We start from the raw sequence: 230,686 nt of genomic DNA, 5'->3' as shown, positions 1-230,686 counted from the left end.
CGATGTTATATAATAGTTCTCTAGCCTTAACTTACTTCGTGCCGCAAGACGGTTGCCAGACCAAGTATGTTAACATTTTCCAACAGTTCCCTGACGCGGTCAAAGTATAATTTCTGAGGGTTCATATTCATTTTTGAAATTATTACGAGAATAGAGTGAGAAATACACACGATTATGAAAAAAAATTGCTCCTGGAAAAAATCAGGGATATTTGTTGTCTTTTGGGCGGATGTGTTTCTCCACGCCGTTTGAGATGTACACATACCGGTATCCCTGCCATTCACCATTTGGTTTTTTCACGTCGGTGAGCGTTTCCATCGCTTCAAGCCCGTCCTCATCGTAGCATTCAAGGTCAAGGATCTCCTCTACTTCACCGGTCTCGGTGTTGTACCGCTCCCAGGTGACAACATTTTCCTCATCATACGCATCAACCTCATCCTCTTCGGACTTCTGCTTGGCATCGGATTTCTTAAACAGATTGAACATAGAGATACATCTCCACAAAAGATTATATAATTACCTCTTTTCTCACGATTGAGAGGATTCCCGTCGGGATTCTCCAAACGATATATGTGCTTGATGTGGTTCGCGGATCATACCGGAGAGCATGTTCATGCTTTCTCGCCCAGGATCTTTTTGATCTCTTCATCAGTAATAATCCCAAGTCCCTTCAAGATCTCCGGTTTTATGCGGGCGATATACGTCGCGACAAGTCCGCTGATTATTCCTTCGATGATCGAGATAGGGATCTGAACGACGGCAAAAACGACCGCGGCCGCAATAAAAGCAGTGAGAACGCTGCCCTCGACCGGATATGCCAGCGCTATCTGCAGAGAGGTTACGAGATAGGTCACGCAGTTGGCAACAACCGCCGCACAGAAAACCGCCGGGCCAAGAGAAACATGCCTGGTTTTTCTCAAGCCCGTAAAAACCAGCCATGCCGCCAAAGGCCCCATAATCGCCATGGAAAAAGCAGAGGCGCCAAGAGTCGTAAATCCGCCGTGTCCGAGCAGAAGTGCCTGAAACACCAGAATGATCAGACCGAGAACCGAAGTGACGGCCGGTCCAAAGAACGAGGCAGAGAGACCCGTCCCGGTTGGATGGGAACAACTCCCGGTCGGAGACGGAATATCCACTAAGGAAATCACGAATATAAACGCTCCGCAAACTGCCATCAAAGGAAGGATACGCCTGTCCTTATTGATCATTTTCGTTATTTTCCACATACCGTAGATGAGAAACGGAGCTGATAGCACGGCCCAGAAAACACACCAGCCAATGGGCAGAAACCCATCCATAAAGTGCATAACCAAACATTGCCGCGGAGAGTGTATGAAGATTACCCTCCCGAAAAAATAGGACGGCAAATACGGCCGTAACCTCCGCAACGGAGAACAAATATACGGATAAGGGCGCAGATGAAGGAGCTTAAAACAATTGAAAAAAGAACGGATGGGATTTTTCAGGTGGAATGTTACTGATCGAGCAGAGTTCTCGAAACGATATACTCGCCGTGGGCTTCCCGGGTCGTCCCGACGATAAGCCAGGTCTGATCCCCGTGTTCCTCGACAACGCCTTTTGCTTCCAGCGTCTCGCCCGTGAAACACTGACCGCAGTAGGTATGCGTAAACGAGAGGACCAGGTCGATCTCTTCGTGGTCGACTTTGTAGATCCCGGGCGAATCGAATGCAAGACTTGCATCGGTGACCTTTGCTTCGATCGTCATCACGCCCGTCTTCTCGCCAAGCGTGATCGGCGGGACCGAGTGGAGATTGTCATATCCACGTGAGTAAAGCAGATCGAAGTAGGTCCCCTCAAACTCTCCGCGGTTGAACTTCCGGCTTTCATGCAGAACGAAATCATCGAAACTGATGTCGGGCACCCGCTTTCTGTAGACCTTTTGCCACATCTCTTCGCTCATCGCGGGGATCTTTCCTGCCTTCACCGCGGCCATCAGCTGTTCGCGGGCCAAAAACCAGGCCGAGCCGTACACCACCATGTCGATGTCGGATGCAGAATTTTCGAGACCGGCGACGAGCGACCCCGTGCAGCCATAACTCATCGGCGGCAGATCGAAGTGGGAAAACAGCCGCGCGACCTGGGGGTTTCTGGCAGCGATGCCTGCCGCCTCTTCCTCGGGCTTCAGCACGCGGACGATGTCTGCAAGCGGGACGCGGTGGACCAAATCAAGATATTCGGGTTTGTGTTCCTTGACCCAGGCAAATGCGTCGGCAAAATCATATTTCTTGTATCTCGTTCCCGAAGGAGCCGTCCGGTCCCCATCAGGAATCGGGACATAACGCAGCACGCATTCGGCGCGGGAATCATTTTCATACCCGGAGACGGCGTAAAGACAGCCGTCTTCGGTCATAACAAAATCACGTAAACGAATCGGTTTCATAAAAATGCGTGGCTCTTTTTTTCATCTATACTACCATCCTCTTTTAAAGAAGGATGCATGCACCCAAATCCAAGTAGGGAAAGTTTGTCTCCATTCTTTGGCATTTTTCTGTATAACATGTTTCATTCACCTGTTTTTCGATGCTTATCTATAATTTCAGCTATTAGACTCTATTATTTCTTTTAGAGTCACATGTTCATTTTTAAACCGGGAATCCGGATTCTTCTCGGATTTTAGTTTAATTGCTTTCTTCGGACAGAGATTAATACAGGAAAGACAAAATTCACACGTATCTCCATGAATAGGTTTACTGTTTACCTGCTCTTTGTCAATTGAAATATTATCTCGTGGACATACCTTGATACATGTCCCGCAATTATTGCAGTCATCATTAATAGAGAATTTTTTTGGTGAATTATACTCAGGAAGTACCTTTGTCACTTGTTGAAATCCACTCGTTAAAATGACGTCTAATACTGAACCTTTATTGATATATTCCTTACTTTCAGAAATATCCTTTATTAAGACGCGCAAATTTTCTTCTATGTTCTTCTGCTTTTTTTTCTGTTCTTCAACGTCAAAAATCGGCAGATAATTATCAACCATTAGCAGGCTGTTTGCATAGTGTATAGATATGCCATTCTTTTTTGCGTAGTTTGTGAACCAGCCAACCCCATTTGCTATCATATTACCGTATGTTAAAATAGCAAAGATATACGGACTTTCCAGTGTCACCTTCTCTACAAATTCACGTACAATTTTCGGAGCAGCTAATCCATAACATGGGAATATGATGCCAATTTTCTCATCTTGATAGCGCAATTCATTACTTCTTAGCACCTTTGGTATGGAATAGAGCTCTCCTTCAAATCTTTTAGCAACATATAAACTGTTTCCAGTGCCCGTAAAATAAAATATTTTCATGATAAACTCCCTTAACAAATATGTTTAGGTTATTCATTTGATTCAGAAAAATGCGAGGGAAGGGATTCGAACCCATGAACTACTGAAGACCAGATCTTAAGTCTGGCGCCGTTGGCCTGGCTTGGCTACCCTCGCCTACCCTATTACATTAGATGCTCTTACATAAAAAAGAGAGCGGAAATACATCAGTAGTTTGCGGTCTTCATCTCACATCATTTTTTCACCGTATTCAATGGGAAAGAAAGATTTATGCATACACCAATAAAATCAAAAGAGTGATGGCGAAACGAACGCTACCTAAACGAAGTCAAGGAAAATACAAATGACCAAAAGACCCGTTTTAGATAACCATTTAGACAGCAAAACATTTCGCGAGTTCTATTACTTGAAAGAAGAGTTGATAGACTTTTGCAGAAAATACCGTCTACCTGTCTCTGGCGGCAAAATAGAAATAACGGACAGAATTGCTTATTTTCTTGATACAGGCAAAGTATTGTCGGCATCAACAGCAAAGAAAAGAGCCGCAATACTGTCAAATATTTGCGAAGATACAAAAATTGAATCTGATTTTGTTTGTTCTGAAAAACACAGAGCGTTTTTTAAAGAGCATATTGGAAAGAGTTTTTCTTTCAATGTCACTTTTCAGAAATGGCTAAAAAGCAATGAGGGTAGAACGTATAAAGACGCAATTACCGCTTATTTTGACATTATGGAAGAGAAGAGAAAAGGAGAAACAGTCATTGATAAGCAGTTCGAGTACAATACCTATATCCGTGATTTTTTTGCAGACAACAAAGGAAAAACCTTAGAAGAAGCCATTATATGTTGGAAATACAAAAAGCAGTTGCCAGGTCACAACCGTTATGAAAGGTCAGACCTTGGAGCATTGGATGGATAACTTTGCGTTTGTCGAGATGATTGTACCATGCACTATGTAAAATCCAAAGGGATCTTATCGGCCAATAACGGGATGAACCTCTACCGCGGGTGTTCCCACGGGTGTATCTATTGTGATTCGAGAAGCAGGTGCTACCATATCGAACACGCGTTTGAAGACATCGAAGTCAAGGAAAATGCTGTCGAATTACTAAACAAAGCACTGAGACGCAAGAGGAAAAAATGCATGATAGGCACCGGGTCTATGACGGACCCCTATATTCCGCTTGAACTGGAGCTTGAAAACACGAGAAAAGCACTGTTTTTGATAGAGCAATACGGTTTTGGGTGTACGCTTATAACAAAATCGAACCGCATTTTGCGGGATATTGACCTACTGAAAAAAATAAACGACAAAACGAAATGCGTAGTCCAGATGACGCTGACTACCTTTGATGAAGATCTCTGCAGAAAAATCGAGCCGAACGTAAGCACAACAAGGGAACGCTTCAACGTTCTGAAACAACTGCGGGATGCAGGAATACCCACGGTTGTATGGCTTTGCCCGATTCTGCCGTTTATCAATGATACAAAAGAGAACATCGAAGGGATTTTGGATTACTGCATAGAAGCAAAAGTATATGGTGTTCTTTCTTTTGGCATGGGATTGACACTTCGTGAGGGAAACCGGGAATACTTTTACCATCAGCTCGATCTGCTGTTTCCGCACCTGAAAGAGAAGTATATGCAGAGATATGGGAATCAATACGCAATAGACAGTCCAAACAGCGCAGAACTCATGAGATTGTATCATCAAAAATGCGAACAAAACGGTATCGTCCATGATAACAAACAGATATTCGAATATCTGAACGCGTTTGAAGAAAAACGGCATGATAGACAGTTGAGCCTATTCGAGTAAGGGAAAGGTAATCAAACCTGAATTTGGCAGTTGGAAAATATACTTTTCCCGCACCCCATAATCAGATATTATGTAGAATATTTGAGATTTATTTTTAATAGGACTTACGCGGTGTGGGTGTGGATTCAATAAGGGAAGGTGGTGGGAGGAGGAGGAAACACGAGGGAAAAAACCAACCGCGAATCGGCGCGGTTGATTTTATCTCAGATATCCATACCCAGTAATACCCTTCCCGAATTGGATTGAGGATAACCCCACGTAAGTCCTATATCAGTAATCTGTAGAGTTTTTTCGTTTATTTTCAGTAGAGTAGAAGTTTCCGGCAGGTTATTTACTGCAAGAAACAGGGTCACAAATAGAGTAATCAATACACCTAATGTTGTCATGATAGAACGACTGCGTGTAGACTGTGATCGTACCCAACCCCATTCTCTTTCGTTCATAAATGACTATTCGCAAGTGGAATAGATATAGAGAATGGGTGATAGAATGGAAAAAAGCGTGGTTCGTTATTCCTTCACGAGATCAAGATCGGCATACCGCTTCACCAGATCCTCATGACCGATCGTGCAGGAGATCATCTCCAGAAACTCAGACTTGGATAGATACGTTTGCTCAGCCATTTTTGCCAGAAGAAAATCATTGAGTTCCTGTTTGTTATGACTTACATGCGTCGTAACTGGGCTTCTCTTTCCGTTAGCATAAAACGTATAACGCGGGTGTTTCTGCCTCCCGGAAACCTGCTCGAATCCCTTCTTTTTCAAAGCTTTCGTGACTTCATCAGCCTTCAAAATCATATTAGAGCCACACAGCATCCCGCAATTTTTTCCCAAACTCTTTTGAGGCCGCTGTCATTGAAACATCAGGATCATTATACTGGTCAAAACTATCGGAAAATTGTAATCCAGCCTCCTCTAAAGCCTCTTCCAATGTTTCACAGGAGACAAGAATCTTAAATTCGGGATTTGCCAGATCAATAAACCCGTTTTTCTGGTCGATATGCAATTGAAGAGGAATGGGTATTTTCAACTTCTTCATCTCGTTATCTTTTCCAATGGGGACCTCAGAAAGAAACACTACCCCATGCGCAGTCCCTTCATCACCCACATCCAGCATATCAAGCATCTGTCCCAACACATCATCATACGTCTGATGACCCCGCTTGCGCTGGATAACCCGCTCCTTAATCTCAGAAGAGATAGAAATGGTCGCCCGCTGTGGTCTTGTCTCAGCTGCCTGCATGATATAAAATAATGGGAGGTGTGAGATAATAGATTTTCTCCATGAGATTATCTCTGATAGATCATCCTAATATAGCGTTCAACCTGCAAGAATTTTGACAAGCACATCTCTCCCCATCTACAAAGTAGCAACAAAAAGAATCCAATGTCATCACAAAAAAAGAAGTAATAGGAGGAACGCCGCGAAACATCACCCGATGATTCAACTCCATTGAAACCATCTTATTTGAGAGACTGCCGATGAAAATTCGGAAATCTACAAATACTTTCCAGACCGACATGTCTGGAGAAGATAGTTCCTTTCCCATTCACGCGAGCAGCGTGTTAGAAGGTTCCCAGTAAGAACCTCTCATAAAATGAGAAGTGTATTAGTCTGTGAGACACGAACTCCTGTAGTGTAGTGGTCAATCATTCCGGCCTTTGGAGCCGGAGACGGTGGTTCGAGTCCGCCCAGGAGTATCTGATATTTTTTTCCGCCGGACGTTCTTTTTTCCCTACGTTTTTAGCTTGATCCCGCATCCGACTTCGTCAGGACAACACGCCAGTCTTTCTCGCCAAATGAGAGAGTGTCCCATACTGCTGTTTTTTCAACAACATCTGTACCTATATCGGCTGTATAGACATATTTCGTCTCACCCGAAGAGTTTGCTGCGACGAGCTCTGCCATTTCCCGGATCATCGCATAATCCGGATCGGTCAGGAGATTGACGCCGGCTTCCGAAACATCCGCATCGAACACCTGAACGCCGTTCATCTGCATGACCCAGAGGTTGTACCCTTTTTCAAAGACTTTCTGCTCTTCCGGGCCAAAGAGACGATACGGATCGAAACTCAGACTGATATACCCGGCATATTCATTGGAAATTTCGATCGGGACCGAGAGAAGATATGCCTCCATTCCGTTTTCCAGAACCATATAGTCGGAGACATACACATCTGTCCCGGCAAAGATCTCTTTGTTTGGCGGATAGCTGCTCAAGTTCTGACCAAGTGTACTTATGATGTTATTTGGATAGACTGCACGCACGATCCCGTTCTCATCGGCGATCAACAGGTCATGGGTCAGTGTTGTCCTCTGATACAGGGTCGCCAGAGCCTGACGGCCGTTCTCAGGAGTCGGGTCGGCAGCATAGAACTCGGCTGCGGATCGTGCCTCGTCTGCCGTCGTAGTGAGGGTTTCGTGCAGCGATGAGATCACATCTGCCAAAATATCATTCTGAGAAGGTGTCTGTTCAACACATCCTGCCGAAAAACAGGACAGCATAATGAGAGACATCATCGCCAGCAGTACAAAGACTCGCATATTCATACTACTCTCTCTTCAGGGAAAATGATATGGGTGATGACAAATATTCCAGTTACTCTTCCTTGTTTTGGAGAGAATACCGGCGGGTCAGGCTCTCCAGCGTCTCAATCTCATACACATCCTTGTCATCCCGCAGTCTGACAAAACGCGGGAACCGAAGAGCGTATCCTGCCGCGTAATTGGTACTCCTCTGGAGTTCGGCATACCCCACCTCAAACACCACATCCGGTTCAAACGAAACCGTCTTTCCTTTTTCTGCAATGATCTTTTCCTTGAACAGATCATACAGGGTCGAAAGCATCGAGTCATCGATGCCGGTCGCCACACGCGAGATCTCCAGGAGATCGCCGTTCTCATCCTGACAGGCAAGAAGGAACGAGCCGAACATCTTCGCACGTTTTCCTTCTCCCCACTCTGCGCCCGTGACCACCAGATCAATCGTATCGACCTCCGGCTTGATCTTAATCCAGAGCTTGCCCCGGTTTCCCGGCAGATACGGCGAGTCGAGAACTTTAAGCATGATCCCTTCATTGCCGCTGTCGAGCGAGGCATGATAGTACGCTTCGATCTCTTCTGCGGAATCGCTGACGATCTGCGGAGCGATATATGTGGTCATCACCGACTCGAGGATCTGCCGGCGGCGGAAGAACGGCTGATCGATCAGGGTCTCGCCGTCGGCCGCCAGGATATCAAACACCCAGGGAAGAAGGGTGATCGCTTCTTTGGCATCCCCGATATCGTGCTTCCTGCGGATCCGTCGGAGGATCGTCTGGAAAGGCATGGGTTTTCCATTCATGATGGCGATCACTTCGCCGTCGATGATGACGTCATGCGTTGTTGCCGCATCCAGCATCTCAACCACGTCAGGAAGAGAAGCCGTCATCTCTTCCAGCCGCCGGGAGTAGATCGCACATTTTCCCCCGGATTTGTGGAACTGGAATCTGCTGCCGTCGTATTTATTTTCCGCAGCGAGTTTTCCGTGGGTTTCGACCATGGAGGTGATGGATCCCTGCTGGGCAAGCATCATCTTCACCGGCCTAAAAGCCGTGATATGGACCTCGGTGAGTCTGCCTGGATCGGATTTTGCGAGGGTGGCCACTTCACCCAGATCGTTGAGGGCCTGGTGGGCATGCTCGATCACGTCTGCCGGGACGCCGAATGCTTTTGCAACGGCATCCTTGACGACTCCTTCCCCTACCCCGATCCGCATCTCTTCGAGCATGAGTCGTGCAAGGTATCTTCCTTCCAGCGGAGTCGCATTCGAGAGAAGATACTGGGCGGATCTGAGCCGTTCCTGCTGGGATCTTCTGCCGGAGGATTTTGCCATCAGCAGAAAACGCTCGTTCACATCCAGCAGATCAAGTTCTTCCGAGAAGAACATCGTCTGTTCACGTTTTTCGAGAAGACTCTCAACAACTTTTCCGACGTCGCCTGAGTTGTTTATTGCCGAGACCACATAATCCCGTTTTTTGCCGATAACGTAGGCGAGGGCATCATACAGAAGGTTCGGGCCGAACCCGAGTTTCTCGGATGACCAGTCGGGAAACAGTTTCCCGCGCATGAATCTGACGAAGACAGGCAGTTCCTCCTCCGTGAGGCTCGGGAACTTTTCGGCCAGAATATCTGCCGTGGCAAGACGCGAGGAAGTTTCCTCGATGGTATTACAGATAGCTGCAAACTCAACAAACTGCATATTTCCTACACCTGAAACTTTACGAGCCGGCGTTCCCGGTATTCTGCAAGCTGATCACTGACAAATATTTTCGTTCCGCTTTCGCCTGCTGCCGCCAAGGCCATCTCACGGGCGATGTTTGGACGATTGTAATTTTCCGAAAGATGGGCAAGCGCGATGATCCCGACATCCTTCGAGAGCTCTGCGATGCATGCTGACGAATCCTCGTTCGAGAGATGCCCGTCATTTTGGATCCGGTCTTTGAGGTATCTGGGATACACCCGGAGCACACATTTGTTTCCCTGACATTCCGCCCCGCACGACCGGCACATTTCGCATTCCGGGAACCGATCCGATTTCATTGCTTCAGAGCAGTAGTTACTCTCCAGAACAACGGCATCACAGGCTGAAAGGATCGTTTTCATCGTATCCGAAACCTCGTGGGTATCAAGACATATCCCGATCCTTGAATCCCCGTCGTCGATGACGAAACCTGTGGGCTCGGCCGCATCATGGTATGCCCGAAACGTGGTGATCTTCAGACCGCCGGCTTCGACCGGGATATGTTCATGACAGAGGATCCGCTTTGCGGAAGCGGGAATTATATTTCCTTCCTCAAGGGCGTTCAGTGTCCCGCCTGAAGCAAAAACCGGAACACGCGCAGCTTTTACAAACGCTTTCGCAGACCTGACATGATCCGAGTGTTCGTGGGTAACACAAAGCCCGCGGAGATTATCGGTATTCAGGTGCAGACTCTGCAGTGTCCGCATAAGATATCCAAGACCGGCATCAATTACGATCGAATCGGAATCATTGCCAACATAGATGCAGTTTCCTTTACTGCCGCTTGCAAGAAGGACACAATCCATTGATACAGTATTGGATTTACTAAGAGAAAAAGACCCAAGGATTTTGGTGATGGCCTGTCCTGCGGGGAAAAGCAAATAAAAAAATGAGAGGAAATCCCGAAGGATTATTTCTTCTCTTCGTCTTCGCCGGACCAGCAGGTAACACCTGTTGAGTCGCTGAGGCAGGATGCGTTGAAGACTGGATCAACGATTCCGTCAGCTTTCTGGTCAAAGTAGTCTTTGAGTGCTTCGAAGGCATGTTTACCCAGAAGAAGTAAGACACCCATGTTGAAGATACCCATAAGTGCCTGGAACGTGTCTGCGAGATCCCATGCAAGACCCATCGACATCATGGATGAGATAAAGACCATTGCAACGATCGCAACACGGAGAACAACAACTGCTCCTTTCTTTTCAGTGATGAACTTGGTGTTCGTTTCACTCATGGAGTAGTAACTGATCAGACTGCTGAATGCAAAGACCAGCATGAAGACGGCGATGACATACGGACCTGCTGCTCCAAGGAAGGTTGCGCTCATCGCTTCCTGAACGAGGGCTGCTCCGGAAACCGGGATGCCGGAGTATCCGGGGTATGCAACATTCGTGTAGATGATGACGACAAAGGCAGTTGCGGAACAAACCACGAGTGTATCGATTAAGACACCGACAGACTGCATAAGTCCCTGCTTTACCGGGTGTTTAACATCTGCGGACGAGGAGACGTTCGGGATAGAACCGATACCAGCTTCGTTCGAGAACACACCACGCTTCAGACCCCACATGATTGCTGCTCCGATTCCTCCGCCGACAAATGCCTGAACGCCGAATGCGTAGGAAAAGATCGTCTGGATAACAAGAGAGACCTGGGTGAAGTTCACGAGGACGATCATAAGACACAGAAGGAGCCAGATGATTGCCATTGCCGGAACAAGCCATGTTGAAACTTTTGCAACACGTCTGATACCGCCGAAAACGACTAAGGCTGCAAGAATGGTGATGATCACTGCAAAGACGATCTGTTCAGTGCCAAATGCGTTGGAAAAGGCGAGAGTTGCGGTGTTTGCCTGCACACCAATGAACATCAGACCGTAGGTGATGATGATCAGAATTGCGATGAAAGCAGCGAACTTTGGTTTGCCGAGACCGTTCTTAATGTAGAATGCCGGACCGCCGTGGAAATGGCCGTCATCCTTCTTTTCTTTGTAAATCTGACCGACCGTTGTTTCAACGAAACTGGTTGCCGCGCCGATCAGGGCAAAGATCCACATCCAGAAAACAGCACCGGGACCACCCATGACGATTGCGACGGCGACACCGGCGATATTTCCGACACCGATACGGGCACCCATACTGACGCAGAATGCCTGGAACGATGAGATGGTCTGTTTACCTTTTTGTGCGCGTAAACCGGTAAACGCAACTCTGCATGATTCACCCAGACGATTGATCTGGACGCCTTTCGATTTTACGGTAAAGTATAGACCAATACCGATAAGGAATACGAATGCAAGATACCATGCATACGTATTGACGACCCCGTTGACGGAAGCAACGGTATCGTTAATGACCTCTAAAACACTCATGAGTTAAAGCGTTTCTCTATAATGGATAATTAACTCGTAGTATTTGGGTCTCAAAAATATTTTTTCAAAAAAAAGGGTTTATTCTCTTTGTATCCGGGAAAAACCGTCAGAATGCGTGAGAGAGATCACAGAGAATCAAGTGAGACGCTGCCGAAATCATCAGACTTTTGCGAGGTCGTGATACCGAACGCGGATTGACCTGCCCAGGAATCAAGGGAATTTGCTGACTCGACCATATAATCCAGAATATCGATCGAGAGTTCGCGTTTTGTTTTGCTGACCTGCATCTGCTCAACGAGGAATCGCAGCCGCTCCGGAGATTCCATTCTCAGCTTGGCAAGCGAAATCACGCACATATAGATACGTGTCAGATTCCGGTCGGTTCCCGTAATAGTATCGAAGAACGCCCGGAGGATCTGTGCCTGATAGACTTCGCTTCCCATAAGTATTCTACATTGGTGAGTTATCCATTATATAGATTTGCCAAAAAAAGGGGATTATTTTGCGGTACTGACGATCTTGATGATATCGCCGGTTTTCAGTTCCGTCGTATCCTTGATCCGCATCTTTGTGCGGGCATCAACAGCGTATAAGAATCCGTTCCCGATATCGGTGTGTACACGGAATGCCAGATCTTTCGGCGTTGAACCGAGCGGCATAAGGAATGCATCCGGTAATACCTGCCCTTTTGCATTACAGCATTTATTGTCATCCTCGACCGGATAGACGACGATCATATTGATCTCCTCAAAGACGATCTTGTTCAGGATCTCCTGAACTCCGGTGCTCCCGAACTTCTTCATGTTCTGAGCAATGATCGTCAGGGCTTTTACCTGAGGTGCGGAAAGTTTTGCCCCTTCGACCGGAGCAAAGGTCGCATCACCCGGGAGATATTTCAGGATCTTTACATGTGCGGCGCTCTTGAGAGCAAGTTCGCCTGCCGAGATCGTCGGAACTGCGCCAAGTTCTTTCAGTGCTTTGATATTTTCATCGGATGCAAGATCGGCTTTGTTTGCTGCAATGAGCATCGGTTTTGAAACACGGAACAGGACCTCGCACATCTTCTCGATGTCTTCCGGCGTTGCTTTGGCAAGATTGATGCCGCATTCGTCAACAGCTTCTCTGATCTGGATCGCGTTGATCCGAAGACCGGCGAGTGCTTCTCCAAGGAGATCGATCAGGACCTGATCTTTGCCCTGAGCCTGTCTGACGAGTCTGGCCCTGTGCTTCTCGACGATCCCCGCCATCCACATGGCAAACTCGTACCGCAGAAACTCGACATCCTCGATTGGATTCCTTGACCCGACATCGACCGGATTTCCTTCAGCATCCGTACTGCCCGAAGCATCAACGACCTGGATGATCGCATCGGCTTCGCGGAGGGTATCAAGGAATTGATTTCCAAGACCGCGGCCTAAGTGTGCATCGGGCACAAGACCGGCAACATCGATAAGTTCGACCGGAATAAACCGGTTTCCGTCGATACATTCAGTACATCCTTCAAGCCCTAGCTCCTTGCATGGGCATTTTGTCCGGACATAGGCAACGCCTTTGTTCGGGTTTACGGTTGTGAATGGATAATTCGCGATATCAACATTTGCAAGCGTCAGCGATTTATAAAACGTTGATTTGCCGCAGTTTGGTTTTCCGGCGAGAGCAATTTGTAACATAGTATATCTTTCCTTGTATGGGAGGTATCTCTGAATTATAATTTAGGGCGATGGACTCTTATGCTTTTGGAATCAGTAATGAAATATGATCTCGCCGCCATCTCTCACTGCCTCGGCGTACCGGCTCACATTTTCCTGGATCAGACCTGTATCGATCGAACCGTTCAGCCGTGTCATGAACTCCTCTTTGAGTTCATTCGAGAGAAGACACCGGGTCGTGACCTCATACGCCCCGTCAAGACGGCCTTCTTTCGCCATCTGCACGATGACCCGGTCCACCATCGAAATAGTCGCCGGCTCCATAAGATCAAGAACGCAGCCTCCCTTGCCGCCGATCACCGGCACGATCCCGCCGTACAGTGCCCCTCGGGAGAGATCGAGACCCGCACCCGTACAGGCAACGGCGAAGGTCGCATACATTACGGCATATCCGTGGGACATCATCACGTTCACCGGATCCATAAACGGGGGCTGGGTCCGTCTGCGGAATCCAAGCGTCTTCGGCAGGGTCCTACTCAGGATCTCGTAATACATCGTCTTCGTTAGAGAGAACGCCCGGCCGATCTCCGGCAGGGTGATCAGGAAATCCAGTTCACTTCGTGCGGCGGTGAGGATATCAAACTCGCCTTTTAAATACAGACCGTCAGGATCCACCTCGGCAAGCTCGTTGATATATCTCAGCCGTGCGTCGAGAGAGGAACGGATCGAGGCCATCGCGAACTTGTGGATCGGGATATCACGCTGGACTGCCGCAAGCGAGGGACCGCTTTTCCCGTACAGTCCACCGACCGGTTTGCCGTGCGCCGTGAAAAACGATACCGCGATACCGCGATCCGCGAGGCGTTCCAGGACCGAGGTATGGAGCGTGTGCCCCCCCGCGATCAGGAGATGCCGCATGCCGTCCAGTGGATATCTGGTCTGCGTGCCCTTCTGCCGGACGAGGAGCGAATCCTGCGTCGACTTGATCTCGGCGCCGTAGCCCCACACCGTTACCCAGGGGATCATGAGAAGAGCTCATCCTCCGACTTGTCGCCATTCAGCTGGACCCGGCATTTCCCGCAGAAGTATTTGCGTTTCCGGTCCAGCTCATCCAGATTCCGCGGGCAGTACATGATACAGCCGGGATTATCGCAGTGACCAAGACCAAACAGATGCCCGATCTCATGAGCGCCTTCTTTGACGATCCGGTCGATAAGGGCAGAGTCGTCTTCATATTTTCCGTAAAACTCGTTTCTGAGCCGGTACGGGGAGACGATCGCGACCCCGAGTTTCGGATAGGCAAGACCGAACACAAAGTCCGCCAGAGGTTCATAGATATCGCCCGGCGTGACCAGCAGGATCTTTTCGTGGAGATGATTGAATTTATTATAATAGTCAAGCTCCATATCGGCAGGCTTGAAAATCTGGGGCATCCTTCTCCGGAACATGTCAAGTTTTCGCAGGATCTTCACGGCATCATACTGATTTCGTGCCGGATCAAAGCCTTCGAGCGAAAATATCCCGTCATCGATCCTTGAGACGGGCATCTCAAGGACCGCGGACAACTCCTCGGAAACCGGACGCGAAAGACCCACAGGGACACGGCTGTCCCAGAAAAGATGTATCCCCATTTGTATAGGTATTTCTCTATGCAAAGTGATAAAGGTACCTTATTCTATGAGAGACAGCATCGAGAAAGCCGTTGGAAGGTACATCGCGGGAAAATATCATTCGGCCGTGGAAGTGGGATTCGGCGGAAAAACCGTGGCTGCAGAGATCGTGCAGGCGGCAGGGATCCCAATTCTCTGTACGGATGTGCACGCATACGCCGACGGACCGGTGCCCGCGGTGGTCGATGACTGTGTCGAGCCGACGTTATCTTTCTATCAGGCAGACGTTATCTACGCGATCCGCCCTGGCACCGAGATAGTGCCGGCACTGATCGATCTTGCAAAAAACGTAGGAGCAGACCTCATCGTGTATCATCTGGGCTTCGAGCTGTACGAAAACGGCGGGGAACGGATCATCACTGAGGGAGTGATGCTCCACAGATATGTTCGGGCTCACCACGTGTGAGCATAGCCCCGCTTTTCTACAATTTCCCCGTCACACCATACCCCTTTTTCTCTGACGACCGTCCCGATAACGGTGTGGTCCGTATCAAGGGCCGATAAACGCGCCGGCGGTATACAGAACAAAAGACCAAAATCCCCGCCGCCGTAGAGATAATACTCCATAGCGGAGCCGAAACGGACCGCGGGAAGCGTAAACTTCGCAGAATCGAGCGCGAATCCGACGCCGGACGCGTCCGACATATCATACAGCGAGATCGCGAGACCGTCTGATACATCCATCATAGAGGAAGCTCCGGCACGTCCGATTTTTATCCCGGCTTCGACCTGCGGGATCGGAGTGAGCAGATTTTCCCGATATCGTTCGTCCCCTTCGAGCGCCGCCATGGCACGACCCGGCGTCCCGGTAATGCATACTAAATCGCCAGGCGATGCGCCGGACCGCCGGCAGTAATGAGCTTTCTCGACGATCCCAATACCAGTGGTCACGACGGTGAGTTCAGTATGACTGTCGATATCCCCGCCGGCAACTTTCGCACCGAAGCGTTCTGCGCAGGAAACGGCGCCTTCCATGAACGGAACGAGCCGGGACGGATCGTCGAGACCGATAGCCACCAGGATCTGAATAGGCTGGGCCCCGCAGCTCGCGATATCCGAAAGCGTGACCGCGGCACTCATCCAGCCTTTTTCAAACTCGGTCATGCCTTTCGGGAAATCGGTCGTTTCATGCAGCATGTCGGTGCTGGATACGAGGATCCTGCCGTCCTGAAGATCGAATCCGGCGCAGTCGTCCGCCGTCTCGTCTTCGCCGATCAGATGACGGATGGAGGCAAGAAGGGCGCGGTCGTCCATTACTTCTTCATCTCCTTTTTGCGTTCTTCACGATACTCGGAGAGCACCCCGAACAGTATTTTTTCCGCGGATCCGGACTCGGCCTTCTGTGAAGGAGCAGATTTCTTCGGTGCTTCCTTTTTCGGCGCCGGCTTTGCTGCGGGCAGAGGTTTGGGAACCGGTTTTGGAATTGGCTTTGGAATCGGTTTCGGAGCAAGGGCCAGGACCGGCTTCGGAACGGGCTTTGAGACCGGGGCCTGAGTTGGCGCTGGTTTCGGCACAGGGATCGGAGCAACCGGTTTTGCCCGGAACACCGTCTTCTCCTTTGCCGGCGGCTCCGGCTTTGCTGCCGGGACCGGAGCCTGGACCGGCGCAGGCTTTGGCCGCTCGACCTGTTCCTTCGCCGCCCGGGGGATCACGCCGCTCTTCTTCTCGTTATTATAGACCGCCTGCGTCGTTTTCCAGTCGGCAAGAGCGGACTCGAATGCCGCGGTGTCGACCACACCGATCTTTCCTTTCACCCGGGGCGAAAGGTTCGCACCGTCCAGAACCGGGACATTCGCCTCGCGGAACTCCTCGATCAAATGCTGGCTGTGTGCCCGCTGATACGTCAGCCGCGGCAGAATGACCGCCCCGATCTTTGCCTCGGCAAGATCCCGGATCACCGGTCTGTCCCACCCGTCGATCGTGAGAACATACAGGATATCCTCCTCCCCGACCCCCATTTCGTCATCAAGGGCCTTGACAGAATCATCTGCAAGCAGCGGGAGCACTTTCAACGCAGTGCTGCCTTCTCCTGCCTGCAGGGAGATGAAATTTTTCAACCGCTCCAGCCGGATCTGCAGGGCCTGTAGGCCCTGCAGGTCCTTACTCCCGCGGACCTCTGTTCTTGGATCTTTCTTCGGGACAGGTTCCATGTCGCGGGGAGGGATCTTCCTTGAGGAGAGGATCTCCGCCTCATGAGCCCTTCTTTCGAAAACAAGCTGTTTCTGGAGGGAGGCTATTGCCTTATCCTTCACTTCAACTTCTTCCGATAAACTGCCAGTAGCTATACGAAGATTCGCAACCTCTTCTTCGAGCTTCGCGATACGCTCATCCTTTTCGTCGGGAACAAGCTCCTCTTCGATGATCACCGGCTCTTCGGGCATTTCTTCAGGATTCTTCAGCGCTTCGAGGATCTGGTCCTGGGACAGTCCGCGAACGATCCCGGCACGGACCATGTCGATATCGGTCCCTGGCGGCATCCTTTTCTGAACGGCCTCGAACTTGTTCGCATAACTCTGGTAGGCGAGGACCGCGGCCGAGAGGGCGTCGCGTTCGTGATCGTTCGCAAAGTCATACCCCTCGGTAAGCTCGTACGTCTCTTTGACCTGCACATCCCTCGCCGGAGTCCAGGCAATCGCAGAAAAGGCACGTCTGACCTTCTCGACCCCGAACGGCATCGCGGCTTTGTCGGTCGCGACCAGAACGGGTCTCCCGATCTTTGAGATGGACGCGATGATCTCGGCCTGACCGAGAGCATGCGAGCTGGAGAGATGGATCAGATCGCCGTCGAGATTCAGTGCGGCGATCCCTACAGTCGTGCCCGGAACGATGCCGACGATCAGGTAGGCGGGCCGCTTCGAGAGCGGGACAAAAGAGGGATGCTCTTTTTTCGTTCCGGTGACCCGGACCAAAACACCTGCAGATGTGCGGGAAGATGCCGGCACGTCATGACGGGGAGCGGATACGGTAAATTTGACGATCCGTTCACCCCGGGACGATCGGGACATGGAGGAGGAGAACATGAGCCCGTTTGCGAGAAGACCCGCCTCGATCTCGCGGGAAAAGGACATGACGGATCCCTGCATGTGCCGGATATACCGGCCCTTATGCGTGCGGATCTGTGGTCGTGCCCGGGACACGGTAATGGTCGTGACCCCGTCGAAGGTCTGGACCTCGTATCCTCCGCCGAAGGAGGCTATGAGAGCCGAGATCTTTGCCTGCTCCATAGGGTTCTCTGCGTCGAAGCGGAGATTATACCGCTCGGCAAGTTTCGGGAGGGGGGCGATCTTTGCACCGATGCAGGCGATGAGAACGAGTTTCGTGCCAAACGGCAAAGCTTCGGTCAGGGTAAAAAGTGATCCGGTTTCGGGGACGATATCGCGGAGCGATCCGACCGCGATGATCCCGGGTTTTTCGGCATTGATGAGATGGAGAAGACGCTGGAGGGTGAGGTTCCGTTCTTCGGATTCGATCCGGCGGTCGACTACCCGGACGAGAGCATAGAGTCCGTCGGGTGAGCGGGCAGAGGAGCCTTTGGTTTTGTCGATGCCGAAGACGAGCGGGTTCATGGGCTCGTTACGAAGCGGACGGCCTCTTCGAGGTCGTATTTTGTCTGGTATTTCTTTGCGAAGTAGGTGATGACGGTGTCAAGGTCATGCCGGAGGGTGGCGTCGGCGTTCTGATGGGTGGGCGGGGCCCACTGGGGCCAGTCGATGAGCCAGACGGTTTCTCCGTCACACATGATGTTGTATTCGGAGAGGTCGCCGTGAATAAATCCGGCGGCGTATGCTTTTTTGACTTCGGTCAGGATGTCGGCATAGATGGTGTCGGGGTCTTCGAGGACGCAGCGGAAGAGGTTCGCGCCGGGGACATGGGACATGACGATGATATGCCGGTTTATGTCGATGGGGACCGGTACGTTGACTTTGCCGTTTAAGGCTTTGAGAGCTTCATATTCCCGTTCTGCTGATTTTGCTGAGGCAAATATCCAGGGGCAGTGTCCTTCGCCGGGCATGTATTCACGGTTGGTTTTGAGGGTCTGGAAGGATCTTTGACCGACTTTGTGGAGTTTGAGGACGACGATTCCAAAGCCGAGCGCTTCGTAGATCTCGGATTCTTTGCCGACGCCGACCATGCTGCCGAGGGCGGAGATGGTCTTTTTGCCGGCGAGGTCGGAGAGGGCGAGGGCGTCGTAGCCGGCGAAGACGAGGGTGTAGCCTTTGTAAGGAACGGAGTCGGAGCGGATGAGATCCCGGTGAATGAGGTTGCCGAGACGATATTTCATTTCAGTGGGTGAGAGCTTGACGGCGGCACGGAGGTCGTCTTCGGGGACCCAGCGGTAGTGCTTCATCATCCGCTCGAGGGCGTGGAGGATGCGTATTTCGTATTTATGGAGAGATTTTATGATGTCTGCATCGATGGGCATTGGTGATATACGTTTGGCGGTGATGGGACAAATAGATGATTGAGCGGGCTGCCCCATAGGGGCGGCCTCAGCTGAGCAAATCTATGATTTGCGAGTGTGGGCAGGGACCTTAGAACCACTCCAACGCATATATATTCAGGTGTTAGGGAATCGCCACTCTTGCGAGATACGCACAATACTTTAGAGTGATTTGTTCAGCAAATATATCCTCAAGACGAACAAGACGTTTATCTCTATTATTTAATAAGTGTTTGACAGGGAGGGTAAAATAGTGTTTGAAATCGATAAGTCCTATTAATAGATCAGAGTTATCGTTTTTCTTAATTGTTAAATTATGAAATCGATAATGCATATCCAGTTGGGCAATATGTCTTTCATCTTTATTGAACATGCCCTCCTTAACTATAGAAAGATCCTCTGATTCAAATATTTTTTCAAGATGTTCAGTTTTTATTGTCGATTGCTCATCATATATCGGACATAGGAGAAGTGAGGGCATATATTTTGTAGCTTTACCAGATTTAGAGGATACCAAATCACTTGCACTTGTTGTATCACATGCCTGACTAATAATTATTGCATAGGGAAATGTATATTCAATAATATCTAGTCCCTCCTCGTCTTCAGAATCAATATAACAATATTTGACGTCCTGAAACACATCACCTTGACACAATTTATCGGTGATAGGAACTGTTTTTGATTTTGAGATGGTTGACATGTAATGATTACTTCTTTACCCTATAACGTTTAACTGTCACAATTTTATTCATACCATATACTTCTTTTTCAACAGATTTTGTACTGGAAATTCTTGGAGGAAGTGTACCTGGGACATCTGTTGTTTGCTTATCAACTACATAATCTACAACTTGAGTTGGGACATCTGTTATTTGCTTATCAACTACATAATCTCCAACTTGAGTTGGGATTTCTGTTGAAGAGAAAGTTGATAAGTAAACATCTGTTTGAGATTCTGTAAGATTATTTTGTCTTTCCATTATTCATTTCCAACCTTAATTTATCAGTGATGGAAGTTTCAAACAATTCCTGAATTATTTTATGACAATTTGTAAGAGTAGTAATGATATCATCAGCTGTATTCATTGATTCTGGAGAGAAACAATCAAAATCCAATACAAAGTCATTTTTAGAAATGGGTGCAGGATAATTTTCATTAATGAATCCGTACCGGAAATTTAACCTTAAATCTCCATATACATACTCAGTTGTTTGAATGGAACGCACCAGCTTAACTAGGTCTGATTTTTCGAATGCGTTACGTTGGGCCGCACCCGAAATAGGAGAGACAAAGAAATTTTTTTGTATTTTTATTGTGTTTGCATCTAAAATATTAACATATCTTAACCCAATTCTCATTGTATTAATATTATTTTTGAGAAATAATTCATTAAGAAATGCCTTAAAAGAGGCAACATATGACTCGAAAGTCCCATAATGAGTACATTCTACAACGAAAAATGTATTAGATAATATCAACTTATTTCCATCTTCATCGAGATAGGTCTTTTGAAGACCTTCTTGAGAATGATTCTTAATAGCCAATTCCTCTCCAGGATTATCATTCATTATATCAATTAAATTAACTCGGACACGTTGATCCATTTTTTTATATTGGTATGATTCTTTGATAGATAGATCAAGTTTTTGATCGGAAATGCTCTCATTTGACAATGTTTCAACAAAATCCACTCGACAAATTACTTTTTTAATAAAATTATTCTTATATTTTATTCCATTATAATTACTCATCCCAAAACCTCACTAGACATATTAGTTAATTCTATCTTCTCTATATATATTTTTATCATTTTTGAGATTGCCAGGGATCTCATTATATGATTTCCCATTATTTTCTAAATACCTGTCCAAAAGACATCCAATAATAAACTCAGCATATAGCCTACGCAAAAATACCCACACCATAAATATTTTCCACACCCAACGGAATCACGTCTAGATACCTTCTCTGCCGTCCTCTCCGAATTAAAATTGCGGTGAGGCCTCCGACGTCGACCCTCGCTTGAATCGGTGGGAATAACTGATGAAAAGAAGAGGGCAGGGTGCGGAAGCATGAGATATCCCACCGCTCAATACCCCTCCCACCCGAACTCGCATCTCGGACGAACCTCCTCCAAACACGTCACATATCCCCGGGATGCCGCCGGCTTGCGTGCATGTTGACCCGACATCCCCCGAAGCTGCGTTTCCGGAACTACGCCCTTCGCCGCATAATACCCACCCATAAGATCGCTCAACATCTCCGCTGCCTGATACCTCGGCATATCCGGATCACGCAGAGCCACCGAGATCATCGCTCCTTCCCCATACCACTCCAGGGCATTTGGAACCAGGGTCCCGAAAAGATGCTGCCTCTCCGAAATATGCGTCACCTCCCCGTCCAGAATAACCTTGATCAAACCCGCATCCCCGTACCTGAACCGCTCTTCGCCAACCGGAAACGGCTCGCACCAGTCAAGCCCCATCCAGTCCCGATCCGCCGGCTCACCTTCGAGCCGCAAAACAGGAGAAGAAATATTTTTCCGCATCCCTGCGAGAACCAGATCCGGCTCCATCTCGATAAAATTACACAGCGGCGAGCGGCCGTTCTTCACCCGGTATTCCCAGAGAAGGGCGGCAAGATGTCCTCTTCGGAGCTTCGCCGCCGCCTTCTTCGTGTAACCTTCGTAGGAAGACGCCGAACAGGAATACTCAAACTCCACGCCGGCCGCATTCCGCATGGTCCACAAACACGCCGCCGGATTCTGCTTCATCAGCGGTGGACCTGCCTCGACGTACTCGTTCTGCCGATACTGGATAATCACGCCGAACGTATTGACCAGCGCCGAGTTCGCGAGCGTGAGGGATATGATCAGATCGGTATCTATCGGGCGGATCCGAATGAACCCGCCGCCTTTCGGCAGTTTCGACCGGCGGGGACGTGCGTTCTGGAATGCGGTCCATTCGGTCCACTCAAGATCCAGGGAGGGACGAAATACCCCCTCATCTTCGCTCATAACGCATCTCCTCCTCCCGCACGACCCACTCTGCCATGAGTTGTGCAAGCTCCTCCTCCTTTGGCAGACAAAGCATATACTTCGACGCAAAGATCTGCGATTCCCCCTCCGGAAGGGTATATCGGACAAGCGTCTCCGACTTATCCGCACACAAAACGATACCGATCGGCGGATCATCCCCCTCGTTCATCATATCCCGCGTATAATAATTCACATACATCTGCATCTGACCAAGATCCTGATGCGTCAGCTTCCCTGTTTTCAGATCGATCAGAACAAAACACTTCAGAATATAATTGTAAAACACCAGATCGATGTAGAAGTTCTCAGTGTCGAAACTGATACGCTTCTGCCGTGCCACAAACGAAAACCCTCTGCCAAGTTCCAAAAGAAACTTCTGCAGATTCGAAATAAGAGCCGACTCAAGATCCTTCTCATAAAAACCCGGTTCAGCCGGGAGACAAAGAAACTCCAGAACATACGGATCTTTTAGAATCTTCTCATACTCAGGCTTCGGTTCTGTCCGGCCGATCTCCTCTTTGATCCCGTCCTTATCCTTACTCACCAAAAGCCGTTCGTAAAAAAACGTCGTGATCTGCCGTTCCAGCTGGCGGGTGCTCCAGTTCGCCTTCACGCACTCATCCAGATAAAACGCCCGTGCCTTCTCATTCTCTACCCGCATCAAAAGCCGGTAATGCGTCCAGCTCAATTCGAGACGCAGTGCGTCTTGTTTTGGAAACATCACATAAAACTGGCGCATGTGACGCAGATTCGACACATCAAAGCCTTTTCCAAACTCCGCCGTGAGCCGTTTTGAAAGATACTTCAGCAGCCCCTCACCGTACTCGGCACGTTCCTTCCCGCCTGAGGCCTCTACCACCTGCCGGCCGATATCCCAGTACGCAAAGACCATCGCGGAATTCACTGCACGGGAAACCGATGAATGAGCTGCAAGGACGGTTCTCCGGACAGAATCATAGGTATCCGCAAGAACCTCCGTATCCGGCAGATCAATCATTTCTTCCCGGTATCATACGCCGCAAGTCCCTTGATCAAAAGTGCGTGATAATAATCATTACAGTCCATATCCGGATCATAATACACTTTATCCGTACGCCCCTTCTTATCTTTTTCACACGCAAGCCCCAGATCGAAAATTACCGAGAGCACTTCATCGATCGACAATCCTGTCTCACTGCTGATTGCATACAGCCGCTTCTTATGTTCCGTCGTTAGACGGAAATGCAGCACAGATGGTTTCTTTGTGAAAGGATTCAGAAGTCCCCGCATACCTAGTTTTTTCTTCAAATGAAATGGATTATCCATATTCCTATATTTTTATCCGCCGGTATTTATACCCCGAACCGCGCGGTGCGATAATGCCCCGAGACAGGGCGAAAATACCGCTCTCACTCAGAGAGATACGTTACGAAAAATGCAGAAAAATAGGCTGCGGGCGGGGGACATGGGCATGCCATCAGCTGAGGCGGGTTGGACGCTGAAAGCGGACGACCTTAGCTGAGGCGGGCTACCACGTAGGGGTAGCCTCAGCGGAGCAAGTCGATAGACTTGCGATCAAATCTTTGATTTGCGACCGGGCAGGGTGAATCGTCATGTCGATAGTGGGTCGGTAATGAAGCATCCAATCTTAGCGTGCAAAAATCGATTACTTTCCACTCGCAAATAGGCATTTCGATTCAATTTTGAGTCTTCGGTGATCGATTTTGATGGATTTTAACGAATTTTTTATGATTATTTTTGGTGGGTAAAAATGAAAATCGGCAGGATTCGACGTATTTTCATTTCTGAGAGGTCAGACTATATAAATAAAGACGTAGGCGCCTGGAAAAAACGATAACCCCCGACAGACTACCTACCCACGTAGTTAGTAATTTATATAGTAGTAATTTTCATTTTGGTTTTTCTCTCTCTCTCTCTCTCTCTCTCTTCTGTACTGTACATAAAATAATAATAATAATACCTCTAGGCGCCTAAATAAAAAGTGATTGATGAGAGATTTTGTTCCGCTGTAGCTACCTACGTAGGTAGGTAGTCTGCCCGGGGTTATCGTTTTTTTCAGGCGCCTGCGTTTTTATTTATATAGTCTTGGTGTTTTACCGGGTAAATCGGCAGGATTGAGCGTATTTTCAGTTTGAGGTGTGGTATTTACCAGTTGGATGAGGGGTGTTTTTGGAGTGGAAAAGGTGGTTTTCGTGTGGAACTATAGTATTACGAGATGAAGAGTGGTCTGTTTGGATGAAAAATAGATGGCCGGAAAATATGAGTGAAATAAAACTGCGGTCGCAAATCTATCGACTCACCCCCCACACTCGCAAATCAAAGATTTGCTCAGCTGAGGGCGAGCCTGACGGCTCACCCCGCCTCCGCTAAGGTCGTCCGCTTTCAGCGTCCGACCCGCTCACAATTCTTTATAGATGTCACGCCGGTTTCCAACATTCAGAACAAGGATCACGAGCTGCGCATTACTCAGCGTAAACAACACCCGGTATTCCCCCATGCGATGAGAAAAAATCGGCACGTCGCGTTCCCCTTTTAGCCGCTTCATATGTGCAGCGGGATCTTTCGCCAGATCATCAATACTGTCCAGAATACGTATTTGGACATCCCGCGGCAACTTTTTGATACTTTTCGCAGCCCTCTGTGTATACTGAACAGAATACATCAGAGGCCAAGCTCAGAACGCAGATCCTTCGCAGAAATCAGACGCCCTGCCTTCATATCATCAACTGCCTCTTCAAGCTGAGCGATCTCCGTTTCACTCAAAGGCTCCGCATCCTCTGCACAGCTGATCAGGCGGACAATAATATCTGCATAGGTCTCCCGCTGATGGATCTTCATTGCATTCAGCCGGACCTTCAGATCACTTGGAATAGAAATAGTTGACGTCCCCATATTGCATGACACCTCAGTGTTATACATAATATATCGTGACACCTGACGATAAATATTTGGGAGGCGGGGCGGAAGCGAAGCAGACGCCCTTAGCTGAGGCGGGCTGCCCCTAAGGGGCTGCCTCTGCTAAGGCGGGTTGGCGACGAAGTCGATGACCTCAGCCGAGCAAGTCGATAGACTTGCGAGCAAATCTTTGATTTGCAATCGGGGTGAAGAAATTCACCCTCAGTTTTCTTTTTTATTTAGAGTATTGTAATCCTATATGTTTGAACGGTGGGGAATAGTTGAGTTTGTGTGGGACATGTTTTGGGTTGGATGGATGATATGCGTATAATTAACTATTTTCAGTCCCATCATAGGTTATACGGGGAAAATAAGAGAGGGGATATGATTTTGATTGCTCCAATAAAATCTAATTTAATGCACTTAAAGGAGATTATTTGATATGTGAATTTAAATGAGGCTGTATTAAAAATAGGGGGTTAAACCCGTGCTGATACTCTCGTCGGTGGTCTAACGAGATTTTGCATAGTATCTCTTACATATCCCGGAGACTCCGTAACCATTGCATCATAATTAATTGTTGGTTTCTTTTTCCGCATGTTGCGATATATAACATAGAATAATACTGGAATCGACCAAACTATGAGAGTGGGTGAAACTTTTCCCTTGAAAATTAAGATAAAGTCTACACCTCCCAGTAACAGAAATACCAGTGTTCCCATGACTTGAAGTGCCTGTAGATTCCCCACATATCCAAATATTGTGGTAAGTACAATTGTCACTGTCAAACAAAGTGCGAATAATGTTATGAAATAGGCGGATAACATCACGTATGCTTTAATAGTATCTTTTAACAAAATGATTACACCTCCGTCTTTGTGGTTACAATATTAGTATCTTTGTCTTCAATCCCATTAAGGCTTCTGTCTTGTGACACTTTCTCTTTACTCTTAGCAAAAGCTTCTTTAAGGGTGGTCTTCGCCTCTTTGTACATGACTATAATACCTACTCCAGTAAATAATAGGAAAATCAACAAAGAACCAATGCTCGAAAAGAGATTAATCCCTACAAAACACCACTCATTATCAAATCCAAGAATTGCAGCGAGCCAAAGAAAACCTTTTGACGCGAGTAATATTGCCACAGCTCCAATAAAACTCGCAAATGTTGTAGAAATTATTATCATAACATAATACATATCATCAAAAAATTTCTCTTTTAAATTATCTCGACGCCACCCCATAATTACATAAATTGTTTTTAATACTAATAATCATAACGACTGACATAGAAATACCCCATATTTTAGCCCCCTTTACAATCAGTTCTCGCGATCTGAAGACCTAGAAAAAGTGGTGTAAATATGTTGGTTACGTGTGGGTAGATGAGAAATCCCTTCGCGAATATATTATAGTTCCAAAGAATACCTTACACGAAGTCAGAGTACGCCCAACAAAAAAGAGATACGTAATATAAGAAGCATCCCAAGACTTCAAACACATTATATAATTTCCACACCCAATGGAATCACATATGGACACCTTCTCCGCCATCCTCTCCGAATACACCACCCTCGCGAAAATCGACCCACTTCGCACCTGGATCCTCTTTGAAAATACCGATCTCGCAAACGCCGCCGTCAAAAAACTCCGGGACGAAGGAGCCATCCTCCCCGACCACATCACCACCATCAAAGGCCTTGCAAAAAGCATCCTCCGCTCCCTCTCCCCTGCCGCACGCATCATCGACCCCGAAGAACAACACCTCATCTTCGCTCGCAAAGGAGCAGACGTGCTCGGAAAAAAACGCATCACCGACACCCAGACCGAAAACCTCGTCAACCTCTTCATCACCCTCAAAACCAACAAACTCGTCCTGCCAACAGGCGAAGACAAATTCAACGACTTCCGGGAAATATTCCGGCAATATGAACAATTCTGTGAAGAAGAAAACTGCTGCGACTCCATCCTCGCCATCGAACGTGCCGCCAGGATCGCCGGAGAAATGGACATAGGCACCGTCCTCTGCTATGCATTATACAAACCCTCTCCCCTCGCAGGCGACCTCCTCCTCGCCCTCAAAGGCACCATCATAACCCGGCCGCCCGCAAACGAAAACCTCACCGTCCTCCCCGAACCGTGCAAAGGCGTCTATCAATACACCGACACCCGGACCGAACTTCGCTCCGTCCTCGAATCCATCGCCGCCCTCATCGAATCCGGCACGAGCCCAAAAGAGATCGCCCTCCTTGCACCCTCCCTCACCTCCGCTCTGCCTCTCCTCGACGAACTCGTCCCCGACTTCAGCATCCTCCGGGACGGAACACGGCACCCCCTCCGGTTCACCGCCGGCGAAGACATCCCCATCGAAAACCTCCCGCCTGTGCGCTGTGCCCTTGCCTGGCTCTCGGCATTCGCCTTCGACTGCAAAATAGAAGACCTCAAGATCATCATCGACAGCCCGTATTTTACCCTCAAAACCGACAGGCTCACCGCCGGCAAACTCGAAAAAGCCGGCATAATCACGAAAACCGAAAAAGGCAGAGCCGTCTGGCGGACCGTCGCCGAACAGGACGCCGCATTCCAGGCGAGTCTCGACCGGCTCCTTGACCGGCTGGACCAAAATTTCAAACCCGCCGCCGGTCTTGCTGAACACTGCACTGCTCTCAAAGCCGACCTCTCCTCCCTTGGATGGACGAGTATCCAGATGAAACCGCAGGACGAAGCCGCCCGTCACGCCTTCCTCCGCCTGCTCGACAAACTCGCCCTCACCTCTCTTGCGGAGAGGAGATACACCGTCCGCGAATTCTACGCCATGCTCTGCCGGTTCTGTGAAAAAACCACCAAGATCAGCTATAGAGAATCGGAAACCGCCTTCTTCGCGGGAGATCTCCGGTCCGTCGCCGGCACAAAGATCCCCTACGTCTTCATCACCGGCCTCTCATCCGACCGGCTCCCGAAAATCGAAGCAGCCATCCCTCTCCTGAACGCTCAGGAAACCGCCCGCATCCAGCCCGACCGGGTCCAGAACCTGCTCGATGCAAGCCGATACTACTTCCACGCCGCCGCCCTCACCGCGGAAAAACAGCTCATCCTTTCCTGCGCCGGCCACGACGGCGAAAAAAGTCTGACCCCGTCCCCGTACCTCACCCGCCTCGCCGAGCCGGAACCAAAAAGCTCCGGTTTCCTCGCTCATTCGACGACCGCAAACCAGACCCGGGCCGGCAAACTGCTCGCCGCCGGCAGAGAAAACGAGTGTGCCGGTCTTTTCGGCACCCCCTCCCTCGAGACCGCGGCAGAGATCATCGGGATCGAAACCGTGGACCGAACCGGAACGCCGGGCATCTACGACGCGAACTTTGCAGGCGATCCGCTCGCCGAAGCGTTCGCCGCCGCCTACACGAAAAAGACCGAGTTCGCGCCGACCGTGCTCGAACGATACCGGGAATGCCCCTTCAAATGGTACCTCACCGACCACCTCCGCCTGGAAAACCCCGCGGATTTCAGTGCGGAGCGGATCATTGTAGGGACCGTCATGCACAAAGCAATGGAGCGGTTCTTCTGTGAATACACACGCCCCCTCACCACGGAAAACGAGGAGGAAGCGACCGCCTTCCTCAAAACGATCGTCACAGAGGAGTTTTCCAACCGACGCATAACGACGCCTTCCTGGAGATCGATGCTGAACGGATACCTCGGCGAGGGCGGCCTTGAAAGCAGCTGCGAGGCGATCATCCAAATGGAAACCGGATTTTACGCCGCAGGATTTCGAACCAGCGCCGACTGGCTGGAGCAAAAAGTATCGGCAGATATCCCTGGGGATGAGCCGTTCACCATCTCCGGATGGGTCGACCGGGTGATGTTCAACGAACAGACCCGGGAGTTCGCGGTCATCGACTACAAGACCGGGAACGTAAAAAAATGGAAGGATCTCGAGGGAGGGACCGCGCTTCAGATCCCGCTCTATACCGAGGCCGTCCGTCAGATGACCGGGTGCAGCCCGCTGCCCGGGACCTATCTCAAAATAGCCCCGGACATGGTGAAGGACGAAAATCCCTACCTCGTCAGAGGGAAACAGCAGAAAAGCGTTGAGGAGGTCAAAGACGCGGCTTTCGGGTTCTGCCGCGAGACGCGGGAGAACATGAAAGCAGGAAAATGTGCCGTCGTTTCCACGGAAGACTGCCCGGACGCCTACTGTCAATACCGGCGGATCTGCCGGTTCGTTCCGTTCCGGGAGGAACAGGCATGACCGCCAAACTGACCGATGCCCAGAGAAGGGCACTCTTTATGGAGGAAAGTGTCTGCGTGACCGCAGGGGCCGGGACCGGAAAGACGTTCCTTTTGACCCAGCGGTATCTCGCCTCGCTCACCTACCGGCGGGAGACGATGCACACCGGGGCAGGCGACATCCTCGCCCTCACCTACACCGACAAGGCGGCGGCCGAGATGCGGACGAAGATCGGACGGGAACTCAGGAAAGCGGCGGTGGAGGATCCGGGTCTTGAAGAAGTGTGGGAGAGTTTTTCGCGGTGCAGCATCAGCACGTTCCATGGATTCTGCCTCTCGCTCCTGAAAGAGTTCGCCTACGAGGCAGGACTCGACGCGGGATTTTCCGTGATGGACGAACTCGACACCCACGAACTCGTGACCGGGACGATCCATGAGATGCTGGAGCATCCTCCCGCCGCACTCTTTGAGGATGTGGTCACCCTCTTCGATCATCTGCGGGAGACGACGATCGCCGAATACCTCAGGACCACGATCCGGATCTGGGAAGAAGCAAAGGACTGGTTTTCTGTGCTGGAAAAGGACCCCTCGGCCGTCGTCGCCGTCTGGCAGAAGGCATGGGATGACGAGATCACGGCATATCGCGATGATCTCGCAGATGACGAACTCGTGAGGGCCCTGATGAACGAACTGCGTGCCCTTTCCGACCGAAAAGGCGAGCTCTTCCAACAGGGACCGGCGGCTTTTGCGGCGTTCTCGGATGCAAACAAGCCGGCGGAGATGTATGCTGCCGGAAAGAGCCTTGCCGGTATAAACGCGAGCACCTACAAGGCCGTGCTCCCGGAAGGCAGCATGGCACGGTTCAAAGAAAAACGCGAGGTGTTCAAAGAGTATCCCGAGCGCCCGGACGGATCCGACCCGCGGACGCGGATAACCCTGAAAATACTCACGGCCCTCGGACGGGTCGCTTCCGCGGTGTATGAAAAAACGGTCCGGGAAAAACAGCAGAGAGGCGTGCTCGACTTCGACGACCTGATCAAAAAGACCCGTGATCTGATCAAAAATGACCGTATCCAAAGAACGCTGAACACCAGATACCGGTATATTCTCGTTGACGAGGTCCAGGACAATGATCCGATCCTCACTGAGATCATCCGGATCCTCTGCGGCGACCCGAAGGAAAACAACCGGCTGTTCATCGTCGGCGACGCAAAGCAGTCGATCTATCTTTTCAGAGGAGCGGATGTCTCCGGCTTCAACGCGTTCCAGACCGTTTTTGCGAAAAAGCCGGTGGAACTCGACACGAGTTTCCGGACCGTGCCCGAGATCATCCGGCTGGTCAATCATGTGTTCACGTCCGTGTTTGCGGACCCGAAAGAGATCTGGGAAGCAAGCTACGGAGAACTCACCGCCCACCGGGCTGAGCACTCAGGAACAGTGACTCTGATCCGGCTCGAAATGAGCGAGACCCAGGCGGAAACGATGCGAAAGGAGGCACGAACCCTCGCATCCTGGATCCATGATGCGGTCTCAACCGGAAAACTGACCGTCTACGATAAGGACGGAACCGGCCGGCCGGCGAAGTTCGGGGACATCGCGGTCCTCATCGAGGCACGGACCCACATGGACAAACTCCGGAACGCTCTGGAGAGATACGGGGTCCCATATACCGAGGAGAAGGGATTCAGTTTCTACGAAAAGCAGGAGGTGTTCGACTTCACGAATCTCTTGAAGGCGATCGTCTATCCCGAGGAGGACATCCCGCTCTACGGCGTTCTACGATCCCCCTACTTCGGGATCTCGGACGCGGAACTCTGCAAAGCCGCCGCCGGCAGCGGCTGGACGCTGATGTGGAGACTGCAGAAATACGCGGCCGCGAATCCCGATTCGAAGATCAAAAGAGCAGTCGAGAACCTTGCCCGCTGGCATGCGGAGATCCAGGAAGAGCCGCTTGTCCCGTTCCTTTCCCACCTGATCGCAGAGTCGGGGATCATGGCAGTTTACGGAGGGCTCCCGTTCGGGCGGGAAGCAACCGCCAATCTGGAGAAGCTGGTCGCGATCGCCCGATCACGCTCCATGAACCGGCCGTTTTCGGTGTATGAATATCTCCGTATCCTGGACACCTGCATGGACGAAGGGTTCGATGAGCGGGAAGGGACGGTCACGAGCGAAGAGGACGACCGGGTGAAAATTTTGACGGTGCATGCCTCGAAGGGGCTGGAGTATCCGATTCTCGCACTCTGTTTTGCCGGGACGGGGAACGGTCTGAAGGTTTCGGCGCCGGTGTTCGATACGGAACTCGGTGTCGGGATCCCGATAAAACTCCCGGGTGAGGAGGATGGAATGTCATTTGTGATCGAGTGCCTGAAGCCCGAGATGAAAGCAAAGCTGCTTGCCGAACGGAAACGGCTGTTTTACGTGGCGATGACACGGGCATGTGATCATCTGGTGATCTGCGGAACCGACGGGAAAAACGGACCGGCGGCGAACTCGTTTTTGGCGATGTATGATGAGGGGATCGGCGGCTGCCCGTATCAGCCGGAGCAGATCACCGATGTGATCGTGGAGCCGGGTGATCTCTGCCGTATTCGGCCGAAGACCCCGTCTGGGTGGACGGATACTCCTCTGCCGGCAAAGGAGGAGGAGGCCACGCAAAGCCTGACCGCGGCCGTGAAAAACCGTGCCCCGTCGGCGGCGGAAGAGGCCGCGATGCTTCGGGGAACGGCTCTTCACGAGGTGTTCGAGGGAAAGCCGGTCGATGCGGCGGTACAACGCTACGGACTCCCCCCCGTGGCGGCAGAAGAGTTTGCGGCGAAGTATGCGGCGTTTCTTGCGTCGCCGATTATGCAGAACGTAGTGCAAAGCATCTGCGAGCAGCAGGCGGCATATTCTTTTGAGGGAACGCCGCTGAACGGCGTGATCGACCGGCTCGTGGAGTATGCAGACGGGAGCTGGATGATCATCGATTACAAGACGGGGCGGCCATCAAAGAAAGAGATGGAGAGATACGAGATGCAGCTCGCGGTGTATTTCCTGTGGGCAAAACGTCTGTTCGGAACGGATCCAGGGGTGTGTCTGTATTTCGCTGATGCGGGAGAGATCCGGATGGTGGAGATGGATGAGGGGCGGGCGAAGCTGCTGGTGGAGAAGATAATTAGGGAGCGGGATGGGTTGAGTACATGAATACCCGTCCAAACTAAAATGACGCTTTCGTTTGGACGGATATTTTAGAATTCCAATAGGAGGTGTTGGTGGTGTGGAAACATGAGAAATAACCAACCGCGAATCGGCGCGAATCTCGCAAGCCTTTGGCTTGCTCTCAGAATCGGATTTGCTGACCCTCACTTGAACTCGCCGGGTCGATAGGACCCGCCGGTTCATCCCTCATCGGGAACGTTCGGGCAAATCCTGTCGGCGCCCCAGCGCCTCTCGTGAGAGAAATCTTCGGATAATCGTTTTTGGGAAGAGAGGGGAAGAAATTGTTATTGGGAGCCGCTGGGGCGGCGACAGGATTTGCCCAAACGCTCCCGATGAGGGGCGAGCAAGACAGCGAAGCTGTATTGCGAGAGTGAGGAACAGCAAATCCGATTCTGGAAGCCCGAAGGGCGGGATTCGCGCCGATTCGCGGTTGGTTATTTCTCATGTATCAAAAAATATCCCGTACACGAAATCAAATTACATCTTACATGTACGTCAACTTTTTGATTGAGAGCACACCGCGTAAGTCCTATTTAAAGTATGGTCGCCCTGATTCTTGCTTCTAGTTTTTTGGCAAAGTCGTCACTATCTACCCATAAGATGAGATTGTCGTGTTCAATATCAAAGTGAAGTTTATTCTCCCTGTTTCCACTCTCATCTATCTTATCAAACCATTCTTTTTTGCATGTTTTGATAACAGGCAGCCCGAGTCCTTTCGCATATCCTGCTTCATAGTAAACACCCAGATTATTTTCAGTAAAGTCAGCGACAACAAACCGGCTGGTTTTGATCCCGGAAATGATTTTATCCGGGATATCGTCGTTATGTTCTTCTTCATCAACGGTGAAAGCAGTAAACCCGCATTTTTGACAGGCGGGTTTGATGGCTGATTCTCTGAGGGCTTTGAGTTCATCAAAAAATTTCATGGCGATGAATACATTGGTGGAATTTCTGTTGGAGGTGAGAAGCGATTCTGCATACTGGAGACCTTTTATAGTCAGTATATTCCGCTCATCTAGATAGCCTAATCCCCGAAGGGCGTTAAACATCATCACGAGTTCTTGTTTGCTCCTTGCATAACCCATAGCGGGCATGAAACAATCTGCTTTTACCATAGTAAGAAATCCCTCGTTCCTTTTGTACAGATTCAGGATGATCTTATCAAGATACTGCATGGCTCTCTTCGGGATTAAAGGATCTGAGAGTATTTCTTGTATAGTCCCTTCATTAAGAACTAATCCCTCCGTTGCACCGCTCTTAACTAAGTCAACTATATGCATTTTTGTCTCATAGAGATATCCTGCAATAAGATGCTGAGTATTCTGAGGGAATGTCGGACATCCCTGGATTTTACTTATAGAATATGGACCACAAGAGGGGCAGTTAATATTTTTGTTAAAGCCGCTTTCAGTTACTTCACATTCGCTATTACAAATAGGACAGGACTCTTCTTCAGGCATGAATAATATACTGTTTTCTATATTCTAAATACTGTGCTGTAATTCAGTATCTTTTGAAAAAGTAGTTCCATAGCCAAAAAAGCGAGGCGGGGTGCATCCCTCCCAATTACTAATCTATTACTAATATCTGTCAAATTAGTAATTGTCCATAAACCTCTTCTGCATTTTACTTATACAGGCTGTTTTTCAAAAAAGAAAGAAGGAGAGATCGACGATCTCTCTCACATCGCAAACAGCGGAGCGAGCTCCACCTTCTGCCAGTCCAGATCGATAACCTTCATCCAGAGAGTCCCATCTGCCGGAACGAACACCACCTGATGGTTCGAGGAGTAGAGATATCCTTCAAGGATCGAGTGACGGAAGGTCGCCCCGCCGTCCTCTAAGAGCACATCACGGATCTCCGTCATTTTTTCTGCATCGATCGTTCCCTTTGCCGCCGCAGCCTGGCTCAGCAGATTCGTATATCTGCTCACCGAGTGTGCTGCCGGCGGGGTCGTAAGATCCCAGCTCGGATCGACAAAGTGGTTCGCCGCGGCAACTACCCCGTCGCCTGTCCGCACCTTCGTCTCATTAAGCCCGACCTCAAAGACATAGGCTCCTTCTGGTCCCGCGATATCCACGATCCAGGCAAGATTCGGACGGGTCGCGAAAACCCCCGTTTTCAGACCGGCAAGATCCGAGTAGTCGAGCATCAGGCGGAAAAACTCCGAGATCAGATCCGGGCGGTCATCCTGTCCCACGGGATCGAGACCTGAGTTGTCATCCGCGATAAAGAGCCCGGCGCTGTTCATCAGGGTCTCCGGTCGGGAACCCGCAGGACCGAAGGTCGCAACACCGTTGCTTCCGTCCGTCGGCCGGTACACGGCAAGCACGTAATACGAATTGAACGGCTCCACGAAATCGGGCAGATCCCAGTTCCGCGAAACGATGACCGAGCCGTCTGTTGTGTATTCACCCCAGACAGTGAGGTAGGAGCAGCCTGCCGGCATGGTAAGATAGAGGACCGGACCATAGTAGAGGATCGAGATATCCTCTTCTGAGAGACCGGTCGTCTCGGCCATCCCGCGGGTGATCTCCTTCATCCGCTCAGGCTGGAACGGCGTGCCGGATGCCGCATACCTGCGGAGATAATCGATCGTGTATCCGCGGTCTTCGAGGGCGCCGGTGAGCATTGCATACTCGGCGAGAAGTTCGGTTTTCATAAGACCGCCGTACTGCCGGCCCATCTCACGATAGGATCCTTCAAGGAGAATAACGGTATAGTTCCCGGCAAGATACCGGTCGCCGCCTTCAAAGGACGAAACGAAGGTCATCTCAGGGTTTTCCGGCGGCGAAACGGGGATGGCTGTTATACATCCGGCTGCGATAACAAGAGAAAACAGCAGCACGATCACGAATATCGGTTTTTTTAGAATCATATGACCACTCCACACACAATCATTAGGAGAATACTCTCACGTGCAAGTATATTATTTCTCCTGACCGACGTTCCCCCGGATAAAACAAAATCCCCCGATTTTCGTAACCCATCTCTCTGAGTGACATAGCCGATTTTCCCAGAGCGGGGGGCATTATCGATTCGCAAATCAGAGATTTGCTCAGCTGAGACCGCCCCTTCGCAACCTGACTTTGACAGTTGCAAAAATATCCTTCATCCAGACATCCCGTAAACGAAGCAAAAGAGAAAATTAGTCCCCGTGAGCCGTCAATTTAATTTTGCACAATGAAAACCAACAGACGCACAGAGACACTCAGTATTGCTCCCACAACTCACATATCTTTTCCGATTGGGCCTCTTCTCCTCAGTGAAAAAATGTTCACCGCCCTTGATCTCCCCTCTCTCTTCTCCCCGCTGAAAAAGAAAGGAATCGACATCTCCACACTGATCAAATCCCTCACTGCATACAAACTCACCGACAACTTCAGCATCAAACATGCTCACACCTGGCTCATGCAGCCTGACACCCGGGAATGGTACAACCTCCCTTCATTCACCGAAAAGACACTGTATCGTCTTCTGGAAATCCTCGGTAAAAACAGCGCATTCATCATCTCCGGACTGCAGGACAGAATATTTTCCCGGTATCATTTTGCGCACACCGATGTGAATCTCGACTGGACAAGCCTTGTTCTTCACGGCAGTGCCTCACCTTTGGGAAAATACGGCTACAGTCGTGATCATCGGCCGGATAAACAGCAGATTACTCTTGGAATTACTGAACTCGCTCACCCCGTCAATGTACCGATCGGCGTAACGGTGAAACCCGGAAATGTGAATGACGTCACTCACTTCCGGTCAACGTTCCTGCAATCTCAGAAAAAACTCACCCAAGGTTCCTTGGTTATCTTCGATAAAGGAGCTGGATCAAAACAAAATCTGGAACTCGTTGGAGCATGCAGGCATGACTATTTGACCGCAAAGAAACTGAACACCAGTGACGATAAGATCATCGAAACGTTTTGGCAGAGGGATCCGATCAAGATCAATCCGGAGGAGAAAGAGCCAAACCAAGGCGTATATGGTATCAAAATCGTGAAACCCGGCAGTGTGAACTATTTCTATTTCTCTGAGGGGCTCGAGGCGCAGAATCTGGATACACTGTCGCGAAAAGTGTACCGGCAGTTCCTGGAGGCGGAGATGATTCAGGAGTGTATTTCCCGAAAGAAAAAGCTGCCGAAGAAGATCGGTATCTCAAATCCGCTGGTGAAGATAACCTATTCTGTTCAGACAAAGCTCGTGCAGATGTCAGAAGAGGAAGCACTGGCCTATCTTCGGGAGAGGCTGAATACCGGAAGAGGGGGATTTTTCGCGTTAACTTCAAGCAGGAATTTGACACTTGCAGAAGCGCTTGAACGCTACCGAAAAAAGGATTCGATTGAGAAGATCTTTCATTCGCTGAAGAATGAGATCGAGATTAAACCGCTGAGAGTATGGACGGAGAATAGTATTCGAGGCGCAATTCTGATAGGGTTTCTGGCACAGCTGTTTGTGTCTCTGGTTCGATATGAGGTGCCGGAAGCACAGCATGTGGCTACAAAATTCATCAAATATTCGCTGATGAATTTGACAGTTACGATGATGAAGGGGAAACAGGGAGGGCGCAGATGTCTGTTTTCCAATTTTGATGCGCTGAATACGGCGATACTCGGGCTAAAATACGGGGCGGGGTGAGGCTGGATAGGGGGAGAAGAGGCAACTGTCAAATTCTATTTTTCCATTTTCTGGAAGGGTGAAGAGCGAGAGCGCTAAAGGGCGGGGGGAGTTGCCAACTGTCAAAGTCAGGTCGCAAGGAAAAACCTTGCTCAATTCGGGACGGTCCGCCGCCTCACGGTTCGGGATTTATATTGCGTCGGGTCGTAGGTTGATTACACATTCAGGGATACTCGGGATCAGGAGGTCAGATATGATGAATGATATTCCTCTCATACTTCAGGAACGACTTAAGCCGCTCTTTCTCAAAATGGACGTTTATTCAGGGAAGCTCTGCGAAAAGGGAAAAGAAATGCGAAAACTCCAGCTCGAACTGATGAAGCGGGGTGAGCCGCAAGGCTCGCCCTCAGCGGAGGCGGGTCGGAGGCGAAGCAGACGACCTCAGCCGAGCAAGTTTTCGAAGAAAACTTGCGAGCAAATCTTTGATTTGCGACAGGAGGGGGCGTCGAAAGAAACACTTCTCCGTTCGCAGCGGCTGATCGAGGAAACGACCTATCTGACGACGAAGCTTAGGGCTCTGGAGCGGGAGATCGACGGCATTCTGACCCAGGAACTGCTGATCACGAGACAGAAGGAGAGTGCGGAGGGGTGATATCAATGAGAAAGTACGGACAATGCAAATTGCCTTACTCATCCATATCCTTCAGCCGCTTCTTTGGTTTTTCACTCAAATAATTTTCTGGAGAAGAAACAGGGTGACCGAGTTCCTTCTCCGTCTCCTTTTTCCTGTGCATTCATCAGATAACTCCTTCATTTTATTACCGTGATGCTACCACATAAAACATCTGACGGATCGAGATGAACTACAGAAATAACATGATTCACATAACCCATTATATCCAATAATCAGTAAATATCGTGAAAAACACATTACAGATCGTCAACATTGATGGAATGCAAACGACATTTTTCCAAAGCTCCCTCTCCATCCTTCATTAATCGATGGAATGAGATTACAGGAAGGGGCAGATTCTTTGTAATAAACGGTGCAAGTATGGTATCACTAGTTATAATTAAAGATACGATCATCGGAGAAGTGGCGAATCTAAAATGAGTTTGAATTTTACCGATATGAGTTCGCAAATACTCATCACGTTTAAGATGTTTATTCATGAAATCATTGTTTTTGGGTAAAATTCCAAATTTATTGAATTCATTAGTCATATCATTAGCAGTACGAGAATGAGTAATATTTTTACACTCAATAGAATAGAGAATACTATTGTCGAAATCTACTGCCGCGATGTCTATATCTCCAATATCTTTTGGCAAATTAAGAATCCCGTGCAATTTCACACTGAGGTGTGTAGACATCTTTGTTTCCATTTTGAACCAATTTTGAACCGTTTTTACAAATGCTTTCGCTTCTTCTCCCCTACAACGCTTTATCCATTTATCTAATTCAGAATTCTCTTTTGTGGGATACTTGTCATCTCTGATTCTTGATTCAAAATAATCGAATGCATTTACCCACCATCTTTCTCCGATAAAAATAATCAGTTCCCCATTCTGATTGAGAAGTCGAATAAGTGGACGTCGTAATGCAGATAATCGCCCATATTGATTATCAGGATCTATATCTATCCATTCATAACCATCTGGGACTTGCTCCCATGGTCCTCTCGGCTCTAAACAAAATAAATTCAAAGCTATTTTTCCCATAGCCTCCGTCCACCCACATTCCCTAGTTAATTCTTTACAAATTTTTGATTCTGGAATAATATGATAGGCTTTGGAGGTTTTGAAACATAGCTTAAGAAGAGTGTCTCTAAACTCACGTAATTGGGTATAGGTCAGGTTGAATTCATCTAAATACGCTTGCTCACGTTTGTCACCACATAAATTTTCATATCGAGTTGTTGCAGGAACAGTATATTTGAGATATCCACCGGTTTCTCTTTCTCTGGCATCTTCGAGTCGTTCCAACATATATTCATGCCATATCTTATTTTCAAATGTGCAAGGGTCACCACGCAATCCAGAGTCAGCTAACCCGGAGGGGCAGATAACCAATGAAGGAAGGGGACGTAATAGTCTCATTCTACTCTTTAAAGCCCACATACCCCGAGTTAGTGATGATAATACCAAGAGGGTATCAACCCCACTTTCAGTCAATCTTTCCTTTCCCTGAGGGTTTTCAGCAACAGACATTTCTAATAATTGACATAAAGCGAGGGATATCTGAGCACGTGTTCTATCAGATTCGGTATGATACATAGCATGTATATCTGCTGAGCGGAGACCTGAATAACGACTCATAGCCAAATCCTCCCGCTGATGATAGATCAGATACGTTATGAGTTCGTGCTGTCTTAAAACAAATTTAAGTATCGCTAATATTGAATATTTATGTAGATTTTCCTTCAAACCTTCTAACGTCTTTGAACACATAAACTCAATAAATTGATTTATTTTATCTGCATCTTCAAGAACAGTACCTATGTTATAATCCGAATTGTATGCTTGACAGAAGGTTGTCATTTCCTGCAAGAGGAGATCAAAATTGATTGGATGTAAAACCGGCAAATTAAATCCATTGCGTCCTGGATGAAGGAATGGATATTTCCCATGAACATCCAAAGTTTTACCATTCCTTTGTGCTCTGTTTGCAAGGTCGTTTATCCCACCCTCTGTCCAGATATTTTCTAGAGGTAATACCCAAAAATGGGTATTCCCACCTTTGTAGTGGTAAGATCCAGGTACCTTTACTGGTAGGTATAAATTATCGATAGAGAAAGGAATCCAAAATAATGTAACATCATTTCGATTTGATGGAGGCTGCAAATATGATGGTTTGTCCATGCCCACTGGCAGTTTTTCCCCTTTTGATAATCTCTGATTGAATTCACTTACTAGGATATTGGATAGAAGAACTACAGCCGAAAAAGGTGTTTCTGTTTTTACACTGCAAGTAAAGTTTGGGAGAGCGAGATGTGCTTCAGACTCTGTACTGGTTTTTTCAACCACGTATATTGGATAGTAATATTCCTGCATTGACTTTAATTCACATTTGGGTTCAACTATTTTGCATCATTATTAACAAAATTAGGACGAAGAAACATCCTCCGGCAATACACATCGGTAAGATTCTGACGGATCGCAATTCTCCGGAGGCGTTTTCGACCCAGTCTTTCGACGACGCCATTTTCAGTTGGTTACAGGTTGTAACCGACTGATTACCTTCTTTAATAAGCCGTGATTTCAGAACTTTCCAGTAATTATTCGGATTCACACTTTCCGTCAATACGGCAATAACATCCACGATCGAAAAATACCATTGTTCCTCCTCCGCATGCCAAATCGAACGTATCTTCCTATCCTGAAAAATCTTAATTGCATTTTTTTCATCAGTCATACCATACGCTCCGGGTTATCCAGCCCTCTGATAAACACCATCTTCTATGGATCGACAGATCACGCGGCATCATTAGCAGAATATGGGTAACGAAGACATATAAAAGCGATGAGAAAAGAGGGAAACAGCGTAAGATAAGATAATATGTAGGTGAGGAGATTTATCGCCGGGTAAAAAAACCCGGCACACCAATCCTTTCAGCGCGTGATCCCAAGACTCACCATATCCTCATCCGGCGTCGAGATCAGCTGGACCCCGAACTTCTTTACCAGTATGTTCAGCACGTCCGGCGAAAGACATGCCGGCATATTCGGTCCGATAATGATGTTTTTGATGCCCAGCGCCAGCAGAACCAGAAGCACCAGGATCGCCTTCTGCTCATACCAGGCGATATTGAACGAAAGCGGGAGGTTCTCCACTTCCACATGCAAAGCCTTTGCTAACTCCTGAGCGATCACCACAAGAGAGTACGAATCATTACACTGCCCGGCATCCAGAACCCGGGGGATCCCCTCAATATCGCCCAGACCAAGACGGTTATACCGGTACTTTGCACACCCTGCCGTAAGAATGACAACGTCACCTGGCAGCGCCTTCGCAAACTCCGTGTAATATTCACGTTCTTTGTGCCGGCCGTCGCATCCCGCCATCACGACGAAGTGCCTGATCTTCCCCCGCTTCACCAGATCAAGAACTTTCGGGACCAGAGCAAGTACCGCGTCATGTCCCGCCCCCGTCATCAGATCCCCGCACTGCAGATCCTTCGGCGGCTCACACTTCTTCGCACAGGCAATGATCTGCGAAAAATCCTTCGAGCCGTCCGGCTTCTCCGGGATATGGACGGCAGCCGGAAAACCCACGGACCCGGTCGTAAAGATCCTGCCTTTATACGTGTCAGGCGGGGGAACCAGACAGTTCGTCGTAAACAGGATCGGCCCGTTGAACAGCGGGAACTCCGCCTTCTGATTCGCCCAGGACGTCCCGTAGTTCCCGATAAGATGATCGAACTTCTTGAAACACGGATGGGCGTGGGCGATCAGCATTTCGCCGTGGGTATAGACATCCACCCCGGCCCCCCTCGTCTGCCGAAGCAGGAGAAACAGATCACGCAGATCATGACCCGTCACGAGGATCCCCGGATTTTTTCCGACCCCGCAGTTCACCTTCGTGATCTCGGTTGCGCCGTACCGTTTGTTTGCCGATTCAAGAAGCGCCAGCACCTTCGCGCCGACTTTCCCGCATTCCATGACGAGAGCCGCACGTTCCCCAAACGAGTGCTTCTCAAACCGGGTGGCGAGAGCCTTATAGATGAAGTTCACGATCTCCGGGTCCGTTTTTCCCAGCACCTCCGCATGAGAATAATAGGCGCATATCCCTTTCAGTGCAAACAGAAGCAGGGAAAAGAGCGAACGTTCATTTTGATCCTCGATCGAAAGAAGTCCGATCCCTCCGTCAAGGGTGATGATATCCTCACGTGATTTCGGCACCCATGAACACGCGTTGGGCTCTCCCGGGATCTGCGGGTAGGCGTCACGATACGCGACCCCCTCTTTCAGATATGCGTCGAACCGGGATTCATCGAAGTTCACGTTCGTCAGGGTCGCAAACAATGCTTCAACCACAAATTTATCCTGGGCGGAGGTGTTTGCTGGAATTTTTGCTCCCTTCGGCTGATGGATCCTTCGGTACGCGATCCCGGAGAGAACAAAGTTCACTGCATCCTGATAACATGCCGTATCGTTACTTTTACCGCAGACGCCGCCGGCCGTACAGCCAAGGTTCCCCGCGGTTTCTTCGCACTGCTGACAAAACATTTTCAAGCCTCCCTTGTCTCACGGAGGAAAACCGAGAGATAATTGATAGATGTGTTTTTGAGATTATATAGATTGACATCAGCGCAAAAATAGAGGTATTAGAATATATTTGAGATATTTATCCAAATAAAATTCGGATTTGAAGACACGATCACTCAGCGTGCCGATCCGAAGCCCAGAACCTGGGAGCATCAAAAAGCGGTGTGTCAAAGAGATCCACCGGTCCGGTAAGTTTTCCCTGGAAGAGAGAAAAACCGAGTCCGACCACCGGGATGACCGTTGTTCTGACATTCGACGAATCACAGAGACTCACCGGGCAGACCCCCAGCTGATTCAGACCGCGGCGTGCGAACCGTTCACAGAACTCAGCCGTGGACGGGAACTCCCCGCCGGCACGGGTAAGGAACAAAACTCCGTCCGCGAGAGTATTCTGATTCGGGATCATCACCTCACCCCACGGGATCATATCCGATCCGGCGAGGAACACCAGAAGCGGCTCGTTCTCCCGCTCCTCTATCGTCATCCGGCAGATTGAGACCGGATCGGAACCAGAGAACAGATGCCGTTTTTCTGCGATCTCTTCAGCTGCGGAGAATGCCGCCTCGATCAGCTGATCCGGCTGGACATCCGGCGCATGCGTCGTGATCAGGACCAGCCGGTCGGCCGTGTGGGTCACAAACGAGTCGATAAGGATCTCTCCTTCCGCCTTTTTGAGCATCTTTGCCGCCGTCTGGAGGATGTCGGGAAAGACCCGGGTCGTTTCACAAACGCCGCCGACCGATTTTGCAAAAACCGAGACCGTGATAGGCATACTCAGCGGATCGCCTCGATCTTCGCGATCATCCCGCAGCTGCCGACATACACCGGCGTTCTCTGGTGGACCTTCGTCGGCACGATATCCAGAGTCGAGGACTCGCCGTTCGAGACGCGCCCGCCTGCCTGGGCCGCGAGGAACCCGATCGGGTTGATCTCGAAGACCAGCCGTAGTTTACCGGAAGCCGACTTTTTGGTTGCCGGATAGGCATACACGCCCCCATACTCCAGGATCTGGTGGAAGTCGGCAACGAAGGAACCTGAATACCGGTTCTTTCCGCCCTCGCACTCAATCTCATTCATGTACTGGATGTGTTTATCGGTCCACTCGGGACGCAGACCGCCGCTCCCACAGAGCGTTCCTTCCGGGATTTTCACGTTCTCTTTTAAGAGAACGTAGGTCCCTTCCGCGTTCATGGCAAAGATGGAGACCCCGTTTCCAAGCGAGATGGTCAAGGTGGTCATCGGACCATACAGCATATAGAATGCGGCGCGAAGCTGGTTTCCCGCCTGAAGAACATCGCCCTCATAGATCCCGACAATCGTTCCAACGCTCAGGTTCACCTTGATCAGCGAGGAGCCGTCGAGAGGGTCCATCACGACTGAATACTTCGCAGAAGGGGACATCAGCGTGATATCCTCCTGCTCTTCGGAAGCAACGGCACGGACAAGCCCGCTTTCCTGCAGAACAGAGGTGATTCTGGTATCGGCCCAGGTGTCCATTTCTGCCTGATCCTCGCCGGAAGAGTTGGTGGAACCCGCATAATTCTGGTTGCTGATAAATGCGGAACGGATCGGTCCTGCCTGATCCGCGATCAGCATGATTATTTTTCCCAAATCCTCAGGGGCATGTGAGGCGATAAGATACTCCTGCAAGGTTTTCATAGTACCTATGATATGCGTTTTGGAGGCAAAAAAACGTATCCTGACGGCAGGAACGAAACTGAACGCGTAGCTTCCCTACGGAGGGATAGATACCGGTCGAAAGAAAAAAAGAAGACCGCCGGTTTATTCAGGAACTTATCCTGCGGCGGCTGGAAGAAGTTATGCCTGTTCTTCGGAGACGATGACAGACCACTCGCCGTCACAGATCACATTGAGGAGATAGTTGCCGGATTCGGTGATCGGGACGATGATCGTATCATTGTAGGCGCCCAGGTGGTAGGCAAGAGGCTCTTCAAAGGTGTTCGTTTTGTCCATGAAAAGATTGCCGTCATAATCCATCAGGTGAACTTCAATAGCGGTGTTGTTCGTCGCTTCGATCGCAAAGGAGACATTACCCTTGTTGATCATGAAGAAAGGCGTGGCTGCATTGCCGATACCCGTGAAGGTCTGGGGAGGAATGCCGTCGATCTGCTGCGGGAAGGCAAAGTCTGCTTTCCAGGCACCGGTCGCGTTGATGGTGAGGGTCGGTTTTCCATCGGTCTGCAGAGCATAGGACCATACCCAGCCGTCTGCGGTTTTGGCAGATGATGCTGCGGCGTCCGTGTATCTTCCCTGAACTGAGATACCCATCTCTTTGGTCTCAACGGTGAGGTCTGTCATTTCGGCGCTGGCCTGGGTTATTGTGACGGTATAGACACCGGCCGGAAGTTCGGTGGCAATGCTGCCGTTTCCGGTGCCGGAGAATGAGGTGCCGGGAGTTGTAGTAGTAGTGCCGATGCAGCCTGCGGTGATGATCAGACCGACAAGGGCGATGACCAGCAGAAGAGCTGGGAACGCGAGGTTATGTTTCATAGTGACTATATCCGTTGGAAGAATATTTTAGAGTTTGTAAACAATGCCCCTTTCATTATCCAGGAATAGAGGGTGAAAAATGATTTTTCTTCAAAAAAGGGATGATCACGTTTTATGCCGCAGCAGGCTGAGGGTCTTCCCCGGTGTCAGGGGTGATGACGGATCCATCCGATCCCGCAGAGATTTCATTATTCATGAACCAGGCAGTTACATCCTCACTGATTTCTTCCGTTTCTTCGATCTCGATCAGATCTTCCCGGAAGAATGGGCTCAATTCAGCATGTTCCGGGAGTTCGGTATGCGTGGTAAAACTGATATGCACGAGGTGAGGATACAGGCTGACCGGGTCTTGCGTGACAACGCATATCTCTTCCTCTTCAACTGCCGCGACAGGGATGATCAAAAACATTGCTGCAAACAGTAATGTCAGTATTTTAGAGGTGGTATTCATGATGACGGTTTCTAAGTGTTTATTTACCGGTCTCCCGGCAATACTATTATTCAACGTCAATGTAAATAATATTTTACATTTTGTTTTGTATTGCATACCATTATATGAAATACCGGTTCATCAAGAAAAGCGCAGGATCTGGTGCCCGACGACGCAGATCCGTGCCGTAATAAAAGCTCTTTGGTCAATCGGACCGGCTGAAAATGTTCTAAGAAAACAGAGCGATGCGAGGGAAGGGATTCGAACCCTTGAACTCCTAGAGACAGGGTCCTAAACCCTGCGCCGTTAACCTGGCTTGGCAACCCTCGCGATTTTGACTCTATGATATTAACATGAGAATAAAAAGAACCTTCGCATTAATCTATATGAATCGACAATAGTATTCTATGGTAGTTCAGCACACATGCGGCTTCAAACGCGAGATATTTTGTCGGGAGTGCGGCACCGAACTGATCCAGGACACGCGGGGAAAACTCTACTGTCCACGGTGCGGCAGGCGGCTTGCGATCCTCTGCCCCCACTGCGGAAAACTCTGGTAGACCCGGTCCTTATACGGCTGTGCCCCGGAGCCACTCCATATACCTCTCCCGAATCAGATCCACCTCTTCCCTCGTCAGATCGAACCGTCCGGTATGGGAAAGATACCGTTCCACCTCTTTTATGAGCATTTCAGCCTCGGAGAAATCGTCCACTTCCAGATACACCGGAACGTTTCGAACCGAGATCACCTCCCCGCAGACAGGGCAAAGCTTCCACTTTCCATAGTAATCAGTGTAGGTAAACTGATGACAACCTGGACAGCGGATCACCCGGTAGGTACTCATATATATCAAATGATGATTGGCGCAGGGAGTGAAAAAGATTCCCCCGCATCTAAACCCTTGCTTTTATTAGCAGAGAGGTAAATATGAACTGTCTATGTCAATTCAGGTAACGGGAATTTCCGGGATCCCGCTCATTCAGAAAGGCGATGATCTTCCGGCAATAATCTGCAAAAATACCACATTTCAGGACGGGGATATCCTCTGTGTCGCATCAACGATCGTTTCGAAAGCTAAAGGATATACCCGCGCACTCGCGGATATCACGCCCTCTCCGGATGCGATCCGGATCTCCGGGCTCACCAAAGAAGACCCCCGGTTCATCCAGGCGATCCTGGATTCGTCCACCGAGATCATCCAGGAGTATCCGTTCATCCTCTCCGAAGTTCCCTGCGGCCATGTAGGTGTGCGCGCCGGTGTTGACAACAGCAATATAGAAGGCGAAAATATCATCATCCTCCCAAAAGATCCGTCGGCCGAGTGTACAGAGATCCGGGAAGCCGTCAAAACGATCACCGGAAAGGATGTCGGCGTCATCGTGACCGATACCTGCGGAAGGGCATTCCGCCGCGGTCAGTGTGGAAACGCCATCGGCTGGGCAGGCATGACCGCGATCCGGGACTTCCGCGGCGACCATGACCTCTTTGGTCTGGAACTCGAGATCACAGAAGAGGCAGTCGTCGATGAGATCGCGGCCTTCTCCAACTTCATTATGGGGGAGAGCAACAACGGGATCCCGGCAGTGAAATTTACCGGCTGCGGCACCTGGAAAGGCCATGACTCGCTCTACTTCACCAAAGAAGAAGACCTGATCAGAAAGGCTATGAAACCATAAATGGACGTGATTCTTTCAATGGACCTGATGGACGGCTATGTTGTCCACGGGAAAAGCGGCAACCGGGATCAGTATCGACCCCTGACCTGGGGGCTTTCCCCCTCGGCTGAGCCGATGTCGTATCTCACGGTGATGAAACCGAAATACGCGTATGTTGCCGATCTTGACCGGATCGGACTGTGCGGCGATCACACCGAGACGATCCTGAAACTCGCATCGATCCCGGAGAAGCTCTGGGTCGACCGGGGCTGCAGCATCCCGGAGGAATATCTGCCGGGTGTCCAGAACATCGTCGGGACCGAGACGGCTGATGCCCCCTTCGAGGAGTTCACCGGCGGATACCTCAGCGTCGATGTAAAGGACGGAAAGGTCATCCCTGATGGTCTTGACCCGGTCGAGGTGATCCGGGAGGCGGAAAAATACGCCTTTGACGGGATCATTCTTCTGAACATCTCTTCGGTCGGTACCGAATCAGGGATCGATCCGGGTTTTGCACAACGGATCAGGGCCGCAACAAAAAAGCCGCTGATCTACGGAGGCGGCGTGAACTCTCTCGATGATCTTCGCATCCTCAGCGATGCGGGATACGACGGCGTGATCATCTCGACAGCCGTCCACAAAGGAAAGATCCCCTTAGAGATCATCCGGGAAGGAATATTTTGCTGATCACACTCGAAGGGATCGACGGAGCGGGAAAGTCCACGCTCTACGAAGGTCTCAAAACGCGGCTCGCAGATCTTGACCCGGTGTTCACCAAGGAGCCGGGTAGTCCGCTGGTGAACAAAGCAGTCCGCCGGGAGATCGAGGCAAACAAGGATCCGTTCGCGGAGGCGACACTGTTTGTTGCGGATCATGCAGCCCATCTCGCTCAGATCGTGATCCCTGCACTCGAAAATAATAAACTGGTCATCACCGACCGATACTCCGACAGCAGGTTTGCCTACCAGCAGGTCTCGCTTGTCGGGATCGTTCCGGATCCGAAAGCATGGCTCACCGCCGTGCATGCAGGCTGGTCGATCCGCCCGGACCTGACGATCCTTCTGCTGATTGCGCCGGAAGTGGCGATGAACCGACTTGCCGGCAGACCCGGAAAGGAACACTTCGAGGACCACGCATTCCTCGAAGAAGTCCAGAAACGGTATCTCGAACGGGTAGCCGAGGACCCGGAACGGTTCCTTCTGATAGACGCCGAAGAGGACCCGGAAACGATCCTGAACTTCGTCGAGAAGAGCATTCGGGCACTGCCCTCCAAATGATCTTTTTTCATCCGAAAGCTGATAATAGTTCAAAGCGTATCTATCCAATATGTCGGGTTCCTTTTCTGTATATGGGATTTCCACTGGACTGCTAGTATCCGGTGATGATATACTGGGCCGGGTCATCTCCTCCCTCAACAATACTGATGCAAAGAGAATAGAAGACGGCGACATCCTGCTGTTTGCCGAGTCGCCGCTCTCCACCACCGAAGGCCGCAATATCAACCTGGACGACATAACCCCGTCTGCGGAGGCACACCGGCTTGCGGAGAAGTATAGTCTCGACCCACGGCTTGCCGAAGTCGTTTTGATGGAAAGCGATACGATCGTCGGAGGCATTCCGGGATATCTCCTTGCTGGAAAATGGGATCTTATCCTGCCTAATGCCGGCATCGACGAGTCAAACGCCCCGGACGGGTGGGTCACCCGTCTCCCGGCCGACCCGGAAGCAAGTGCCAAACGGCTGCGGGACGGTATTCGTGAACGCACCGGAAAAGATACGGCCGTCATCATCATCGACTCCCGGACCCACTCGATGCGTCTTGGGGTGTCGGGGGTCGCCATCGGCTGTTCCGGCATCCTGCCGATCACCGACGAGCGGGGAAAGCCCGATCTGTACGGAAACAAACTGCAGGTGACCCGGCGGGCGATCGCCGACTCGCTCGCCTCGACTGCCGAACTTCTGATGGGCGAGTCCGCGGAAGGCGTGCCGGTCGTGCTCGTCCGCGGATACCCGTACGTCAGATGCGAGAACTGTAAAATCGAGACGATACCCGCAGACGAGGATCTCTTCCTCAGTCTCGGCAAATAATTTTTTTTGTATAGAACTTTATTCCGTAATATAAAGACACAATCAATAGAGACTTCTATGTTCAGGTGATAAAATGAGCACATACATTAACCGTTAAATCTGAATTTTCAGGAGAGACAAAAGTTATGAATGAACAAATTCTAGTTGAACTTATACCGATGGAAGAAGCAGACCGAAATCAGTTTATCCTCGACAATCAGGAAGCGTTTCGCTATGGCGCGTTGGAAGAATTTGGCGTAAGATATGAACATTTTGAGGACGGTGAGGAAATCATATCCAAACAGACCATTGGGGAATGTATGGATATGAAAGGCGCAGAAATATACCGTATTACTCTTCATGGCAAGAATGCCGGCGGAGTGGTTTTGCACATAAATTCAGAAACAAATCATAATGAACTGGCATTATTGTATGTTATTCCGACTGTTCACAGTAAAGGTATCGGTCAGGCAGCATGGAAAGCAATAGAGCAGCTACACCCGGAAACGAAAGTGTGGGAAACCTGTACGCCGTATTTTGAGAAAAGGAACATACACTTCTATGTGAATTGCTGTGGATTTCAGATTGTTGAATTCTTCAACGCAAAGCATCCTGACCCAAACAATCCCAATGAGTTATCAGGAGCATCGGCAGATGATGAAATGTTTCGTTTTGAAAAAGTGATGAAATAGAGAACTGACGGTTTATCTGAAAAGAACACCGCGTATTAAGTCCTATTTTGTAAAAAAAAGTTACTGGGCAGCCGGAACGCCGCCGCTGATAGCTTCCTGGATCTGCTTCTGGAGCTGGGCTGCTTTCGCGGTCATTGCTTTTTCCTGCTTGTCCATTGAATTGACACGGAGTTCAAGGGAGTCGACCTTCTCTTCGAGTTCCGCTTTGACGGCGGCCTTTGGTTTCTGGATCAGAATAGACCCTACGGCAGAATACATCACTGCATCATCTGCCGCGGACTCGATCTCCTCAAGAGCACGCTTCGTCTCACGGAGCGTCATCTCATACTGCATTTTCTGGGACGATACCTGCTGAAGCTGCTGCTGGATCTGCTGGAACATTCCAAGCTGCTGCTGGATCTGCGGCGGGATACCCGCCGCTTGCTGGGGTGCTGTCATTTTTTACAACTCCAATACTTCATGGGATACATTGACCAACCGCAGCCACATATTGAGAGACGCCCGAAGGGACGCCGCATCCTCCGCCTCCACCTGAAGAGTCACGGAAGAGTCGTCGCGGGTGAGCCGCACGTTGGATTTTTCCCCCGGATCACTGTTGATCTCCGGGGCGAGAACTTCATACAATTTTTCTGCAAACGGGGTTTCAAAGACAAAGCAGGAGGTATGGTTCATACCATGACCTGCAGGACATACTGTCTTTTCTGTGTGCCGCAAAAAACGATCGGACCGCCGGCATTCTCATCATAGGTGATGGGGACATGGGGCGACAGGTAATCGAACAGCTCCTTTTCCCGGGTCATGAAACCTTTGGTAAAGAGTCCGGTACGTTCGGATTCGGTCACGTTGGTTATCAGCATGGAAAAAACCAGAGAGTCGTTTATCATCAGGTCAAATACCGGACCTTGCCGTTTCGAGCCCGACAGAAAAATAACGCGGGGGTCTTCTCCCCCTATATCATGAATACCTGCTTTCCCACGCTGAACAAACGGAAAGTCCAGAGCAAAGGCGATTTCCTTTGCCAGTTTGCGGACTTCCGGAGCCGGTTTGCGCGATGAAGTTACAATAGTCATCTGGCTTTCAGTTCTTTCGTGCCGGCTCCGCGGGCTTTGAAAAGAATACGGTGACCGCAGTAGGGGCAGCGGATGTTCGTACCGATCTCAACCAACTGTTTACAGCGGGCGCACTTATAAGCAACCATTGGGTTATACTCCTTTGGTCTCGATTGCACGAAGTACGACTTTCAGGCCGGGGGTCTGCGGGACGTAGGCGCCGCCTGCGTATTTGTATCCGCATTTTTTGCACTCCCAGATGCCGGTACCAACACGCTTTACAGCGATGGTATCGCACATTGGGCACAGGTGCTTCGCGCGGGAAATCTTCTCGCTCTCATTGACCATCTTACGGCAGAAACGGCCGTATCTCGGACCAAAGCGCCCAGCACTGCCGGTGACGCGTCCTTTTGCAACATTTTTACTCTTGGATGCCATTTTTTATTCCTCCAGAAATATCTAGTAATATTCGTTCTTAGTTGTTTTAATAGTATGCGTTACTCAAGTATCTTCAACTCGGCATCGCCTTTCGCTGCAGCGTTCGCCAGATTGAAGAACTCTTCCTGCATACCGGCCGGGATCGTGACGACACATATCCAGGATCCGTCGCTTTGCCACTCGTTTTTATCCATAGTGACAAAGGACGCGCCGGAGATGGACGCATACGCCTTTGCCGCAAAGTCCATCGGGAACTTGGCGGCGATACGGCGTTCCTCGAACCGGATCGGAAGGATCGGGCGGAGCGCCTTCACGGTTTCCTTCACCAGATCGTCCACCGACTTGAACGGGTCGTAGTTGATCCTGACCTGTTCCAATGCCATCTCGATCCGCATGACCGGGTGGGGAAGACCGGTCTGCGGGTTCACGGCATTTCGTGCGATGAAACTGATGACGCGTCTGCGTTTTTCTTCCATCAGATGACGACGTTGCTCGGTCGTGAGATGGATTTCACCTTTGAGTATGATATGTTGTGCGATCTCCGAAAAATCGGTGGTCTTGAACGCTTTTTGCAGATCCTCGTCCGGGGACTTGTCTCCACGCGAAGCATTCTCATATACATACAGTGCTGCAACAACATCTTCGATGTCGAGATCCGCCCCGTGCCGCATTTTATCGGCAAGTTCGGGATCGACCAACAATTCAAACTTCAGTCCGTGTGTTTCCAGACGGGCGGTTACTGCATCATCAAGGGAAATCATAGATCATCTTACTCCTTTTTCGCAGGAGTCGTCTTGGAAAATTTGGCAACAGCTGCCTTTACTTCATCTGCATTCAGTTTCCTGAATGAGAGGGTCGATATTTTTGTGCCGTTCGGGCTTTCGCTCTCCTTTTTGGAGGTGTGCTTCTTGGAATACTCGCCGGCGATGCCGATCTCGACGGTGTTCATATCGAACTTGCCTTCGGTGGCGGTGTGCAGGGCTTTCATACCAAGGAGGACCGCCTCTTCAGCCGTGCAGGTATCTTTGTACTCCTGTTCAAAGAGTTTGATAACTGCAGGTCTGCCGATACCGATACCGGTCGCGGAATACTCGAGGAGCGTTCCGGACGGATCGGTCTCGAAGAGATGATACTTCGGTCCGGTCGGGGATGACTCCGAACCCGCGATCAAGAGGGCCGTGCCGTAAGGACGGGCGCCGCCGAACAGGGTGTAGCTCTGCATGTGATCGCAGAGTTTCTTTGCGAGAGTCTCCACATCGATCGGTTCGCCGTAACTTACCCGATTGATCTGGGACTCGACCCGGGCACGGTCAACGAGGATCCGTGCGTCGCCGACAAGACCCGAGGAGGCGACACCGATGTGTTCATCGATCCGGAAGATCTTCTCGATCGAGGAGGGTTCCAGAAGACGGGAGTTCACCCGTTTGTCAACGAGAAGTACAACTCCCGTTTTGCATTTTATGCCGACGGCGGTCGTTCCCCGTTTGACCGCTTCACGTGCATATTCAACCTGATACAGACGTCCATCGGGGGAAAACATCGTGATGGCACGATCGTATCCGCCCATTTGATATTGTTGTGGCTGCATTGTTACTCCTTAATTATATCATCTCTAGTTAGATATCTATGCCCATTCTCTTTTGAGAGATTATTAACCTTCTTACCTGCGCACAGATACCCCGGATAGGTGGTATCGTCAACGATCTCGGGAACCACCTTTTTTTTCAAAGAAAGGATCGTTCCCGAAGTGGCGATCGACCTGAATGCCGCAGGTTCGCCGCAAACTTTCGTGATGACGGCCAAAGCGGCGATGAGGGACAGTTCAAATCCCCGGGTACATCGGGCGATCGCATATTCGCCTTCGGACCATACGACCGCGGGGTGCATTTTTGCCGCCCCGACATCACCGAAAAGTGCGGCGACCGAATCCGCCATGGACCGGTACACCTCTTTCTGGGTCGGGTCCACCTGCGTGATGATCCTAAACAGGACGTAACGCCGGTTCTCGCGAAGTGTCGGCGGAAGAACGCTCATGATTTCTCCTCCACGATCTCGACCGTCTTTTTCGGAGAGAGAATATCATCAAGAGAGTCGAGAGCGGAATCTACCTCAGGCCCCGTCATGCCGAAAAGATCGGCAAGCGCAGTGATTTCGGTGATGTTCCGCTGCCCGAGGCACTCGGATGCACCGCTCGCAATCAGAAGCGGGAAGTGATACTTCCGTTGGAAGGCAAGTATCTCGGCATATCGGGAAAGAGCTGTTCTGCGGGTTTTTGGATCGATGATCCGGGAGAAGTCAAGAACGACCCCGGTGTTCTGCTGTGCCGCCATCTTCGAGACGATGTGATCAAAGCCGCCCTTCGGGAGGTCGGCGATACCGGTCAGAAGATGTACGCCTTTCGTTGTGACGGCCGTACGGTTGAAACTGTTTTCTCCGACCTGCACGAATACGACCGTGCCGGCAGGGGTCTTTTTGACTGCGTCGAAGAATGCCTTTCCGTTCAGTTTGCCGATCAGTCTGCCTTTCAGGATAGAAACACCAGCGTACTCGAAGATATCCTCAGCCGAATCACAGGCGATGATACGGGAAAATCCGCAGGAGGCGGCAGTCAGGGCAAAACGACGAAGCGTTGTGTGTGATGAGTCATTCGCATACACGCATGCGTCTGTTATCATAATGAGAAAAAATGAGAATAGGGTTATTTACCCTGATTCTTGTGGGAGGTAATGCTGGGCCGGCACTTTTCAGTTCCGGTTCCACGGTTGTGGAGTCCACGTGCCTTTCTTCCAGAGGAGGTCTTACCACGGAACACACGTCCGCGGGTGTTTGCAACCCATGCGAGGTTCTTGTCAGCGAGAACAGACGGACTGCATCTGTCAACAAGGATGATCTCGTAGTACTTGCTCTTTCCGTCCTGACCGACCCAGTAGGAGTTTAACACTTCCATGTTCGGGTAGCGGGTTGCGGCGCGCTCTTCTGCGATAGACTGCAGGTTCTTGCCGGGGGTTGCTTTGCGCATACCCATACGGTTGGTTCTGCGTCCGCGGATGTATCTCGACTTTCTGCGGCCACCACGGCGGATGGATGCACGAACAACGATGATACCCTGCTTTGCTTTATATCCGAGCTCCCGTGCTCTGTCGATACGGGTCGGGCGCTCAAGGCGGACAACGGCACCCTGACGGCGCCAGGTCTGCATTCTCTCCCAAAGGAGTCTCTTTACTCCGGACTCTGCGGGCTTCTTCCACGCGTCACGGACATATCCATACATTGATTTCGACATATGTTGGTTTCACCTCAGGTTCAGCCATCTAGGCTACATTCCTGTAGATATACAGACCGTATCTGGATACGGCTAGCTGTAAACTGTATATTATTGGGGCTACGTTGTATAAATACTCCGTGATGACCCAAGGAGTCGTTACTGCAAAACGCCCTTTTTCTTCTCTATGACAGAGATCCCGTCGATCCGGGTCACCGGATACTGGCCGGCCTCATCCTTCTCCGCGGACTTGACCATATCCCAGATCGTCAGAAGTGCAAGCGAGACTCCTGTCAGAGATTCCATCTCGATACCGGTCTTTCCGTAGGTTTTTACCCGGCAGAACGCCTCGATGTACTCATTCGTCTGCTCAAACCAGATCGTCACCCCGCCGACCGGGAGGGGATGGCACATCGGGATAAGTGCCCATGTCTGTTTTACCGCGAGGGTCCCTGCCACCTGTGCCGTCGCAAGCACATTTCCTTTCAGGACCCTTCCTTCGGCGATCGCCGCAAGCGTCTCGGGCCGAAGATATATCCGCCCTTTTGCGGTCGCTTCACGGGAAACATCGGGCTTTGGCGTCACATCCACCATATGGACCTCATTATTTTCATTCAGATGAGTAAAAACCGGCATTTCATTTCTCCTTATACACTATGTATGCAAGGTGCCTTAGTAAATCGCTTGCGATTAAACCATCTCCGGTGTCCTCATCAGCCAATTCCCCAGCCTTTCCCGCGGCATACACCGCGGCGCAGGCGGCCGGAAAGGCATCCATCCGTGCAAGAAGCCCCCCGCAGACACCTGAGAGGACATCGCCGGTGCCGCCCGTGGTCATGCCCGGAGCACCGGATCGGTTGAACTTCACCCGGGAACCGTCCGAGATCACATCGATCGCCCCTTTCAGAATGACCGTTCCGCCGGCACGTTTCGCCGCTTCCCGCACGACGACCCCCCTATCACTGAGCTTCTCCGGAACCGGACAGAAGATCCGGGCAAACTCGCCTGCATGCGGGGTGTAGATCGTTTGTTCCCGTGCCCGCGGCAGAGGATTTCGCAGGAGATCTGCGTCCACCACCGCCCGTTTCGCGGCGGAAACAATTTGCGAAGCAACCTCAAGACTTTCAGGGTCTGCGCCGAGACCAGGTCCGGCGATCACCACATCCGCATTCTTTACTAAAACAAGCAGCCGGTCCAGATGTTCCTTACCCACTTTATTGCCAGGTAGTCTCTCGAGGATGAGGTCAGGCATAAACCCGTCAACGGGAGTTGCCACACGGACAACGTCCGCGCCCGAACGGAGAGCAGCACACCCTGCCAGAAACGGCGCACCCTGATAAGGCCCCCCGCCGATCACGAGCACGTAACCTGCCCAGCCCTTGTGCGCCCCGGACGGCTTTTCCGGAACGGGAAGACGATCGCCCTTCCCGCAGAAAACCTCAGCCGCGAACGGGATCCCGATACTATACACCTCGGCACCTTCGGTCTTTGCCAGATGAAAAGCGATCACCCGGTCCGCCCTGACCCCGGGCGTCGGCATATCGCAGGCGAGAACACGACCCTTTGCCATATTCATCATATCCACGAGGGAGGCATACGGCTCTCTGAGCGGGAGGGATGCACCGGTACCAAGCAGGGCGTCCACGATCACATCTGCGGAAAAATCCTCGGCAGACCAGGATGAAGCGAGCTCCGCCGGACAGCCTTCCAGTGCGGAAAACGCCGCCCGTGCCTCTGGCGTCTTTGCGTCTCCGGTGAAGATCACCTTCACGGAATACTCCTTTGCCAGATGACGGGCGCAGACAAAACCGTCACCCCCATTGTTACCTGTTCCGCAGAGGATCAAAACAGACTCAGGATCCTCGGACCGGACGGCCGATGCGAGGACACAGCCCGCACTTTCCATGCGCTGAGCCGCAGAGACGCCATACTCATCCGCGTTTTTATCAACGACACGCATCGTCTCCGGCGAAACTACGCCGGACAGACCGAACTGAACCAGATCCCGCATATATGATAGTGTGGGTCGGCGTTGGTAATGATTTTTCCCCACGTACATCCCACCAGATAAGAATGGGATTCGTTGAAGATGTCAGCCGTGCCGCAAAAATAATTCAGGAAGCGGACGCCGCGACCCTCATCTCACACATAGACGCCGACGGGATCACCAGCGAAGCGATCATCTCGCGGGCAGTCACCCGACAGGGGATCCCGGTAAACCCGGTCTTCGTCCGCCAGCTCGAGCCGATGACCATGAAGCACATCCCGGATGACGACACCCTCAAGATCTTCACCGATCTGGGAGGCGGCCAGCAGAATCTTCTGGAAGAAGCCGGGATCCCGGCAGACAATGTCCTCATCCTTGACCACCACATAAGCCAGCCGGCACCCGGCGGCACTGAATACTTCCAGGTCAACTCACAGTTTTACGGCGAGGATTACGCAAAATGCAGTGCGGCGGGCATTGCCTATCTCGTCGCAAGAAAGCTCGACCCGGCAAACACAGATCTGGCAAAACTTTCTGTTGTTGGAAACGTCGGCGATATGATGGCGCGGGAGCATCACGGACTGGTTGGGGTCGCCCGGTGGATCGCGGAGGATGGAGTCGACTGCGGGCAGGTCAGAATCAGCCGCGGGATAAATTGTTACGGCCTCTCAACAAGACCGCTCCACATCTGCCTCTCGAACTCCGATGACCCACTGATTCCCGGCATCTCCGGAAAACCCGCCGAGGCTGCCTCCCTGCTCAGCAGGATCGGGATCTACCAGTCGCCTTCCGAACAGAGGGTCTGGGAGGAACTCTCCCCTGAGGAGGAACGGACACTTGCAAGCGTTCTCACCGAGCAGATCATTGCGAACGGCGAGTCGCCTGACCGGCTGTTTGCCGAGCTCTACTTCTTCCCGGACGAGATGGAAAAGACACCGCTGAGAAATGCCTCCGAGTATGCCACAATGCTGAACGCCTGCGGGCGGTGGACCAAGCCGAAGATCGGCGAGGCAGTCTGCTTCGGGGACCGGGGACAAAAGTATCGGGAAGCCGAGCATATGCTCAGACACCACCGGTCCATCATCCGCGAACTCTGCGAGTACATCCTCGAAACCGGCGTGGAGGATCTGGGATCCATCCAGTCGATCCATACCGGCGATAAGTATCCTGACACGATCGTCGGGATCGGGGCCGGGATGGCCCTCTCAAAACTCGACACCAACAAACCGATCCTCGTAATGTGCAGTGTTTCCGATGAACCTGACCTCATCAAAGTCTCGATGCGGACCTATGAAAAGGTCCTGCGCCGGGGGATCGATCTGCAGCAAGCTCTGGTCACGGCAGCCGCCGAGGTGGGGGGCGCAGGCGGAGGGCATAATATTGCAGCCGGCGCATATATCCCCAAAGGATGCGAGCATGATTTCATCAGAAGAGTTAACGAGCTTGTGGAAGGGCAGTTTACAGCGGGTCCGAAGGATCGCTGACTTCCAGTTCGGGCGGGGCGCTGGAGAAGCTCTCTTTCCCGACCAGGTCACGTTTTCGTACTCGACCACAAAAAGGGTACGGTACGTGAGCCTGGCCAACGAACGGCTGGTCACTGTCCGCGCAAATGACGGGCGGTTCACGCTCGGGTATCCCGGAGCACAGGCTCTCCATGCGTTTCTGCCGGCCCCGGCAAACCGGGTCGTGATCATGGAAGAGGCGGTACCTTTCGTTGCCGACGGCAAAAATGCCATGGCAAAACACGTAATATCGAGTGATCCAAACATTCATGCAGAAGACGAAGTTTTTGTCGTCGATGAATCGGACAATCTGATCGCCACCGGGATGGCAGTACTTTCCGGAAGCGAAATGATCGGATTTAATTATGGAACAGCAGTAAAAGTTAGACAAGGAAGGAACAAAAAATGATGCCAGGTGTAAATCCCAAACAGATGAAAGCAGCGATGAAAAAAATGGGCATGAAGATGGACGAGATCGCAGATGTCTCGAAAGTTGTGGTCTACACAGCGTCCGGAAATTATGTCTTTCTGAATGCCGAGGTCGTCGGCATCACCATGCAGGGTCAGACCTCGTATCAGCTCACGGGCGAGGTCCACTTCGAAGAGACCGCCGTCGAGATCCCTGAGTCGGATGTTGAATTGGTTGCTTCACAGACTTCCGTCTCACCGGAAACCGCCCGTGCTGCTCTTGTGGAGTGTAACGGGGACATTGCTGAGGCAATTTTAAAACTGACCGCTGTATGATCGGACCAAACAGAGTCATCGTTCACGGACACGGACGAGAGTATTATGTGAAGGCCGGCGAGGGAAAACTCTCGACGGATCTGGGCATGATCGATCTTGCGGAAGTCGCGGGGCTGGAAAACGGGGATGAGATCCTGACCCATCTGGGTAAAACGTTCTACGTTCTCGTTCCCAAAGCAACGGACTTTTTTGCACATGGAAAACGGACCGGCGCCCCCATGATGCCAAAAGACATCGGCATGGTCATGGCATACACAGGGATGTGCCGGCGTGACCGCGTTCTGGATGCGGGAACGGGATCAGGGATCGCAGCCATCTTCTTCGGCGGATGTGCCGGTTCGGTCGTCACCTGCGAAGCACGACCGGAGTTCTCCAAAATAGCAGAGGGAAACATCCGGGACGCAGGACTGGACAACGTTGAGTGCCGGGCCTGCGATGTTCTGGAGGTCGCGGACGGACCATACGATATTGTCCATCTGGATATGCAGATCCAGCCCGAACACGTCAGGCACGTATACCCGCTCCTGAAGATCGGCGGATACTTCGCGACCTATACGCCGTTTCTGGAACAGACCTTCTGCGTCATGGACACAGCCCGGGAACTATTCGGCGAGGAGTCAGTCCTGACGTTTGAGTGCATGGAACGTGAACTCACCCGAAGTAAAAGGGGCACGAGACCGTCTACACGCGTCTCGCATACGGGATACCTGACGGTCTGCCGTAAACTCTGAAAATACTTTTTTTTTGATTGCATCTAAGTCCCGGAGGTGACGATCCGGCCGGGGAATATCCATATCTTTGAAGAGCCCATACTTCTTGTATGAAATGCAGCAGGTGCAGCAAAGAGGCGGTCGTGACGCAGCCGTACTCGGGCCTCTATCTTTGCGAACTCCACGCTGCTGCCGACATAGCGGCAAAAGCCAAGAAAGAGATCAGGCATCAGGGGGGGCTTCCCTCAGGCGCACGACTCTTTGTCGAAGAAGACAAAACGTTCCGCAGTTTTGCCCTGCGAATCTTTCTTGCGGACATGCTCGCAGCCCGGACCGATCTGCTCTTCGTGAAAGATCCAAAGGATGCCAACGTGATCCTTGAGCCGGCCACGCTGGACGATACCGCACTCTATGTACTGGAATCAGTCTGCGCCGGGACACAGGACCGACTGCTCTCTCCGAAAAAGGGACGGATCGCCCCTTTTTCCGTGATACCTGCGGAAGAGGTGTTTTGGTATGCAAAGCGACATGGATACCGGGGACCCGGGCCGGAGACCCGCGGGGACGTGGCGGAATTCCTGAATAGATTCACGACAGACCATCCAGGAACCCGCTATGCGCTGAAAAATCTTCGTGACGCGTTAAAAAAGGAGGAAAAATGACCAAAGTAACCTGTGAATGTATCGGATGCGAGATCGTGAAAACCAAAGACCTCATCAGACAGACCATCTGGGGAGCGAACGCCCGCGGAGTGGTCATCGGCATTTCCGGCGGACTCGACTCGGCGGTGGCCTGCTCACTCTGCTGTAAATCCCTCTCCCCCGAACGGGTGCTTGGCGTGAATATGCCGGTCTCGTCCAATAATCCGCAGGATCATGAAGATGCGGAAGAACTCTGCCGCAGTCTGGGCGTCGAGCTTATCACTGTCCCCCTGGAAGAGGTCAGATCAGCATTCCTTGCCGCCCCTCATATCACCGACACTCCTGTCCTTAGAGGAAATATTGCGGCACGTCTCAGGATGACCACATTATATAATATTGCCGCAGCCCGGGGATACCTCGTCTGCGGAACATCGAACAAAACCGAGTATATGATAGGGTATTCGACAAAGTGGGGCGACTCCGCGGCCGACATCCAGCCGCTCCTTCATCTCTGGAAAAAAGATGTTTATCTGTTTGCAAAAGAGCTGGGAGTCCCGGAATCGATCATCACAAAGGCCCCCAGCGCCGGATTCTGGGAAGGACAGAGTGACGAAAGCGAACTCGGGATGAGCTATGCCGAGCTGGATGCTGCGCTGATAGCTCTGGAAGAGAGTGGTGGTGTCCCGAAAAATTCCATCGAGGAGAAGGCACTTGGATTCATCAAATGTTCTGAACACAAACGGGCACCTGCAGCGAACCGGCTCTTCACCTGAACCAGGGAGAGTCGGCACAGGACCGAGACAACGGATTTTATGAGAACGGAGAACCAATAGTAATTAATTATGGGTGAACTACTTCACACACATGCGGTGACTGAGATTCGGCGTGTTCTCGAAACCGCCGGATATGACTGTGAGATTGAAGAGGGGCCATTCAATCTCTCGGCAGTACGGGGTGCAAAATGCGTCCTGGTCATGTGTTCCGATGACACAAATCTTCTTCAGCGTTTCGACATGACCCCCTACACGATAAACCTCAGCGGAACCAAAGTCCGCTGCGACAAGATCATATTTACGGGGAATTCATACTTCCAGCCAAAGGAGTCAGATCTCTGGACAAAGGAGAAGCTGCTCAAATACATAGGAGATGCGGCAGCTGCACGTATCTGGAATATGCCCTTCGACATCGTCGGGGGACCCAGTTATGCGTACACGAATGTCGGGGTTCAGCAGCCCCCACTTGGGTATGACCTTGTTCTCCCGGTAAGGATCTCCGGACAGGAAGCCACCCGTGTTGCCCGTCAGCAGGGAACGACCATTCTGCGCATGATCCCTTACTGGTATTATCACTACAAAAGCGGTGGAGAAGCGACCTACAAAGGAAAAAGCGTCTCCTTCGACGAGGAAGGTTCCGGCTGGATCAACGCGATCAATGATCTGCCGGGTCAGTTCGGCGATGTCGTGCCGCAGGAAGCAGAGCTTCCCCATGATGCCGAGGTCATGACCCCGATCATCAGTCTGGATCAGGCAAAGGGACGGATCAGATCTGATCTGATCAAGAAACTCACTCGCCGGGTCAGGATCAAGACGACCGCCGGAGACGCGATCTTTGCCGAGGAGAAGGACTTCCGGCCAAGCGACGAGAACATCGAACTGATCTTCAAGAAAGTGTATGTACCGGTCTGGCAGGTCAGAGGAAAGAAGGACATCGTGGAAGTGAACGCATACTCAGGTGAGGAACTTAGTCTTCCATCCGACGAAGGTTGCGAAGTGTTCTGAAATGATCTACGTTATCGGGGCAGGACCTGCAGGGAGGATGGCATCTCTCCGCCTCGCCGGAGCAGGAAAACAGGTCACCCTTCTAGAGAGGAAGGCGATCGGCGGGACATGCATCCATGACGGATGCATGCTTGTCTGCGGGCTGAACGATGTTGCCCGCAGTATCAATACCATATCTTTTTTGAAAAATTCCGGAGTTATTGAGGGCGGCGCAGCCGTTCGGTTCCCGGAAGTGATCCAGAAACTCGAAGGGGTCCAGCGGAAACTGGAGATCATCCTCGAGCGGGAAACAAAAGCGGCAGGTGTCGTGATCGAGTATGAGGCAAATGCCGAGATCAGGGACGGAAAACTGTTCGTAAACGGTCAGCTGCGCAAGGCGGAAAAGATCATCATCGCCACCGGGGCAGGCATCCACGTCCCGGACATCCCGGGAAATGATCTTGCCGGAATCTACACGGCAAAGACACTCCGGACAATGTCTATGCTTCCAAAAAGGCTCGCTATTATCGGAGGAGGCATCTCTGCGGCCGAGTTCGCCTACATCTATGCGGCATTCGGGTGTGAAGTGACCATCTTCTGCAGGAGTCTGCTCCTGCCCGTTCTCCCCGAATCGATGATGAAAGCAGTACACCGTGATCTCGCAAATGTCACTATAATATACGGACATATAAAGCAGATCCTCGGAAAGGATCACGTCGAAGGTGTCCGTATAAACGGGGATGATATGCCCTTCGATGCGGTACTGTTCACGACCGGTATGATGCCGGAGACCTCACTTTTCACCGGCATGGCGAAAAATCCTGACGGTTCGATCAAAGTTGATGAAAAGATGGAGACATCGGTTCCCGGGATCTATGCAGCGGGCGATGTGACCGGCGCACCTTACTTCACTCCGGTCGCCCGGCTTCAGGGATTTGCGGCGGCCGACGCAATACTCGGACACCCGCGGAAAGTGGATCTTGATCAGGTCCCGTTCACGATCGTTCTTGGTCTGGATTACACCATGTGCCCCCCGAAAAAAGGTGTGGAAGGTATGACCTTCTCCTCACCCAACATCGCCGGACCCGAGTCGTTTTGGCATGTGGCGGACGGATCGGTGGGGTCCATGCATCTCACTGTTTCGAAGGAGGATGGACAGATATTGGGTTTTGCCACCTCGGCACCCGGCACGAGCATCGTCGGGACCTATCTCGGGTATCTGGTACGTAAAGGCGTGACCGTGCATGAATTCTCTCCTATGCTTGAAGTCCACCCGACGCCTGACGGGATGTACTCGATGATCCGGCTCGCAGCCGATTCCCTGGACAAACAGTAGACGCCTTTATCACGTAATATTAACTATATTTACGTAATATGTCGTCCCTGGCACTATTTGACCCGGAAATATTCGAGCTGATAAATAAAGAACACAAGCGCCAGGTTGAGGGGCTTGAACTGATCGCATCGGAAAATGTTGTCGCACGCGAAGTAATGGAGGCAATGGGAACTATTCTGACAAATAAATATGCAGAAGGTTACCCGGGAAAGCGTTATTACGGCGGCTGCGAATTCCATGACCAGATCGAAAATCTGGCACGCGACCGACTCTGCAAACTTTTCGGTGCAGAACACGCAAACGTTCAGCCGCACTCAGGCAGTCAGGCAAATGAAGCAGTGTACCTCTCATGTCTGAAGCCGGGAGATAAGATCCTGAGCCAGAGCCTGAATGACGGCGGTCACCTGTCCCATGGCGATCCGGCAAACATGTCGGGGAAATGCTTCAATATCTCATTTTACGGTGTCGACTTCGATTCCGAGCGGCTCGATTACGGCGTGATTGAGGAGCTCGCACGGAAAAACCGACCCGACCTTATCGTCTGCGGAGCATCGGCATATCCCCGTGAGATCGACTTCAAGGCATTCACGGAGATCGCGGAAGATGTCGGTGCCCGGTCAATGGCGGACATTGCCCACATCAGCGGACTCTGCTGCACCGGACTGCACAACTCTCCCGTCGGCATCACCACCTACACCACCTCAACGACCCATAAAACGCTCAGGGGACCCCGCGGCGGTGTGATCATGTGCGACAAAGAGTATGCGAACTCGATCGACAAAGCGGTCTTCCCCGGCATGCAGGGCGGACCTCTCATGCACGTGATCGCTGCCAAAGCCGTCTGTTTCCGTGAAGCGCTCACCGAAGACTACAAAGAGTACGCAAAACAGGTCGTCAAAAACTGTAAAGTGCTCGCCGCGACCATGGAAGACAACAACTTCCGGCTCGTCTCCGGCGGAACGGACAACCATCTCTGTCTTCTCGACCTCTCCGACCACAACATATCCGGTCAGCAGGCAGAAGTCGCTCTTGGAAAAGCCGGCATCACTGTCAACAAAAACACGATCCCGCGGCAGGCACTCTCCCCCTTCGAGACCTCCGGTATCCGGATCGGAACGCCGACCATCACCACCCGCGGTATGAAGGAAGAGCAGTGTAAACAGATCGGAGACTGGATCGCCAAGGTCCTGAATCACATCGGTGATGAGAAGGTCATTGCCGGGGTCAAAGCTGAGGTGACGGCATTCTGTCTGAAATACCCGCTGTACCCTGAGATCCGGAACTTATAATGGAAGTCCGCATCAAAGGGATCGGCATCGGGAACGCCAATCCCCCCCGGTTGATGGGGGTCCTCAATATCAGCCCTGAGTCTTTCTTCTCGGACTCGTTCACTCCTCTCGAACTGGTAACGACCCGCGTCGAAGAGATGCTCCGTGCAGGTGCCGATATCATCGACATCGGAGCACGGAGTACGGCTCTTACTGCGCCGCCGATCACCGTCGCGGAGGAAAAAGAACGGGTCGTCCATACGCTGCAGAATCTGGAACATTCAGGAGCAGTCTTTTCTCTCGATACGATGTATCCCGAGGTCCTTGAAGCGGCACTCAGATATGACATTTCCGCGGTGAACGACATCAGCGGACTCTCGAATGAAAGGTACGCAAAGATCGCAGCGGACAGCGGTCTTCCGGTGATTGCCATGACGGCGCACAACCGTCCGGGGGATCCGACTGACATCACCTCCACGCACACGGCCCTGAAAGAGATCATCTGCAGAGCAGAGCAGTATAATATCGATCAGCTGATCCTGGATCCAGGTATCGGGAAGTGGATTGCGGAACGGTCGAGTGAAGCCGACTGGGAACTCTGCCGCAGATTTTCCGAGTTGAAATCATACGGATACCCGCTGCTTGCCGCGGCCTCCCGCAAAACGTTCATCGGTGACTGCCTGAATAAGCCGCCGCATGAACGGCTGTACGGTTCCCTTGCGGTGCTGTATGCCCTGCTTGAAGGCGGGGCAGACGTGCTGCGGGTCCATGATGTGGCACCTTCAAAAGATATCGTCAAAGTCTTTCAGATGATGCATCCCTAAGGAGAAAAGTATCTATCATCAAAAGACCCCAAATAGTAGTAACAATGTACTTCCACGCCCTGATTCCGTTCAAACCGGTCAACCCGAAGACGCGGCTTTCGTCTATTCTAACCCAGGAAGAGCGCGAAGAGTTTGCGAGGATAATGCTGGAAGACGTGATCCTCGCGGTCAGAAGGACAGGATGCAGCGCCACACTTCTCTGTACGTCAAAGTATGAGTGCCGGGATGCACTCGTGGCAGTACGAAAAGAGGGGCTCAATGAAGCGATCAACTGGGCCCTTCCTCAGTTTCACTGCCCTTCCCTGATCATCATGTCAGATCTCCCGATGGTAACGCCGGGCAGTCTCCAGCGGGTCATTTCCACCAAGGCGGATATGGCGATCGTCCCAGGGCTCGGCGGCGGGACGAATGTGATCTTTGTTAAGAAACCCGAGAAGTTCCATGTGGAATACTACGGATTCTCGTTCAGACGGCATCTCCAGATTGCCGAAGAACTTGAACTCACCGTCGAGATCATCGACTCCATGCGTATGTCGACGGATGTGGACGAGCCGGCAGATCTGGTGGAGCTGATGATCCACGGACACGGAAACGCCCGTGAATGGTTGTATGAACACGGGTTCACCTTATCGGTACAGGATGGACGGGTGAAGGTCCACCGGGATGGTAAGGAAGTTGTCTGATTTTATCGAAAAAGCAGAGGAGCTGGCCCTCTCGGGAAAGTTTGAGGAAGCACTCGGAAAATACGACGAGGCAATCGGGGAGGACCCGACCGATCCGCTCACGTATGTTGGAAAGGCCTCGATTCTGAAGGCACTCGGGCGGTATGCTGAGTGTGCTGAGTGTATGGACACATCAATCAAAATCCTGCCCGAATGGAAGGGGGCAGATTTAGACAAAGCCTCAGACCTCGCCTCGATGCTGCTCGTCCTGAAGGCCGAGGCTCTGCTGTATGCGGATAAACCTGAAGAGGCACTTCTCACAGTGGATGAGGCAGACAAGGTCCGTGACGCTGATGCGGCATCTTTGGTTGTACGTGCTCAGGCATATGCCCAGCAGAAAAAATACGAGGAGGCGGGCAACTGTTTGTACCGTGCGGAGGAGTGGTGTTTTCTGCATGACGATGCAATGCTGACCCAGATCTGGCTTTCAAAGGTCCATATCGCAAAAGAGTCCGGGAAACCCTTTGCTCCCCCGTATGCTGCCGAGGTGTACAAATCCGGAAACTGGCGAAAGCCCACGGGAACGGCAGAGGAACTGTTCGAGCGGGGAAACAATCTTCGCGGCGAAGGGCTGCTCTACGATGCACTCAGATATTACGATGCCTCTCTTGCGACCGGACCGGAAAACCGGGCGCTCATCTTGTTTTTCAAAGGGATCATCTTTGAACAGCTGAAAAACTTTACCGAGGCATATTCCATGTACTCGGATGCTTTGGCAGCCGGACCGGTACCAGAGGATGAGTTTAAGATCCGAGTAAGATGGGCAAACGCAAAAAGTCTGCGTACCTGAAATCTATCGTCTCTTTTTTTAACCATGCAGTCGAAAAGACAGCACAAAAACAATCGCTAAAAACAAAACGCCCAAGTCGGAATTCGAATCCGAGTCGCAGCCGTGACAGGGCTGCATGATAGGCCACTACACTACTTGGGCAACAAACGCACGTCAATCCCGCACAATCAAAACTTAAGAAGAAGCGCCCAAGTCGGAATTCGAATCCGAGTCGCAGCCGTGACAGGGCTGCATGATAGGCCACTACACTACTTGGGCATTGATTGCGTCTTTAAAATGGTCCCGACTCCCGGATTCGAACCGGGGACATCGCGGTAGCCGCGCAGTACGCCCGCAGGCGTTAATTTCTTTCTACAGCCGCGCACTCTACCATCTGAGTTAAGTCGGGATTGACTGCTTTATCTAGAAGGATTTGCAAAAATATAAACATACCGGTTTGGAAAAACCAGTATGCGGAGAGCATCCTCTTAAATATCCAAAGAAACAAGAAAAATAAGAACTACCAGGACGAAACGGACCATGATAAATAAAGACGGATTTGCCGTAATAGGCTGTACGAAATGCAGGAGACTGCTGGTCGCCGACCTCTCTTATACCACAAAGACCTGTATCTGCGGGAACAGGATCGATATCGCGAAAACAAAACTTCTCGCCGTATCCGGATCGGCCGATGAAGCAGGGGAAATACTCAGACACATGCAGACGGGAAAAAACTCCGGCTTCACCTCTGCGAATAGAATCGGTGGATCTTTCAAAAAAGATAGTTAGTCAAAGGGTACTGCTTCAAGGGTTGAAGCGAGCTCCCATATCCGGGTTCTGGCATGGATCGGCATATTCGAGTCATTGCTGACCTCATCGATCATCGAAAGAGCACTGGCAGCTCTCAGACCGATCGTCTTCTTCTCATCCTGGAGAACCTTCATCGTTTCATCGGCCACGCGGCGGATATTCCGTGGTATCGTCGAATCTTCACTCATTGCATGCAGCATCATAATGCACTGCTTGATCATATCTTCCGGATTTGCCATATTTAGCTCCCAACCCCAAAATCTGTAACTCATGTTATACCTCCTCGAAAATAAAGACTCCCTTTATTCTTGAGACATTATATACTCTGAAAACCAATTCGTAAGGAAGAGAAAAACAGCTATGACAAAAAAACCCGAGGATATAATGACGGAGTATCTCCTAAACGGAGCGAAAATGCTCTCGGAGCTCTGTCCAAAATGCGAGGCCCCACTTTTTGAGGTGAAAGGGAAGAAGATGTGCGTGGTTTGTGCCAATACCCCAAAAGAAGAAACAGCGCAAAAAAAATCCGCAGAAAACATCCAGATGATCGTCCCGAAATATGCAGCCGCTGATCAGACCTCGTCGCCTGCCCCGGAAAATATTCTCGCTGGACTGGATGACCTTATTCTCAAACTCTGCATCCGTGCCGCCGCCGAAACCGAACCGGAACGCTGTCTTACGCTCATCGAGTGCATCCGGACAGCCGCAGAAGCAAAAACCATACTCTCAAGATAATGAAGGTTGTCGGTGTTGTCGGGTATCCCGCAAGCGGGAAGGGGGAATTTTCACAGATTGCCGGCGAACTGGGCATCCCGGTCGTGGTCATGGGGGATATGATCCGCAGAAAAGTCGTAGAGAACCGGCTTGCATTGACCGATGAGAACATCGGAGCGGCCGCACGGAAACTCCGCGGCGAACTCGGCATGGACGCCGTGGCAATATTAACAGCAGAGGAGATCGAAAAGATCGACCCAAAGATCGTCGTCATCGACGGGATCAGAGGGGACGCCGAGGTCACCTACTTCAGATCAGTATTCAGTGACTTTTCACTTCTGGCGATTTCGGCAAGTTTCGAGACGCGCCTTCTCCGGATGAAAAACAGAGGGAGAAGCGATGACACGACCACGCCCGAGACGCTTCGTTCCCGCGACGAGCGGGAGGAGTCGTTTGGACTCGCCAGAGCCGTTTCTCTTGCGGATGCACACATCGAGAACGAATCGAGCCGCGAGGAGTTTGTTGCCCGGATCAGAAACTATCTGGAGAATCTTGCATGAAGATCTTCTTTGCATCTTCCTCGAAGATATGGGACGACCCCGCATGGGTCGCTGAAATTTCTGATGTCGGATTTGATGGCTGGGAAATCTCAGCGGACGGAAACTACCGGCTGGACAAACCGGAAACATTCGCAGCGGTCAAACAGGCGGTCGATGAAAACGGGCTGGATGTCTCCGTCCATGCACCGTTCAGTGATCTGAACCCCGCATCCATCAACATGCCAATCTGGGAAGAGACCGTCAGACAGTTCACCGTCTGTATAGAACAGGCCGCTCTTCTCACGGACACAGTAGTTATCCACCCAGGATACCTCTCCCCCGTGAGCAGGTTCGACGGATCATCCGCATGGAACAATCACAAACAGGCATGCATCCGTCTTGGGGAAACTGCACAACAGGTCGGCGTTACCGCATGCCTTGAGAACATGCCGAACCTCGACGACTTCTTCTGCCGGGATCCCTATGAGCAGGATGGATTTGTTGACGGCGTTCCGGGAATGGGGCTCGTGCTGGATATCGGTCACGCCCACACAACAGGAAATCTGGACGAGTTCTGTAAAATTATCCTGCCCAAGGCACACCATCTCCACATCCACGACAATCATGGAAAATATGATGAGCACCTCCCTCTTGGGAGCGGAACCATCAACTGGGAAAAAATTATGCCGAGAATCGTGAAGGAATACAAAGGAAAGATCATCGTCGTAGAGGGACGGAACCCGAAAGAGGGGAAGAAAAGCCTCGAGTTTTTACGGAGGTGGATATAAGTGGCCGGCGAAACACTCTTCGTGCATTTTCTCGGGACCGCGGGGGCTCTTCCGACACCACTTCGAAATCCATCCTGTATAATGATCAGGCGCGGATCCGACACCCTGCTTTTTGACTGCGGGGAAGGGGCCCAGCAGCAGATGATGCGGCTGAAGACCGGATTTACGGTGAATGCCGTCTTCATAACCCACTGGCATGCCGATCATTATCTTGGAATATTCGGACTGATCGAGACGATGGCCTTTAACGGCAGAACCGAACCCCTGACCCTCTACGGACCGCGGGGTATAGACTGGTTCGTAAATATCATACGTCAGCTGACGCCGAAGATCCCATTTCAGCTTACAGCCGTCGAGGTATCCGACGGGGATGTGACGATCTTTGACGGATATTCGGTCGTCGCTTTCAGGACATTCCATGGAATGGAAAGTGTAGGATACGTGCTGGAAGAGGATATGCGTCCTGGTAGATTCGACCGAGAAGGAGCGATTGCCTTGGGCGTAAAACCCGGGCCGCTCTTTGGCAAACTTCAGAGAGGAAGCCCGGTCACCATTCTTCGGGACGGTGAAGAGGTAACCATCACCCCGGAGATGGTTATGGGAGATAGACGACGCGGACGGAAAGTGGTGTACACTGGCGATACACGACCAGTGAAGAACCAGCCGGAACTGCTGGCCAACGCGGATCTGCTGATCCATGAAGCAACCTTTGATGAAGAAGAGGGAAGCGAACGGGCAAAAGAGGCCTGGCACTCGACCGCATGTGAGGCGGGACAGGTGGCTTCCCTTGTGAAGCCGAAGATCCTGGCACTGGTACATTTCAGTTCAAGATATATTACGGCCGCAAGCCACATCAGGGATGCAAAAGAGTTCTTCAGCGGGGAAATAATAGCACCAAATGATCTGACTACCGTCGAGATCCCTTACAGGGATGAATAACACGGACCTTGTATCCTAGTCACTGAAAAGATGCCGTATTCCCAATCTACTTAAGATGGTGGGATTAAACAATACTGTAAGCGACATCTCATGCCAGAACCGGACAGCAAAGAACCCCTGATGATCTACTCAAAAAATGGCACAGTGATCACAGTACGCAGTCCGATTCGAAACAGGATCCTTTACCTTTTGGCAGAGGAGGGACCAGTCTCTTTTTCCCGGATTATGGAGTATACGGGGCTTTCCAAATCCACGGTCTCCGGATATGTCAGTTCCCTGGAGCTGAAAGAGCTGATCTCGATGGTGCCGGATCGGCGGGATGCCAGAAAAAAGACCTATGTGCTCACCGCATCACTTATCGGTAATATCACGCCCAGCATCCAGAACGGAACCTCGGACTTCCGTGAACTCATCAGACAGGCATATGCAAAATACGATAAGATCGATTACAAAGAAATACTCCCCCACATAATCAAAGTAGCTCTGAGTGAATCTGGCATCAATATTGACCCGGTCATCAGACGAGGGGGAGAGATACTTGGTCAGGCGGTCGCCGTTTATCTGGTCGCCAACACTCTGGATAAAACACTGGCAAACATCGCCGAGTTCTGGAAACATTATGGATTTGGCGAGGTGAAAATCCGATCCATGGATCCTCTGCAGATCGAAGTCTATCACTGTTATGAATGTATGATCATGCCGAAGGATTCTGGAAAAAACTGTGCGATCTCCTGCGGGATGCTCAAAGCGATTTTTACTGCATATTATAATGAAAAGGTCAATGTGGAAGAAATCCAGTGTATGACCGAGGGATATGACTGCTGCTGTGTGGAAATCAGCAGACCTGAGCAGGGATAAAACCCATCATAATGCAGAAAACGCTTCTTTTGTGACCTGATCAATCCATTTCACTGATCAGCTGTAAAAAAATAGATTGGAGAGGGGATCCGCAGATCCCCTTCATTGATCGTTCAGCGGTTTTCCCGACGTCGTGAGCCGATGAAGGCCGCAATCCCTGCACCGCAGAGACCAAGGACGATTCCCGCTACCGGGATCGGACTTGCCGGGACCGAACCATCCGTGAGACCTACCAGATATCCGTCGGGAGATCCGGTTAGGTAACTCCATCCAGACATGACGACACTTCCAGACGAGACCTGAGCGACCGAGTTGAACTGACCGGTCACTTCGGGATAAACGACCTCCAGCAATGCACCTGCAGAGGTGACGGTCATCCACAATGGAGCGGTCCAGCCGGTGCCGGCAATCAGGTAATCGTCACCGATTTTGGCAACGCCGTATGGGACCGCGCCGCGTAGCTCCTTCTCCCATACGACAGTGCCGTTGGAAGAGATCATCGATGCCCAGATTATACCATAGGCAGTGGAGAGATTATACGGAGACGTGGTTCCGGCAACGAAGTATCCGCCGTCTTCTCCTTCAGAGAGTGCATAAGCAGTACTTCCTGGACCGTAATACTCAGGCTGCGTACTGGTGGTTTTGATAACCGTGTTCCAGACGACCGTGCCGCCGTCGTTTATCTTCATGATCCAGGCCTCACTGCTGGTGGAAGATGAATTGGATGTTGCCCCGCCAACCAGAACATAGGTCCCATAATCATCCTTTTTCATTGAAAGAGGGATCCTGCCTTCCGGAAGAGAGAGCTGATCATTTGCCGGTGTGCCGTCGCTTAATAGGAAGCTCTGGGTAAATCCGGTATCGGCCTCCCAGAACCAGCCGGCGAATTTGATCGTATTTCCAGAGATCACGACCGGCTGAACACCTGCGCCAATACCGATCTGCGGAAGTTCATAGATGATATTCCCTGTCTGATCCGCACGGCAAAGATATGTGTCGGTGCCAAGAGCAGTCACATACAGACAGCCGCCGTCTGATAAAGTCGTGATCGAACGGAACTCAGAACCGGTGACATTGGTCGACCAGATCTCTTTTCCTTTCGCATCGGTTTTCACTAGAGACAGATTTCCATCATGGAGGATACCAAGATAATAGCCTCCATCATTTGTTACGGAAACGGACAGGATATCCGTATAATTATTTCCGATATCATAGGTCTGATTTAGATTTTCGGTGAGTGCCGCCTGACCTGCGCCGCAGAAAAGAACTGCCGCAAGAAGGAGGATTATCACCGAGTTTATTCGTCGGGACATAGAAGTATATTTCACGTTCCTTGTTAGTATCTTTTGTCGTTGTCCCTGATACACACCCCCCTCATTAATGATAATAGAGAACAAACCTTAACCTCGCGTGAAAGCAGAATTCGACGGAACCCAGGTAATCGCCCCATCTGAAGCCCTCTCTCTCTATGAGCAGAGCGGCTACGGACGGCCGGACAAATCAGGAACCCTCCGTCTCGATCCCAAAGAGGCTCTCTATCTGATGGCACGGGGTAAAATTGAGATTCCCGGACTCTCTTTTGACGAACTCCTTGCGGAATGTGCAAAAACACCGGGCTTTTTACGAAACTTTGTTGTCTACCGAGACATCAGGGAACGCGGGTATGTGGTGACCACCGGGCCTCAGGACTTCCGTGTCTTCCCGCGTGGACTCAGACCGGGAAAAGGTCAGTCCCGCTATCTTATGCGCGTGCTCTCTGAAAGAGATATGGTCGATCTCGCCGCCGTCATCAGCGACGCGACCGCCTCGGCAAACATGCGCAAACAGTTTGTTCTCGCGGTGCTCGACGATGAACACGAACTCACCTATTATGAGATCAAAATCGGGACACCAAAAGCCGCTGAACGGTCAAAAATCCCAGTAGAGATTCGTGCAAAGATCGCCGGGATCCCCTCATATGTGATCGAAGAGGGAAACGGCATCACCGAGACGCTGAAGAATCTCTGGCTCGGCACGATGCTGGACGGAGTCAGACTGTTCCTTTCGCCTTTGGAAACCGCCTGGCTCCTCGAAACGGGGTGTCTTGAAACGGAACCTTCCATGACCGCTGATGATTACATCAGCCTCGCAGCATCAGCTGACGGCGAGTTCATGGACAAACTCACCCTGTACCGGTACCTGAAGGACCTGGGATTTTTCCCGCGGTCCGGATACAAGTACGGTCACCACTTCCGTGTATATACACAAAGCGGCAAACACTCCGAGATGCTGGCACACGCCGTACCATTTGGAACGCTCATGTCCATGAGCACGATCTCAAGATCAGTACGCCTCGCTCACAGCGTAAGGAAAAAGATGCTGTTTGCCTCCATCTCCGGGACCGAAATCACCGAAGTCGAATTCGCCAGAATGAAAATGTGATGTGAAAAATATGGCAGAACAAATAAACCCCTGGTCAAGCGCCCCGAAAGTCGATATAAACCGGCTCTTTGAAGAGTTTGGGATCGAATCGTTTGCTGCCCAGAAACAACTTCTGGAAGATCAGCCAGTCTTCATCAGAAGAGATATCGTTGCAGGACACCGCGGATACGAAGCAATATCCGAGGCAATACGAATGAAAAAACCGTTCCACGTCCTGACTGGATTCATGCCCTCGGGACATCCGCACTTCGGGCACCTGATGGTGATGAAAGAGGTCGTCTGGCACATCAATCAGGGTGGACGCGGATTCATTTCGATGGCGGATCGGGAAGCCCACGCGGTCCGCGGACTCTCCTGGGATGTCTGTGATAAATACGCCCGCGAATATATGGAATGTCTCTATGCCCTCGGGTTTAAAGGAGAGATCTACTCCCAGCGGAAAAATAATCTCCTCAAAGATCTCGCATTCGAAGCAGCAACGAAGATAAACTTCTCCGAACTCTCGGCAATATACGGATTTGGGCCGGAGACAGAGTTAGCACATGCAATGAGTGTCGCCATGCAGGTTGGGGATATCCTGTATCCTCAGCTTGTGGGCGGAGCTGCCCCAACTATCGTCCCGGTCGGAATCGATCAGGATCCGCACATCCGACTGACACGCGATGTCACCAAAGCCCTGCGCATGTTCCTTGTTGAAGACCGGGGATCACATATCAGTATCCGGGCGAAAAAGGCAACGCCTGAAGCGATCGATGCGGTCGCAAAACGTTTCAAGGGAGCCAAAAAGTATGAAGGGCACATCGATCTTCCGGCAGGATATACCGTGCCCGCAGTCGATGAGATCGTCCGGTCCATCGAGCAGGAGTTCGGCGGATTTGGATTCATGTTGCCGTCTTCGACCTATCACAGTTTCCTGCAGGGTCTGCAGGGCGGAAAGATGTCTTCCTCGGTCCCGGAGAGCCTAGTCTGGTTCGACGACACGGAAAAGGACGCAAAGAAAAAGATCATGGGCGCCCTTACCGGCGGCAGACAGACACTCGAAGAGCAGAAAAAACTCGGCGGCGAGCCGGAGAAGTGCTCGATCTATCAGCTCAACAAATTCCACATGCAGGAGGACGACAAGGAACTTGCAAAGATGTGCGAAGCCTGCAAAGCAGGTGAGCTGATGTGCGGTACCTGTAAGAAAGAGACACTGGAACGTGTTCTCACCTTCCTCAAAGAATTTAAAGAAAAACGTGATGAAGTATCTCACATGGTGGAGTGGTAACGTATGGATCTCACAATAAATGAAAAACGGGTTCTTGCAACCCTTAATGAATCCGGGCCGATAGGTGCGGAAACGCTCGCTAAAAAAATGGATGCCCCGCTCGATTCAGTCGTGCAGTGGGCCCATCTCTGTGCAGACAATGGTCTCCTGACCCTCGAAAAGACGGTCACCGAGCAGGCAATACTCACACCTGAAGGAGAGAAATATGCAAAGGAAGGGCTTCCCGAGCGGCAGATCCTTGCAAGCATAGACGGTTCCGTTCCGATGAGCGAACTGACCAAAAACCCGCTTTCCAAGATCGCGATCGGCTGGCTTCGCAAGAAGAACTGGATCACTATCAAGGAAGGTGTGGTCTACGTCAATGACAACATCACTATCGGGGAAGATGAACTTGCTCTGAAGAACCCGATCCCGGGAACACCTGCCTGTAAAGAACTTGCAAAACGCGGACTGGTGGAGGTCGTTGAAAACACCAGCTGGAAGATCGTCATCACCCCAGAGGGCGAAAAGATCGCGAAAGACGGTCTGGATCTGAGAGAAGAAGTGGCCACCCTCACCCGCGAACAGATCCTCTCGGGCGAATGGAAGAATCTCCCGCTCAGAAAATACAGCATCGACAAGCTCCCGAAAAAGATCTACGCTGGACGGATCCACCCAAACCAGCAGATCTTAGATGAGATCCGGGATCTCCTCTTCGAGATGGGATTCACCGAGTTCCACGGTTCGATCGTACAGAACTCATTCTGGAACTTCGACTCCCTTTATCAGCCGCAGGATCACCCCGCACGTGAGATGCAGGATACGTTCCATCTCGCAGAAGAACTGCCGCTTCCAAACGGATGGGAGAAGATCAGGGATATCCACAAATTCGGCGGAGACACCGGCTCTACCGGCTGGGGCGGGGAATGGAGCCCGGAAGTTGGAAAGAAATGTGTTCTGAGAACACACTCCACCTCACTTTCGATCCAGTACCTTGCCGAGCACCCGAACCCGCCGCTGAAGGCATTTTCGATCTCCCGTGTCTACCGCAGGGAAACGATCGATCCCACCCATCTGCCGGAGTTCGAACAACTGGAAGGTATCGTGATGGATAAGGATCTGCACTTCGGCCACTTGCTCGGCTTCTTCAAGGAGTTCTTCGGCAGGATGGGATTCGAAGAAGTCAGGTTCCGTCCGGGCTACTTCCCCTACACCGAGCCGTCAGTCGAACCCGAGGTATGGGTCGACGGACTCGGCTGGGTCGAGCTTGGCGGGGCAGGAATTTTTCGAAAGGAAGTCACCGCCCCCTGGGGTATCGACTGTCCTGTCCTCGCCTGGGGGCTGGGTGTTTCCCGTGTCTCGATGCTCAGAATGGGTCTCAAAGACCTGCGTCAGCTGTATAAGAGCGATATTGACTGGATACGCGCAAGCCCGGTAAGGAGGAGCTGAATATGCCGATCGTAAAACTCAACAATGCATATCTGACCCGTCTGACGGGTACCGATATCGAAAGGATCCGTGCGAGCCTCCCCATGATGGGATCCGAGGTGGAACGCGAGGAGGAGGAGCAGACGGATGTTCAGTTCTTCCCGAACCGTCCGGATCTGTACAGCGCTGAAGGTACGGCGCGTGCGCTGCGCGGATATCTCGGCATAGAAACTGGTCTGCCGAAGTATGAAGTGAAGCCGTCTGGCATCTCCTTCAGCGTGGATGCGAAGCTTGCAAATATCCGCCCGTATCTCGGCTCAGCGGTCATCAGAAATGTCCATATGGATAATGCGATGATCGAATCCCTGATGGGTCTGCAGGAGTCTCTCCACTGGGCAGTCGGCCGCGGCCGCAAAAAGGTGGCGATCGGCGTGCATGATCTCGACAAGATCAAGGGACCGTTCTCCTACATCGCAGCAGACCGGAAGACAACATTCGTGCCGCTTGATTACGATGTCGAGATGACGATGGAAGAGATCCTTGCCGAGCACCCGAAAGGGAGAGCCTACGCAAAGATCGTCGAGGAGTTTGAGAGGTTCCCGCTGATCACCGATGTAAAGGGCAGGATCTGTTCCTTCCCGCCGATCATCAACGGGGAACTGACCCGGGTAACGGAAAATACCCACAACATTCTTCTGGATGTTACCGGTATCGAACCGCGTGCCGTGAGCGTTGCGGTGAAAATCCTCTGTGCCGCATTCGTTGAAATGGGAGCGGCAATCGAATCGGTAGAGATCGACGGTGTTGTCTCACCTGACCTCCATCCGGAAAAACGTACCGTTTCCGTCTCCGCATGCAGTCAACTTACCGGGATCCCGCTGACAGCGCCCCAAATGACCGAACTTCTTATGAAGATGCGATTTGGCGCCGAGGTAGTTAACGAGGATACCGTCACCGTCGAGATTCCCTGTTATCGAGCTGATATCATGCATGATCATGATATCTATGAGGACGTGGCAATCGCCTTCGGGTATGATAAGATCGAGACGAGTCTGCCGCCGAGTTTCACTGTTGGAAAACCCCACCCGGTCCAGAAACTCTACAGTCTCGTAAGAAACATCATGGTCGGTCTGTCGTACATCGAGAACACACCGTTCACACTGACAAGCGGGGAGATCTCCTACAACATGATGCACAGACCGGAAAACCCGGCGGCCCTACATGTTCTTCACCCGATCAGCGAGGATCAGACGATCATCAGAACGGATATCCTGCCGCTTCTGATGGAATCGCTCTCGATCAACCGTTCACGCGAACTTCCGCAGAGGGTATTTGCCTGCGGGGATGTGGTGGAGAGTCTTCTCACCTATCCGAAGATGGCAGCGGCTTCTATCCATACGGCTGCGGACTTCTCGGAAATCTATGCAGTGGTAGATGCATTTTGCCGGATGATGTCAATCAAATATGAGGTTCGGGAGTCGTCGGATGAGGCATTCATTCCCGGAAGACGCGGCGATATTTACGTTTCCGGAGAGAAGGTTGGTGTCTTTGGTGAGATCAATCCGGATGTTCTCGTTGGATTCGGACTTGAACATCAGGCAGTTGCTTTCGAGATGGACCTGAGAGGGTTTGTCGAGGGAAAGTAACCGTCCGGAATAATCTATTCATCTTTTTTTCTCAAAGGAGTTACGCGGTGTTGGTGTGGCTCCAATTCGGGAGGGAGTTTGTTGGGTGTGGAGAAGAGAGATTATTTAATCGCGAACCGCAAATCAGAGATTTGCTCTCCGACTCGGGCTTGCAGCCTTCGCTTGAATTAACATGAAGATTCGGGGAGTGTACGGCTGGGTGTGGACACATAATTTTATTTAACCGCGAATAAGCCCAAATGAGCTTTGCTCATTTGAGGCGGCACGCAAATCTTCGATTTGCACGCCTCCGCGAATTAACGCGAATCGCATTTTTCTTGCGTTCGGGTGCTCTGCTCCGGCTGATGCGTGCAAATCGAAGATTTGCGTGCCGCCTCAAATGGGCTTCGCCTATGCAGGAATCGCACCCTCTCTGGAAAAATGCTGGGGAAAAACCCGCCAGCGGGTTTTTTTATTGTTTAATCTCTCTCAATATATGTAGAAGAGGACGAGCAATCCCTTTTCTTTTTTCGGGGTGCGGGGCCGCGACTCCGGCGCGGAGCGGCCCGCGGTGGAGTATCATATTTGATGAGGTACCTATACGTTTCCAAGGGGTCGTCAGAGCCCGACTCGATGGAGATATCCTCATCCCCGAAGTGTGTAAATGATTTGGACGGATCGTCCTGAGGCTGGTCTACCCCGGTGAATTTTTCTTCATTTTCCACTCGCAAATAGGTATTTCTATTCCATTTTGACCTCCCGGCGATCATTTTTGATGTATTTTTGATGATGATTTTTCGTGGGTAAAAATCGAAATCGGCAGGATTCGGCGTATTTTCGATTTGGTGAGATAATAGTATATAAATTGATAGGGAGGCGCCTGGAAAAAACGATACCCCCGGAAAAACTACCTACCTAGTGCGTTACTAATTTATATAGGAGTAATTTTTATTTTGGTTTTTCTCTCTCTCTCTCTCTCTCTCTCTCTCTTCTGCAATGTACATAAAATAATAATAATAAGAGACTAGGCGCCTAAAAAAAAAGTGATTGATGAGAGATTTTTCTTCCGCTCTAGGTCACTACCTAGGTAGGCAGTCTGTCGGGGGTTATCGTTTTTTTCAGGCGCCTGGGCAATCCTTTATATAGTTTTGTTGTTTTGCCTGCGAAATCGGCAGGAATGGGCGTGTTTTTTGTTGGGTGATGGTTTTTTGCTGGTCAAAAAAGGGGTGTTTTTGATCGACGGAGGGTAATTTTGGAGTGGAAATGGTGGTTTTCGAGTGGAGGCGGGGACCTTTAGGTCCCTTAGCTGAGCAAGTCGACAGACTTGCGAAGGGGCTGTTTTGATGAGAGAAAAATGGCGGGAAAAGATGAGCGAAAGAGAACTTCTCCCGCAAAACTTCGCGGTTGACTCTTATCTCAGGTCTCCGCATCCAGCCTTACCCCTCCCGAATCGGACCCAAACCAGCACCGCGTAAATCCTACTCTAAGTCCCTGTGGTGACGTTCAAATCATAATTTATTTACTTATGTAAGATAAACTATATCTTACTATGAAACATCTACGAATACTTCTGGTTTTCCTGCTGGCCCTTGCCATATTTTCCGGCACCGCCCTTGGATGGACCCCTGTGACCATCACTGATGACTCCGGCTTTGAATCTATTATAGAAAGCCAGCCGCAGACCATCGTCTCACTCGCCCCGACAAACACAGAAATTATTTTTGCTCTCGGACTTGGTGACAAGGTCGTGGGCGTCACCGAATACTGTAACTATCCGGAAGAAGCTTTAACAAAACCAAAAATAGGAGGATATTCCACTATAAATGTGGAAAAAATCGTTGCCGCAAATCCGGATATCATCTTTGCAAATCCAAAAAACGGACAGGAAAATATTGATTCTCTCCGTCAGCTTGGATACACTGTCATCGTCATCCAGTCAGACAGTGTTGAAGGAACGTACGATGCGATCCGAATGATCGGGACATGTACCGGTACAACCGCTGAGGCAGATTCTATTATATCTGATATGAAGATCCGGATTCAGGCAATAACGGATAAACTTGAAGGTGTTACAGAAAAACCAACGGTTATGCACGCGATGAGTGTTGAGTCTTTCTGGGTTTCCGGTTCGAATACGTTCCAAAATGAACTTATTACTCTTGCGGGCGGAACGAATGCCTTCGCTGATGTAAAAGGCTGGGGAGTGGTCACGCTTGAAAAGCTGCTTACAACCGATCCTGAGATCATTCTGGTGGACTCAGGTTCAAAAATGGGAACGACCGGCGAAAACACGCTCCAGAAAGCATTCTTAACCGAACAGAGACTCAGCAGTATCACTGCTGTACAAAACAAGGATGTTTATGTCATGGATTCCGATACCTTCGATAGAGGGGGACCGAGGATCGTCATTTCTTTAGAGCAGCTTGCACAAATCCTCCATCCGGAGATCTTCGGAGAGTATGCTGAACCCGGCTCGACCGCAGCTTCCCCGGGATTTGGTGCGGTCCTGATCATTGCCGGACTTATTGGCGGCCTCTTTGTCTGCAGAAGAATGTGAACAAAAATCATATCACACATCTTTATTTTACTTAACACAAACAATATACCTACAATTATGCTTCGCCACCCCATTCTCCTCCTTCCGGTGCTTCTCATCGTTCTTTTGATAAGCATTGTTATTACCACCTGCATTGGAGTCTCGGGGTTGTCCCTTCTCACCTTTGACTCGGACATGATCCATAAACTGATTTTTGAAGTCAGGCTCCCGCGGATAATCGGGGCCCTTCTAGTAGGAGGAGGTCTTGCATCTGCCGGTTGTGTCATGCAGGGACTTTTCAGAAACCCGATGGCAGATCCATATATCATCGGAACCTCCACCGGCGGTGCTCTCGGAGCCGCCTGCGCTATTGTTTTTCTCGGCGGATTATTAATGCCGCTCTTTGCCTTTATCGGAGCAGCAGCTTCGACGATCACGGTCTATATAATCTCAAAAAGAAACGGCAGAATGGCAGTTGAGACCCTGCTTTTGTCAGGAATTGCCGTTTCACTTTTCCTTTCCGCTATGCTTTCCTTCATCATGTACATGTCCGGAAACAGCCTTCACCAGATCATGTTCTGGATGATGGGAGGATTCTGGAACATGTACTGGGACGATGTGGGCCTTGCTCTTTTGATCCCGGCTGCAGCAGTCATTCTCTACATCTTCTCCCGCGATCTGAATGTTATGGCTCTTGGGGAGGAGGAGGCGATCCATCTTGGCGTCAATACTGAAAGAACGAAAAAGATCCTCCTTGTGGTCTCCACATTTATTACTGCCATAGCAGTTTCCATATCCGGCTGCATTGGATTCGTCGGACTCATCATCCCTCACATCATGCGGATCTTTACCGGGCCTGACCACCGGATCCTTCTTCCGGCATCTATGCTGGCAGGATCCATTCTTCTCATATGGGCAGATACATTTGCCAGAACACTGCCCGTTGAGATCCCGGTTGGAATTGTCACCGCATTTCTCGGAGCTCCATTCTTCATTTACCTGCTCCGTCGGAGGACACGTGTATGACACCAACCATTTCCGCAGACAATATCTCGGTAAAGTATGGTGACCATCAGGTTATCGAACAGTTCTCTCTCGCCGTTGATCAAGGCGGGTTTATCGGCATTCTCGGACCGAATGGATGCGGCAAAACAACCTTCCTCCGGGCCCTTTCCCGCATCTTAAAACCTGATGACGGTGCTGTTTTCATCGAAGGACTGGATGCAGAATCATATGATTCACGCGCTCTCGCAAAAACGATCGGGTGCGTGGGTCAGGAAACAGATGTCGCATTTCCGTTCACTGTACGGGAGATCGTCCTTATGGGCAGATATCCGCATATTGGAAAACTGGCACCCCTTTCAGCAAAAGATCTGGCGATAGCCGATGAAGCGATGAAAACAACAAACACGTTTCATCTCGCCGACAGGCTGATCACCGAGGTTTCCGGAGGAGAACGTCAGCGTGTCTTAATTGCGAGAACGCTTACCCAGCAGCCGAGAATTCTCCTTCTGGACGAGCCGACATCCCATCTCGATATCAATCATCAGATAGAAATTATGGATCTTATCCGGGATCTTACCCCGGAGATCACCGTCATTGGGGTATTTCACGATCTGAATCTGGCATCATACTTCTGTGACCGGATCGTGCTAATGAAACATGGGAAAATTCTCGCGGTCGGAACACCAATGGAGGTCCTGACGCCGGAAAAAATTCGGGAGAGTTTTTCTGTCGGGATGATGGTGTCAACCCACCCGCTTACGGGAAAACCGCATCTCATTCCGGAGTACGGCGTTCAGCCGGCGTCCACTTCTACACGCATTCATGTTATTTCTGGAGGTGGAACGGGAACTGAGATCCTTTACACCTTATGTCTGCACGGTTTTACCGTATCCGCCGGTGTCTTGGCGGCAAACGACTCGGACTGTCTTGCATCAGTGAAACTTGGACTGAAGACTATCATTGAACCGCCGTTTGCCGTCGTGAGTGAGATGTCTGTTCAAAAACTGAAGACGATGCTTACCAATGCCGATAAAATCGTGGTCACCGGCATGCCGATAGGATATGGAAATCTGGCAAATCTGAAAGCTCTCACCGAGGTGTCCACATCTGTGTACCTGATTGGGGAAGGGGAGGATTATACGGATGGTGAGGCAACTCGGATCCGCAAAACTCTAATTGAGAATGGAGCAGTCGTCATATCCGACATCACAACTCTTATGAAAATACTTTATGCATGAATTCCATAGAGAAATAAACCCATGAACACAGTAGGTATCTCCACGAATTGTGTAATGAATCTGCCGCTCGAACGTGCGCTCGCTACGCTTGAACCGTTCACAAATCTCGTGGAGATACAGTGTGATGCAAATCATTCTCTCTTTCGACACGCATCCATTCTGGATAAATTCGATCTGCGTTATACGATCCATGCACCGACTGCTGACGGAAACATCGCAGAATCGTTTGAACCGATCCGCAGAGCGAGCATCGACGTTATCAGAGATACAGCCGTGATCGCAGATCAGGCGGGCGCGGAAAAACTTGTGATCCATCCGGGATTCTGCCTTGACCCGGCATACTGGGAGGCATCGTTTTCTGCGCTGCAAACATCGATCCGGGACCTTGGCATTCTTCAGGAAACGTTCTCCGTCCGGTTCGTCATGGAAAATCTCGGATCCCTCAACTGCTGTCACTTTCAAACTCCGGAACTTGTCCGGGAGCTTCGGGGAGCTGGCCTTGGGTTCACTCTGGATGTAGGGCATGCAAATCTTACCGGAACGCTTGATGCATTTCTCCAGGAAAAACCGGATCATCTGCATCTCCATGACAATAAGGGGATCTTCGATGAACATGCCGCTTGTGGGACAGGAACGGTGGATTTTTCAAAAATTCTTCCTGAAATCAGAGATGCGACGCTTATTCTCGAAGTCCTCAGACTTGAGGATGTCAAGCCAAGTATGGATTATCTGGCGTCACTTGGCTATTAACTGAACTGCCGGAGACAGAACGAGACCGCAAACATCCTGTTTTTACGCTCCGCATATCTCAAACACCACTCAACCCAAAAACCTAACGCAAACTCATTTAACCGCATCAATCCAACAAATATATACTATCTCTACCGGAGGTTTACCCATGCTAGAAAACGAATACCAGCTTGAATACTTCAAAGAAAACGGATTCGTCCGCAAAATCTGTAAAAAATGCGGCAGCGCATTCTGGACTCTCGACCCAAACCGAGAGATCTGTGGAGATGCACCCTGTGAACCATATCAGTTCATCGGAGACCCGATCTTCAAAAAACACAGCCTTGTGGAGATGCGGGAGGCGTATCTCTCCTTCTTCGAGAAACATGGTCATACCAGGATCAACAGATACCCGGTAGCCGCAAGATGGCGTGACGACATCTATCTTACTATTGCATCCATCGCAGACTTCCAGCCTTTCGTGACAAGTGGAGTATGCCCCCCGCCGGCAAATCCGCTGACGATCTCTCAGCCCTGTATCAGACTGAACGATCTTGACAACGTCGGTCGATCCGGCAGACACTTCACCTGTTTTGAGATGATGGCACATCATGCCTTCAACACCGATGAGAAACCGATCTACTGGAAAGACCGCTGTCTTGAACTCTGCAGCGGATTTGTTCAGTCACTTGGCGGAGACTTATTCGATCTCACCTACAAAGAAAACCCGTGGTTCGGGGGAGGAAATGCCGGAGCAAGTGTCGAGGTCTTAATGGGTGGCCTCGAAGTAGCCACACTCGTTTTCATGAACCTTTCCCGGAAAAATTCCGGCAAACCCCCGGTGAGCATTGACGGTAAAGATTACTACGAGATGCCTCTCCGGATCGTCGATACGGGTTACGGACTGGAGAGGTTCACCTGGGCATCCTGCGGTACACCGACCGCCTATGACGCGGTATTCCCGGAGATGATCCCGCGTATCCTTACCTCGGCAGGAATGGAGGACCGGCTTGAAAATCCGGAAGTCGAGCGCATATTAGGATTGAACGCAAAGTTTGCCGGTCTCATGGATATCCGCGGAGAAAAGATCCGCGACCTCAGACAGCAGGTAGCTGATGCGACGAACATCTCTCTTTCGAAACTCGAAGAGATCATCGTCCCGATGGAAAGTGTGTATGCTCTCTGTGACCACACCAGATGTCTCGCATATATGCTCGGCGATCTCATTGTCCCGTCCAATGTCCGCGAGGGATACCTGGCCCGTCTCGTGCTCAGGCGCAGCATCAGAATGATGCAGGACTTAAAACTCGACGAGGACCTCGGCGATCTGGTGGTTTCCCAGATGAAAACGATCGGTCTTACCAACTTTGAGCAGGATGAAGATATCGTCCGGCACATCCTCAATCGTGAGGTCGAGAAGTACGATACAACCATCGAACGCGGGACCAGAACTGTTCAGCGTGTCGGGCAGACCTATGTCAAGAAGAACGAACCTGTCCCGCTTGCCGAGTTGATCACACTCTATGACTCGCACGGCATCCCGGTGGATCTGATGGGCAAGATCCTGAAAGACACCGGTGCCGAGTTCGAGATCCCCGACGACTTTGATTCGCAGATCGCGGACATGCACTCCGAAAACGAGACGGAAAAACCAGTCTCGCCGCTCGCGAAATACGCAGACAGGATCGCAAAAATCCCGGAGACACGCAAGAGTTTCTATGAACGTCCTGCCGACATGGAGTTCGATGCAACGGTCCTTGATATCTTCGACAACTACGTTGTTCTGGACGCCACCTTGTTCTACCCCGAAGGAGGAGGCCAGCCATCCGATACCGGTATGCTTGTAACGAAGTCCACGATGGTCCGTGTTGATGAAGTCGTAAAGTCGGAGAATGTGATCCTTCATAAAGTTCGGGAGAACACCCTGAAACGCGGCGACAGAGTAAAAGGCGTCCTTGATGAAGACCGCAGATGGGCGCTTATGCGCCATCACTCAGCGACCCACATGATCCTTCGTGCCGCAAAAGAGGTGCTTGGCCCGCATGTCCACCAGGCAGGATCACAACTCTCGACTGATGTTGCAAGGCTGGATATCCGGCATTACACCCACATCACGCCCGAGGAACTGAAACAGATGGAGACGATCGCCAACCGTCTGGTGATGGAAAATCTCCCAACGATGATCAAGATCGAGAACAGGGTGAAGGCGGAACAGAAGTTCGGATTTGCCCTTTATCAGGGAGGTGTCCCACCGGGAAAAGACATCCGCGTAGTTCAGATGGGTGCCGAAGTTCAGGCATGCGCCGGAACACACTGTCAGTCTACCGGTGAGATCGGACCTATCAAGATCCTGAAGCTGGAACATATTCAGGATGGAGTCGAGCGTATCGAGTTTGCGGCAGGATTCGCGGCTCTTGATGCGATGCAGCATATCCAGAGCCTGCTGAGTACATCGGCAGACACTCTATCGGTGCAGACAGAGAATCTCCCGGGATCGGTCGATCGATTCTTCACCGAGTGGAAAGATCAACGTAAAGAGATCGAAAAACTCCGGGCAAAGATCGCAGAACTTGAACTTTCACGGATCGAAGGGATCGACATCACAGGTGTCGAGGTCGTGATAAAACAGATCGATGTCTCCAGAAAGGAGCTCGTGACGGTCGCAGGAAAGATCGCCGAACGTGGAGGCGTGGCGGTTTTGATCACGACCGCAGATGGTCTTGGTGTTGTTGCCTCATCCGGGAATGCAAAGATCCATGCAGGAAAACTGGTCAGCGAAGTTTGTGCGGAACTCGGCGGTAAAGGCGGAGGTAAAGAGAATCTCGCTCAGGGGGCGGGAGCAGATCCGTCAGCCATTGACAAGGCCCTTCAGAAAGCAGAGTCAGTCATCCGTTCAGAATTATAATCATAACTACCATTTTTTTCGCAGTTTAGGAGAGGGTTATATCTACTCGCATCCATACAAGTAGAGTACATATCATGCAGGACGAGAACGTTATTGTGCTGGAACATGGTTCCCTTGAAGCACAAAAATATGCCAAGGCAATGTCTTCTCCTACGTCTGCGGATCTATTTAATGCACTCACCGGCAATCCGCAGAGTGCCACGGCTCTTGCCGAGCGGACCGGACTTCCCCTTACAACAGTAAAATACCATCTGGAAAATATGCTTTCGGCGGGGCTGGTTGAGATCTCCAACACACGCTGGAGCGAGAAGGGGCGTGAGATGAAGATCTATTCAGTCAAGGATCAGGTCGTTGTGTTTGCGCCGCGAAAGACCGTTGATCTGAAAGGCATTGTGGAGAGATACGGCACCATGGCCGGGGCGATCGCCATCGGCTGTTCCCTCGTAATCGCCATCCCTCAAATGCTGAACCGGTTTACCGTCGGCGCAGGATATCCTATTCGAACCAGCGACACGGCAGAGGTGTTCGCGATTAAAGCGGCAACTGGTCAGGTAGCGGAGAGCGTGTCATGGATGCCGATGATCCATAATGTCGTACTGGGATTTTTGGTCATCTCCCTGGCCGTGCTGGCACTGATGATGGTATATGAACTTTATATTGTCAGGAAAAACGGATAACCCCGAAAATATTTTTCTTTTTCACTTGAATTTAATAAAAAAAGTGCCAATCTTAGAGATTGGTACGATAGTTCGGTGCTTCGTCGGTAATCAGAATATCGTGCGGATGAGACTCCTTGAGCCCCGCCGATGTTATGCGAACGAATCTGGCATTCTTCCGCATAGTCTCGATATCCTTACTTCCTGAGTAGCCCATCGCTGATTTGAGACCGCCAATCGTCTGATAAATGACATCTGTCACGGAACCGACATACGGGGTGGCTCCTTCAACGCCCTCAGGAACATACTTGGTTGCTCCGATACCTTTCGTCTGGAAGTACCGGTCGCTTGAGTTCCCGGAAGTCATGACGCCAAGAGAACCCATCCCGCGGTACTGTTTATATCTTCTGCCTTTGACGATGATCGTTTTACCGGGAGCCTCATCGGTTCCGGCAAACATACTGCCCATCATCACTGAAGAGGCGCCGGCAACTATTGCCTTAGCCACATCGCCGCTGTATTTGACGCCGCCGTCTGCAATGACAGGGATGCCGCAGGGATCTGCGATATCACATACATTGGCAATAGCGGAGACCTGCGGAACGCCGACACCGGCTACAATACGGGTCGTGCAGATCGAACCCGGGCCTATGCCTACTTTGATGCCGTCAACGAACTCGATGAGCTCACCGGCGGCCTTCGCGGTCGCAATATTTCCGGCGACAACATCACAGGACACCGAGCCTTTGATGTCTTTTACTCCCTGAACAACATGCATATTATGACCGTGAGCACAGTCCACAACGATCGCATCGACCCCGGCCTCTGCGAGTTTCAGCGCACGATTCATATCGAAAGGTCCAACTGCCGCAGCGATACGGAGTTTTCCATTACTATCACGGTTGGCTTTTGGATACTGCTGTTTTTCAAGCAGATCCTGCATAGTGATGATACCCGTCAGTCGACCTTTGTCATCGACAACCGGGAGACGCTCGACCTTTTTCGTGTACATCATGTTGATGGCATCATCCGCGGTGATGTTGTCTTTCACGGAGATTGGTTTCCGGGTCATTATGGTCTCGACCGTTTCGGTACCGGTCTTATTAACGAGGCCTCTGACATCCCGCCGTGAAACGATGCCGAGAAGTTTTCCATGCGGACCGACGACCGGCACGCCGCCGATCGAGTGACGATCCATGAGATTTGCAACAAGTGCAATGGTAGTGTCGGGAGTCACGTATCTGACATCACGTTCGATGACATTGTCCGCGGACTTGACGCGGATAACGAAGGCGACTTCCTCTTCGGGAGTACAGTTTCTGTGCAGAACGCCAATACCTCCGGCACGTGCCATGGCAATTGCCATTTCCGCCTCGGTAACGGTATCCATCGCCGCACTCACCAAGGGTATGGAGAGTGAAATGTTTTTAGAAAATCTGGATCGAACGTCCACATCATTTGGCTCTATCCAGGATTCTGCCGGTTCAATCAGCACATCATCAAAGGTGAGTGCTGTAGGGATGTTGAGTTTTTCTCCAAACATGTTGTTTACCTAACCATCTGAATCGCTTTTTTCACGAGATCTTCCTGAACCATAGTTGTTCTATCTCCGCCGCAGACCATGCCGCGGACACCGATGATTTCCGGATCGATCTCTTTGAGGAACGGAATGTCCTCAAACTTCAGGGATCCTGCAAGAGCAGTCCCGATTCCCAGGGAACGGTTTAGATCGGTGAAATTTGCAAGAACTTCTTCGTTCATGAACTCGAACGTGCTTTTGCCGTCCTTCCTACCGGTATCGATCATAGAAAAATCAGCGCCGCACTCTGCTGCGAGCGGAGAGATATCAAAGGGACTGATCGCGCCGAGTCGTTCGAAGTCCGAGTATCCGGCAATGACAACGATCTTTTCCGGGAACGGCTCCTTGACTGCACGAACGACCCCTTCGATCACTTCTTTTGCAGCCTGTTTATCACTGAACATCAAACCGATCTTGATAAAATCAGCGCCGGCGCAGGCAGCGCCGTATGCAGCGAGTGACGCATTCCCCGGCGTGGGGCGGTAATCGCCGATCGCCGCAGAAACGGGAGTTGAAGAAGCCATACGTTTAATTTCGCGGATCACCCACGGAAAATTAGCACCAAGCGATCCTTCAGCAGGACGCTTGACATCAATAATGTCAGCATCAAGGCAGTACTTTGCCTCGGTTATTGAGCTTGGGCTGACTAAGAGTTTCATGTATATTATGTGGTGTTTCCTGTTAATAGGGGTTGCGTCTGAATCGGGAGGAAAAACTCCGATGCGCCGCGTTAATCGTGAAGATGCATGCCGGCGCGACGGACGGCGAGTTCTTCTTCCACAAGACCGAAATCGACATCAGCAGCCTTCAAAGCAACCATCAGATGAAAAATCAGATCTGCGGCTTCTCCAACGGTATTTTCCGAAACACCGTTCTTTGCTGCGAGAATAAATTCGACTGCCTCTTCGCCGACTTTCTCAAGGGATTTATCGATTCCCTTTTCATGAAAGAGGAGGTGGCGCACATACGACTTCTCTGTACTGGTGGAGGCTGCCCGTTCGCAGATCACCTGCCATAACTCATCAAACACTTTTGCATCGGTCATATATTCCCTCTGTTGGGTATGAGAATATCTCCCACCTCTTTACCATAAAACCTTCGGACCAGGATCCGGGCCTTTTCGATCGTTGACCCGCCTTTCCCGATAGCAAGGCCGAAATCTCCCCGTTCCGGAACAGTGACCAAAACCAGTTCGTCCCGCTCGCCAAACGAAACGGAGGCGACCTCGGCCGGTTTGAACATGTTGGCAATGAAAACCTCACGGTCCTCATCGAACTCGACCATCTCGATCCGTTTACCGAGAACACGGGACATTTTCTTGATATTGTCCCCGCCTTTCCCGATAGCAAGACCCATATCGCCCGGACGGATGACATAGATGATCCGCTCGAACCGGTCATCGATGACACAGTCGATCGCGGTCGATTTGGTCAGGATCCGGAGCTCCTCTATATAACGGCGTTCTTTAAAACCGAGGGTCCGGTCAAGTTCGTGCATCTCGTCTATCGGCATGCCGGCCCTGGCATTATCATTTCGTGTGTTTGAATATTGGTCATTGTTTTGCATGATATCCTCTGTTTTTATATGGATTTGTTTTAATTGGATGTATGATCTTTTTAGTATGATCTGCCAACGAGGGCGGTTTTGCCTGCTTTACCGCAGACGATACACGGACCCTCATCATCGACGACATATTTGCTGCGGACGCCGGTTCCAAGAAGTGAGGAGTTGGTAAGCTCCTCAAGTTTGTCGGCACATGCCTTCTCACCGCACCAGTGAACGACGACGATGTTCTCCTCAAGTATCTGCTGACATTCTTCTACTGTTGTAACGGTCTTCAGATGGCTGCTCAGGTGCTCTTCTGCTTTGTCAAGAATCTTATCATGGACTTCATCAAGCAGGCATTTCACGGACTCAGCGGCATTTTCTCTGGGAATAGTGGTCTTAATACCCAGTCTGTTCGCACAGACGAGCTGATTGTTGTCAAGATCACGCGGGCCAAGCTCGACCCGAAGGGGCACGCCGTGCAGTTCCCAGTGATAATACTTGGCGCCCGGGCGCATGTCGCGAGCATCGGTTTTCACACGAAGACCGGCGGCTTTGAGTTCAGCCTCGAGTGATGCAACCGCGGCCATGATCTCCTCTCTGCGTTTTCCAACGATGATCGGGATGATAACAACCTGGGTCGGGGCGACGGTGGCCGGAAGGACCAGTCCTTTGTCGTCACCGTGAACCGCGATGATTGCGGCAATGCATCTCTCGGAAATCCCAAAGCAGGTCTGGGATGCGAGTTTCTGTTCGCCGTTCACATCTTCGTAGGTTATGTTGTACGTCTTGGAGAAGTGATCGCCGAGATGGTGAACGGTTCCGATCTGAAGAGTTCGTCCGTCAGGCATGACAGCATCAATTGCCATTGTGAAATCGGCTCCCGGGAACTTGTCCCAGTCCGGACGGCGGGAGATGATAATTGGGACGCCAAGTTCACGGTAGAACTCAGATGCAAGACCCAGTTCAGACTCGACCTGCCGGTTTGCATCTTCCCAGTCGGTATGAACCGTGTGGGATTCCATGAAGGAGGTTATCTCTCTAAGCCGGATCAGAGGACGGGTATGTTTTGTTTCATATCTGAAGGTATTAACGACCTGATAGAGCTTTAAGGGAAGGTCCGCGTGGGAGCGCACCCAGAGAGCATACATCGGATAGATAGCCGTCTCACTGGTTGGACGCAGAGCAAGTTTCACATCAAGAGGCGAGAGACCGCCGTGGGTGACCCAGTAGACCTCATCTTCGAATCCTTTGATATGTTCGGCCTCCTTCATGAACTCGGTTTCGGGGATCAAGAGGGGGAAAAGCGTTTCCTCGTGGTCTTTATTCAATAGATTTCTGAGGAGTGTGTAGGTATGATTACGAAGTGCAAATCCGAACGGATACCAGACATAAAGTCCTTTGACAGGATATCTGACGTCCATTATATCCGCACGGCGGATGACTTCGTTGTACCATGCACTAAAATCGGTACGGGAGGGGAGTGCCCCGGTTTCTTCTGCCATATATTCACCTGAAGTAGTTATTATTGGGTCCTTGAGAGTATTAATCCCACGTTCCATCAATGCATGACAGGAGTCAACGGTTTTATCCCACAAGCTATATTGAAAAGCCGGACTAATACTGCTTACATAAATGACGGAGCCAAATAATACTTCAATATTGAAAATAGGCATCGACATTGGCTCGACCACCGTCAAAGTCATTGTGCTGGACAAAACAGACAATATTCTCTTCCGGGCATATGAACGGCACTTCTCCAACGTAAGAGAAAAAACCGGGGAACTTCTGAACAGGGCATCGGACATTCTTGATGGAAAAAACGTTCGGATGCTGATCACCGGATCCGCAGGTCTTGGAGTTGCAAAATCAGCAAACCTTCCGTTTATCCAGGAAGTTTTTGCTACGGCAAAAGCCGTTAAAACATACATCCCCAACGCAGACTCCGTCATAGAACTCGGGGGAGAGGATGCAAAGATCATCTTCTTTAAGGGGAGCCTTGAAGAGCGGATGAACGGGAGCTGCGCAGGCGGAACGGGAGCCTTCATCGATCAGATGGCGACACTGCTGAACGTGACCGTCGAAGAACTCGATGAACTCTCACAGCATTTCGAAAAGATTTATCCGATCGCTTCACGCTGCGGTGTGTTTGCAAAGACGGACATCCAGCCGATCCTCAATCAGGGTGGACAAAAAGAGGATGTGGCGGCATCCATCTATCAGGCGGTCGTCGATCAGACCATTGCCGGACTGACCCAGGGGAGAAGTCTTGGAGAGACTATCGTATTCCTCGGGGGACCGCTTTATTATTATAAAGGTCTTCGAAAACGGTTTGCAGAAACACTATCTCTGGATGAGGATCATGCAGTCTTCCCAAAAAACGGAGACTGTTTTGCGGCACTCGGAGCGGCACTCTCGACGGAAGGATACGAATACATCGCGTTCAGTGATATCCTGAAAAAAATAGGGGAGAGTGTAGATGATGCGACGCACACAAACACCATGCCGCCGCTCTTCACTTCCCGGGAAGAGTATGAAGCATTCTGCAAAAGGCACAACAGTAATGCTCCGCCGAATACAGACATCGCCGCTTACTCCGGCGATGCCTGGCTTGGGGTCGATGCGGGAAGCACGACGACCAAACTCGTCCTGATCGATGAAAACTGCGGCATTCTCTACTCATACTACGGCTCGAATCAGGGCAACCCGGTCGGGATCGTCCTCGCAGAGCTGAAAAAGATCTACGAACTTGCCGGAGACAGGATTCGGGTTAAGGGCAGTGCCGTCACGGGTTATGGAGAGGACCTGATCAAGAACGCATTCAATATGGATCTCGGCCTTGTTGAAACAATAGCTCATTATCGGGCCGCCAAGCACTTCAACCCGGACGTGGATTTCATCATCGACATAGGGGGTCAGGATATGAAGTGCTTCAAGATCCGAAACGGGGCTGTTGACAGCATCTTCTTAAATGAAGCATGTTCATCCGGCTGCGGCTCATTTATCGAGACATTCGCCCGGGCTCTCGGCTACGAGATCGAGGAGTTCTCCAGACTCGGCCTGTTCGTCGAACATCCGGTGAACCTTGGGTCAAGATGCACCGTATTCATGAACTCGTCGGTGAAACAGGCACAGCGGGACGGGGCAACGGTCGCAGATATCTCAGCAGGACTTTCCATCTCGATCGTCAAAAACGCTGTCTATAAAGTGATACGTGCTGCCAATGCCGATGACCTCGGAAAGCACATCGTCGTTCAGGGAGGGACATTCAAAAATGATGCAGTCCTCCGAAGTTTTGAACAGGAACTAGAGCGTCAGGTCACTCGCCCCGTTATCGCCGGGATCTCAGGGGCGTACGGTGCAGCGCTATATGCGAAGGATACGGCGCCGGAGGAGCCCGGACTGCTTACCCGGAATCAGCTCACAGAGTTTACTCACAAAGCCAGACCCATCACCTGCAACATCTGTACGAACCACTGCAGTCTGACCATCAATACCTTCGACAACGGACGCCGATTCGTCTCAGGAAACAGATGCACCAGACCTCTTGGAAAACAGAAGACCGATCTCCCCAATCTGGCGAAATGGAAATATGACCGGCTGCGTTCTCTCACAGGAGTTCCCGGACCCCGTGGAAAGATCGGCATACCATTTGGACTCAATATGTTTGAGAACCTCCCGTTCTGGCATGCGTTCTTTACGAAACTCGGTTTCGAGATAGTGTTATCTCCCGAATCGTCTCGTGCCGTCTACCGGCTCGGACAACATACCATCCCTTCGGACACGGTCTGCTACCCGGCAAAACTGATGCACGGTCATGTGATCTCTCTGATCAATGAAGGAATTGATACGATTTTCTACCCCTGTATGCCTTACAACTTTGATGAGGGAGCAGGAGACAATAACTTCAACTGTCCGGTCGTCGCCTACTACCCGGAACTTCTTGCGGCAAATATCTCTGAACTCACCGGAGTCAGGTTTATGGATCCCTACTTCGGTCTGCACAGACCCAAAGACTTTGCCAAACGCGCCGCTGTTTACTTCAAAAAAGAGTTCGGCATCCCGAACCGTGAAACAAAGGCAGCGGTCAGCGCGGCGTATGAGGCCTACGAGACCTATAAGGCCGATATCCATGCAAAAGGCGAGGAATACATCCGCTACGCCAGAGAGAACGGGCATAAGATCCTCGTTATGGCAGGGAGACCGTATCATATCGACCCGGAGATCGGACATGGAATCGATGAACTCGCCGTTTCCTATGGATTTGTTCTCATCAGCGAGGACTCAGTTTCACATCTCGTGGAAAAGGAGCGAAGAAAAGTCCTTAACCAATGGACCTATCAGTCAAGACTCTACTCGGCTGCAAGATATATCTGTACACAGCCCGACATGGAGTTGATCCAGCTCGTGTCATTTGGGTGCGGGATCGATGCGATCACAACGGACGAGACACGCGACATCCTCGAGACAGGCGGGAAACTCTACACCCAGATCAAGATCGATGAGATCACCAACCTGGGAGCCGTGAAGATCCGTCTCCGAAGTCTGATCGCAGCGGTCGAAGCACGGGAGAGAGTGTAATATGGCAGAACTGGTATATGACGAGACCGGGCGACTCCTCTTCACCGAAGAGATGAAAAAAGAGTACACGATCATCATGCCCCAGATGCTTCCGGTGATGTTCCATCTTTTGAAGAGGATCATCGAACTCGAGGGCTATAAGATCGACATTCTGACTTCGACCAACCGGGAAATCGTAGAGACTGGACTGAAGTATGTGCACAATGACACCTGTTATCCAGCCCTTCTCGTCATCGGCCAGCTGATCGAAGCAGTCCAGAGCGGAAGATATGATCCGCACAAAGTTGCTCTTCTTATCAGCCAGACAGGAGGAGGATGTCGTGCCTCGAACTATATACACCTGCTCAGAAAGGCGCTCAAAAAAGCGGGTCTTGAGTATATCCCGGTGATCTCGATCAACCTTTCGGGTCTGGAAAAGAATCCCGGATTTAAGATCCCCGTGAGGGTAGGCCGCCGGATGGTCTATGGTATGATGTATGGTGATCTTCTGATCTATCTCGGCAATCAATGCAGACCGTATGAACTGAAGAAGGGTGAAACCGATCGCCTGATCTCACGATGGACCGACGATCTCGTTGACCTTTTCGTTCACGGAAAGGGAATGAGCCGCGGCCAGATGAAAACATATATGGAGATGATAACCCGCGATTTCGCAGCAATTCCCCGCAGCGCAGAAAAGAAGATCCGTGTCGGTATCGTCGGCGAGATCTATATCAAGTATGCCCCGCTCGGCAACAATAATCTTGAGGATTTTCTCACCAATGAAGGGGTGGAAGTTATCGTGCCGGGTATAACTGACTTCATGCTCTTCAAATTCAATAATCGATATGTTGATGTGGATCTCTACGGCGGGAGCAAACTGAAAAAGTTTGCTATCGGGGTTGCTCAGAGATATATTGGAAGCTGCCAGAAAATCATGATCAATGTGATAAAAGAGGATGGGACCTTCCGTGCTATGGGGACCTTTGCCGATTTGCAGAAATGCGTCAAAGGATACCTCGGATATGGAAATAAAATGGGTGAGGGCTGGCTCCTTACAGCAGAGATGCTGGAACTCATCCACTCGGGAACCCCGAACATCGTCTGCACGCAGCCGTTTGGGTGTCTGCCGAATCATGTTGTCGGGAAGGGCATGATGAGAAAACTGAAAGTGGATTTCCCGGATTCAAATATTGTTGCTGTAGATTATGATCCCGGGGCTACAAGAATCAATCAGGAAAACCGGATCAAACTCATGTTGGCCAACGCAAAGTCAAAGTGATACTAACTCCACGCATCACATTTTCACGTATTTCAGAAAATGCCTCCAGCCCTTCAGATACGGAAAATACTCTGCATATTTTTTACACTAAAAAAGAACAGACGATATTGTGTCTGAATTCAGGCGAGCTTATGTGAAACGGGGTGCCCGCCTCACATAAGGGTATGTTCAACTATTTTTTCCTTCAGAAATAAAACCGCATTACTTGCGGTTTCCTTTCTTTGAAGGTGCGTCGCGTGCTGGGGCTGCTTTCGGGGCTGCGTCTGATTTAACAGGTGCTGCGTCCTTTTTGCCTGCCATAGGTTTGTTCTGCATTGGTTTTCACCTCGTTTTTTAGTGAGTGATTACGCAAATAGTCTGGCTACCTGCCGTTGGATAAATTTCCATGGCGAGACGATTCCCGTCTTCCCGGCACCTCGTTTATCTCAATGACTGCAGCATTCGGAGGTTGGTCAGACCCCCTATCCGGCTCCCCGGTGTAAGTTAACCCACGTCGCCTCAATCCAGTGGAACTTCCTATTTTTCTAGTTGATTTGTCACTGTAAATACTTTTGTGAAGGGCGGGGAAAAAATAAGGCAAATTCGGTCAAAAACGCCGCATACGAGGATTTATGAGCTGAAACTACAAGAGCGCGGACACAAGTATGGTTAAAAGGTATGCGCGGCAGGCATCGCCCGCAACGCCCTTAAAATTCGATGCGAGACAACTAACACGCGTTAAAATACGAGATACACTAATGCCGGAAACAAGAGGAGATATCCCATGCCGAAAAGAAGGAAGATCCATTCCGCAAAAGCAAGCGGTTTTCCTGAAAAATGCATGGCAGAGTCGGAAGCATATCCGCGGCAGCACATCGAAACATAGGTCCTTTCACCCTGATCGAGAGCACGGACAAACAACGAACCGGCAGCATTCCCGATAACATTCAGCCGATATCTGAGAGGAAGACGGCGGTCGGACCAAAGGAAACATTTGCAGGCAAATGCGGACTGGATCTTCTTGAACACCAATGCGAAAACGAAGATATACCGAATGGTAAGACTCATTACCGTGATGAAGAGTTTTGGTATATGCAAACGGGAGGCTGCTTCAAGCATACCCTGCATAGTTGTTGTCGCTGAGAGAAGAATGATGAACGAGAGTGAGATGACGAACTTCGCAAAGAGAGAGAGTCCGAAGATGAGCGACTCCCAGTACATAGTCACCCCGAATGGGAATGAAAACATGACATGATAAGCGTCGTAATACGGGTTTCCAAAGAACGGTTGGAGAATAATGAAGAACAATCCAAACGGCATGATGAGAATAAGACGGACGAAATAGTATCTGATCGAGGCGCCAGACAAAATGTAGAGACCCCAGAACAACATGTAGATCACGACAAAGGCAAAGATCTGCGGCCAGGCGATGATCTGGTCTCCTATCCTGACGTAAGGTAAGAGAACCGTGACCAGAAGTCCCAGAAGACAGAGGATGAGTTTGACTCGCGAATCTATAGAATGGACCGGGCTTTTTCGGTAAGCCTCGCGTTCGATATCAAAAAGTTCATCGATGAGTGTCATTCGCAGTGAGGATGGTGGTGATGGGGACCGTCGTGATCATGGGGAATATCGAGACCATAAGGAAGAGGAGTTTCCTTTTTTTCTCGGGGGACGGGAACTTTCCCGAATGCTTTCATGAATGAATCCTCGGCGTCCTGATAGGTGTAGGCAGACTCGACGTTTACTCCCTGAGACTGGAGAGCCCTGATCAGTTTTGGAAGGGCCGGGAGTTCCAGATGGGCCCGTGCAAGCAGATCGTCCTGGAGGAAGATCTCCTGCGGGGTACCGTATCCGGTGATCTCTCCCTTTTCCATGACGTAGACACAGTCTGCCATCTCCGGCACCAGTTCGACCTGATGCGTAGAGTAAATGACCGTAAACCCGTACTTTTCCGGAAGAGCATTCAGGAAACTGAAGAGTTCCTTGACACCCTGAGGGTCAAGACCCGCAGTAGGTTCATCAAGGATAAGGACCTGTGGTTCCATCGCAAGTACACCGGCAATGGCCACGCGTTTTTTCTCACCGCCTGAGAGATGATGGGGAGCCCGGCTTCGCAGGTCTTCGAGCCCGAGCATTCGGACAACAGAGTCCACGCGGTGAGCGATGGTTTCCTCATCCAGTCCAAGATTGTAGGGACCAAAGGCAATGTCCTGTTCGACCGTAGTTGAAAACACCTGATCATCCGGGTTCTGGAAGACGAGCCCGACAAACTTCCGCACCTCGTGGATATTTGCTTTGGTGATGGGCTCACCTCTGATCAAAACGGAACCGGATTTCGGCTTGAGAATACCGTTTAAGTGACGGAAAAGAGTACTTTTTCCGGCTCCGTTGGGACCGAGAACAGCAATGCGCTGTTTTCTCCCAGCTATGAAGTTGATATTATTCAGGACCGGTTCTTTGGATGTGCTGTATGAGTAGCAGAGGTCCCGGGTTTCAATGAGGTGCATTGTAATGATTTATGTATGCTATGAGGGCATAAAGATGATAGCATTGTTATTACCTTTGAGAGGGGGGGAAACACTTGCTGGAAAGCAATCAACACTCGAAAAAGACATTCTCGAAACAGATTACCCGAATACTGACCTCACGATCCCCTTGATCCCGATCCTGCCAAACGTCCCGTAAAGCCCCGGCTTCATCGCGAGCCTTTTCAGCAGATCCGAAGGCCGATCCATATCCCCGAAACGAATGATCAGATCGAGTATCTCTGGAGTATTCATAGCATCAATCGCCGCATCGATATCCTCTGGATCCAGATTCCGGCGGAACTCCAGAGCCTTCAGACCCATATCCAGTTCACGACCGAAGTCCTCACGCCAGAGATTTTCGTATTGGGAAAGGAATGCATCCGTCGAATCACCGGCATCGAAGGAATCTATCGCAGTCTGTGCCGCAGATCGGGCAGAGCGGACCCCCGTATATACCCCTCCGCCGGATGTCGGCTTGGGAAATCCTGCCGCGTCCCCTGCAAGCATACAGCCTGACCCAAATGTTTTACGTCGGATCCCAATTGGGATCGTGCCCGTCACCGAATGAATAGTACTCCCGGGGAACCGTGAGAGGAATTGTGCAAAAAGGTCCGGTACATTTTTCATTCCGCAAAGACCCACCCGTGCCCTTTTTTCCGATAAGGGAATGACCCATGCAAAAAATTCTGGGGCAGCGTTTGGATGAAGCTCGACGAGCGAAGGATCCCCGTTCCACGGAACTTCTGCCTGGATGCCGGAGTAAATGAACGGTGAAGGCGAAATTCCAAGACTCCGGGCAACAACACTCCTCGGACCATCAGCTGCAATCAGAAGGTTATAAGGGATCCCCTCCCCGTCCGCAGTATGGATGATCTTTTTCACCGGATTGATCTTGGTCACACAGGTCTTGAGAGAAAATTCCGCGCCGGCCTCTGCAGCGCTGACTGCCATTTCATGATCAAGTCTTCCTCTGTCAACAACATAGGCCTTCGTCGTTTTTGCATCGAAAGAGAGGGAATGCCCCTCCGAGCCGCAAATTTTTGCTCCGCGGACCGTATTATACACGGACCGGGCCGAAACTTCACACTCGACAAAGGCATTATTCGAAAGGAGACCAGCACACTGGACCGGATAACCTAAGGAAGCATGCTCCTCAAGAACCCGCGTGGACAAACCAGCTTTGGCGCATATCCGTGCGGCGGTCGAGCCGGCGGGTCCGCCCCCTATGACGATGACATCAGACACGTATGATTCTGTTGGTCATACAAAAATAAAAATAAGAGGGACCAATTGAAGGAATTCGGTAGGACAGCGGATCAGATCACGCGTTTATCCGCTTCATCCTCAATCGAACGTTTCATGCTCCGGACATATGTCCTGAGCTCATTGAGCATTCCTTCCTTATCCCCAAGATGCTCTTCGATCCTTCCTACAATGGCACTTCCGACAATCACTCCGTCCGCACCATGACGGACGATCTCAGCGGCATGCTCCGGCCCTGAGATCCCAAAACCGACAGCAATTGGAATCCCGGTTCGTGCCTTCACACGTTCTAGAAGCGGGAAGGCATTTTTCGAAATCTCGGTTCTCTTTCCTGTGACGCCAAGTGAGGATACCAAATAGATAAAGCCGGAAGCTAGCCTGACGATCATATCGAGCCGCTCGTCCGAGGTCGTCTGTGTCACCAGAAAAATCTGTGCGATCCCCGTCCGCTCTGAAGCGTTCTGGGCAGGTTCTGCTTCTTCGGGAGGCATATCGACGATCAGGATTCCATCGACCCCCGCCTCCTTTGCTTCATCATAGAACCGGTCGACGCCCCGCCGGAAGACGATATTGTAGTAGACCAGAAACACGATCGGCACATCAGAGTATCCTCGGATCGCTTTCACGATCTCAAATACCCCATCCGTCGTAATGCCGGCATCGATAGCCCGTGTATCCGCACTTTGGATCACACCGCCGTCTGCGACGGGATCTGAAAAGGGAACGCCCAGCTCCAAAACATCACAACCGCCGTCGATCAAAGCCTTGGCGATTTCGATCGAATCCAAGGGGTTTGGATCACCGGCAACGGTGTATCCGACAAAACCTGGTTTTGCAAAAGCTGCCGTGACTCTTTTTTTTCCGTATTTTACCTGCATTACTGCTCACTCCCAAACATTTTTGAAACCGAAGCGACATCTTTATCTCCCCTTCCTGAAAGGCAGATAACAACGATATCATCCCGATCAAAGGTGTCCTTATTTTTAAGAACATACGAGACCGCATGCGATGACTCGAGAGCGGGGATGATCCCTTCCGTCCGTGAAAGATAGGAGAAGGCATCAAGGACCTCGTCATCCATCACATAGGAATACTCGACACGGTTCATCTCTTTCAGCATACTGTGTTCAGGTCCAACTCCAGGATAGTCAAGTCCCGCCGAGATGGAATGCGTCACGCCGATCTGCCCGTCCTCATTCTGGATAAGATAGGAGAGCGCCCCGTGCAGAACCCCGGGACTGCCGGTGTTCAGCGTCGCCCCGTTATTCCCAGGAGTAAGGGCACGCCCGCCTGCTTCCACGCCGACCATTCTGACATCGTCCTTCAGCATCGGATAAAACATCCCTATCGCATTTGAGCCGCCTCCGACACACGCGACAAGCGTGTCCGGGAGCCTTCCTTCCTTTTCAAGACACTGGCGTCTCGTCTCCTCGCCGATGACCGACTGGAAATCCCTGACGATCATGGGGAAGGGATGGGGGCCCACAACTGATCCGATCAGATAGTGGGTGTAGTCAACGGTCTTTGCCCACTCGCGTAACGCCTCGTTGGTTGCATCTTTCAGGGTCTTTGTCCCGGAACTGACGGGATGGACCTTGGCGCCCATGAGTTCCATCCTGAACACATTCAATTTCTGTCTCTCACAATCTTCTTCGCCCATGAACACTTCAACGGGCAGATTGAGCGCAGCTCCGGCAATTGCCGTAGCAACGCCGTGCTGCCCGGCTCCGGTCTCTGCGATCAGGCGTTTTTTTCCCATCGCTTTGGCAAGAAGAGCCTGTCCAAGGGTGTTGTTGAGTTTATGCGCCCCGCCGTGAACAAGGTCCTCACGCTTGAGATAGACCTTGCAGCCGCAGTATTCAGACATATTTTTGCAGAACGTGAGAGGAGTCTCGCGTCCGGCAAACTCCGTTAGATAGGAATTGAGTTCAGCCTTGAATCCAGGGTCGTCCTTTAACCGGTGGTATTCACTGTCCAGCTCGTAAAGAGCCGCCATGAGTGTTTCGGGAACGAAACGTCCACCGAACTCTCCGTAATATCCTGTTTTTTCTTTCATAATGCTGGTCTCCTGCAAATCTCTATAAATTCACGAATCTTTTTTCTGTCTTTGACTCCCTTTGACTTTTCAACGCCTGATGAAACATCGACGGCATACGGACGAAGATTTCTGATGGCATCACCAACATTGTCCGGAGTAAGTCCGCCGGCAAGGATCACAGGAACCGCAGACCTTTCGACTACCTTCTCGGCATAACTCCGGTCATACACGATTCCCTGACCACAGCTCTGGTCGATTACGACCGCATCACATTCGTCAGGCAGTCCGATTCCCCCTGACGTGACCCGGTAAATTTTTGTTCCAATCCCTGCGGGAACCTGCAGATTCTGAGGAATCTGAATGGCAGTCGGCTTGAGGGAGAGAATGAGTTCCAAGTCACTTTGACTTTGAGTGTTGGTAACGCAGATCTTTTCTGTGTTCGGACGAAGTGCTGCGAAAATCTCTCTTGCTCGGCTGACCGGAACTGAGCGTTTTGAGTCCGAGCAGACAACGATTCCGATGGCATCGGCCCCCTCTTCTTCCGCGATTAAAGCATCTCTTACGGTGGTGATCCCGCAGATTTTCACACGCATACAAATGCCTCCAGTGTTTTTTGCGGATTCGCGGACTTCATGAGTGTGGTTCCGATGAGAAAACCGTCACAGAAGTTTTTCAGCCCAAGGACATCCTCCGGCGTTTTGATGCCGCTCTCGGAGATCACAGTAAGGCCGGCATCACGGAGGACACCAGACAAGTCTTTTGTTTTTTTCGTATCGACCGACATGTCATATAAATTCCGGTTGTTGATGCCGGTCAGCAGTGCCCCGGATCGTATAGCATTCTCCGCATCATCCAAGGTCCTGACCTCGACCAGCGGTTCGAGATCCAGAGACCGGCAGAGAGAGATGAACTCCGCAAGTCGGTCCTGCAGTACATCTGCGATCAGAAGCACGGAGTCGGCATGTAAGGCGTATGTCTCGTATATCTGGTTTTCATCGACGATGAAATCTTTTCTGAGGATCGGGAGCCGGGTCCCGGATTTTGCTTTGGTGAGATTTTCTGCGCTTCCCGAGAAGTAAAAGGGTTCCGTTAGAACAGAAACGGCACATGCCCCGCCCTTTTCATAGTAACGGGCGAGGAATGCCGGATCCATCCCTGAGTCAAGGGTCTTGTCCGAGGGGGTTGTGTATTTGATCTCGGCAATGACCGCATTTTTTTCACCCTGACATTTTTTCACGGCTTTGAGCAGGCTTTGAGAAATATAGACCTCCTCTTCAGCGGTTTTTCTGATCGATGGGTCGAGCTGTGCTGCCCTTTTCTGCGAAAGAGCACAGATGTCATCAAGAATCATTTCTCCCTCCTGAAAGCAGAATCAGATTCTCCAGTTTCTCAAGTGCATGACCGGAGTCTATGGATCTTTCCGCAGATTTGATCCCGTCGGCGATACTCCCTGCCTTGTCTCCAAGGTAGATTGCAGCCGCGGCATTGAGGATGACGATATCTCTTCTCGGACCTTCTTCTCCTTCAAGAACTGATCTGATGATCCCAGCGTTATACTGGAGATCGCCTCCGTTAAGCGAGGCAGCATCTGCTTTTGGGAAAACGAAGGCTGATGCATCAAGCGAATAACTCCGGACCTGACCGTCGTTCACCTCAGATACAGAGGTAACTCCGGTCGTAGTTATCTCGTCATATCCATCACCGTGAACTACCATTGCCCTTTTCGTGCCCAGAATATTGAGAACTTCAGCGATCTTTTCCGTGAGGGAAGGATCGTAAACACCCAGAAGCTGGGCATCCGCTCCGGCTGGATTCGAGAGAGGGCCGATCAGGTTGAAGAAACTTCGAATACCGATCTCCTTTCTAACTCGGCCCGCATACTTCATAGCAGGATGATGGTTTTGGGCAAACATAAACCCGATGCCGTTTTCATCGATGATTTCACAGACCCTATCTGGGGAAAGATCGATATTTACCCCGAGTGCTTCCAGAACATCGGCGGATCCGCATTTACTGGTTGCCCCCCGATTTCCATGCTTAACTATGGTTATTCCGGCGCCGGCAGCAGTAAAAGCCGCGGCCGTACTAATATTGAAAGTATTTTTCCCGTCGCCTCCCGTACCGCAGGTATCGACAAGCATGCCGTTTCTTTTCGGCGTGATCTTTACGGCATTTTCCCTCATTACCGAGGCAAAAGCCGCGATCTCGGAACTCGTCTCGCCCTTCATGACAAGAGCGGTCAGAAATGCCCCGATCTGACTATCGGTAGCGTTTCCCGACATGATATCCTGCATTGATCCTTCCGCCTCAACAACGCTCAAATCAGAGCGTGATGAGGCTTTTTTTATGCATTCTGCGATCATCTAACCACTCCTATGTCCAGGAAATTTTTCATGATTTGATTACCGGATTCTGTGAGAAAACTTTCGGGGTGGAACTGAAGTCCGAACACCGGATATTCCTTGTGGGAAACTGCCATGATCATCCCGTCGTCTTTGCTTCGTGCCGAAACTGACAGGCAGGAAGGAAGCGATGACTCCTCTGCTGCGAGCGAGTGATAACGGGTTGCCCGGAAAGGATTCTTCACTTCGGTAAAGAGTCCGCTCCCGTCATGCAGGATCTCTGAGGTCATGCCGTGAACTGGTTTACCGGTCCGGATGACTTTTCCTCCGAAGAAGTGGCATATCGCCTGATGCCCAAGACAAATCCCAAGTGTGGGGATCTCTTTTGCATAGGTTTCCAGGATCTCCAGACAGAGCCCGGAGTCCTCCGGTTTTCCGGGACCGGGGGAAAGAACTATCCGGTCAAACTCGGATGCATCCGGAAGATCACACCTACGATCATTTTTAACAACGATCGGCTCGGCCCCAAGATACCCTATCTGCTGACAGAGATTGTAGGTGAAACTGTCGTAACAGTCGATTACCAGAACGTTCATGCGCTTTCACCTGCTGATTCGATGGCGGCCTTCATGCTTGCGGCCTTGTTTTCTGACTCGGTAAATTCGGATTCAGGATTGGAATCTGCGACAATACCTGCTCCTGACTGGAAATATGCTGTTTTGTCTTTTACCACAACGGTTCGGATAAGGATCGCAAAATCCAGATTTCCGTTAAATCCGAGGTAGCCGACTGCCCCGGCATACAGCCCTCGGGATGAAGGTTCAAGTTCGTTGATGATCTGCATGGCGCGTATTTTTGGCGCTCCAGAGACGGTACCGGCAGGAAAACACGACATGAAGGCATCAAATGGAGTCTGGTCGTCCAAAAGGATTCCCTCAACGGTTGATACGATGTGCTGAACATGGGAGAATTTTTCAACCGACATGAACCCGGTTACCCGAACACTTCCATATTTGCAGACACGACCAATATCGTTTCTCGAAAGATCGACAAGCATCAGGTGTTCGGCGCACTCTTTTTTATCTGCTAAGAGTTCCTTTTCGAGTTCGGAATCCTCTCGTGCATCTTTCCCGCGTTTTCTGGTCCCAGCAATCGGAACTGAGGTGACCTCGCGGCCTTCCACTTTTATCAGCATTTCGGGACTTGCACCGATGACCTGTTTGTCGGAGAAATCCATGAAATACATATAGGGACTTGGATTCAGTCTTCTCATCTGCCGATATATCTTGAAGGGATCGCCGTCATAGGGTACAGCGCATTGTTTGGAGATGACGACCTGGAAGATATCCCCGTTGAGAATGTACTCTTTTGCAGTTCTAACGAGTTCTTCGAACTCGTTTTCCGAGAAATCAGATGTATACTCTGATTCGATATTGAACTTTTTTCCAAACGAGAGACAGTTCTCTTCTTTTTGAAGGGACACCGTTCTGCAGAGAGTATTTTCCATTGCGGAGATCAGGTGGAGAGCCTCGGTGTATCCTGATTCGATATCTTTGGGATCTTCTCCGAACAAAAACCTGAGAATGGTAATGGTCCCCCGAACGTGATCGAATATAACATATGCTTCCGGCATCATGAACTCGGCAAGAGGGAAATCCCGCATTTTTTCTTTAATGCCGGGCACCTCAAGAGTCTTGAGCGCCAGATCATACGAGAAGTATCCGGCAAGACCTCCGGCATATCCAGGGATGTCCGGACTTTGATACTTGATGCAGCGTAAAAATTCGTTGAATGATTCCGCTGACACATTTCGACCTTCGAACTTCTCGGCTGGATTGTATTTTCCAGTTATGTGAAGGTCGGGATCGGCAGTGATATGCATCAGAAGACCAGTCCCTATAACTGAGTATCGTGCATTTCGTTCGTTTCCTTCTATTGATTCGAGCAGAAAACCATATTTTTCTCTGAGTACCTCATAAGCAGATGCTGGTGAAATACCTGGATCAGCAAAGGTATGGTAGACGGGAATCAGCGTATGAGCCGATAAGGTCTTATTGATACATTTTAACTCATCTAATGATGGGAAAAACGAGTTCTGACCGATTTCCTGGGTTATACCAGTATCCATTCCACCGGCATCACAATCCTGTTGTAGTTGATTTTTGTCATGATTCACAATAAGTGTTGTGTGTTGTACACATATATACATTACTGTACAAATAATTTGATTATGGCGTGCCACAAAATAAAATAGACCGTCTCAGAATAATCAGGCTGACTTAGAAAGAAGAGAAAAACGCGCCAAAAATATTGTTATTCTGATGATATATTGGGGATCACCATTTAGGTATCCCAATAGTCCCTATTTGAATCCGAGCGCTGCCTGCTTTACTCAGTCATTTTTGGGAGACTCTTCAGAACGGCAACATTCCATAAAAAATGCCGTTGAGATTTTGAAATTCAGAACACATAGGTTGTCCCGACTGTGTTTAAGATGCATTTCTCCGGCATTGAAGCCATAAAACTGTTAATCGCTTTCCAGCCTGTGCAATGCATAGGGATTATATAATCAGGATTGGCTGCCTTCATCGCGTCTATCGTCGGCTTGATTCTTGGTTCAAAGACCTGTCCAGTAAGATGGAACCCACCCATCACTGCACAGACACTACGAACGCCGGTGATTTTTTTAGCGTATTCAACAGTATTCACTATTCCGGCATGAGCACAGCCACTTATGATAATAAGACCCCTTCCTTTTATATGTATAACAATTGCCTGATCATCCAAAATCAGGTCAGGCATCCATGTATCATCCCTTTTTATCTCCATTCCCGGCATCCCCGTCTCGAATTCAACCGTTCTTTCCACCTCGCCCGTTACAAACATATAACCGTCTGCGAGGCTTGACGGGTCACTTCTTGAAAGCATTTCAGCCCCGGCATTTTTTAGTGATTCAGCATCAATCCGCGGCAGTTCAACAGGACCATTCGGAGTGCTAAACCGGCGAAGCAGCAGTGCATCCGGATGGAAAACAAATGGAATCTTCCCGTTTTCACCGGAGAAAAAATCGTAAAGACCACCTGTATGATCAAAGTGCCCGTGGCTTAAAACAACGGCCTCAACCGACTGCAGGGAGATGCCAAGCTGACGAGCATTCCACGCCATGCATTCACGGGACAAACCAGCATCAAGGAGAACAGTGTGCTCCTCTTTACCGGAAAATATCCTTACAAGGCAGGAAAATCCATGTTCGGCTATGATTTCACGATGCGGATCGAAAAGCAACCTCCGATCGACAGGGGTTGCGGGCGGTACAAAGATATCGATGTAGTTATCGACCAGAACGGTGATTTCCACGCGATCAGCAGGTTTCAGCTTGAATTCCATAAATAATCCACTGATTTAGTCTATAAGCAGGATTGCCATCAGTTCAGGGTGCTCCTGCACCGGAAAGCGGATAGACATCCCGGCATTTTCCGCCGTTTTTACCATATTGATTCCAACAGCATGTTCCGGAATTCTTGCCTGCGTCGGGTGGACACATATTCCACCTTTAACATTGCATGTTTCACACAACCGGCAGGAGCCGTTAATAAAAGCCAGTGCAAAGACATTGCCGGCATTAAATGCAATTCGCTCCAGCTCAAGCATCATGGGCGCAAACGAACCGGTCCCATTGAAGTGATCCTTCCAAAACTGCTCTGCCTTCTCTTTCCTGTCCGCCGGAGCTTTCGGATCAAGCCAGTAGCGATATATCGAACATATGACATCCGGTTCAGCGTTAGCTGGAGAAATAAATTTGACAAGCAGGGCATACCCGTACTCTGATAAAATTTTCCTGAACTCATCCGGTGTTGGTACATGCGGCGGACAAGTCAGCTTTTTCCCGTACCCGATACAGCCCGAACGGCACTTGAGTGCGACACGGTTTTCGACAATAACGTCGGAAGTCGGAATGACCTTTGCATCGGCAGCGCCAAGTGATAGGGCAGATTCTACAAGAAAATGGTAATCTAGGACATTATTACAATCAGAATTCATGATAATTTCCTTTAGAGTTATTGTTCAATCACCATACTATAAATATACATGAATATTGATCACCCGCTACACTTACCAGTATCAATCTGATCTTTTTCTCTGTTGTCAGTTCATCATTTTCAGAAAAAAAAAAGAGTCTAACAATTTTCCTCGTCAAAAACTTTGGAACGTTGAACTTCAGAAAAGAGTGCTGATATGGGGATTCGAACCCCAGTCGCCGGCGTGAGAGGCCGGCATGATTGGCCACTACACTATATCAGCAGACAAAAGTGCGTAATAAGATTAACACCATGAATATTTATAGATGACGAAGTGTAAGGTACCATCCAAAGAAATTCTAAGATAATACGTCTGCATATCTTCATCATATCCCAATACCAATAAATATAGACACTATGGGACTCGAAGAAGATATTCGCTCAATTGAGGACGAAATAAAAAATACCAAATACAACAAAGCAACCTCGCAGCACATTGGGCGTCTGAAAGCGAAACTCGCTAAAATAAAAGACGACATGATTCTGCGTGCAATTAAGTCTGTAGGCGGGGGAGAGGGGTTTGCAGTAAAGAAATCCGGAGACGGAACTATCGTTCTGGTTGGATTTCCATCAGTCGGTAAATCGACACTCTTGAATAAACTTACCGGAGCGCAGAGTGAAACTGCTTCCTACGCATTCACCACGCTCACCGTAGTTCCAGGACTGATGGAATACAAAGGCGCAAAGATCCAGATCCTGGATATCCCCGGACTGATTGCCGGTGCTGCGATGGGTAAAGGCAGGGGAAAGGAAGTTATCGCCGTCGTTCGAACGGCTGACCTGATCGTGATTCTGGGCGATGTATTCAACGCAGTGCATGTGGATGTGCTGATGCAGGAACTATACGACGCAGGCATCCGGATTAACAAACCGAAGCCGGATATTACCATCAAAAAGACCGGAGGGGGAGGTATCAGACTGAACAGGGTCGGTGCAGTAAAACTCGGACTTGAGGAAGTCCGCGCCATTCTTTCCGAAAATAAAATCATGAACGCTGATGTTCTGATGCGCGGCAGTACCATAAACCAGGATGACCTCGTGGATGCAATGCAGGGAAACAGGCTTTACATCCCGGCATTCATCGCTATCAACAAAGTGGATTTGATCAGTGAGGCACAGCGGGAAGAGGTAGAAGAACATATGCGGGAGAAATACGGTGTCGACCCGATCATGATCTCCGCACATAAAGGCTACCATATCCAGGAGTTACAGGATGCAATCTACGACCACCTCGGTTTCGTCAGGATCTACATGAAGCCGTATGGCGAAGATGCAGATATGGAAGAGCCGATGATCATGCGTGAAGGAAGTACGATTGAGGATATCTGTCACAGACTTCACCGTGATTTCGTTGATCAGTTCAGATATGCGAAGATCTGGGGAACCTCAGTCAAGCATGATGCGGCCAAGGTTGGTCTAAAGCATGTGGTCGAGGATAATGATATCGTAACAATCGTTACGAAGTTATGATCAGAGACCGCAGTTCCTCCAGTTCATGAACTGCAGCTCGTAAGCCTTCGAGTATCATAGGGATGTTTGCCGCTGTGAGAGAAAGGACAGAGGCCGCAAAGGCCGCATTCTCAACAACACCAGGTCGCATCCTTCGCGCTGCAAGAATACGCCGAACGATAAGAAGGAGAAGACCCGAGATGAACGCAGAGGTCAGCAAGGAGAACAAAAGCCTCACAAGGCGTTTGACAGGGCCCTCAAGCATATCCGGGATCTTCGCCTCTGCTTCCCCCTCATCGCCATATACGTAAACAGCACCGGTGATCAGATAGGGGGTTGCGGTTACTGCGAGCATATCATATCCCCCATTTTCCGAAAAGATTACGTCGGAAACTGTTTTCTGCCCGATCAGGATATCTGTCAGGGTTTTTAGAATCGATATATCATCCCTCGGATCCTCTGATATTTCATCAGGCGCAGTGTAGATGATCTGCAGGACCTCTACGATCTCCTCTGCAGAGAGTGAGTCCGAAGATCTTTCGGCAAACACACTACGAAGAGATTCGGGAACGCCCGTAATAGAAAGGACCTGATCAAAATTTTCCGGCAGGACACCGGAACTTTCCGCAAACCGCCGCAGGATCGCGGCAAGACGACCATCCAAAGTAGCAATATCTGCTTCGGGAATCTCAGATAGAGTCCCCGACCCTACGCAACATAGCTGAGATACTGCAGTTTCAATTGAAGAGAGAGAAGCATCGATATCTCCTTCATGAAGATACCTCTCTGCGGCATCAAGCTGAGCGTTGATCGATGAAAAGTGATCCGGGGAAGTATCCTCTGAAGACATGGATACAGTAATGTATGCAGATTAACGTGATAAAGAATTACCCAGATATTAAAACAGAATTATTCAAACAACATTCCATCACTTCACATATTCTATGAAGTTTAGCACAACCCTTGCAGCTTTTTCACGTTTTTTGGCAGTTCACCTCCGTAAACTGTCTTACAAAAATAAATAGTTTTATAATGATATAAAGATGTTGGTCAGAAATCCAAAAAAAAAACGCATTACGGGCCTGGAGGGATTCGAACCCCCGACATTCGGGTTAGAAGCCCGACGCTATATCCGGGCTAAGCCACAAGCCCACGTTCGTAACGCCTTAACCTATTCGTTTTTCATGAAGATAAACTCTCCCTTAGATACACTAATGAGGGGGAGACAAAATCAGGTCTGTGAATCAGAAATGAGACAGGGAGAAGAGGAGAATGGGGATTACCCATACATTATATCCCCATCGAACGACGTGGGGGGGACATCACTTTTTTTCACATCCTCTGCAAGTTTCTGAAGCATAGGCTCAATGGAATCAGCCTGCGCGATGAGAGGGTCGACATCAAGTCCAAGGCTGTAGATCGAGCTGATCACTGAGAGACCGGCTGCAGAGGCACGCGGATCGACATCAAAATTTGTTTCGACAAGAAAACCCGTGGCAGGTATTTTTCGCATGCAGGCTTCCGTCAGGAATCCCCCGGTGATACCGGTTATATTGAGGGCAGGAAGTATCTGGCAATTTGGTCTGATTTTTTCAACACCTTCCAAGGTCGTTGCAACACCGAACACCCGCTCACCGTCACCGCCGGTCACAACGCCCCCGATCAAAATGATCTCGGTAACGACCGTACGAGCACATAGCCATTCCAGAAGCTTGGACGGGATCAGGCACGACCCCTCGTCGGAGATAGGAACATCAGACAGAACAACAAGCATTCCCCCCTTTTCATAGAGACGTAGAGGAGCCTGAGCAAGGCCGGCTGTCGCGAGAGAGACGGCAGGCAGAAGCGGGCTGACGATATCACCAATATGGGTGAAGGATAATGATTCCACAAGATATTGAACGGCTATGCTCCCGACAAGGCCGGAACCCGGGAATCCTGCAATGAGAACGGTCTCTTTAGATGAGGGGATCTCAGCCGCGACACGGACCAGAGGATCGTCTCCTGCGTTAAAGGCATTAACCGTACATCTTGTGCCGCCGTTACTGCCTTCTGAACTTTTTTCCATACACTTTAGTCTCTTTTTAGAGGGATAATACTTCGGATACGGTCTGAGAGGAGATCGGAGACACCTGCCGCGTCTGGGAAAAGAGCCGGACGGGAAAGCAACTAATTTTAGAATAGCCGTCCATACTATATGGTATGCAGGAATACGAAGTCAAGCGCGGAAACACCAGTGACCTCGAAGATAGGATCAAAGCAGGGTTTTCGGATATTTTCGGCGTCAAACCAACGGTAAAAGACGGACATTACATGATCTCCTACGGGAGCATGTCGCGCCTTGAGATCTGGACTGGAGAGAAGAACAAAACTGTGATGGTCGACACTGAAACGAATGCAACGATCCTTGCACTCCCGGATGAACAGGCAGACCCCATCATCTTGGACACAAATAAGAAGTTCCGGAGTTATCTCGATTTAATCACCTGTTTTACCACAAAGGAACGAGTCAAACGGGCAAAGAAAGCGGCCGAAAAAGAAGAATAAAATTTCTAAATTCACTATTTTACCTGGAGCCCTGCTCCATACTTTTTTAAAAAAAAGATGAGTGATATCTCACTCGATAACAAGTGCAGGCTTGAACGGTAATGCTGATTTTGCTTTCGGGTGGGCACTTCCCTCGGCGGAGACGATCTCAACAACGAGTCTGCATTCCTTTTCAATAAAGGCGGACGCTGCCTGGAAGATAGCTTCCTCATCAACACCCTCTGCGATGGCAGAAACCAGTTCAGGTGAGAGGGAGTGGATCAGCTTTACTGTCTGGAGAGAAGCATCGGTCGCCTCTTTTCCTTTTGCACGGAGCGACTCGTCAGCCATGACTGTCTTGACCACATTTCTCTTATCCTCGGCGCCTGCTACGATAGAGAAGAGATGACGCTTCCACTGCGGGGCGATGAAGAGCGTGACCTTTGCCGCCTCGATCTGAACAAGTTTTAAGATAGACTGGATATCCTCGATCGTTCTCTGAAGGAGAGACTCAGAGATCTCAACAGATTTGTTGATCTTTGACTCATCAGCTACAGGCCATTCTGCGAATGAAACAAGACCCTCGTGACCGGTTTCCTTCCAGAGTTTTTCTGTCGTATACGGAATGATCGGGGCCATCAGACGGATCCACTCAGACATGACCTCCTTCTGAACAGCACCGCCGGATGAACCCTCCGGGAGCCTTCTGCGGTACCATGCAAGATCCGAGACAACACCGTTGTATGCTTCCTGCAGAGCCTGTCTGGTCTGGAAGGATCGGAGACACTTCGTCGTTGCTGCAATCCTCTGCTGCATGCGGGATACGAGCCACGCATCGATCGGCGTGGTTCCGGAAGCATCCGATGAATCCAGAATGATCTGCCACATCCGCTCGATCTGTTTCTTGACGGAGAGAACAAGCTCGTTTCTCCAGTCGAAGTCCTGCCAGGGCTCGGCGGAGCCGACAAGGAACATACGCACGGTATCTGCCCCAAACTCGTTTGCCGCATCTTCCAGAAGGAAAACGTTTCCTTTCGAAGATGACATCTTCATACCATTTAAGAGACCCATCCCGAAAACGACCATGCCTTTTGGCTGGAGGTTGTCCGGGAAGATCGCCTTGTGGTGGAAAAGCTGGAAGGTCAGGTGATTCGAGATAAGATCCTTTGCACTGAACCGGTAATCGTATGGGTACCAGTACATGAACTCGGAACGGAGTTCATTTAAGGTAGCCTCATCTACAGGCATTTCTGCCGGGTCGCCCTTTCCAAGGAAAATATAATCAAAGACCGCGGGTGTGAGTTTCTCGGCCGGGATGCTGGAGACCTTGTGGGCAATAGTGTAGTAGGCCATGTAGACGGTAGAGTCTGAGAGAGGCTCGAACAGCCACTTCGGATCCCATGGAACATGGGTCCCGAGACCAACACGGCGGGAGCACGGCCATTCTTTGAGCCAGTCGATCGTCCGCTCGAACTCGGCACGAACCTCCGGCGGAACGAGCTCCACCTTCGGCAGCTGCTCGTGGACCTGATCTTTCCACGCCTGATCACCGTAATTCAGGAACCACTGGTCATCCAGAATCTTGACATACACACGTCCGCCGCAGCGGCAGGTCACACGCTTCTGACTCATCTCATGGAAGATGATCGATCCGCGTTCTTCCGTGAACTCGCGGGTTACATCCTCACGTGCCTGACGGACGGATTTTCCTGCATGGATTCCACAGGCTTCGTTGAGTTTTCCTTTCGAGAACTCAGCAGTGTAAAGTTCCTGCGTCAGGTCATCCATCCGCGGATCGTCCTGGTTCGGGATCTTGTTCTTCTCGATGATGTCCTGTGCCGGGACCTTTCCATAGTTTGGAACAGTGACCAGAGGGATCGCCTTGATATCAGTATACTTTCCTTTTTCCTGGAGATCACGCAGTGCAATATAATCAAACGGAGCGTGGGCCGGAACACTCATCACAAGACCGGACCCCATATCCGGGTCTACGAAGGAGGCTGGAAGGATCTGAACATCAGCGCCAGTATAGAGATTCTTCGCAAATTTATCGATCAGTTCGGTTCCTTGGAGGGTAGAGAGCTCAACAACGGTGTGTTTCTGCATCCGGAGTTTTTCAGCTGCTTCCGGGCTGATGATCCATTTCTGACCATCAACTTCCGCTTTGATGTATCTGGTCTCCGGATTTGCCCAGAGGTTTGTTACCCCGAAGATGGTTTCGGGACGGAGAGTGGCACACGGAATCTGGAACTCGCCAAACTGATACATCACAAACACAAAGTGCATGATCTCAGCAGATTCACCTTCAAGAAGGTCGTGGTCGCCAACTGGCTGATCACATGCCGGGCAGTATCTAACAGGATATTCCCCTTTCAGGACCTTGCCCTGACCATGGATGTGGGTGTACTGCCATTCGATGAACTTACTGTATTGGGGGATGATGGTCGTGAACCGGCGTCTCCAATCGATGGAAAGGCCGAGCTGTTTCATGACCCGCTCATACTCATCGGCGAAGTAGTTCACGATCGTGATCGGATCGGTGAAGTTTGCAAGAGTATCCTGTGGGACACGATAGAGTTCACCGTAGAGCTTGAGAGTTTTTGCATCTTTTTTTGCGATGCGTTTTGCGATTCCAAGAACAGGAGCTCCGGTGACGTGGAATGCCATCGGGAAAAGCACCTGCTTTCCCTGCATCCTCCAGAACCGGGCGATCACATCGGGGATGATGTAGGTCCTCCCGTGTCCTACATGCATTGCACCGCTCGGATACGGAAATGCTACGTTTACGTAAAGTTTGTCTTTTGTTTCATCAGGATTTGATTCGAAGGCGGGAATCCACTCGCTGCGGATCTCCGGTTCGATTTCGGTCATTACCAGGGTATTTGCCATTTTTTCACCTATTGTGTTAATCGACGGGACGGATTTTAAGTTCCTCTTCGGCACCGTAGCGCCTTATCATTTCCATAGCGATACTAGAGTTGCGTGCGAGATGGATTTCTCCGTAATCATCAACAGTTGCAGTAAATAGATACTCTTTTCCTGAGAAAAGATCTACGATTTTACCCGCATAATCCGGACAGATGATGGATAACTGTTTTTTCTCGCTTTTGATCTTAAATCCGGCATACCCTGTAATGGGCGCCGGCACATCATTGAATAGGACCTCCCGTCCCGGAAGGTCGCTTAGTGGGCGAACATCGATTCCGACGCCAACTTTACTGACAACAGCCGCGATGTTTTTGCCGGCTTTACCAATTGCTGCAGGAACATCGGCGTCTTCGATATAGACTGCGGCTTTAGTGTCAGTTATCATACGGACAACAATGTCGCCTTCGGTGAACCTACGGATTTCATTCTGGATTTCCTTTTCCAGAACGATCCATGCCGGGTTGTCATCAGTGACCTCATAGGTTGGCATGGAATGGACCGGGGGAGCTGAACGCTCCTCCTGAACGGTCGGCGGCTCAGGAACTACAGGAGCTTGTGCTTTTGGAGCCGGAGACGGAGCGGGCACAGGAGCGGGAATAGTTTTTGGAACAACGACCGGGCTGACTTTTGGAAGACCGGCGGCGGGTGTGACCATAACTTCTCCTTCATATCTGAACGCTTCGGCGGCAGTTTCCTGAGTTATAATATTGGTAAGTCTGACGATAGGGCGGATCTGCGGGTCGCCGATCTGTTCAAGGGCTTTGGGCACACCAAACCCGGTCGAGACATTGTAAATTTCCGAGATGTCCCCGGTTTTCACAAACACCATCGTGGCAACGATCTGCGGGATGAGATTGAGATCGACGAGACTTGCAAGGCGTATCATTGCGTCCAGTGCGGACTTCGCATGGAGACCGCCGATCACTTTGATGCCGGACAGACGGAGATCGGCAAAAACCGATAACTCTTCACTTCTCCGCATCTCGTCAAAGATGACGTAATCGGGACGGAGCAGGGTCAGGACCTCACCGGTTGCGGCGATACTTCCATCAAGGGCTGTATACTGAGTGATGCTATCTGGAACCATCAGGTCACGGGGCGACTCAATGGTCTTGACGATGAAGTTCTGACCGCCTAGATAGATCGCAATGTTCTGCTCAAGCGTGGATTTTCCAGAACCAGGAGTCCCTACAATGAGCATACCGCCGGATCCCTCCTTGAGCCGATCCTTCAATGCGGCCGCAAAGTTGTAGGACTCAAAGGAGACCTCGCGTGTTGGACGGACGACGGTTACCTCGATACCGTCGGAAAACGGAGGGCGGGTCGTGGTGATCCTCATCGAGCCGATCTGGGACACAGTAACCCCAGGCATCTCAACCTCGACAAATCCATCAGGGTGACGTTTAGCACGCTCAAGACACTCCTGAGCAATAGCACGGAGCTCATATTCAGTGGCGGGAGCTTCTCTGATCTGGACAAGTCGGGATTCTTTGATCGTTCCTTTGCGGGCGCAGGGAGCCACACGCTCCTTCAGATAGACAGCAAACGTGTTTTCATCAAAGAACTCATCGATCTGAAGCGGTGCAAAATTGTCGATCGTTTCGGATTTCAAATAGACAACGTCGAGTCCTTTTGCTCTGGCAACTTCCGCCTGAACGTAATCACTCGTAAGGAACGTTGCTCCGTGTTCGATGGCAACTGCCCGGATCATGGCATCAATCTCGCCGCCGGCAGCTAATTTGACCTGTTCCAGTCTGGGTCTTTCGCCAACATATTGTAGAGTGATCCTGCCCTGTTTCGCAAGAACACAAAGTCTCTGCAGCTCAGCGAGGCCGGAAAAACCTATTTCTCTGCCCTGGTTCGCCTGTGCCTCGAGTTCGGCAAAGACAGCTTCAGGTATTATTATCGTTGCGTCACGGTATTCCCCTTTCTCGATCAGGGCGGTAACGCGGCCGTCGATGACGACGCTGGTATCAGGTACGAGTATCATAAAATATTCAACCAGTATTTATGGGGTTTCAATAGGATATTAGTATAGTGTTCCAAAAGGTTCAGTAAATGATTCACTGGGAGTAGATATCTGCCGGATCCTTAAATCTCGGAAGAATCACCTCGCCGTCGATCGTTCGGAAAAAACAGCTGACATATCCCTCGTGACAGGCACACCCGGTCTGTTCGACCAGATATAACAGACAGTCTTCATCACAGTCAACACAGACCCGGACGATTTTCTGCAGGTGACCTGACTCCTCACCTTTTTTCCAGAGTTTATTTCGTGAACGGCTGAAGTAGTGAGCATATCCTGTTGACAACGTAAGAGAAACCGCTTCCTCATTGGCAAAAGCAAACATGAGGACCTGATTGGTCCTGACGTCCTGAACGATCACAGGAATGAGCCCGTCAGTGTAGTTGAGTGAGGGAAAAAGATCCGGCATAATTATTCTGTATTGGTTTTTTTATGAGATAAGAGAATCTCTTCTCTGTGGTTGTTCACACCTTTTATCCGAAGATCCCATGATGCAGTGGATATAACGGACGGACCGAAAAGAGAAAGGAGTTCCTCAGGCTCGAAATAATGCGTGACGATCCCGTCACCCCGCAAAAATGATGAAGGTTCGACCTCGGCCCCTTTTCCATACCGAAAATCGTTTCTGGAAAAATCTTTGAAATACAAAACACCTCCGGGTTTCAAAACTCGGAGCATCTCATCAGCCGCAGTTCTCCTTTCCGAGGATGAAAGATGTCCCAGGACGTGCCAGCAGAATATTATATCAAAAATTTCATCGTTGAACGGAAGAAAACGGATGTCGCCAACCAGCGCCGAGGATCCGGCAAGTTTTACAGCAGTCGGGGAGATGTCGATCCCGATTGCATTCGGTCCGAGTGAACTGAGTGTTTTTCCGTTCCCGCATCCGGTCTCAAGAATGAGATTGCCCGCAGGCATCTCCGGCAGTAAATAAGAGGGACCTGCCCATCGGGGGCCACGCATCTGATAATCAGTCTGCCATCCCATTACAACCGGACCAAAACGCCGCGGGATGCCAGGTACTCTTTGACATCCCGAATTGTCATCTCGCCGTAATGGAACACACTTGCCGCAAGACAGGCATCGGCTTTTCCTTTGACAAAACCGTCATAGAAATGTTCCAAAGTCCCGACACCGCCGGATGCAATCACCGGAACATCGACATTATCCGAGATGGCCGCGGTGATCTCCAGATCGAAACCGGTCTTCACACCGTCGGTTTCCATTGACGTAAGCAGGATCTCACCGGCACCTCTTTTGACCCCGTTCTGCGCCCATGAAACGGCATCGATACCGGTTCGCTCACTTCCCCCGTAGATGACTACCTCATACCAGCAGACCCGACCGTCGGCGAGATGTATCGGGGTCACACCCTCACGCATCTCATAATTTCTCCGAACGTCCTCGGCAAGTACAATACACTGGTTCCCGAACAAACGGGATCCTTCATTTATTACTTCGGGTGTTTTTACCGCAGAAGTGTTCAGACTTACCTTATCAGCTCCGGCACGCAGGATCTCCTGGATGTCTTTGACCGTGCGGATCCCACCGCCGACCGTAAGTGGGAGGAAAAGTTGATCGGCTGCCCGACCGATCACATCGACCATTGTATCGCGGTTGTCCTTCGAGGCCGCAATATCCAGAAACACGACCTCATCGGCACCCTGTTCATTATATCGTGCGGCAAGTTCGACAGGATCGCCTGCATCGCGAAGCCCTTCAAAATTTACTCCCTTTACCACCCGTCCTGCTTTCAGATCAAGACAGGGAATGATTCGCCGGGTAAGTCCCATAGAATACTGTTGGTGTTTTTTGGAGAAAAGCCTGTTTGAAAAAAAGGAGAATGGATCACTTTTCCAGAAACGCGATCAGATCTTCCATTCTTCCCATCGTTTCACGATATCCATCATCATAGAGGGCAGCAAGCTTCGTTTTGTTTGTCTCAACTCTGCCAATGTTCACCGGTTTTTTCGGACGGATCACAAACGCCCGGCCTGCAGATTCCTCCTGCGCGAGAAAATCCAAGGTCTGGTTATACCGGGCATGCCGGGTGGCAAGCTGGTGAACAAGATTAGGATAATTTCTATAGAATATTTTCAGAAGCGGAACGATCTTCATTGGTTCCTTCCGATAGGTGATATCCTGAGTCAGGACGACGACGTTTTTGGAGTTCCCATCAGCGATGGACCGCTGAATTGGGATCGAATCGACCACTCCGCCGTCCAGGTATTCTTTTCCATCAATCCTGACTATTTTTGCAAGGAGCGGGAGAGAACTTGAGGCCTGAAGCATTTCCACCTCTTCACGCATATTTTTCAGATGAAAATATTCAGCTTCGCCGGTCTCACAGTTGGTGGCGACGACTGATAATTTTCCAGGATACCGGGCAAACGCATCATAATCATACGGATCGAGCTGCTCGGGAATGATGTGATAAAGCATCTCCGGACCAAATAAATTTCCGGATCTCAGAAGACTCAGGATACTGCAGTATCGTTTATCTCCAATATAATCAGTCGTTACCCGGTATGCCCGCCTGCGCTGTTTGGCGATAAAAGATGCAGCATTGCAGGCACCGACAGAAACGCCGTAACAACTGGAAAATTCCAGATCATTATCCAGAAATGCATCAATAACCCCTGTCGTATATGCTCCACGCATACCGCCGCCTTCAAAGATCAGTCCTGCAGAATACATACAAGCCCAGGCTTACTTCTCCAGAAATGCGATCAGATCATCAATTTTTTCCATTGCATCATGATATCCTTCATCATAGAGAAGGGCAATTTTTTCCTTGTTGAACTTAATTCGGGAGACAGTGACCGGTTTTTTTGGACGGATAACAAATGCTCTTCCTGCAGCTTCTTCTTGGGTAATAAGTTCCAGAGCCTCGTTATATCTGATGTGGCGGGTAGCAACCATCTCAACCATTTTCGGATACTTTGGGTAGGCAATTTTCAGAATAGGCGTCGCCTTATCATATTTCTTTTGATAAACCGCATCCTGTGTCAGAACAAGAACATTTTTCACATTTCCATCGTCAATTGAACGTTTGATAGGGATAGAATCGATTATTCCCCCATCAAAATAATAGTTCTCACCTATTTTTACTTTTTTGGCAAGGATCGGAAGAGCACTTGATGCATGGAGCATCTCTACATCCTCCTCCATGATTTTCAGATGAAAATATTCAGCTTCGCCCGTCTCACAATTTGTCGCAACACAGTAAAACTTACCAGGATATTTGTTATATTCATCATAATCAAAGGGATCAAGTTGTTCCGGGATTATGTGAAAGACCATTTCAGGACCTAAAAGATCCCCTTTGGTAAATAAATTCCAGTAGCTGAAGTACTGTTTATCTCCCATATAATCAGTCATGGTACGATATGCCCTTCCCCTCTGCTTGGAGAGATAACTGGCACCATGACAGGCCCCGGAAGAAACGCCGTAGCATGAAGTAAATTCCAGCTTGTTGTCGATCAAAGCGTCGATGACCCCTGCCGTATATGCTGCGCGCATACCCCCTCCTTCTAAAATCAGTCCAGCAGAATACATGTGGTTAGTATTTTGCTCTCGATAAATAGTATATTTTCCGCAGGAACTGGTCTCACAAGCAACGAATAATAGCCATGCAGACCAACATATAGGGTATGACGAGTTCGGGCGAACTGAAAATACAGTGGGCTTCCCAGTACATGCCGGTCTTATCGGCGATCCGGAAACGCTTTGAAGAGGAAAAACCCCTCAAAGGCCAGAGGATAGGTATGGCTCTGCACGTTGAAGCGAAGACGGCGTGCCTTGTCAGAACACTCCAGGCTGGCGGGGCCGAGGTATATATAACCGGATGCAATCCGCTTTCCACCCAGGATGATGTGGCAGAGGCACTTTCAGAAGGCGGCATCGCCTGTTATGCAAAGAGGGGGTGTAACACTGAGGAGTATTACGAGGCGATCGATAAAGTATTGGACGCAAAACCGACCCTGACCATCGATGATGGCATGGATCTTATCAACAGGGTCCATCTCGACAGAAGAGATGCACTCCCGCAGATTATCGGGGCATGCGAGGAGACTACAACCGGAATCCATCGGCTGAAGGCAATGCATGCCGAAGGGAAACTCGAGTTCCCCGTATTGTCGGTAAATGACACGCCGATGAAACATTACTTCGATAATGTGCACGGGACCGGCGAAAGTGCTCTCGCATCCATCATGCTGACAACGAACACCCTCATTGCAGGAAAACACGTGGTCGTTGCCGGATACGGATACTGCGGGAGAGGTGTCGCCACCAAAGCACGCGCTCTTGGCGCACGTGTCATCGTCACGGAGGTCGACCCACGCCGCGCCCTTCAGGCACACTTCGACGGTTTTGATGTGATGAGTATGGATGAAGCCGCAAAACTCGGCGATCTCTTCATCACGACGACAGGGAACTGCGACATCATCACCGATAATCACTTCCCTCTGTTAAAATCCGGGGTGATCCTGGCAAACGCGGGTCATTTCAATAATGAGATCTCCATCCCTTGGCTCGAAGCCCATGCTGCTTCTGTTGAACACCGTGACGGAATCGACACCTACGTTGTCGGCAACAAAAAGATCCACCTGCTTGCAGAAGGAAGACTGGTCAACCTCGCAACGCCGAAAGGTATGGGACACCCGATCGAAGTCATGGATCTGAGCTTTGCGGTCCAGGCACTCGGTGTTGAATACATTGCAAAGAACGGCAAAAATATGTCACCTGGCGTCCACGACATCCCCTCAAAGATCGATGAATATATTGCCCGTCTGAAACTGGCAGCTGTGGGCGCAACGATTGATGAACTGTCCGGCAGTCAAAAAGAGTACATGTGCTCGTGGAATCACGGCACATAATTTGTTTATTCAGCTTTTTCTTTTTTCCAGATAAGCCGTTTCTCTACGACCTCTTCTGCAAAGATCAGGAATGCATATGATGCATACGAGAAGACTGCCGGTACCAGCAGATGTTCATCAGGAACCTTCCGGGCATTGGTGTTTCCAATGATCCTGACAAAATCGAGAGCATATAATGCATCGTCACTCAGGATACCTGTGCGGCCGATCACGCCGCAGAGGGTCCCGAACTTTGTGTTGTCGGCACGAACTTTCTGATATTTACAGATAAGTTCGGCAACCTCAGCCGTGATGTCACAGAGTTTTCTGGCAGCGGTCTCGGATTTTTTCTGGCGGGATATCGGTTCGAGATCGCGGAAAACCGGATGGATCGCAGCGATTTCAATAAACCGTTTCATCCGCATCTCATACCCGGAGAGGACAGCCGATCGTTCATAGATACTTTTTTCCAGATCAATGCCTCTTTCTCTGGGAAGGGAATACCTAATCAGGAGAGATGAGCCAACGCCGCCGGATGGAACGGAGAGAATCGCATCGCCGATGTTCTGCATATCGTAAAGCGCGTTGCTGCACATCGAAAGCCTGTTTGAAGCTTTGAGTGTTTTATGCAGTTCTCCTGCCGTGACTTCGAGATGTGACTCTCCGCGTTCGGTTGCCGCATCAAATCTGCGATATAATTCGTGATGAAAGTCAGATGCAGTCAGATTTCCGTTTTTTTCTGTCATGGTTTATCCAAAAAGACCAAAGAGGCCTTTCTTCTTTGCAACCTCGACCTCAATGACGAGATTGCCTTTTTTCTTCGGAGATAAGACTCCAAGTCCTTTTCCTTCAGGCGGGACAAAGCGGTCTCCCGTTTTTACACCGGCTGGTACGGTAATTTTGATGGTTTTATTGAAGAGAAGGGTGAGGGGGATCGTTCCGCCCTGCTCTGCGACTTTGGGCGGGATCTGCAGGTGACAGATCAGATTGTTTGTTGCATCATCGATCTCCCAGTTCTCCTCCGGGATCACTTTGAGATTGACATACAGATCGCCGCGGGGTTTTCCTTCGACCGGCACACCTTTGTTTTCGATTCTGTACCGTCTAACTCCCGGGTAGACTTTGATAACGACCTTCTCTCCTGCGACCTGCATAGGAATCTTGCCTTTTCCATATGCAGCGATAGACATGGATATCGGATATTCCGTTTCGATGTCCCCGCTTTTTGTAGGCATACCTGACATTTTTTTACCGCGGGGGGAAGGTGCATTGAGAGTGACTGCATGTTCGGCATCATAGGCTGCTTTGGATTCCGGATTGCTGAGAACCTCATACGCCGCCATTATCTTGAGCAGACGCTCGTTGTACTCCTGCTGTTTATTCTCGCTCGCACCCGCATGATCCGGGTGGAACTCCTTGACGAGAGCAACATAGGCTTTTTTTATCATTTCCGGCGTTGCATTTTCGGCTACGCCAAGAGTGTCATAGTGGGAATCGCCCATTCACTTATCTTATTGGTGTTATAAAGGATAGAACTTATCTCATATTCGAGCAATACATACCTGTATGTATATCGGAGTCGACCATGGGACAACGTCTCTTCGGTTCGCAACAGAAACCGGAAAACATCTGAAAATATCCCGGGAAGCGGCAAAAAAATTTGAACTTTCAGCTCTGGAGAAACTCTGCCCAATCAATGATATAGAGGGGTTCGCTGTATGCTATTCTATGGGAGATAATTTTTCCAAAATAACACCCATTGCTCAGTTAAAAAACCGGGGAGTCATCACTCGTGACGGTGCAGGTGAACACATCGGCGGAGGAACGCGGGTATTCGATGTCATAAAAGAGTCAGGGATTCCCGCAGTCGTGATCCCGGGAATTCACCGGGGGTCTGATACAGATCCCAGATTCAAAGTATATTCCCATCAGACCAGTCCGGAAAAACTCGGAATAGCATATCTTGCAAAACAAACTCTCCATGACACTTTTATCGTGTCAGACATCAGTTCCAACACAGTTTCACTCCTCGTTGTCAACGGAAAGATCGTCGGAGCTTTCGACGCATGCATCTTCGCGCCGGGAACACAACATGGAGCCCTTGATGTAGATGCGATCAGAAGAATCGATGAGGGCGAGTGTACGGCGAACGAGGCGTTCACTACCGCGGGAGTCTCGTGCCATCTTGAAGAGAAATACCAAAAGCCGGCCATCGCTATGTGGGCAGCAATGGAATGCGCTTCACTTCTTCTTCTTTCATGCGAGGCTCCGATTGCCTTAGCAGGCAGTCTTGCACCTGAATTAGCCGAGGAAATATCCGCATTACTCCAAAAACCAGTCATGGTGTATGACGAATGGGCAGCATCCGAGGGACTTGCGCTTGTCGCACATGATGTTTTTACCGGAACAAAGGAGATTCTGGGAATTCCGGTCATACTGCCCCGCAAATAATAATTCATCACCACCATGCATCTCTTTTTTCAAAGTGCGGTCTTTTTTAGGGAAATTTGCAAACAGTAAATTCATATTGATTAATCGTGATAAATATAAGTGTTATGAGAGAACTACGCATCCACGGAAGAGGTGGACAGGGCTCGGTAACGGCTGCCGAATTAATAGCAACAGCAGCATTTACCGCAGGCGTCTATTCCCAGGCATTCCCGGCGTTTGGTGTCGAACGCCGCGGTGCCCCCGTGCAGGCATTTGTGCGGTTCAGCGATGAAAAAATCCGCCTTCGAAGTCAGATATATGAACCGGACTACATCATCGTCCAGGACAGTACGTTAATTCACGATGTGAATGTATTTTCAGGCATGTCAGAGGGGGGAATTGCCATTATCAACACCGAAAAAGACGGAGCATACAATCTCCCAAAAGGTGTCAAACTGATCACCATTGACGCAACCAAGATTGCCCTTGAAGAAATAGGACTCCCCATCACCAATACAACTCTGATGGGTGCATTTGCTGCAGCAAGCGGAGAGATCACGCTCGAAGCTCTCAAAGGAGCAATCAAAGAGAGATTCGACAAGAAACTGGCAGACACCAACATCGCCGCAGCAAAACGTGCGTATGCAATGATAAAGGAGGGACGCGAATAATGGCACTTGGAATTGGCTGTACGGCACGTCCTGGTAACAGCAGAAACAACAAAACCGGTTCATGGAGGGTATTCTATCCGATTATGGACACGGAAAAATGTACGAAATGCGGAACATGTCAGTTGATATGTCCAGAGGGATGCATCAATCAGAATCCTGACAAGACCTATTCTATTGATCTTGACTACTGCAAAGGATGCGGTATGTGTGCTGAGGAATGTCCAGACAAAGCAAAGGCTATCAGCATGGTTAAGGAGGAAAAATAAATGACTATGGAAATAATGGAGGGCTCAATCGCCATCGCGGAAACCGTTCGTCTCTGCAGACCACAGGTCATCCCCGCATATCCGATCACTCCCCAGACACATATCGTTGAAGGACTTGCATCAATCATAGCAGATGGAAGACTTGACGCAGAATATATCTGTGTGGAGTCTGAATTCTCCGCTCTCTCTGCCTGTATCGGGGCATCAACCGCAGGAAGCAGAGTTTACTCAGCAACCACTTCACAGGGTCTCGCATTAATGACGGAGGTCGTATTCAATGCAGCTGGTATGAGACTCCCGATCGTCATGGGTATTGCAAACCGTGCAATTTCTGCACCGCTCTCTATCTGGAACGACCAGCAGGACTCTATTATGATGAGAGACTCAGGCTGGATCCAGTTGTATGCAGAAGACAACCAGGAAGCAATCGACATGCACATCCTCGCTTACAAAGTCTGCGAAGACCACAATATTCTGCTTCCGGCATTCGTCTGCTTTGACGGATTCATTCTTTCTCATGTGTATGAGCCGGTCGATCTCCCGTCACAGGAACTCGTTGATGAATTCCTTGGACCCTTCAATCCCTATCAGAAACTCGATCCAAAGGATCCGATCTCCTTTGGTATGTATGCAACACCTGAATACTACATGGAGTTCCGGTACGAACATGATCAGGCAGTCCATCGCGCAGCAGAAGCCATTAAAAAATACGGAAAAGAGTTCGGCGAAATGTTCGGCCGCGACTATTCTGAACTCGTCGTTGGTTACAAACTCGAAGATGCCGATATCGCATTAGTTGCAATGGGTTCCATCTGCGGGACCGTCAAAGATGCAATTGATGAGATGCGTGCTGACGGAAAGAAGGTCGGACTCTTAAATCTCCGCTGCTTCCGTCCATTCCCGTCGACCGACGTGGCAAAAGCTCTCGCTCATGTCAACACCATCGCAGTACTCGACAAAAATGTGAGTCTTGGTGCAAAAGGGGCCGTTGCAATCGAAATCAAAGAAGCCTGTTACGGCTCAAACATACCGGTCTACGATTACATCCTTGGTCTTGGCGGCCGTGATGTAAGAAAGAAAGACATAAAGAAGATCGTTGAACTCGCTGAGAAAGGTGAAGGCGACATGTTCTACGGATTACGTGAGGAGGTGCTCTGAAATGGTAGACAGATCTATTGAAAACTTTGAGTGCGGGCACAGAGCCTGCGGCGGCTGCGGAGTATCATCTGCAGTTCGTATGATCCTGAAAGGTTACGGCGAGAACACAATCGTAGTCAACTCAACCGGATGCCTGGAAGTCTTTTCTACTCCATATCCGGAAACAGCGTGGAAAACTCCCTGGATCCACTCATTGTTTGAAAACGCATCAGCAGTAGCATCAGGTATCGAAGCATCCCTCAAAAAGCAGGGGCGCCTGGACACAGAAAAGATTCTCATCTTCGGAGGAGATGGAGCAACCGTCGACATTGGAACACTGTGTATCTCCGGTGCATTTGAACGCGGACATGACTTCACGTACATCTGTTACGACAATGAAGCATACATGAACACAGGAATCCAGCGGTCAGGATCAACACCGTACGATGCAGACACGACCACATCTCCAGCTGGAAAATGTTCGACAGGAAACAGCCTGCCGAAGAAAGATTACCCGCAGATCCTCGTCGCACACGGTTCTCCCTACGTTGCAACAGCATCCATGGCTTACCCCGCCGATCTGATGAAGAAGGTCGAAAAGGCAAGAAACATCAAAGGTCCCTGCTATATCCAGGTACACACACCGTGCTGTACAGGATGGGGATATGACGGCGCCAAAACAATGGAGATCGGGAGAATGGCAGTCGCATGCGGACTCTGGGTCAATTACGAAGTCATTGACGGAGAACTTACAACTGTTAAAAAAGTGAAGAGAGTTCCGGTCGATGATTATCTCAAAGCCCAGAAACGTTTCCGTCACTTATTCAAACCCGTAAGAAACGATGCTGAGATCGCAAAGATCCAGGCCATCGCAGATAAAAATGCCAAGAAGTACGGCATTGATATTGAATAAGATCAGTATCAGAAAATAATTCCAATCTTTTTTTCAAATCAATTCACTTAGCCAAAATACATTTGCAGACACTCACACAAATCAAAGATGGTATGAGTGATTTAAAAAACGTAAAAAAGAAAGGAAAATAGTCGGTTTTTAGAAATCCGGCATCGGCTTTCTTTTCAGTCTCAGATACCTGACGCCTGCAATCATAAACACAACTCCCCATATCCCTAGGAAAAGATAGAGAAGTGGTTCGCGCACGTCGTCATAAAATGTGAGAGAGGCAGTATTCGTATTCTCAAAGGTGACCATCGAACCATAGGATACGTTGTCTGAAGAAGATACGACCCCTCCATTACCAACCGTACCTAAGATCAGATGTCCTGTCTGAAACCTTTCAGGAAGATAGACCGAAACATTGTACGGCTCGGCATATCTCAGATAAACCAGGCCGTTCTCGATTTTTGCAGAATAATTCAACGTGTAGTTCCCTGCTGGAAACGAGACGGTTTTTCCATTCTGGGTAAATTCGACAACACCGCTCTCGTTCTGGATCGTCAGATTGTCGACGGAAAGGGCGACCTCCTCACCTAAAAATCCCGGCTTCACTAGGAGAAATGTACTCTGATTGATCAGAGTAGCATTCGCCGTCAGAACGGTCCCGTCATCCGATACAAAATACATTGCAGAATTTGCAGCCGCAGGAGCTGCAAACAAAGCAAGTAGAATCACAAAGATGCTTACAATACAGCAAGCAGTGCTTCGATGGTCGGGTCGATCTCGATTGGTGGGGCGCATTGTTTGATTACGGATTCTGGATCTTTCAGCAGGTGACCTGTCACGACACAGACAATCTTTTCATCCTTGTCAAGAAGTCCCATCGCTGCCATCTTACGAATACCTGCAACCGAAGCTGCAGATGCGGGTTCTACACCGATACCTTCGTATCTGGCGAGATCACGCTGCATAGCAAGGATCTCAGCATCGGTCACGGACTCAGCAGTTCCACCGGTCTCACGAATTGCACGGAGAGCCTTCTCAGCATTCACTGGAGCTCCGATACGGATAGCCGAGGCAACCGTCTCAGGGTTCTGTTCAACAACGACCTCAGAAAGATTACCTTTGATTGCAGCAACGACCGGAGCTGCGCCCTCAGCCTGGATTGCAGTCATCTTCGGAAGACGGTCAATGTATCCGATCTCCTTCCACTCACAAAGTCCTTTGTAGACAGCAGAGATATTACCGGCATTTCCTACCGGCAGAACGATCCTGTCGGGAACACAGCCAAGCTGATCGACAATTTCAAACCCAATGGTCTTCTGTCCTTCAAGACGATAAGGATTGATGGAGTTCAGCAGATAGATCCCATGGGAGAGACAGAGTTCGTGAACCATCTCAAGCGCGCGGTCAAAGTTACCTCGAATCGAGATGACTTTCGCACCATGCATAAGTGCCTGGGCAACTTTTCCAAGCGCAACGTGACCGGCTGGGAGTAAAACAATAGCCGGCATATTCGCTTTTGCTGCATAAACTGCCATAGATGCAGAAGTGTTTCCAGTGGAGGCGCAGGCAACGATATTTTTACCGAGCTGTTTTGCCATGGAAACACCAAGAGTCATGCCGCGGTCTTTGAAAGATCCCGATGGATTCATGCCCTCGTGCTTTGCATACAGATTGGTAAGACCCATCTCTTCACCAAGTCTTTTCAGATGGTAGAGCGGTGTTCCACCCTCCTGGAGGGTGACGGGTTCGATTTTAACCGGCAGGAACTCTTTGTAGCGCCAAAGAGAGATCGGGCGCTTTAAAAGTTCTTCATGGGTGATCGTGATCTTGCTCAGATCATATTTGACTGCAAGCAGATGGCCGCATTTCTCACAATTATACACTATAGCGTCAGGGGGATACTCAGCGCCGCAGTGTACACAGACGAGTTTATACATGATTATGTATTTGATTCTTCAGGATTAGAAGCTTATTCCCGGATCTCTTTTTTCGCCGGCACACCTGATGCTTTCAGGAAGATGACCCATAGTACAATCGGGACCATAAGTGTTGTCGGATAGACCAATTCTGCAGGGATGATGCCAGTGAGAGATAGAGCAATGAGAACAACAGCAGCTATCAGCAGGATGACGACAAATATCTTTGGCCGTGCATCGGTGCCGTCTCCTTTGACCCTGCCCCGCAGGCGACTGAAGCAAAATGGATAGAAGTAATGGATCCCGGAATTATCACAGGTGTCTTCAAGTAAGTGAAGGAAACAGCCTAGGAGAAATGCCGAGCCGAACACATAAATGAGGGAGTTGTTATACAGGAAATACAGATACGGAACGAATGAAAGCGCGAAGCATATGAGCCAGATATAGAATGTAACGAGGGCTGAGATGAGAAAAATACCTATTGGTGAGTGGGGAAGTTCACGATGTCCGTTTATAGCATATATTTTTTTACCGAAGAGTATGCGGAAAAGAAATTGAAGTGGTTTGTAGCAGGTATAGTAGAGAGCATAGCCGAATACCGGCGTGAGATGAAATTTTCTGCCGCCGGCTCCGGGAATTTCGGAATGATATATCGCGGCTTCTTTGCCTTTATCGATATCAGGGGTGAGGGAGCCAAAGAAAGTGCCAAGGAGGAGAATAAGCACAGCTGGAATTGATTCCAGAGTGAGGAGAGAATAAGTTAAGGGCGCAAGGATAACGAGCATTGTTGCCATGGTGAGGGTGATATGGGTTATACCTTTCATTTGTTGGAGAAGTATTTCTTTTATAGGGAAATAAGGAGAGGGGTTACAGCCATTTGGGCCAGGGGAGCCCGAAAGTTGTTACCATGCCGGCAATTTCATCACGAATACCGTGATCAAGTTTGAGTAAGACGAAGACGTAGATAAGAGCGCCGATGACCACCAGGATAAGGGTGACGACTACGTTGTCAAGAGGGACAAATTGTATGTAAATGAATACAAAGAGGGCCATGATGAGAGAAGCGATGATTATGTGAGCAATCGGGAGGAGTTCAATGCGGATGGAAATGTATCTTTTGAGGAGATGCGAAATCAGGATAGCGTTCAGGCTGAAACTAATAAGTGTGGCCAATGCAGCCCCATTGATCCCAAAGATCGGAATCAGAGTCACATTTAGAGCAATGTTAAGGAGAGCAGCGATGCTGGCGGCATAGAATGCCTGGCGGGCATGATCAGATGCAGTAAGTGCAACGCCAAGAAGCAGGGTGAACACTGAGATTATCTGCATGATGAGAAGAATCGAACATACCGTTGACCCTTCTGCAAAATCGGCCCCATAGAAGAAGTATAGCAATCGTTCTGAGAGAAGGATGCCGCCAAAAGCCACTGGAATGGCTAATAGTAGAGAGAAGGTTATCCCACGGGTGATTACAGGAGCAATTTTGTCCATCTGATTATTTGCACTCCAATGACTTATTTTCGGGGTGAGAGTCGTAGCAATTGCAACTGAAAGAAATGCAGCAAGTGAGGTAAACTGATATGCGGTACGATATACTCCCACATCACCATTGGTCATGAAGTAACCTATGAAAATAGTATCAGCATATGCAAAAACTATGGATCCGGTCCCGATCAGAAATATCCAGAATCCATACGTGGCAAGGCTCCTAATGTGACGAAAACTGAATTTTGCAGGTTTAAAAGTGAAGTATTTGAGACAGATAATACCGGATATGAGGATGCCCACAATGAATCCACCATATAAGCCGAAAACAGAGAATCCTAGAAGAACAGCTATGATCTGGAATAAGATTCTGAAAAATTCACTAATACCATTAGATAAACTGTATACTCCAACATGACCCAAACCATAAACACCATAGGTTACAGTGTGACCAAAAAATGAGGCTGAAAGTGCAATGATGATCCAGAGAACAAGATCATACGACTGCAGATCGATAAAGTATGGACTAAGCAAAAGAAGGAGGAGAGTCGAAACAAGGATGAGAAGAGCACGAAGAGTCGTATAAGCGGTCAAATATCCATTCTGATCATTTCCCTCGGATATTCGTTTAACGGCGGCCTGACCAAATCCCCCATCCCCGATCATATTGAATACCCCATAATAAGCAAGAAAAAGATAGTAAACTCCCATCAGATCTTTTCCAAGAAGGTGGGAAAAGAGCATGGTGGAGATGAATCCAAAAAGAGTTATACCTATCGTTGAGATGAGGGATAAGGTGCTCTGGCGTTGTATTGCCGGAATACGCATGATATTGGAAACGATAGGATTTGACATATATTATGAGTTGACTACTCCTAATTTATATGCCCATGAAGATGAAATAAGTATACTATAAATAAAAGATGTAACCATGAATATTTTCACTGTTTAGATATTAATTGAGCATGCCCCCTAAGTAGAGAATCAGGTTAAATATGAGCATTACTGAACTTATACAATATGCACGATTTATAATATCAAAAATACTCCACCCCAATATAATTCATTTAAATAACCAAAATAACAGTAAAAAATTTGTTTTACTATCATATATCACAAATCCGTTTAGAATGAGTCCGAATAATTCCAGATTTAATCATCATTCCAATAAATGGGAATGCAGAAAAATGGCAAACATATGGTTAAAACATGGATATAATGTAGATGTGATTGATTGGAATAACACTCATTTTATTCCAAAAAGAAACTACGCAATATTCATTGATATACATGCAAATATGGAACGTCTAACCCCATTTCTGAAAAATTCCAAAAAAATTTTGCACATCACCGGAGCACATTGGAAATTCCAGAATACTGCTGAAACAAAACGACTCTCTGACTTGAAATCAAGAAGAGGTTTCTCACTAAAACCAAGACGCCAAGTTACTCCATGTAATGGCATTGAATACGCAGATTGTGCAACAATACTGGGCAACAAATTTACGCAGGATACATACGCCTTTTCAAAAAAGGTCTTATATCCCATACATCTCTCAACATCACTTCTCTTTCCCCATTATGAAAAAGATTTCACAAAAATTAACAAAAATTATCTTTGGCTTGGGAGTACAGGGATGGTACATAAAGGACTTGATTTAGTATTGGAAGCTTTTAGTCAATTGCCAGATTATAACTTAATCGTATGCGGACCAGTTGACATGGAGAAAGACTTTGAAAATGCATATTTCAAAGAACTTTATCAATCATCAAACATAAAAACACTAGGATTTGTATCTTTAGACAGTAAGGACTTTCTGGATACTATTCAGAATACAGTTGGACTGATATATCCATCATGCTCTGAAGGACAGGCAGGAAGTGTAATATCTTGCATGCATGCCGGATTAATTCCTATAATCAGTTATGAATCCGGAGTTGACACTGGAGATTTTGGATGTACATTATCTGAAAACACCATAGATGCAATTATTGAGGCGGTAATTTCATTATCTCAAAAACCAACTGAAGAACTCAGAATTATGTCATATAAATCATGGTCTTATGCTAGAGAATATCACACACGGGAAATGTTTTCAAAAGATTATGAAGATTTTGTTGAGAAAATCCTTAATAAAACAGAATCATTTTAATCATTATTCAGCAACGTTTAGATATCCCATAATATGATGTGATATATGACATAGTGATAAATATTAATGTTATGCAGACATTTTTATTTTATATTATGGGTGAGTTAACTTGAATCAAAAAATAATTTCACTCGGCGAAACACTGCTACCCTCTCAGTTATATCCTCTTGCACGGCGATACTTAGCATGGAGGAAATTACTGAAAGACGCAAAAATGATCTCATTCATCCAAGAATATTATGCAAATATTGATGTTGATTCTGAGATTGCCGAGGTTCTAAATCATCTTCCCATATGTGGTATAACAATGCATCCCTACGAGTGGGGATCACTATTCAATGAAGACTACACAGCTAAATTTGAAGCGATAGAAGTATTACATGATAGGGATCGAGGGCTTCCGTATACTTTTTTGGATGGTAAACGATTATATTTTCCCCGTTCAATGAGTGATTATGGAATTAAAAGGAGTTATTACGGATTACAGGAGATCGAGCAACACCCACAATCACCCCACCGATATTTAACAGAAACATTTGATGTGCAAAATGATGATATCGTAGTTGATTGCGGAGTGGCCGAGGGTAATTTTGGACTAAATATTGTTGATCGAGTCAAAAAACTCTATCTATTTGAACCTGAAGAGATATGGATGGAGCCATTACAAGCAACATTTGCTCCATGGAACAATAAAGTAGTCATTGTTCAGAAATATCTCTCAGATATAACAGATGATATGAATATTTCATTAGATGATTATTTTGCAGACAAAGAATATCCAACATTCCTGAAACTTGATGTTGAAGGATATGAAGGACGTCTTCTGTGCGGAGCGGAAAAGATACTTTCGTCACATAGCATCAAAAAAGTAGCTACATGTACGTATCATTATCATGACGATGAAAAAAAGCTTGGGGACCTTCTTCGTTCACATGGCTTTGTCACAAAACATTCCCAAGGTTATATGATTGTTGGATTAGATGTTATTCGCCCACCCTATCTCCGTCGTGGTGTAATCAGAGCAACGAAAAACTGATGGAAATGTAATCCTCTTTTTCACTCAGAATCTTATTTTGAATCAAGCACCTTTAGATAAACTCTCTTAGTCTCTTCCGCACATTTATTCCAGGAGAAATTATTGAGTTGCTTGTAACCATCAGATATCATGTTATTTCGTAATTTATTATCATAAAGAACCCGATAAACAGCCTTTCTTATGGATTCTGCAGATTTTGGCTCAAAATAAATTACTGCATCGCCGCCAACTTCCGGGAAACAACTCGTATTACTACAAATTACAGGACAACCACAAGAAAATGCCTCTAATGTGGGCAAACCAAAGCCTTCATTCAAAGATGGATAGACAAATGCGACAGCATGCTGATATAATGAAATCAATTTTTCATTGCTTACAAACTCCTGATGAACCTTATGCAGAATTCCAAGAGATTTCAAAAATTTCACTTCATCTCCACTAAACTGCCCGCCTCCGACACACACCAATTCACAGAGATTCGCTTGAAGAATTGGATGAATAGCATTTACAAAATGGTAAAAATTCTTATATCCACCACGTTCTCCGACATAAAGCAGATATTTATTGTTAGACTCATCTAACGATAATGTTGGGGAAATTAAATATCTCTCAAATAAAGAACCAAGATACACAACATCAATACAATCAGGATCTACGTTGTAATATGTAACTAAATCATTCTTGGTACACTCTGAAATAGCAATTAGATGGGTTGCATTTTCTACGAGTACGTGCATATTTGCACGTACATCCGTTGACAAGGGAAAAAACTCCGGATAAATATCATACGTTAAATCATAAATGGTAAGTACATAGGGTTTTTTACCAATATACTCTAGAAAATACGAATCAAATGATGTTGGGTGAAATATATCAAAATCCCCTTTCTTTATTTGTGAGAGACTAAGCCTTTTTATCCCTGAAAGATATTTTGCCGGACTAACATGAAAGTGACTATACATCATGTCCACAATGGAATCACGCAAGCGCCAGTTTACTGGTTTTCGTTCCGAAAAATACAGATTCCGATAATCCTCATTTCGACAATACCCACGGGGAACGATCGGTTCTATATCCTCAACATTATAACATTGAATCAATTCAGAGAAATACCGGGGCACTCCACCATATTTTGTCCGCAAAAATGCCTGATAATCATATAATACTTTCATTCAATACTCCTCATTTAATAAAAAAACTATTTGCATAATTATCTCAGTCTAAATTTTTATCCATCTATCCGGGATAATATTATTCTTCGTCCCATCATTATACCATCTCTCCGGACACACTACAATTTTATCCTCATAATCCCCAAGCCAGGCACCCCACCAGCTAAATGAACTATTTGCCGTAATAAAATGATTACATAGTGACATTAAGCGCAAATCTTCATAATCAGTCTCACCATTATTATGTGTCATATAATATGCCGGAAAGCAAATTGGAATATGTTCACGTGTCCAAAGGATATCGTCAGAGAAAACAATAAATGCGGGGTTATCAACCCTATCTACAATATAATTAATCGCTCTATTATAATAGTCAATGCTACAAGTACCTACATGTTGCCTTGCAACAGAATCAGTTACATAATCTCCCCTACGTACATGCAAACAAATAGTATTATGCTTCGAAATAAATTCACCCCACTTTATATTTTCAGGAGAAGGAGAAGTTAATACTCGCAAATCATTTTTGATAACAACAGCGTATTTATCAAAATATTTCTCAGACTGCCAATTCCCATCAAGATAGAGATTTCCTACCAGATCAAATTTATCTGGTTGTGATTCAAACATGGTTTCATGGATATAATGAGAATGGTAAATCGGACTAGGAATCTTTTGAAATAGATTTTCGGATACAAAATTAATCATCTTCGGCATCTTCCATGCACCCTGACATATAACTGACATTAATGAAGCAGGTAATCTGGAGTAATGAATGAAATTACCTGTAATATTGAAATGATTCAGTTTACACTCTCTTTTGGCAGTCCAACAATGTGGATAATCATAAAATGATGAATCTAGGATGAGCTTATCATCTCTCTCAATAGAGACGGAACGTCCAACTGCATACTGGAATAACTGATTCCCCAATCCTCCAAGCAACCTGACTGTGATCATTCAGTGCTTACCGTTGTTGAGTGTACCACTCTATCGTCTTCTTCAGTCCATCGTCAAAACCGACCTTCGCCTTGAATCCAAACTCCCTTTCCGCTACACTCACATCCAGCATCCGTCTCGGTTGACCATCCGGCTTACTCGTATCCCAAATGATCTCACCTTCAAAATCTGTCAGTTCTGCAATCAGATCAACGAGCTCCTTTATTGTTATCTCCATACAGGAACCGATGTTTACCGGATCCGGCTTATCATACTTTTGAGCTGCAAGAACGATGGCCCGTGCTGCATCATCCACAAACAAAAATTCCCGAGATGCCGCACCAGTCCCCCAAACCTCAACCTTATCCGACCCAATCTCCTTCGCATCAATGAATTTCTTGATCAATGCCGGAATCACGTGGGAACTATCCAGATTGAAATTATCCCCCGGACCATACAGATTCACCGGCAGGAGATAGATCGCATCGAATCCATACTGCTGGCGATACGACTGAGCCTGAACAAGCATCATCTTCTTCGCAAGACCGTAAGGTGCATTTGTTTCCTCAGGATACCCATTCCATAATTCCTCTTCACGGAATGGAATCGGCGTAAACTTTGGATATGCACAGATCGTTCCGACAGCTACAAACTTGTCCACGCTATTTTGGCGGGCAGCTTCAATCAATTGGATCCCCATGATTGCATTATCATAAAAAAGGGACCCTGGATTATTCATATTGTAACCAATACCACCAACGGATGCAGCCAGGTGGATCACCAGATCCACTCCCTTTGTCACCGATAAACAATTCTCCCATACACGGAGATCGATATCGCGGCTTCTCGGAATGATAATATTCTCTTTTTTTGCGCCTGATGTTATGAGATGCTTTACGACATTCGAACCGAGGAAACCAGCGCCGCCGGTTACCAGAATGATCTTGTCTTCAAAATGCATATCACTCATTTAATCTCCTCCCCACCATTTATTCGGATACAACTTTGCAAGAGCCGCATCGCCTTCACCTATCGGCTCCAGTCTTGCTGCACGGAAATCCGAATCGACCATGAGCCTCGTAAGATCACCAAAGGTTACTTTTGGTTCCCAGCCAAGAATCTTCTTTGCCTTACTTGAATCACCGATAAGATTTTCCACCTCTGTTGGACGGAAATACTGCGGATCGATTCTGACATGATCCTCCCAATTCAAACCAGCGTATTTGAATGCCTCTTCGAGGAATTCTTTTACCGAGTTGGTCTGACCAGTACTCACCACATAATCATCCGGTGTATCCTGCTGAAGCATCATCCACATCGCTTCAACATATTCCGGCGAGAAACCCCAGTCGCGACGTGCATCGAGATTTCCCATATAGAGATACTTCTGTTTGCCTGCAACGATATTTGCAAGACCACGGGTGATCTTTCTCGTTACAAATGTCTCGCCGCGACGGGGTGATTCATGATTGAAAAGAATTCCGTTGCAGACAAACATATTATATCCATCACGATAATTACGTGACATGTAATACGCATACACTTTCGCACACGCATACGGACTGCGGGGCCAGAACTTGGTCCCCTCATTCTGAGGCGGTGGGGTTGCGCCAAACATCTCAGAACTTGATGCCTGATAGAATCTAATATCCTGACCGCTTTTCCTGATGGTTTCAAGGAGTCTTGCGGTTCCAAGTCCGGTGACATTCCCGGTGTACTCGGGCGTGTCAAAACTCACCCGCACGTGACTCTGGGCACCGAGGTGGTAGACTTCCGAGGGTTTGATATTGTAGATGATATTGGAGATCTGTTCTGTATCCGAAAGATCCCCGTAGTGAAGGATCAGTTTCGGGTCATCATGCGGATCCTGATAGATGTGATCAAGACGGGAGGTATTGAATGTTGAGGCGCGGCGGATAAGACCGTGTACTTCATATCCTTTATGGAGAAGGAGTTCAGCGAGATAGGAGCCGTCCTGACCAGTGATACCTGTAATGAAAGCGGTTTTTGTAATATGAATCACCTGATTGATTAGTATATGGATGAGAAAGCTATTTACAACTTATTCTCTACTATGTAAGTATGTCTAATCACCTTTTTTCATTAGACATTTCAACAAAGAAAAAAAATGTTTTAGTTTCACTGACACATATAATTTAGTGACTATTTTCTAAACTTTGTACAAGACATTCCTTATTCTCTGCACCTAAACAGATTTAATAGGTAATTTAACACTGCAAAACCGAATAATAGTTATTCACAGACTTTTTCTAATGCAAGAGCATACAAATAAAACGAATCAACTCCTCTTATCTAACAACGTTAAGGAAAGTGCAAAAATTTTAGTAGCAATCATTCAAACAATAAATTGCAGATTGCATTATATTATATCTCAAAAGAAACAGTGATGACATAGCAAAATATATTAATAATACACTGACTGCGTGAGTGATGAACATTAGAAAAACAGCATTGATTACTGGCATTACCGGGCAAGATGGATCATATCTTGCAGAATTCTTGTTAAGCAAGGGTTACGTTGTTCATGGATTAAGCAGAAAATCCCTCCAAATTGAGACAAAGTCTAAGAATATGGGATCTGCACAAAATATTACTGTACATCACGGCGATTTATCCGATGATAAGTTAATTAAAACTCTTATCACAGAAATAATGCCGGATGAAGTCTACAATCTCGCAGCACAAAGTCATGTTGGATCCAGTTTTACCTGCCCTGCATACACAGGAAATATAACTGGTCTTGGTACTGCGAGATTATTGGAAGCAATCCTAAAGAGTGGAAAAAATATCAAATTTTACCAAGCTTCCAGTAGTGAGATGTTCGGTTTAACTCCCCCACCTCAAAATGAATCAACACTTCTTCACCCAAGAAGTCCGTATGCCTGTGCAAAAGTGTATGCACATTATCTCACCCAAAACTATAGAGAAAGTTACAATACGTTTGCCTGCAGTGGTATTCTCTTTAACCATGAGTCTCCACGTAGAGGGGAAGATTTTGTTACTCGAAAGATAACGCAAGGTGTTGCATCAATTATTGCAGGGAAACAAAATGAAATTATCATGGGAAACCTTGATGTGAAACGCGACTGGGGTTACGCACCAGAATACGTGCAAATAATGTGGACCATGCTTCAGCAGGATACACCGGATGATTATGCGATTGGAACAGGCAATAGTCATTATATTCGAGAATTTGTGGAAAAAGCGTTTGAATATGCTGATTTAAACTGGGAAAAATATATACATTTTGACAAAACGTTATTTCGTCCATCTGAAGTGGATAATGTAATTGCTGACACCAGAAAAGCAACCAAAATATTGGGATGGAACCCAAAAATTACCTTTCAGGATCTTATAAAAATTATGGTTGATGCGGATATGCGCAACATAGGATTGGAACCCATAGGAGAAGGAGATCAGAAAATAACCCAGCATTTCCCAAATAGATGGTGGATTTTTGATTAAAAACAGATTTTATTTACACAAAAATTTATTTTTCAATAAGATAGAACGATGAGTCTATCTGACCTAGATGAAAAGTATCTCTTTCTGGGAATCTATAACTAAAAATGATTCTTCTGATAATACTCCATGATGTTTAAACAATCTCATAATGCAGATAAATGAAAATCATTTAAGAGTTATGAAATACACAACCCTTTTGATTGTAATCATTCATATTATACATACAGGAGATACCTTATGTACACAATAATTCTCGCCGGCGGTTTTGGCACACGCCTCTTTCCTTTGAGCAGGAGTAATTATCCCAAGCAGTTCATCCCGCTTTTTGGAGAAAAATCACTCTTCCAAAAGGCGGTTTTGCGTGCTTCTTTATTTTCAAAACCGGAAGAGATCTTTGTCGTGACAAATGACACACACAAGTTTCTTGTTGAAGACCAGCTCAATCAAATCATCATTCCCTGCAATGTGCTGGAAGAACCCTGCGGGAAAAATACCCTCCCGGCAATTACATATGCCACCCTTAAGATCCATGAAATAGATAACAATGCAATAATTCTCGCCCTCTCTTCAGATCAGCTTCTTGATGAGACGGAAACCTACAATCAAGCAATCAAAGCTGCAGAAAAACTTACGAAGAAATATATTGTCACGTTTGGCATCGTCCCTACCACCCCTCACACAGGATACGGATATATCCGACCCGGAGACAAACTCGAAGGAGGCTACAAGGTATCGGCCTTTGTGGAAAAACCCGATAAACATACTGCAGAAAAATATCTGAAAGAAAGATACCTCTGGAACGCCGGGATATTTTGTTTCTCAGCAAATTTCTTTTTAGATGAATGCAGGAAATATGCTCCAGAAGTTTTCAATGCATTCAGCCACAACGTAGCAAAGGCATACGAACTTACACCAAAGATTTCGATTGATTATGGTTTGCTGGAGAAAACTCCCAACGTTGCAGTCGTGCCATTATCAACTGCATGGAACGACCTCGGTAGTTTTGAAGCATTATATTCAATAAGTGAGAAGGATATTAATAGTAATGTGGTGAACGGAGAGTACATCACACCGGATGGAAAAAACAATATCATCATATCAGACAAACTGATTTCCACTATTGGCATTTCCGAGATGGCGATCATCGACACGGCAGACGTCCTAATGATCTGTCCAAAAAATCAGACGCAGAAGATTGGGGAGATCACCGAACAGCTTCGCCAGAAAAATGATGACAGGGTTGTTAACCACACTATTGTTCATCGGCCATGGGGAACATACACAACTCTGCTACGAAGCAAAACATTCCTTATTAAAAAACTAGTTGTCGCTCCGCACAAACGAATTTCTCTTCAATATCATAATCACCGGAGTGAACATTGGGTCGTGGTAGGCGGAATCGCGGAAGTCACGAATGGAGAAAATACCTTTCTTGTCAGAACTGGCGAGAGCACATTTGTCCCCGCGAATACAATTCACCGGCTTGCAAATCCCGGAGATGTTCCACTTGAGGTTGTCGAAGTGCAAAATGGAGACCTTCTGACAGAAGAGGATATTGTCAGATGTGATGATGATTATCAGAGAAAATAATGGATGCGAACACTATTTTTTCTCAAGATCGAAAACAATCGTGGGAACACATCCCCCACACCCTCCTCATCTCCCTCACCCCATCCACATCCACCTCACCCGAGCATCCTCCTTCAAACACACCTCCATCACTTACGACCCTCCCTTCATAATCGCATACCATACTCCGCCCGCAGTAATCCGTACCCGAAACAGGATCATACCCCATACACGCAGCCCCGATAACAAATCCTCTATTCTCCAGTCCACGCGCCCGAAGTAAAAGCTCCCAGTCTGCGACCCGTGCAGCAGGCCAGGCAGCCTGGACCAGAACACATTCGCATCCCAATCTCAGATACTCCCGAAACAACTCCGGAAACCGCAGATCAAAACAGATCGCACACCCGAACTTGACGCCGCCGTACTCAAACGTCACCGGCTCGGCACCGGGTGAAAAACACCGATCCTCTTTTCCAGGCACAAACAGATACATCTTAGAGTACTCGACGATGACCTCGCCGGTCGGACCGCACGCGAGCATCGTATTTTGCGGCAAACCTCCCGCCACGGTTTTCTGATACGAACCAACAACGCAGACCTTATGCTTCGCTGCAAGGGCAAGCCACCGATTTTTCACCGCCTCACCCGAGATCGGCGAAGGGGCAGGTCGCCACCCGGTCGCAAACTGTTCGGAAAATACCACCATATCTGCCTTCCGGGAATTTTCTGCAAGAAAAGCATCAGCTTTGACAAAAGCCGCATCAACATCATCCCATACCTGAATCAACTGGGCACAACAGACTCGCATACTAACTATAACGCTTGTCCAACAAAAAAAAGATTTGGATGGAATTACTCTTTCTTATCTTTAACGAACTTTACTTTAACAACTTTTTCCTTCGTCTTGTTCGAGACGTACCCGATCCAGACCGTAAAGACAACGGCAATGATCGTCACAAAACCGGCATACCCCAGCATTGCCGGGACACTGCTCTGGTCTCCAAAAATCTCCTTAAAGACCGCTTGGATCGCGGTGTTCCATGCAAGAGCCGCAACCAGACCAAAAGCCGCGGTGATCAGCGCAGCAAGTTTATCAATAACATCTACAGATAATGACATGATAGAGAAATAGGAAAAATAAGTATTTAAATGATTTTAAAAAAATTAGTGCTCTTTTGTAACTTTCCTAACTACACCCGACACACCAGGGATAGCATACTTCTTTTCAAGCCAGCGGACCCCTAACGTCGTGATCGTCACGAGAACCAGATAAAAGATACCCACGGCCGCAAAAGCCTCGAAGAACATAAAATACTTACTTGCAATGATTTTTGCTGCACCGGTTAGCTCAATCACCGCGACCACATACGCAAGTGAAGAGTATTTTATCAGATAGATGAACTCGTTTGAGACGCCCGGAAGGGCACGGCGGAGTGCCTGCGGGACCACCACATACAAAACTCCCTGTGCCTTCGTCATACCAAGAGACCTGGCCGCAAGCAGCTGACCGCGTTTGATCGACTGAAGTCCTCCGCGGAGATACTCTGAGTTATATGCCGAGTTACACAAAATGAATCCGACGAGAGCCGACATAAACGAGCCCAAGACGATCCCAACCGACGGCAGACCAAAATACAGGATGAACAGCAGGACCAAAAGCGGACAGCCGCGGAAAAATATCACATACAGTTTTGCAAGCCATTTGACCGGCGTTGGACCGTAAACTCTGGATACAGCCACCAGAAGACCGAGTAGGAACCCGAAAGGCGCCGTCATGATCACGAGCTGCATCGTCACCACTAACCCATTCCAGAGAGCAGGAAGCAGAATATCCTGCCAGAACGGGATCTGGGAGATGAAAGAGTCCAGGGCACTCTGGAAAAATCCGCTCAGCCCGTCTAGAGGCACTGGTGTATTGGTCAGATTATCCATATCACTCGTCTGCGTAACTGCCCATAAACGCACGTGTTTTTACAAAGTTCGGGCTTGTCGGTATCTCCGACGGCGGACCATGTTCAACGATCTCGCCTTTCTCCATCAGGTAGATCTCGGTAGCAAAGGAGGTTGCAAACTTCATCTCATGCGTAACGACGATACAGGTCATCCCCTGGGCTGCAAGGGTCCGCATTACCTCCATAACCTCACGCTTCAGTTCAGGATCAAGAGCCGAGGTAGGTTCATCGAAAAGCATGACCTCGGGATCCATGGCAAGTGCCCGGGCAATCGAAACACGCTGGGCCTGACCTCCGGATAACTGCGCGGGATAAAAGGCTGCACGATCTGCCATGCCGACCTGCTCCAACTCATACATCGCCTTTTCGCGTGCAGATTTTTTATCCATCTTTTTCACTTTCAGCAGGGCAAGTTCCACGTTTCTGACTGCCGTCAGATGATCGAAAAGGTTGAAATTCTGAAAGACCATCCCCATCTTCTGCCGATATTCATTGATCTTTTTCCCGGAGTTAACGATCTCCTCGCCGTTCAGATACACAAACCCGCTGTCGGGAAGGGTCAACTGGTTGATGCACCGGAGAAGCGTGGATTTCCCGGTACCTGACGGACCGACGAAAACCTTCTTCTCTCCTTTGTGTATCTCGAATGAAACGGATTTAAGGACCTCAAGATCGCCGTACGACTTACAGAGGTTCTCAACTTTGAGAATAGGGACATCGCTCATAAACACTCAGCCTCGTTGTTGCCGAATCCCGGGATCCGGACTTTCTTTTCCACATATTGAATGATCATCATGCCACCGTAATTTAACAGAATGAATATGACTGCGCAGGTGAGATACAGCAGCATAGGCTCACCGGTCCGGGAAATCACCTGACTCGTTCTGGTCAGAAGTTCAGCCACACCGATCACATAGGCAACCGATGAATCCGTCAGCAGAACCGGATACTCGTTCGACCAGCCGGGGAGGGAAAGACGAAGCGACTGGGGCAGAACTATCGAGCGGATCGCCTGCCACCGGGTCATTCCGAGGGAGCGTGCGGCAAGCATCTGACCTTCAGACAATGACTGGATAGCTCCCCTGAAGATCTGGGACTGATATGCTGCACTCCTGAGACCTAACACGGTGACGGCCACACCGAATACCGGCATATCAAAGCCCATGAACGGGAAGAGCGCGAAGTAAAACAAAAACAGTAAGACGATATTGGGGAGTCCGCGGAAGAACCAGACATAGACACCGACGAACCAGCGGACCGGCTGCGGGCCGTAGACCTGGCCTAGAGTCAGGACGATTCCGCAGATAAAACCGATTAAGAGGGAGAGACCCACTAAAAGAAGGGTCACCCCTACTCCTCCCAAGAGATACCCTGCGGAGTTCGTTACTGCGGAAATCGACTCAAACATATTATCTAAAAACCCAAAAGACTGTTACTCATTTTATTGGACCTTCCATCTGAAAAAAGGTATGGAAGTTTTATTCCACTGCCCGGATGAGTTTGTCACCGTCTGTGATGATAGCTCCGGTAGAGATTGCTGCATCAATCCCCTTTTCCACCCGCACCTTGACCTGTGCAGTCAGTTTGAACCCGAGAACCAGAGCGGTCTGCCGGACAAGATCCTGCTTGGGTGTCGCAAATTGTTTGCCAAGAATGACCTCGGCCGCAAGACCGATCTCTGAAAGCGACACGTCGTCACAAGACCACTTAGCCGGTCGTTCGCGTGCCGCCAGCTCCATTTGGGGAACAGAGTAGAATCCCTCCTCATCCACGATCAGACGATCGGCATTCACCTCGTCATCCGCGAGCGAAGCGATCTTTTTCTTGATCGCCGGGGTCATCTTCGGGACACGGCCAAGCTCCTTTACCCGGGCATTCAGCTCGTTCAAAGAAACGGGTCCTTCGACGGAGATGATCTGGACGATCGCTGTCGCAAGTACAGAGTCAGACACGGAGGCAAACTGGTGATACTTGGAAAGATCACACTCAGTACAGAAAACATACGGCTCGACTTTCACCTTCGCATACTCCGGTGCCTTAACAACAGATGGTTTTGGTTTTTCCTCAGTCAAAGCCGGAGAGGCTGAAGTCTTCGCCTTCTTTACCGGCTTCTCCACTTTTTCAACAACAGACTCCACCGGTTTCTGCACATCTTCAAGGAAGTCCAGAAGGATCTTTGTGCAGGATGCCGGGTGCTGGAACCACTCAGAAGACCAGACACGAATGAGACGCCAGCCGAGTCCTTCAAGGACCTGGCTACGCAAACGGTCGCGATCCCGCGTCACTTCGGAGGACCAATAGTTTGGCCCGTCACAGAGGATACCTGCCATATACACCCCGGTATCCTTCGGGTCAAAGACCGCAAGATCGATCCTGAACCCGGCACATCCAAGGTTGCGGGACACCATGTATCCTTTATCCTCAAGCATTACTGCGATGGAATCCGGGAAGTATCCGGCTTCATCCAAAACCTCGATCGAAGGACAGCCTAACAGTGAAGAGCGGTCCTCCGCATAGGTGAGGAAACGGGACAATGCAGCAATACCGGATGAAGACTCGGCATCGATCTGCAGATCGGCGCCGCGGAAATTCGAAAACACCACACACCGTTCCCGTGCACGGGTGATCAGAACATTCAGCCGTCTCTCGCCTCCTGCCTGATTCAGCGGCCCGAAGTTCCGGGAAAGCCGGTGATTCTCATCAAACCCATACCCGATACTGATAAGCATCGTGTCGCGTTCATCACCCTGGACCGTTTCCAGATTCTTCACAAAGAAGTTTTCGCCGTTTGCCGGCCGCATCAGCATTTCGATCTCCGGATGATCACGGAGCAGAATATCCACTTCATGACGGATAACTTCCTGCTGACGGGTAGAGAAGGTGGCAACACCGAGTGTTTTATCCGGGAACTTCTGATAATACGCGATCACCGCCCGGGCAACTTCCTGAGCTTCGCCTTTGTTGACCCCGGACCTGCCGCGTTCGTAAATAGTATCCGGCAGATGCACAAAGGAAAGACCCAGATCCGGCGTCTCGTGCCGCGGTGAGGGGAAGACCATCAGACTCCCGTCATAAAACTCCTGATTGGATATTGCGATAAGCGATTCGTGCCTCGAACGGTAATGCCAGCGGAGCCTCTTTGTCGGATACGACTGTTTGCAGACATGCAGAAGGCTCTCCATATCCTTTACACCGGCAACCGACTCCTCCTCATCCTCATCCTGACCCGCGATCTGGTCAAAGAACGTCGTCGGCGGGAGCTGACGGGAGTCGCCCATCACCACAAGCTGGCGACCACGCATAAGGGCACCCAATGCATCCTCCGGTCTGACCTGACTAGCCTCATCAAAGATGATGATGTCAAACTGAACGGACCTGGGATCCAGATACTGGGCGACCGAAAGAGGACTCATCATGAAACAGGGTTTGATCTGCTGGATAAGTCCGCCAGCCTTTTTCATCAGGGTCCGAATCGACATGTGACCGCGTTTTCTGTTGAACTCGCCGGTCAAAACACCCATCTCCGAGTCACGGGAAGCGCCAGTGTATATCTCAGGAACGGACTTGTCCAGCTTCTGAATGATCCTCGCAGCATTTGCTGAGATCGCAGCCCGGTCGTACTCGGCAAATGTCTTGATCTTCTGTTCATGAGGCGCCTGAGCAAACCTCGCAAGAAGCGGACGGACGCGGTATGCCTCTTTCAAAAGAGCGTCCGCATAGCCGGTAAGAAATGCCGGGATAAGCGCCTCTGCCGAGATCTTGTCGATGAAAAGCAGAGGCAGCACGGCAGATGCCTTCGTGTTTTCACAGGTTTCCGCAAAGGTGAGGAACTTACTCCACTCGCTCAGCCGGTCGATCTCCGTGATCCAGATGTCGGTGATCTTCCGCATTGAAGCAAACGTCTGATCTGTTTCGAAATCGACCACCCCAAGACGAACAAAAAGCGCGTCCCGTTCCTCAGTTTGAGCGATAACCGTCTCCTCGAGAGCGGAAAACAGCGGCGACAGGAAAGCAGGCGTGATCTGCCCGGAACTAAGCAGTTCGATCGTGTGCGGAGTGATCAGCCCTTCCTGTGCCATTGTCAGGACTGCAAGTACCCAGTCGGCATATTTGCGAAGGGAGTCGGGGTGGGTGTATTCATCCTTCCAGACGGGAGCAAACAGGGATAGATATACTCCTTTGTCCTGCTCCCATTCATCCCGTGCGGTCAGATAATTGCGTGCATCCTTCAGATCCGAGAGGATCTTGGCGTCATCCGGCATGGAACCCACATAATACCCGGCAATATCCGCCTTGAGCTTCTTATACCCGCTGGAAAACATTTTCCCGAACGTTCCTTTCTCCCCAAAAGCAAGGAACTCCGAGTAGAGACGGGCGGGATTACGCAGGAAGATCTCCGGAGTAAAGTTTGCGAGGATCCGGGAACTGTGATCGTACAGATTCTGCATATTGGCAATCAGACGATTCAACTCAGCCTGATTTCCCCACAGGGGATTTTTCAGGATATCGATCGTCACCGAAAAATCCTTCAGCAGATATCGGCAGGTCTCGATCAGGCGGGAAACCTCGGTTTCACTTCTCGGAACCGGAACATCCGTCAGATCAGCGATTGCCCGCATAACTGTCTGGAGATCCTGGATCCTGCTCTGATAGGTGATCACCATCTCACGGATCTCATCCTGATCACTCGGCAGGATCATCCCGGGCCTGGTCATTGCCCACGGATGGCCGGATAAGGGGGTGCCGTCACAGAGAAGCGTTGGAAGATACGCAGCGATCTCCTGCAGAGCAGAAATGGCCGCCTTATACTCATCAGGCGTCATCCCAAGAGCATCTTCTACCGGGATCTTCTGGAGCCGGTAATTTTTCCGGTGAGGGCTGTTTTCGAACTCGTACCGGTACTGTTCGCGGATCCCGAACAGATCATACGGCGTGAATCCGCACGCACCGATCGGCATCTTCAGCTCACTGCAATACCCGCTCAACTCAGTTCTCAGTGAATCGATCTGACGGTGACACGACTCGAAACCGGACGATTCCGGCGAAGGCTGCCGGATACTCTTCTCCAGTTCGCGGATAAGTTCCGCCTTCTTCGCTTTCTGGCTGTGAAGTTCTAGACAATACGGAGAAAGACCTGCCGTATCCAACCTGCGTTTCACCACCTCAAGAGCCGCCATCTTTTCGCTGACAAAGAGAACGGTTTTGCCGTTCGCCATCATTTCAGCGATCATGTTCGCGATCGTCTGACTCTTTCCCGTTCCCGGAGGACCTTCGACCACGAGATTTTTCCCGGCCTTTGCCTCCTCGATCACGGCAATCTGAGAGGAATCGGCATCCATGATATTGAAACTGCGTTCGCTGGGAAGCCGGAGATCCGCCTCATTCTCCAGGAAGGTCGGTGCAGGATTTTTCTCAACTTCAGGATGAAACAACCGTTTGATCAGCGGGTTCTTCTCAAGAGGAGAGACCCCCTCCCAACTCGCCAGATCCAGATCCTTGAACATCACAAATTTACGGAAACTAAACAGATCCAGCGTGGTCCCAGGCGTAAAAACCCAGTCTTTCTCGGCGACCGTCTCGCGGATCAGGGCAAAGTAGGAGACGATCTCCTCAATCGTTTCCGGATGACCCATATCCGGCAGGATGACACCCTGTTCAGCAAGTTTTGCAATCAGCGATAAGGAAAGGGTAGGATCTTCACCGGTCCAGCGAAGCGTATAATTCTCTTTGATCTTCTGGCGTTCCAGATCCACCGGAATCAGAAGCAGCGGAGCCTTGAACGGTTTTGTAGGGTAGTCACGTTCGGTCCACTCAACGAATCCCAAAGCGAGATAGAGAACAGGATATCCCTGCTCTTCAAAGACCGTCCGGCTTTTGTTCTGGAGACTGTAGAGCTTTTTACGGAGCTCGATATCGGTATAGGGGGTATGAAGGATCAGCTCGGCATACTTTGACGTCTGGGTGAATGTCGGATACTTCCAGATGCGTTTGTCGTCAGCATCACTTCTGGCAGCTTTGCTTGACGGATAAAACTTCATCCCCTTTTCGTCAAGAACAAGGATCCGATAAATCTCCGCCGGATCACAGTCGATGACCTCAATAGATCTTCCGGGAGACGGTTTATAGTTCAGCAGATTGTTGCGGAGCGTCAGATCAAGTAACCTGCTGCGTAGTTCTTCCAGTTCCAAGATGCCCTGTTCCATGTGCATATCCTATAGATGTACCTATATTGGCGGGGATACTCTTAGTAGTTGCGTGATTATTTCTCGTCAGGCAGCGGTGCGGGTGAACACATCGAAGTTGTAACTGCCGATCTTACCCGCACGGGTGAAGAAGTAGGCGATCCATCCGGGATCCTCCCCAGTGCCCGTATTGTCGATCCAGTAGTTCAGCCGGATCGTCTCTTTGGTGTACCCTTCCAAGGAATCGTAACTTTCATCATCGTGAGTAATGATGATGTCATAGTCCCCGATCAGGAGCGTCGAAGCGTCCTTCAGTCCTCCGTAATACGTGAACCTGTCCCAGGCATCCCCGCGGTAATACCACATGAATGGCCAGGCCTGATCCGTCGCAAGAGCAACCTTGTCGGAGGCATCGATCGCGGCCATCAGGGGGACAAGATCTTCTGAGTTCTGGACCTGGATGATCGGCTCGGCAATATCCGCCGGAGTGTATGCCACATAACAGGTCGTGGCAAAGAGGAGCACAGCACATATCACAAGAACGGTCTTCCAGTATTTTCCCGTAAAGGTGATACCAAATGCCGCGACGAAGATCATCGGCACCAGCTGATGGAGAGAGAGCCAGGGCACTTTTTCACCAATGTAGGCATAAGTCAGGCAGGCGATGATCGTCCAGTAGACCGCAAACCGTATGAACTCTCTCTTTCTGTCGATGGACGCAGGAGCTGCCGGACGGCGGAACAAAGCCGCAAAGGAGAACTTCTTTTTTGGTTCTTTGTGTTCTTGTTCCTCCTGTTCATCTTCTTTGTCAGAAGACCGCTTCTTTCCGGTCCTAAGGAACTGAATAACACCAGAAATGGTAAAAATAAGGATCGGCAGTTCATACAGGACGAACATCAGGAGATAGAATACCGGTGGCCCGGCGATCCGCTGTTCGTTGTGCATCGCGATCCAGTGTTCTATAGCAAGGGGACCTGCCTGCAGGATCATTTCAGGATGGGTCCAGAATGAAGAATACAGTGTGCAGATGATCCCGAAGAAGATGACCGCCGCGATGATGAGATCGCGGATCCATTTTTCCGGAAGGGTGATCTTCCGGGTCCAGAGAAGATAGACGAAGAATACGCCGAAGGTAACAAGGATCAGCGGCATATTCTCCTTGGAACACATGCCAAGAGCCCCTGCCGTAGCCGCCAATGCCAGATAATACCATTTGCCCTTATCGAGCCATGCGAGGAAAGCAACGACCAGAAGAAGAGAGAAGAAAACTACGAAGATATCATTGCGCAAAAACCGGGAGAAGTAGACCAGTTCCGGAGCTATCGCAAGGAATAGTGCAGCGATCACGGCAATTTTGCCGGTCAGATACCGAAGTCGATATAACCAATAGACGAGAGGGATAAGCGCACAGCCGGCAATCGCCGGAAGGATCCTGCCGACAAGATCGGAATCCCCGAATATGGCGAACATGGATGCCGTGATATAGTATAAGAAGGGTCCGTGATACACTGGGTCATACAGATAATTACCGGTAGTCAGAAGCTGATATGAGAACCAGGCATGGATCGCCTCATCGTGATGGAAGAGTTTGAGATCCAGGAAAGCGAATCTGAGAATGATCGCGAGAATCAGGATCGCAAAGATCACGTGTTCAACACGGATATGACTTTTGATATTTTGTATGAACGGATGCATGGATGCGTAAAGTATGTTTGTCAGGATAGGATATGAATATCTTCATCCGAAGAAGCATCTTTTGACAAAACGTGATCCAGTTTGATATCCATAAGGCAGTAAGTACGAGCAGATAGTCCTGACCTTGCGGTACGATAATGCCCCCTACAACTCTCTTTAGGATAATGATCCCCTTCATTGAAGATTGAAACGGCAGAAACCCCTGAAGATACGGGATTTGAGATATTTAAAAAAACAGAAAAATATATGTAAAGAAAAACGGAGGGGATTTCCGTTTAGTTCTCGAGAACGATCTCGATGCTGATATCTTTTGGAACCTGAATGCGCATAAGCTGTCTGAGTGCACGCTCATCGGCATCAAGGTCGATGAGTCGTTTGTGCACTCGCATCTGCCAGCGATCCCAGGTTGCCGTTCCTTCTCCATCGGGGGACTTCCGAACCGGGACAATAAGTCTCTTGGTCGGCAGCGGGATAGGTCCAGCCATATTTACACCGGTACGTTCTGCAATCTCACGGATACGGGTACATACCGTTTCCACTTTCTCATAATCAGTCCCTGTCAGGCGTATTCTGGCTTTTTGCATTTTCTAAGTCACCACAAAAAATTCGAGTGAGAGATAAAATTATCTCATCTGCTTTGGTTTAACGCTAAGAACAAGTCCTGCTGCAACGGTCATACCCATATCACGGACAGCGAATCTGCCGAGCTGCGGGAGTTCCTTTGCAGTCTCGATAACGAGAGGGCGAGTCGGAGTGATAGTACAAATTGCTGCATCGCCTGCCTTAAGGAATGCCGGGTTCTCTTCTTTGACCTGTCCGGAACGGGGGTCCAGCTTTTTGTCAAGGGAGGTGAACATACATGCAGTCTGTGAGGTGTGGCAGTGGAACACCGGAGTGTATCCAACTGAGAGGACGGACGGGTGCTGAAGAACAACGACCTGTGCGGTGAATTCTTCTGCTACGGTCGGCGGAACATCGGCCGGACCGCAGACATCTCCACGGCGGACATCGTTCTTTGCGATACCACGAACGTTGAATCCAACGTTGTCTCCCGGAAGTGCTTCTGGGAATTCTTCGTGGTGCATCTCAATGGACTTGACTTCGCCGAAAACGTTTGCCGGCATGAAGGAGATTTTCTGTCCTTTCTTGAGGATACCGGTCTCAACACGACCTACTGGGACGGTTCCGACACCGGAAATAGTGTAGACATCCTGGATCGGGAGTCTGAGCGGTTTGTCGGTTGGCATCTCTGGCATTGTGAACAGATCGAGTGCTGCAAGGAGTGTTGGACCCTTGTACCACGGGGTGTTTGCGGATGCGACCTTGATGTTGTCACCGACAAATGCACTGATCGGGATGAAGGGGGTGTTTGCCGGTTTGTATCCAACAGACATGATGAGTTTGGTCATCTTGTCTTTTGCTTCGTTGTACTTCTCTTCGGAGTACTGAACTGCATCCATCTTGTTGATGGCAACGATGATCTGATTGATACCAAGAGTCTTGGACAGGAAAACGTGTTCTTTGGTCTGTTCCATCGGACCTTCAGTTCCTGATACGACAATGATTGCTGCATCAGCCTGGGATGCACCGGTGATCATGTTCTTAACGAAGTCACGGTGACCTGGACAGTCAACAACGGTAAAATTGAATTTCGGGGTTTCGAATTTCTTATGAGCGATATCGATGGTAATACCACGTTCGCGTTCTTCCTTGAGGGAGTCCATTACCCAGGCGAACTCGAAAGTAGCCTTTCCTTTGGATTCTGCTTCTTTCTTGTATCCATCAAGAACGTGCTGTGCTACAACGCCGGTCTCAAAGAGAATCCGGCCAACGGTTGTTGACTTACCGTGATCAATGTGACCGATAACGGCAAGATTCATGTGGGGCTTTACTGCTGCCATGATAATTTATCTCCACTTTGACTCATTGATAGGGACACAAAAGATTGCAATCCAAATCAACACGAGTGTAAACAGATTGGTCTTACAACCATATAAAATAATTCCTCATGCAAACGAACAGAACCGGCAGACTAATAGGAAAATAATTCCGTATTCTCTGTAATGAAATCATTACCTCTTGATAGAAAACCGAGCGGTAAATCGACCGTGATGTGCGGGGACAAGGAAGTTTCCGTGCACAGTACCTGTGTTTTTTGTGCAAGCTGCGCAGGGATACGGGTAAACCGGAGAGTTACACCGAATCCATATGCCCAGGCGATGCGCGGGTCGAAGGGGGGATTTTCCCTAGATGAACAGCTGATGGATGGGATGGTCCTTTTCAACACCGTGATCGAAGACAAGAACGCCACAGATATTGAGTGTTCGGATGACGCAGGATCCGGATACCAGCCGATCTCACGCAGACGTTAGTATAATTGCGACGACCAGAAGAACGGTCATCCGGGTGAGTTCATTGCCCGCTCCGGTCACATCCCCGTTTACGCCGCCGAAGAGCTTTCGCGCGAGGAGGAGGAGACATGCGAACGTGACAAGAGCCGCGATGAGCCCAACCCCTACATACATTTTTCCCGGCAGTAAGAAGAGCGGCAGGGTAAGGAGGATAGTATAGATGCAAAACCGCCTTTTTGAACGATCGTAGATATATTTCTGGATCCCGTCATGGAATGGTTTTCCCAGAGCGGAGAATAATCCCATGGTCATTTTCCCAAATACTTCTGCTATGAATACAGCAAACGTGATCTGCAAAACGGTCATGGATGAGAGTGCCGCATAGGAGATAAGAACGACCATAATTCCAAGGGCGAGTGCCCCGGCGCCGGTCGTCCGGTCGGTCATGGCACGGATCCGTTTTTCCCGGCTGCCGTGTGCCATGAGTCCGTCACCGAAATCCAGAAGGCCGTCGAAGTGGTTGCCGCCGGAAATGAAGACTGCTAAAGCAAGGGTGAGAGCGGCGATTATTGAAGAGTTTTCAAATCCGAGATACCAGGCGACGAGAGCAGGTATCGCGGCGATAAAGCCAGTTACGTATCCGGCTATTGGATAAAGCCAGCTTCGCTTTGCAAATAATTCAAAGTCCGCCGGTTTTCCTAAAGGAAGGATAGTGGTGAACTGTAAGAGTGCGCGAAGTGACTGCATTTATATTATATCTTGTCAGTTCTAAATGATATAATATCATGTCATTTGTTTCAACGAGAGCGGATTTCCCTGCTGAGTCTCCGATGTTCGCCCTGATCCTGTCAAACTCCCTGGTCTCCACAATAGAAGGGGTATCCGGAGCAGGGGAAAGCCCGGCAAAAAGTCTGATGGTCCCGCCGTTAGACGCAGAACTCATCATTAACGGGGAAATAACGTCCGTTGACATGACACCAAATACGCCGACCGGTTGTCCAACTCCGGCAGTTATGACCCTCGCGATGATGGATCTGATCGGCATGAAACCCCTCATGATCGCGGCAGGCCTGGATCATGAGGTCACCGTCCCTCATATGCAGTTCGGAGAAAAAGCCGGAGGCGACCCGCGGAACGGACAGGCGGTCCCGAACGCGAAAGGACTCTTTGAAAAAGGCAGATGGCTCGGCGAATATCTCTCCCAAACTCACGATCTCCTCGTTCTTGGTGAATGTCTACCGGGTGGGACAACGACCGCACTCTGCGTTCTTCGCGCCCTCGGATATCAGGCAAAAGTCAGCAGTTGTCTCGTGGACAACCCTGTCTGTATCAAAGAGAGAATCGCGTCCGAAGCAGTGGAAAAGGTACATAAAGCCGGCGTGACCGATCCGCTCGGGATCGTTTCCATGATCGGAGACCCGATGATCCCGGTCGCCGCAGGGATCGCTGAAGGGTACCGGGGAAAACTGTTCCTCGCAGGAGGTACACAGATGCTTGCAGCGGCGGCAGTGATAAGGGCACTTGGAAACACCGTTCCCGATATCGTGACGACGATCTATGTCTACAATGACAAGACGGCCTCATTCAAAGAAACGGCCGCCGCAGTCGGAGCAGATGCCTATTATGTGGACCCCGAGTTCGACTCGATCGGTCATGCAGGTCTTGCCCGGTATGCTGAAGGGGAGATCAAAGAAGGATCAGGCGCCGGAGGAGCGATGTTTCTTGCAAGCATTCTCGGGTTCGCTCCCGAGGATATTAAAAACTCGATTCGCGAACAAGTGATCAGATACACCTAAATGGAGTTGGAGAACCAGATTCGGAAGGCGGAGTTCACCTGCAGACTTTGCGGTGAATGCTGCAGCGGAAAAAATAACGAGGTGATGGTCTCGCCCGACGAGATCGATCTGCTCTGTGAAACGACCGATCTTACCCCGGATCAGATCACTGAGCCGTATCCGGAATGGATCCATGACGGCGAGGCGACCTTCACCTTCGGCAGGGTTTTACGGCGGGGAGAGGATGGAAACTGTATGTTTCTTGAAAACAACCGATGCACCGTTTACGCACACAGACCGAATATCTGCCGAACATACCCCTTCATGCTTGACGGCAAAGAACTTCTCGTCTTTGAATGCTGCGGGTGTAAAACCGGCGAGCCTACACCGGATACTGAGCAGATAGCAAAGGACCTCCTCAACCGGCTGAGTGCAGAGGATAAGGAGTTTCTTTTAACAAAAGAGCAGTACCAAAAGCATAGTATGGTTTTGGGGTCAACAATCATCTTCGACAGCAGGGGAGCTCATCTGCACAAACAACAATGACGGAAATACACATCGTTGGAACAGCCCATGTTTCACAGAAAAGCATCGACGAAGTTCGTGAGAAAGTGGATGCCGTAGATCCTGATGTAATAGCCATCGAACTGGATCCGGGGCGTTTTGCCGCATTAAAACAGCAGATGAGAGAGGCAAAGGATCTGGAACTCGGGATCCTGCCGACTGACGAGGCAAAACCGGTCGCGCCCGAGGTGAAGAATCTCTTAAAAGGGAACTTTACTCTGATGCTTGTTCAGTGGATCCTCGCATATGTTCAGCGAAAGATCGGTATGAACGTCGGTGTCGAGCCGGGAGCTGAGATGAAAGAGGCGATCAAAATCGCCGAAGAGAGAAATATCATGGTACTTCTCATCGATCGGAACATCAACACGACGCTCGCCCGGTTCTGGGGAAACATGAAATTCCTCGAGAAGATAAAACTCGTCTGGATCCTGATCAGTTCTATGGTCGGAACGGATGATGAGACCGAAGGTATCGATACCAACATGGTCGAATCTCTGACAAATCCTGACATGATCGAACTTGCTCTGACCGAGTTCCAGAAGTTTTCACCGACCGGTGCAAATGCATTGATCACTGAAAGGGATGCATACCTGACGCACGGGATCATCAATCTGGAGCACAGTTCCTTCGAACGTGCAGTGGTCGTGGTGGGTGCCGGGCACCTCCCGGGGATCACCAGGTTCCGGGAGAATCCCAAAACACTGCCGACCATGAAAAGCCTCAACGAACTGCCGAAGAAGTATCCTTGGGGAAAGATCCTCGGTAGTGTGTTCATCGCCATGTTCGCGGTGATAATTCTCGCGATCGCATTTTCTGGTGCGACGGATCTTCTTATCTGGGCGATCATCTACTGGGTTGTGCTGAACGGAGTGTTCGCCGGAGTAGCGACATTACTCGTGAGAGGTCACCCGCTTTCCGCGGCTACCGCGGCGGGTCTCGCATGGATGACTTCCCTGAACCCCTTCCTAGCATGCGGATGGTTTGCGGCGATCGTGGAGGCCAAGATGCGGCCGCCAAGCGCAGGGGACTTTAAGGCGATCGCAAAGGCCGAAACGATTCACGACATGTTTTCGGTCCCGCTGTTTAAGATCCTCCTTGTCGCTGCTGCGGCAAATATCGGGAGTACGATTGCGACAATTGCCTTCTTTGTCTTCCTGACACCGCTCTTAGGAGTTGATCTTGATATGATGAAAGAGATATTGATAACCGGATTTACCAATCTCTGGGCATTTCTGACCGGCTGGATCTGATCATCTCTTACCCTCAACATATTATTTTTCCCACCAGATGTGGGCGGTCTTTGATGTTCCGGGAAGAACATAGCCATTTTCTGTTTTGCGAATACGTTCACCCAGATACCGATCCACAACCCCTTTTTGTTCATCGGTATTTGCCAGAAGACGGGTATAATAATCCTGATGCATTTCTTCAACTGACGTATATGCCTGACCGACACTCCTTGATTCAACAGTAAGGTTTGCATAGATGCCAAGTTGAAACAGAACATTCCAGAGTATGTCGGCGGTAGGTTCATAGTCGTAAGGTTCTCCGTGCAGAAGCGGCCAGAGGTCCTTGTTTCCCCGCGAAAGAGAGGGAGGAATAAGAAACCAGAAGAGATGGACCGCGGAGTTTGCACAGGCATCCATCTTTTTGATACAATCCCTGATGTTTTCCATCATCAGAGAGAGAGAAGCGATCACAACATCATGTCTCCCGATTTCCAGGAGAGAGGCTTCTTCCCAGGTCTTTTGGATGACCCGAATGGGAGGAGCGTTCGTGAGTGCCCGGTATGTCTCCATTCCCCGAATCATAGGACCTGACGGCTCCACGACTGTCACAGAACTGCCGGATAAAGCGAGCGGCACAGATAGTGTGCCGGGGCCGGCACCTATATCGAGAACCGAAGATCCCTGTGGGATTTTCATCGAGGCAAGTTGTTTCTCTACTCTTCCCCGGTCATCATTCTGCAGCCTTTTGACATATCTGTCAACATTGACCGGATTATCCCAGAAACTTCCGTTATCCTCGCCTGCGGTACGTTTCTGCTGAAATGCACGGGCCATCTGTTCATCCCACATCCGAATATAGTCCGGTTTATCGGAACACATATACTATAATACCGGGTTGAAAGTAATAAACATCGCGGACTTGAGAGAAAGACTATTTTACCTTTCACACATAAGGTTAATCATGAATACGAGAAATCCGGGTATTGCAAACTTCGGTGTAACAATCATCCAGTCGAGACACAGTGTCAGAAAGTTCAAAGACGTGGAAATACCGCCGGAGTTCATCAGAAAAGCCCTCGAATGTGCATCAAAGGCACCAACTGCACGGAATGTTCAACCATGGATTTTTGTTGTCGTGAAGAAGAAAGAGACACTCGCAAAGATCGCCGAGCTTGCTCCAAATGGAAAATTCATCGAAGGAGCCGCAGTTGGGTTCCTTGTCTTTGGTAAAGCTGACTGGCAGTATGTGATCGAAGACTGCTCGGCAGCAACCGAAAACCTGCTTCTCGCCCTCCATGCCTACGGATACGGCGGCTGCTGGATTGCCGGCGACAAGAAGGATTACGCAGAGGATGTGCGTAAACTGGTCAATGTCCCGGACGAGTTCAAACTTGTCTCGATAATTGCAGCCGGAGTGCCGGATGTCGGCGGCATTACTCTCGCAGAAAAGATGCCGCTGGAACAGCTGGTCTTCGAAGAAAAATACCAGTGATCTGTGGAGATATCCACACCCTTTTTTGAGATGAAGAAAACGCCGGATCATTTGCAGGACATATGCTGATTTTTCATCATCTTTTTCTCGGCCTGATTGCAGGGATCATCCTCGCAGTGCTTCTTTCGAATAAATGGGCAGTGCTCTACGGAGGGATAGGAGCGGTCCTGCCGGATCTTCTCGACAAACCGCTTGGACAGATTCTTCTCGTCGATACATTGAACTATGGAAGGATCTACGCCCACACTTTGATCTTAGCGGTGATCCTGATCATTTTTGGACTCGCTATATGGTATCAGAACCGAAAACGGATCCTTCTTCTCTGTATAGGAGCAGGTATTCTTATCCATCAGCTCGGTGATGCCATGTGGGAAACACCCGTGACCTGGTTCTGGCCGTTTCTCGGACCTTTCCCTCCTTCATCCGAGATCTACCCCCCGATACCTGAGGGATATCTGCCGTATCTATATCTGGCATCATGGATACTGGCAGTGATCGCGGGAGCAGCGGTGATAGCCGTGTTGTACCGTCATCTGGGTCAGTATCTCACAGAAGGGACCAGAGGTAAGCGGATTCTCACTGGAACAGGCATGATACTGGCGGGAACAGGGACAATGCTTCTCGTAAAATATCTCATCTGGAATCTGTTTCTCACCGGCCCCTGGACGAATTATTTTGGAACCATGTATCTTCATGAACTGTTGTCAATATCAGAGTGGGTATACGGTCTCGCCTCCCTCATACTAGTTCTGCTGATTCTGGATTATCCAGTACGTTTTTCTGAAACGACAAAAAAACACATCATCAAAATCTGCGGAGCAGGTGTGGTGATCATCTCCCTTTGTATTGCTCTCCTCATCAGCCTCGGGATACCGGTTGATGCAGTATATGGTGAGATGATCTGGAGGATCTTGGCAGTTTCAGGGCTGTTTTGTGGAGGGATCGTTCTTCTATTTCTCGGAAACAAGCTCTCTTCCCTGCCCGATGAGGGGGTCTACCCCAAAAGATGAGATGTATTTCTTTGCCGCAATGATGCAATAATCGGAGCATCATATCGGCACCCAAATGGCATAAATTTTCCCGTAAAATTGAGGTAAACTATTATGTGTTAACCATACCTATTGTATATTATGATAGCGTATGAATGATTTTCTCCTAAACTGGATAAGTTCCATGGGTATGCTCGCCCTAGTTTGGGGATTTTGCGCAGCCATGGTGGATCTAACCCTGACACGAAGATATCCCCATCTGCACACTGCATTACTCTGGACAGGAGGATTTCTGACACTTGTTGTTCTAACCTCTTTAGTTGATGTAATCTACGAGGCGCTTGTTTTCCTCATACCAAGCGGATATGATTTCATTTCTTTTATTGCAGACAGCCTGTTTGTAGCAGTGGTCGGCATCTGGTTTATTTTTGTGTCATGGCGGATATACCGCGGAACCATATCTTCCAAAATCTTCATAGCATCGTTTATTCTTTTTATCGGTCTGAGCAGCTCTGATCTGTCGTTTAGTATCGTGCATATGATCTTTCCCTGGGATCTCTATCAACTGAAGTTTGCAACTTGCGTTCTGATTTTGATAATTCTGACGATCGGTCTGATCCTGACGAATCGTTTCCTGATCAAAACAATGCAGGAAACAAACAGAGACCTGCGTGGGGATTTTCGAAATGTCCTGTTCATCCCCCTCGCGATCTATCTGACCTATGCAGTCATCTGCTGCCTGTGGAATAGTCAGGAAGGGAACATATTTTTCATTCCGGAAATAACAACCAAAATCATTTTCATCATCATGGTTATTCTGCTCAATATGCAAGTATTATACGGGATAAAAAAGGCCATCAAACAGATCCATATCGATGAAGAGATGCTCCTTGCACATGATCTGCAGTCGAGCATTCTCCCATCACCCGCACGATTTGAAAACATACCGGGAGCAGAAATATTTGCATCGATCTCTGAATCAGATGGAGTGGGTGGAGATTTCTATGATATTATCCGGATCGGGGACTATCATCTTGCCTTTGTCATTGCCGATGTATCAGGCAAAGGCATTTCTGCAGCACTCATGATGATGCGTGTCAAAACCATGATCAAGATGTCAGTGCGGGCATTATTTACCCAACCCGGCAGGATGCTCACCATAGTTAACCAGGAAATTATGGAAAACAATGACACCTGCAGGTTCGTCACGATCTTTCTCGGGCTGCTTAACCTCAAAACCGGCCGATTCACCTATTCATGTGCCGGACACAATCCCCCAATACTCTGCACAGGTGGAACATGTGACTCGCTTGTCTGTGAAAAAGCACCAGGACTTGGAATTATGGACCACGAATACATAGATCATCGAACAGTTCTGAAGAGAACTGATACGCTGTTTATGTACACTGACGGAGTAACGGATGCACAGAACAAAAATGGCGAAATGTACGGAATGGACCGGCTCCTTTCGATCGTGCAGAGATCAGAAGATCCGCAAAATATGATCAATTCGGTAACTGAAGATATAAACGTCTTTGCCGGAGGAAGCATACAAGCAGACGATATGACGATGCTCGCGGTCAGATACACTGGAGAATAACAAAAAAAGGAATTAAACCCAAAACACAGCTTTTCTTACTTACTCTTTTGCCAGAAGATCATCGAACCCCGAAATCTCAAAGACTTCACGGACCAGACCGTGAGCATTGATTATCACTAATGTCCCGGCAGGACCAAGCTGCTTTTTCAGGGTCAGAATGATCGAAAGACCCACACTGGACATGTAGGTAAGTTTTGCAAAATTGAGCGTAATTGCGGAGATCCCATCAAGGGACGACTCGGCACACCTTCGAAACTCAGGAGCGCTTCGAGTATCGAGTTTACCATCCAGCTCAAGGATTAGTTTGGATTCTTTAACAGTTTTTGTGATTTTCATAGATTTCGTTCTCCCTTTTTTTAGACACTAGGTATAGAGTTTTTTGTAAACGGTCAGGACGTTCGTTCCGTTCACTCTTTCATAAGTGATCCTGTCCGTCAGTTTTTTAGACAGGAATATACCCAAACCGCCCACCGTGCGATCATCAATCGGCAGCGTAACATCCGGCTCTGAAAACTCCAGTGGATTAAACGGCACCCCGGTATCGGAAATGATCAGTTTCAGACAAGGGGCGATATACATCGTAAAGAGCACAGAGCCAGGTTCATTCGGATAGGCATAGTTCACGATATTGACAAACAGCTCTTCGATCACAAGCGTCATCTTTGAGATGAAGGGCTCGGGGACACCATTTGGACGAAGTGATGCGTCAACCCACTGAACGATCTCATCCAAACTTTCGACAGTTGCCGGGATGATGAGCCTGGCAAAATGCTTTGGATACAGGTGAACATACTTCTGATCAGCATATGGACCGGATTCGGCACTGACACCGGATTTGCCGCAGATGGTGACGATGTCTTTTTCACAGATAGATTCGTGATCTTCCAGACAGAGAGCTGCTTTTTTCCCGTATGCGGTAAGCGTCCCGCCCGTGAAGGAAAGACGTTTTACTGCGATCCCGCACACACTTCCTTCAGCATCAAGACCGGAATTCATTACCGACACAGTACTTTGTTCGCCCCTCACCCCATACATGCCGCCGGAAATATTCAGATGCGTCCCGGAAACGATAAGATCCCCATTGCCAAGAAAGACCCCACTGGAGCTCTCTTCGATATCGGTCGTTCTTATCTGGAGGGACCCGCCCTTTGCATAAACCGATCCGCAGGTAACCAGTATGCCATAGGTATCCGCAGATATGTCATGCATTCCGCTGTGGATCAGGACATCACCGCTGCAGGAGAAGATACCGGCGTAACGCCCGGATATCTGGACCGCCCCGCCGGAAATGTTCACGGCATTCCCAGTATAGAATGCAACATCACCGGCAATATCAACGACCGCATCACCAAAACTGGCGATGCCGCCGGAGATATACAGACCAAACTCATCACCAAATACCGTAAGATATCCCCCGAGATCTTCGAAGGATCCTGCTACCCGGAGCCCGGTCTTTCCCGAAGCGGCCAGCAGACCGGACGTAAGAGTGAGATCGTCGAGAACAGTAAGACCGGTCAAATATCCGGTCGCATCGATCTTGCCGCCAAGGACTGTCATCAATTTTCCGACACGTATCCCGTCCCCAGCCATTCCGGTCCCGCAGATCATACCGGACTTCTGGGTATATGTCCCCCCCACATCTATCCCGGTACCTTCATTGATCGAGGTCAGATTTCCATGAGATACCTCAAGATTTCCGTTGACAACAAGGCCAGTTCGGCCCCGGATCTCGAGACTCCTGCCGGAAAAGATCATATCTGTTCCAACACGGACGCCGGTCTCTTTTCCGCTGATGACAGAAACAGAGCTGTCTTCCAAACAAAAGCCCGCTCCCGTTAAGATACCTGTCAATTCCCCTTCGACCGTGACATTCATCTGAGAGAAAGCGGCGTCATTCGAAAAGGATAGCGCCACATTTCCCAAAACCGCACAACTCCCGTCTGAGAGGCGGCAAAGATCCCCGTTGACGAGGATACCGGCATCCTCTCCATTGATGAAGAGATGGAGATTTGTTCCGATAAGTGATCCGCTGACCGAAATGCCGGTTCCCGCACTGATTTCGGCAGTGACTGAAGATATCTGCAGATCACCCTTTCCAACGATGATCCCTACCTTCCGGGAGGCAACCCTCAGGAAACAGTTTTTGAGAGTACATGAACCATCACAGACATGTATCCCTATCCCGTCCGGCGTCTCGATCAGATGGGTCCCCCCATCCAACTGAAGATGACCGGTACACTCAATGCCGACACCGGCCGCAATGATCTGAAGAGATGATGCATCTGTGGTTATGCCGGCACAGGAACCGGATTTGATACCAGTATCCTGAGATAGTATACTGATGGTCGAGCCGGAGATCGCGATGCCTTTTTGTGCATGGATACCGCATACCACGCCGGATATACCCACATGTACCGACGTTATGCACAATTTTCCCGAATCAACACAGATACCGGTTTCACTATCAGTAAGAATGAGTGATCCTTCTCCCAGGATAGTCAGATCACCACTTCGCACACGTATCCCCGGGCGGTGTTTCCCAACTATGGTATTTTCTGCACCCGAGGTAATGAGAGAGAGATTCCCCACACAGTCGATCCCAGTTCCGTGATATGAATAAAGTGAAAGAACCCGAGATCCTGCCTCCCAGCTCCAGCCGTTTCCGTAACAATTCTCTTCAGAATTGTAGATTTTTCCGTTCATGACTAGTTGGGCGTCGGAATAGATGTGCGGTGTCATATCCTCAAGTACGATGTATAGTTTGTTTTTGATATTCATAACAGTATGTCCGAGACACTTTTGCGGTATAAATATGAGTCATCATAGGGTTTTTAGAAAGTATTCGGGAGAGATAAGAAACATTTACAATACAACAGAAACGCGCCGTAAAGCCGCGGCAATACATCAGAGATTCCAACCCCAAATATCGGGTATCTCCTGCAAAAACACACAATAACAATAATGTATAAATATAACATTGTTTTTTAAAAGAGAATAATTTAAATATAATAACATGTATATTACTTATTGTCTCTGAACTCAGGACTCAGGGACTTAATGACACTGGGATGTATGAAAAAATGACAAACGTAATAGCGGAAATAAAGCGGACCAGTTTTACTAGGGAAAATCATATCCCTTATCACTATCCGGAACGCCCGTCGTATATTGCCGACATGGCGGAACTTTATGAGGGGAGCAGTGAGATACCTATGGGATCATTACTTTCACATTTGTTAACATTACAAGGATCATGTTCTCCCGAAACTTCCAATGCACGGTGTTTCCTTCTCGAAAAGAGATATCGTTAATAAGGAAAATCTGTTGTAATAATCTGTGACTCGGTCACACAACTCCCTCCTTTTTTGAAAAAAACTGTTTGATGGACCAAACACCCACGAAGGACTCTGATGATATCGTTTACGCTAATGTCGACCGCAGCGTATCTTTTACTCACCCGCCAGCCTTATCCCCTTCTCCTTCCAAACTATTCTCTATGCAAAGCCCTATCCTCCAGGTGGCCCTTGACGTAACCGAACTTACGCGGGCACAAAAAATAGCAGAAGAGGCACTGGCGGGCGGTGCTGACTGGATAGAAATAGGCACCCCTCTTGTAAAAAGTGAAGGAATGCAGGCCGTTCGCTCGCTTCGAGCTCAGTTTCCGACCACCACGCTCGTTGCTGACCTGAAAACTGCCGATACCGGCGGGATGGAAGTCGAGATGGCAGCAAAAGCAGGAGCAAATATCGTCTGCGTTCTCGCAAATACAGATAACGCAGTTATTATAGATGCCTTACGCGGAGCCTCTCTATACGGAGTGCAGATCATGGCAGACATGATGAATGTCGAGGACGTGATCACGCGTGCGAGAGAGCTTGCCGACCTTGGGGTCCAGATCATCAATGCCCATGTAGGTATCGACCAGCAGATGGAAGGGAAGGATCCGCTGGACCTTCTGGATAAACTCGGGAACCTACCGATCAAAATAGCCGTCGCCGGAGGACTGAATGCAGAAACGGCATCCAAAGCTGCGGCACGGGGAGCTGACATCGTGATCATCGGAGGGTCGATCATCAAAGCAGCCGATGTCACCAAGGCCACTCGAAATGTTCGGGATGCGATTGACCGCCCGACAGAGGGAACCTCGGTAAAAATCAGTCTGGATGACACGATCCGCGAACTTCTCGAACAGGTATCCGCCCCGAACGTAACGGACGCTCTTTACCGGAAAGGAGCCATGAGCGGGCTTTTTGTTCAGTATGTTCCGAAGAAAATGATTGGAAAAGCGGTCACTGTACAAACGTTCGGCGGGGACTGGTCAAAACCGGTCCAGGCGATTGATGAATGCAGACCGGGAGATGTTCTCGTTATCAGCAATGATAAAAGAACCGACATAGCGCCGTGGGGCGAACTTGCCACGCGCTCGGCTGAGAACAAAGGGATCGCAGGGATAATTATCGACGGGGCCATACGTGACTGGGACGATATCACCACACTCGCGACGCCCGTTTATGCAACGAGCATTCAGCCAAATGCAGGAGAACCTAAAGGATTTGGCGAGATCAACGCCGACATATTCTGCTGCGGTCAGGCAGTGAGACCGGGAGACTGGCTGATCGGGGATCAGTCAGGTGTCGTCGTCATCCCGCGAGAACGGGCATACGAAGTAGCACGGCGTGCAGTCGAGGTCCAAAAAACAGAGGTCAGGATCAGGGAAGAGATTCGGAGAGGAGGGACGCTCGGCAGTCTCTCGCAGCTTCTCCGGTGGGAGAAAAAGTGAGCAGAAAACCCCGGGTAGCAAACCCCTCTGACCCAGTTCTCTGGTGTAAGGAAGCATCCGAACGAATGAACAGCGGCGATGAGAAAGGAGCAATCTTCTGTTACCAGGAATCAATCAAACTTCGGCCGGGCGTCCCCGATGTCTGGTACAATCTTGCCTGTTTGTTTGAAAAGACCGGAGAGTTAAAAGAATCGCTTGCTACGCACATCGCCGCTGGAAAACTGTTTCCGGGAGATCATCGGTTTCCGGCAGAACGTGCCAGATTCCTTGCAGGGTCCGGCAAATACACCGAGGCCGCCACTGCAGTCTCGGATGCTTTGGTGAGTGCTCCCTACTCTCCGACCCTGCTGGCAAACAAAGCAGGGTACCTCATCTTTGCGGGTAACCCGGACGAAGCCCGGCAAACGGCAGAACTGGCCCTCACGATCGACCCGGGCTGTGCGCTTGCCTATCTGCACAAAGCTCACGCAGAGTCCATCCTTGGCGACGCGGCGAAGGCGAAAGATACCCTGAGAACCGGGCTTTCAGCCGAACCAGACGATCCCCGTCTGCTCAAAATGCAGGCAAATCTCCAGATCAGAAGCAAAGAATATGAAGCAGGTCTTGCTTCGATCGAAAAAGTCCTTCTGCTCACCCCGGACGATGCCGAAAGCTGGAGTCTCAAGGGTGCCGCCTGTGCATATCTCAACCAAAAAGAGAGTGCCGTCTCTGCATTTGAACAAGCCATGAAACTTGATCCAAAAGAGAAATCCTACCGGCAAAACCGCGACGCGGTGAGGAAAGGATAAAACCCTTCATTCTTTTTTCAAGTTAAAAAAATAGGGATTGAGTATTCAGATCAGAAGTTGTAATCTTTCGCCGGAAGCAGTTCGATGCCGGCTTCCACGATCTTTAATGCTGCTTCACGCGGATTTGTCACTTTCACGATCAATGCACCGTAGTCTCCGGAACGGAATGCATATGCATACTCGATGTTGATACTAAGACCGCCAAGAAGGTTTGCCACTTCATACAGGCCGCCTGGAACATCCTTCATTTTGATCGCGAGAACATCCGTATACTGCAAAGCATAATTCTGTTTGGCAAACTCATTGAACGCGATCTCCGGTTTATCTACGATAGCCCGGACGACCCCGAAGTTATTTGCTTCGGCAATGTTGAATGCCTGAATGGACACGCCGGTGTCAAGAAAAATCTTGGCGATTGCGGCAAGTTTTCCAGCCTTATTCTCTGAAAATATCGACAACTGTTTGATGATGTATTTTTCCGTCATTTAGATCACCCGATGATCGATTACACGTTTTGCTTTACCCTCAAAACGCGGGAGGGAGTTCGGCGGACATAGCTCGATCTTCGCAGACACATTCAGTGCATCCCGAAGAGCACGCTCGGTACGCATCTGCATCTCCATGAGACCGTTAATACTATCTGTCATCGCATCAGGCTTTAATTCTACCCTTACAAGCATGTCGTCAAGAGGGCCGGTTCTGGACACCTCGATCATGAAATGGCTCGTGAGATACGGATTCTTCAAGAGAGCATGCTCGATAGCCGACGGGAAAACATTGATCCCGCGGATGATCAGCATATCATCGACCCTGCCCTGCAGACGGTCGATCCGCGGCGAAGTTCTGCCGCAGGCACAATCTCCTTCAATGATAGACGTGATATCTCCGATCCGATACCGGATCATCGGGATCGCCTCCTTTTTCAGGACCGTGATCGTCAGTTCTCCCTTCTCACCCGGAGGGAGCTGCTCGCCGGTCTTTGGATCGATGATCTCAGTGTAGGCGATATCTCCGCAGATGTGCATACCGTTCAGTTCACTGCAGTCCGTGAACATCGGCCCGGATATCTCAGACGTCCCGAAGATATTGTGTGCCGTGACTCCGGACTCAGCGTAGATATACCGGCGCATTGCATCCGTCCATGGTTCTGCCCCGAGAACCGCGGTCCGAAGCAGCGTGTCCTTGTTGAAGTCCACACCCATTTTCTTCGCCACATCGATCAGATGGATAAAGTATGAGGGAGTACAAGCTATCACCGTTGTCTTCAGATCCTGGATAAGTTCGATCTGCCGCTCGGAGTTTCCGGTCGATGCAGGGATCACCGTCGCGCCGACCTTCTCTCCGCCGTAATGCAGTCCAAGACCGCCGGTGAAAAGACCGTACCCATAACAGACCTGCAAAACGTCCTTTTTTCCAACCCCGCACGAAACAAGCGAGCGGGCAACGCACTCACTCCAGAGATCGATATCGTTTTGGGTATAAGCTACGACCGTCGGTTTCCCGGTCGTCCCGGATGAAACATGATATCTGACCAGATCCTCGTGAGGAACACAAACAAGCCCGTCCGGATAATTGTCACGGAGATCCGTTTTATTCATAAAAGGCAGCTTCGTGATATCGGCAATGGAAGAGATATCCGCTGGTTTGACACCAGTCTCGTCCATTTTCTTATGATAGAAGGCCGATTTATCATAGAGGCGGGTTACCAGCTTTTTCAGTTCCTGATACTGGAGCTTAGAAAGCTCAGCCTTAGGCATCGTCTCGATCTTTTCATTATAATATGCCATGATTAAATGACCCTCCGGTCAACAACTCTCTTTGCTTTTCCTTCAAAGCGGGGGAGAGAGCCCGGTTCAACAAGATCGACCTTGGCACGCAGCGTGAGCGTCTCCTGCAGGGCTTTCATGATCTTCGTCTGCAGCTTCGAGAGATCCTGAAGCTCGCCCGAGAAGATATTTTTATTCATCTCCACCTCAATCATCATCTCATCAAGATGATCCACCCGGTCGATGTAGACCATGAACTGATCTCCCACTTCAGGGACGTTTTTCAGCACATGCTCGATCTGACTCGGGAACACATTGATACCCCGAACCGTAAGCATATCGTCGCTTCTTCCAAGGAGTCTCGCAATCTTCTGACCGCGGCCGCACGGACACTCATCCTCCATGAGCATCGTGATATCGCCGGTCCGATATCGTAAGAGGGGCATAGCCTCCTTCATGATTGGTGTCACGACCATCTCTCCCTTCTCTTCGGGACCGAGCACCTCGCCGGTCTTCGGGTCGATGATCTCGACGATATAACAGTCATGCCAAATATGCAGACCATTCTGTTCGGGGCATTCAAAGGCAACACCCGGACCAAACAGTTCGCTCATCCCGTAACTGTCGTAGGCTTTGAGGCCGAGACGGTTCTCCAAGTCACGGCGCATATTCTCCGACCAGGCTTCCGCCCCGAAACAGCCGATCTCAAGCGATGAAAGATCCGCATGCATCTCCTCAGCCACCTCAGTCAGATGCATCGCATAACTCGGAGTACAGTGAAGACCACGCACTTTGAAATCCTGGATCATCTCGATCTGCCGTTTAGTGTTCCCAACACCTGAGGGAACAACAGCACAACCGATCTTCTCCGCACCCATATGGATGCCGAGACCGCCGGTAAAAAGAGAGTAGTTCGACGCATTCTGGAAAATATCGCCTGCAGCGAGCCCGACCATCGTCAGGTTGCGGGCGATAAGTTCCGACCACATATTGAGATCATTTTTCGTATAGGCGACGACCGTCGGTTTTCCGGTCGTTCCGGATGTTGTATGGATCCGGTTCACCTGACGCATAGGCACCGCTAAAAATCCAAACGGATATCCCCCACGGAGATCTGCTTTCTTCGTGAACGGGATCTTTGCCAGATCGTCAAGTGACTTGATATCAGACGGGGTTATTCCCGCATCCTTGAACAGGGTATTGTAGAAACCGATATTCTGCGTCCGTGCAACCGTCTCCTTCAGACGCTTGAGCTGAAGCTCTTCAAGAGCCGGACCGGACAGGGTTTCCATCTTCTCATTCCAGAACATAAGGTTAAGTCCTTTGCAGATGGGGGGCATGACACTGTGTGTCATGCCACACTTTAGCACCCTATTACATTGTTTTATACTAAGATAATGGTTATGACTCGGACTTTACCACTACATGACCATGCCAATCAGGATAAAAGCGAGGGAGCCACATGTGAGCATAATACACGCGTACAGGATACCCCCCTTGATCGATCCAGTACCCATCATTCCTGCCACAAGCCCGGAACAGAACCCGTGGATGAGAACCGAGTGATAGATGATCATCTGATAGAGCTGGGCAGGGAAACCGGCACCAGAACTGGAACTTAAGTAGGAAAGTGCGTCGGAATTCTCCATCATGATATTCAGAAACACCTCCGACATAATGATCTGAACAAACACAAACACGCCAAATGCCATGAAAACGATCACGACATACACACCCATGTCGCTCTTTCTTTCCCGTTTCAGCGATTCTCTGCTCTTTGCTTCATGATACTGCAGATCGATCGTGAGCGACAGATCATTGGTAAAGTGTTCGGTCTGGGAGAGGAGAATGACCAGACGGTCAACAGAGAGGTTTTTCATGCGGTCAGCAAAGCGCTTGAGAGCGGATGAAAGCTTCTCTCCCCATTGAAGATCCCGGGAGAGCACACGGATATCATCCTGAATGTAACTTTTTCCCTCTTGTGCGGTGAGTTCAATGGCATGGGTGAGGGTCATATTATACTTTACCAGAGAACTCAACTGGCGACAAAAATCCGGAAGAGCTCCCTCGACCTTGTCTATTCTACGATTATACGAACGATAGCTTATTGCATAGGGTATGAGAGCCACCAAAAGCATGACAATGATCACATCATCGACCGCCATACCCCATTCATAGATCATATACGGATTAAAGAATACCCTGACCGTAGAGAGGTAGAGAATGACGCCAGTGATCAATGAAAGCGGGACGCTGAACACGAAAACGAGTGACGGTTCCTCCCTGATAGCAAGTAGCGGGTGGTGGAAAAACTCCATGACCCTCAGGCGTTTATCATACTTTCTTAGTTTTTCAAAGAGCGGGGTCTCATCCTCCTCTGACTCCATAATAGTAAGCTGGGGATACAGGGAAACTGTTGATCTGGGCATCTGGGTACGTTTGATGATGTAGGTCTGACCAAGGGCGTCCAGAAGAAGGAGAAAGATCACTGTTCCTATCGGGAGCATCAGATAGACGACCAGAGCGAGGATCAGCGGATCCGAACCCGAGATGAGACCTATAACCATGATAACGATCACGACGAAAAGGGGGCCTGCCACGAATAGAGTGATATACATCTCGGCGATCGCCCCAAGTGAAGAGAGGTAACTTCTCTGGGTGACTTCAGCCTCTTTTTGCATCTCCCGAAGTTTACCATCCAGAAACACCTCAGCATTACCTATCGACCGATACGTTGAGGACAACTCTGATAGGAAAAAACGAAGTTTGTCGGAAGGAGTCGTGTCGGCGAGCCGCTGGATGGCGGTGAACTGATCGTAGCCGCAGAAATCCATATCCGAGACGACCTGGCGGAACTCTTTTGCGGCATCTCCATAGTAGTCAGCATACCGGGCTATCGAATGGAGCGAGGCATACAAGGTTGCGCCGCAGTGATGCAGAGCATACATGAAGGATACCATTTCATACATGGATGCTTCTATGAACCGCTTCCTGCTCCGCATTTCAATTTTTGGATAGGAAATGATGGCGTAATAGACCGCAACGTTTGCAAGAATGGCGATTCCGGCGGTCAGAGGATATGTGAAGATAATATATTCAGAATCGGCGAACAGATTGGCAACAGGAAAGAAGAAAACATCAATGATGATGAGGGCAAAAACAATGAGGATACTGGCAATTAAACCGAAGACACGTGCATAACGAACCAGTCCCTTGACGTCTATATCAATACGTGCCGAAAAGAGTTCCTTTTCAAGAGCTCTGATGCGTTCGGGTGATGGCGTTAAGGGATTTCTCATGGCCTACACGCTACTTCTTTTCCGGAGAGGAATCCGTGTTCTGTTCATCTGCATACAGGTCGAAAGAGGAGATGTCTTTCTCAGGTGCCACTTCAAAAATCGACTCGGGGTCTGATTCAGACGGACCAAATATTTCCTCTTTGGAGCGAATGGGAGCGTGGATGTCAAAGAAGAAATCCTCACTATCATCTGATGGAACTCCGACTTCAGGAGCAGAAGGCTCGGGAACTACATCAGCGGAAACAGATTCTTCAGAAGCGGAAGATTCGGGAACAACGTCAGGAGAGACAGAGTCTTCAGGAGCAGAAAGCTCAGGAACAACGTCAGGAGAGACAGATTCTTCAGAAGCGGAAGACTCAGGAACGACATCGGAGGACTCAGAAACCTCAGGCTCTTCAGGCTCAGAAACGACATCAGGGACGAGAGTTACATGAGAATCAGACGATTCGGGAACATCATCGGGGAGGAGAGAGACGCCGGGCGCCGCAGAATCGGGAATAGGGGGGTAGTCAACCGTGGAGGATACTCCCAGCGTATCCGGGATATAGCACACACCGGGCTCTGCAGAGTCGGGAATAGGAGCCGAGTCAACCGTGAAGGATACGCCCTGAGAATCCGGGACATAACACACGCGAGTCACCTTGGGACTATCTACACGGTCGGAAATGGATGAGCCCGTCCCGTATGCCGCATCAGATTCCGCAGGTCCGTCCACCATCTCCGGATACTCTGCCTTCTCGATCTGGGGGTTTGCCAGGGTCTCATGGATTTTACACTTACCCGGCAGAATCTGCGTAAGATCCGCCACATTCGCCATAACATACTTAGGCCTCGAAAGAAACAGCCAGACGATACGTGCAAAATCCCGGTAATCCCGGATATCCTGATCAAGCATTGCCTGCAAAACCGCCGTACGCTTACGGATATCCTCGCCCATCGTTGACATATTCATACCGGTCTTTTCTGCAATCGACGCATACACCTGCGACGTCCCGGAGAAACTTGGTGCATCCTTCTGGAAATTATACAGATACACCGTGTTGACCTCAAGCTCACCTTTATCGGTCATACCCACGATCTCGGTGATCTCCTTACACCTGCGGACCTGCTTCTTGTTACGGAACATACTACCCTGACATAACACGATATCCAGGGTCTCGATCGTTGCCTTAGGCACATCCAGCGGCGGGTTCTCCAAACGGTGGATGGCCATCGTGACATCTCCGCCGTGCAAAGTGGAAAACGTTGTGTGCCCCGAGTTCATCGCCTGGAAAAGCGTCTGTGCCTCAATACCACGGACCTCACCCACAAGGATATACTCAGGTCTCTGCCGCATCGCAGCTTTTAACAGATCGAACATGGTGATATCCCGCTGGACAGAGGAAGCTCCTGACGAAAGCGGCACAAGACTTGCGATCCAGTTGTCATGTTCCAGCATGATCTCACGCGTATCCTCGATGGACACCACCTTCGAAAGGGCAGGGATGAATTGGGAGATAGCGTTTAAGGTCGTCGTCTTCCCTGAAGCCGTACCTCCTACGATCAAAATGGAGTAGTTGTACTGAACCGCCATCCAGAGATACACCATTTCATCGATCGTAAACGTATGATTGACCAGAAGATCAATGGGTGAGAATGGATTCTTTCTGAACTTACGAATAGTAAATGAAGAACCGCGGGTCGAGATCACTGTACTATAGGTCAGCTGAATACGGGACCCGTCGGAGAGGGTTGCATCTACGATAGGATTCGAGAGAGATATGTGTTTACCGGATTTCTGCGCAAACAGAACGACCAGACTGTCCAGTTCACGGGGATCAGTGAAGAAGATCGTGGTCTTGATATCCCGGTACTTGCGGTGATACAGATATACCGGCAGATCGTATCCCGAACATGAAATATCCTCGATATCATGATCCCCGCGAAGGATATCGACCCTGCCCCATCCAAAAAAGGTACGTTTCAGATAATACCTCATCTTATAGACGGTGGCATTGGTAAGCGGCAGATCATATGAGTCAAGAAGGTAGTCGATCGACTCATACAAGACCTCCTTTCTATCGTTCAGCTCGATATCCTTCATGATCAGGAGATCACGAACAGCCGGCTGAAGGCGTTCGAGGAGTTCGGCTTCAAATGGGGTCAGAGCCGGTTCATGGGCAATATAAATATTTTCATACTCGGCTGTTCTGATGATGGAGACACGGGTGAGACCAGGTTCGATCCAGTAGGCTTCGAGAACCTCGTCGGTCTTTCGCAGTTTTGGAGAGACTAAAGATCCGTCCCGCTCGAAGTCGTACTCGGGAAGTGTAGGATATAATTCCTCTTCCGACTCTTCCTTGTTCTTTTTGCCAAACATCAGCGATATTCCCAGATAGATTCCGGCAACAACCCGTCGCAGAAATAAAGATAAACAATAATTTGATTGTTGCTGTTATATAATTTCCCCAGGTGAAGAATATATTCCTTCGCAAAGGAGTATATCCTCTGAGAAGAAATGGGTATTACCATGATTTGGAAAGGGGGCGGGGATGATAATGGGGTAGCCCCAGTGATCGCCGCACTTTTGATTCTTGCACTCACCATATTTCTGACGGGGATCTTTGTTGTTGGTATCCTCTATTCAGGAAATGTGGATTCAACGCCTATAGCTGGGATCACCATTTCAGATAATAACGGGGTCATTACCCTGACCCATTTTTCGGGAGACACGCTTCCTGCCGGCGAATATGCAATCCTTGTGGATGGGATTGACCAGACACAGGCATTTCAGGCAGAAGACGTGGATTTTTCCCCGGGAATGAAACTGACCTGGGATCTTGGGATCACTCATCCGCTCCATCAGGTGTCTGTTGTCTATACCGGGACAGGAAAGTCAGTGGTTATTGCCGAAAAACAGTTTTACCGTGAAGGCGGGGTAGAGGTGAATGCAGCATTTACTGCCGTGATAACAGAAGGTAAGAATGCCACGAGCCAGGTGAAGACGGGGATCTCAGGATCAAAACCGCTTCCCGGTGTGATCGCAGATCTGGCTGACATTTGGGTCGTGCTCCATTTTGTGTCCGATCAGGCTGCCGTGGAGTTCACTGCCGAAGAAAGTTCTGCTGATATAGAATATTCCTGGACCAGCGGGAATGGACAAACAGCTGATACGAAAGCAGCAGTGTTTACGTATAATACAGCGGGCTCATACACAGTTCGATTAGATATCCGGAATACCACATCAGGAGATACAGGAACTGGGTCAATGATACTTGCGGTGAGAGATCCGGGCATCACCGCGATGACGTGGGTCAAGAGTAGTGAAACCTATACGACAGGTTTGTGGGATATTGCAGGACGCGGATATAGCGACGGAAGTGGCGGCACCGGATACACCGATAGAGTATGGAGACTGCAATTTTCAAACCCAACTACTCATGGCTTTCAGATGATCTTCTATTTTGAAAAAACTGGTGAAACTCCATCCACACAGGTCGAATACCACGTTCCAAGTCTTGAGAAGAAATGGTATCATATAACTAGTGTATATGACCAGATGGGCACTTCACCGCAGGATAGATCGAAACTGTATATCTATGGTGTTGACACCGGCACGATACGCGGGCCGATAACTGAGAGTCTGCCTCTCAATATCCCGACAAAATCACGTTACGATGTTACCCGCTGGGATGTAAATAACGGCAATTTTACCACTGAAATGCAGCACGAGGTTGACTTCCCGCTGACCTCTGAGGAAATTGCAGAAATCTACACCCTTGAGATGGGGGGATATGCAGGATGACAAACCTGCAGATACCATTTACGCTATTTCTTATCACCGAAATAACGTATTAACCCATCCTTTTCTGATGTATAGGTATATTTTACTCAGCTATGTCTTTTCTCCAACAAATTGAGATCTTGATTGATACTCTTGTAATTACCAAAGAACCCTATGTCAATTCTGCCGCTTTGTATTTTGGAAGTGACATGAATCCAACCCATATTTAAGACTTATTTACCAATCTAACTCTTTCTGTCACTTATGTCACTATTGTCAATGTTTATCGGTCTCTACAATATACTGGAGTATTCTGCTGTGGATCACGGATACAAAAAACATCGACATAAGTGACAGAAGTGACAGAACGTCTTAGATTCAGAAATAACGGTAAAATAGGAGAGATGATCGTGTCACTCAGATCATCAGGTGACACGAACCGACACTCAGAGTGTCGTCTGGGATTCGATCGAAACAAGGCTGTACTTCCGTCCCTCCCCGACACGTTCACCCCGTTTGAGGAAGAGATCACAGCCCGCATACTTTGCATCAACATATTTTTTGAGCCAGTAGCCGACTTTTGTCGTTGTCAGTGCATTCTGGAGTGAGAGACGGATAATATCTTCGGGTGCATGATCCAGGAGTTCATCCAGACTCGGACACCCGTTTTTCCTGAGTTCAGCTTCTTTTTCAAGGACTGCCCTGACCCTGCCGGGAGTGAAACTGCCTTCAGGAAACTTCTTTTTCAGTATGGTGATGAGACCGGCTCCTTCCACGTCTGAATCGTTTTCACCGGTCTGTAACTCTCCCTGATTTTCCAGCATCCGGGTGTATCCGGCATGGGAAAGGAGACCCCGAACATGGTGATCCCATTCAGGATATTCGGAGATGTCGCCGGAACATTTGGGCGGAGCAGGGTAGCCGGCGGCTTTCCAGTTCTGGTACAGAACGGCGAATGCCCAGATGATTTTCGGCTGGCGAAGGACGGCTTCTCCGAGGAGTTCTGTTTTTGTGCGGGAATACCCGTTCTGCCCGGCTTTTTTGGTGACGAGCCGGATGCGAAACATACGACGGGTGACATCGGCACGGATCTCGACGTTGATGCCGTTTACGATGTAGAGGGTGGTCGCCTCAGCGGTGAACGAGTCGAAGCTGCCCATGTTCCGGCTGATGACTTCGCCGGTGCCGGACGTGGCAGAGAGGAGTGCGGCAGGCGTCCAGTCCATGCCGGTCTCGAGGTTGTCGATGATGGCGATGAAGGGGTTTGCTTTGGTGATCGAACGGATGATCTTTTCGAATTCGTCTTTGCGTTTGGTCGCCGAGTAGACCGAAGGGATAGTCCCATAGGCGAGTGCCCCGATCAGCTGAGAGAGGAGCGTCCCGCCGGCTCCGGAAGCGTTTTTATCGATGATGCCGATGGGAACTGGTCCTTTGATCATGGGACGGAATACGGCTGTTCCGAGGAGAAGGATGGCATTCTGGCGGTCGCATTCGGTTTCAAAGAGGAACTCTTCGAAGAGGTCGTTGATGGCGGTCGTGGCTTCGATTATGTCGGCAGGATCTGGGTGTTCCGGTACCGGAGGGATGTCGTAAGTGGTCGTAAGGTACAGAGCAGTTTCGGCATCATATCCTTTGACGGCCACGATCCGACCGCCGGTAGTGAGGAGAGCACCGGAGTAGAGTCCTTTGAGGACAGGGACGTTTGGGAGGTACCCGGGAGGCGTGCTGATAACGGTGTCGAGGAGGTCGCTGCTGAGTTTGCATGGTTCGCGGGTCTTTGCGTTCAGCCAGGTGTAGTCGGCAAGGATGAAGCGAAGCCGGTTTCTGTCGAGCGGATAGATCTGGTACGAACCGTTTTCGTCACGGGCGATCCAGACAAGGCGACCGTTCTGATAGAAGACCGAGGGGCCTTTTTCCCGATTGTACCGTTTGAAGGCGATGTTGATCCAGCGAAGTGATTCGCTGACACTTTCTGCGATAAAGTAGACCGTCGGCTCGCTGATCGGCCGGCAGTCGGCGGGCCGTGTCATATCCTGGGAAGATGACTGAACAGGCGGGCAGTAGTATGCAAGGTCGTTTGCGGTGATGTTTCCGGTCATTCGACGAATTCTCCGATTTGGGGGTTTAGTGCTGTTTTCATTGGTGAATTTCCTGAAAAAACTACCGGGCGGACATTCCCGTGGTTTTTTCTCTACCAGCATATTGGAGTGAAATTGATATAGTCCTAAAGTTATTGCAGATTTTTAGCAAAATGATTAGATATAAATACACGAATGGTGTCGGCTCAAGAAAAAATACCAGCCGCCTGTTTGCGACCGGTTTTTTATATACCCACCTGCTCAGCCAAAAAATCGGTTGAGAGAGGAGAAAAATGAATGTGGTATTATCCACTGAGAAAGATTATACCAGATTGATCGTGCCTGAGTAGATGGTCTGATCGCCATCTGCAAACTGACCTACTATCGAGAGATAGACAGGGCCGGCACCAAGCTTATTGATCGTACTATTGAAGTTCATCGGGACCCCGACTGACGTAAATGGTACCTCATTCACTTCTACTGAACCATTGTATACGGTGATAGACCTAAGACCTGTGACATCACCGCCGGTGATAGTAACCAGTAAAGATTTATCATAAGATGCGGCATCAGCACCCTGAACTACTTTTACTCCGACAACATGGCTTGTTCCAATCCCGCCGGCCATACTCATGACGACTGCCGAGATGATCGCGACAAGTACAACTGTGATGGCGACAAGGAGGATCGTACCGATGACCGGAGAGACACCGTCATTTTTCTTCGCAGGTAATATCATAATATGCATTTAATCAATGATACAAAATATCATAAAGGTACCGGATAGAGAACTATTTTAGAGAGATTTAATAAGTGAAAACTGAATTTCGCAAATCAACGTATGCATAAGTGATTAAAAAAAGTAAACCCCGGGGGGTTATTACCAGTAGTATTACGCTACGTTGATTGTGCCGGTGTAGATCGTCTGATTACCATCAGAGAAGGTACCAACAACAGAGATACTTGCCTGACCAACGCCTGGTACAAATGCTTCCGGAATGCCTACAGTCGTATTAGTTGTATTACCAACATAGGTGCTTCCATTGTACACATAATACTTCGAGAGCTGGTTAACATCTGCTCCACCTGTGATGGTAACTAAGATACCACCATCCACTGCGGAATCTTGTCCAACTGTAACACCAACAACATGAGCGTTGCCGACGTTTCCGGCCATGCCCATAACGACAGCCGAGATGATTGCGACAAGCACGACAGTGATCGCCACAAGGAGAATCGTACCGATTACCGGTGATACTCCGTCATTTTTCTTTGCAGTTAATTTCATAAATATGCATTTTATCATTACATTGGATTGATAATAAAACTATCCCTGAAGGCAATCTGACCATAAACCCAGATTTCATCATGATTTTTCGTGAAGAATATTCTTCAGAATAACATTATTGGACCGCTACCCGAAAAAGGACATACTAACCGGACTGCCGTTTCAAAAACAAAAAAAAAGAGATTTTCACCCAATGAGTGGTGATACCCGCTATACGAATCAGACACTGTTTACCGTACACGTGACGTGCATATTCTGAAAGGTGATTGAGATGCCGACGGTCAAAACGACCGCGGCTTGGATCGAATAGAGGAGCGGGGCAGGTCCCTGATCTTTGGATTATTCATATCCTTCACAATCATGAGGAGGATCAATCGATGTAATAGTAATTCGGACCGGTTATTAAACCAGGATTCCTATTAAACTGATTTACCGTACCTAGGGTAGCATAATACTGATCTCCAATACCATATGGAGGGGAGGCGGGAGCGTCATTGCCGGAAATCGAATAATAATTAATTCGCATAATAATATCCTCCGCCATTTGTGAGAGTAATAAGCCATGTCGGAATTGAATTAACTGACGTCCCTGTTGCATACACTTTGTTTCCAATATTCCCTGCCGTATTCCCGCTAAATGAGCCCCAGTTCATTGTATAGCTCCCTGCATTATAAAGACCCCCACCTTTCTGAATGGCAGTATTGGAAACGAGATTGCCGTTGAATGTCATAGGACCGGTATTATATATACCGCCACCATTATTTGCAGTGTTACCCGAAATAGTACCGCTCATAGATGGGGTAGACCCACTGTTATAGATCCCGCCACCGTTTCCTGCAGCCTCATTATTAGATAGGGTGAACGAACTTGGGCTAAACGCACCGGTATTATAGACACCGCCGCCATCTATCGTAGCGATATTCCCAGATATAGTCCCCCCAAAAAAGGGGATATCTCCTTCATTATAGATACCGCCACCATATTGTGCCTGATTATCGGAAACCGTGGAGGTCCAGGAAAATGTGTAGGTACCTGCATTATATACCCCGCCCCCGGAGATCGATGCAGTATTATCCGAAATAACACCAGTTGTCGCAATGGTCCCATCATTATAGATACCCCCGCCATACTTCGCAGAGTTGTTTGTTATCGGACCTTTGATTGATACAGAATCTGAACCGGCACTGTAGATCCCGCCGCCTTTTTCTAAGGCAACATTGTCTTTGATAGCATTAGCCGAAGAGAAGGTGAGCGCTCCCAGATTGTAGATGCCGGCACCATTCTGTGCAGTATTGCCTGATACATTCATTAGAGATGAGGAGGTGAGTTGTCCTTCATTGTAGATACCCCCACCATTTTCCAAGGCAACATTGTCTGTGATATCATTAGGAGAAGAGAGAGTCATCGCCCCCAGATTGTAGATTCCGCCGCCGTTTCGTGCGGTGTTGTTGTAGACGATCAGATTTGTGCTGACATAAACCGAACCTTCATTACGGATTCCCCCTCCATCTCCGGTTGGGTTGGTGTTATTTATCAATGTGATATGGCCGTGCACATCCAAAGAACCCCCGGAGGTAATGACAAGAAGGGGGGCAGCCCCATGACCCATCCCGTCAAGTTTAAGTGCGGCACCAGTGGTCTCCAGTTCAGCAGCCGAGGATATTACAAGAAGCTCACCTTCATACCCGGGAGCGCGGGTAAACTCAACTTCTCGGAGGCTACTACCATAGGTATTCAGAACCACTTTATTTCCCGAAAGACCAGAAACCATCTCACCCGTGATACGAATCGGTTCACGCCCAATCGGGACATCACCAAAGAAGGCAATATTATTACCACCATAGAGAATTGCCACATCCGCCCCGTACAGCGCATTCGACCAGTTGTTGAGCGACTCGACAAACTCCTCAACCGTCGCAAACCCATCAGCATGATCGCTGCCGACGGTATAATACGGGTTGGGCGTTGGTTCAGGAGTCGGCGTTGGTGTTACCGTTGGAGTAGGTGTTGTCGGAGTTGGTGTGGGTGTCACGGTTGACGTCGGCGTGACGGTGTACGTCGGCAGCGGCGTCGAAATAGCTCCTGAACCCTGATATAACAGCTGGTCCCTGCCCAGCGAATCCAGAGCTATGATCGTGAGATTAGTAACATAATAACCGTCAGGCAGTTCGATCGCCTGACCGGTACGCCACTCAGTCCATGAACCATCACCATTGATCTGAGTCTGATAAGTTATATCCTCACTATTATCATAAAATACGAGCCGGCTCTTATATAAAACATCTCCGCCGGCGTGATACAGCATCTGTGGATTCTGCGAAAGGGTAAAAACTACATTTGGTGTACTCTCAACGGCGTTCTGGGTAGCTGTCGAGAGAGTCAGCCCTATAACCGAAGCTGCGAGAACGACCAGAAGCAACAGAAGAACGACACCGACAACACTGGAAACACCAGACTCATTTTTCATATCAATGCCTCCTGACATCAACGATATACACCGGCTTGATGAGTGTTAGATACATATCTCCACCCGGAGATGGATAAATCGTCAGCGATGTCTCATAAGGAGACAGCGCTTGACTCATGATATCCACTCCCGCACTCTGATACTTTAGTTTTGTTTCATAGAAAAAGGTATTCCACACATCAGCATCCCACAGTTCGTCAGCCGTATAGATTATGGTTATCATCTGATTCGTTGATATATCCACCGGAGTAGTGACAGATATTAAGCCGGTATCCACCGGGATCCCCTCGGAACTTCCGACCGCAAACGATCCCTGCATCTCCGGAACGATCAATGTCACATATACATCATCCCCTGATTTTTCTATGGTGATCGAAGGCGGCGTCACCCAGACTGCTGACCCGTAATCATTTCGATACACGCCGGCAGCCTCATAGCCGATGCGGGTATTCGTCGTCCCAAACGTCGCATACAGCCTGCTGATATCATAAGCACTGTTTTCTGTTCCGCCGATCAGAACCCTGAGAGTGCCCACATCCTCCGTCATAAAGAGTGCTCCGTCGGCATAGGCAGATGCCGCAGGAATAAGCATACTGACATTCGACCCGATCCATTCATGGGCACGCTGATTATCAACAGCAATTTTATAATCGAGGAATGTGTTTGTCACTCCGACCGCATGATAATCCTCCGCATCCCTGATCTGCTCAGGAACACCGACGACCGCCCACACCCCAATGATCATCGCGATGATCATCAAAATCATCACAAACCCAACCGCCATCGAAAGACCGGGATCACTTTTCTGCATCATGATCACTGCAGCTCCATACTAAACACACACAGATGATCCGAATCAGATGAGCCCGCAGCCGGATCAATGATCTTTTCCAGCCGGTAATTCAGCGTGGCGACCCCGGAACCGCCAATATATCCCTCAGCAACGTCTGCGGTATCGACCACAACAATATATCGTTCAGAATGAGAGGAGGAACCGGGAAGAATGACCTGACCATTCTGGGAAAGAGTGCCGCCGTCATAGATGAGTTCAATATCTTCGGCATACATGTTGGAAGAGGCATATATGATCTGCACAGCAGCATATGTTTCGGTTCCGCGATTATATGTACTGCCGTATTTCAGCGTCACTATACCAAATGATGCGGCCGATAAAAGATTTGGAACGATAGTGACCTCGGTCCGATCGGCCGCCGGAGAGAGAGTGAACACCGCCTGACGCGTGACATTGGTGGAGCCGGACAGCCATACAGTGTCCACATCAGCTTTCATCTGGGCAAACTCAAGGAAAACATCACCGTTATGCACCTGATCGGCATTGGTTCCCATAATCGGAAAAGCAATGAGCGCCGCCATGGATATTGTCAGAATAAGAACAGTCAGAATAAGAGCCACACTGACAACTTCAGAGAGACCTGAATCAGCTGTCTTGTTCATTGCGGGCTCCCAATCTCAACATCATACTTGACCACGGTAACCGTACCTGAAAACGGGGCCCCTATTGAGGCATTCCAGAGATCAGCATACTCTGACGAGGCATTTACCGTCACCGTTGCCCCCGAGTAGGTTTGTGTACTGTTATATTTGTAGGTTATACCTAGGGGAATGTTACTAAGGATCTGCTGCTCTCCGCCGCCGGATACCGCAACTATTACAAGCTGTGATTCCCCAGTTGAGGGAGGGAGAAGAACATAGGGATCCTCTGTTTTCTGTCCGCGAAAAACCGCACCTCCATCGTAAACGATGCGGGTATCCGGGGCATAATAATTCGCCGAGTTGTAGGCGATTTTCATAGCATACACAAAAAGGGTTCCACCACTATGGACCACCGTAAAATTCGTACCCGGACTAACGGAAATCGTGCCGGTGCCAACAGGCGGGGACACAAACAACAAACCTGAGATCTCAGTCCCTTCTACCGGTGAAGGAGAGATGACCCGGCTTGCATTCATACCCGTTTGTTCTGTTGTCCAGAGCAGATCGATACCGTATTTAATATCAGCAATTTCTTCAGTGACGACACGAGAGTGTTCGGTCTCGACCGCATTTCCCTGAGCCGGAATGTATACAAGGATCCACACAGCAGCAACTGCCACGACTAAAGCAATGATCAGTATAAAACCAATTACTTCGGCAACTCCGTCATCGGCTGTACATTTATTCATAGTATCCAAATAGAAATTATTGTTTATTTTGCTCTGAATAGTATAGAATACTTCTGGACAGCGCAAAGTCATGCAGGACGCAATACATATAAGCAAAAACCGAGTACATAATACCATGGATAAAACTGGAATTATCACTCTGATCGTAGGTATTATTCTTCTCGCTTTAGGCATTCTTGGGATCTGGTTCAACTTCGCATTGTTTGTCCAGTTCGTACTCGGAGGATTCGGACTTGTTCTCGCAATATGCGGTATTGGTGCAGTTCTTCTGGGCATCCTGATGCTCAAAGAATAATCTCTTTTTTATGCAGACATTTTCTCTCAAAAACATCCCGTTTCAGCTCGACCGTACAGTTTCGTGCGGTCAGGCATTTCGATGGCGGCAGAATGAAGGTTTCTGGTATGCCCCCATTGCAGACCGAGTCTGGAAGATTCGGCAGGAGGGAGATATTCTGTGGTATGAAGGACCGACAGAGGATGAACTCGTCAGATACTTCGGACTTGATGTTCCTCTTGACAGGATTCTTAATGACATAGATACAGATCCGTTGATCCACGCAGCGATCGAACAGTGCCGAGGTCTTCGCATCATCAGACAGGATCCGTGGGAATGTCTGGTCTCCTATATCTGCGCAACCTGTGCAAATATTCCGGGCATTATGTTGAGAATAGAGAATCTTTCAATGAAATACGGCAGAAACCTTGAGTTGGACGGGCAGGTGTTTCATACATTTCCTGATGCTGAAATACTTTGTAAAGAGGACATCTGTGCTGTTCGTGCATGTAAAGTAGGATATCGGGATGCCTATATCTGTAAAGCGGCGGAGATGGCGGCAAACGACCCCCATTGGGCTGAGGAAATCCAGAAGTTGCCATATCATCAGGCAAAGGAGAAACTGATGACATTGCCCGGCGTCGGACCGAAGGTGGCTGACTGTGTCCTGCTGTTTGCATTTGAAAAATATGAGGCATTTCCAGTGGATGTATGGATCGAGAGGATCCTTCGGACGAAGTATCTCGGGGGAACGCGAAAACTCTCATATAAAGAGGCGGGGGAATTCGCCAGAAACCATTTTGGGCAGTATGCCGGATATGCCCAGGAGTACCTGTTTGGGATACGGGAAGAGATCAGCAGTAAAGGTGAGTAATAATCGCCATTTTTTGGTAAATACTCATTTTTGATGTTGAAAATCACCATAATAGACGGCGTTGCGACACATATAAGATAATAAAGAATCCATGATATACCCATGAAAAAGAGCATACTCCTCATTGCCGTCCTCATAGCAATAATCTGTTCGGCCGGGTGTGTGAGTACTCCAAAAGACATCATAGGCACATGGACGAGTGAAAAACTCATCGATTTCCCCGCACCCAATGTAACACAGATCGTAATAGTGTTCAATCCCAACGGAAAAGGAACGGAGACCTGGGTCTACAATGACGGAGCAAAATACGTCTCAAATATGTCCTGGATAAAGAATGAGGATGGATCCTATGCCTATGCCTATGACTCATGGATTACAACCATCTCAGACGATGGTAATACAACCACAGATGAGGAAGGGCGAACCTATATCAGGGAAGATGGAGACATACTCGAAGGATATGTTGGAACATGGATCACCCAAAAAGAGTATGAATATAACGGGATACTCTATACAATAACTGATAAAATATATGCGAACAATACCGGAATTTCTCTATGGACCACACATGACGGAAGGACGGAACAACCGTGGGAAATAATCTGGTATCCTTACAAAGAAAATATGTACATTAATTATTACAAAGAGGCCCTGATCAGTTTTACCATACTGGATAATGGAACGGGGCTGGACAATTATGATCTGACCTATATCAAATCATAATTAAAAAAAATATTTTTCACATTGGACCCGTCGGTCCCATGCCGCCTTTTTGCATCTGTTTCATCATTTTGCCCATCGCCATCCTGTTTCCTCTGAACCCTTTCAGGGTTTTCTGCATCATCTTATAGTATTTTATGAGGTCACGGACCTCTTCGACCGAAGCGCCGGAACCTTTGGCAACACGAATCATTCTGGACGTGTTGATCAGCGAGGGTTCATCAAGTTCCTGGGGCGTCATGGAGTCCATAATGATCCGGAACTTCTTCATCTTGTCGGCAGTTCCTTCAAGAGCATCGGAAGGAACATTCATGTTGCCCATCGGGAGCATAGACAGGACCTGTTTTAACGGACCCATCTTCTGCACAGCTTCAAGCTGTTTGTACATATCATTCAGCGTGAACTTCCCCCGAAGCATGGCGTTAACATCGACATCCTCGGCATTGATGGACTCTTCGGCCTTTTCAACGAGGGCTTTCAGATCACCCATTCCAAGCAGACGGGATATGAATCCGTTTGCATCGAAGCGTTCGAGATCGTCGATCGTTTCACCATTGCCGATGAAGACGATTCCCGACTGGGTTTCGGCGACAGCCGACATGGCACCTCCTCCTTTTGCCGTTCCATCCATCTTGGTTACGATAACCCCGTCGATACCGATGGCTTCATGGAACCGTTTCGCCTGATCACGGGCCGCCTGACCAAGAGCTGCGTCAATAACGAGCCAGCGGTGATCGGGTTTGAGGTACTCGTTGACCTGCTTGATCTCGTCGATCAGATCATCTTCCAGAGCATGACGTCCGGCGGTATCGACGATGACCACGTCAACATCTTTCAGAGCAGCAAGTCCGTCTTTGACGATTTTTACAGCATCCTTCTCCTTTGGATCACCGTAACTGGGGACATTGATCTTTTTACAGAGGGTTTCCAGCTGGGCGTATGCTCCGGGCCTGAAGTTATCAGCACCGATCGCCCCGACCTTCAAACCTTTGCGCTGGAAGTAGCGGCAGAGTTTGCCGGTCGTGGTGGTCTTACCCGAACCCTGCAGACCTGCCATCAGGATCTTCTGCGGTTTTAAGGAGAACTCAGCCTCTTTGCCGACGAGGTTGACCAGCTCCTGATAAACGATCCTGAGTACATGTTCACGGGCGTTGATCCCTTTGGGAAGATTTTCGTCCAGTGATCGGGCTTTGATCTGTTTGGAAAGCTCCATCACGAGTTTGACGTTGACATCAGAAGAGAGCAGGGCTCTCTGGAGATCGCGGACCAGTTCGTCCACGGCGGCACGGTCGATGACCGTTTTGCCGGCGAGTTTCTTCATCGCGTCCTTTAATGAGTTGGAAAGTGTATCAAGTCCCATATTAGTCATCTCCGAATATTTCGTCAATAATCAGTGAAGGGGTGAACGGTTTCATATCTTCATACCCCTGCCCGACTCCCAGGAAGACGAGAGGTTTGCCGATCGTATAGGCGATCGAAATTGCAGCACCGCCTTTTGGATCCATGTCGACTTTGGTGAGAATGACACCGTCTGTGGAGACTGTCTTTTCAAACTCCTCGGCACGGACGACCGCATCATTTCCCGCAACTGCCTCATCCACATAGAAGACGAGATCAGGTTTCATCACACGTTTGATCTTTTCCAGCTGGTTCATGAGGTTGACCCGATTATGGAAGCGCCCTGCCGAATCGGCGAGGACAACATCGGTCTTGTGAGCTTTTGCATACTCAACAGTGTCATAGAGAACAGCAGACGGGTCGGCCCCTTCCTGATGAGCGATGAGTTTGACCCCGATTCGCTCACAGTGGACGCGGATCTGTTCAATAGCACCGGCACGGAACGTATCGCCTGCTCCAACCACGACTGAGAGTCCCTGACTTTGAAGATAGTGGGCGATCTTGGCGACCGAGGTGGTTTTGCCGGTCCCGTTCACCCCGGTGAAGAGGATCTTGACCGGCTTTTCATGCGATTTAATATAGGCAACGAGATCGAAACCCTCGCCAAGTACCTCTTCAATGGCATGTCTAAGCGCATTCGTTACTACATCATCAGCCGATTCGCGGAGTTTTCGGTGAGTGCCGACGAGCTCTTTTTTCATGTGCTCGGTGATTGCCTCGGCTACCGGATAGGCTACATCGGACTCCAGGAGGACCATCTGGAGTTCGAAGAGTGATTCCTCGATATCTTTTTCGGAAAGGACAAACTCATGTTCTACAACAAGGGTTTTGATTTTATTGAGGAATCCCGGGGCTTTTTTTTCCTCCGGTTCCGATTCTGGTATAGTATCTATGGCGGGAGGTAACGCCTCCGGTGCGGAAGATTTTTTCTTCCCGAGCCCAAGTTTATTTTTCAGTCCTTCAAACATTATCTATTAATTCAGTCCTGTGAATATAAATTCCTCTCTGTTAGAACCGCGAAGGGATAATCTAATATACCAATAATGTAGACTCTGATAGATATGGTATCTCACAATATTATTCAAAAAAACCTGCTTCTTGTAGGGATAATAGTGATTATGATCTCTGCAATGATCCTTCCGGTTTCAGCTTCAGACGAGAATTATCTTGTCTTATATGTAATCGGCTCTGACCTTGAATCAGGTGATTATCATCACGCATCAAGTAATTTAAAAGACCTTGCAGACAACTGGAATTCGGATATGGGAGATGTTTTAGTCATCTATGGGGGAGCTGACAAAACAGGATGGAATGATGGACTTTCTATCACGAATCTGGAATTCCTGAAAAAAGATCTTGAGGATGGGGTTGTTGGGTCCGATGGAGATTCCCTTACGCCCACACAATATATTATAACAAGAATTCCACAGGTTGACATCTCATCATCAGGTGCATTATCACAGAGTTTGAAGTACGCAGACAACTATGGTGCAACAAATAATCTATCCTCAGCCAACAGATATCTCATTTTCTGGAATCATGGAGGAGGATATCTGGGTTTTGGTTCTAACGAAGTGCTCAATACGTGGATGAGCGTACAGGATTTGAAATCCGGTCTTTCCTCATCCTCGAGATATGACATTATTATTTTTGATGCCTGTCAGATGGCATCACTCGAAGTGGCATATGAATTATATCCACACGCAGATTATCTCCTGGCATCAGAGGAAAACGTTCCCGGAGCAGGACTTAATTATGCAGGATTCGGCAAAGCACTTTCCAGCAATCCATCGATGAGCCCGGAAGATTTTGGGAAAAACGTTATTACCTCGTATATATCCACTAACAATGACGAAGACATAACACTCTCTCTTGTACGTCTCTCCAAGACCCCGGAGGTAGTATCTTCCCTGAACATGCTTGGATACTCTCTTCGAGAGATTCTCAATGATCAAGATGCACTATCTACACTTGGATATATGTACACAAATACTCAAGGGTATGGAAGGAGCGATGATGGTTCAATGGTAGCCTCCGTAGATCTTTATCAGTTTGTGGACCAGATTTACACAAATACTAATGAGGAAACGGCTCTGCACACCTCTGCCGGTAATCTTCTCACCACCCTAACCAATTATGTTGTCATGGCAGAATACTCAGGACACTTCAGTGCTGCAAACGGCGTATCGATTGCCTCACCAAATGAGGAGTTTACGAACGAAGTGCCAAATAGTATAGCGTTTGGAAGAAACGGATGGTATGAGTATTTCTCGAAATATATGGGCCAAGCAGGTGCTTCTATTCAGCCGAGTGCAATATACAAGAGTAACAATGCACAAAGCCGCACTATTGTCGTGAATGATACAACGCAAACAGCGATGGTGTTTGCAGATTATCTTTATCTCAAAGATGGGCACTACATCATAATCGGGCAGGTGCCGCTTCAAGAAACGTATGCCTCTTCTGACGGGAATATCTGGCTCTCTGTTCCAACCGGAGAGTATGAGGAACCAAACTGGGATGGGTCGTGGTTTGTTCTCGCCAATGAAAAGGAGAAAGACGGAATAATAGTAACTATGGAATATGCGTATTCCTACATTGAAAATGGAGCCATCAATAATATTTACCTGATGTATGGAAACGTAACAAGAACTGTAAATGGTACTGATAAAACAATTCCATCGGTAATTACCGCTGTTATTAACATGACTACGATGAATACTACGGATATATTTGTTGAATCTGTGTCTGATGAAGGCTGGTATTCGCGTACAAATCTTTGGGGTGAGGCAACTATTTTAGAGGGGGATATTTTTACACCGCTTCTTGAGATTTACAACGAAGACGAGGAATCGGTCTCAACCATCTACTCCACAACCAGCTTTGAGTTTGGGAAGGAGCCGGCAAAAGAACTGGTGTTAACATCTTTACCTGAGGATAATTGTTACTGGGTAGTTGAACTGGATGATTTCATTGATGACGATGAGTTCTATCTTGAAGAACCGAATTTCCCTGAGACCACATCAACGAAATCGCCAGTTCCAATCCTGAGTATCCTTTGTGGTCTGGGCATCTCCTGTCTCTTAATGAGAAGGAAATAATTATCACTTATTTTTTCGGTTTTTCAGTATCGTGAGTTAACTTCAACGTAGAAACAAGAATAGAGTAGTATAACGTAACATTCTCACACGAAAAAGCAGAAAGTCAGTAAAATGTAAAAAAAGAAGTTCAGCGGTGCTGAGTCTGAGAATAGATTTCCTGCATTCTCTGCTCAACGGTCCGCATCTGTTCCTGAAGCTTTCCAAGGGACTCGGTAAGCCGTTTTGCGGATGCATCCATCTCAGTAATACGGTCACGAAGGAACGTGATCGCTTCTTCGACCGGTTTTTCAACCGTGATGCCTGCGCCGATCCCAACCATGATCTTCTTCGTGTCGGTAACGGTTGCGTGAACCGATACACCTCCACCAAGGTTCAGAAGAGTGGGAACATCTCCTTCCAGACCGCTGAAAGCCTCAAGCGACTCGATAGACGCCAGTGCTTCCCCGCGTGCTGATTCGATGAACCGCAGCTGCTGGGTCAGAAGTTCATACTGCTGGGAATATTCATTAGCATAAGCCTGGAGGGAGCGGACCTCCTGCTCCAGGGATGCCTGATCAGTATTACTCGCCATTAATAGCCTTTGCAGAGTCAATGGTAATATACTTGCGTCCGAGTCTGTGCTTGCTTCCGATCGTTGCAAGAGTGAACTCTCCTGCAAGCTTCTCGGAAGGTGCATCGACTGTTTTTGTGAAGGGTTTCATCCGTCCATCATTTTTGAACGTGCCCTTTACCTCGAATTTCGGCATTTTTTCACCTCACAGAAATCGCATGCTTCTTATAAAGCATGCTCAACTCGTGAAAAATAAATTTTTCACAAGAATCCAAATACATCTTCGATTCTACCAAGTTCATAGCCTGTGGTAGCGTTACCTGCCAGATATCCCTTGCTGTTGATCAGAAGACCGGTGCCGATCAGACCCGAGCCCATGTTAACTGAGCCCGTTCCAATTGATATTTCAGCATTATCAATGCTGTGTTCCAGCTTCTCGATCTCTTCAGGACTGCTTCTTGCCGGGAGTAGAACACCTGCATTCGTGCAGGCGCACGTCATACCGACCGTTCCGACTCCAGCAAAGGACATCGGGATAATCTTGACTTTCAGAAAATCCGCAACCATTTCGCGCATCGCAGACGACATGTCGGGATGTACGACGGCAAACGAATCATTGGTCAGGATTACGTTCCCTGCCGCATTCATCTCTTCTCCGAGGAGTAAGACATCGCCATACTCCTGCAGGAAACTGAGTTCTGAATCCTGAATGAGACCGGAAACGACAAATCCGCGGGAGTTGCCGGTCAGAAGGAGACCTATGACTGAGGAACCCTGGATAAAGGTTTCAATAACCTCAACATCCAAAGCTTCCGCTATTTTGTCCCGGAACTCTTTCGGAGCTTCGACCGGGACAACAGCAAGATCTTCAAAGACACGTGCATACACGCCGATGTTCGGGTCACCATTCAATGACAGGGTCGGGTCCATTTATTCCTCAGCAAGTTCTGCCTGGACCTGACCGTCTTCGAACTTCATTGCACGAACACGAATGCGTCTTGGCGGTTTCTGGGCTCCGCGCGCCCATACGAGTTCGTTAATACCCTTATCGAGTTTAACGTCATCACTTTTCATGTGATGCTCGAGGTAGCCACGGATGTCTTTGATAGCTGCGTTTGCACGCTTGTAGCACGGAACACGCTTAACATCGCGGAGCGGAATCACGTATACCTGTTCTTTTTGCACTTCTACCATTTTTTACACCTTCAGTGTGCTGCGTCTCCAGTTGCGCCTCTTAGGATGCGACACAACGGTACGCTTGGTTTTGATCATGACCCATGCAGGAACACGGCGGTTCTGCTGGGTTGCCTTTGCAAGACGAATCTTACGGCTTTTGGTAAGTTTGCTCATGGTTCATTCACCATTTTTTTCTTGATGACCAGAGACTGTTCATGATTTTTCGGGAAGAGCGGGACATAGTCCACTCCCCTCCGAGTCATTTCAGATCTGATCTCGTTTTCGAAGTCACCGTTGGGAATCGTTCCGGTTTCGCCATAGGCGATCTCAAAGAACTTTTCCGCCAATCGGATGATCTCTGTTTTTCCGATGCCAAGTAGAGGGCGAATATAACTCACCCCATACTTCATCTCAAAACTTTGCACTTCAGACTGTGTCCGCATCGGAACCCTATCATCTCGTCGGGTTCCGTCAGCGACCACCTCATATTCCTGTGCTGCAGCACAGAGGGACCGTCGGTGGATTTCGTTGATAGCATTTGCAGGATGTCCGTCATGAACGATTTGGTCCACAACTTCATCAAGGAAACCTGGCACAAAGACCAGTTTCTTCCAGGGGAAACCGGTTTCCTTTGCCGCCGCCTCGATAGAAGGCACAGCATGGGTTTCGTCAAAGACAAAGGTCAAAAGCTCCACATCATAATCTCTTGATAAGAGAACCGCGGCAAGACTACTGTCTTTACCGCCACTGTAGAGCACCCCTGCTTTCATCCGACCCTGCGGATATTGAATTCCTTCTTCTGCGGGACAATCTGAGTTAACAGCTGTCTGAGTTGTTCATCGGTAATTTTCTGACGCAGGCGTCCAGACTGGGCGAGGGATACAATCTGCTGCTCAACTGAGGAGGCAAACTCAGGCTTTGTAAGCCGGATAGTGTTTAACCTCTCACGAGCTTCAGGCTCCATGGCCTGCATGAGTACAGACTGAATCTGTGCCTGCTGCTGCTGCTGACGCTGGATCTGATCCTGCTCCGCCATCTGCTGCTGCTGCATCTGCATCATGCGCTGACGGCGGATCTCTGCGAGTTCATCATCTCCCATTCTTGAATCACCTTCAATTAGTCAGTAATTATTTTTAATACTTTGCGAGTCCGGGCGCTGCCTCAACTGCCTGAGCCTTTAAGGAGTGGGCAATGTTGTCGAGGAATTTGCGACCTTTTGCAGAAACATTCCGACCTCCGGTAACCTTTTCGAGGTAGCCGGCTGTTTCGAGCTGCTGCATGACTTTTCGGGCAATGCTTCCACTGCCTTTTCTGAAGTGGGACGGCTTGGAACCGCGGTCCTGCACACCGCCGTAAACGGAGCGCATGCGCTCAACTCCAATCGGGCCGTCAACGTAAATTCTGCGCAGCACTGCTGCGGATCGGACATACCACCAGTCTGGATTTTCCGGTGGCATCTCCTTGTGTACTCCCGTCTTGACGAACTCAGCCCACTCGGGTGCTTTAATAACGGACTCGTTCTTGAGTTCGTCTGCTACCTTTGCGATGAGTAAGTCTGCCGGAATATCAAACACTGTAGTCATTGACAATCCTCACTGTATGCCGCATGTTGGAGACATGCTTCACTGCGGAAATCTTTCCGCAATAGATGACATTAACAGTCTGTATAAATTAGAGTCTTCAGGTAATATATGTTCGCTAAAAAAAGAGTGAGATTATTTCTTTCCCATGAAAGAAGACTTGATCTTGTCACGGGCCGTGAGATTTTTCGGCGGCGTTCGTCGCGAAGGTGCGGTTTCCAGGAACTTCCCTCGGTTTTTAGCCCCGAGAACAACCATCCTCCCACGCGCGGTAATGACTTCGGCTGACACTGTTTTGGCGAGGTCATTTACTTCCTCGTTATTCATGTCGGAACTCTGAAGCCATTTTATTTTGATCACTTTGCGTGCGTCAAGCTGACGACGAACTTCCGCAACGAGATCGTCAGTGTAGCCATTTTTGCCGACCCAGATTGTTGGTTTCAGGGTTTGGATATATGATTCGGTAGTATCTGAGATGTTTTTCACCTTGATTCGGTTTTTTTATTGAGGGGGATACGGGTAACTGCTCCGCAGATACCGCACGTATAGATGATCTTCCCATGCTGGACCCGGACCCGGAGATTTTCGCCAGGAATGAAGAAGGCATGACATGACGGGCAGAAAGAACGCCGGTGACGTTTTGTTAAACGGACACGTTGTTTCATCGCCATCTCGCGGGCAAGAGAAACATAACGAACGGAAAGGTCAGGTTTGGTTTGTGCCTCTTTTGCACGCTCAAACAAAATATCGATCCGTTCAAGAGCGATTTTTTTTGTGGAGATGCCTTTCTCTGCTTTTGCCATAGGGATTATGCCTTATACAATAGTACCTGTGACCTATTGATTGTTTGCCTCGGGAAGGATTTTCACGCGGCGACCGCAGACTTGCAGACGATCAGCACAAAATAAGCCCACGGCCTCAGGATATGCAAGGTGTTCCTGTTCTAAAATCCGCTCCGCTAGAGAATCCTCGTCATCATCATCCAGGACCTCAACAGCTTTTTGTAAAATGATCGGGCCGGAATCAAGACCTTCGTCAACAAAATGAACTGTGCATCCTGCAATTTTCACTCCATATTCAATAGCCTGCCGTTGTCCGTGAAGACCGGAAAAAGCAGGGAGAAGTGCCGGATGGATATTGATCATTTTACCGGCAAACTCCCGGGAAATCTCAGAACCGATTATACGCATATATCCCGCACAGACAAAAAGATCAGCCTCAACATCCTGCATAGCAGTAAGAAGATCGCGTTCAAACTCCACTTTTGAGGTGTAATCCTTATAATTCAGAACAATTGCAGGAATTCCAGCAGTATCTGCACGTTGAATTGCATAGGCATCTCTATTGTCCGTCAAAAGAGCCACGATTTCCCCATTGATTTTGCCTACTGAAAGAGCATCCAGAATTGCCTGGAAATTTGAGCCCCTGCCTGACGCAAGTACTGCGATACGCTTCATGATAGTTATGTGTGAGGTAGAGGAATAATTAATCTTCTCTTATAAGATATACGGCATGATCAATGGGATAACGATCAACAAGACAAGAACATAGGAGATCGACCGGCAAATGCTGAATGCCGTTTTCTCATCTTTTCCACGGCTGACAAACCATGAGCGCAGACTTTCACGAAGCATCTGCCCGCCGTCAAACGGTCCAAGCGGCAGAGCGTTGAATATGCCGAGAAGGATATTGATCCATGCACACCAGTAAAGGATATGAATGATCTCCCAGAATCCGGTAAACGGAGCGGCCAATATTGCCGGATCAGGAGTGTCCACGATCAGGAAACTCAGTGCGGCAGATCCTGCAATTGAGGAGAAGGGTAGGGCAATAAATGTCAGGAGTGACCCGGCAACCCCTAGTGGGGAGGAGGGATACATCAATGTGTGAAGAGCATTCGTGAGGACGGACGGTTCAGAGAAGGACACACCGATAAATCCTGAGTCGGACCCTGACACAAGAAGACTTCCGGCAAGATCCGGCGGAATAGAGGTGAGAGTAATATCATATGTCTGAGGAGTCCCGCGATATTCACCGTGAAGAGTTATCGTCTGATTTGCCTTTGTCGTTGCAAGAACTGCGGAGATGTCCGCGAGACTGGACACTGATGTGTTATCAATAGCAAAAATGATCGTGCCGGGCATTACACCAGCCTCTTCGGCAGGATAGCCTGCATACACCCCATACACATACGGAGAGGTCCCGGGAACAACCAGACCAAGAAGGAGAACCAATAAAAGGACACAGATTCCTCCAACGAGCAGGTTATTGGTAATCCCCGCTGCATACATTCTCAGTTTTGTTCCAAGAGAAGACTTCGCGATGTCCTCTTCATCAGGTTCGACAAAAGCGCCGATCGGAATCACCAGTGCGAGGACACCGGCTGATTTGACTTTGATGTTTTCCACACGGGAAAGAAAACCGTGTCCAAACTCATGGATGACCATCGCAAAAATGAGGGCAAACCATACGGCAAATGTCGAGGGCACATAATCATTTATTCCCGGGATCAGCAGAAGATTCTGCGGCGCGATAGGTTCCGTATCAATAAACAAACTCATGAATGCCGTAAACACAAAGAGCAGGGTAACGACCACACTGCTGATAACGGTCAGGATGACACCCAGATTTCCATATGCTATCAGAAGACGTTTCCACCGAGAGAGTTTGTCAAAGATGCCGGTATGGATCGTTTTGATCATCAGACAGGGACCCATGAAGGAGAAGGTGTTTGGGAGAATATTGTATTTTATGATGGCAAAGCATATACACGCATAAATCATCACTGCAGTGAGTACCGGAATAAGCCAGCCTAAATCCATTCTATACTTATTGGAAGTGGGATAATAAGAGGTTGCTTAGAAGAAGTCGGACAACCCGGTCTGTGAGGATCGGTTGATGATATCCTGTGTGGTCTGCCAGGATTTCCTGGCGCAGGCCGGAGCTTCTCCATGCGTTTGTATATACTCCGTGAGAAAGGCTATCGTGAGAGCATCTGAAGGATATCCACTCCCGATTTCGCCGTACTCTGTCTTTAGTTCAGCAATGCATCGATCGCGGGTAACTTTTGCCACGATACTTGCGGCCCCGACAACGGGGAATTTTGCGTCTGCTTTATGTTCTGAACAGACCTCTGCAGTGTGACCGCTCATTCGAAGAACAGTGTCGCCAAATCGCTTTGCATTTACATCGCATGCATCAAGATAGATGACATCGGCGTGAAGAGCGCGGACAACTTCTGCATGGCATGAAGCGGTGAATGCATTCATCGTACCCTCGCGTGAATCGATCTCGAAGGGACTTCGCACTACGGTATATGTTTGCCAGGAGGCAATGATCTCTTCAAACAGGCTCTCACGTTTTTTCGGGGAGAGTTTTTTGGAGTCTTTGATGTCCAGCGTCTCCAGTTCTGACGGATCCGAAATAAGAACGCCGGCAGTGACCATCGGACCAAGCACCGGACCCTTTCCTGCCTCATCGACTCCGCAGATTGTCATCGGATACGTATATTTCAGGGAATAGATATAATACCACCTGACAGCATACGATTTTCTATGTATCTCATCATCGTTGGTCTGGGTGGAATCGGAAGAAGTCTTGCCGGGATTGCGTCGGAGAACGGGCACAGTGTTGTGGTTATCGACAGGGATGAGGACCGGTGTGCGGATATCCTGTCCCAGCATGACCTCCTGGCGATCGCCGGAAATGCAACTAATAAAGCAATTTTAGAGGATGCAGGGATTGATCGGGCGGATGCACTTGTGGCGACCACCAGCGATGATGCACTGAACCTTATGGCCTGCTGGCTTGCAAAAAAATACGCGGTAAAGACCCTCGTTTCAATCGTGAACCAGAAGGAACATTCCGATCTTTTCAAAGAAGTCGGCGTCCGGATCAGTGAAAACCCGGACGAGATCGTTGCACGCAGTCTTTATCTCTGGTCAGAAAATCCAGATACACAGCTTCTTGCATCGATAGAGGGCGGGAGCATCTTTGAAGTCACCGCAAGTGACGGAGCAAAAGGCGTGAACAAGACGGTCAAAGACGTATCTGATATGAAAGATATGCTTTACATTGCAATAAGAAGAGGTGGGAAACTGATCATTCCAAGCGGGAACGTTACATTTATGCCCGGAGATGTTATCACCGTATTTACCAAGAAAGAGTCGGAAGGCAGGTCTGTAGAGTATATGGACGAACTCTTTCACTAAATTTATTCAAACTATTTTTCAAAAAGAAGATGTCAAAGAGGAGAGAATACTCCTCACACATCAGATCGGTTATCCAAGTTCGTCCCAGCCGCCTCTACGTCTTCTAATGAATATGATTGCACCGAAAACAACGACTACCGCAACTACGATCACAATTATGATCGGCAGGATACTGCCAACGGCAGCAAGCGGTGAGGCTGAAGCCTTTTCCAGATAAGCATTTCCCTCAGCGACCGCCTCTTCCGACGCCTTAAGAGTCTCATCAACATCAGGGGAACCGCCCGCATTATAAGAAAGTGCAGCTACATCATAGGTATTCTTGATGCCTTGATTGGTCGTTGCGAGCAGTTTTGCTTCGGTATCCCAGCCTTTTCCATAAAGTTCGGTGACGATGAGATCAACTGCATCTGTGTTTGCTTTGATAGCAGTCAGACCGGCAAGAGACAGAGCTTTTTCAGCAGCATTTATCGAAGTGATCGCTGCTTCCAGTTTTTTGTTGGCAAGTGCGATATCAGCGGTACCCGCAGATTTTGCTGCTGCAAGAGAGGTTTTAGCGGATTGCAGATTCGTGACCACAGAAGACACGTCAATCCCGTACGTTGTGTAGGTGGTAATGCGTGATTCAAGAGATGTGATTTGTTCATCAGCAACAGTCACCATACCGGAAAAATCATCAGGATTATAAACCGTCTGGGTAGGCGAAGAGTACGTAGAGTAACCGCTCGCAGCTGCCGAACCTGAGTTCTCATCGATTTTCATGATAGTAACAGACTGACCTTTCAAACTTTCCGGAACAAGACCGCTCAGAGCGATATACAGAGTAACCGGCTGATCATAATCCAGAACGAATCCGGAAATAGTATATGCGAAACTGGTGGAGGAGAATGTTGTAATTAAGGCATCCTCACTGGTTTTGTTATTTACAACCGTGCCCTTATATACATACACAGTCCAGAGCGTTGAGTCACGAAGAGCCGTAGTCAATTTAAGAGAGCCTGAGGCACTGATACTGTCCTTTGGAAGAGAGATGGTCATCGAAGCAGTGACCGCTTCACCCGGACTCAAAGAGCCCGAAGGGTCCACAATAGCCCCATCTGTATACGTGAATGCAGATGCGGTACCAATTAATGTTGCACAGACCAAAAGTGCCAATAATACATAGGTGATTTGTTTCATAATATCCTCACTCAAACAAGGGATCTATCCCATCCTCAAACATTGATGAAGTGGCCCGCTCACGGGATCTCACGACCTCTTCCTTTGCTTCCTTTGCAAGCTCCATCAGCTCACGGATACGGGGTGCATTCCCGATCGTTGCAAGCAGGACGACTGCAGCAACATACCCGCTGTCGACCGGATAATCACCGCCGCGAACCTCGACACCGGCAATATTCTCTTCGACCCAGCTCTTGGACTTCTCCACACCTTTCCGGTCAAGCTCGGTCGGGGGACCGGCAACAAGAACAAGAGCGCGTTCTGCAGTTGAGTAATCACAAGGCAGAGTCAAACGTCCAAGCATGGCACGGCGAACAAGACCGATGATTTTCGCAGATTTATCCTCAGTCGATGTGATATCAACATGGGGTTCCTGCCTCTTGTCCTTCTTGCCGAGAAGCCCACCGAGAAGGCCACCGCTTGATTTGGAGGAGGATTTTCCACCTTTGGGAAGAGCCTCGCTGATAGCATAACCAACCGAAGAGATACCTCCGCCCCGCAGAGTGTTGATGATCTCACTGGAGTCAACAACCATCTCTCCAACACCGAACTTGTTGACCTCGCCGGCACGGAAAAGAACACCGAACCTGCGAACGATCTCCTCGTTGAGCCGGTCGAAAGCACTCTTCACACTCTCGCCGTCATTCTTCCATGCACTGTTGTCAAAGACGATAACATTGTCAGCCTCGTTTACCAGCGTGGATAAACTCCGGGCGGCATTCAAGGAGTAGAGACGACCCTCTTCTGGGGCCGGAATAATACCAAGTGCATAGACCGGCTCACGGTATATACGCTTTAAGTGACGGCAGAGAACAGGAGCACCACCAGAACCTGTTCCACCGCCAAGACCTGCACAAACGACGAATGCATCAACATCATGAGTGCCGCGTTTGTCGATCGCATTGATGATCGTATCAATCTCATCCGCAGCCACCTTAGCACCGGTCACGTTATCAGTTCCAACACCGTGACCTTTGACCATTGTCTGGCCAATGAGGAGACGATCCTCCATGGGAATATACTTCACACCCATCAGATCGGTCCGGGCAGTATTGATTACAATACCCCGGAAACTCGTGGATCCTAACTTTCTGTCCTGTGCCAGAAACATATCCACGATCTTTCCTCCTGCTTGTCCAAATCCTATAAAAAATACTCGCATTTACTGTAGACACCTTTAATTGTGTTATATATGTCAGTCATGGAATATATATGACTTCCATACTATATGACGACGTGTGCCAAAAACTTTCTTATCATACAAAGCTATCATATAGTACAATGAAGATAGGGATTCTTGGATCAGGACTCGCAGGTTTGTCAGCGGCACTACAACTTGCTGATAAAAATGAGGTTGTCATTTTTGAAAAAAATGACAGTCCAGGCGGGTGTATGTCCTCCCTTACCTACAACAATACCTATACTCTGGAAACCCTCTACCACCACTGTTTTTCCGGAGATACAAACCTGTTTTCCCTTCTGGAGAATCTTGACCTAAAAACTGATATGATCTGGCTGAAAGGTTCAACCGGTTATTACATGGACGGCAAACTTCACCCGCTCACAACCCCTCTCGAGATCCTCCGCTATCCCTGCCTCACGTTTTTCCAGAAATTCAGGCTCGGACTGTTCGTCATCAGTTCACGAAAGATCAATCTCTCCCAACTCGACAAAGTTACGGCAAAGGAATATCTGTTTGAGAAGGTGGGGAAGGATATCTATAATGCGTTCTTTGCTCCCCTCCTCACAAGTAAATTCGGTTCAATGAAGGATGATGTATCGGCGGCCTGGCTTATGAGCAGGATCGCCATCCGCTCGGACAGGGGTACAGAAGGAGAGCGTCTCGGATACCTGAAAGGCGGCTGGCATAAACTGATCGACGCGATGATGGAGAAACTCGAGAAGATGGGTGCAGAGATCAGACTCAGCACACCGGTGATCACGCTTGTCCGGAAAAATGAAAAGTGGCAGATCAACGGCGAGGAGTTTGATGCTGTTATTTCAACACTGCCACCCCAGATTACAAATTCGTTAATGGGAAATTCTACTGACAAACTCCCTGATCTCATGTACCAGGGGGCAGCATGTATGACCTTAGGTCTCGCCCGTGACCCCACAAACGGTATCTATTGGACAAATATGGGAGACCCGGCACCCTACGGAGCAGTGGTCACCCACACGAATTTTGTCCCGTTCAAATGGTATGGCGAACATGTCGTGTATCTTGCATCCTATTTCAAAGATGAACCGGACAGCGGACTGAAAGACCGGATGATTGATGACTTCTGCAAACGTTTCTCTATAGATATCAGTGAGATCCATCACGCAGACCTGTACATCGACAGATTTGCCGGTCCTGTGTATGTAACAGGATACAAAGATTCTATCCCTCCAGCCAATATTGGAGACAATTTGTTCATCGCAGGAATGTTTTCCCCGGAAAACTATCCGGAAAGAAGTATGGAGGGATCGATTTCGGCGGGTCTCAATGCTGCAAAATTATTAGAGGAGAATAATCGTTGACAGACGTATCCGTCACCGCAGTCCTTCCCGTCTTCAATGATGTGGAAGCTTTGAAGACAGCTATTCCAAAATCCATTGAGGCACTCGAAGCGTACGGAAAATCTTTCGAGCTGATTATCGCAGAGGACGGCAGTACCGACGGAAGCCGCGAGTGCGTGGAAGAGTGGGAGAAAAAAGATCCGCGGGTCCGACTGCTTCACTCCAATGAAAGGCAGGGAAGAGGCAGGGCACTGAACCGTGCTCTTGCAGAATCCCGGGGAGAAATATTCTGTTATTATGATGTCGATCTGGCAACCGACATCAACCATCTCGCAGAACTTCTTGGACATATCGAGGATGGAGCGGATGTGGCGACCGGTTCACGCCTGATGAAAGACAGCAATATTATCAGAAGCGGCGACCGGGAGATAGCCAGCAGAGGATATAATTTTCTGGTCAGATTATTCCTCGGCAGCAAACTCAATGACCATCAGTGTGGATTCAAAGCCTATAAATCCGCGGTTCTTCGAGAACTCGTGCCGAAAATCCAGGCACCTCACTGGTTCTGGGACACGGAATCACTCGTTCTTGCACAAAAAGAAGGTCTCCGTGTAGATGAATTTCCAGTCGTTTGGACACAGGGTCCGGGCACTACCGTCAGATTCAAAGATGTGAGCAATATGGGTAAAGACATCCTGAAGATGTGGTGGAGACTGCATGTGGAAAAAAGTTAGTGCCGTTGTTATACCAACAGTAATTGCCGCTGCATTACTGGGGTACATGCTGCTGCGGGTTTGGGATGAACTGCAGGGAAATCTCGAAAGCATTCTTGAGTCCCTGGTCCCGACCTGGTTGATCGTAGCAATATGCATCTGTGTTCTTGCATGGTTTCTCCGCGGGTTTCGATACAAATACATCATTAAGCGTCTCGGAACAGAAATCGGGCTCATCTTCTCCACGGCATGTATCTATGTATCCCAGACAGCAAACCTGATCATTCCAGCACGTCTCGGCGACGTTGTCAGAATGTTCATTCTCAAACATGAGAAGGGCATGCCCTACACAAACGGATTCACTTCACTTATCGTTGAACGAGTGTATGATATTCTTGTACTGGCAGTTCTCGGGTTGTGTTCTCTGCCGTTTTTGATCAGTCTGATTCCCGCGGATTATGGATGGTTTGTCTGGCTGATCCTCTTTGTACTGATCGCCGGAATTGTGGGAATCATCATTCTCCTGCTTGCCAAGTGGTTGCATGCCGAGAACAAGATCCTGAAAAAAATCCTGGAGGTCTTTGCACAGTTCAGACAGGTATCCGCTACGATCTCATCTCTAGGTATTCTTTCGGGAACTTCCGTGATAATCTGGATGATGGATGTTCTCGTTTGTTATCTTGTCTGCATGATGTTGGCCGTCGATGTTCCATTCATGCTGGTTCTTCTGGCAATCGTTATAGGAAATCTCATAAAAGCTGTACCGATTACGCCGGGGGGTATAGGAACTTACGAGGCGGCCCTTGCCATAATTTTTGAAATCGGCGGCGTTGCATCATTTACCGCGTTCCTTATTGCGGTGATTGATCACCTGATCAAAAATCTTGTCACGCTTGTTGGAGGACTGATTTCTCTGTATTACTTCGGTGACTGGTCAGTGTCTCTATTAAAGAGACTTTTCAAAGAGGATACAAAAAAACTCAAAGAAGACACGGATAATCTCTGAAATTATGTCCACGAAACAGAAAAGATATTTATGGTTACTCCGAATGATAAACAACAGGAAAAGTGTGTGATATATGTTCTCTAAAGATATGACGATAGATGAGTTTTACAGCTGTATACATCCCGCAGTTAAAAAAACAAAAAACGCCGATCTTCTCGAAGAACAGATACGTGATATCCAGTTCCCTAAAAATCCTCATGCGCAAAAATTTATGGTCTCCCTCTGTGCCCCGCTCGTAACGAAATACCGCATGGACCGAAGATTTGTTGATACACCTTTGAAGAAATTCTGGCAGGAAGCACGTGACGGGATATTTACTCACGAGAAAGAATACCGGGTACTTTACGATCTGCTCGCAGATGACAAATCCCGCAGGACGCTAATCTCTATGCTCCAGTACCGGTTAACAGAGGATATTAAAACATACCATCGGGAGGGCGACTTCGCCTTCAAACAATATTTCGATAAAAAAATCGTATCACTGAATGATCAGGAGGTATTTGTCAACTGCGGGGGATACCGCGGAGATGTCACGGAGATGTTCATCAACAGTGTAGGGGATTTTTCGAGGACATACTTCTATGAGCCCGACCCGAAAAACTACGCCATTGCAGTTGATTATTTTTCCAGCTGGCAAAAAGATGTTCTCGACAAGATCGTTTTCAGGAACTGCTGTATAGGTAAAGAGAACGAAACAGTATCCTTCAATGCATCCGAGGCTGAGGATTCACACATAAGCGCAACAGGATCTACCGCCATACAGATGGTCTCACTTGATGAGGATATCTTAGAACCCGTTTCATTCATAAAAATGGATATCGAAGGTTTCGAGCGGGATGCACTTGAAGGGGCAAAAAATCACATCACCTCAGATCATCCAAAACTCGCCGTTTGCGTGTATCATAAACCAGACGATCTCTGGGAGATCCCAAAACTCATCAGAGAATATGATGAAGAATATACCCTTTATCTCCGGCAGTACTCGCCATATCCCTGGTGGCCATGCGAGACAGTGATCTATGCTGTCTGACTGTGAGAGATGTAAAGATGAACACACGGGACTGTTGCCGGAATCAGGATAAATTCCTCAGACGGCGGCGGTATTTATCAGAGATGAAAGAACAAATTTACAGCACATCCCATAAGCAGCCTGGTCTACCATGATCTCAATCGAATCCCAGATACTCACTGTCCTCCTTTGGCTCATCGTCATAAAATTCTGCCAGATCACAATTTATCCGTATCTCAAACCGGCACTTGGAACGATTTCTTACGGACTTGCATACCCCATTGGGATTCTTCTATTAACGATCGGATCATGGTATCTTGCTCTGATAGATCTGCCTGTCCAGCTCGTTTTGATACTTTTCGCCTTGCTTGGAGGATTTGCTCTCTACAAAAAGCAGTATGAACTGGCCGATTTAAAAAATCAGATTCTCTGGGATCTGATGTTCCTTGCTGCATTTGCATTACTCCTCATCGTTCGGTGGTTCTCTCCGGGAATCATCCCGTCAGGCGAGAAATTCATGGATGCGGCATTCCTCGGAAGCATAATGCTTAATCCAACAGTCACACCGTTTGATCCGTGGTTTGCAGGGGAAACACTCAACATCTACTATTATCTCGGACACTGGATGATGGGAATTCTCGGAATCCTCGCTCTGGGAACAAGCTCCGTGGTCTTCAATCTAATGCTCCCGACCGTGTTTGCCCTGGCTGCAGTGTCGGCCTATGCGATCGGAGTCCTGCTTCTCAAACGCCATCAGTGGCTCCCAATGCTGGTTTTGATCATACCGAATGCAGCATTGATCTGGTATGCGATCACCGGGCGAGGAGCCATTGATGCCTGGTGGGCATCAACCCGGGTGATCGGTGAAGGAACAACGATCAATGAATACCCTCTATTCTCCTTTTTATGGGGCGATCCTCATGCACATCTTCTCGCGTGTTTTAATCAGCTGTTGTTTATCTGCCTGCTTGCAGTGATGATAACCAGATGGCAGTATCTGAAGGGCTGGGGAAAATATCTTCTGATCGGGCTTCTCTCTCTATCTCTTGGCACAATGCCGGCTATGAACTCATGGGATGTGATAATCTACGCCGGCGTATATCTCGTCGTTGCGTTTATGGTATGGTGGAGATTCGACCGGCATCAGGTTCGTAAACTTCTGCCGTTTGTACTTGTGCCGATACTTTCCATTCTGGCCTATGCTCCATATTTATATCAGATGCTTACAACTGGCGGATCAAGTATTGAGGGATTTTTCCTTGTAACAACACCATCTCCCATCATTGAATTTCTCGGGGTTTATCTGTTTTTCCTCGTGATTTTTATCATCTATGGAATATCTGTTCTGAAAAAATATCCCTGGCTGATCGCACTCCCGATCATACTTGGGCTGGTAGGTTATGCGTCGTTAGGAGTGGCCCTCTTCTGCATAATCCTGTTCCTCGCAAAGAAGGAGTGGCTGCCGGAGATCATCTTCGGCGTGATCGGACTTGCTATCCTGGTGTTTCTCGAAATATTCTATCTCAAGGATTACATGGGTGATACATACTATCGGATGAACACCGTCTTCAAATTCGGATTTTGCGCCTGGTTCTTCCTTGGGGTCTCATCACTGCTGATTCTTGGAAACTGGTTCCGGGATCGGTTTTCTGCTGTAAATCCCAAAAAGGTATGGGCAGCAGTATGTGTGGTGTTCATCTGTCTTGCAGGGATCTTTGTTGTAGGGGGTATCAATCTTGGCTATCCAGGAGGGACGCTGAATGGAGAAGCATGGCTTGCAGTATCACATCCTGCTGACTATCAGGGAATAGAATACCTGCAGGGTATAGCAGATCCATCGATTATAGTAGTCGAAGCGGCAGGAACATCGTACACCTACGGATCCAGGGTCTCAGCAATGACCGGTTTATCCACGATCATCGGATGGACCGGACATGAAGTTGGATGGAGGACAGGTATAGGGGATGTTTCCACAAGGATGGCGGATGTACGTGCGATCTATGAGGATCCGGGGAAAACGATCAATCTGATGAAGAAGTATGGAGCAACGTACCTATTTGTCGGAGAAGTGGAACAGGAGATGTACACAATTAACCTCCCTCTGGAAGATCTCGTGAATGTATTTTCAGCAGACGGTGTGGATATCTACCGAATCAGGTAATACAGATGCCTCTCATTCGCCGGACATTGAGCGCGGGTCCTGAGATGGAGATCGGTAAATCTTCTTCCTTCAAAAATCCGGAGACCCGAATTCCAAAAATAGGTAACGACAGGATTCAGGATAAAATAGCCAACACCTCCCCCTAAGCGATATTTATCCCGACATAATGAGGGAGTATAACGTCATTCTTACTAGAGAAGACAGAACATATCCCAGTCAACGTTACGCATTGATTCCTGACGTTCATCCATATCTTTATCTCAAATTCAAACCCATAAATATAGTTACGCCAGCATCGGTTACCCCGTACGGGGGGAACAAATCGGGATTTTCCTGAGACTGTTTTGTACCTACCAGTATGACCGCTGATGAGCGATGACAGAGGGTAAAACCTCTCGAGTGAAGTGAGTAATTATGGCAAAGATTTACCAGAAGTTTGAAGTTCCCGAAGAACTTCAGAACAAAGCACTTGAAGCTCTTGAGCTTGCACGTGACACCGGAAAGATTAAGAAAGGCGCAAACGAGGCAACTAAGGCCGTCGAGCGTGGAATTGCAGCTCTCGTCTTAATCGGCGCAGATGTTACACCCGAAGAGATCGTCATGCACATCCCCGGACTTGCAGACGAGAAGGAAATTCCGTTCGTTTTCATCAACAAGCAGGCAGACATCGGAGCCGCATGCGGCCTTGACGTCGGATGCACTGCAGTAGCAATCGTTAAAGTCGGCAAAGGCAAAGAGCTCGTAGGAGATCTTGCCGGTCAGATCAAGGCACTGAGAGGATAATTCCATGCCTGATGATGCAACGCCAGCAGAAGTTATTGAGGTCATCGGCCTTACGGGTATGCACGGAGAGGCATCCCAGATCAAATGCCGTGTCCTTGATGGCTCGAACAAGGGGCGTATCATTACCCGTAACACTTTCGGACCTATCCGTGAGGGTGACATTCTGATGCTCCTTGAAACGGAACGCGAAGCAAAGAAACTTTCCAGACGGTGAGTAAAATGGTGGATACATATACCTGCAGTTACTGTGGAAAGCAGCTTGAACCCGGAACCGGGAAGCTCTTTGTTAGAAAAGATGGTGCAGTTTTCTATTTCTGCTCATCCAAATGCCAGAGCAACTATAAACTCGGCAGAATCCCCAGACGTGTAGCCTGGACCGCAGCAGGTCGCAAGGCACGCGGTAAGGAGTGATTTAATCTATGGAACGCACCTTTGTGATGATCAAACCCGACGGCGTCCAGCGTGGACTTGTCGGCGAGATTCTGTCACGCTTTGAAAACAAGGGATTCAAAATTGTCGCCGGAAAATTCGGCGTTCTTGCAGAATCTATTGTTGACAAGCACTATGAGGAACACCTCGCAAAATCGTTTTACCCAAGCATGAAAGCATACATTACGGGTGGACCGGTCTTCCGCTTTGTCCTCGAAGGTGACAATGTTGTTGCAACGGTTCGGAAAATGAACGGTGCAACCAACCCGACAGAAGCTAACCCCGGAACTATCCGTGGAGATTATGCTCTGTCCATCGGCAAAAATGTCATCCATGCAGCAGACTCTCCCGAGAGTGCTGCCCGTGAGATCGGCATTCACTTTACTCCGACCGAACTTGTCTCTTATACTAAGATCGACGAGTCCGAACTTTACGAGTAATGCCATATATTTGAGAAATATTCTCAACCAATCTTTTTTGCGGTAATGTGATCAATGCTTTGATGAAAGAAGGGGGCACCCACTTCATTGATTTAGTTACGTGCCGAATTTTTTGAAAAAAATAGAGAGTTATCTTCGCAGATAGTCATATGCCGACAGAAGAGCTTTTATTCCTTCGCCAACGGATGTTGCGATCTGTTTTGCTTTGATGGAGGTCGCATCCCCGGCAGCGAAAAATCCGGGAACATTCGTAGTGCAGTCGACATCAACAATGATTTCTTTATTCGGATTCATGGCTGCAAAGCCTTCGAAGATCGAGGTGTTTGGATCAAGACCGATCCCAAGGAAGACGCCGTCAACTGGAAGTTTTTCTTCAGCTTTTCCAAGAAGGGCAGATACGCCGCCGGTTTTTTTCAAAACCACATACTCAAGAAACTGACCGCCCCCAAACTCCGATATGGTAGATCCCTTATGCAGAACCACGTTCTTCTTTGTTTTGAGCCGATCGATCAGCACCTTGTCTGCCTTAAGATGACTGCGAACGATGAGATGGATCGTTGATGCAATGTCACTCAGTTCGATTGCCATGTCAACTGCGGTGTTCCCCCCGCCAAGGATCCCGACAACTTTATTTTTGTACAACGGGCCGTCACAGGTCGTACAGATCGCAACACCTTTCCCAAGATACTCAGTCTCACCTTTCGCTCCGGAGAGACGTGGAGACCTCCCAGTAGCCGCTATGACTGCCTTTGCAGTGTAAGGACCCCCGTTGAGTGTCTCGATAGAAAAGATATCGTCGATCTTGGAAATGCCAGTCACTACATCCTCAACAAAGATCCCTCCAGATTGTACCGTATGATCATAGATTTTTTTCATCAGCTCTTCTCCGGAGACATCCGGAACGCCAGGATAGTTTTCTACGACATAACTCTGGCTCACCATTCCGCCTATCGCTCCGGTTATCACGATCATATCCATCCCTTTTCGGGCGCCGTACATGGCAGCCGAAAGACCTGCTGCTCCTGCACCGATCACCACCAGATCGTGATTTGGAGAAACATCCGGCGTCTTCTTCACCGCCACCGGAGCACCAAGATATTCCATGACTTTTTTCAGGTCATCGCCTACAACGATCTTTTCACCGTCGATGACCGTTACCGGAACACCTCGCTGACCGGATATCTTGATCATTTCAGCTGCGGCCTTTTGATCCTCACCCACATCAATATTGGTGTAGGGTATATTGTCATTATCAAGGAACGTTTTCAATGCTTTACAGTGAGGACAACCCGAAAGCGAGTACACAACCACTTCATGTAACATAGCAATGAGTCTGATTTCTAAGGATTAAAACTATTGGTTCTGGATAGAAAAAACTCTGTACGGAAAAGAGAGTTAATGATATTTTTTGATTTTCATGGTGTCTGAAGAGACGAGAGCCTCATCCATATCCAAAGGAGTTACCGTATCAATTTTTTTCACACCTATTGCGTGAACGACATAATCTCCTACAAAGGCATATCGTTTGACGACCATACCAACGACTTCAATGCTGTCCCCTACGCGAATATCAATATCCAGCGGGGATGAACGCTGGGCAACGACCGTTCCGGATCCGTCAAAGATTTTATAGCCCGGACGGTTGATGAATTTACCCTTCAAACCCTGAACAACACCTTCAACACGGACTGCCTTGCCCTCCATCGTGCGACCGATCTGTTTTATCCTACAGGGTTTTGATTCAGCTTCGTATTCTGGGAGAAGTTTGATATACTGCTTGCCGACACTGTAACTGTTCACCAGGGGGATCACAAACAAACATAGAGAGAGCGGAATTCCCCAGTAGAGAAACATGTTGTCGCCAGTTGCGAAAAATGACCAGACAAAGAGTGCGAGGAAAAATATGACAACAATATAGTGCATAGGGGCCAAGCTGATTTTTACGCCTTTTATTTTCATGAGAGACACCGGTCTTTAGTGATAGTGATATTTCTTAGGTTAAATATATGCATGTCTTGCAACACAGAAAAAAAGAAAGAGATGGTTTAGATAAGAGGCGCAGTTAATACGCCGGGCTTATCTTATTTAGTTTCACAAAGTGCACAGATTTCTGACTTGTAGCAGTAGTAGTAGACGATTGCCATGAAGATGACAGCACCAACAATGTTACCAAGGGTTGCCCAGATAATGTTGTTCGTCCACATGCCGACCCAGTCAAGACCTGCGACAGTGTTTCCAGTGAATCCGTTTGTAATGATTGCGGCTGGGATGAAGTACATGTTTGCAACACAGTGTTCAAATCCAGAGGCAACGAAAGCCATGATCGGGAACCAGATAGCAACGATCTTGCCGATTACATCATCAGCTGCGAGGCCAAGGAAGAGTGCCAGGCAGACGAGCCAGTTACAAAGGATAGCTTTGAAGAAGCAGGAAAGAATACCCATTGCTCCAGTGTAGGAGACTTTAGCGGTTCCAATGGCAATTGCACGGAGACCAAAGGCAGTTACAGTTGCAACACCTGCTGCGCTCCATGAGGTATATGGACCATAGGACATGAGGAATGCCATGAAGAGGGATCCAATAAGGTTACCAATGTAAACAACAATCCAGAGATAAGCAAGTCTGCCAATGCCAACATGACCCTGAAGGACTGCCATTGGGGCAAACATTGCATCGCCGGTAAAGAGTTCTGCACCGGTTAAGACGATGATAATTAAACCGATCGGGAAAAGAGCACCGGTAACGACCTGGCTGATACCTGCACCGAATACTGCGGAGACTCCGGTTGATCCAACTGTTGCAAGGGCAGCACCCATTGCAATATATGCACCAGCAAGAAACGCACGAACCAGCATATTGAATGCTGGAAGGTTGCATTTTGTTTTGCCGGCCTTTCCAATTGTGACGCATACCTGCGCCGGACTGAATGTGACCATAAATAAACACCTCACAATCCGGTCGGGAAATACCCTACCGGGTTGCGTTATTTTCTGATTGGAGTAGTTTCTATTTAAATCATACCAATTGACATGATGATTCGTGATAATTTCTGAGTGAGTATTAAGATATTGATTAACTAACCACCATGTATTATTTTAATTAATTAATCAAAAATTATTAACTTACCCTGTTTTCTTGAATGCGCGGAGATAGGCGAAAAATACGTAAGCGCTAATAATAAGATCGAAACATAAACTATATAATGTACAACGAGATTGCTTCAACAAATACACAAATAATGTAAGATATTTTCACAAAAAATCATCAATTTATCCAAAATAATTGAGCATCACTCAGGTCTCAGCCCTTTAGGAAAAGTACTCGAAATATGACCTTTCAATAAAGGGAAGATATAGGACAAAACTGATATTTATGCCTATTATTTATCATCAGATCACTAAATCGTTAATGATAAGAATATGTTTGGTCGGAAGGGACAGACATCATACATGATTGATAGAAAAAAAGATAGTTTGGATAAGATATTGTGTAGTACGCTGACCGTATCTTATGCTGTTTTACACAATGCACAAATCTCCGACTTGTAACAATAATAATAGACGATCGCCATAAAAACGACCGCACCAACGATGTTGCCAAGTGTTGTCCAGATGATGTTGTTTGTCCACATACCCGCCCAGTTCAAATTTGTGACGGTGTTCCCGGTAAAGCCGTTTGTAATGATTGCAGCAGGGATGAAGAACATGTTTGCAACACAGTGTTCAAATCCTGAGGTCGCAAAAGCCATAATAGGAAACCAGAGAGCAGCTATCTTAGATATCACATCATCCGCGGCAAGACCAAGGAACAAGGCAAGACAAACAAGCCAGTTACAAAGAATTCCTTTAAAGAAGCAGGAGAGAAGACCCATCGTTCCTGTGTAGGCAACTTTGGCGGACCCAATCTGGATCGCACGAAGACCAAAGGTCGTTACCGTCACGACGCCGGCAGCATCCCACGAGGAATAAGGACCGTAACTGACAAGAAATGCCATGAATACAGATCCGATAAGATTCCCGATGTAAACGATGACCCACAGATAAACGAGTTTCCAGATACCGATATGACCCTGAAGCATCGACATCGGGGCGAACATTGCATCACCGGTAAAAAGCTCTGCTCCAGTGAAGACGACGAGCATTAACCCAACCGGGAAAACCGCACCGACGATCAATTGGGAGATACCCGGACCGAAATAGTTTGCGACGTCAGTCGAACTAACTGTTGCAAGCGTAGCACCCATTGCGACATAGGCGCCGGCAAGAAACGCACGAACCAGCATATTCAATGCCGGAAGACTGGTTTTAGATATACCAGCGATTCCAATTTTCACGCAAACCTGCGCAGGACTGAATGTAACCATAATTTTACCCCTTCACAATTCAGTCGAAAAACCAATGTGACGTGATTATACTCATTAAGTAGGCAGGAACGGATATATCAATTCTTCTTTTTGACATGATTAATCATGATAAATCATTCTCACCTGGTTTTTCACTTTATTCCCATGACAGCCTATCTCATCAGCAGGAATCTTACGCTAACATTAAGCGTTTGGAAAAACCACTCCTTATGAATGAAGAGTGGATACAACAAAACAATACCCATGATTTCTGAGGGACGCGCATGAGATTTCTCAAACTTGTATCAGTCGAGGAGGCAGAAAAAACACTCCTTTCACTTGCAAAACTCCTTCCAACTGAACATATCTCTTTGGATAATACCTCGGGAAGAATTTTAGCAGAACCTGTCTGTTCCCCGGCAGATATTCCCGGATTTAACCGTTCGGTAAAAGACGGGTATGCCGTACGTTCCATAGACACGCTTGGAGCCGGCGAGCTACGTCCAAACCTTCTCCAGATAGTTGGTAAAATAGCCATGGGCGAAAACAACTCAGGCAGTATTGGGGAAAAAGAGGCAAAATATATTCCAACCGGGGGTGTTATGCCAGACGGAGCCGATGCAGTCATAATGCAGGAGCAGGTCGAACTCGCAGGGACAACACTACTCGTCAAAGGAGCAGTGAATCCGGGACTTGATGTTCTGAAATACAATGAAGATTTCTCAAAAGGTGAAGAAGTATTCTCAGCAGGTCACATAATCACGGCACAGACGGCCGGCGTTCTCGCTGCATTTGGACTCGATCCGGTTCTTGTCAGGAAACGCCCGCGGGTTGGGATAATCTCAACCGGAAATGAACTGATCACCCCCGCAAACACACCCGACATCGGACAAATTCGCGATACGAACACCTCTCTTTTACGGGCATTTATAACAGAAAATGGAGCAAAGCCGATATTCTACGGGATCGTCAAAGACGAAGCGGATGCACTCCAGCCGGTACTTGCCAAAGCAGCAGCAGAATGTGATCTGGTCATCCTGTCGGGAGGCAGCTCCAAGGATGAACGGGATGTGACCGCAGGCGTTATCAAAACCCTGGGAAAAGTCCATGTTCACGGCGTGTCCGTATCCCCGGGAAAACCCACTATCATAGGAAGTATACATAATGTTCCTGTTTTGGGTCTTCCCGGAAACCCGACATCAACATATATGATCGCAACACTCTTCGTGACACCTCTTCTCAGAAAAATGACCGGAGCAAACCAGAAATTACGGAGCATCAAAGCCCACATCTCAACAAGTTTTCCCTCGGAAAAAGGGAGAGTCGACCTCATCAGAGTTAAACTTCTTCCAAACGGTGATATCGAACCGGTTCTTGGAAAATCCGGTCTGTTGAATACCCTCGTCAAAAGTGACGGGTATATCAAAGTCCCCGCAGGACTCGACGGATATGAACCTGGAGAAGTTGTGGAGGTATATTTATGGTAAAACGCTATCTTGACCAGATCACTCTCGAAAAAGCAGTCGAAATAATCAAAAACATCCCACCAGTTATCGGATCGAGACATCTCCCCCTCATCTATGCCAGTGGGCATATCCTCGCTGAATCCTTATATGCCAAATACTCAGTCCCGGAAGTGCCTACATCAGCAATGGACGGATTTGCGGTTCAGTCTCAAGAGACTTCAACAGCCGGCGACCAGAATCCGGTAACTCTCACGAACTTTGAGCGGGTCAACACGGGAAATGTCATTGCAAAAGGATTTGATGCGGTTATAAAGGTCGAAGAGGCCTGGTTTGACGAGCAGGATCTGCATAAGATCACCATCCGGAAAAGTATCAATCCGGGAACAAACATCCGACCCCCAGGCGAGGATATCAAAAAAGATCAGCTGATCCTCCCGTCAGGCACGAAGATCCTTCCGTTCAATATCGGAGCGATCGCTGCGTATGGTTTTACCTCAGTCAAGGTCAAACGGATTTTAATCGGGATCATCCCGACCGGAACAGAACTGATTCTGCCGGGCACACGACCTGCCCCCGGTCAGGTTGTGGAGAGCAATACATTAATGGCGGAAGTGTATCTACGGCAGTTTGGCGCCGATGTCATCAGATACCCTCCGGTAACAGACAATAAGGTCCTCATTCGGGGGGCTTTGGAAAAAGCCGTTGACGAATGTGATATAATTATCGTCTCCGCCGGTTCGTCGGCCGGAACAAAAGATTTCACAGCATCGGTGATCTCCGAGATAGGAAAACTGCTGTTCCACGGCATTTCTGTGAAACCGGGAAAACCCGCAATGGTCGGGATCATCAATAAGAAACCCGTCTTTGGTCTTCCAGGATATCCGCTGGCCGCTCAGACGATATTAAGATTACTCGTTTCACCACTGATCGAGAACTGGGGATGGACCGGACCTGAGCAAAAAACAGTCCCGATCGTCCTTGGTTCCCCGGTCGCATCCGACGGAGGAGTTGATGAATTCAGCCTCTATGCCGCGGGGCGTATCGGAGACCATTATACAGCGATTCCTCTCTCCAGAGGGGCAAGTGTACAAATGACCGGTGTCCGAAGCAACTGTATTGTACAGATTCCCCTCGGGGTCGAAGGATACGAAACCGGCGAAGTAGTAGATGCACTGCTGCTGGTTGAAAAAGAAGAACTTGATCAGACAGTCCTCATTTGCGGTGTCAATGGCGGATCGCTGGAACATCTCACTGAAAAATGCATGAAAGAAGATATCCGGATAAGGGTCGGACCGACAAGCGGGATATCAGCTCTCATTCTTCTGAAAAATGAATCATGCCATCTGGCATCCGTCTCAAAAGGAGAGGATTGTTCGATCTGCGGCCCTGAGTATCAGACAATATCCATCGGCGATCTCCTCCTTGTCACCAAAAAAGAGATCACTGATCAAAAAGTGAGAAGAGTGCTGGACCTCGCAGCAGAAATCTAAATATCTTCCAGATATTTTTTGAGCTTCGGCCAGTCACGAATTTTGATCAAAGCTTCGGCTTCTTTTTTCTCCGGGATATTGAAGCACTGAGCTGCAGAAACGGCGTCCGAAAGTTTCGCGATTCTGACCTCTCTGACATCATTGTCACCTTCATTTACGACCTGAGTCAGCTGCTCAAGGAGCAAAACAGCATCACCTGCATGTGTTTTTGACATAAATGATACTGGCATGGATGAGGATATAATAGATTCTATCGGGGTAAAAAAAGAAAAAATCAGGTCGGATACCTGAAGTTACATACTTTCCAGAGCCTCAATGCCAAGGACGCTGAGGCCCTGATAAAGAGTATTCCTGCAGGCATCCACGAGGGTAAGCCGTGCATCCCGGATGTTTCCTTCCGCTTTCAGAACCGGGGCAAACCGGTAGAAGGAGTTGAAAAGATCCGCGAGATCACGAACATAGGTCGCAAGAAGATGCGGGCGAAGTTCTGCTACGACTTTTTCGAGAACGAAGGGGAACTGTGCGATGTGTTTTGCCAGAGCGAGTTCGTAAGCATCAGAATATGCATAACACTCAGTAAATCCGCCTTCGGCATTCGCCTTCTCAAGAATTGAGCAGGCCCTTGCATGGGCATACTGGATATACGGGGCGCTCTGACGTTCGAAATCGAGAGCCTCCTTCCAGTCAAAGACAGTGGATTTTTCTGCAGAGACTTTCACGATATCGTAGCGAACCGCTCCGACGGCGACGGCGTTGGCTATTTTTTTCCGCTCATCTTCACCAAGTTCCGGCCGACGAATGGTTACCTCCTCCATCGCACGCTTCTTTGTCTCGGCGATCAACGCATCGGCCGTGATGAAAACACCGCCGCGGGTCGTCATGGAACCTTCGGGAAGAGAAACGAACTCGAAGTGAACGATTTCCGGCGGCTGCTCGCCGATGAGTTTCAGCGTTGCCTGAAGTTGTGCCCCGATCAGTTTGTGGTCAGCGCCGAGCACATCGATGCTTCTGTCACACTGACCGTTTTTCCAGAGATGGAAAGCAAGGTCACGCGCCGCATAGACGGATGTCCCGTTGCTTCTTCGTAAAACGTATTTGTTCCCAAATCCTTCTCCAGAAAGATCGAGGTACATCATCTGTCCTTCGTGATGTGCCATCGGAAGCTTTTCGATTCTGTTGAGAACGTCCTGCATCGAACCGTTCCAGAGGAAGGTGGTCTCACGCACGAATTTGTCATGGACGACATTCATCGAAGAAAGGGTCTCCTTGATTCCGTCTGCACAGATATCCACAGAGTCGTGGAAGAGTTTCACGGTTTCCGGATCACCGGCTTCGATTTTTTCCATCAGCAGATCGAACTCGGGTTCGATCTCGGGTTTTGCCTTCGCGATTTTGTTTGCCTCAACATAATGACGAACAATGAACTCGTCGCCTTTTTCTCCGGGAAGGCGGTCGTAATGAAGATTCTTGACCCCCCAGGCAACGATCGCGATCTGACGGCCCATGTCGTTGAGATAATATTGTGCCTCGACCGGGTAGCCGGCTTTCCGGAACGCACGAACAAGTGTGTCGCCGATCACCGTATTTCTGATATGCCCCACATGCAGAGGTCCATTCGGATTTGCACTGGTATGTTCGATGATGACTTTTTCATTTCTGGCGTTGAGAGTGCCGTAATCCGGGCTCCTGGCTGCACGAACGGATTCAGCAACGTAATCCCCGCCAAAAACGAAGTTGATGTAGGGACCTTTGGCTGACACTTCGATGCCTTTTGCATCCGGTCGTGCTGAAAGCGCGGCGACAAGCTCGCCGGCGATCTGGGCAGGATTCTTTCTCTGTGTTTTTGCAAGCGCAAAAGAAACGGTGGAGGCGAGATCGGCATAATCTCCCCCGTCGGTGATCATAACATCATCAAGACCTGTTACATCACGAAGCAGGCCGATTGTTTTCTCAATATATTCACGATACATGTTACATCCCTGTTGGATAGCGAAGGACGGCTGCAATACCGCCGAATGCAGAGTAGAGCATGGCACCCTCCTCGAAATCTTCGGATATGATCTCGACTCTGGTGTTTGATGCATCGGCAAGTTCAGTCAACTCGTCGATGATATCAGCTTCTTTCGTAAGAATGAGCGGAGACTGACACTTCGGGCAGTAACCAAACGGCAGATCTTTTGCTTTTTTACCGGCTTCAATCTTCACGGTCTTGACTTCTTCATAGTCACAGTTTCGGCAATTTATGGTGAGCCGCAGTTTTCGCAGTTTTTCGGAGAGGAGGAGCGTATCAACTGCCCCTGCTTCCAAATTGAGCCTGACACTGTCTTCACCGTACGCTGCTGCCCCGTTTTCTTTGATGAGTTCTTTGAAGAATCTGGACATCTCCGCTTTTTCGTCCATTATGCCAACGCCGCGAAGAGCTTCCTGGGCATTGTCCACGAGTTCACGCAGACCAAACTCATTGGTATAGGAGGAGTCGAAGAGACCAATGATACGTTTCTGGACTTCGTGGTGAAGGAAGTTCCCCGCAGCGAACTCCTCTTTGGTCGGCATCGGACCGCCGATCAGCACACCCTTGAACTTTTCAAAGAAGTTCGGCTCGGCGAGGAAGGCGGCAGAGGCGCGTTCACCGATTTTGCTGTAGAAATCATGGATTGCGATCAGTCTGAGACGCTCAAAACGAACACTGGACTGACCACCCTTCCTCTGCTTGCCGGGAACGGTGGAGTGTGTTCCGTTGATCGGCTCGATGTGGGTGCCCCGGAGAAATCCCCAGTAAGCTTCACGGCGGTCAAGGACAAGAAGTCCGTACACGTATTTGTCATCGAGCATCGCCTTGAGCGGCTCCAGTTCGAACGTTGAACTGCATCGGTAACTGTAGGTCTGGATAACCTCCGGAGGTTCGACGATGATGGATTCCAGATCGGTTTTATCGCCGCCGATATTGATTGCCCCGCAAAAGACGGCCATGCCGTTTGGCGGTGGGTTTTTGAAGTATTTCAGGCGTGCGAGAATTGAAGAGAGAGCACTCTGGACGTTTGACCGCGTCTGTTTGCTTTTGATGTTCGCACACTGACCGTATTCGTCGCGAAGCTGGGCGGTTACGTCATAGATCTGCTTGTCCGGCGGGATGTAAAGAGAGATCAGCTCTGTTCCTGACCCCTCTTTCTCCTCTAACCTTTCCAGTGATTTTTTGAACTCGTATCGCTTTCTTGCTTCGTCTTTTTCGATTTCGTGCTGGGAATGTTCCTCTGCCATTGTATATACAACCCTTTAATATCCGGAAATATTCCGGCGGTAGAATGTGGTGTATTATTAGATGTACAAGGTGATTAAACATCGTGTCAGGAAATCACGGGAAAAACTGACATGAAAAATAGTAACGCTCATTACATCCTCTGTTCAATAAAATAAGTTATGAAAAAAGGTTATGGGTTAATACTGGGCATAGCAGCATTTCTCATTCTGCTTATCGCTCCCATTGATCCCGCCATTTTGCCGGTCCAGGCGCGTCTCGCTGCCGCAGTAGCCGTAATGATGGCCATTTTTTGGATTACCCAGCCTATCCCAATCGAGGCAACAGCCCTCATACCATTGGTGGCATTTCCGCTTCTTGGAATACTGAAACCCGCTGAGGCGGCAGTCCCCTATGCGGATAAGGTTATTTTTCTCTTCCTCGGCGGTTTTATCATTGCCATGTCGATGCAGAGATGGGGACTCCATAAAAGGATCGCATTAAAAATCATCAATATCACCGGAACAAGTCCGAAGCGCCTCATCCTCGGATTCATGATCGCGACGGCTTTTCTTTCGATGTGGATGTCGAACACTGCCACTGCCATGATGATGATCCCAATTGCGATCGCAATTATTGCAACGGTCCTTCCAACAAAAGTGTTCGCCGATATGGAACCGGCCCATAAAGCGTTTGCCGGCTGTCTTGTCCTCGCCGTTGCTTACGCGGCTGGTGTTGGAGGTATCGGGACCCTGATCGGAACGCCGGCAAACGGCATTCTGAGTGCACAGATGGCACTCATTTTCCCACAGAGTACGCCGATCGACTTCTTCACCTGGATGGAGTTTGGGGTTCCGTTCGTTATTGTAATGATCCTGATCATTTGGCTCTGGCTCACAAAAGTAGCCTATAGAAAGATGCCGAATATTCTCACCAATGCAAAAGAGGCACTGAATAAAGAGGTCAAAGAGCTTGGCCCGATGTCCCGCGGAGAAAAGAATACCCTGTTTGTTTTTGTTCTGACAGCATTCTGCTGGATATTTGCAAAAAGCAAAGATTTCGGTGTATTCACCCTTCCGGGTCTCGATGTGATCATTCCGGGAATCGATGATTCGACAATTGCCATTTTCGGTGCACTTCTGTTGTTCTTCCTCCCCATAAGTTGGAAAAAGCAGGAGTACACGATGAACTGGCAGTGGGCAGTTCGTATTCCCTGGGGTATTCTTCTGCTCTTTGGCGGCGGCATGTGTCTTTCGGCTGCATTTATCAAAAGCGGCCTCGCGCAGGCGATTGTAGGATACCTTGACGTCTTAAACGGCGCTCCAATTCTTCTGGTAGTGCTGATCATTGCGATTTTGGTATCATTATTGACCGAACTTACCTCAAACACGGCCATTGCTTCGGTTATGATGCCTATCCTTGCGGTCACGGCAATATCTCTCTGCGTGAATCCGTTGGTCCTTATGATGACGGCAGCAGTCTGTTCATCTCTCGCATTCATGCTTCCGGTAGCTACCCCGCCAAACGCGATCGCCTATGGTACAGAATATGTGGAAATGAAAGATATGGTCACAGCCGGATGGTTCCTAAACTTTATAGGAATCCTGATATTCACCATCTTCGTCTTCACGATAGTATTATGGGCATTTGGCATCACGCTCGATCTTCCTTCATGGGCACTTGCATCAACCGTTAACATCTAATCCTTTTTTTTAGATTCGGAAAATCACTCTTTTCATTACTGTTTTTTTCTGACACAAAAACACAAGAAACAGATCATGCAATGTTGGTGAGATCACACGCAAACGTTTTTGAAAAAGGAAAGGTGTAGAAAAAAAGAGAGCAAAAAATACCTTGAGAAAATTGATATGTAAAAACCGAGTGGACCCGGCGGGATTTGAACCCGCGGCATCTACGTTGCGAACGTAGCTATCTACCCCTGATATACGAGCCCTGGAAATATCTCTAAACTATAGGATAAATTCCCTATTAACTCTATGGTCTCATCACTAGAGAACTGCGGTGAGAGAGAAAAATATTCGTGAGATTATAAAATAATCTCTATGTCCAGCTGTTCAGCCAGTTCCTTGTATCTGTTACGGATCGTAACTTCCGTCACGCCTGCCACATCAGCAACTTCGCGCTGGGTCCTGCGTTCTCCGGAAAGGATTGAGGAGATGTAGATCGCTGCTGCTGCAACACCGGTCGGACCTCGTCCGCTCGTGAGTTCACGCTCGCCTGCCTGCTTCAGGATCTCCATAGCACGGGACTGGACCTCGCCTTTCAGACCGAGACCTGAACAGAATCTTGGAACATAGTCGCCGGGGGAAGTCGGGAGAAGTTTCAATCCAAGTTCACGGGAGATGAACCGGTAGGTTCTGCCGATCTCTTTTCTGGAGACACGGGACACTTCCGCGATCTCATCAAGAGTTCTTGGAACATTACACTGACGGCATGCTGCATATAATGCAGCTGCTGCAACACCCTCGATACTTCTTCCGCGAATCAGATTCTTATCGACGGCATCACGGTAAACGACCGCAGCGGTCTCACGAACATTTCGGGGAAGACCGAGAGCAGAGGCCATTCGGTCAAGTTCGGAGAGAGCAAACGCCAGGTTACGCTCGGTCGCATTGGAAACTCTGATACGGCGCTGCCATTTTCTCAGACGGTATAACTGTGCCCGGTTCTTGGATGAGATCGCTCTTCCGTAACTGTCACGGTTTCTCCAGTCGATCATGGTGGAAAGACCCTTATCGTGGATCGTAAAGGTCATCGGTGCACCGACACGCGACCTCTTCATCCGCTGATCATGATCGAACGCACGCCATTCCGGCCCGCGATCGATAAAATCGTCATCTAAAACAAGACCACAGTGCTGACAGACAAGCTCTGCACGTTCATAATCATGAACGAGCTGCTTGCTCCCGCACTCCGGACAGACGGTGGCGGTCGCATCGTTTCCGCCCTGCTTCTCCTTTTCCTTTGCAACAAGCGTCGTTTCCTGACGCTGTTTCATCTTTTCTCTATCCGATCTTAGCTGTTTCAGTTTTTCAATTTCAGTTTCCATGATTATAAGACCCTTTTTGATTACGGATTAGCGCCGGCTTACGCGCATTTCACCGGCATATTTGCGATAAGAAGTTTTTCTGGGTTTTTCTGGTTTCGTTTCGGCAATAACATACAGTTTATCTCCTGCAGTCACACCTGAAACCGAATCCTCACTGCACAAAACAGTCAGATACGGCCGTGAAACACTCCCATAAAGGTCAACAATTTTTCCAACAGATATGCTTTGTTCATCTGCAACCTCCGTATAGAGAGGGGGGAGCTGACCGGCATCACTTTCAACAATAAGCAACCGTCGCCCAAGACGGGATACAACATTCCCTGCAAATTTCACAAATCAAACCTCGGTAACTGCTGTTTAGGCAGTCAAGCAACCCGTGGAATACAAACCACAGAGTATTTATGCATAATATAATGCGTAAGAAGCACTATAAATACATTCCCCACAATACTAAAATAGAAATTAGCGGGAAAGGATATCTAGGGAAGTGAGGGAAAGTACCTTTTTTGCCTCGTCTTCGTTCATCCCAGCCCCGCGTGCGACCAGACCGCGCATTTTTTCATTAATTATATCATCCGGACCGTGAATGTCCGATTGTACCACGATTCCTGCACCCGCGCGCCGCGCAGAGGTCAAAACGTGACCGTTTGCCTTATTGTGCCCGTTCCTTGACGTGATCTCCAGAAACACACCGTTCTTTGCTGCAAGAGATGCCTCTTCGTCAGAGATCATGCCGGGATGAGCAAGAATATCCACATCAGGACAGAGCACTGCAGCCATATTTGTGCCGGGAGCGACCGGCTCGGTTATCGTTTCCCCGTGAACGATCACCACTTCCGCGCCAAGTGATCTGGCATACTTCGCAAGGTCGGCGATCTCTGACGGAGGGACATGCGTGATCTCGATTCCGGTGAACAACCTCACCCCGTACAGTTCTGCAGATCTCTTCACCTTCTCCTGAGACTCGATAAGAAATTCCACATTGGAATAATCCGCATGATCGGCGATCGCCATCTCCGTGTATCCGGCAACTGCCATCCGGCGGATCAGCTCTGTCGGGATCAGTTCGCCGTCGCTCATCGTTGTATGACAGTGGAAATCGTACATGCTTACTTCCCGCCGAGTTTTCCGGCGACTTTCTTCAGAAGATCCTCTTTTGATCCGGCATACTCCACACGAATACGCCCCCCGGACTTGTGCCACTGTGCCGGGTGATGAGCATCGCGTTCCTCTTCAAGAACAGACACCCCGCCAACTTTTGCAGCGCGGGAGATCATAGCCATATTCGGAGCAGAAACAGCCAGACTCTTTGCTACACGCCTGCCTTCACTTCTGGTCAGAGAGGCATCAAAGTAGCACGGGTAAAGAAAACGAATTGCCATTACAGAATACTATGTGATGTGAAAGCCAAAATGGCTTTGGTGCCGGATGCATCGTACGAACCATGAGACAGATAAAACGACCGCCTGCCACATACTAAATATCAACATAGTATGACTGAGTCACACTCGATATAGTATGCGTATCTATAAACAGGAAAAAAACAATAATACCTTATGCATCACGTGGATGTTCACATGGAAGCCGAGATTTACGGCGCAAACAACCGTCTGGCAGAGCACAATGCGGAGCACTTCAAAGCCCACAATGTTCGTGCATTCGATCTTCTTGGAGCGATCGGATCCGGAAAGACCTCATTAATCGAGAAAATAGTCCCTGAACTCAAATCAAGAGGAAAAGTCACGGCAGCAATAGCAGGAGATGTATACGGCGATGATGATTTCCAGCGGATCGTCAAAACCGGCATTATCGCATTCAACGCAAATACCGGCAAAGAATGCCACCTCGATGCCCACCTGGTCCACCATGCACTCGACCACATGAACCTTGACGACGTCGATGTCGTCTTCATTGAAAATGTTGGGAACATGGTCTGCCCGACCGATTTCAAACTCGGCGCGGAGAAACGTATCGTCGTTATCTCAACTACTGAGGGCGACGACGTGGTAAACAAACACCCGATGATGTTTCGGGACTGTCAGATCGCTATTATAAACAAAGTCGATCTGGCAGAAGCAGTCGGATGCAATGTTGAGAGAATGGTCGCCGATATCAAACGCTACAACCCGGAAATGCTCATCATCAAAACCAACCTCAAGAAAGGGGAAGGCGTCAAAGAGATCGCCGATGCCATTCTTGCCTGAACGGGTTTAAATATCGGTAGAACCAACACATATAGGACTCTGGAAAAGACTGATGTCTGAGATACTCAGACGTTGATCAGAGATACAAATTTAGGAGATATTAAACAAAATGCTTTGGCAAGGTAAATCAGTAAGAAAAGCGACCGGCGGTCGCTACCACGCATCCCGCGGTAAGAAAAGATTCGAGATCGGAAGATCCCCGGCAGATACCATCATCGGGATCACCCGTGTAAAAGCCATCCGCGTAACCGGTGGAAACACCAAAGTTCGCGCACTCCGCTGTGAGTTTGCAAACGTCAGCGACAAGAAGACAGGAAAAGTTCAGAAAGTCAAGATCAACTCTGTTGCAGAAAACGCAGCAAACCCGAACTACGTCCGCCGTAACCTCATGACCAAGGGAGCAATCATCACGACCGAACTTGGTAAAGCACAGATTGTCAGCCGCCCAGGTCAGGATGGCGTTATCAACGCGATCCTGATCGAATAAAAATATATTTTTTTCTTTTCTTTAAGACAGCTTCATGTATTCGGATAACGAATACTCTGGTATGAGACGCGTATCATATCTGTTCCCCCATACCTGCGATATAATGTTTGATGTATCCAAGCCATTTTCCGTGTACCTGCAGGGAATGGAAAAACTCGCTGACCGGCAGGATAATTTCCGGTCGGCAAACGGACCAGTCAAACGGGAGATCTCAGTGTTCATCGCACATGACCGACTCGGGTTTGAAAGGATCGGGAGAAACTCCCGTCTTGAGGCAGAGGTGACGGAAGAAGCAGACATTATGATAATCCTCACCGACACGATCCTCAAATCCAGCGCCAATGTCCCCTTAAACGACCAAAAATTCCAAGTGAAAGGGATCGACAGAGGAAACTTAACCGAAGTCTACGTGACAAAATCCCCGGCGATACCTGGCGTCTCCTCCCTTGAAATGAAACAGATGATCCTGGAGCTTTTCGCATGAGCGAGCGGGAAACTTCAGTTGCCGCCCCATTCAGACACAGAAATGCCGATCACCTCCGCCAGGTCGATCTGATCTTCTATTACACCCAGGATAAAAAATGGATGAGTCTGGATAAAGCAAAAAAACTTATCGTCATCGCTGAAAAAACCGGACTCATCAAAAAAGAAGGCGGAGGGGATTACGTATTACGGGAAGATCTCCGTGAGGTGAAGATCCCGCTCGGTTTTCGTCCAACAGACGAGATCTTCGTAATCGATGAGAGTGAAGCGATCGACACGCTGGAAAAACTCCTCGGAGATATCGCCGACGCGACCAACATCGAGAAAAAAGAACTGGCCAGCGAGATGGAACAGATCAGAAAACATTTTGACGATCTCATCTGCCCGGAGGCCGCGATCATTCTCCTTGCAAAAAAACATCACGTCTCTTTTGAACCATACAAAGCCGATCTCATCAAAAGGATCGGCGAATAAAAAAAATATTGAGATTTATTCTGCAGCTGCAGCGAAAATCTCGGCGGTCGGTTTTTCACCGTAGACAGTGATTTTTGCATTGACCTGGACAAAGTCAGAAGCGATCTCATTTCCGCGCTGGCTCTTTCTTCTTCTCTCACCGTTGTGGGTTGCGTTGAAGCCGAATCCGTCGGAGATCAGAAGACCTCTTCTGCCGTTACCCGGAAGGTCAGGGCGTGCCGGGGTTCCGGTCTTGTCGGAACCGCCGGTGATCATGATCTTATAGCCGCTCATGCCGAACGGAGCGCCGTCAACTTCAGTGCCGATCTTCTTTCCAAGAAGAGCACCAGCTGCTGCACCCGTTGCATCTATTTTGTACGAAAGACCGGATTTCGGGTCTGACAGTACGACCTTAAAGTCTACCATTGTATATACACATCTCCTCGATATCTATGATGCCGAAGTACCCATATATTTAGTATCTCCACATTTATACTACTTGCCCCAGAAAGGCTGTGTTTTCCGGAAGATCGAGGTGTACTCCTCTAGTGCTTCGACGGTCCCAGCATTTAAATGAGAGAGCATTTCCGTCTCTAAAACCTTCACATGTCTCTCGGGAATTGCCACGTAAAGGGTCTCGCCCACATCGATCTGTCTGCCGATTGTGACGCCATCTATCGAAACGGCGACCTCTGCGCCCTCTTTTGCCTCGGTCACACTTTCTTTGTTCAGCTTGATCTGTTTGATATCACCAACGATTTTCCCGTCACGCGTCGCAATACTGACCTTGGGACGCAGTGTACCCCCCAGGACGCGCACGCCAACGATCGCAGGCCCGCTCATGCGAAAAACACACCCCGGCAGGATAGAAAACTTCGCCGGGAGCACTACCGTCTCAAACTGTTTTGCTTCTTTCGCACGGATCGTTTCGTCACGCCATTCCAGATAATCATCAAGGAGTTTGTAGATGACACGGTTTGAAAAGATCTTCACATCGACCTCCTCATCCCGGATCATCGTCTCGGCATCCGGAAGGAGCGGAACGTTAAAACACAGAGCAACTTTGAACAAATCTTCTCTGATCACACTGATATCGATCAGGTCACGGCGGGACAGCGGGCCGACACTCGCACGCATGATAGGGATATTTTTGGCGTCCAGTTCATTGGAAAGAGCCTCCAGTGCACCGATCGTATCGGCCCGGACACTTACCCCCACGTCTGAGAGTTTGATGTTGATCTCCTGCATCTCCTCGTTGATCTTTGCGAGAACAGCGTCGTGATCGCCGCGGATCACGCGGATCGGGGATCCTGCAACGATCGATTCAAGATTCGGTGCGGAAATTTTCACACCCGCCGCCGCCACGACGGATTTGACCCGCATGAACTGATCTTCGACCAGGATCTCCTTCATCGGACGGGGCTGAAGAAGAGCGCGGACTTTCGTCGAGACTGCCCCCTCGCTGCCGGCGATACCGATCTCATCACCCACGCTGATGATCCCGTCATACAGGATAACGTCAAGGGTCGTTCCAAGACCTATCTCCTCTTTGACCTCAAGGACCGTTCCAACACCGGGGCCTGAGATGGTCGTCTTGAGTCCTTCGGTGAGATACCGCTGGGCAAGGCCGATCAGGATCATGAGAAGGTCACTGATGCCTTCACCGGTCATACTGCTCACCGGAACGATCACGAGATTTCTTTGAAAATCACTGACCCGGTCAAACCGCTCGGAGTTGAATCCCATGTCCGAGAGTTTCCCGACAAGTTGATACACCCGGTTTTCACACTCGGTCTGGACCCGTTCAGTCTGATTTTTGTACCCGGCCTTGAATGAGGCATTGGGAGTAGGCCGCCAGCCCGGGATCTTATCGAGCTTGGTAGCAGCAATAACAAACGGCGTTTTACAGTTTCGAAGGATCTGGAGTGCTTCGATCGTCTGCTTTTTGAACCCTTCGTTCACATCAACGACCAGGATCGCGATGTCCGCGAGTGCCCCGCCCCGGGCCCGAAGCGTGGTGAATGCGTGGTGTCCGGGCGTGTCGATGAACAATAATCCCGGGACTTCGGTTTTCAGTTTGCCCAGATCCCCGCTTAGTTTTGCAATCGAGTCGAAAGGAATGAGTGTTGCACCGATGTGCTGAGTGATCGCTCCCGCTTCACCTGCAACAACTTTCGACCCGCGGATACGGTCGAGGAGCGATGTTTTTCCATGATCTACGTGCCCCAAAACGCAGACGATAGGAGTCCTGATGTGTTCTGCCATGATATTGAATCCCCATTCTCTGATGACTAACCATTCAGAGGTAAATAGTGATGATATATTGGCAGTGTGGGATTATTAATATAAAGGAGTAACGGGAAAATTCCGTCACGAAAAAAAGATATGTTAATATCTAAAAAGCCCATATCTAATAGAGTGTTTGAGCCGCATTGGCAAAGACATAGCTTCAAGCTAAGGTAGGGTAGCTGGTCATCCTTTAGGATTGTGGATCCTTAGACCCGGGTTCGACCCCCGGCCTTGGCCCTTCGTTTTTCAAAAAATTAGGTTTTTCTCTTACATCATCGGATTGATCATCCAGATCGTTGCGGTCAATACGGTGGCAAAAGAGACCCAGAGAACATACGGAATAAGCAGATAGGCTGCTGCATGTTTGATTCTGTAGAAGAGACACATCGTCACACAGATCATCGCCAGCAAAATGAAGATCTCGATCGTGGAACCCAGAAGCAGGTGCCAGCCGAAGAACATATACGACCACAATACATTGAGCCCGAGCTGGATCAGAAATACAATGGTCGCGATCTTAACTTCTTTTTTCTCCCATCCTTGCGCGAAGACCAGTCCGGCGGCAAGACCCATCAGGATATAGAGCGTGGTCCATACCGGACCGAAAAGAAAGTTCGGAGGCTGCCAGGCGGGTCTGATAAGCTCAAGAGCAAACCAGGAATCAGGACCGGTGATCGTAACAAGCGTGCCGAGAAATCCGGCAAGAAGAGAAAGTATGGCAAATCCGATCATGAGATATACCGTACGCGGCTGTATTTTTGTGTCCATAGTGGTAACTTCGCATCACAAAGTATATAATTCTGATTTTAGATGCAATTTTTCGAAAGAGAGGGAACTGGGTCACCTCAGAGTTTGCATATTTTACATTCCTGACTGCCGCACGGGATGTTGTCGATCTTCCATTTCAGTGCCCAGTATTTAATCTCCCGAATGACCCCGATCAGTTCAACACCGCTTTCGGTAAGCGTGTACTCTGACTTTACCGGAACGACCGATGCATCGATCTTCTTGGAGATGATGTTCTCCGCTTCCAGTTCCTGCAGACGTTCCGAGAGTATCTTTGCCGTTATTTCAGGGAGACTCGCCTTGAGTTCGGAGAATCTTTTGGTGTAATTATTCCCCTTATACAACTCAAGAATGATCAATAACGTCCATTTTTTCGTCAGATACCGAACGGTCAGGTTTACGGTGCAGTTCTCATCCATAGTATTGTTTTGGAAACTCATTCGTATATAACTTTGTATACATAATATATGCAATAGTAAAAAGATACCAAGGTGAAAAAAGATGTACTGTCAACAATGTCAGGAAGCAAAAACTCCCGCCTGCACTTCAGGCGGAGTCTGTGGAAAAAATGCCGTGATCGCAGCATATCAGGACTCTGTACTCTTCACACTGTCCGGACTTGCTTATCGGCTGGAATCGGCAAACAAGAATGTGGAATCCTGTGTTCTTGAAGCCCTGTTTTCAACGCTGACCAATGTCGGATTTGATAAGGACCGGTTTTTCGGATACCTTACATGTATCACATCACATAAAGATGCACTCCCCAAAGTCCCGGGAGAGCCGGCGGAATGTGCATGGACCCCAAAATCTGAAGAAGATATCCTGAACTCCAAGATCACCGGTCTAGACAAGATCGAGGACATCAATGCCAGGTCTCTCTACTCCCTTCTGCTCTTCGGCATCAAAGGACTCGCTGCCTACTATTCCCATGCGACCATTCTTGGGAAAACAGATGAGACGATCCTGCCGTTCATCACAAAAGCACTTGCATCCAGATTCAAGGATCTGGATATCCAGGAACGGATCGCCCTTGTGCTGGAATGCGGAGAGATCGGTGTCAAAACCCTTGCACTTTTGGATTCTGCAAACCAGACCTACGGCATTCCGGAGATCACCAGCGTGTCGACCAAGGTCGGGACGAATCCGGGGATCCTCGTGACCGGCCACGACTTAAAGGACCTGGAACTTCTCCTCAAAGCCACGGAAAATACCGGGATCGACATCTACACGCACGGAGAAATGCTGCCTGCGCATGCATACCCGGGTCTGAAGAAATACCCCCACCTGAAAGGCAATTACGGATCATCCTGGGCGAATCAGCGGACAGAACTCCCCAAATTCAACGGACCCGTCCTCTTTACGACAAACTGTCTGGTCCCGCCGGCAGCTTCCTATCAAAAGTATGTGTTCACCACCGGAGCGGTCGGATTTCCGGGATGTCCCCACATAGCGGAAAATCCCGACGGAACGAAAGACTTTAGCGCTCTCATCAGCCTCGCAAAAACCTGCAAGGCACCCGAAGATCTGCATACGCCGGCCCTTTTGACAGGATGCGCTCACGATGCAGTCGTTTCCCTTGCGCCAAAAGTCCTCGAACTCATCAATGCCGGAAAGATCAGAAGATTTGTCGTGATGGCAGGCTGTGACGGACGTGATAAGAGTCGTGAGTACTATACGGAGTTTGCCAAAGCTCTGCCAAAGGACACGGTCATCCTCACCGCCGGATGCGCCAAATACCGATACAATTTCCTGGATCTTGGCGACATCGAAGGTATCCCGCGGATCCTCGACGCCGGACAGTGTAATGATTCATATAGTTTGGTCGTTATCGCGCTCGCATTAGCGGATGCATGTAAATGCGGAGTAAACGATCTGCCGATCTCCTACAACATCGCCTGGTACGAGCAGAAAGCAGTCCTGGTTTTACTCGCACTGCTGCACTTAGGCATCAAAGACATCATGCTTGGACCAACACTGCCCACCTTTGTTTCGCCGGATGTATTAGATGTCCTGGTGAAAACATTCGGTCTCCAGCCGAGCTCTTCGGTCGAAGACGATCTCGTAAAACTGAAGTGCGTCTGATCACGCACCTTTTTTTAAAATAGGACTTACGCGGTGTTCTTTCCCCATAAAATTTAGAAGAATCGCAGTTCCTTGTCTAACTCGTTCATTTTCATATAGACTGCCCTTCTGCCCGTACTCATCTTTTGCTCAAAGAACGACATATTCTTCATGACCCTGATCCATTCCATGCGTATAAACGCCCTGATCGCCAG

The 230,686-nt window shown here is 49.1% G+C and carries 230 protein-coding genes and 10 tRNA genes; 89 read left to right on the top strand and 151 right to left on the bottom strand.

The annotated features are described in order from the left end of the window. Window positions 1–201: 201 nt before the first annotated feature. The 5 genes from Q7J08_RS07295 to Q7J08_RS07275 form a co-directional block, all read right to left on the bottom strand. Entirely contained in the window at window positions 202–486 is a 285-nt protein-coding gene (locus Q7J08_RS07295) for a hypothetical protein (RefSeq protein WP_304911030.1), read from the bottom strand. Window positions 487–611: 125 nt separating this feature from the next. Continuing rightward, a complete protein-coding gene (locus Q7J08_RS07290; protein WP_304911029.1) occupies window positions 612–1,307 on the bottom strand; it encodes an energy-coupling factor ABC transporter permease in 696 nt (231 codons plus the stop codon). 167 nt (window positions 1,308–1,474) lie between these two features. Continuing rightward, window positions 1,475–2,401, bottom strand: a complete 927-nt coding sequence (locus Q7J08_RS07285) for a DNA polymerase subunit beta (protein WP_304911028.1) — start codon at window positions 2,399–2,401, stop codon at window positions 1,475–1,477. Window positions 2,402–2,557: 156 nt separating this feature from the next. Beyond that, window positions 2,558–3,325, bottom strand: coding sequence for an EFR1 family ferrodoxin (locus tag Q7J08_RS07280; RefSeq protein ID WP_304911027.1), 768 nt, complete (start codon window positions 3,323–3,325; stop codon window positions 2,558–2,560). A gap of 51 nt (window positions 3,326–3,376) precedes the next feature. Further along, window positions 3,377–3,460 (bottom strand) — tRNA-Leu (locus tag Q7J08_RS07275). Window positions 3,461–3,647: 187 nt separating this feature from the next. Between Q7J08_RS07275 and Q7J08_RS07270 the strand changes: the two genes are divergently transcribed. Both Q7J08_RS07270 and Q7J08_RS07265 read left to right on the top strand, forming a co-directional pair. Further along, window positions 3,648–4,223, top strand: coding sequence for a DUF6434 domain-containing protein (locus tag Q7J08_RS07270; RefSeq protein ID WP_304911026.1), 576 nt, complete (start codon window positions 3,648–3,650; stop codon window positions 4,221–4,223). A gap of 27 nt (window positions 4,224–4,250) precedes the next feature. Then, the gene (locus Q7J08_RS07265) at window positions 4,251–5,123 is read left to right on the top strand and encodes a radical SAM protein (protein ID WP_304911025.1); all 873 of its coding nucleotides are present in this window, start codon (window positions 4,251–4,253) and stop codon (window positions 5,121–5,123) included. 509 nt (window positions 5,124–5,632) lie between these two features. Here the strand turns inward: Q7J08_RS07265 and Q7J08_RS07260 are convergent. Continuing rightward, on the bottom strand, window positions 5,633–5,914 hold the full coding sequence (locus Q7J08_RS07260; RefSeq protein WP_304911024.1) for a type II toxin-antitoxin system HicA family toxin: 282 nt from the start codon (window positions 5,912–5,914) through the stop codon (window positions 5,633–5,635). A gap of 7 nt (window positions 5,915–5,921) precedes the next feature. After that, entirely contained in the window at window positions 5,922–6,365 is a 444-nt protein-coding gene (locus tag Q7J08_RS07255) for a hypothetical protein (protein ID WP_304911023.1), read from the bottom strand. 385 nt (window positions 6,366–6,750) lie between these two features. On the opposite strand from Q7J08_RS07255, the gene Q7J08_RS07250 reads away from it, so the two are divergent. Next, a tRNA-Gln gene (locus Q7J08_RS07250) sits at window positions 6,751–6,823 on the top strand. A gap of 43 nt (window positions 6,824–6,866) precedes the next feature. On the opposite strand, the gene Q7J08_RS07245 is transcribed toward Q7J08_RS07250, so the two are convergent. The 8 genes from Q7J08_RS07245 to Q7J08_RS07210 form a co-directional block, all read right to left on the bottom strand. After that, complete coding sequence (locus tag Q7J08_RS07245) at window positions 6,867–7,667, bottom strand: PDC sensor domain-containing protein (protein WP_304911022.1); 801 nt, start codon at window positions 7,665–7,667, stop codon at window positions 6,867–6,869. A 55-nt stretch (window positions 7,668–7,722) separates the two neighbouring features. Next, window positions 7,723–9,363 carry an ATP-dependent DNA ligase gene (locus Q7J08_RS07240; protein ID WP_304911021.1) on the bottom strand — a complete coding sequence of 547 codons (1,641 nt, stop codon included), beginning with the start codon at window positions 9,361–9,363 and terminating at the stop codon, window positions 7,723–7,725. 5 nt (window positions 9,364–9,368) lie between these two features. Continuing rightward, complete coding sequence (locus tag Q7J08_RS07235; RefSeq protein WP_304911020.1) at window positions 9,369–10,211, bottom strand: MBL fold metallo-hydrolase; 843 nt, start codon at window positions 10,209–10,211, stop codon at window positions 9,369–9,371. A gap of 104 nt (window positions 10,212–10,315) precedes the next feature. After that, window positions 10,316–11,773 carry a sodium:alanine symporter family protein gene (locus Q7J08_RS07230; RefSeq protein WP_304911019.1) on the bottom strand — a complete coding sequence of 486 codons (1,458 nt, stop codon included), beginning with the start codon at window positions 11,771–11,773 and terminating at the stop codon, window positions 10,316–10,318. Window positions 11,774–11,898: 125 nt separating this feature from the next. Beyond that, complete coding sequence (locus Q7J08_RS07225; RefSeq protein WP_304911018.1) at window positions 11,899–12,216, bottom strand: hypothetical protein; 318 nt, start codon at window positions 12,214–12,216, stop codon at window positions 11,899–11,901. Window positions 12,217–12,270: 54 nt separating this feature from the next. Beyond that, window positions 12,271–13,443 (bottom strand): redox-regulated ATPase YchF, encoded by a 1,173-nt coding sequence (locus Q7J08_RS07220; RefSeq protein ID WP_304911017.1) that lies wholly within the window; start codon window positions 13,441–13,443, stop codon window positions 12,271–12,273. A gap of 72 nt (window positions 13,444–13,515) precedes the next feature. After that, window positions 13,516–14,448, bottom strand: coding sequence for a CRISPR-associated endonuclease Cas1 (gene cas1, locus Q7J08_RS07215; protein WP_304911016.1), 933 nt, complete (start codon window positions 14,446–14,448; stop codon window positions 13,516–13,518). Then, window positions 14,445–15,053: an archaemetzincin family Zn-dependent metalloprotease gene (locus Q7J08_RS07210; protein WP_304911015.1), complete on the bottom strand. Its 609-nt coding sequence runs from the start codon at window positions 15,051–15,053 to the stop codon at window positions 14,445–14,447. The genes cas1 and Q7J08_RS07210 overlap by 4 nt, the downstream gene beginning before the upstream one ends. A 46-nt stretch (window positions 15,054–15,099) precedes the next feature. Here Q7J08_RS07210 and Q7J08_RS07205 point away from each other — a divergent pair, with 46 nt between their 5' ends. Then, on the top strand, window positions 15,100–15,498 hold the full coding sequence (locus Q7J08_RS07205) for a UPF0146 family protein (protein WP_304911014.1): 399 nt from the start codon (window positions 15,100–15,102) through the stop codon (window positions 15,496–15,498). Here the strand turns inward: Q7J08_RS07205 and thiL are convergent. The 12 genes from thiL to Q7J08_RS07150 all read right to left on the bottom strand — a co-directional run bounded on the left by thiL (window position 15,486) and on the right by Q7J08_RS07150 (window position 26,712). Beyond that, complete coding sequence (gene thiL / locus Q7J08_RS07200; RefSeq protein ID WP_304911013.1) at window positions 15,486–16,346, bottom strand: thiamine-phosphate kinase; 861 nt, start codon at window positions 16,344–16,346, stop codon at window positions 15,486–15,488. The genes Q7J08_RS07205 and thiL overlap by 13 nt on opposite strands. Further along, window positions 16,346–18,658: a DUF460 domain-containing protein gene (locus Q7J08_RS07195; protein WP_304911012.1), complete on the bottom strand. Its 2,313-nt coding sequence runs from the start codon at window positions 18,656–18,658 to the stop codon at window positions 16,346–16,348. Before Q7J08_RS07195 ends, thiL begins: the two co-directional genes overlap by 1 nt. Continuing rightward, on the bottom strand, window positions 18,655–19,515 hold the full coding sequence (locus Q7J08_RS07190; protein WP_304911011.1) for an RIO1 family regulatory kinase/ATPase: 861 nt from the start codon (window positions 19,513–19,515) through the stop codon (window positions 18,655–18,657). Before Q7J08_RS07190 ends, Q7J08_RS07195 begins: the two co-directional genes overlap by 4 nt. A 142-nt stretch (window positions 19,516–19,657) precedes the next feature. Then, window positions 19,658–20,236 (bottom strand): hypothetical protein, encoded by a 579-nt coding sequence (locus Q7J08_RS07185; protein ID WP_304911010.1) that lies wholly within the window; start codon window positions 20,234–20,236, stop codon window positions 19,658–19,660. Between the two features lie 7 nt (window positions 20,237–20,243). Then, window positions 20,244–20,516 (bottom strand): hypothetical protein, encoded by a 273-nt coding sequence (locus Q7J08_RS07180; RefSeq protein WP_304911009.1) that lies wholly within the window; start codon window positions 20,514–20,516, stop codon window positions 20,244–20,246. After that, window positions 20,500–21,288 (bottom strand): TIGR04255 family protein, encoded by a 789-nt coding sequence (locus Q7J08_RS07175; RefSeq protein WP_304911008.1) that lies wholly within the window; start codon window positions 21,286–21,288, stop codon window positions 20,500–20,502. The genes Q7J08_RS07180 and Q7J08_RS07175 overlap by 17 nt, the downstream gene beginning before the upstream one ends. 338 nt (window positions 21,289–21,626) lie before the next feature. Beyond that, window positions 21,627–22,553 carry a hypothetical protein gene (locus tag Q7J08_RS07170; protein ID WP_304911007.1) on the bottom strand — a complete coding sequence of 309 codons (927 nt, stop codon included), beginning with the start codon at window positions 22,551–22,553 and terminating at the stop codon, window positions 21,627–21,629. Beyond that, a complete protein-coding gene (locus Q7J08_RS07165; RefSeq protein ID WP_304911006.1) occupies window positions 22,540–23,571 on the bottom strand; it encodes a YhcG family protein in 1,032 nt (343 codons plus the stop codon). Before Q7J08_RS07165 ends, Q7J08_RS07170 begins: the two co-directional genes overlap by 14 nt. Further along, entirely contained in the window at window positions 23,568–23,879 is a 312-nt protein-coding gene (locus tag Q7J08_RS07160) for a hypothetical protein (RefSeq protein WP_304911005.1), read from the bottom strand. The genes Q7J08_RS07165 and Q7J08_RS07160 overlap by 4 nt, the downstream gene beginning before the upstream one ends. 1,093 nt (window positions 23,880–24,972) lie before the next feature. Further along, a complete protein-coding gene (locus tag Q7J08_RS09460; RefSeq protein WP_370651240.1) occupies window positions 24,973–25,236 on the bottom strand; it encodes a type II toxin-antitoxin system RelE/ParE family toxin in 264 nt (87 codons plus the stop codon). After that, on the bottom strand, window positions 25,236–25,493 hold the full coding sequence (locus tag Q7J08_RS07155; protein WP_304911004.1) for a hypothetical protein: 258 nt from the start codon (window positions 25,491–25,493) through the stop codon (window positions 25,236–25,238). Before Q7J08_RS07155 ends, Q7J08_RS09460 begins: the two co-directional genes overlap by 1 nt. Window positions 25,494–26,331: 838 nt before the next feature. Continuing rightward, window positions 26,332–26,712, bottom strand: coding sequence for a hypothetical protein (locus Q7J08_RS07150; protein ID WP_304911003.1), 381 nt, complete (start codon window positions 26,710–26,712; stop codon window positions 26,332–26,334). Between the two features lie 290 nt (window positions 26,713–27,002). Here Q7J08_RS07150 and Q7J08_RS07145 point away from each other — a divergent pair, with 290 nt between their 5' ends. Together Q7J08_RS07145 and Q7J08_RS07140 are read left to right on the top strand one after the other, a co-directional pair. Further along, complete coding sequence (locus tag Q7J08_RS07145) at window positions 27,003–29,717, top strand: PD-(D/E)XK nuclease family protein (protein WP_304911002.1); 2,715 nt, start codon at window positions 27,003–27,005, stop codon at window positions 29,715–29,717. Beyond that, on the top strand, window positions 29,624–32,878 hold the full coding sequence (locus Q7J08_RS07140; RefSeq protein ID WP_304911001.1) for an exodeoxyribonuclease V subunit beta: 3,255 nt from the start codon (window positions 29,624–29,626) through the stop codon (window positions 32,876–32,878). The genes Q7J08_RS07145 and Q7J08_RS07140 overlap by 94 nt, the downstream gene beginning before the upstream one ends. A 548-nt stretch (window positions 32,879–33,426) precedes the next feature. On the opposite strand, the gene Q7J08_RS07135 is transcribed toward Q7J08_RS07140, so the two are convergent. Next, entirely contained in the window at window positions 33,427–34,353 is a 927-nt protein-coding gene (locus tag Q7J08_RS07135; protein ID WP_304911000.1) for a hypothetical protein, read from the bottom strand. A 221-nt stretch (window positions 34,354–34,574) separates the two neighbouring features. Then, window positions 34,575–35,771, bottom strand: a complete 1,197-nt coding sequence (locus tag Q7J08_RS07130) for a C45 family peptidase (protein WP_304910999.1) — start codon at window positions 35,769–35,771, stop codon at window positions 34,575–34,577. A gap of 305 nt (window positions 35,772–36,076) precedes the next feature. On the opposite strand from Q7J08_RS07130, the gene Q7J08_RS07125 reads away from it, so the two are divergent. Together Q7J08_RS07125 and Q7J08_RS07120 are read left to right on the top strand one after the other, a co-directional pair. Next, on the top strand, window positions 36,077–37,525 hold the full coding sequence (locus Q7J08_RS07125) for a transposase (RefSeq protein WP_304910998.1): 1,449 nt from the start codon (window positions 36,077–36,079) through the stop codon (window positions 37,523–37,525). 232 nt (window positions 37,526–37,757) lie between these two features. After that, window positions 37,758–38,156: a hypothetical protein gene (locus tag Q7J08_RS07120; protein WP_304910997.1), complete on the top strand. Its 399-nt coding sequence runs from the start codon at window positions 37,758–37,760 to the stop codon at window positions 38,154–38,156. A 278-nt stretch (window positions 38,157–38,434) separates the two neighbouring features. Here Q7J08_RS07120 and Q7J08_RS07115 read toward each other — a convergent pair whose 3' ends face one another. The 8 genes from Q7J08_RS07115 to Q7J08_RS07080 form a co-directional block, all read right to left on the bottom strand. Next, window positions 38,435–40,531, bottom strand: coding sequence for a hypothetical protein (locus Q7J08_RS07115; RefSeq protein WP_304910996.1), 2,097 nt, complete (start codon window positions 40,529–40,531; stop codon window positions 38,435–38,437). A gap of 49 nt (window positions 40,532–40,580) precedes the next feature. Continuing rightward, on the bottom strand, window positions 40,581–40,919 hold the full coding sequence (locus Q7J08_RS07110) for a hypothetical protein (RefSeq protein ID WP_304910995.1): 339 nt from the start codon (window positions 40,917–40,919) through the stop codon (window positions 40,581–40,583). A 197-nt stretch (window positions 40,920–41,116) separates the two neighbouring features. Further along, window positions 41,117–42,733, bottom strand: coding sequence for a hydroxylamine reductase (gene hcp, locus Q7J08_RS07105; protein ID WP_304910994.1), 1,617 nt, complete (start codon window positions 42,731–42,733; stop codon window positions 41,117–41,119). Between the two features lie 151 nt (window positions 42,734–42,884). Then, on the bottom strand, window positions 42,885–43,544 hold the full coding sequence (locus Q7J08_RS07100) for a fructose 1,6-bisphosphatase (RefSeq protein WP_304910993.1): 660 nt from the start codon (window positions 43,542–43,544) through the stop codon (window positions 42,885–42,887). A 2-nt stretch (window positions 43,545–43,546) separates the two neighbouring features. After that, window positions 43,547–44,431: a class 1 fructose-bisphosphatase gene (locus Q7J08_RS07095; RefSeq protein WP_304910992.1), complete on the bottom strand. Its 885-nt coding sequence runs from the start codon at window positions 44,429–44,431 to the stop codon at window positions 43,547–43,549. Window positions 44,432–44,590: 159 nt separating this feature from the next. Further along, a complete protein-coding gene (locus tag Q7J08_RS07090; protein ID WP_304910991.1) occupies window positions 44,591–45,283 on the bottom strand; it encodes a hypothetical protein in 693 nt (230 codons plus the stop codon). Window positions 45,284–45,395: 112 nt separating this feature from the next. Continuing rightward, on the bottom strand, window positions 45,396–45,794 hold the full coding sequence (locus Q7J08_RS07085) for a hypothetical protein (protein ID WP_304910990.1): 399 nt from the start codon (window positions 45,792–45,794) through the stop codon (window positions 45,396–45,398). A gap of 165 nt (window positions 45,795–45,959) precedes the next feature. Then, window positions 45,960–46,043 (bottom strand) — tRNA-Leu (locus Q7J08_RS07080). A 77-nt stretch (window positions 46,044–46,120) separates the two neighbouring features. On the opposite strand from Q7J08_RS07080, the gene Q7J08_RS07075 reads away from it, so the two are divergent. Further along, window positions 46,121–46,273, top strand: coding sequence for a DNA helicase PriA (locus tag Q7J08_RS07075; RefSeq protein WP_304910989.1), 153 nt, complete (start codon window positions 46,121–46,123; stop codon window positions 46,271–46,273). A gap of 9 nt (window positions 46,274–46,282) precedes the next feature. On the opposite strand, the gene Q7J08_RS07070 is transcribed toward Q7J08_RS07075, so the two are convergent. Further along, window positions 46,283–46,558 (bottom strand): DUF1922 domain-containing protein, encoded by a 276-nt coding sequence (locus Q7J08_RS07070; RefSeq protein ID WP_304910988.1) that lies wholly within the window; start codon window positions 46,556–46,558, stop codon window positions 46,283–46,285. A gap of 94 nt (window positions 46,559–46,652) precedes the next feature. On the opposite strand from Q7J08_RS07070, the gene Q7J08_RS07065 reads away from it, so the two are divergent. From Q7J08_RS07065 to Q7J08_RS07045, 5 genes are all read left to right on the top strand, one after another. Continuing rightward, the gene (locus tag Q7J08_RS07065) at window positions 46,653–47,390 is read left to right on the top strand and encodes a coenzyme F420-0:L-glutamate ligase (protein WP_304910987.1); all 738 of its coding nucleotides are present in this window, start codon (window positions 46,653–46,655) and stop codon (window positions 47,388–47,390) included. Then, window positions 47,391–48,056: a HisA/HisF-related TIM barrel protein gene (locus tag Q7J08_RS07060; protein WP_304910986.1), complete on the top strand. Its 666-nt coding sequence runs from the start codon at window positions 47,391–47,393 to the stop codon at window positions 48,054–48,056. Next, window positions 48,050–48,646 carry a dTMP kinase gene (gene tmk, locus Q7J08_RS07055; RefSeq protein ID WP_304910985.1) on the top strand — a complete coding sequence of 199 codons (597 nt, stop codon included), beginning with the start codon at window positions 48,050–48,052 and terminating at the stop codon, window positions 48,644–48,646. The genes Q7J08_RS07060 and tmk overlap by 7 nt, the downstream gene beginning before the upstream one ends. Window positions 48,647–48,695: 49 nt before the next feature. Further along, a complete protein-coding gene (cofE, locus tag Q7J08_RS07050) occupies window positions 48,696–49,457 on the top strand; it encodes a coenzyme F420-0:L-glutamate ligase (protein WP_304910984.1) in 762 nt (253 codons plus the stop codon). 125 nt (window positions 49,458–49,582) lie between these two features. Further along, window positions 49,583–50,128, top strand: a complete 546-nt coding sequence (locus Q7J08_RS07045; protein WP_304910983.1) for a GNAT family N-acetyltransferase — start codon at window positions 49,583–49,585, stop codon at window positions 50,126–50,128. A 60-nt stretch (window positions 50,129–50,188) separates the two neighbouring features. Here the strand turns inward: Q7J08_RS07045 and Q7J08_RS07040 are convergent, their stop codons facing one another. From Q7J08_RS07040 to Q7J08_RS06985, 12 genes are all read right to left on the bottom strand, one after another. Then, the gene (locus Q7J08_RS07040; RefSeq protein WP_304910982.1) at window positions 50,189–50,566 is read right to left on the bottom strand and encodes a prefoldin subunit beta; all 378 of its coding nucleotides are present in this window, start codon (window positions 50,564–50,566) and stop codon (window positions 50,189–50,191) included. Window positions 50,567–50,569: 3 nt separating this feature from the next. Continuing rightward, window positions 50,570–50,800 (bottom strand): KEOPS complex subunit Pcc1, encoded by a 231-nt coding sequence (locus Q7J08_RS07035; RefSeq protein WP_304910981.1) that lies wholly within the window; start codon window positions 50,798–50,800, stop codon window positions 50,570–50,572. Further along, window positions 50,797–51,198: a hypothetical protein gene (locus Q7J08_RS07030; protein ID WP_304910980.1), complete on the bottom strand. Its 402-nt coding sequence runs from the start codon at window positions 51,196–51,198 to the stop codon at window positions 50,797–50,799. The genes Q7J08_RS07035 and Q7J08_RS07030 overlap by 4 nt, the downstream gene beginning before the upstream one ends. Beyond that, window positions 51,195–51,326 (bottom strand): DNA-directed RNA polymerase subunit P, encoded by a 132-nt coding sequence (locus Q7J08_RS07025; RefSeq protein ID WP_011833307.1) that lies wholly within the window; start codon window positions 51,324–51,326, stop codon window positions 51,195–51,197. Before Q7J08_RS07025 ends, Q7J08_RS07030 begins: the two co-directional genes overlap by 4 nt. A 4-nt stretch (window positions 51,327–51,330) precedes the next feature. Beyond that, entirely contained in the window at window positions 51,331–51,615 is a 285-nt protein-coding gene (locus Q7J08_RS07020; protein ID WP_304910979.1) for a 50S ribosomal protein L37ae, read from the bottom strand. Between the two features lie 59 nt (window positions 51,616–51,674). Next, window positions 51,675–52,376 (bottom strand): ribosome assembly factor SBDS, encoded by a 702-nt coding sequence (locus Q7J08_RS07015; protein WP_304910978.1) that lies wholly within the window; start codon window positions 52,374–52,376, stop codon window positions 51,675–51,677. An 8-nt stretch (window positions 52,377–52,384) separates the two neighbouring features. Beyond that, entirely contained in the window at window positions 52,385–53,203 is an 819-nt protein-coding gene (gene psmA / locus Q7J08_RS07010) for an archaeal proteasome endopeptidase complex subunit alpha (RefSeq protein WP_304910977.1), read from the bottom strand. Between the two features lie 2 nt (window positions 53,204–53,205). Beyond that, window positions 53,206–53,649 carry an Rpp14/Pop5 family protein gene (locus Q7J08_RS07005; protein ID WP_304910976.1) on the bottom strand — a complete coding sequence of 148 codons (444 nt, stop codon included), beginning with the start codon at window positions 53,647–53,649 and terminating at the stop codon, window positions 53,206–53,208. Continuing rightward, window positions 53,646–54,290 (bottom strand): RNase P subunit p30 family protein, encoded by a 645-nt coding sequence (locus tag Q7J08_RS07000; RefSeq protein ID WP_304910975.1) that lies wholly within the window; start codon window positions 54,288–54,290, stop codon window positions 53,646–53,648. The genes Q7J08_RS07005 and Q7J08_RS07000 overlap by 4 nt, the downstream gene beginning before the upstream one ends. A gap of 23 nt (window positions 54,291–54,313) precedes the next feature. Next, window positions 54,314–54,898: a 50S ribosomal protein L15e gene (locus tag Q7J08_RS06995; protein ID WP_304910974.1), complete on the bottom strand. Its 585-nt coding sequence runs from the start codon at window positions 54,896–54,898 to the stop codon at window positions 54,314–54,316. Window positions 54,899–55,036: 138 nt separating this feature from the next. Beyond that, window positions 55,037–55,513 (bottom strand): cyclic pyranopterin monophosphate synthase MoaC, encoded by a 477-nt coding sequence (gene moaC, locus Q7J08_RS06990; protein WP_304910973.1) that lies wholly within the window; start codon window positions 55,511–55,513, stop codon window positions 55,037–55,039. Window position 55,514: 1 nt separating this feature from the next. Next, the gene (locus Q7J08_RS06985) at window positions 55,515–56,888 is read right to left on the bottom strand and encodes an NAD(P)H-hydrate dehydratase (RefSeq protein ID WP_304910972.1); all 1,374 of its coding nucleotides are present in this window, start codon (window positions 56,886–56,888) and stop codon (window positions 55,515–55,517) included. A 62-nt stretch (window positions 56,889–56,950) separates the two neighbouring features. Here Q7J08_RS06985 and Q7J08_RS06980 point away from each other — a divergent pair, with 62 nt between their 5' ends. The 12 genes from Q7J08_RS06980 (at window position 56,951) to Q7J08_RS06925 (ending at window position 67,158) form a co-directional block, all read left to right on the top strand. After that, entirely contained in the window at window positions 56,951–58,348 is a 1,398-nt protein-coding gene (locus tag Q7J08_RS06980; RefSeq protein WP_304910971.1) for a DHH family phosphoesterase, read from the top strand. Then, window positions 58,281–58,775 (top strand): PUA domain-containing protein, encoded by a 495-nt coding sequence (locus Q7J08_RS06975; protein ID WP_304910970.1) that lies wholly within the window; start codon window positions 58,281–58,283, stop codon window positions 58,773–58,775. The genes Q7J08_RS06980 and Q7J08_RS06975 overlap by 68 nt, the downstream gene beginning before the upstream one ends. After that, window positions 58,772–59,110, top strand: coding sequence for a nascent polypeptide-associated complex protein (locus Q7J08_RS06970; RefSeq protein ID WP_304910969.1), 339 nt, complete (start codon window positions 58,772–58,774; stop codon window positions 59,108–59,110). Before Q7J08_RS06975 ends, Q7J08_RS06970 begins: the two co-directional genes overlap by 4 nt. Then, a complete protein-coding gene (locus Q7J08_RS06965; RefSeq protein ID WP_304910968.1) occupies window positions 59,107–59,841 on the top strand; it encodes a methyltransferase domain-containing protein in 735 nt (244 codons plus the stop codon). Before Q7J08_RS06970 ends, Q7J08_RS06965 begins: the two co-directional genes overlap by 4 nt. Before the next feature lie 89 nt (window positions 59,842–59,930). Continuing rightward, window positions 59,931–60,482 (top strand): hypothetical protein, encoded by a 552-nt coding sequence (locus Q7J08_RS06960; RefSeq protein WP_304910967.1) that lies wholly within the window; start codon window positions 59,931–59,933, stop codon window positions 60,480–60,482. Further along, entirely contained in the window at window positions 60,479–61,234 is a 756-nt protein-coding gene (gene nadE, locus Q7J08_RS06955) for an NAD(+) synthase (protein ID WP_304910966.1), read from the top strand. The genes Q7J08_RS06960 and nadE overlap by 4 nt, the downstream gene beginning before the upstream one ends. Before the next feature lie 69 nt (window positions 61,235–61,303). Then, complete coding sequence (locus tag Q7J08_RS06950) at window positions 61,304–62,239, top strand: hypothetical protein (protein WP_304910965.1); 936 nt, start codon at window positions 61,304–61,306, stop codon at window positions 62,237–62,239. Between the two features lies 1 nt (window position 62,240). Further along, a complete protein-coding gene (locus Q7J08_RS06945) occupies window positions 62,241–63,554 on the top strand; it encodes an NAD(P)/FAD-dependent oxidoreductase (protein WP_304910964.1) in 1,314 nt (437 codons plus the stop codon). Window positions 63,555–63,592: 38 nt separating this feature from the next. Next, window positions 63,593–64,843 carry a serine hydroxymethyltransferase gene (gene glyA, locus Q7J08_RS06940; RefSeq protein ID WP_304910963.1) on the top strand — a complete coding sequence of 417 codons (1,251 nt, stop codon included), beginning with the start codon at window positions 63,593–63,595 and terminating at the stop codon, window positions 64,841–64,843. After that, window positions 64,843–65,646, top strand: a complete 804-nt coding sequence (gene folP, locus Q7J08_RS06935) for a dihydropteroate synthase (RefSeq protein ID WP_304910962.1) — start codon at window positions 64,843–64,845, stop codon at window positions 65,644–65,646. The genes glyA and folP overlap by 1 nt, the downstream gene beginning before the upstream one ends. Before the next feature lie 44 nt (window positions 65,647–65,690). Then, window positions 65,691–66,329 carry a 2-phospho-L-lactate guanylyltransferase gene (cofC, locus tag Q7J08_RS06930; protein WP_304910961.1) on the top strand — a complete coding sequence of 213 codons (639 nt, stop codon included), beginning with the start codon at window positions 65,691–65,693 and terminating at the stop codon, window positions 66,327–66,329. Further along, entirely contained in the window at window positions 66,310–67,158 is an 849-nt protein-coding gene (locus tag Q7J08_RS06925; RefSeq protein ID WP_304910960.1) for a tetratricopeptide repeat protein, read from the top strand. The genes cofC and Q7J08_RS06925 overlap by 20 nt, the downstream gene beginning before the upstream one ends. 68 nt (window positions 67,159–67,226) lie before the next feature. Here Q7J08_RS06925 and Q7J08_RS06920 read toward each other — a convergent pair. From Q7J08_RS06920 to Q7J08_RS06910, 3 genes are all read right to left on the bottom strand, one after another. Further along, window positions 67,227–67,299 (bottom strand) — tRNA-Asp (locus Q7J08_RS06920). Between the two features lie 44 nt (window positions 67,300–67,343). Further along, a tRNA-Asp gene (locus Q7J08_RS06915) sits at window positions 67,344–67,416 on the bottom strand. A 19-nt stretch (window positions 67,417–67,435) separates the two neighbouring features. After that, window positions 67,436–67,546, bottom strand: a tRNA-Tyr gene (locus Q7J08_RS06910). A gap of 131 nt (window positions 67,547–67,677) precedes the next feature. On the opposite strand from Q7J08_RS06910, the gene Q7J08_RS06905 reads away from it, so the two are divergent. Next, window positions 67,678–67,926, top strand: a complete 249-nt coding sequence (locus tag Q7J08_RS06905) for a DUF1922 domain-containing protein (protein ID WP_304910959.1) — start codon at window positions 67,678–67,680, stop codon at window positions 67,924–67,926. On the opposite strand, the gene Q7J08_RS06900 is transcribed toward Q7J08_RS06905, so the two are convergent. After that, complete coding sequence (locus Q7J08_RS06900; protein WP_304911248.1) at window positions 67,923–68,186, bottom strand: UPF0147 family protein; 264 nt, start codon at window positions 68,184–68,186, stop codon at window positions 67,923–67,925. The genes Q7J08_RS06905 and Q7J08_RS06900 overlap by 4 nt on opposite strands. Before the next feature lie 121 nt (window positions 68,187–68,307). Between Q7J08_RS06900 and Q7J08_RS06895 the strand changes: the two genes are divergently transcribed. The 5 genes from Q7J08_RS06895 (at window position 68,308) to Q7J08_RS06875 (ending at window position 71,785) form a co-directional block, all read left to right on the top strand. Then, entirely contained in the window at window positions 68,308–68,682 is a 375-nt protein-coding gene (locus tag Q7J08_RS06895) for an autoantigen p27 domain-containing protein (protein ID WP_304910958.1), read from the top strand. After that, window positions 68,682–69,221: an AAA family ATPase gene (locus Q7J08_RS06890; protein ID WP_304910957.1), complete on the top strand. Its 540-nt coding sequence runs from the start codon at window positions 68,682–68,684 to the stop codon at window positions 69,219–69,221. The genes Q7J08_RS06895 and Q7J08_RS06890 overlap by 1 nt, the downstream gene beginning before the upstream one ends. After that, entirely contained in the window at window positions 69,218–69,988 is a 771-nt protein-coding gene (locus tag Q7J08_RS06885) for a sugar phosphate isomerase/epimerase family protein (RefSeq protein ID WP_304910956.1), read from the top strand. Before Q7J08_RS06890 ends, Q7J08_RS06885 begins: the two co-directional genes overlap by 4 nt. After that, window positions 69,989–70,927 carry a ribonuclease Z gene (locus Q7J08_RS06880; RefSeq protein ID WP_304910955.1) on the top strand — a complete coding sequence of 313 codons (939 nt, stop codon included), beginning with the start codon at window positions 69,989–69,991 and terminating at the stop codon, window positions 70,925–70,927. Between the two features lie 90 nt (window positions 70,928–71,017). Beyond that, entirely contained in the window at window positions 71,018–71,785 is a 768-nt protein-coding gene (locus Q7J08_RS06875) for a V4R domain-containing protein (protein ID WP_304910954.1), read from the top strand. Window positions 71,786–71,898: 113 nt separating this feature from the next. Here the strand turns inward: Q7J08_RS06875 and Q7J08_RS06870 are convergent, their stop codons facing one another. Then, window positions 71,899–73,098 carry a hypothetical protein gene (locus Q7J08_RS06870; protein WP_304910953.1) on the bottom strand — a complete coding sequence of 400 codons (1,200 nt, stop codon included), beginning with the start codon at window positions 73,096–73,098 and terminating at the stop codon, window positions 71,899–71,901. 97 nt (window positions 73,099–73,195) lie between these two features. On the opposite strand from Q7J08_RS06870, the gene endA reads away from it, so the two are divergent. The 10 genes from endA to Q7J08_RS06820 all read left to right on the top strand — a co-directional run bounded on the left by endA (window position 73,196) and on the right by Q7J08_RS06820 (window position 87,595). After that, the gene (gene endA / locus Q7J08_RS06865; RefSeq protein ID WP_304910952.1) at window positions 73,196–74,206 is read left to right on the top strand and encodes a tRNA-intron lyase; all 1,011 of its coding nucleotides are present in this window, start codon (window positions 73,196–73,198) and stop codon (window positions 74,204–74,206) included. A 10-nt stretch (window positions 74,207–74,216) separates the two neighbouring features. Further along, on the top strand, window positions 74,217–75,473 hold the full coding sequence (locus Q7J08_RS06860; RefSeq protein ID WP_304910951.1) for a tryptophan--tRNA ligase: 1,257 nt from the start codon (window positions 74,217–74,219) through the stop codon (window positions 75,471–75,473). A gap of 3 nt (window positions 75,474–75,476) precedes the next feature. Continuing rightward, on the top strand, window positions 75,477–76,901 hold the full coding sequence (locus Q7J08_RS06855; RefSeq protein ID WP_304910950.1) for a phenylalanine--tRNA ligase subunit alpha: 1,425 nt from the start codon (window positions 75,477–75,479) through the stop codon (window positions 76,899–76,901). A gap of 2 nt (window positions 76,902–76,903) precedes the next feature. Then, window positions 76,904–78,526, top strand: a complete 1,623-nt coding sequence (gene pheT / locus Q7J08_RS06850; protein ID WP_304910949.1) for a phenylalanine--tRNA ligase subunit beta — start codon at window positions 76,904–76,906, stop codon at window positions 78,524–78,526. A 1,528-nt stretch (window positions 78,527–80,054) separates the two neighbouring features. Beyond that, a complete protein-coding gene (locus Q7J08_RS06845; protein ID WP_304910948.1) occupies window positions 80,055–81,062 on the top strand; it encodes an ABC transporter substrate-binding protein in 1,008 nt (335 codons plus the stop codon). Window positions 81,063–81,119: 57 nt separating this feature from the next. Continuing rightward, window positions 81,120–82,067: an iron ABC transporter permease gene (locus tag Q7J08_RS06840; protein WP_304910947.1), complete on the top strand. Its 948-nt coding sequence runs from the start codon at window positions 81,120–81,122 to the stop codon at window positions 82,065–82,067. After that, complete coding sequence (locus Q7J08_RS06835; protein ID WP_304910946.1) at window positions 82,064–83,284, top strand: ABC transporter ATP-binding protein; 1,221 nt, start codon at window positions 82,064–82,066, stop codon at window positions 83,282–83,284. The genes Q7J08_RS06840 and Q7J08_RS06835 overlap by 4 nt, the downstream gene beginning before the upstream one ends. 21 nt (window positions 83,285–83,305) lie before the next feature. Beyond that, window positions 83,306–84,034: a sugar phosphate isomerase/epimerase gene (locus tag Q7J08_RS06830; RefSeq protein ID WP_304910945.1), complete on the top strand. Its 729-nt coding sequence runs from the start codon at window positions 83,306–83,308 to the stop codon at window positions 84,032–84,034. 148 nt (window positions 84,035–84,182) lie between these two features. Continuing rightward, complete coding sequence (gene alaS / locus Q7J08_RS06825; RefSeq protein ID WP_304910944.1) at window positions 84,183–86,918, top strand: alanine--tRNA ligase; 2,736 nt, start codon at window positions 84,183–84,185, stop codon at window positions 86,916–86,918. A 74-nt stretch (window positions 86,919–86,992) separates the two neighbouring features. Then, window positions 86,993–87,595 carry a transcriptional regulator gene (locus Q7J08_RS06820; RefSeq protein ID WP_304910943.1) on the top strand — a complete coding sequence of 201 codons (603 nt, stop codon included), beginning with the start codon at window positions 86,993–86,995 and terminating at the stop codon, window positions 87,593–87,595. Window positions 87,596–87,647: 52 nt separating this feature from the next. On the opposite strand, the gene guaB is transcribed toward Q7J08_RS06820, so the two are convergent. The 5 genes from guaB to proS all read right to left on the bottom strand — a co-directional run bounded on the left by guaB (window position 87,648) and on the right by proS (window position 92,203). Further along, complete coding sequence (gene guaB, locus Q7J08_RS06815) at window positions 87,648–89,117, bottom strand: IMP dehydrogenase (RefSeq protein ID WP_304910942.1); 1,470 nt, start codon at window positions 89,115–89,117, stop codon at window positions 87,648–87,650. 5 nt (window positions 89,118–89,122) lie between these two features. After that, window positions 89,123–89,812, bottom strand: coding sequence for a (5-formylfuran-3-yl)methyl phosphate synthase (locus tag Q7J08_RS06810; RefSeq protein ID WP_304910941.1), 690 nt, complete (start codon window positions 89,810–89,812; stop codon window positions 89,123–89,125). A gap of 71 nt (window positions 89,813–89,883) precedes the next feature. Beyond that, entirely contained in the window at window positions 89,884–90,198 is a 315-nt protein-coding gene (hisE, locus tag Q7J08_RS06805; RefSeq protein ID WP_304910940.1) for a phosphoribosyl-ATP diphosphatase, read from the bottom strand. Then, window positions 90,195–90,650, bottom strand: coding sequence for a NusA-like transcription termination signal-binding factor (locus Q7J08_RS06800; RefSeq protein ID WP_304911247.1), 456 nt, complete (start codon window positions 90,648–90,650; stop codon window positions 90,195–90,197). The genes hisE and Q7J08_RS06800 overlap by 4 nt, the downstream gene beginning before the upstream one ends. A 119-nt stretch (window positions 90,651–90,769) precedes the next feature. Further along, window positions 90,770–92,203, bottom strand: coding sequence for a proline--tRNA ligase (gene proS / locus Q7J08_RS06795; protein ID WP_304910939.1), 1,434 nt, complete (start codon window positions 92,201–92,203; stop codon window positions 90,770–90,772). Between the two features lie 130 nt (window positions 92,204–92,333). On the opposite strand from proS, the gene Q7J08_RS06790 reads away from it, so the two are divergent. Next, window positions 92,334–95,279: an acyl-CoA dehydratase activase-related protein gene (locus tag Q7J08_RS06790; protein ID WP_304910938.1), complete on the top strand. Its 2,946-nt coding sequence runs from the start codon at window positions 92,334–92,336 to the stop codon at window positions 95,277–95,279. Window position 95,280: 1 nt separating this feature from the next. Continuing rightward, a complete protein-coding gene (locus tag Q7J08_RS06785; RefSeq protein ID WP_304910937.1) occupies window positions 95,281–96,540 on the top strand; it encodes a 2-hydroxyacyl-CoA dehydratase in 1,260 nt (419 codons plus the stop codon). A gap of 717 nt (window positions 96,541–97,257) precedes the next feature. On the opposite strand, the gene Q7J08_RS06780 is transcribed toward Q7J08_RS06785, so the two are convergent. The 13 genes from Q7J08_RS06780 to Q7J08_RS06720 all read right to left on the bottom strand — a co-directional run bounded on the left by Q7J08_RS06780 (window position 97,258) and on the right by Q7J08_RS06720 (window position 108,995). After that, entirely contained in the window at window positions 97,258–98,103 is an 846-nt protein-coding gene (locus tag Q7J08_RS06780; protein ID WP_304910936.1) for an energy-coupling factor transporter transmembrane protein EcfT, read from the bottom strand. Next, on the bottom strand, window positions 98,100–99,029 hold the full coding sequence (locus Q7J08_RS06775) for an ATP-binding cassette domain-containing protein (RefSeq protein WP_304910935.1): 930 nt from the start codon (window positions 99,027–99,029) through the stop codon (window positions 98,100–98,102). Before Q7J08_RS06775 ends, Q7J08_RS06780 begins: the two co-directional genes overlap by 4 nt. 120 nt (window positions 99,030–99,149) lie before the next feature. Continuing rightward, window positions 99,150–100,295 carry an NAD(P)/FAD-dependent oxidoreductase gene (locus tag Q7J08_RS06770; protein WP_304910934.1) on the bottom strand — a complete coding sequence of 382 codons (1,146 nt, stop codon included), beginning with the start codon at window positions 100,293–100,295 and terminating at the stop codon, window positions 99,150–99,152. A gap of 71 nt (window positions 100,296–100,366) precedes the next feature. Beyond that, window positions 100,367–101,191, bottom strand: coding sequence for a tryptophan synthase subunit alpha (trpA, locus tag Q7J08_RS06765; protein ID WP_304910933.1), 825 nt, complete (start codon window positions 101,189–101,191; stop codon window positions 100,367–100,369). Beyond that, complete coding sequence (gene trpB, locus Q7J08_RS06760; RefSeq protein ID WP_304910932.1) at window positions 101,191–102,369, bottom strand: tryptophan synthase subunit beta; 1,179 nt, start codon at window positions 102,367–102,369, stop codon at window positions 101,191–101,193. The genes trpA and trpB overlap by 1 nt, the downstream gene beginning before the upstream one ends. Then, on the bottom strand, window positions 102,366–102,944 hold the full coding sequence (locus Q7J08_RS06755) for a phosphoribosylanthranilate isomerase (protein WP_304910931.1): 579 nt from the start codon (window positions 102,942–102,944) through the stop codon (window positions 102,366–102,368). The genes trpB and Q7J08_RS06755 overlap by 4 nt, the downstream gene beginning before the upstream one ends. Next, complete coding sequence (locus Q7J08_RS06750; RefSeq protein ID WP_304910930.1) at window positions 102,935–103,702, bottom strand: indole-3-glycerol-phosphate synthase; 768 nt, start codon at window positions 103,700–103,702, stop codon at window positions 102,935–102,937. Before Q7J08_RS06750 ends, Q7J08_RS06755 begins: the two co-directional genes overlap by 10 nt. Beyond that, window positions 103,692–104,714 carry an anthranilate phosphoribosyltransferase gene (gene trpD, locus Q7J08_RS06745; RefSeq protein WP_304910929.1) on the bottom strand — a complete coding sequence of 341 codons (1,023 nt, stop codon included), beginning with the start codon at window positions 104,712–104,714 and terminating at the stop codon, window positions 103,692–103,694. The genes Q7J08_RS06750 and trpD overlap by 11 nt, the downstream gene beginning before the upstream one ends. Beyond that, a complete protein-coding gene (locus tag Q7J08_RS06740; RefSeq protein ID WP_304910928.1) occupies window positions 104,711–105,289 on the bottom strand; it encodes an aminodeoxychorismate/anthranilate synthase component II in 579 nt (192 codons plus the stop codon). The genes trpD and Q7J08_RS06740 overlap by 4 nt, the downstream gene beginning before the upstream one ends. Continuing rightward, window positions 105,286–106,821 carry an anthranilate synthase component I gene (gene trpE / locus Q7J08_RS06735; protein WP_304910927.1) on the bottom strand — a complete coding sequence of 512 codons (1,536 nt, stop codon included), beginning with the start codon at window positions 106,819–106,821 and terminating at the stop codon, window positions 105,286–105,288. Before trpE ends, Q7J08_RS06740 begins: the two co-directional genes overlap by 4 nt. Window positions 106,822–107,153: 332 nt before the next feature. Next, window positions 107,154–108,080, bottom strand: coding sequence for an MBL fold metallo-hydrolase (locus Q7J08_RS06730; protein WP_304910926.1), 927 nt, complete (start codon window positions 108,078–108,080; stop codon window positions 107,154–107,156). A gap of 15 nt (window positions 108,081–108,095) precedes the next feature. Further along, window positions 108,096–108,734, bottom strand: a complete 639-nt coding sequence (locus tag Q7J08_RS06725) for a DUF2284 domain-containing protein (protein WP_304910925.1) — start codon at window positions 108,732–108,734, stop codon at window positions 108,096–108,098. 188 nt (window positions 108,735–108,922) lie between these two features. Then, window positions 108,923–108,995, bottom strand: a tRNA-Glu gene (locus Q7J08_RS06720). 134 nt (window positions 108,996–109,129) lie between these two features. Between Q7J08_RS06720 and Q7J08_RS06715 the strand changes: the two genes are divergently transcribed. Continuing rightward, on the top strand, window positions 109,130–110,242 hold the full coding sequence (locus Q7J08_RS06715) for a GTP-binding protein (protein ID WP_304910924.1): 1,113 nt from the start codon (window positions 109,130–109,132) through the stop codon (window positions 110,240–110,242). Here the strand turns inward: Q7J08_RS06715 and Q7J08_RS06710 are convergent. The 3 genes from Q7J08_RS06710 to Q7J08_RS06700 form a co-directional block, all read right to left on the bottom strand. After that, window positions 110,229–111,071, bottom strand: coding sequence for a hypothetical protein (locus Q7J08_RS06710; RefSeq protein ID WP_304910923.1), 843 nt, complete (start codon window positions 111,069–111,071; stop codon window positions 110,229–110,231). The two genes, Q7J08_RS06715 and Q7J08_RS06710, sit on opposite strands and share 14 nt — an antisense overlap. A gap of 227 nt (window positions 111,072–111,298) precedes the next feature. Next, window positions 111,299–111,373, bottom strand: a tRNA-Arg gene (locus Q7J08_RS06705). A gap of 127 nt (window positions 111,374–111,500) precedes the next feature. Then, window positions 111,501–112,289: a proteasome assembly chaperone family protein gene (locus Q7J08_RS06700; RefSeq protein ID WP_304910922.1), complete on the bottom strand. Its 789-nt coding sequence runs from the start codon at window positions 112,287–112,289 to the stop codon at window positions 111,501–111,503. Between the two features lie 134 nt (window positions 112,290–112,423). On the opposite strand from Q7J08_RS06700, the gene Q7J08_RS06695 reads away from it, so the two are divergent. Further along, entirely contained in the window at window positions 112,424–112,768 is a 345-nt protein-coding gene (locus Q7J08_RS06695; RefSeq protein WP_304910921.1) for a DUF5611 family protein, read from the top strand. A gap of 69 nt (window positions 112,769–112,837) precedes the next feature. On the opposite strand, the gene leuS is transcribed toward Q7J08_RS06695, so the two are convergent. From leuS to Q7J08_RS06660, 7 genes are all read right to left on the bottom strand, one after another. Then, window positions 112,838–115,636 (bottom strand): leucine--tRNA ligase, encoded by a 2,799-nt coding sequence (gene leuS, locus Q7J08_RS06690; protein WP_304910920.1) that lies wholly within the window; start codon window positions 115,634–115,636, stop codon window positions 112,838–112,840. Between the two features lie 16 nt (window positions 115,637–115,652). Next, window positions 115,653–117,665: a PINc/VapC family ATPase gene (locus Q7J08_RS06685; protein ID WP_304910919.1), complete on the bottom strand. Its 2,013-nt coding sequence runs from the start codon at window positions 117,663–117,665 to the stop codon at window positions 115,653–115,655. Between the two features lie 73 nt (window positions 117,666–117,738). Next, entirely contained in the window at window positions 117,739–118,110 is a 372-nt protein-coding gene (hisI, locus tag Q7J08_RS06680; RefSeq protein WP_304910918.1) for a phosphoribosyl-AMP cyclohydrolase, read from the bottom strand. A gap of 2 nt (window positions 118,111–118,112) precedes the next feature. Further along, on the bottom strand, window positions 118,113–118,688 hold the full coding sequence (locus tag Q7J08_RS06675; RefSeq protein ID WP_304910917.1) for a class I SAM-dependent methyltransferase: 576 nt from the start codon (window positions 118,686–118,688) through the stop codon (window positions 118,113–118,115). After that, complete coding sequence (gene hisF, locus Q7J08_RS06670; RefSeq protein WP_304910916.1) at window positions 118,688–119,494, bottom strand: imidazole glycerol phosphate synthase subunit HisF; 807 nt, start codon at window positions 119,492–119,494, stop codon at window positions 118,688–118,690. Before hisF ends, Q7J08_RS06675 begins: the two co-directional genes overlap by 1 nt. Before the next feature lie 55 nt (window positions 119,495–119,549). Next, window positions 119,550–120,398: a patatin family protein gene (locus tag Q7J08_RS06665; RefSeq protein WP_304910915.1), complete on the bottom strand. Its 849-nt coding sequence runs from the start codon at window positions 120,396–120,398 to the stop codon at window positions 119,550–119,552. 12 nt (window positions 120,399–120,410) lie between these two features. Then, complete coding sequence (locus Q7J08_RS06660; protein WP_304910914.1) at window positions 120,411–121,259, bottom strand: patatin family protein; 849 nt, start codon at window positions 121,257–121,259, stop codon at window positions 120,411–120,413. Window positions 121,260–121,354: 95 nt separating this feature from the next. Between Q7J08_RS06660 and Q7J08_RS06655 the strand changes: the two genes are divergently transcribed. Beyond that, window positions 121,355–122,581 (top strand): adenosylhomocysteinase, encoded by a 1,227-nt coding sequence (locus Q7J08_RS06655; protein WP_304910913.1) that lies wholly within the window; start codon window positions 121,355–121,357, stop codon window positions 122,579–122,581. A gap of 5 nt (window positions 122,582–122,586) precedes the next feature. Here Q7J08_RS06655 and Q7J08_RS06650 read toward each other — a convergent pair whose 3' ends face one another. Both Q7J08_RS06650 and Q7J08_RS06645 read right to left on the bottom strand, forming a co-directional pair. Further along, the gene (locus Q7J08_RS06650; RefSeq protein ID WP_304910912.1) at window positions 122,587–123,306 is read right to left on the bottom strand and encodes a hypothetical protein; all 720 of its coding nucleotides are present in this window, start codon (window positions 123,304–123,306) and stop codon (window positions 122,587–122,589) included. A gap of 3 nt (window positions 123,307–123,309) precedes the next feature. Beyond that, a complete protein-coding gene (locus Q7J08_RS06645; protein WP_304910911.1) occupies window positions 123,310–124,062 on the bottom strand; it encodes a DnaJ C-terminal domain-containing protein in 753 nt (250 codons plus the stop codon). A gap of 64 nt (window positions 124,063–124,126) precedes the next feature. Between Q7J08_RS06645 and Q7J08_RS06640 the strand changes: the two genes are divergently transcribed. The 5 genes from Q7J08_RS06640 to Q7J08_RS06620 all read left to right on the top strand — a co-directional run bounded on the left by Q7J08_RS06640 (window position 124,127) and on the right by Q7J08_RS06620 (window position 127,977). Beyond that, window positions 124,127–125,011, top strand: coding sequence for a methanogenesis marker 12 protein (locus Q7J08_RS06640; RefSeq protein WP_304910910.1), 885 nt, complete (start codon window positions 124,127–124,129; stop codon window positions 125,009–125,011). A gap of 104 nt (window positions 125,012–125,115) precedes the next feature. Continuing rightward, window positions 125,116–125,661, top strand: coding sequence for a pyruvate ferredoxin oxidoreductase subunit gamma (locus Q7J08_RS06635; protein WP_304910909.1), 546 nt, complete (start codon window positions 125,116–125,118; stop codon window positions 125,659–125,661). Further along, window positions 125,661–125,927, top strand: a complete 267-nt coding sequence (locus Q7J08_RS06630) for a 4Fe-4S binding protein (protein WP_304910908.1) — start codon at window positions 125,661–125,663, stop codon at window positions 125,925–125,927. The genes Q7J08_RS06635 and Q7J08_RS06630 overlap by 1 nt, the downstream gene beginning before the upstream one ends. Beyond that, window positions 125,928–127,085 carry a pyruvate synthase subunit PorA gene (porA, locus tag Q7J08_RS06625; protein ID WP_304910907.1) on the top strand — a complete coding sequence of 386 codons (1,158 nt, stop codon included), beginning with the start codon at window positions 125,928–125,930 and terminating at the stop codon, window positions 127,083–127,085. 1 nt (window position 127,086) lies between these two features. Further along, window positions 127,087–127,977 (top strand): thiamine pyrophosphate-dependent enzyme, encoded by an 891-nt coding sequence (locus tag Q7J08_RS06620; protein ID WP_304910906.1) that lies wholly within the window; start codon window positions 127,087–127,089, stop codon window positions 127,975–127,977. Window positions 127,978–128,115: 138 nt separating this feature from the next. Here Q7J08_RS06620 and Q7J08_RS06615 read toward each other — a convergent pair whose 3' ends face one another. From Q7J08_RS06615 to Q7J08_RS06600, 4 genes are read right to left on the bottom strand one after another with little or no spacing between them, the layout of a single operon-like run. Further along, entirely contained in the window at window positions 128,116–128,646 is a 531-nt protein-coding gene (locus Q7J08_RS06615; RefSeq protein ID WP_304910905.1) for a DUF5803 family protein, read from the bottom strand. A 56-nt stretch (window positions 128,647–128,702) separates the two neighbouring features. Further along, a complete protein-coding gene (thrC, locus tag Q7J08_RS06610; protein WP_304910904.1) occupies window positions 128,703–129,902 on the bottom strand; it encodes a threonine synthase in 1,200 nt (399 codons plus the stop codon). 32 nt (window positions 129,903–129,934) lie between these two features. After that, the gene (locus tag Q7J08_RS06605) at window positions 129,935–130,705 is read right to left on the bottom strand and encodes a metal-dependent hydrolase (RefSeq protein WP_304910903.1); all 771 of its coding nucleotides are present in this window, start codon (window positions 130,703–130,705) and stop codon (window positions 129,935–129,937) included. Window positions 130,706–130,748: 43 nt separating this feature from the next. Beyond that, window positions 130,749–132,221 carry a flippase gene (locus tag Q7J08_RS06600; RefSeq protein WP_304910902.1) on the bottom strand — a complete coding sequence of 491 codons (1,473 nt, stop codon included), beginning with the start codon at window positions 132,219–132,221 and terminating at the stop codon, window positions 130,749–130,751. Between the two features lie 140 nt (window positions 132,222–132,361). Here Q7J08_RS06600 and Q7J08_RS06595 point away from each other — a divergent pair, with 140 nt between their 5' ends. After that, window positions 132,362–133,519, top strand: coding sequence for a glycosyltransferase (locus Q7J08_RS06595; protein WP_304910901.1), 1,158 nt, complete (start codon window positions 132,362–132,364; stop codon window positions 133,517–133,519). A 214-nt stretch (window positions 133,520–133,733) separates the two neighbouring features. Then, on the top strand, window positions 133,734–134,555 hold the full coding sequence (locus Q7J08_RS06590; protein WP_304910900.1) for an FkbM family methyltransferase: 822 nt from the start codon (window positions 133,734–133,736) through the stop codon (window positions 134,553–134,555). A gap of 32 nt (window positions 134,556–134,587) precedes the next feature. On the opposite strand, the gene Q7J08_RS06585 is transcribed toward Q7J08_RS06590, so the two are convergent. From Q7J08_RS06585 to gmd (Q7J08_RS06570), 4 genes are read right to left on the bottom strand one after another with little or no spacing between them, the layout of a single operon-like run. Beyond that, window positions 134,588–135,727: a glycosyltransferase family 1 protein gene (locus Q7J08_RS06585; protein WP_304910899.1), complete on the bottom strand. Its 1,140-nt coding sequence runs from the start codon at window positions 135,725–135,727 to the stop codon at window positions 134,588–134,590. Window positions 135,728–135,775: 48 nt separating this feature from the next. After that, a complete protein-coding gene (locus Q7J08_RS06580; RefSeq protein ID WP_304910898.1) occupies window positions 135,776–136,687 on the bottom strand; it encodes an alpha-1,2-fucosyltransferase in 912 nt (303 codons plus the stop codon). A 7-nt stretch (window positions 136,688–136,694) separates the two neighbouring features. After that, window positions 136,695–137,636, bottom strand: a complete 942-nt coding sequence (locus Q7J08_RS06575; protein WP_304910897.1) for a GDP-L-fucose synthase — start codon at window positions 137,634–137,636, stop codon at window positions 136,695–136,697. After that, complete coding sequence (gmd, locus tag Q7J08_RS06570) at window positions 137,637–138,689, bottom strand: GDP-mannose 4,6-dehydratase (RefSeq protein ID WP_304910896.1); 1,053 nt, start codon at window positions 138,687–138,689, stop codon at window positions 137,637–137,639. It lies immediately after the preceding gene. 428 nt (window positions 138,690–139,117) lie between these two features. Here gmd (Q7J08_RS06570) and gmd (Q7J08_RS06565) point away from each other — a divergent pair, with 428 nt between their 5' ends. Both gmd (Q7J08_RS06565) and Q7J08_RS06560 read left to right on the top strand, forming a co-directional pair. Next, window positions 139,118–140,152, top strand: coding sequence for a GDP-mannose 4,6-dehydratase (gmd, locus tag Q7J08_RS06565; protein WP_304910895.1), 1,035 nt, complete (start codon window positions 139,118–139,120; stop codon window positions 140,150–140,152). Between the two features lie 237 nt (window positions 140,153–140,389). Continuing rightward, a complete protein-coding gene (locus Q7J08_RS06560) occupies window positions 140,390–141,742 on the top strand; it encodes a mannose-1-phosphate guanylyltransferase/mannose-6-phosphate isomerase (protein WP_304910894.1) in 1,353 nt (450 codons plus the stop codon). A gap of 22 nt (window positions 141,743–141,764) precedes the next feature. Here Q7J08_RS06560 and Q7J08_RS06555 read toward each other — a convergent pair whose 3' ends face one another. The 9 genes from Q7J08_RS06555 to tuf form a co-directional block, all read right to left on the bottom strand. Further along, window positions 141,765–142,529, bottom strand: coding sequence for a carbon-nitrogen hydrolase family protein (locus Q7J08_RS06555; RefSeq protein WP_304910893.1), 765 nt, complete (start codon window positions 142,527–142,529; stop codon window positions 141,765–141,767). Window positions 142,530–142,573: 44 nt separating this feature from the next. Further along, a complete protein-coding gene (locus tag Q7J08_RS06550; protein ID WP_304910892.1) occupies window positions 142,574–142,840 on the bottom strand; it encodes a DUF5654 family protein in 267 nt (88 codons plus the stop codon). Between the two features lie 45 nt (window positions 142,841–142,885). Continuing rightward, the gene (locus tag Q7J08_RS06545; RefSeq protein ID WP_304910891.1) at window positions 142,886–143,653 is read right to left on the bottom strand and encodes an amino acid ABC transporter permease; all 768 of its coding nucleotides are present in this window, start codon (window positions 143,651–143,653) and stop codon (window positions 142,886–142,888) included. 1 nt (window position 143,654) lies between these two features. Further along, window positions 143,655–144,398, bottom strand: coding sequence for an amino acid ABC transporter ATP-binding protein (locus tag Q7J08_RS06540; RefSeq protein WP_304910890.1), 744 nt, complete (start codon window positions 144,396–144,398; stop codon window positions 143,655–143,657). Beyond that, complete coding sequence (locus tag Q7J08_RS06535; protein WP_304910889.1) at window positions 144,395–145,081, bottom strand: amino acid ABC transporter permease; 687 nt, start codon at window positions 145,079–145,081, stop codon at window positions 144,395–144,397. Before Q7J08_RS06535 ends, Q7J08_RS06540 begins: the two co-directional genes overlap by 4 nt. Before the next feature lie 70 nt (window positions 145,082–145,151). Next, complete coding sequence (locus tag Q7J08_RS06530; protein WP_304910888.1) at window positions 145,152–149,876, bottom strand: DUF3320 domain-containing protein; 4,725 nt, start codon at window positions 149,874–149,876, stop codon at window positions 145,152–145,154. A gap of 66 nt (window positions 149,877–149,942) precedes the next feature. Next, window positions 149,943–151,550, bottom strand: coding sequence for a flippase activity-associated protein Agl23 (locus Q7J08_RS06525; protein WP_304910887.1), 1,608 nt, complete (start codon window positions 151,548–151,550; stop codon window positions 149,943–149,945). Window positions 151,551–151,825: 275 nt separating this feature from the next. Next, complete coding sequence (rpsJ, locus tag Q7J08_RS06520; protein WP_042698389.1) at window positions 151,826–152,134, bottom strand: 30S ribosomal protein S10; 309 nt, start codon at window positions 152,132–152,134, stop codon at window positions 151,826–151,828. 39 nt (window positions 152,135–152,173) lie between these two features. Beyond that, window positions 152,174–153,451, bottom strand: a complete 1,278-nt coding sequence (gene tuf, locus Q7J08_RS06515) for a translation elongation factor EF-1 subunit alpha (protein WP_304910886.1) — start codon at window positions 153,449–153,451, stop codon at window positions 152,174–152,176. 162 nt (window positions 153,452–153,613) lie between these two features. Here tuf and Q7J08_RS06510 point away from each other — a divergent pair, with 162 nt between their 5' ends. Beyond that, entirely contained in the window at window positions 153,614–153,922 is a 309-nt protein-coding gene (locus Q7J08_RS06510) for a hypothetical protein (RefSeq protein ID WP_304910885.1), read from the top strand. Here Q7J08_RS06510 and cobS read toward each other — a convergent pair. Further along, a complete protein-coding gene (gene cobS, locus Q7J08_RS06505) occupies window positions 153,908–154,648 on the bottom strand; it encodes an adenosylcobinamide-GDP ribazoletransferase (RefSeq protein ID WP_304910884.1) in 741 nt (246 codons plus the stop codon). The genes Q7J08_RS06510 and cobS overlap by 15 nt on opposite strands. Before the next feature lie 38 nt (window positions 154,649–154,686). Here cobS and cobT point away from each other — a divergent pair, with 38 nt between their 5' ends. From cobT to Q7J08_RS06490, 3 genes are read left to right on the top strand one after another with little or no spacing between them, the layout of a single operon-like run. After that, window positions 154,687–155,697, top strand: coding sequence for a nicotinate mononucleotide-dependent phosphoribosyltransferase CobT (gene cobT / locus Q7J08_RS06500; RefSeq protein ID WP_304910883.1), 1,011 nt, complete (start codon window positions 154,687–154,689; stop codon window positions 155,695–155,697). Then, window positions 155,698–156,222 carry a YkgJ family cysteine cluster protein gene (locus Q7J08_RS06495; RefSeq protein ID WP_304910882.1) on the top strand — a complete coding sequence of 175 codons (525 nt, stop codon included), beginning with the start codon at window positions 155,698–155,700 and terminating at the stop codon, window positions 156,220–156,222. After that, the gene (locus tag Q7J08_RS06490; protein ID WP_304910881.1) at window positions 156,219–157,490 is read left to right on the top strand and encodes a TraB/GumN family protein; all 1,272 of its coding nucleotides are present in this window, start codon (window positions 156,219–156,221) and stop codon (window positions 157,488–157,490) included. Before Q7J08_RS06495 ends, Q7J08_RS06490 begins: the two co-directional genes overlap by 4 nt. A gap of 21 nt (window positions 157,491–157,511) precedes the next feature. On the opposite strand, the gene Q7J08_RS06485 is transcribed toward Q7J08_RS06490, so the two are convergent. Next, window positions 157,512–158,348, bottom strand: a complete 837-nt coding sequence (locus tag Q7J08_RS06485) for a bifunctional 2-polyprenyl-6-hydroxyphenol methylase/3-demethylubiquinol 3-O-methyltransferase UbiG (RefSeq protein ID WP_304910880.1) — start codon at window positions 158,346–158,348, stop codon at window positions 157,512–157,514. Between the two features lie 82 nt (window positions 158,349–158,430). Here Q7J08_RS06485 and Q7J08_RS06480 point away from each other — a divergent pair, with 82 nt between their 5' ends. From Q7J08_RS06480 to Q7J08_RS06470, 3 genes are all read left to right on the top strand, one after another. Continuing rightward, a complete protein-coding gene (locus tag Q7J08_RS06480) occupies window positions 158,431–158,961 on the top strand; it encodes a nitroreductase family protein (protein WP_304910879.1) in 531 nt (176 codons plus the stop codon). Window positions 158,962–159,023: 62 nt separating this feature from the next. Beyond that, a complete protein-coding gene (locus Q7J08_RS06475; RefSeq protein ID WP_304910878.1) occupies window positions 159,024–159,971 on the top strand; it encodes a metal-dependent hydrolase in 948 nt (315 codons plus the stop codon). A gap of 130 nt (window positions 159,972–160,101) precedes the next feature. After that, entirely contained in the window at window positions 160,102–161,550 is a 1,449-nt protein-coding gene (locus Q7J08_RS06470; RefSeq protein ID WP_304910877.1) for a PP2C family protein-serine/threonine phosphatase, read from the top strand. A 39-nt stretch (window positions 161,551–161,589) separates the two neighbouring features. Here Q7J08_RS06470 and Q7J08_RS06465 read toward each other — a convergent pair whose 3' ends face one another. Then, a complete protein-coding gene (locus Q7J08_RS06465) occupies window positions 161,590–161,886 on the bottom strand; it encodes an STAS domain-containing protein (RefSeq protein WP_304910876.1) in 297 nt (98 codons plus the stop codon). Window positions 161,887–161,913: 27 nt separating this feature from the next. Next, window positions 161,914–164,328 carry an ATP-binding protein gene (locus tag Q7J08_RS06460; protein WP_304910875.1) on the bottom strand — a complete coding sequence of 805 codons (2,415 nt, stop codon included), beginning with the start codon at window positions 164,326–164,328 and terminating at the stop codon, window positions 161,914–161,916. 718 nt (window positions 164,329–165,046) lie between these two features. On the opposite strand from Q7J08_RS06460, the gene Q7J08_RS06455 reads away from it, so the two are divergent. Then, window positions 165,047–166,330 carry an orotidine 5'-phosphate decarboxylase / HUMPS family protein gene (locus Q7J08_RS06455; protein WP_304910874.1) on the top strand — a complete coding sequence of 428 codons (1,284 nt, stop codon included), beginning with the start codon at window positions 165,047–165,049 and terminating at the stop codon, window positions 166,328–166,330. Continuing rightward, window positions 166,327–167,118 (top strand): lipopolysaccharide assembly protein LapB, encoded by a 792-nt coding sequence (locus Q7J08_RS06450; protein WP_304910873.1) that lies wholly within the window; start codon window positions 166,327–166,329, stop codon window positions 167,116–167,118. Before Q7J08_RS06455 ends, Q7J08_RS06450 begins: the two co-directional genes overlap by 4 nt. A gap of 50 nt (window positions 167,119–167,168) precedes the next feature. Here Q7J08_RS06450 and Q7J08_RS06445 read toward each other — a convergent pair whose 3' ends face one another. The 5 genes from Q7J08_RS06445 to Q7J08_RS06425 all read right to left on the bottom strand — a co-directional run bounded on the left by Q7J08_RS06445 (window position 167,169) and on the right by Q7J08_RS06425 (window position 174,542). Further along, entirely contained in the window at window positions 167,169–167,603 is a 435-nt protein-coding gene (locus Q7J08_RS06445; RefSeq protein ID WP_304910872.1) for an ACT domain-containing protein, read from the bottom strand. Beyond that, the gene (locus Q7J08_RS06440; RefSeq protein ID WP_304910871.1) at window positions 167,604–168,905 is read right to left on the bottom strand and encodes a phenylacetate--CoA ligase family protein; all 1,302 of its coding nucleotides are present in this window, start codon (window positions 168,903–168,905) and stop codon (window positions 167,604–167,606) included. It abuts the gene before it with no gap. Window positions 168,906–168,907: 2 nt separating this feature from the next. After that, entirely contained in the window at window positions 168,908–170,194 is a 1,287-nt protein-coding gene (locus Q7J08_RS06435; RefSeq protein ID WP_304911246.1) for a phenylacetate--CoA ligase family protein, read from the bottom strand. A gap of 111 nt (window positions 170,195–170,305) precedes the next feature. Continuing rightward, the gene (locus tag Q7J08_RS06430; protein WP_304910870.1) at window positions 170,306–172,183 is read right to left on the bottom strand and encodes a type II secretion system F family protein; all 1,878 of its coding nucleotides are present in this window, start codon (window positions 172,181–172,183) and stop codon (window positions 170,306–170,308) included. Between the two features lie 10 nt (window positions 172,184–172,193). Next, window positions 172,194–174,542 (bottom strand): type II/IV secretion system ATPase subunit, encoded by a 2,349-nt coding sequence (locus tag Q7J08_RS06425; RefSeq protein WP_304910869.1) that lies wholly within the window; start codon window positions 174,540–174,542, stop codon window positions 172,194–172,196. Between the two features lie 150 nt (window positions 174,543–174,692). Here Q7J08_RS06425 and Q7J08_RS06420 point away from each other — a divergent pair, with 150 nt between their 5' ends. Next, entirely contained in the window at window positions 174,693–175,967 is a 1,275-nt protein-coding gene (locus Q7J08_RS06420; protein ID WP_304910868.1) for a type IV pilin, read from the top strand. 425 nt (window positions 175,968–176,392) lie between these two features. On the opposite strand, the gene Q7J08_RS06415 is transcribed toward Q7J08_RS06420, so the two are convergent. The 7 genes from Q7J08_RS06415 to Q7J08_RS06385 all read right to left on the bottom strand — a co-directional run bounded on the left by Q7J08_RS06415 (window position 176,393) and on the right by Q7J08_RS06385 (window position 183,963). Further along, window positions 176,393–178,045 carry a hypothetical protein gene (locus Q7J08_RS06415; protein WP_304910867.1) on the bottom strand — a complete coding sequence of 551 codons (1,653 nt, stop codon included), beginning with the start codon at window positions 178,043–178,045 and terminating at the stop codon, window positions 176,393–176,395. 301 nt (window positions 178,046–178,346) lie between these two features. Beyond that, entirely contained in the window at window positions 178,347–178,763 is a 417-nt protein-coding gene (locus Q7J08_RS06410) for a type IV pilin N-terminal domain-containing protein (protein WP_304910866.1), read from the bottom strand. A 153-nt stretch (window positions 178,764–178,916) separates the two neighbouring features. After that, window positions 178,917–179,312: a type IV pilin N-terminal domain-containing protein gene (locus Q7J08_RS06405; protein ID WP_304910865.1), complete on the bottom strand. Its 396-nt coding sequence runs from the start codon at window positions 179,310–179,312 to the stop codon at window positions 178,917–178,919. 515 nt (window positions 179,313–179,827) lie between these two features. Then, window positions 179,828–181,780: a type IV pilin gene (locus Q7J08_RS06400; RefSeq protein WP_304910864.1), complete on the bottom strand. Its 1,953-nt coding sequence runs from the start codon at window positions 181,778–181,780 to the stop codon at window positions 179,828–179,830. Window position 181,781: 1 nt separating this feature from the next. Continuing rightward, window positions 181,782–182,594: a hypothetical protein gene (locus Q7J08_RS06395; protein ID WP_304910863.1), complete on the bottom strand. Its 813-nt coding sequence runs from the start codon at window positions 182,592–182,594 to the stop codon at window positions 181,782–181,784. Window positions 182,595–182,596: 2 nt separating this feature from the next. Continuing rightward, window positions 182,597–183,235, bottom strand: coding sequence for a hypothetical protein (locus tag Q7J08_RS06390; protein WP_304910862.1), 639 nt, complete (start codon window positions 183,233–183,235; stop codon window positions 182,597–182,599). Beyond that, on the bottom strand, window positions 183,232–183,963 hold the full coding sequence (locus tag Q7J08_RS06385; protein ID WP_304910861.1) for a hypothetical protein: 732 nt from the start codon (window positions 183,961–183,963) through the stop codon (window positions 183,232–183,234). Before Q7J08_RS06385 ends, Q7J08_RS06390 begins: the two co-directional genes overlap by 4 nt. A gap of 115 nt (window positions 183,964–184,078) precedes the next feature. Between Q7J08_RS06385 and Q7J08_RS06380 the strand changes: the two genes are divergently transcribed. The 3 genes from Q7J08_RS06380 to Q7J08_RS06370 all read left to right on the top strand — a co-directional run bounded on the left by Q7J08_RS06380 (window position 184,079) and on the right by Q7J08_RS06370 (window position 185,834). Further along, window positions 184,079–184,258 (top strand): hypothetical protein, encoded by a 180-nt coding sequence (locus tag Q7J08_RS06380; RefSeq protein WP_304910860.1) that lies wholly within the window; start codon window positions 184,079–184,081, stop codon window positions 184,256–184,258. Window positions 184,259–184,268: 10 nt separating this feature from the next. Then, complete coding sequence (locus tag Q7J08_RS06375) at window positions 184,269–185,111, top strand: DNA glycosylase (protein WP_304910859.1); 843 nt, start codon at window positions 184,269–184,271, stop codon at window positions 185,109–185,111. A gap of 102 nt (window positions 185,112–185,213) precedes the next feature. After that, window positions 185,214–185,834: a hypothetical protein gene (locus tag Q7J08_RS06370; protein ID WP_304910858.1), complete on the top strand. Its 621-nt coding sequence runs from the start codon at window positions 185,214–185,216 to the stop codon at window positions 185,832–185,834. A 16-nt stretch (window positions 185,835–185,850) separates the two neighbouring features. Here the strand turns inward: Q7J08_RS06370 and Q7J08_RS06365 are convergent, their stop codons facing one another. Both Q7J08_RS06365 and ftsY read right to left on the bottom strand, forming a co-directional pair. After that, window positions 185,851–187,191, bottom strand: coding sequence for a signal recognition particle protein Srp54 (locus Q7J08_RS06365; RefSeq protein ID WP_304910857.1), 1,341 nt, complete (start codon window positions 187,189–187,191; stop codon window positions 185,851–185,853). A 1-nt stretch (window position 187,192) separates the two neighbouring features. Continuing rightward, window positions 187,193–188,197, bottom strand: coding sequence for a signal recognition particle-docking protein FtsY (gene ftsY / locus Q7J08_RS06360; RefSeq protein ID WP_304910856.1), 1,005 nt, complete (start codon window positions 188,195–188,197; stop codon window positions 187,193–187,195). A 150-nt stretch (window positions 188,198–188,347) separates the two neighbouring features. Here ftsY and Q7J08_RS06355 point away from each other — a divergent pair, with 150 nt between their 5' ends. Further along, a complete protein-coding gene (locus Q7J08_RS06355; protein WP_304910855.1) occupies window positions 188,348–190,330 on the top strand; it encodes a clostripain-related cysteine peptidase in 1,983 nt (660 codons plus the stop codon). Between the two features lie 127 nt (window positions 190,331–190,457). Here the strand turns inward: Q7J08_RS06355 and pfdA are convergent, their stop codons facing one another. From pfdA to rnhB, 13 genes are all read right to left on the bottom strand, one after another. Beyond that, window positions 190,458–190,901 (bottom strand): prefoldin subunit alpha, encoded by a 444-nt coding sequence (pfdA, locus tag Q7J08_RS06350; RefSeq protein ID WP_304910854.1) that lies wholly within the window; start codon window positions 190,899–190,901, stop codon window positions 190,458–190,460. Continuing rightward, complete coding sequence (rpl18a, locus tag Q7J08_RS06345; RefSeq protein WP_304910853.1) at window positions 190,891–191,076, bottom strand: 50S ribosomal protein L18Ae; 186 nt, start codon at window positions 191,074–191,076, stop codon at window positions 190,891–190,893. The genes pfdA and rpl18a overlap by 11 nt, the downstream gene beginning before the upstream one ends. 65 nt (window positions 191,077–191,141) lie before the next feature. Further along, a complete protein-coding gene (locus Q7J08_RS06340; protein WP_304910852.1) occupies window positions 191,142–191,810 on the bottom strand; it encodes a translation initiation factor IF-6 in 669 nt (222 codons plus the stop codon). Then, complete coding sequence (locus Q7J08_RS06335; protein ID WP_304910851.1) at window positions 191,811–192,074, bottom strand: 50S ribosomal protein L31e; 264 nt, start codon at window positions 192,072–192,074, stop codon at window positions 191,811–191,813. A gap of 3 nt (window positions 192,075–192,077) precedes the next feature. Next, complete coding sequence (locus Q7J08_RS06330; RefSeq protein ID WP_011833848.1) at window positions 192,078–192,230, bottom strand: 50S ribosomal protein L39e; 153 nt, start codon at window positions 192,228–192,230, stop codon at window positions 192,078–192,080. Beyond that, entirely contained in the window at window positions 192,227–192,826 is a 600-nt protein-coding gene (locus tag Q7J08_RS06325) for an alpha hydrolase (RefSeq protein WP_304910850.1), read from the bottom strand. Before Q7J08_RS06325 ends, Q7J08_RS06330 begins: the two co-directional genes overlap by 4 nt. Continuing rightward, window positions 192,823–193,155, bottom strand: coding sequence for a DNA-binding protein (locus tag Q7J08_RS06320; protein WP_304910849.1), 333 nt, complete (start codon window positions 193,153–193,155; stop codon window positions 192,823–192,825). The genes Q7J08_RS06325 and Q7J08_RS06320 overlap by 4 nt, the downstream gene beginning before the upstream one ends. Before the next feature lie 34 nt (window positions 193,156–193,189). Next, window positions 193,190–193,639, bottom strand: a complete 450-nt coding sequence (locus Q7J08_RS06315) for a 30S ribosomal protein S19e (protein ID WP_304910848.1) — start codon at window positions 193,637–193,639, stop codon at window positions 193,190–193,192. A 132-nt stretch (window positions 193,640–193,771) separates the two neighbouring features. After that, window positions 193,772–194,122 carry a YhbY family RNA-binding protein gene (locus Q7J08_RS06310; protein WP_304910847.1) on the bottom strand — a complete coding sequence of 117 codons (351 nt, stop codon included), beginning with the start codon at window positions 194,120–194,122 and terminating at the stop codon, window positions 193,772–193,774. Further along, entirely contained in the window at window positions 194,119–194,439 is a 321-nt protein-coding gene (locus tag Q7J08_RS06305) for a ribonuclease P protein component 4 (RefSeq protein ID WP_304910846.1), read from the bottom strand. The genes Q7J08_RS06310 and Q7J08_RS06305 overlap by 4 nt, the downstream gene beginning before the upstream one ends. Window positions 194,440–194,472: 33 nt before the next feature. Then, window positions 194,473–195,093 (bottom strand): phosphoribosylglycinamide formyltransferase, encoded by a 621-nt coding sequence (gene purN / locus Q7J08_RS06300; protein WP_304910845.1) that lies wholly within the window; start codon window positions 195,091–195,093, stop codon window positions 194,473–194,475. 39 nt (window positions 195,094–195,132) lie between these two features. Continuing rightward, the gene (locus tag Q7J08_RS06295) at window positions 195,133–196,458 is read right to left on the bottom strand and encodes a site-2 protease family protein (protein WP_304910844.1); all 1,326 of its coding nucleotides are present in this window, start codon (window positions 196,456–196,458) and stop codon (window positions 195,133–195,135) included. A gap of 36 nt (window positions 196,459–196,494) precedes the next feature. Further along, window positions 196,495–197,133: a ribonuclease HII gene (rnhB, locus tag Q7J08_RS06290; RefSeq protein ID WP_304910843.1), complete on the bottom strand. Its 639-nt coding sequence runs from the start codon at window positions 197,131–197,133 to the stop codon at window positions 196,495–196,497. Between the two features lie 57 nt (window positions 197,134–197,190). Between rnhB and Q7J08_RS06285 the strand changes: the two genes are divergently transcribed. Next, a complete protein-coding gene (locus Q7J08_RS06285; protein WP_304910842.1) occupies window positions 197,191–197,847 on the top strand; it encodes a TrkA family potassium uptake protein in 657 nt (218 codons plus the stop codon). Between the two features lie 69 nt (window positions 197,848–197,916). On the opposite strand, the gene Q7J08_RS06280 is transcribed toward Q7J08_RS06285, so the two are convergent. Together Q7J08_RS06280 and Q7J08_RS06275 are read right to left on the bottom strand one after the other, a co-directional pair. Beyond that, window positions 197,917–199,023, bottom strand: a complete 1,107-nt coding sequence (locus tag Q7J08_RS06280; protein ID WP_304910841.1) for a hypothetical protein — start codon at window positions 199,021–199,023, stop codon at window positions 197,917–197,919. A 7-nt stretch (window positions 199,024–199,030) separates the two neighbouring features. Continuing rightward, on the bottom strand, window positions 199,031–200,224 hold the full coding sequence (locus tag Q7J08_RS06275; RefSeq protein WP_304910840.1) for a tubulin/FtsZ family protein: 1,194 nt from the start codon (window positions 200,222–200,224) through the stop codon (window positions 199,031–199,033). A gap of 119 nt (window positions 200,225–200,343) precedes the next feature. Between Q7J08_RS06275 and Q7J08_RS06270 the strand changes: the two genes are divergently transcribed. The 9 genes from Q7J08_RS06270 (at window position 200,344) to ndk (ending at window position 208,105) form a co-directional block, all read left to right on the top strand. Continuing rightward, window positions 200,344–201,585, top strand: a complete 1,242-nt coding sequence (locus tag Q7J08_RS06270; protein WP_304910839.1) for an NAD(P)/FAD-dependent oxidoreductase — start codon at window positions 200,344–200,346, stop codon at window positions 201,583–201,585. Then, window positions 201,582–202,298, top strand: a complete 717-nt coding sequence (locus Q7J08_RS06265) for a glycosyltransferase (RefSeq protein ID WP_304910838.1) — start codon at window positions 201,582–201,584, stop codon at window positions 202,296–202,298. Before Q7J08_RS06270 ends, Q7J08_RS06265 begins: the two co-directional genes overlap by 4 nt. Next, window positions 202,282–203,283, top strand: a complete 1,002-nt coding sequence (locus tag Q7J08_RS06260; protein WP_304910837.1) for a lysylphosphatidylglycerol synthase transmembrane domain-containing protein — start codon at window positions 202,282–202,284, stop codon at window positions 203,281–203,283. Before Q7J08_RS06265 ends, Q7J08_RS06260 begins: the two co-directional genes overlap by 17 nt. 88 nt (window positions 203,284–203,371) lie before the next feature. Further along, the gene (locus Q7J08_RS06255; protein ID WP_304910836.1) at window positions 203,372–204,313 is read left to right on the top strand and encodes an FkbM family methyltransferase; all 942 of its coding nucleotides are present in this window, start codon (window positions 203,372–203,374) and stop codon (window positions 204,311–204,313) included. A 130-nt stretch (window positions 204,314–204,443) separates the two neighbouring features. Continuing rightward, window positions 204,444–206,453, top strand: a complete 2,010-nt coding sequence (locus Q7J08_RS06250; RefSeq protein WP_304910835.1) for a DUF2298 domain-containing protein — start codon at window positions 204,444–204,446, stop codon at window positions 206,451–206,453. A gap of 414 nt (window positions 206,454–206,867) precedes the next feature. Next, window positions 206,868–207,236, top strand: coding sequence for a 50S ribosomal protein L7Ae (gene rpl7ae, locus Q7J08_RS06245; protein WP_304910834.1), 369 nt, complete (start codon window positions 206,868–206,870; stop codon window positions 207,234–207,236). A gap of 4 nt (window positions 207,237–207,240) precedes the next feature. Next, window positions 207,241–207,450, top strand: coding sequence for a 30S ribosomal protein S28e (locus tag Q7J08_RS06240; protein ID WP_011833865.1), 210 nt, complete (start codon window positions 207,241–207,243; stop codon window positions 207,448–207,450). Between the two features lie 5 nt (window positions 207,451–207,455). After that, on the top strand, window positions 207,456–207,647 hold the full coding sequence (locus tag Q7J08_RS06235; RefSeq protein ID WP_042698067.1) for a 50S ribosomal protein L24e: 192 nt from the start codon (window positions 207,456–207,458) through the stop codon (window positions 207,645–207,647). A gap of 8 nt (window positions 207,648–207,655) precedes the next feature. Then, complete coding sequence (gene ndk, locus Q7J08_RS06230) at window positions 207,656–208,105, top strand: nucleoside-diphosphate kinase (protein WP_304910833.1); 450 nt, start codon at window positions 207,656–207,658, stop codon at window positions 208,103–208,105. Between the two features lie 129 nt (window positions 208,106–208,234). Here the strand turns inward: ndk and Q7J08_RS06225 are convergent, their stop codons facing one another. The 4 genes from Q7J08_RS06225 to Q7J08_RS06210 all read right to left on the bottom strand — a co-directional run bounded on the left by Q7J08_RS06225 (window position 208,235) and on the right by Q7J08_RS06210 (window position 212,468). After that, on the bottom strand, window positions 208,235–209,428 hold the full coding sequence (locus tag Q7J08_RS06225; protein ID WP_304910832.1) for an FAD-dependent oxidoreductase: 1,194 nt from the start codon (window positions 209,426–209,428) through the stop codon (window positions 208,235–208,237). A 72-nt stretch (window positions 209,429–209,500) separates the two neighbouring features. Next, entirely contained in the window at window positions 209,501–210,064 is a 564-nt protein-coding gene (locus tag Q7J08_RS06220; RefSeq protein ID WP_304910831.1) for a nucleotide-binding protein, read from the bottom strand. A gap of 122 nt (window positions 210,065–210,186) precedes the next feature. Continuing rightward, the gene (locus tag Q7J08_RS06215) at window positions 210,187–211,041 is read right to left on the bottom strand and encodes a formate/nitrite transporter family protein (protein ID WP_304910830.1); all 855 of its coding nucleotides are present in this window, start codon (window positions 211,039–211,041) and stop codon (window positions 210,187–210,189) included. Window positions 211,042–211,613: 572 nt separating this feature from the next. Continuing rightward, window positions 211,614–212,468 (bottom strand): formate/nitrite transporter family protein, encoded by an 855-nt coding sequence (locus Q7J08_RS06210; protein ID WP_304910829.1) that lies wholly within the window; start codon window positions 212,466–212,468, stop codon window positions 211,614–211,616. 263 nt (window positions 212,469–212,731) lie between these two features. Here Q7J08_RS06210 and glp point away from each other — a divergent pair, with 263 nt between their 5' ends. Together glp and Q7J08_RS06200 are read left to right on the top strand one after the other, a co-directional pair. Further along, the gene (glp, locus tag Q7J08_RS06205; RefSeq protein WP_304910828.1) at window positions 212,732–213,934 is read left to right on the top strand and encodes a gephyrin-like molybdotransferase Glp; all 1,203 of its coding nucleotides are present in this window, start codon (window positions 212,732–212,734) and stop codon (window positions 213,932–213,934) included. Beyond that, window positions 213,928–215,403, top strand: a complete 1,476-nt coding sequence (locus Q7J08_RS06200; protein ID WP_304910827.1) for a molybdopterin-binding protein — start codon at window positions 213,928–213,930, stop codon at window positions 215,401–215,403. Before glp ends, Q7J08_RS06200 begins: the two co-directional genes overlap by 7 nt. On the opposite strand, the gene Q7J08_RS06195 is transcribed toward Q7J08_RS06200, so the two are convergent. The 3 genes from Q7J08_RS06195 to prf1 all read right to left on the bottom strand — a co-directional run bounded on the left by Q7J08_RS06195 (window position 215,400) and on the right by prf1 (window position 218,661). Then, window positions 215,400–215,618 (bottom strand): hypothetical protein, encoded by a 219-nt coding sequence (locus Q7J08_RS06195; RefSeq protein ID WP_304910826.1) that lies wholly within the window; start codon window positions 215,616–215,618, stop codon window positions 215,400–215,402. The two genes, Q7J08_RS06200 and Q7J08_RS06195, sit on opposite strands and share 4 nt — an antisense overlap. Before the next feature lie 78 nt (window positions 215,619–215,696). Continuing rightward, window positions 215,697–217,373, bottom strand: a complete 1,677-nt coding sequence (gene argS, locus Q7J08_RS06190; RefSeq protein ID WP_304910825.1) for an arginine--tRNA ligase — start codon at window positions 217,371–217,373, stop codon at window positions 215,697–215,699. Between the two features lies 1 nt (window position 217,374). Next, window positions 217,375–218,661 carry a peptide chain release factor aRF-1 gene (prf1, locus tag Q7J08_RS06185; RefSeq protein ID WP_304910824.1) on the bottom strand — a complete coding sequence of 429 codons (1,287 nt, stop codon included), beginning with the start codon at window positions 218,659–218,661 and terminating at the stop codon, window positions 217,375–217,377. A gap of 159 nt (window positions 218,662–218,820) precedes the next feature. Here prf1 and Q7J08_RS06180 point away from each other — a divergent pair, with 159 nt between their 5' ends. Then, window positions 218,821–220,341: an SLC13 family permease gene (locus Q7J08_RS06180; protein WP_304910823.1), complete on the top strand. Its 1,521-nt coding sequence runs from the start codon at window positions 218,821–218,823 to the stop codon at window positions 220,339–220,341. A gap of 179 nt (window positions 220,342–220,520) precedes the next feature. Here Q7J08_RS06180 and Q7J08_RS06175 read toward each other — a convergent pair. The 5 genes from Q7J08_RS06175 to Q7J08_RS06155 all read right to left on the bottom strand — a co-directional run bounded on the left by Q7J08_RS06175 (window position 220,521) and on the right by Q7J08_RS06155 (window position 223,090). Then, a tRNA-Ala gene (locus Q7J08_RS06175) sits at window positions 220,521–220,592 on the bottom strand. Window positions 220,593–220,685: 93 nt separating this feature from the next. Then, entirely contained in the window at window positions 220,686–221,708 is a 1,023-nt protein-coding gene (locus Q7J08_RS06170; RefSeq protein ID WP_304910822.1) for a transcription initiation factor IIB, read from the bottom strand. A gap of 27 nt (window positions 221,709–221,735) precedes the next feature. After that, a complete protein-coding gene (locus Q7J08_RS06165; RefSeq protein ID WP_304910821.1) occupies window positions 221,736–222,041 on the bottom strand; it encodes an H/ACA ribonucleoprotein complex subunit GAR1 in 306 nt (101 codons plus the stop codon). Between the two features lie 129 nt (window positions 222,042–222,170). Beyond that, window positions 222,171–222,815, bottom strand: coding sequence for a histidinol phosphate phosphatase domain-containing protein (locus tag Q7J08_RS06160; protein WP_304910820.1), 645 nt, complete (start codon window positions 222,813–222,815; stop codon window positions 222,171–222,173). A gap of 2 nt (window positions 222,816–222,817) precedes the next feature. Next, window positions 222,818–223,090, bottom strand: coding sequence for a signal recognition particle subunit SRP19/SEC65 family protein (locus Q7J08_RS06155; protein WP_304910819.1), 273 nt, complete (start codon window positions 223,088–223,090; stop codon window positions 222,818–222,820). A 174-nt stretch (window positions 223,091–223,264) separates the two neighbouring features. Here Q7J08_RS06155 and hypB point away from each other — a divergent pair, with 174 nt between their 5' ends. From hypB to Q7J08_RS06135, 4 genes are all read left to right on the top strand, one after another. After that, window positions 223,265–223,912, top strand: coding sequence for a hydrogenase nickel incorporation protein HypB (hypB, locus tag Q7J08_RS06150; RefSeq protein WP_304910818.1), 648 nt, complete (start codon window positions 223,265–223,267; stop codon window positions 223,910–223,912). Between the two features lie 109 nt (window positions 223,913–224,021). Continuing rightward, complete coding sequence (locus Q7J08_RS06145) at window positions 224,022–224,399, top strand: 30S ribosomal protein S8e (protein ID WP_304910817.1); 378 nt, start codon at window positions 224,022–224,024, stop codon at window positions 224,397–224,399. Between the two features lie 61 nt (window positions 224,400–224,460). After that, window positions 224,461–224,883, top strand: a complete 423-nt coding sequence (locus Q7J08_RS06140; RefSeq protein ID WP_304910816.1) for a hypothetical protein — start codon at window positions 224,461–224,463, stop codon at window positions 224,881–224,883. Continuing rightward, window positions 224,880–225,356 (top strand): DUF2240 family protein, encoded by a 477-nt coding sequence (locus Q7J08_RS06135; protein ID WP_304910815.1) that lies wholly within the window; start codon window positions 224,880–224,882, stop codon window positions 225,354–225,356. Before Q7J08_RS06140 ends, Q7J08_RS06135 begins: the two co-directional genes overlap by 4 nt. Before the next feature lie 15 nt (window positions 225,357–225,371). On the opposite strand, the gene Q7J08_RS06130 is transcribed toward Q7J08_RS06135, so the two are convergent. Both Q7J08_RS06130 and infB read right to left on the bottom strand, forming a co-directional pair. Next, on the bottom strand, window positions 225,372–225,761 hold the full coding sequence (locus Q7J08_RS06130) for a 30S ribosomal protein S6e (protein WP_304910814.1): 390 nt from the start codon (window positions 225,759–225,761) through the stop codon (window positions 225,372–225,374). 69 nt (window positions 225,762–225,830) lie between these two features. After that, window positions 225,831–227,600 (bottom strand): translation initiation factor IF-2, encoded by a 1,770-nt coding sequence (gene infB, locus Q7J08_RS06125; protein WP_304910813.1) that lies wholly within the window; start codon window positions 227,598–227,600, stop codon window positions 225,831–225,833. A 188-nt stretch (window positions 227,601–227,788) separates the two neighbouring features. Between infB and Q7J08_RS06120 the strand changes: the two genes are divergently transcribed. Next, a tRNA-His gene (locus tag Q7J08_RS06120) sits at window positions 227,789–227,861 on the top strand. A 30-nt stretch (window positions 227,862–227,891) separates the two neighbouring features. On the opposite strand, the gene Q7J08_RS06115 is transcribed toward Q7J08_RS06120, so the two are convergent. Both Q7J08_RS06115 and Q7J08_RS06110 read right to left on the bottom strand, forming a co-directional pair. Beyond that, window positions 227,892–228,392: a TspO/MBR family protein gene (locus Q7J08_RS06115; protein WP_304910812.1), complete on the bottom strand. Its 501-nt coding sequence runs from the start codon at window positions 228,390–228,392 to the stop codon at window positions 227,892–227,894. A 77-nt stretch (window positions 228,393–228,469) separates the two neighbouring features. Beyond that, on the bottom strand, window positions 228,470–228,829 hold the full coding sequence (locus Q7J08_RS06110; RefSeq protein WP_304910811.1) for a helix-turn-helix domain-containing protein: 360 nt from the start codon (window positions 228,827–228,829) through the stop codon (window positions 228,470–228,472). Between the two features lie 82 nt (window positions 228,830–228,911). On the opposite strand from Q7J08_RS06110, the gene hcp (Q7J08_RS06105) reads away from it, so the two are divergent. Next, the gene (gene hcp / locus Q7J08_RS06105) at window positions 228,912–230,492 is read left to right on the top strand and encodes a hydroxylamine reductase (protein ID WP_304910810.1); all 1,581 of its coding nucleotides are present in this window, start codon (window positions 228,912–228,914) and stop codon (window positions 230,490–230,492) included. The last annotated feature ends 194 nt before the right edge of the window (window positions 230,493–230,686 follow it).

Origin of the sequence: Methanocorpusculum sp. (assembly GCF_030655665.1) — an archaeon.
Taxonomy (GTDB): domain Archaea; phylum Halobacteriota; class Methanomicrobia; order Methanomicrobiales; family Methanocorpusculaceae; genus Methanocorpusculum.
Note: the sequence above shows the minus strand (reverse complement) of the source record. Positions and strands in the feature narration are given on the sequence as shown.

Bases quoted from the DNA above. Each gene is read 5' to 3' on its own strand.
- Q7J08_RS07285 (WP_304911028.1), bottom strand. From the start codon at position 2,401: ATGAAACCGATTCGTTTACGTGATTTTGTTATGACCGAAGACGGCTGT.
- Q7J08_RS06630 (WP_304910908.1), top strand. From the start codon at position 125,661: ATGGCACTTGGAATTGGCTGTACGGCACGTCCTGGTAACAGCAGAAAC.
- Q7J08_RS06145 (WP_304910817.1), top strand. From the start codon at position 224,022: ATGCTTTGGCAAGGTAAATCAGTAAGAAAAGCGACCGGCGGTCGCTAC.
- Q7J08_RS06400 (WP_304910864.1), bottom strand. From the start codon at position 181,780: ATGAAAAATGAGTCTGGTGTTTCCAGTGTTGTCGGTGTCGTTCTTCTG.
- Q7J08_RS06135 (WP_304910815.1), top strand. From the start codon at position 224,880: ATGAGCGAGCGGGAAACTTCAGTTGCCGCCCCATTCAGACACAGAAAT.
- Q7J08_RS06640 (WP_304910910.1), top strand. From the start codon at position 124,127: ATGTATATCGGAGTCGACCATGGGACAACGTCTCTTCGGTTCGCAACA.
- Q7J08_RS07005 (WP_304910976.1), bottom strand. From the start codon at position 53,649: ATGAGCGTTCTTCCGCCGACACTTCGCGAGAACCGGCGTTACGTCCTG.
- pheT (WP_304910949.1), top strand. From the start codon at position 76,904: ATGCCGATCGTAAAACTCAACAATGCATATCTGACCCGTCTGACGGGT.
- ftsY (WP_304910856.1), bottom strand. From the start codon at position 188,197: ATGTTTGAAGGACTGAAAAATAAACTTGGGCTCGGGAAGAAAAAATCT.
- trpD (WP_304910929.1), bottom strand. From the start codon at position 104,714: ATGATCGCAGAATGCATAAAAAAAGCCTCATCACGCTCTGATTTGAGC.
- guaB (WP_304910942.1), bottom strand. From the start codon at position 89,117: ATGTTTGGAGAAAAACTCAACATCCCTACAGCACTCACCTTTGATGAT.
- Q7J08_RS06875 (WP_304910954.1), top strand. From the start codon at position 71,018: ATGCCAGAACCGGACAGCAAAGAACCCCTGATGATCTACTCAAAAAAT.
- Q7J08_RS06730 (WP_304910926.1), bottom strand. From the start codon at position 108,080: ATGGAATTCAAGCTGAAACCTGCTGATCGCGTGGAAATCACCGTTCTG.
- cofE (WP_304910984.1), top strand. From the start codon at position 48,696: ATGTCGGGTTCCTTTTCTGTATATGGGATTTCCACTGGACTGCTAGTA.
- Q7J08_RS06260 (WP_304910837.1), top strand. From the start codon at position 202,282: ATGTGGAAAAAAGTTAGTGCCGTTGTTATACCAACAGTAATTGCCGCT.
- Q7J08_RS09460 (WP_370651240.1), bottom strand. From the start codon at position 25,236: ATGTATTCTGTTCAGTATACACAGAGGGCTGCGAAAAGTATCAAAAAG.
- Q7J08_RS07185 (WP_304911010.1), bottom strand. From the start codon at position 20,236: ATGTCAACCATCTCAAAATCAAAAACAGTTCCTATCACCGATAAATTG.
- Q7J08_RS06305 (WP_304910846.1), bottom strand. From the start codon at position 194,439: ATGGCAAAAGCAGAGAAAGGCATCTCCACAAAAAAAATCGCTCTTGAA.
- Q7J08_RS07030 (WP_304910980.1), bottom strand. From the start codon at position 51,198: ATGACTATTGTAACTTCATCGCGCAAACCGGCTCCGGAAGTCCGCAAA.
- Q7J08_RS07190 (WP_304911011.1), bottom strand. From the start codon at position 19,515: ATGCCCATCGATGCAGACATCATAAAATCTCTCCATAAATACGAAATA.
- Q7J08_RS07045 (WP_304910983.1), top strand. From the start codon at position 49,583: ATGAATGAACAAATTCTAGTTGAACTTATACCGATGGAAGAAGCAGAC.
- Q7J08_RS06460 (WP_304910875.1), bottom strand. From the start codon at position 164,328: ATGAATATCAAAAACAAACTATACATCGTACTTGAGGATATGACACCG.
- Q7J08_RS06490 (WP_304910881.1), top strand. From the start codon at position 156,219: ATGACGGAAATACACATCGTTGGAACAGCCCATGTTTCACAGAAAAGC.
- Q7J08_RS06965 (WP_304910968.1), top strand. From the start codon at position 59,107: ATGATCGGACCAAACAGAGTCATCGTTCACGGACACGGACGAGAGTAT.
- Q7J08_RS06415 (WP_304910867.1), bottom strand. From the start codon at position 178,045: ATGACCGGAAACATCACCGCAAACGACCTTGCATACTACTGCCCGCCT.
- psmA (WP_304910977.1), bottom strand. From the start codon at position 53,203: ATGCAGCCACAACAATATCAAATGGGCGGATACGATCGTGCCATCACG.
- Q7J08_RS06510 (WP_304910885.1), top strand. From the start codon at position 153,614: ATGAAATCATTACCTCTTGATAGAAAACCGAGCGGTAAATCGACCGTG.
- Q7J08_RS07065 (WP_304910987.1), top strand. From the start codon at position 46,653: ATGTCAATTCAGGTAACGGGAATTTCCGGGATCCCGCTCATTCAGAAA.
- Q7J08_RS06235 (WP_042698067.1), top strand. From the start codon at position 207,456: ATGGTGGATACATATACCTGCAGTTACTGTGGAAAGCAGCTTGAACCC.
- Q7J08_RS07205 (WP_304911014.1), top strand. From the start codon at position 15,100: ATGAGAGACAGCATCGAGAAAGCCGTTGGAAGGTACATCGCGGGAAAA.
- Q7J08_RS07280 (WP_304911027.1), bottom strand. From the start codon at position 3,325: ATGAAAATATTTTATTTTACGGGCACTGGAAACAGTTTATATGTTGCT.
- Q7J08_RS06740 (WP_304910928.1), bottom strand. From the start codon at position 105,289: ATGAACGTTCTGGTAATCGACTGTTACGACAGTTTCACCTACAATCTC.
- Q7J08_RS07025 (WP_011833307.1), bottom strand. From the start codon at position 51,326: ATGGTTGCTTATAAGTGCGCCCGCTGTAAACAGTTGGTTGAGATCGGT.
- trpE (WP_304910927.1), bottom strand. From the start codon at position 106,821: ATGGATACTGGTATAACCCAGGAAATCGGTCAGAACTCGTTTTTCCCA.
- Q7J08_RS06380 (WP_304910860.1), top strand. From the start codon at position 184,079: ATGGATAAAACTGGAATTATCACTCTGATCGTAGGTATTATTCTTCTC.
- Q7J08_RS06845 (WP_304910948.1), top strand. From the start codon at position 80,055: ATGAAACATCTACGAATACTTCTGGTTTTCCTGCTGGCCCTTGCCATA.
- Q7J08_RS06975 (WP_304910970.1), top strand. From the start codon at position 58,281: ATGATTTCATCAGAAGAGTTAACGAGCTTGTGGAAGGGCAGTTTACAG.
- Q7J08_RS07095 (WP_304910992.1), bottom strand. From the start codon at position 44,431: ATGAAAACCTTGCAGGAGTATCTTATCGCCTCACATGCCCCTGAGGAT.
- Q7J08_RS06225 (WP_304910832.1), bottom strand. From the start codon at position 209,428: ATGTTACATGAAGTGGTTGTGTACTCGCTTTCGGGTTGTCCTCACTGT.
- hcp (WP_304910994.1), bottom strand. From the start codon at position 42,733: ATGTTTTGTCAGCAGTGCGAAGAAACCGCGGGGAACCTTGGCTGTACG.
- Q7J08_RS06900 (WP_304911248.1), bottom strand. From the start codon at position 68,186: ATGGCAAATCCGGAAGATATGATCAAGCAGTGCATTATGATGCTGCAT.
- Q7J08_RS06980 (WP_304910971.1), top strand. From the start codon at position 56,951: ATGGGATTCGTTGAAGATGTCAGCCGTGCCGCAAAAATAATTCAGGAA.
- Q7J08_RS06970 (WP_304910969.1), top strand. From the start codon at position 58,772: ATGATGCCAGGTGTAAATCCCAAACAGATGAAAGCAGCGATGAAAAAA.
- Q7J08_RS06340 (WP_304910852.1), bottom strand. From the start codon at position 191,810: ATGGACCCGACCCTGTCATTGAATGGTGACCCGAACATCGGCGTGTAT.
- Q7J08_RS06545 (WP_304910891.1), bottom strand. From the start codon at position 143,653: ATGGATAATCTGACCAATACACCAGTGCCTCTAGACGGGCTGAGCGGA.
- Q7J08_RS07225 (WP_304911018.1), bottom strand. From the start codon at position 12,216: ATGGGAAGCGAAGTCTATCAGGCACAGATCCTCCGGGCGTTCTTCGAT.
- Q7J08_RS06925 (WP_304910960.1), top strand. From the start codon at position 66,310: ATGGTAAGGAAGTTGTCTGATTTTATCGAAAAAGCAGAGGAGCTGGCC.
- Q7J08_RS07060 (WP_304910986.1), top strand. From the start codon at position 47,391: ATGGACGTGATTCTTTCAATGGACCTGATGGACGGCTATGTTGTCCAC.
- Q7J08_RS06685 (WP_304910919.1), bottom strand. From the start codon at position 117,665: ATGATACTCGTACCTGATACCAGCGTCGTCATCGACGGCCGCGTTACC.
- Q7J08_RS06860 (WP_304910951.1), top strand. From the start codon at position 74,217: ATGGCAGAACAAATAAACCCCTGGTCAAGCGCCCCGAAAGTCGATATA.
- Q7J08_RS06645 (WP_304910911.1), bottom strand. From the start codon at position 124,062: ATGGGCGATTCCCACTATGACACTCTTGGCGTAGCCGAAAATGCAACG.
- Q7J08_RS06855 (WP_304910950.1), top strand. From the start codon at position 75,477: ATGGATCTCACAATAAATGAAAAACGGGTTCTTGCAACCCTTAATGAA.
- cas1 (WP_304911016.1), bottom strand. From the start codon at position 14,448: ATGATCCCCTGGGTAACGGTGTGGGGCTACGGCGCCGAGATCAAGTCG.
- Q7J08_RS07125 (WP_304910998.1), top strand. From the start codon at position 36,077: ATGAAAACCAACAGACGCACAGAGACACTCAGTATTGCTCCCACAACT.
- Q7J08_RS06700 (WP_304910922.1), bottom strand. From the start codon at position 112,289: ATGGAAAAAAGTTCAGAAGGCAGTAACGGCGGCACAAGATGTACGGTT.
- Q7J08_RS07295 (WP_304911030.1), bottom strand. From the start codon at position 486: ATGTTCAATCTGTTTAAGAAATCCGATGCCAAGCAGAAGTCCGAAGAG.
- rpsJ (WP_042698389.1), bottom strand. From the start codon at position 152,134: ATGCAAAAAGCCAGAATACGCCTGACAGGGACTGATTATGAGAAAGTG.
- Q7J08_RS07235 (WP_304911020.1), bottom strand. From the start codon at position 10,211: ATGGATTGTGTCCTTCTTGCAAGCGGCAGTAAAGGAAACTGCATCTAT.
- Q7J08_RS06560 (WP_304910894.1), top strand. From the start codon at position 140,390: ATGTACACAATAATTCTCGCCGGCGGTTTTGGCACACGCCTCTTTCCT.
- Q7J08_RS06525 (WP_304910887.1), bottom strand. From the start codon at position 151,550: ATGCATCCGTTCATACAAAATATCAAAAGTCATATCCGTGTTGAACAC.
- infB (WP_304910813.1), bottom strand. From the start codon at position 227,600: ATGGCAGAACACATCAGGACTCCTATCGTCTGCGTTTTGGGGCACGTA.
- Q7J08_RS07175 (WP_304911008.1), bottom strand. From the start codon at position 21,288: ATGAGTAATTATAATGGAATAAAATATAAGAATAATTTTATTAAAAAA.
- Q7J08_RS07135 (WP_304911000.1), bottom strand. From the start codon at position 34,353: ATGCCTGAAGAAGAGTCCTGTCCTATTTGTAATAGCGAATGTGAAGTA.
- Q7J08_RS06180 (WP_304910823.1), top strand. From the start codon at position 218,821: ATGAAAAAAGGTTATGGGTTAATACTGGGCATAGCAGCATTTCTCATT.
- folP (WP_304910962.1), top strand. From the start codon at position 64,843: ATGGAAGTCCGCATCAAAGGGATCGGCATCGGGAACGCCAATCCCCCC.
- Q7J08_RS06605 (WP_304910903.1), bottom strand. From the start codon at position 130,705: ATGAAAGGTATAACCCATATCACCCTCACCATGGCAACAATGCTCGTT.
- Q7J08_RS06725 (WP_304910925.1), bottom strand. From the start codon at position 108,734: ATGAATTCTGATTGTAATAATGTCCTAGATTACCATTTTCTTGTAGAA.
- Q7J08_RS07120 (WP_304910997.1), top strand. From the start codon at position 37,758: ATGATGAATGATATTCCTCTCATACTTCAGGAACGACTTAAGCCGCTC.
- Q7J08_RS06710 (WP_304910923.1), bottom strand. From the start codon at position 111,071: ATGTCTTCAGAGGATACTTCCCCGGATCACTTTTCATCGATCAACGCT.
- Q7J08_RS07000 (WP_304910975.1), bottom strand. From the start codon at position 54,290: ATGATAACAGACGCATGCGTGTATGCGAATGACTCATCACACACAACG.
- hypB (WP_304910818.1), top strand. From the start codon at position 223,265: ATGCATCACGTGGATGTTCACATGGAAGCCGAGATTTACGGCGCAAAC.
- Q7J08_RS06615 (WP_304910905.1), bottom strand. From the start codon at position 128,646: ATGTATTTTGTATCGGATGACGGGACCGTTCTGACGGCGAATGCTACT.
- Q7J08_RS06240 (WP_011833865.1), top strand. From the start codon at position 207,241: ATGCCTGATGATGCAACGCCAGCAGAAGTTATTGAGGTCATCGGCCTT.
- Q7J08_RS07110 (WP_304910995.1), bottom strand. From the start codon at position 40,919: ATGACTGATGAAAAAAATGCAATTAAGATTTTTCAGGATAGGAAGATA.
- Q7J08_RS06430 (WP_304910870.1), bottom strand. From the start codon at position 172,183: ATGAGAAATCCCTTAACGCCATCACCCGAACGCATCAGAGCTCTTGAA.
- Q7J08_RS07255 (WP_304911023.1), bottom strand. From the start codon at position 6,365: ATGCAGGCAGCTGAGACAAGACCACAGCGGGCGACCATTTCTATCTCT.
- Q7J08_RS07020 (WP_304910979.1), bottom strand. From the start codon at position 51,615: ATGGCATCCAAGAGTAAAAATGTTGCAAAAGGACGCGTCACCGGCAGT.
- hisF (WP_304910916.1), bottom strand. From the start codon at position 119,494: ATGGGACTTACCCGGCGAATCATTCCCTGTCTTGATCTGAAAGCAGGA.
- Q7J08_RS06655 (WP_304910913.1), top strand. From the start codon at position 121,355: ATGACGAGTTCGGGCGAACTGAAAATACAGTGGGCTTCCCAGTACATG.
- Q7J08_RS06455 (WP_304910874.1), top strand. From the start codon at position 165,047: ATGCAAAGCCCTATCCTCCAGGTGGCCCTTGACGTAACCGAACTTACG.
- hisE (WP_304910940.1), bottom strand. From the start codon at position 90,198: ATGACCGATGCAAAAGTGTTTGATGAGTTATGGCAGGTGATCTGCGAA.
- thiL (WP_304911013.1), bottom strand. From the start codon at position 16,346: ATGGACGACCGCGCCCTTCTTGCCTCCATCCGTCATCTGATCGGCGAA.
- Q7J08_RS06320 (WP_304910849.1), bottom strand. From the start codon at position 193,155: ATGGGAGATGATGAACTCGCAGAGATCCGCCGTCAGCGCATGATGCAG.
- Q7J08_RS06255 (WP_304910836.1), top strand. From the start codon at position 203,372: ATGACGATAGATGAGTTTTACAGCTGTATACATCCCGCAGTTAAAAAA.
- Q7J08_RS06575 (WP_304910897.1), bottom strand. From the start codon at position 137,636: ATGAGTGATATGCATTTTGAAGACAAGATCATTCTGGTAACCGGCGGC.
- Q7J08_RS06440 (WP_304910871.1), bottom strand. From the start codon at position 168,905: ATGGCATATTATAATGAAAAGATCGAGACGATGCCTAAGGCTGAGCTT.
- alaS (WP_304910944.1), top strand. From the start codon at position 84,183: ATGCTAGAAAACGAATACCAGCTTGAATACTTCAAAGAAAACGGATTC.
- Q7J08_RS07180 (WP_304911009.1), bottom strand. From the start codon at position 20,516: ATGGAAAGACAAAATAATCTTACAGAATCTCAAACAGATGTTTACTTA.
- Q7J08_RS06780 (WP_304910936.1), bottom strand. From the start codon at position 98,103: ATGACACTCATCGATGAACTTTTTGATATCGAACGCGAGGCTTACCGA.
- Q7J08_RS06775 (WP_304910935.1), bottom strand. From the start codon at position 99,029: ATGCACCTCATTGAAACCCGGGACCTCTGCTACTCATACAGCACATCC.
- Q7J08_RS06250 (WP_304910835.1), top strand. From the start codon at position 204,444: ATGATCTCAATCGAATCCCAGATACTCACTGTCCTCCTTTGGCTCATC.
- trpB (WP_304910932.1), bottom strand. From the start codon at position 102,369: ATGAAAGAAAAAACAGGATATTACGGAGAGTTCGGTGGACGTTTCGTT.
- Q7J08_RS07100 (WP_304910993.1), bottom strand. From the start codon at position 43,544: ATGCCTATCACGGTCTCGGTTTTTGCAAAATCGGTCGGCGGCGTTTGT.
- Q7J08_RS06550 (WP_304910892.1), bottom strand. From the start codon at position 142,840: ATGTCATTATCTGTAGATGTTATTGATAAACTTGCTGCGCTGATCACC.
- purN (WP_304910845.1), bottom strand. From the start codon at position 195,093: ATGAAGCGTATCGCAGTACTTGCGTCAGGCAGGGGCTCAAATTTCCAG.
- Q7J08_RS06425 (WP_304910869.1), bottom strand. From the start codon at position 174,542: ATGTTTGGCAAAAAGAACAAGGAAGAGTCGGAAGAGGAATTATATCCT.
- Q7J08_RS06585 (WP_304910899.1), bottom strand. From the start codon at position 135,727: ATGAAAGTATTATATGATTATCAGGCATTTTTGCGGACAAAATATGGT.
- Q7J08_RS06465 (WP_304910876.1), bottom strand. From the start codon at position 161,886: ATGAAAATCACAAAAACTGTTAAAGAATCCAAACTAATCCTTGAGCTG.
- Q7J08_RS06215 (WP_304910830.1), bottom strand. From the start codon at position 211,041: ATGGTCACATTCAGTCCGGCGCAGGTATGCGTCACAATTGGAAAGGCC.
- Q7J08_RS06590 (WP_304910900.1), top strand. From the start codon at position 133,734: ATGATCTCATTCATCCAAGAATATTATGCAAATATTGATGTTGATTCT.
- Q7J08_RS06285 (WP_304910842.1), top strand. From the start codon at position 197,191: ATGTATCTCATCATCGTTGGTCTGGGTGGAATCGGAAGAAGTCTTGCC.
- Q7J08_RS06650 (WP_304910912.1), bottom strand. From the start codon at position 123,306: ATGACAGAAAAAAACGGAAATCTGACTGCATCTGACTTTCATCACGAA.
- Q7J08_RS07240 (WP_304911021.1), bottom strand. From the start codon at position 9,363: ATGCAGTTTGTTGAGTTTGCAGCTATCTGTAATACCATCGAGGAAACT.
- rnhB (WP_304910843.1), bottom strand. From the start codon at position 197,133: ATGACAATCTGCGGAGTCGATGAGGCAGGAAAGGGTCCGGTGCTTGGT.
- Q7J08_RS07195 (WP_304911012.1), bottom strand. From the start codon at position 18,658: ATGAACCCGCTCGTCTTCGGCATCGACAAAACCAAAGGCTCCTCTGCC.
- Q7J08_RS06535 (WP_304910889.1), bottom strand. From the start codon at position 145,081: ATGTTTGAGTCGATTTCCGCAGTAACGAACTCCGCAGGGTATCTCTTG.
- Q7J08_RS06220 (WP_304910831.1), bottom strand. From the start codon at position 210,064: ATGAAAATAAAAGGCGTAAAAATCAGCTTGGCCCCTATGCACTATATT.
- Q7J08_RS06790 (WP_304910938.1), top strand. From the start codon at position 92,334: ATGACGGAGCCAAATAATACTTCAATATTGAAAATAGGCATCGACATT.
- Q7J08_RS06785 (WP_304910937.1), top strand. From the start codon at position 95,281: ATGGCAGAACTGGTATATGACGAGACCGGGCGACTCCTCTTCACCGAA.
- Q7J08_RS07150 (WP_304911003.1), bottom strand. From the start codon at position 26,712: ATGGGGTGGCGTCGAGATAATTTAAAAGAGAAATTTTTTGATGATATG.
- Q7J08_RS07070 (WP_304910988.1), bottom strand. From the start codon at position 46,558: ATGAGTACCTACCGGGTGATCCGCTGTCCAGGTTGTCATCAGTTTACC.
- Q7J08_RS07165 (WP_304911006.1), bottom strand. From the start codon at position 23,571: ATGATTGATCTGCCGGATACGGAGGTTCTTGCGGATACCTATGATTCT.
- Q7J08_RS07130 (WP_304910999.1), bottom strand. From the start codon at position 35,771: ATGATTCTAAAAAAACCGATATTCGTGATCGTGCTGCTGTTTTCTCTT.
- Q7J08_RS06295 (WP_304910844.1), bottom strand. From the start codon at position 196,458: ATGGATTTAGGCTGGCTTATTCCGGTACTCACTGCAGTGATGATTTAT.
- Q7J08_RS06885 (WP_304910956.1), top strand. From the start codon at position 69,218: ATGAAGATCTTCTTTGCATCTTCCTCGAAGATATGGGACGACCCCGCA.
- Q7J08_RS06485 (WP_304910880.1), bottom strand. From the start codon at position 158,348: ATGTGTTCCGATAAACCGGACTATATTCGGATGTGGGATGAACAGATG.
- Q7J08_RS07090 (WP_304910991.1), bottom strand. From the start codon at position 45,283: ATGAAACATAACCTCGCGTTCCCAGCTCTTCTGCTGGTCATCGCCCTT.
- Q7J08_RS06660 (WP_304910914.1), bottom strand. From the start codon at position 121,259: ATGTATTCTGCTGGACTGATTTTAGAAGGAGGGGGTATGCGCGCAGCA.
- Q7J08_RS07140 (WP_304911001.1), top strand. From the start codon at position 29,624: ATGTGCCGTCGTTTCCACGGAAGACTGCCCGGACGCCTACTGTCAATA.
- Q7J08_RS06540 (WP_304910890.1), bottom strand. From the start codon at position 144,398: ATGAGCGATGTCCCTATTCTCAAAGTTGAGAACCTCTGTAAGTCGTAC.
- Q7J08_RS06325 (WP_304910850.1), bottom strand. From the start codon at position 192,826: ATGAAAGCAGGGGTGCTCTACAGTGGCGGTAAAGACAGTAGTCTTGCC.
- Q7J08_RS06870 (WP_304910953.1), bottom strand. From the start codon at position 73,098: ATGTCCCGACGAATAAACTCGGTGATAATCCTCCTTCTTGCGGCAGTT.
- Q7J08_RS06995 (WP_304910974.1), bottom strand. From the start codon at position 54,898: ATGTCGAAATCAATGTATGGATATGTCCGTGACGCGTGGAAGAAGCCC.
- cobT (WP_304910883.1), top strand. From the start codon at position 154,687: ATGTCATTTGTTTCAACGAGAGCGGATTTCCCTGCTGAGTCTCCGATG.
- Q7J08_RS06580 (WP_304910898.1), bottom strand. From the start codon at position 136,687: ATGATCACAGTCAGGTTGCTTGGAGGATTGGGGAATCAGTTATTCCAG.
- Q7J08_RS06755 (WP_304910931.1), bottom strand. From the start codon at position 102,944: ATGCGTGTGAAAATCTGCGGGATCACCACCGTAAGAGATGCTTTAATC.
- Q7J08_RS06750 (WP_304910930.1), bottom strand. From the start codon at position 103,702: ATGATTCTTGATGACATCTGTGCTCTTTCGCAGAAAAGGGCAGCACAG.
- Q7J08_RS06420 (WP_304910868.1), top strand. From the start codon at position 174,693: ATGATTTGGAAAGGGGGCGGGGATGATAATGGGGTAGCCCCAGTGATC.
- Q7J08_RS06170 (WP_304910822.1), bottom strand. From the start codon at position 221,708: ATGGAAACTGAAATTGAAAAACTGAAACAGCTAAGATCGGATAGAGAA.
- Q7J08_RS07015 (WP_304910978.1), bottom strand. From the start codon at position 52,376: ATGATTTCCCTTGATGATGCAGTAACCGCCCGTCTGGAAACACACGGA.
- Q7J08_RS06365 (WP_304910857.1), bottom strand. From the start codon at position 187,191: ATGGGACTTGATACACTTTCCAACTCATTAAAGGACGCGATGAAGAAA.
- Q7J08_RS06335 (WP_304910851.1), bottom strand. From the start codon at position 192,074: ATGGTAGAAGTGCAAAAAGAACAGGTATACGTGATTCCGCTCCGCGAT.
- thrC (WP_304910904.1), bottom strand. From the start codon at position 129,902: ATGTATAAACTCGTCTGTGTACACTGCGGCGCTGAGTATCCCCCTGAC.
- Q7J08_RS06390 (WP_304910862.1), bottom strand. From the start codon at position 183,235: ATGAACAAGACAGCTGATTCAGGTCTCTCTGAAGTTGTCAGTGTGGCT.
- Q7J08_RS06195 (WP_304910826.1), bottom strand. From the start codon at position 215,618: ATGTCAAAAACACATGCAGGTGATGCTGTTTTGCTCCTTGAGCAGCTG.
- hisI (WP_304910918.1), bottom strand. From the start codon at position 118,110: ATGCCGGATCTTTTTCCCTCACTCAACTACACTGACGGGCTCATTCCT.
- Q7J08_RS06895 (WP_304910958.1), top strand. From the start codon at position 68,308: ATGACAAAAAAACCCGAGGATATAATGACGGAGTATCTCCTAAACGGA.
- gmd (WP_304910895.1), top strand. From the start codon at position 139,118: ATGAACATTAGAAAAACAGCATTGATTACTGGCATTACCGGGCAAGAT.
- Q7J08_RS07265 (WP_304911025.1), top strand. From the start codon at position 4,251: ATGCACTATGTAAAATCCAAAGGGATCTTATCGGCCAATAACGGGATG.
- Q7J08_RS06890 (WP_304910957.1), top strand. From the start codon at position 68,682: ATGAAGGTTGTCGGTGTTGTCGGGTATCCCGCAAGCGGGAAGGGGGAA.
- Q7J08_RS06160 (WP_304910820.1), bottom strand. From the start codon at position 222,815: ATGTACGATTTCCACTGTCATACAACGATGAGCGACGGCGAACTGATC.
- Q7J08_RS07170 (WP_304911007.1), bottom strand. From the start codon at position 22,553: ATGAGCGAAGATGAGGGGGTATTTCGTCCCTCCCTGGATCTTGAGTGG.
- Q7J08_RS06410 (WP_304910866.1), bottom strand. From the start codon at position 178,763: ATGATATTACCTGCGAAGAAAAATGACGGTGTCTCTCCGGTCATCGGT.
- Q7J08_RS06445 (WP_304910872.1), bottom strand. From the start codon at position 167,603: ATGACGGAAAAATACATCATCAAACAGTTGTCGATATTTTCAGAGAAT.
- rpl18a (WP_304910853.1), bottom strand. From the start codon at position 191,076: ATGCCGAAATTCGAGGTAAAGGGCACGTTCAAAAATGATGGACGGATG.
- Q7J08_RS06595 (WP_304910901.1), top strand. From the start codon at position 132,362: ATGAGCATTACTGAACTTATACAATATGCACGATTTATAATATCAAAA.
- prf1 (WP_304910824.1), bottom strand. From the start codon at position 218,661: ATGGCAGAGGAACATTCCCAGCACGAAATCGAAAAAGACGAAGCAAGA.
- Q7J08_RS06555 (WP_304910893.1), bottom strand. From the start codon at position 142,529: ATGCGAGTCTGTTGTGCCCAGTTGATTCAGGTATGGGATGATGTTGAT.
- tuf (WP_304910886.1), bottom strand. From the start codon at position 153,451: ATGGCAGCAGTAAAGCCCCACATGAATCTTGCCGTTATCGGTCACATT.
- Q7J08_RS07210 (WP_304911015.1), bottom strand. From the start codon at position 15,053: ATGGGGATACATCTTTTCTGGGACAGCCGTGTCCCTGTGGGTCTTTCG.
- Q7J08_RS06675 (WP_304910917.1), bottom strand. From the start codon at position 118,688: ATGGGATGGCAGACTGATTATCAGATGCGTGGCCCCCGATGGGCAGGT.
- Q7J08_RS06480 (WP_304910879.1), top strand. From the start codon at position 158,431: ATGAATACGAGAAATCCGGGTATTGCAAACTTCGGTGTAACAATCATC.
- rpl7ae (WP_304910834.1), top strand. From the start codon at position 206,868: ATGGCAAAGATTTACCAGAAGTTTGAAGTTCCCGAAGAACTTCAGAAC.
- Q7J08_RS07220 (WP_304911017.1), bottom strand. From the start codon at position 13,443: ATGTTACAAATTGCTCTCGCCGGAAAACCAAACTGCGGCAAATCAACG.
- Q7J08_RS06715 (WP_304910924.1), top strand. From the start codon at position 109,130: ATGGGACTCGAAGAAGATATTCGCTCAATTGAGGACGAAATAAAAAAT.
- Q7J08_RS06530 (WP_304910888.1), bottom strand. From the start codon at position 149,876: ATGGAACAGGGCATCTTGGAACTGGAAGAACTACGCAGCAGGTTACTT.
- Q7J08_RS06820 (WP_304910943.1), top strand. From the start codon at position 86,993: ATGCAGGACGAGAACGTTATTGTGCTGGAACATGGTTCCCTTGAAGCA.
- argS (WP_304910825.1), bottom strand. From the start codon at position 217,373: ATGTATCGTGAATATATTGAGAAAACAATCGGCCTGCTTCGTGATGTA.
- Q7J08_RS06115 (WP_304910812.1), bottom strand. From the start codon at position 228,392: ATGGACACAAAAATACAGCCGCGTACGGTATATCTCATGATCGGATTT.
- porA (WP_304910907.1), top strand. From the start codon at position 125,928: ATGACTATGGAAATAATGGAGGGCTCAATCGCCATCGCGGAAACCGTT.
- Q7J08_RS06810 (WP_304910941.1), bottom strand. From the start codon at position 89,812: ATGAAACTCTTAGTCAGCCCAAGCTCAATAACCGAGGCAAAGTACTGC.
- leuS (WP_304910920.1), bottom strand. From the start codon at position 115,636: ATGGCAAATACCCTGGTAATGACCGAAATCGAACCGGAGATCCGCAGC.
- Q7J08_RS06475 (WP_304910878.1), top strand. From the start codon at position 159,024: ATGCTGATTTTTCATCATCTTTTTCTCGGCCTGATTGCAGGGATCATC.
- Q7J08_RS06405 (WP_304910865.1), bottom strand. From the start codon at position 179,312: ATGAAATTAACTGCAAAGAAAAATGACGGAGTATCACCGGTAATCGGT.
- Q7J08_RS06985 (WP_304910972.1), bottom strand. From the start codon at position 56,888: ATGCGGGATCTGGTTCAGTTCGGTCTGTCCGGCGTAGTTTCGCCGGAG.
- Q7J08_RS06840 (WP_304910947.1), top strand. From the start codon at position 81,120: ATGCTTCGCCACCCCATTCTCCTCCTTCCGGTGCTTCTCATCGTTCTT.
- Q7J08_RS07040 (WP_304910982.1), bottom strand. From the start codon at position 50,566: ATGACAGCACCCCAGCAAGCGGCGGGTATCCCGCCGCAGATCCAGCAG.
- Q7J08_RS06280 (WP_304910841.1), bottom strand. From the start codon at position 199,023: ATGAAACAAATCACCTATGTATTATTGGCACTTTTGGTCTGTGCAACA.
- Q7J08_RS06665 (WP_304910915.1), bottom strand. From the start codon at position 120,398: ATGTATTCTGCAGGACTGATCTTTGAAGGCGGCGGTATGCGTGGAGCA.
- Q7J08_RS06385 (WP_304910861.1), bottom strand. From the start codon at position 183,963: ATGAATAAATGTACAGCCGATGACGGAGTTGCCGAAGTAATTGGTTTT.
- glp (WP_304910828.1), top strand. From the start codon at position 212,732: ATGAGATTTCTCAAACTTGTATCAGTCGAGGAGGCAGAAAAAACACTC.
- trpA (WP_304910933.1), bottom strand. From the start codon at position 101,191: ATGCAGGTAAAATACGGAAAAAAAAGAGTCACGGCAGCTTTTGCAAAA.
- Q7J08_RS06835 (WP_304910946.1), top strand. From the start codon at position 82,064: ATGACACCAACCATTTCCGCAGACAATATCTCGGTAAAGTATGGTGAC.
- Q7J08_RS06330 (WP_011833848.1), bottom strand. From the start codon at position 192,230: ATGAGCAAACTTACCAAAAGCCGTAAGATTCGTCTTGCAAAGGCAACC.
- Q7J08_RS06395 (WP_304910863.1), bottom strand. From the start codon at position 182,594: ATGATGCAGAAAAGTGATCCCGGTCTTTCGATGGCGGTTGGGTTTGTG.
- Q7J08_RS06960 (WP_304910967.1), top strand. From the start codon at position 59,931: ATGAAATGCAGCAGGTGCAGCAAAGAGGCGGTCGTGACGCAGCCGTAC.
- Q7J08_RS06635 (WP_304910909.1), top strand. From the start codon at position 125,116: ATGAGAGAACTACGCATCCACGGAAGAGGTGGACAGGGCTCGGTAACG.
- Q7J08_RS06620 (WP_304910906.1), top strand. From the start codon at position 127,087: ATGGTAGACAGATCTATTGAAAACTTTGAGTGCGGGCACAGAGCCTGC.
- Q7J08_RS06275 (WP_304910840.1), bottom strand. From the start codon at position 200,224: ATGCGAGTATTTTTTATAGGATTTGGACAAGCAGGAGGAAAGATCGTG.
- Q7J08_RS07075 (WP_304910989.1), top strand. From the start codon at position 46,121: ATGGTAGTTCAGCACACATGCGGCTTCAAACGCGAGATATTTTGTCGG.
- Q7J08_RS06130 (WP_304910814.1), bottom strand. From the start codon at position 225,761: ATGGTAGACTTTAAGGTCGTACTGTCAGACCCGAAATCCGGTCTTTCG.
- Q7J08_RS06155 (WP_304910819.1), bottom strand. From the start codon at position 223,090: ATGGCAATTCGTTTTCTTTACCCGTGCTACTTTGATGCCTCTCTGACC.
- glyA (WP_304910963.1), top strand. From the start codon at position 63,593: ATGTCGTCCCTGGCACTATTTGACCCGGAAATATTCGAGCTGATAAAT.
- Q7J08_RS07035 (WP_304910981.1), bottom strand. From the start codon at position 50,800: ATGAACCATACCTCCTGCTTTGTCTTTGAAACCCCGTTTGCAGAAAAA.
- Q7J08_RS07155 (WP_304911004.1), bottom strand. From the start codon at position 25,493: ATGTATAACACTGAGGTGTCATGCAATATGGGGACGTCAACTATTTCT.
- pfdA (WP_304910854.1), bottom strand. From the start codon at position 190,901: ATGGCGAGTAATACTGATCAGGCATCCCTGGAGCAGGAGGTCCGCTCC.
- Q7J08_RS06375 (WP_304910859.1), top strand. From the start codon at position 184,269: ATGCAGACATTTTCTCTCAAAAACATCCCGTTTCAGCTCGACCGTACA.
- cobS (WP_304910884.1), bottom strand. From the start codon at position 154,648: ATGCAGTCACTTCGCGCACTCTTACAGTTCACCACTATCCTTCCTTTA.
- Q7J08_RS06315 (WP_304910848.1), bottom strand. From the start codon at position 193,639: ATGACTACAGTGTTTGATATTCCGGCAGACTTACTCATCGCAAAGGTA.
- Q7J08_RS06830 (WP_304910945.1), top strand. From the start codon at position 83,306: ATGAACACAGTAGGTATCTCCACGAATTGTGTAATGAATCTGCCGCTC.
- proS (WP_304910939.1), bottom strand. From the start codon at position 92,203: ATGGCAGAAGAAACCGGGGCACTCCCCTCCCGTACCGATTTTAGTGCA.
- cofC (WP_304910961.1), top strand. From the start codon at position 65,691: ATGTACTTCCACGCCCTGATTCCGTTCAAACCGGTCAACCCGAAGACG.
- Q7J08_RS07145 (WP_304911002.1), top strand. From the start codon at position 27,003: ATGGACACCTTCTCCGCCATCCTCTCCGAATACACCACCCTCGCGAAA.
- Q7J08_RS07160 (WP_304911005.1), bottom strand. From the start codon at position 23,879: ATGGATAATCCATTTCATTTGAAGAAAAAACTAGGTATGCGGGGACTT.
- Q7J08_RS06110 (WP_304910811.1), bottom strand. From the start codon at position 228,829: ATGGATGAGAACTGCACCGTAAACCTGACCGTTCGGTATCTGACGAAA.
- Q7J08_RS07230 (WP_304911019.1), bottom strand. From the start codon at position 11,773: ATGAGTGTTTTAGAGGTCATTAACGATACCGTTGCTTCCGTCAACGGG.
- Q7J08_RS07245 (WP_304911022.1), bottom strand. From the start codon at position 7,667: ATGCGAGTCTTTGTACTGCTGGCGATGATGTCTCTCATTATGCTGTCC.
- Q7J08_RS06905 (WP_304910959.1), top strand. From the start codon at position 67,678: ATGATAAATAAAGACGGATTTGCCGTAATAGGCTGTACGAAATGCAGG.
- ndk (WP_304910833.1), top strand. From the start codon at position 207,656: ATGGAACGCACCTTTGTGATGATCAAACCCGACGGCGTCCAGCGTGGA.
- Q7J08_RS06140 (WP_304910816.1), top strand. From the start codon at position 224,461: ATGAGACGCGTATCATATCTGTTCCCCCATACCTGCGATATAATGTTT.
- Q7J08_RS06800 (WP_304911247.1), bottom strand. From the start codon at position 90,650: ATGCACGAACTTGACCGGACCCTCGGTTTTAAAGAACGCCGTTATATA.
- hcp (WP_304910810.1), top strand. From the start codon at position 228,912: ATGTACTGTCAACAATGTCAGGAAGCAAAAACTCCCGCCTGCACTTCA.
- Q7J08_RS06950 (WP_304910965.1), top strand. From the start codon at position 61,304: ATGGGTGAACTACTTCACACACATGCGGTGACTGAGATTCGGCGTGTT.
- Q7J08_RS07290 (WP_304911029.1), bottom strand. From the start codon at position 1,307: ATGCACTTTATGGATGGGTTTCTGCCCATTGGCTGGTGTGTTTTCTGG.
- Q7J08_RS06695 (WP_304910921.1), top strand. From the start codon at position 112,424: ATGCAGGAATACGAAGTCAAGCGCGGAAACACCAGTGACCTCGAAGAT.
- Q7J08_RS06600 (WP_304910902.1), bottom strand. From the start codon at position 132,221: ATGTCAAATCCTATCGTTTCCAATATCATGCGTATTCCGGCAATACAA.
- Q7J08_RS06945 (WP_304910964.1), top strand. From the start codon at position 62,241: ATGATCTACGTTATCGGGGCAGGACCTGCAGGGAGGATGGCATCTCTC.
- Q7J08_RS06200 (WP_304910827.1), top strand. From the start codon at position 213,928: ATGGTAAAACGCTATCTTGACCAGATCACTCTCGAAAAAGCAGTCGAA.
- Q7J08_RS07270 (WP_304911026.1), top strand. From the start codon at position 3,648: ATGACCAAAAGACCCGTTTTAGATAACCATTTAGACAGCAAAACATTT.
- Q7J08_RS06370 (WP_304910858.1), top strand. From the start codon at position 185,214: ATGAAAAAGAGCATACTCCTCATTGCCGTCCTCATAGCAATAATCTGT.
- Q7J08_RS06470 (WP_304910877.1), top strand. From the start codon at position 160,102: ATGAATGATTTTCTCCTAAACTGGATAAGTTCCATGGGTATGCTCGCC.
- moaC (WP_304910973.1), bottom strand. From the start codon at position 55,513: ATGCCGGTTTTTACTCATCTGAATGAAAATAATGAGGTCCATATGGTG.
- Q7J08_RS06435 (WP_304911246.1), bottom strand. From the start codon at position 170,194: ATGTTCTGGAATGAGAAGATGGAAACCCTGTCCGGTCCGGCTCTTGAA.
- Q7J08_RS06355 (WP_304910855.1), top strand. From the start codon at position 188,348: ATGATCTCTGCAATGATCCTTCCGGTTTCAGCTTCAGACGAGAATTAT.
- nadE (WP_304910966.1), top strand. From the start codon at position 60,479: ATGACCAAAGTAACCTGTGAATGTATCGGATGCGAGATCGTGAAAACC.
- Q7J08_RS06270 (WP_304910839.1), top strand. From the start codon at position 200,344: ATGAAGATAGGGATTCTTGGATCAGGACTCGCAGGTTTGTCAGCGGCA.
- Q7J08_RS06210 (WP_304910829.1), bottom strand. From the start codon at position 212,468: ATGGTTACATTCAGTCCTGCGCAGGTTTGCGTGAAAATTGGAATCGCT.
- Q7J08_RS06495 (WP_304910882.1), top strand. From the start codon at position 155,698: ATGGAGTTGGAGAACCAGATTCGGAAGGCGGAGTTCACCTGCAGACTT.